The following is a 230,686-nucleotide window of genomic DNA, read 5'->3' as shown; positions in this document are numbered from 1 at the left end:
TCACTCCAGATGTTAACATGGGTAGATTTTTTAGAGATTTTTCGTATTGGTCTCTGAAAAAATGAGATATGAAAAAGTGCCTGTTTTCGTCGTAATTATCACATCTAAATTCAAATTTACGGCTTTGAGAACCACCATTGATCATGATAGATTCTGTTCTTGAGTTTTGTTGTGCAAATACTGTTGTGATATCTAGTTTGCCGAATTTAAAACCAAGTTTAGCTCCAAATAGGTTTTGAACACCCGGTATTAGCTGAGTCCTATTTGGCATTGTAATATTTCCCAACTCTACTTTTTGAAGAATGTCTTCTGGTTCGTTCTTAAAATTAAGTTTAAATTTATTTTCAAAACCGAAAGATGATTTGGTGTCAAAATTTCCGAGAATATTCATTTTCTCTTTAGTTTGACCAGCCTTTCTTACTATATTTTTTAAATCTTGAATTCTTGGAGAATTGTTAGAATTTTGATTACTTGAATTGTCAAAATCTCCTTCATTTGCATTTGAATTTTGACCACCTCCGAACAAATTATTGAAGTTAATAGCAATCTGTTGATCCATATCAAAAATTGGCTGTCTTCTAAGTGCCAAAGGCGTCATTGGGTTGTTAACAAAACTGGTTCCTGCTCTTAAACTCACACTTACATAACCGTTTGGCTTAAACTCTGGCACTTTGTCTCCAAAAATTCTATCCATAATTGGATTTTTTTCCAAAAGCGGATTAATCCGTTTTCCCGATACTGAGCTATTTCCATCTTGTGCTTTTTCAATATCGCGTAAAATACTCTGTCTTAACATGGCATTCTGAATACTAGAGTATTCATTGAATGTCATGGATTCGGGTATTTTTACATCAATCTTAGAGTTGATATTCTCACTTATCGTGAAATTTTTATTGTCGCCGTTGTAAAGGACCTTTGTTTTGAGGCTATCTGGATTAATTGATAAAGCTGGAGAGAGTCTATAATTGAATCTATTGAGATAAGTATCTTTCCAATTGTAGAAAAACGAACTAGTTTTCTTATTCTGAAGGGTATCAACAGGTGAGATTTGAGCCCAAGCGGATGCAAGAGAACAAAGTATTGTAAAAAATGTGAGTTTATAAGGTATTTTTAAATGCATAAAAAAGGAATGCAAAACAGAGTAATATTGCTTTAAACGACTAAAATCTTGCCATTATTCTAAAAATCGAATTTTTTTATTAAACGTACAAACTATCTTAGAGACAGTTTTATCAATTCTTCAAGAGATACATCGCCACTTGTTCTTTTTAGAATCGTATCTACACTTTTCTCAGCAGCAGCTTTAGGTATTCCCAAAGTTGTTAATGCCGTTAATGCTTCAGATCTTAAAGTATGGTTGACAGAAGCAAACATCGTAGGGTTTATGCCTTCCGACATTATGTCTTTTTTGAGTTTGTCTTTCAACTCTATCACTGCTCTTTGTGCGGTTTTGGCTCCTATGCCTTTTATGTTTTGTATGGTTTTTACATCTTCCGAAATAATTGCTTGTTTGATTTCCAATGAGTTCATAGATGAAAGAAAAACCAAAGCTATACTTGGCCCAATGCCAGAAACGGATATTAGATTTTCGAAAAGTTCTCGTTCATCTTTTGTGAAAAAACCAAAAAGTTGATGAGAATCTTCTCTTATTATTTGGACAGTGTGCAAAAGACAAAGTTCCGAACTGTTTTGTAAAGCAGAATAGGTTTGAAGTGAGATTTTGACCCAATAACCTACACCGCCAACATCTAATATCACATGAGTGGGTTCTTTCTCTACTAATTTGCCTTTTAAATAAGCTATCATTTTTTTTTAGGGGATCAGGAAAAATTAAGTTTCAATTTCAAAAATACCAATAAAATGAGACTTTTTACGCAAAATAGCCCTAAAAACTGTCTTTTTGAAATTGATTTTTTAGCGAATGGAATTTCAAAGTAATGCAGAATTTATAATCTTTTGAGATTAATATAAGAAGCAACAAGTTTTTTGCTTTTTGAAAATGTAGTCTTTAAAAGTATAAGTGACTAAAAATTAGTGAATTGATTAAAAGAAGATTAAAATTAATGAATTTTAGATTTAATTTCATTTTCAGTAATTAGACCAGTATGTCTCCAAATTTGCTTTCCGTTTTTATAAAGGATTAAAGTTGGTATTTCGGAAACTTCATGAGTTTCAGTTAAAGAAGTGTTTTTGTCAGCATCAATTTTAACCATACTTAGTTCAATACTTTCGTCGTCTATTTTTCTTAAAATCGGAGCCATTTTTTTGCAGGGGCCACACCAGTCTGCATAAAAATCTACGAGTACATATTTATTGTTTTTCACCATTAAGTCATAATTGTCGTTCGAAATAAACCCTAAAGGTGTAAATCCTTTTTGACTTGATTTGTAAGGTTTAGAATTTGAAATCCACTTTTCAAAACCACCTTTTAAAATTGTAATATTTTCATATCCTATTTCAGAAAGATATTGAGCAGCATCTTGGCTACTTTGACCAGTCTGGCAGTAAATGAACAAAGGACTTTTTTTTGGGAAAGCTTGTTTCATGTAATCCTCAAAATCTGCTCTCAGGTAATCCACATGTATTGCTTTTTTTATGTGACCAGCTTCAAATTCTCCTTTTGATCTAATATCTAAAAGCGGAATATTTGCATTCTGTCTGGTAGATTTTTCGAAATCATTGGGAAATAGAATGGTTGCAGCATTCTGAGCAATCAAAAAATGGCTTATGAAAAGCAGTAAAAAAGTTATTTTCTTCATTTAAATAATAATATTTTACCTAACGACTACAAATATTGTACTAATATGCAATTATGAATTATTTTTTTTAATTCTTGACATTCCTTTTCAAGAAAATGCAAGAAAAAAAATGTCGAAAGACTTAAAGAAAGGAAAAAAAGCAACACTGTAAATTTGGTTTTTTAAAAGATTAGGAATTCGGTTTTTTGACCGAATTTTAAAAAATAACACCAAATCTTAATTTTAAATTATAGAATTTTAATAATGCATCTATGGCAATACGCCAAATAATCCGTTTCTTTGTACTGATTTTAGTCAATTTTAATCTTTTTTGTACTATTCAAAGATAGTATAGAATAAAGCCAAAATTTTACATTTAATTTTAAGAAAATGAGTCAAATTGTTAGAGTTCATGCCAGACAAATCTTGGATTCAAGAGGCAACCCTACTGTAGAGGTAGATGTTTTAACAGAAAATGGATATTTAGGTCGTGCGGCTGTACCTTCTGGTGCATCTACTGGCGTTCACGAGGCGGTTGAGCTTCGCGACGATGACGAAAAAGTATATGTTGGTAAAGGTGTTTTGAAAGCTGTAAAAAATGTTAATCAAGAGATTGCAGCTGAATTGTTAGGTGTGAATGTTTTCGAGCAAAACTTCATTGATAAAACAATGATTGAGTTGGACGGAACAGCCAACAAAGGAAATTTAGGTGCTAACGCTATTTTGGGAGTTTCATTAGCTGTAGCTAAAGCAGCCGCTCAAGAAGCTGGATTGCCATTGTATAGATATTTAGGTGGTGTAAACGCCAATACTTTGCCAGTACCAATGATGAACATCTTGAACGGTGGTTCACATGCTGACAACTCAATAGATTTCCAAGAGTTTATGGTTATGCCTGCTGGTGCAGCTACGTTCTCAGATTCATTGAGAATGGGTACTGAGATTTTCCATAATCTTAAGAAAGTATTAAAATCAAAAGGATATTCTACTAACGTAGGCGACGAAGGCGGATTTGCTCCAAACATTGGGTCAAACGAAGAAGCAATCGAAATCGTTTTGACTTCAATCGAAAAAGCTGGATTTAAGCCAGGTGTTGATGTTTTCATCGCTATGGATGCTGCGGCTTCTGAGTTTTATGACGCAAAAACTGGTCTTTACACATTCAAAAAATCAAGCGGTAAATCATTGAATTCAATGGAGATGGCTGCTTATTGGAACGAATGGGCTGACAAATATCCAATCAAATCTATCGAAGATGGTATGGCTGAAGATGACTGGGCTGGATGGGCTGAATTGACTCGTTTGGCAGGTAAGAAAATTCAGTTGGTTGGTGACGATTTGTTCGTTACAAACGTGAAAAGATTACAAGAAGGTATCGATCAGGACATTGCAAATGCAATCTTGGTGAAAGTAAACCAAATCGGTTCATTGACAGAAACTATTGATGCTGTAAACCTGGCACACAGAAACAAATATAAGAGCATCATGTCACACCGTTCGGGAGAAACAGAAGATTCAACTATTGCTGACTTGGCAGTGGCATTAAATTGCGGTCAAATCAAAACTGGATCGGCTTCTCGTTCTGACAGAATGGCGAAATACAATCAATTATTGAGAATTGAGGAAGAATTGGGAGATTTAGCTTATTTCCCTGGTTTGAATTTCTAATTTAGAGATTTCGATTTTTAGAAAAAATATATTTTAAAAGCGTTAGAGTTTTTGCTCTAACGCTTTTTTGTTTGTTCACACTTTTTTATATTTGAATGATTTTAAAAATTATGCCTTCCTAAAATGAAAAAAATATCTTCTCCTTTTATTGTAAAATATAGATTTTACATCATTTCCTCGGTAATTATGCTCATTTGGTTGATCTTTTTTGATAGGTCTAACCTAATAAAGCAGTTTGACATGGCAATGGAATTGCGGCAGTTGGAAACGCAAAAAGTGTTTTTTGAGAAACAATTAGAAGATATCAAAAAAGAAGAAAAGGAAGTATTAGGAACTTATTCTTCTCTTGAAAAATATGCTCGTGAGAAATACTTAATGAAAAAAGATGGTGAGACAGTTTTTGTTTTAGTTGACGAAGACGACAAGCCAATTGTAGAAGAAGATTGAGAATTAGTGGGCTTGATTTTAACTTTTTGAAGTCTTTGCTTGTTATAAAATAAAGAGTTTTAATAAATCCCGAAATTTATGAGAAAGGTATTGTTTGTTTGTCTTGGGAATATTTGCCGCAGCCCAATTGGGGAAGCTACATTTAATAAAATAGTTTTAGAAAAAGGTCTTGAGCATTCGCTCTGGGCAGATTCTGCTGGAATAATGGGCTGGCATGTTGGAAAAAAAGCTGACCAAAGAACTATAAAAAATGCTGTAAAACACGGTATAGAAATAACACATTTAGGAAGAAAACTCACAGAGGAAGATTTAGATGATTTTGACCATATAGTGGTTATGGATGAGGAAAACTTTGATACTGTCCATCGCTTTTATTATGACACAAAAAAAACTCCACCCGCAGCTGATAAATTATTTATGCTGAGAGATTATGACCCCGAGGTAAGAGGCGTTCATGATGTAAAAGACCCTTATTATGGTGGAGAAGAAGAGTTTGAGGAAGTTTATCAGATTGTAAATAGAAGCAATGAAGCGTTTATAGATAATTTGGTTGAAAAATATGACATCAAAGCAGAAGACCCTATTTAATAAGCTTTCAGGGAGTATTACCAAAGAACAATCCATTGATTTTGGGTTTGAGTTTGCTCTTGATTTGAATTTTACGAAAGAGGTTTTGGCACTTTTAAAAAATGAAAAAGAGATTTTTAATTTCATTTGGATTTTAAGGTCACTTACTGATAAAGAACTCAATCGAATTCGTGGAATTTTCGACTTTGTTTTCTCAGCTTTGAAAAAAAATGCTAAAAATGATGGGATTTTAAGAAATGGAGTCGCACTTTTGACTTTCATAAAAATACCTTCCGCAAAATTAACTGAAGTTTATGATTTGTGTTTTTCTTTTCTAAGAGACAAAAAAAGAGCAATAGCCGTTAAGGTATTTTCGATTGAGGTTTGTTATAATATTGCAGAGCCATTTCCAGAACTTTTAGAAGAACTAGCACTTCAAATTGAGGAGAATCTCATGGTACAAGGAGATATATCTCCAGGAATATATTCTAGAGGAAATCGCTATCTAAAGAAAATTAATCAACGTTTGCATAAATAGTATCCATTATTCTAACCAAATCTTCATAGTCTTTATCGCTAAGGTTTTCATAAGATTTTTTTCGACTTTTTGCAATTATGGCAAAAGCTTTTTTGTGCAATTCAAGTCCGGTCGAAGTTAATTCTAGAATAAATTTTCTTCTGTCAGCGTCTGACATCTTTCTGATTATTAGGTTTTTCTTTACCAAAATATCTAAGATTCTGGTTACTGTAGGAGCATCTTTGTAGGTCAAAGCACCGAGTTCGTTTTGAGAAATGCCAGGATGTGGCAAAATATGGTCTAAAACTACCCATTGGTCCACTGTCAAGTCTATGCCTCCGTCACTTAGGTTTTTTTGCATAAATGACCTTATGCGTTTTATAGTAGAATCAATCTTGAAAAAGTACGCTCGTTTGTCAGAATGTGTCATAAGGTTTTAAGGGGAATTTGCGAATTTAACACTTATTCGTTCAAATATTGTTTTAACAATTATTATTTTTAAAACTATCATAATTCCCAATCGTTGTTTTTTGTATAAATTTGAACAATTTTAAAAATCATGAAGAAATTTATCAAAGTATTATTAATAATCATTGGAGTAATTTTAGTCCTTGGGATATGTTTAGTTGGCAGAATTGACAGGACGCCATTTGAACAAACCGAACATTATGCTAAATGGCAGAAACAATTAGCCGATTTAAAGTTTGAATCCACTGAAGGTCCACTTGAGATTGGTTGGGCCAAGGAGAATATTACTCCCCAAATGCCTGGACCGATGGCGGGCTACGGATCAAGAAGAGGAAAGCCGTACGGAATTGTTCATGACTCGGTTTTTGTCAGAGCAGTAGCTGTAAAAAATCCACAAAAGACTATCTATTTTGTAGCAGCAGATTTGTTGATTGTTCCACCTAATGTGACGGATAAATTGGCGGTTTTGTTGAAAAAAGAAAGTATAGCATTATCTGACGTGCATTTGTCTGCCACACACTCTCACAATAGTTTGGGAGCTTGGGGGAACAGCCTTACAGGTAGCCTATTTGCTGGAAAATATGACCCCAAAGTAGAAATAGTTTTAGCAGAAAAGTTTGCCAAAACAATCTTGGAATCTAGGGAAAACTTGGTAGAAGGAGAAGTGCTATATTCGGAAATTATTGATTCAGAGGATATTAGGAATAGACTGAATATAACAGACGGTTGGACGGACAATGAAATAAGAGGTTTAGTTTTTAAAAGAAAAGATGGGAAAAGAGCCCAATTACTTACTTACGGGGCTCATTCTACTGTGTTGAATTCTGCTACTTATGCCTTATCAAGAGACTTTCCTGGTGCATTGTTGGACTCGCTGAATAAATCTGGATTGGATTTCGGTATTTATATGGCTGGTGCAGTTGGTAGTATGGGACCAATTGAAAAAGGTAAGGACGATTTTGACGAGGTTAATAATCAAGCAGCTGGAGTATTTAATCATGTAAAAGATATGTCCGAAACTGACAATGGGCAGAAAATAACCACAGCTTATTTCGAAATTCCGATGAACAAGCCATCTGCAAGAATCTCTAAGAATCTTGGAATTCGAACTTGGGCCTTTAAATATCTTTTTGGAGACTATCCAACTTATATCAAACTAACTAAAATAGGTAAAACGCTCATTATTGGTATGCCTTGCGATTTTTCAGGTGAGCTGATGACGGACTTAGATGCTTATGCAAAAGCCAAAGGTTTAGATTTAATTATTACTTCTTTTAACGGAAGTTATGTTGGATACATCACTTCAGATAGACTCTATGATCGTGATTTGTATGAAACCACCACCATGTCATGGTATGGTTATCAAAACGGAGCTTATTTCTCCAGAATTGTAAAGGATTTGGTAGATAAGGTCAAGTAATCGCTATTTTTAACATTAAGAAAATTAAGGTATTAAGGACATGAAGGCAGACTGGAAAAAAAACTTAATTTTTTAAATCGTTTGGTAATAGGAAAGAGTTTCAAAAATTAATCGTTTAAAAAATCTGTGAAAATCAGTCAAATTAGTGTCATCTGTGTTCAAAAAAACGACAGCCCCAAAAGGAAACTGTCGTTTGAATTATAAATCTATAAACTTATTTCTTCACTGCATCCACTACAGATATAGCTGTTTGGTTAACTATTTCTCTTACAGAAGCTCCTAATTGCAATACTTGAACAGGTTTTTTTAGTCCCATCAACAATGGACCTATTTTTTCTATTCCTGCTACTTCTTTCAATAAGTTATAGGCAATATTAGCCGAAGATAGATTCGGGAATATCAAAGTATTTGCTGGACCATCTGCTAAATCAGAAAAAGGATGATTCTCTTTTAATAATTCGGTATCGAAAGCCAAATGGGCTTGCATTTCGCCATCTACTATCATTCCAGGATGTTTTTTCTTCAATATTTCCACTGCCTTTCGCATTTTGATAGGAGCAGGGCCATCTTTTACGGAGCCAAAATTAGAGTATGTAACCAAGGCTATCCTTGGCTTGATATTGAATTTTTCTACTTCTTTTGCAGCTAGTTCCGTTATTTCAACCAATTCGTCTATTGAAGGGTCAAAATTGATAGTAGTATCCGCCAAAAACAATGGTCCTAATCTACTCATCAAAATATACATACTCGATATGTTTTTGACGCCTTTCTCAGGTCCGATAATTTGCAAAGCTGGTCTAATAGTGTCAGGATAGTTTCTGGTCAGACCACCGACCATGGTATCAGCGTAGCCAGATTCTACCATCAGAGAAGCATAATAACTTCTCCTCGTAACAAAATTAACAGCATCGGGTCTGGTAAGACCTTTGCGTTTCCTTTTCTCAAAAAACAAATCAGTGAATTGCTCTAATCTTGCTGTTTCTTCATCGTTCTTACTTTCTTTCGGATCAATGATGTCTATATCGTCAGGAAGTTCAATACTATTAAGGGATAGTATGCTTTTGATTTTTTCAACATTCCCCAAAAGTATAGGATAAGCGATTTTTTCTTGAACTACCTGCTGAATTGCTTTTAAAACCGTAAGGTTTTCAGCATCAGCATAAACCACCCTTTTAGGGTTTTTCTTAGCTTTTGACATAATTACTTTGGTTAAAGTATTATCTTGTCCAAGCCTTTTGCTAAGTTGGTTTTCGTAGGCTTCCCAGTCGGTAATCTTGCTTTTGGCTACACCAGTTTCCATAGCTGCTCTGGCTACAGCTGGAGCTACAGTTGTCAATAATCTAGGATCTACTGGTTTTGGTATTATGTAATTCTTGCCAAAACTTAAATTTGCCTCTCCGTAAGCCATGTTTACAATGTCAGGTACTGGTTGTTTAGCTAAATCAGCCAAAGCCCTTACAGCAGCTAGTTTCATCTCTTCATTAATTTCACTTGATCTTACATCAAGAGCCCCTCTGAAAATGTATGGAAATCCAAGGACATTATTAACTTGGTTAGGATAATCCGAACGGCCAGTTGCCATTATGATATCTTGGCGAGCCTCCATAGCGTCATCATATGATATTTCGGGTGTTGGATTGGCCAAAGCAAAAACTATACAGTTTGGTGCCATAGTTTTCACCATTTCTTTGCTTAAGACATTACCTTTTGAAAGACCCACAAACACATCAGCTCCCATTACGGCTTCTGCTAAAGTTGTTTCTTTAGGTAAACTTGCATTTGCAAATTCTGACTTTTTGCCGTCAAGATTTGTCCTTTCAGGGTGAATCAAACCTTTGGAGTCGAACATGAAGATATTTTCTTTATTTGCTCCGAGAGCATTATAAAGTCTGGTACATGAAATAGCTGAGGCACCTGCACCATTAATGATGATTTTGACTTTGGATATGTCTTTTTCCATCAAATCCAAGGCATTTAAAAGAGATGCAGAAGAGATAATGGCAGTACCATGTTGATCATCATGCATAACTGGTATATTCAACTCTTTTTTGAGTCTTTCTTCTATTTCGAAGCACTCTGGTGCCGAAATATCTTCCAAATTTACACCACCGAATGTTGGCTCCATTATTTTGACCGTCCTTACAAACTCGTCAACGTCTTTCGTGTTTAGTTCAATATCAAAAACGTCGATATCGGCATATATTTTAAATAGTAAACCTTTACCTTCCATCACCGGTTTGCCAGCTAAGGCTCCAATGTCTCCTAAGCCTAAAACGGCGGTTCCGTTGCTGATAACGGCCACTAAATTACCTTTAGCTGTATATTTGTAAGCATCTTCGGGATTTTCTTGAATCGCTAAACATGGTTCAGCTACTCCAGGCGAGTAGGCAAGTGAAAGATCTCTTTGGTTGGCGTATTCTTTGGTTGGAATAACTTCTATTTTGCCAGGTCTGCCTTTGGCATGGTATATTAATGCTTCTGCATTAAGGTTTTTGTCGTCGCTCATAATTATTAAAAACGAATCATTATTTTGACTGCTAAGCTAAGCACGAAATTGTAATTATGTTCTTTTTTAGATAAAAAAATATAGACTCATATTCTATAAAATGCCAAATTTAATTTGGGCTAAATCAAAAGGAAAGTACATCAAGGATATTTATTTGAATTATTCTAATAATTAATGAATTGAATTCTAAGTAAATCCAAATTTTCTTCTTATTTTAATTATTTTTCAAATCCAAGATTTTACCATCAAATACACACCCAACTAATAGATTTTGCTTTTGATTTTGAAGATAGTACGGAGCAGCTACACTTGAGCCAGAGATGTTTTCTCCAAGGTTTAAATAAAGTGTTTTTTGACTTTTTAAATTTTCATGATCTATTTCAATAACAGCAGAAGGTGATAAGTTTTTATCACTTTTTCGATGACTCATAAAAGCGAAAAGTTTTGGATGACAGCCGACTATTAAATCACCATTGCGGTTTATTTCGATATTGTCTGGCGAATATTTTGTTGAAAAACTCTCTACCGATTTTAGATAATGCGATTGGGCTTGTGGTTCAAAAACCTCAATGGTTTTGTCCAAAGTGGAGGCTACGTAAATCTTTTTTCCTTCTTTTGATAATGCTATTCCATTTGGATAAGTTAGTTTTTGACTTACAATTTTTGTTTTTTCTCCATCATAAAAAACCACATTACCAGAAGGTATTCTCAAGAAATCGTTCATCATTACTTTCCATTTTATTCTGGAATCATGATCATTGGTCACGAAAAACTGATTTTCGCCAATTGCCAATATGTCGTTTGGCGAGGTGAAGTCAGTACTAGCATATTTATTTAAATATAATAAGCTGTCACCAGAAATTTCAAACCTAAAAACATCTTGTTTGGTTTCTGTATGAGATATAACGAAAAGGAGCTTTTTGCCATTGATATTTAAAAATGAAATACCATGTGGACGAAATTCTTTCAGATTCAAATGACTTGTTAGGTCTTTTTGAATCCAAATAGAATCTTGTAAATTTATCGAAAAAAGACCTCCTGTTGCATTAGGGATTCTCCTCTCGCAACTGCTAAGGTATGCAATGTTAGTTTCTGAATCTACAGTTATATCCTCTACACCTGGAGAAGTTTTGATTATGTTTTCTTGAAATTCAGAATAGGGTTCAAGACTTAAAAAAACACCAGCTTTTGAAAGTGTTTGGAATATAAAATATCCCAAAAAAATAATCGCTAAAATAGTTAATAAGAACTTTTGTGATTTTTTCATTTTACGCCAAAATTATCTATGAGAATATCTTCAGTTTCCTCTACATGGTTTAATGCATAATGGAGTTTTTTCATATCAAGTTCGCCTTCATTTTTTGAAATCCAAATTGTTGCGACACCATTTCCAATAAAATTGGTTATTGCCCTCGCTTCTGACATAAATCTATCAACTCCCAATAGCAAAGCTAAACCCTCCATTGGTATAACTTCAACAGCTGAAAGGGTAGAAGCTAATACTACAAAACCACTTCCAGTAACACCAGCGGCACCTTTTGAAGTAATCATCAAAATGCCAATAATTGTAAGTATTTGCTCTAAGGTAAGGTGCACTCCAAATACTTGTGCCAAAAATATGGTAGCCATAGAAAGGTAAATTGTGGTGCCATCAAGATTAAATGAATACCCGGCAGGAACTACCAAGCCTACAACTGATTTGGAGCAACCCATTCGTTCAAGTTTTTCCATCAATGATGGCAAAGCGGCTTCAGATGAGGAGGTGCCTAAAACTATGAGCAGTTCTTCTCTGATATATTTCAAATATTTCCAAATACTGATTTTATAATACTTAAGAATTAGATACAAAACGCCAAAAACAAAAATGGCCATAGTTGCATATACTGAAAGCATGAGTTTGCCCAAAGGAAAAAGGGTTTTGATACCATATTTTCCTATTGTAAATGCCATACCTCCGAAAGCACCAAATGGGGCAAAAAACATTACATAATGCAACGCTTTAAATACATATTTGGAAATTTTATTTAGGAAAGTTGTGATGCTTTCTTTCTTTTTGTATTTGCTTAAAAATATTCCAAACACTATGGAGAAAATTAATACTTGAATTGTAAAGTTATCTTTCAAGAATTTTAACCAGCTGAATGCTTGTGCTTTAGATGTGAATTCACTCAGGTCGGCTCCCGCAAGATTGCTAGTTGTAACCCCAGTACCTGGTTGAATGACGTTTGCAACAATAATACCTATCAACAATGCAAAAGTGGTTACGACCTCAAAATAAATCAAAGCTTTTAGGCCAACTTTTCCTACTTTTTTGAGGTCTCCCATACCACTTATTCCTAAGGAAATAGTAAGAAAAATGATTGGGTTAATAAATAATTTGACAACATCAATAAATCGAGTGCCGAGCCATTTGAATTCAATAGCTTTGTCGGGCAAAAAATGGCCCAATAGTGCTCCTGTAGTTATAGCTGTTAAAACCCAAAAGGTGAGGTTTGTAAATATTTTTTTCATAGAATAGTGTTGATGAGTATTCTCACTCTTGGGCTTTTTTTTAAACTAAAACTAAAGATTTTAAATAATCTGCATCAATTTTGATGTCTTGCAAAGGTGTAGAATTGTCAAACCGTTCTTGTTCTATTATGAATTTTTCAACTCCATTTTCTTTTGCAATTTTAAGGATTTTGCTAAAGTCAATTCTGCCATTGCCTAAAGTGGTAGATGCTCCCAAAGGCCAAAATGCATCTTCTGGTTTTTCAGTTGTTTCTATTTCTTTAACTCTTTCTTCCTTGTATAAGTCCTTTACATGCACTAGCTTAAATCTATTGGCATATTCTTTTAGCCACTTTTCTGGGTCTTGACCAGCTTTAACTATCCAATATAAATCAAGTTCGAACGCTACCAATTCTGGATCAGTTCCTTTAAGCATTATTTCTTCAGGAAGGCTGCCATCAGAGGTCGGTGAAAATTCAATATGATGGTTATGATAGCCCATTTTAATGCCTGCTGCTTTGGTTATTTCACCTTGTCTATTCAAGCCCTCAGTTATTTTTTTCCATTCGTCTGAAGTTTTTATTTCACCGGGAAAAGGATTCAAAACATAGCTTACCCCAATAGAAGCACAGTCATCTACTAATTTTTTAAACTCATCTTCAGTCTCTTTTTTGGTTGTAAAATCAGGATTTATGTGGCTACTAATCATTTGCATGCCCAAGTCTCTGGTATAAGTTTTAAACTCAGCTGGCGTCATTCCCCAAAATATGCCTTTTTCGCCTGTGAAACTTTCCAATTGCTTGTATCCAGCATCTGCAACTGCTTTTAGGGTTGCTTTTGGATCTTTGGCCATATCTTCTTTTACCGTCCAAAGTTGTAGTCCAAATTGGTCAATTGTCTCTTTTGTTGCAATCGCATCATTTGTAGATTTTTCTTTAGATGCAGATGTGCAGCTTCCAAGTGATTGAATTAAAAGTGGCGTTGACACAGCAGCAAGGCCATATTTCATGATGAAATTTCTCCGAGATTGTTTCATGTTTTTATTTAGGTTAGAAAATTATGTTCAATTTAACTGAATATGCTAAGAAACTAAAATCTTAATTCAAAAAGTAAAGAAATATTCTGGAAAGTTACAAGTTTAGCTTAAATAACACCTTTGGATAAGAATAAATTAAGAAAAGCTTAAATGGCATAAAACTTGGATAAATCTTAATACACAACAAAAGAGTTTTTTTTATGGGTTAAGGTTTATTTGAAACGCCGTTGGCACCAGATTGCTACGGTGTTTTTTTATTGGATCTAAATGCGGCACTTCTGTAACTAATATTGAGTTCAAATCCCATAATTAATATTAATGCTATTAAATATATCCAAACCATTATCGCGATTAGCGTACCAATAGAGCCATAAAGTCTGTTGTAAGAGTTGAAGTTTTCGAGATAAAATGAAAAAAGGTTTGTAGCTAAAATGCTCAAAATGGATGCAAAAAGGGCACCGAAATTAAAAAATTTTAATTTTTTGTGCATGGCAGGGGCAAAATAGTAGATTGCAGATATTCCAAAAAAGAAAATTAGAAAAATCGTAAGATATCCTAAAATATTAATTCCCCAGATATTAATATTTTGATCCACAAACTCTTTAGTGGAGATATAATTTAAAGTTATTTTTCCTACAATCAAGACGCCAACTGCTATTAATAATACTAAAAACAATATACAAGTTAGTAAAAAAGCAATCCACCTGGCCTTGAAATAAGTTCTTCTTTCTCTTTGTCTGAGAGCCATATTAAAAGCCCTCATCAATGATGACATACCATTGGTAGCTGCAAAAATGGCAAACAAAAAACCGAAAGATAAAATATCAAGTCGAGGACGACTTATTATTTCTTGTATGGTAATTCTTACACTATCGTATAGTCCTGCTGGCATAAGGCTTCTTAAAAAGTCCATAATCAGAACTTCTAAATTATCAATTGGCACATAAGGAATAAGTGTAAAAAGGAAGATAGTACCAGGGAAAACTGCTAACATAAAACTGAAAGAAACTGCTGCAGCTCTTTGATCTAAGTCGAAATTAACGATTTTCTTATAGATAATACCTAAAAAGATATAAAGTGAAACTGTTGTGTTAAAGATATAGACATCTTTCAACCGTTCAGCAATATTCGTTAATATTTCGTCTATTTTTTTATTCATTCAGACTAAAAAAAGGTGATAGTTTATCAATGATTATTTGTGGGCAAAGCGTAATTTTCTGTGTGTCAGATTTTATAAAAACCAAAGTTGTTAAACCTTTGTGAATTATTTTTTTAGATTCGTTGAGTATTTCAGTCTCAAAAACTATTCTGGTTTTTGGCAAAGATTTCAAAATGCAATTTATGGTCAGTAGTTCGTCATATTTAGCTGGTTCTAAGTATTTTGAGTTGTTCTCATAAACGGGCATCCAAATGCCTCCTTCCTCTAGATCTTTGTACCTTACGCCAAGATTTCTTAGAGCTTCTACTCTACCAATCTCAAACAATTTTGCGTAATTTCCATAATACATAAAACCCATTTGGTCCACATCGGCATAACGTACTCTATATGAAGATTCGAAATTGTACATTTTTTTATTTAATTCCTCGCTCGTTTAAGGCTTGCTGGTAAATTGAGGCATTTTTAAGATGCTCAGTATAGGTCACAGAAAAATTATGGTATCCAGAGAAATCTTCCTTAGCACAAAAATAGGTATAATTATGTTTCTCATAATTTAAAACGGCATCTAGGGCCACTCGCTCAGGCAATGCTATCGGACCTGGAGGTAAGCCTGTGTTTCGGTAAGTATTATAAGGTGAATCTATACTTAAATGCTTGTTCAATATTCTTCTAAGTGTAAAGTCGCCAACTGCAAATTTTACGGTTGGGTCTGCTTGAAGAGGCATATTTGTGGCAATTCTGTTTACATAAACTCCAGCAACTTTTGGCATTTCATCAGCTTTGTTAGTTTCACTTTGCACAATAGAAGCCATTACGGCCACTTGAGTTGGTGTCATATTGATAGCATTTGCTTCTGCAAGTCTTTTTTCATTCCAGAATTTTTTATATTCTTTTTGCATTCTGTCCATAAAGTCATCTACAGAACTATCCCAAAATATAAAATATGTATCCGGCAAAAACATACTCATAATGGTTTCGGGAGTAAATCCATATTTGGCACATTCAGTCGCATCGTTTAATTTACCCAAAAGATCATTTGAGTCAAAAGCCATTTTGGTGCCCAATTTCTTAATTAAATCTTCTTTAATCCTAACATTGTTAAATGTCAATTTCACGGGATCTTGGTTACCACTTCGAAGTTTTGAAAGAATAGTTTTGTTGTTTGCGTCAACGGGGATTTCATATCTTCCTGATTTCACATGGTCTCTATAACCCATTCTTTTTGACATAAAACCAAACCCAATTTCATTATTTATTATATGGTGCTTTCTTAAAGTATCCAATACAGTCTCATAAGTGCTATTTTTGGGTATATAAAGCACAAATTTCTCCTTTCCATCAACATTCAAGTTTGGGCTATAAGCTACTTGCCAAAAGTAAAAAGCAAAGGTTGCGGCTAAAGTGGAGACAATAACCAACAAATAGGCGAGGTATTTATTGTTTTTAAGCATTGAGCATTTCTATTAATTGGTCATAATTTAAAGAAGTTTGTTCCCCAGTTTTCATATTTTTCACTAAATAAATGTTTTGTTCTATTTCTTCCGAGCCTAATATTAATACAAAAGGAATATTCTTTTTGTCTGCATATTCAAACTGTTTCTTCATTTTGGCATCTTCTGGATAAACTTCAGAATTTATACCATTGTTTCTTAATAGCGAAACCGTTTCAAGACTTTTAGACAAAGTTTCTTTTCCGAAATTAGTCACCATTACTTTGGTCGAAGAATGTTTTAATTCAGTAGGGAAAATATTTAATTCTTCCATTACGTCATAAATTCGGTCTACACCTAAAGAGATTCCAACACCTGACAAACCTGGCATCCCAAATGTGCCTGTAAGATTGTCATATCTACCACCTCCGGAAATACTGCCTATGCTAACATTTAAGGCTTTTACTTCGAAAATAGCTCCTGTATAATAGCTGAGACCTCTAGCCAAAGAAGGATCAAATGTGATTCTTGGGTTTTTAAGTCCCATTGCTTCAACCAAATTCCAGATTTCTTCTAATTCATAAACGCCTTTAAGGCCTATTTCTGAATTTTTAAGCCAATTTTTTAATATTTCAAAAAGGTTTTCTTCAGAAGACGGTAGTGTAAACAGCGTTTTAAGATTTTCAATATTTTCTTCAGAGAACCCTCTTTGGAGCAATTCCTCCTCAACTTTAGCTTGACCTATTTTATCTATTTTGTCTATGGCTACACACAGTTCTACTTCTTTTCCCGTTGCACCAATAGTTTCAGTTATTCCACTTAGAATTTTCCGGTTATTTATTTTTACTGCAAACTCAGTGATACCTAAGTTTGCGAAAATTTCATGAAGCATACAAACTATTTCGGCCTCACAAATCAAAGATTCCGTTCCCACGACGTCGGCGTCGCATTGGTAAAATTCTCTGTATCTACCTTTTTGTGGTCTATCGGCTCTCCAAACAGGTTGGATTTGAAATCTTTTAAAAGGCATTGCCAAATTATGTCGATTCATCACAACATATCTGGCAAAAGGAACAGTTAAGTCATATTTTAGACCTTTTTCAGATATTTTCCTCAAAATATCTTTAGAGCCTTTCTCTAAATCTTCACTATTTATATCTTTAGCAAAATCACCAGAATTAAGAATTTTGAAAAGTAATTGATCGCCTTCTTCTCCATATTTGCCCATTAAAACACTTAAGTTTTCTATTGCGGGAGTTTCCAGTGGAAGGAATCCGAATTTTTGATATACTTTTTTGATTTGGTCAAAAATGAAAGTTCTCTTGACCATTATTTCCGGGCCGAAATCTCTGGTGCCTCTGGCCAAGCTCGGTTTTGACATATTGATAATTTGAAATTAAAAACTTTGCAAAAATAAAGATTTAAGGCGAAAAAACCTTTTTAAAAAATACAATAGTCGAAAAAATGACATGAAAGGCAGTAGAAATGTTTTGGCAATTATTTTTTGAATAAAATATTTAAATTGATTGATTATTTTTATACCTTTGCACCTCAATTTCAGAATAAAGGTATAATTAAACATATTTAGCAATGGGAGTTACTCAGTTAAAAAGAAAAGCACGCAAAAATAGAGCAATATCTAATAATAAAGTTGCATCTATAAAAAGACTTACTTTAAGACCAAATATTGAAAAGGTTGAAGTTGAGGTTTTGAAAGCTGAAGCTGCAAAATAATTTAAGCCCTCATTTTTGAGGGCTTTTTTGTATATTAGTATTAGAGTTAGATTTTGTCTCTGCCCTCATTTTCTTATTGTATTTCTGTTTTTGTTTCCAAATCTTCCTGCTTTTAATCTCCATTTGGTAAATAATTCCATTTGCAAAAAAAGCTAAGCCAGTAAAAATTATAGTTAAACTTAAAAGGCTGATGAATATCCAAGTAGCTTTGTCGTATCCATCATGAATCTTTTGTAGACCAATCACAAAAAAACACAATCCAAAGCCAAATAAGAAATAGGCAGCTACAGAAGTAAGGAGCCATTTAGTTTTTAAGGTCATCTTTTTAATTAACTTTTGACCTGGTGGTTTTTGACCTTTAGTTTCCATTTTTTTCTTTAAATTATTGATTTTTACAATACAAAAATATAGTTTTTTGCTTAAAATTCAGACATTATTCTAAATTCCAAAAAGATAAATCACTAATTTGCAAATTCAACTCAATCAACAATAAAACATGAATAATAAGAAGGTTTTAATATCAGGAGTTAATTCTGGTATTGGTTATGCCACAGCTTTGATTTTCGCCAAAGAAGGGTTTTCGATTTTTGGTATTGATTTAAATGAAGAAGTTAATCCGACTTTATCGAAAAAAGTAGCATCTTTAAATTCCTCCATAAATTACAGTAAGTTGGATGTTTCTGATTATCAACAAGTAGGGGAGTATTTTGAAAAATTGAATTTAGAAATTGATGTTTTAGTAAATAATGCCGGAATTCTGGGTCCACGTGTTAAAACTGCTGATTATCCTAAAGATGCTTTTGATACAATCTTGGACGTGAATGTAAAAGGTGTATTTCATATGACTAAATTAGCTTTACCTCATCTTAAAAAAGATGCGAAAAGCTCAATTGTGAATGTTGCCTCAGTAGCTGGTTTGGTAGGTATGGCCAATCACATCGCATATTCAGCCAGTAAGCACGCAGTGGTGGGGATGACCAAAACTCTTGCTATAGAATACGCTAAAATTGGTATTAGAGTTAATGCCGTTTGTCCTGGATTTACAGAAACCAATATGCTTGAAAATGCTCAATTGGAGATTGAATACAGAGAAGGATTAAAATATGCAACACCAATGAAAAGGTTTGGGGTGGCAGAAGAAATTGCCTCGGCTATTTATTATTTGGCCTCGGAAAATGCTAGTTTTATTACTGGCCATTGTTTAACAATTGATGGAGGTTTAACAGCTCAATAAAATGGAAGATATATTTTCAATAAAAGATAAAGTAGCAGTTGTTACTGGAGCAAGTAAAGGGATTGGTGAGGCGATTGCTAGAGTTTTGGCTCAATATGGAGCTAAAGTAGTTATAAGTAGCAGGAAACAGGCTGATTTAGAAGTCTTAGCTAAAGATATATCTGAATCAACGGGTGCTGAGGTGTTGGCTTTTGCCGCACATTCTGGAGATCTTAACCAACTTGAAAGTTTGTTAAATAAAACAATTGAAGTTTTTGGAGGAGTAGATATTTTAGTAAATAATGCCGCTACAAATCCGGTTTACGGACCAGCTTTAGATTGTCCTGGAGATGCGTTTGATAAAATTATGCAGGTAAATGTGAAATCTCCTTTTGAATTTTCTAAAATGGTACATCCCGTAATGAAAAACAGAGGTGGCGGAAGCATTATCAATATCAGCAGCATAGCCGGAACTACCCCAGATCCAGGTTTAGGAATGTATAGTGTTAGTAAAGCTGCATTAAATATGCTAACTAAAGTTTTGGCTAAGGAATGGGGGCAAGACGGCATCAGAGTAAATGCTTTGAGTCCTGGATTGATAAAAACTAAATTTAGTCAGGCATTGTGGGAAAATCCAAAAATGTTGGAACATTTCACAAAAAGATTACCAATTGCCAGAATGGGAACTGTGGATGAAATCGCAGCTTTAGTTTTGTATTTAGCATCTGATGCATCGGCATATACAACAGGTGTGAATTTTCAAGTAGACGGAGGAACAACGATTTAAATTTGATATATGGATTTTAATTCTTTAGTAGATAGAAGAAATACAAATAGTTATAAATGGGATAAGTATTCGGAAGACGTTTTGCCATTGTGGGTGGCGGATATGGATTTTGAAGTAGCACAACCTATAAAAATTGCCCTTCAAAAAATAGTTGATCATGGCGTAATAGGGTATAGCCGAACCCCTGATGAGCTTGTGGAAATCGTAATGCAGAGATTGAAAACAAGACATAATTGGGATATAAAGAAAGAGTGGATAGTCTGGCTGCCTGGCTTAGTACCCGGGCTTCATACTGCTACGCAGTGTGTTTCAGATGATTTTTATTCTGTTATGACTTCTACACCAGTTTATAGGCCTTTTTTAGAGGCAGCAGATATGGGGAAAAGAAGATTGCAAGACATTCCTTTTGTTTGGCAAAACCAAAGGTGGGAAATGGATTTTGAGGAAATGGAGAGAACTGCGAATCCTAGTACTAAACTGTACATGCTTTGTAATCCGCACAATCCGAATGGTAGGGTCTTTTCAAAAGAAGAATTAGAAAAACTTTCAGATTTTTGTGTGAAAAATGATTTGTTTATTTGTTCTGACGAAATTCATTGTGATTTAATATTAGATGAAACTAAAGAGCATATTTCTATCGCTTCTTTGAACAAAGAAATTGAAAAAAGAAGTATTACACTTCTAGCTCCAAGCAAAACTTTTAACATTGCAGGTTTAGGTTGTTCTTTGGCTATAATTCCTGATGAAGAACTAAGAGATAGGTTTGAAAAGAAAAAATACGGTATGATGCCTATGCTTTCTGCATTTGCAATGGAGTCTGCTTTAGCTGCCTATAAAGATAGTGAAGACTGGAGGCTAGAAATGCTCAAATATTTAAAAGGAAATCATGAATATTTATTAAATGAAATTAATAAGATTCCTGGTTTAAAAATGGAGCCTTTAGAAGCCACTTATTTAGCTTGGGTGAATTACGAAAGCACAGGTATTGAAGATTTTGTTTCTGTTTTAGAAAGGTTTGGCGTAGGTGTACAAGATGCTTCAATTTTCGGAGGGAAATGGTATTTTCGACTGAATTTTGCTACACAAAGGGCAAATTTGGAAGAAGCTATAAAAAGAATAAAAAAGGCTTTAAATGTTATTTAAGGTCTTTTGAATGTATTGATTTAATTACATATTGCGGCTTTCCACTCATTAAGAGGAATGCGTTTCCTATGTATTCGCCTACTAAGGCAATGCCACAAAGGATAACTCCACACATAAATATTACAATTGGAGAACCCCATTCAGGTATAACTTCAAATGCATATAGCAGCATATAAATCAAAGCAAATATTATTGACATAAATCCGGCCAAAAATGTAAGACGAAGCGGAAGAAGCGAGTATCCGAAAATTATGGTTAAAGTTAGGCTCACTAGTCTTAGAAATGAATAATTAGATTTTCCATCAAACCTTTCATTGTGGTCTACCATTTCTTTTCCAACATTGTCTGTTATTTGAAATATCAATCCATCGATATATGGATGCGGACTATTACTTTTCTTAATTTCATCAATTACCTCTTTCTTTATAATTTTAAAACTACTTAAATATAAATCGAAAGGTTTTTTCAAAAGAAAAGTAGTTAAATAATTAACCATTCTGCTTCCCAAGTTTCTAAACCAATGATGTTTTTTAGTTTCATAGTAACTATACACCACATCAAAGTCCTCTGATTTAGCTTTGTTGAGTAATTTTATGATTTCTGAGGGAGGGTTTTGGAAGTCATCATCGATAATTACCCCGAATGCACCTTCTACATAGTTTAGACCGCATATTACTGCATTGAATTCTCCAAAGTTCTTTCTTAAATTTATAAATTTAACATTAGATTTTTCAAACGCGATTTTTTTGCAAATAGCAGCAGAATTGTCCCTCGAACCATCATTTATTAATATAATCTCGAAATTATAGTTATTCAGATTTAACTCAATGGCATCTATTAAATGCTCAATAGAATTTGCTCCATTATAAACAGGAATTACTATAGAAAAATCAAGCATATTCAAATTCATTTAGGATTTTAATTATATAATCAATTTCATTTTGATTCAACGACGGATTCAGAGGTAAACTCAAAATAGTTTCATGGATTTCTTCAGTTATTGGAAGTTCAAAATCTCCAAATCCAGAAAAAGCTTTTTGTTTGTGAGGCGGAATCGGATAATGTATTTCGTAGCCAATTTGCATCTTTTCCAGATACTGAGCTAATGATTTTCTGTTTTTGCATCTAATTACAAATAGATGCCAAGCGTCTTCATTTATATTGTCATTTGGTGGAAGTATTATGCGTGGATTCTTGATTTCATTTAAATATTTCCTTGCTATATCTCTCCTAATATTTATTTCTTCATTTAGATACTTTAATTTAATATTTAAAAATCCAGCTTGTAACTCACTTAATCTACTGTTTCTACCTAGTCCATCAAATTTATACTTTATTTCAGACCCATAGTTTCTGTTTTTTCTTATTTCATTTGCTAAATCTATATCATCAGTTATAACAGCTCCTGCATCTGATAGTGCACCTAAATTTTTTGTCGGATAAAAACTGTAGGCAGTAGCGTCTGCACCTATGCAGTTTGTTGTGCCATTATATAAGGCACCGTGGCTTTGGGCTGCATCTACAAATAATTTGAGGTTTCTGTCGGTACAAATTGATTTTAGGCGAGATAAATCACACATTCTTCCATATAAATTTACTCCTAATATTGCGACAGTTTTTGGTGTAATGTGGGTTTCTAAATTGGTCGTATCTAATAGTAAATCGTAGGCTTTGGGTTCAACTAATACAGGTTTTAATCCAACATTTATAATTGAAAGTATGCTTGCATAATAGGTATTGGCAGGAACAATAATTTCCGAATTTGAGGGGAATTTATAACTTTTTATTATCAGCTCTAATGCATCTAGTCCATTAGCAACTCCTATGCAATATTTAGATTGGCAATATTCAGCGAAATTAGCTTCAAATGCTTTTACCTGAGGACCAAGTATGTAATGTCCAATATCTACGAATTCCAAAAAGGATTCTTGAAATTCCACTTGATATCTCAGGTTTACTTTTTTTAATGAAAGGAAAGGTATATCCATAAAGTAAATTAAGATGCAAAACTCGAAGCTGGTATAGCCTTTTCAGGAGAATAAGCTTTATCAATGTAATCGTTAGGGTCGTAATTTTTATTAGCTAGAACTAATAAGATACAATCTTCAGTGAAATCATACATTTGATGCCAGTCACTTGGTTTTAAAAGTAGGCATTTTTCTGGGCTATTCAATTCAAATACATTTTCTTTTGAAATGTTTTCCTGAACATATACTTTGCACTCGCCTTTTAAACAAACTAAGCCTTGCCAAGTTTCTTTATGACTATGTCCCCCTCGCACTTTGTTTTCGGGAACACCATAAATAAAGTAGACTCTTTCTATTGATCCTGGCATTAAATGCTCGAAAACAGAAAGAATTCCATCTTGATTTTCTATTGATTTTAGTTTAATTATTGTAGCCACTTATATTACTTTTGGAATAGGATATTCAAAAGTAAAACTAAAAATTAAATTTCAAACCAATTAATATTAAAATTGATTTAAAGGTTAAACTAAAAATTCAAAAAGTACATTTATGCTCTAATTTGAGAGTTATTTGGAGAAGCTTTTACTTTGCCATAAGCAGGGCAAGGTTGCTTTTTACATGATGAAAATATTAAAACTCCACTTATAACTAATAATGCTAATTTCGATTTCATTTATTCTGATTTTTGTTCTTTTTTTCTAAAACGGGATTATGAAAATTTTATTTTACTGATTTTCAGCATGAAAGTTAATATTTTCATCCTGAACAACCAAAGGTTCGGCTTTTTTCCTATCAGACCTATATCCTAAAATCTTCATCATACTTTCTGCTCCTTGCTCTTTTGCAAACAATTCAGTGGTTAGATTTCCGTTTTCATCAAGATCTATTAGTACATGTTTTGGTGCTGGGATTAAGCAATGCTGTATACCACCATATCCACCAAGAGATTCCTGATAAGCACCAGTATGGAAAAATCCAATAAACTGCTCCTCTTCAGGGTTATTGTCGTCCACCATTGGCATATACAAATCTTCTGAATGCGACTCTGTGTTGTAATAATCGGCAGAATCACAAGTTAAACCACCGAGGTTTACTTTTGTATATGGGGCATCCCAATTGTTAATTGGAAGCATTATATATTTTTGACCAATACCCCAAGAGTCAGGCAATTGTGTTATGAAAGAACCATCGATCATGTACCAAAGTTCGCGGTCGTTTTGTTGTTTTTGGTCAATAATTTTATATAAAATGGCTCCACTTTCTCCTACAGTATAGCTGCCAAATTCTGTAAAGATGTTTGGAACAGGAACATTGTTTTTATGACATATCCATTGAATGTTTTCTATGATTTCGTCTATCATTGCCTGATAGTCAAAATTATAAACTACTGATGTTTGAATCGGCATTCCACCTCCTATATCTATAGAATCTAGTTCAGGGCATATTTTTTTGAGTTCGCAATATTTGAACATAAATCTTGTCAATTCAGACCAGTAGTATGCTGTGTCCTTTAACCCAGAATTAATGAAAAAATGCAACATTTTCAATTTAAATCTTGGATTTGGTTTGATTTTTTCAAGATACAAATTGTCAACATCTTTGTATCTTATACCTAGTCGTGAAGTATAAAATGAAAAAGTAGGCTCTTCGTCAGTGGCTATTCGTACACCAATATCGACACTTTCGGCATGAACATTTTCAAGGTAATAATCAATTTCTCCCAAGTTATCTAAAATAGGAACACAATTAACAAAACCATCATTAAGAAAATCTGCGATATAATTTAAGTAATTAGGCATTTTATGGCCATTACAAATTATATAGGTTTCCTTACTGATTTTTCCTTCTTCAAATAGCGTTTTTACCAAGGGCATGTCAAACGCAGATGAAGTTTCTAGGTGGATATTATTTTTTAAGGCTGTTTCAAGAATAAACTTGAAATGAGAGGATTTTGTACAATAACAATAGGTATAACTTCCTTTATAATTATATTTCTTCATTGCATTTTTAAAAAGCAATTTAGAATGTTCTATATGTTCACTTATTTTAGGTAAATAAGAAATACGCAATGGAGTTCCGTATTTTTTAATAACATCCATCAATGGGACGTTATTAAATTGAAGATTGTTTCTTGCATCAACGCCAAATTCACGAGTTGGGAATTCGAAGGTTTGCTGAATTAAATCTATATATCTCTTCATTTATTGTGCTTTCGCTGCTTTTGGAAGTTTGTACTTAAAAAAAATAACGTGCAAAATTGACATAAATTTTAGAACTTTGCAAATATGGACAGTTTATAAAGACCATATTTCTTTATTTATCGATTAAGTTTCGATTTTTTTATAATAAACATGAGCAAATCAACAAAGAGCGTACATTTTATAGCAATTGGCGGAGCCGTAATGCACAATTTGGCTTTGGCTTTACATCAAAAAGGATACGAAGTTTCGGGTTCGGATGACGAAATATATGAACCAGCAAAATCCAGATTAGAAAAGGCAGGTATTTTGCCAAAAGAATATGGATGGTTTCCCGAAAAAATATCTGCCGATTTAGATGCAATTATTCTTGGAATGCACGCTAGAAAAGATAATCCTGAGTTGCTTAGAGCTACTGAGTTGGGTTTAAAGGTTTATTCTTTTCCTGAATATGTTTTTGAGCAGTCTCAAAATAAACAAAGAGTAGTAATAGCAGGAAGCCATGGAAAGACCTCAATAACTAGCATTATTTTGCATGTTTTGGCTTTTCACAAACGGAATTTTGACTATTTAGTTGGAGCTCAAATTGAGGGTTTTGATCTGATGGTAAAACTAACCAATGACGCTCCTGTAATAATTATTGAAGGCGATGAATATCTTTCTTCAGCCATTGAAATGAGGTCTAAGTTTTTGTTTTATCATCCTCATATTGTATTAATTAGTGGTATCGCCTGGGACCATTTTAATGTTTTTCCTACGTTTGATCTTTACGTAAAAGCATTTGAAGAATTAGCTGATGGAATAGATAAAGCGGGTTCTTTGGTATTTGATGAGACGGATGATATTGTAAAAGTGATAGGAGAAAAAGACAGGCCAGATGTAAATAAAATGCCTTACAAGGCACATCCTTATACTGTTAAAAACGGGAAGGTTTTTCTTCAAATAGCCAATGGCGAATTGCCTATTGAGATTTTTGGTGAACATAATATGAAAAACCTAAAAGGAGCTCAACTTATATTAGAAAGGCTTGGTATTACAGAAGAGATGTTTTATGAAGCTATTCAGAACTTTAAAGGAGCATCAAAAAGACTAGAAACCTTGGGTTTAAATTCAAATACCCATATTTTTAGAGATTTTGCACACGCACCTTCAAAAGTTGGAGCTACTACGCATGCTACAAAAGAATTATATCCTACTAGAAAATTGGTTGCCTGTTATGAATTGCATACTTTTTCTAGTTTGAATAAGGAGTTTTTGCCGCATTATGACCAAAAATTAAATGCTGCAGACTTAGCCGTGGTATTTTTCTCTCCACATACTTTGGAAATGAAGAAAATGCCTGCATTATCAGTTGAAGACGTAAAAGGCTTTTTTGGAAGAGAAGATTTACAAGTATTTACTGATGCCGAAGAATTAAAGACTTTTTTGAAATCTCAAAATTGGTTCCATTCAAATCTTTTAATGATGTCTTCAGGAACATTTGGAGGAATGGATTTCCAGAGTTTTGCAGATGAGATTTTGGCTTTGCCAGTAGAAGAAGTTTTTCCAGAAATAGAAATTACAAAAGACAAAAAATGGACTGGGATCCTTGGGTCTATTAAGGGTAAGTTTAAAAAATAGTCTTCAGTCTTTCAAAAACCATTTCAGGAGTAATCCAATTCAAGCAAGCATAGTCTTTCCTTGCACAAGGTTTGTTGCCATATATTGAACATGGCCTACATTCTAAGTTCTCTTTTGGTATTTGAATACTATTTTCTGGGTTTTGAAATAAAGCTCCAAAACCTGCATATTCATGTGTGCTTCCCCAAATAGAAATCACAGGAATGCCCGAAAGTGCCGCCAAATGCATATTGGAACTATCTCCTGATATCATTAAGTCTAGTTTGGATATTAAAGCTAACTCTTCACTTAGATTGAATTTGCCAACAAGATTCTCAGTATTTTTTGTGTTTAGAATTAAATTATCGATGGCTATTTTTTCTTTTTCTCCTCCTCCAAACAATAAAATTTTTACATTCGGATAATGGGTATTTATTAATTCAATTAGCTTTTTGTAATTCTCCAAAGGCCAAATTTTACCTAAATGTTGAGCAAATGGGGCTATGCCTATCGTTTTTCCTTTACCACGAAGGAAGTTTGAAATCTTAATTTCAAAAGAATTTGAGATTTTAAAAGCTGGAGTTTCGGTATTTAATAATACTTTTTGATCTAATATTTTTGCTCTTTTGAAAACATCTAAATATCTTTCAGTGGTATGTTTTAAAGGCTTAAAATTTCTGTTTTTTACTAGTTCACTTTTCTCCTTTCTTCCTTTATCAAATGTGAAGGTTTTACTTTTTGTAAAAAAGAAAAGTGATTTGAGTAGGAGTGTTCGAAGGTTAGAATGGAGGTCAAAGACGTAATTTGGCTTTGTATTTTTTAAAATTGAAAACAATCTAAAAATGCCAGAAATGCCTTTGAATTGGTTTTCAAAGTCTACTTCGTGAACTTTTAAACGATCAATGTTTTGGAAAAAAACAGCAAACTTGGGTCTTGTGACTACTGTAATTTCAATTTTTTCATTGTTTTTTAAGAGAGTAATTAAGGCTGGAAGCACTAAAGCGACGTCACCCATTGCTGAAAACCTAAAAACAATTATTTTTTTCATTTTTTAGTGTAAAAAACAGGATTAAGGTTTGGGTCATTGTACATTTTCATCTGTTTGTACAATTTCATGTATTTTCTACCCTCTTCCAAATCTTCAATCAACTGGTCATAGCAAAGCTCCAAATCTTTTTCTTGAATTTCCAAAATCATTAATTTGTGCCTTACAGTATTCAAATGATTTTCGTCGGCATCTTTTCGTTCAATCTGTTCTTTGAAATGATAAATTTTTAACTGTAAAATCGACATTCTATCTAAAAGCCAAGCAGGTGTTTCTGAGTTCATTCTTGGATTGTCGCCTTTACTAATATTTCTAAAATTTTCGAAAAGGAGCTCGTCTATTTGCTCAACAGTATCTGTTCTAAACTGATTCGACTCGTCTATTCTTTTTTTAATAGAAACCAAAAAATCAGGACGATTCACCGGGTCTCGGATGATATCTTCCAAATGCCACTGAACGGTATCTATCCAATTTTTAAGATAAAGTAGCTTTTTGAAATTGCTTTCGGTGTATTTTTGTGGCATTTCTGCATCAACATTATCCACCAAATGATAATCTGCGATAGACTCTCTAAATATTTTGTTTATATCCGATGCTTTCATGATGAAGTTTTTAAAATCATATTAAAATAACGATTTTAAATGGAATAATAATGTTTAATCTAAAATCTTTGGGCCTAAATTGTTTATTGAAGAAACAAATGTATTGGTATTAATCCCCACTCTGGTAAATTCATTTTTCATGGCTACTATTACTTTTTCTGCTTTTTCTCTACCTTCCGAAAAAGCAAAAATTGATGGACCAGCTCCAGAAATACTACAGCCTAATGCTCCTGCTTCTTCTGCAGCCATTTTGACTTCAAAGAATTGAGGAATTAAAATAGACCTAATAGGCTCTATAATTAGGTCAACCATTGAGCGTCCAATCAAATCAAAATCTGAGCTCATTAATCCGGCTACCATTCCTGCTACATTTCCCATTTGAGAAATCGCCTTTTTCATCGAAACTTCATTTTTAAGAATATGTCTAGCATCTTTCGTGTTTACCTCAATATCAGGATGAACTATAGAAACGTAAAGATTTTCAGGTGTTTTTATTTGAAATATATCTAATGGAGCGTAAGATCTGATAACCACAAAGCCTCCTAGTAAAGCTGGGGCCACATTGTCTGCATGAGCAGAACCGCAGGCCACTCTTTCACCTTCCATTGCAAAGGGTAGTAAGTCTTTCGTATTTAATGGCTTTCCTAGCAATTCATTTGCTGCAAAAACACCAGCAACCGAACTTGCAGAACTACTTCCAAGACCACTGCCAAGAGGCATTTTTTTATTTAAAACAATATCGAATCCCTGTCCAGATCCAATTTTTTGAAGGTATTTAATTATCGGAACAGTAACGGTGTTTTTTGAAGAATCGTAGGTGAGTTTTCCTTCATCGCCAGTTATTTCTTTTATAACTACTTGATTGTCATTTCTTTTACTTACTATAACTTCATCGCCTGGATTGTCAACAGCAAGTCCAAAAATATCAAATCCGCAGGCAACATTTGCCACTGTGGCTGGTGCAAAAATTTTAATTGAATCCAATTTTTTTTTGATTTATGCCAAAAAACTACTTAAACTTATAATGTCTGCAAAAACACCCATTGCGGTTACTTCAGCACCCGCACCTGGGCCTTTTACTACCAAAGGATTACTGAAATATCGCTCAGTTGTAAACGAAACAATATTTTCAGAACCAGCCAAATTGTAAAAAGGATGCGATTTTCCTACTGAAGTAAGACCTAATTTTGCTTTTCCTTTTTCTAAACTTGCGATGAATCTTAAAACTTCGCCTTTTTCAGCAGCAGTTGATAATAATGATTCGTATTTGCTATTTTCTTTTTCTAAAACATCATAGAAACTCTCCACTGAGTCAGCAGCCATTGCTTCTTCGCTCAAAAGCGGTATATTTTCAACTTCCTTAAACTCAAGTTTTAATCCAGATTCCCGAGCTAATATCAATATTTTCCGAGCTACGTCTGTTCCATTTAAGTCGTCTCGTGGGTCTGGTTCTGTAAATCCTTTGGCTTTTGCCTCTTTTACGATATCTACAAACTTTGAGCCTACCACAAAGTTGTTAAACAAAAATGATAAAGTGCCGCTAAGCACAGCTTCTATTTTATGTATTTGGTCTCCACTATTTATTAAGCCTTGAAGGGTGTTTATAAGTGGCAAACCCGCCCCAACATTGGTTTCGTATAAGAATTTTACATTGCGTTTTTTTGCAATGTTTCTTAAAGATTCGTATTCAGCGAAAGAACCTGAGTTAGCTACTTTGTTGGGCGTAACTATTGAAATATTACTATCTAACAATGGATAATAATATTGCACAATGTCTTTGTCGGCTGAGCAGTCTGCAAAAATGCTATTCGCTAAGTTTAAAGTTTTGATATCGTCAATAAATTCGCTCAAATTGATTTTCTCTCCAGCTTCATCTAGTTTTTGAGCCCAAGTTTCTATTTCAATTCCATTTGGGTCAAGGAGCATTTTCTTGGTATTTGCTAAGCCAGCCAAACGGATATTTAGATTTTTTTCTTTTTTCAAAAACTCAGATTGTTGAGCTATCTGTTTTAAGAGTGTTTTACCAATTAGTCCACTTGGCCCCACGATGAATAGGTTCAAAGTAAAGCCATCAATTTCGAAAAAAGTCTCATGAATAGCATTGAGGGCTTTGCTAATATCTTTTTTCTTAATTACAACCGAAATGTTTAACTCCGATGAACCTTGTGCTGTGGCTATTACATTGATACCATTTTTACCTAATATTGAAAATAACTTTCCAGAAGTTCCAGAAGATGACTTCATTCCTTCGCCAACAACTGCAATAATAGATAGACTATTTTGAATGGAAATGCTTTCAATGTCGCCATTACTAATTTCAGCTTTGAAACCTTCTTCTAAAATGGTTTGAACAGTATCGGCCATTTTTGGTTCTATGGCAAAACATATTGAATGCTCCGAAGATGCTTGTGATATTAGAATTACTGAGATTTTGTATTCTGCAAGTATTCCAAAAAGTTTAGCAGAAACACCAGCGACACCTATCATGCCATTTCCCTGAAGGTTTACCAAGGATATTTCATCTATTGAGGATATCCCCGTGATAGAATAGGCTTTTTGGTTTATTTCTTTCGAAATAGTTGTACCTGGGTGCTCTTTTGAGAAAGTGTTCAGGATTTTTATGGGTATGTTTTTTTGAAAGGCAGGGACCAAGCTTGGAGGATAGATTACTTTTGCTCCAAAATGAGAAAGTTCCATGGCTTCAGCATAAGAAATGTCAGGAATAGTAAATGCATTTTTGACCTTCCTTGGATCTGAAGTCATCATGCCGTTTACGTCTGTCCAAATTTCAATCACTTCGGCATTTAAAGCGGCTCCAACAATAGAAGCAGTATAATCAGAGCCACCTCTTCCGAGAGTTGTAGTTACTCCTTCATAATTTGAAGCTATAAACCCAGTCAAGCAATAAACTTTTTTAGTGTCTGATAATGCTTTTTTTATTAAAGGATTTGTAGCTGCAAAATCAACTTCTGCAAAGCCAAAATGGCTATTTGTTTTTATAATGTTTCTTGTATCTATGTACTCAGCGTTTATTCCTCGCTCATTTAATGCGAATGTGATAATTTGCGTAGAAAGTCTTTCCCCGAAACTTAAAAGTAAATCTAAAGTACGAAAAGTTAATTCTCCAATGTAGGTTATACCTTTTAGCAAATCTTCGATTTCGTTAAAATTGCCTTTTATTTTAGCGATAATTGAGCTTTGAGACTTTACGCCAATCAATGATCTTATGGCGTTCATGTGTCTTTCTTCGATATTTTTAAGGATATCTAAATATTTGGAATCTCCTGCTGTAGCAAGATTTCCTATTTCAATCAACTTATTGGTAACTCCTCCCATAGCTGAATATACTACGGCAACTGGGGTTTTATTTTCAGAAATTATATGTATGACTTGATTTATGCTATCAACAGTTCCAACAGATGTACCGCCAAATTTTAGGACTTTCATTAAACAAAGAATATTTTATTATTAAAAAAGCTAAATTTCTTTAACATTATATGCTGCAAATATACCAATTATTATGCCCTTATTAAATTTTAGTTTTTAAAACTCTTGAAAATATTCGAAAAAATATCATTTTGTTGTAGGTATAAATAATTAATTAGTTAAATTTACAATTATTAATTTTTACAAATACGATGAATAACCTTTTCAAGGCATTAAATGATAAAACAAGACGTGAGATTTTAGAAATCTTAAGGCTTGGAGATCTTTCAGCTGGAGAAATTTCTGATAGATTTAATATGTCTAAACCAAGTATTTCACATCATTTAGATTTATTAAGACAGGCTGAATTAGTAAGCTCCAAAAAGAAAGGACAGTTTGTAGTTTATACTTTAAATATTGCAGCATTCGAAGAAATCACCAATTGGTTTTTGATGTTTAAGCCTGAGGCCATTGCCGAAAAACCGAGAATTAGGATTCCTTTAAGTCAATATTGATTTATTTAACGAATTGATAATATTTCATATCCTAATTTTGATTAATTGATATTACATTTGAATCAAATTTCAGAATACAAACTACTTAAAACTAATTAAATGAAAAGAGGTCTTTTTCTCGCCTTCTTTCTATTTTCCTTTTCGAAAGTACTCTCGCAGATTACTATTGCCCAACAAGATTTTGAGACCCTACCCGCTGTTCCTGCTTGGAATTATTCAGTTTCTGGGACAGGGGATAGCATTTTAAGTGGCGTGTTGGCAAACCCTGGCAAACCATTAAACGCAAATCTATTTAATGGTGGATCAAAAAGTTTTGGAACATTAAATGGCAACACACTTCTAGATTTTGATCCAATAAATACAACGTATTTGAAAAACCTTAAAATAGAATTTAAATTAGCTTCTTACTCTATTACAACTGCTAACGGTGCCGATGCTTCAGATTATGTCGAGGTTTTATTTAGCACAGATGGAATAAACTTTTATAAAGAAATTGAAGTAAAAGGTTTCACAACGGGAAATTCGTGGTGGGGATTTAACGGAACAGGTCTCGCTTCAAGATATTACAGTGGTGTTGGGAATTTTGGGACTTTTACTGCTACAAAAGGAGGTGAGAATTTAGATGGATATAGCTCTATTGTTTTAACAGACTTACCTTCGGTCCCAAATTTATATTTTAGGGTTTCATTGAAAAATAACTCTCCAGGGGAATTATGGCTCATAGATGAAATAAAACTAACAGGGGAAGATAATACCTCTCCAACTTTGTTAACTACTAAAAAATCTATCTCCGATATCAATTATTTAGTAAACAACGGCCCTTCCCTGCCTCTCCTTTATCAATTAAGTGGAATTAATTTAGACCCCTCCGTTGGAAATGTAGGCGTAAAAGCTCCTCATGATTTTGAAATTTCTCTTGAAGAAACACTGAATTTCTCCGATTCAATTACTGTAACTTATTCGGATGGGTATTTTGGTCAAACAGCTATTTATGTAAGGTTAAAGGCTAATTTGGCAATAGGTTTATATGGAGGGACAGGTTTTAATATAGTCAACTCAGGCGGTGGAGCGTCTAATTTAAATATTAAGTTAGATGGAAAAGTATCTGATGGTCTATCTTGCGGAATTATTACAGATATAGATACAGTAAGAAATACTTTGCCTCCTTTGGGGAGTTATACTGGACTCACAATTTATACTATCAAAGGCCAAGTAACTGGTGTTTTTGGCAGTAGTAAGTTTTATTTGCAAGATTCTACAGGAGGTATTGCGGTTTATCAAACCAATATCGTTTCCAATTATTCACTTAAAATAGGAGATTGGGTAAGTTTAAGTGGTACTCCAACGAGATTTAACGGAGAATCTGAAATTGTTTCTATTACCTGTTTTGATAAAATTGCAGGTGGAATTCCGATTTTACCTTTGGTATTTGACGCCAACAATCCTCCAATTGACACTTCATTTATGGATTTTTTAAAAATTAATGAAGGGAGGATTGTAAAAGAGAAAGGTGTAAATATTCTAAATATTGGGACATATTCCTCTGCTTCAAATTACAATCTAAGTGCCTGTAACAATCAGGGATTTTCAGAAATCAGGGTGGATGCAGGAGCTGTTTCAATCATTGGGTCTGCTATTCCTACAGTAACTCAAGATATAACTGGTATAGTTGGTAGATTTATTAATGCCGGTGGAACTACTGATAAAATGCAATTATTTCCAAGGCTAACATCTGATTTTCAGGAAAGTACATATCCCTGTGTTTCTACGAGTGGTTGTGGCGTGACAACCTATTCAAAACCTGTAGATAAATTTGATGTTTTTAACTGGAATCTAGAGTGGTTGGGGAATCCAACATTTGGACCGAGCCAAAGTGGGGTGGATGATAATTTACAAATTGCGAATTGCCAAACTGTTTTAAATGCGGCTCACTCGGATTTGTATATGTTGCAAGAGATATGTAGTTATAATGCCTCAAATCCAGAAGATAATACGACGGCTTTCGGAAAGTTAATAGAGGGTTTAAATACAGAATATGGCTCAGGAACATATACTGGTGAATGTTCCTCTTCCTATTCATACTCTTACTTAGAAACTCCGGATCCTTTTGGACAGCGTGTTTGTGTTATTTACAATAAAAATATTGTAAGAAAAATTTTTTCAAGACCAATGTTTGAGAATCTAGTTTTAGAGGATTATCCTCCAACTGGTTTGGCTACTCAATTTTGGGCTTCTGGTCGTAAGCCATTTCAGTTTATGGCAGAAATTGATTTGTCAGGCAAAAAAGACACTGTACTTTTTGTAGGCTTACATGCAAAATCTGGGTCAGATCTAGAGGCGTTTGAAAGAAGAAAGTTTGATGTTAAGGTTTTGTATGATTCCCTTCAAGTTCAGTTTCCAAGCAGAAAGATCATGATAATTGGAGATTTAAATGACGATTTGGATCAATCTATCTATGCTGGAGGTCATGCTAGTACTTATGCACCATTTTTGCATCAAAATCCTGAAGATACATTATTGAATAGTAAAAGGCCAAACGTCCTTTGGAATCCTATTACAAAATTATTTAGCGATATCGGTTGTTCGAGTACTAGTACATTTTCCGATTATATCGATCACCAAATAATTTCATATGGTTTCGGTGATAAAGAAACTGGTTTGAAATATATTCCGAACTCTGTCACTAGTTTTAGGCCTCCAGTTCATTATTATTCTACTACAACATCTGATCATTATGCAACAATATCGCAATACGAATATTTTAGCAGACCGGTTTTGTCACCTTGTGATAATATTATTGTTTTAGATAGTCCAAGTAATGATTTTGATAACATTATTGGAGATGTTATTGCAAACAAAATAAATGGAAAAATAGTTGTGACAAATAAGGTTTTTAATTTGTCTAACATTAAATTTGTGGCACCATCTATAGAATTAAGTCCGGGGTTTGTTGCGGAAAATGGTGTGGTTTTTAAGGCTGAAGTTGGTGGGTGTGATTAAAATTTATATACTTATATGAAGAAAATTTTATTTTTTGTTTTATTTTCCTTTGGATACTCTTACCTATCTGCTCAGCAAATCAGGTCGATTTTAATTAATCCGCCTGGAACAGATTCTCCTTTAGAATTTTTTGAAATTATGGGAACACCTGGGCAAAGTTTGAATGGCTTATGTTTCTTGTTAATCGATGGAGATGCAACCGGAGCAGGGGTTATTAGACAAAAGATATCGTTGTCAGGGCAGACTATTGGTTCCAATGGTTTATTTTTATGGAGAGCCTCAACATCCGTTTTGACAACCTCTACTCCAGCTAATTCTACAAGTGTAAATACCGCTGATTTTAGTCCAGATTTACAAAATGGTACTGGAACATTTATTTTAATGCAGTGTCCAAATCAAGTCATCGGAAATGATATTGACGATTTAAATGATGGAACTCCAAATGTTGATCTCACTAATGGAGGTAGTTTTACGGTATATGACGCAGTTTCAATTACTGATGGTGGTGCCACAGATATTCAGTATGGATCCTATTTTTCTGGTACTAATATTCCTGTCAAAACAGGAACTACTTCAACAACTGCAGAGTACGTATTTAGAGATGGCGGTACATTTTATGGTGCGTCAGTAGTAAGTAATGGTGGATTTATAGAGATATCATCGGTAGCTAACTCATCTTGGAATTCAGGAGGGTCTACTGGTGCTTTCAATGGTTTACAATTAGCAAATGGAACAAGCACGTCTTCGGTTTTTCCTTTAGATCTATTAAGTTTTGAAGCGAAAAGAAATTATGAACTATCAATAAATCTTCTTTGGCAAACCACCTCAGAATCCAATTTCTCTCATTTTGAAATACAGCGTAGCACCGATGCTAAAAGTTTTGAAACAATTGGAAAAGTTAAAGGGGACGGTAGTCTAAATGCAGTTTCTGAATATGCTTTTGTGGATGAAAAACCCTTAGATGGCATTAATTACTATCGACTTAAACAGGTTGATATAGATAACAGCTTTGAGTTTTCAAAAATTATAAGTGTAAATTTATTTTTGGATGGACAAGTTGAAGTTTATCCCAATCCTTGCACTGACTTTATTACTTTGAAAAATGTAAAAAAAGAAGAGATTTCTGATGCTTATTTATATAACAACAATGGAAAACTTTTAAAGACTTGGACCCAGATGTCAGGAGGTTTCGATATTAGCGATGTTTCTGCAGGGAATTTAGTGTTAGAAGTTAGATTAGTAGATACTAGAATTATTAAAAAGAGAATTGTAAAACAGTAAATAGAGATGAAGGATACGAAAAATAAATACTCGAAGCCTGTTTTGAAAAGGTTAGGGAATATTAAAAAGGTAACATTAAAAACAGGGTCTACTTCTGATTTTGGAGGAAATAGATATACACCTTAAACTATTTATAAATACATTTACAGGGGCATTTGCCCCTTTTTTTGTTTAAGAATACCAATATGTTAAATTTTTATCCTGGTCCGTCAAAGATTTATCCTCGAATTAAAGAATTTGCTGCGGAAGCTTTTGCGTCTGTTATTTTAGAAAAAAACCATCGCAGTGATGATTTTATGCAGCTTTTGAAAGATTGTAAAAGCCTTCTTAAAAACCATTTAAATATACCAGATAATTATGAGGTTTATTTTACTTCATCTGCTACAGAAAGCTGGGAAGTGTGTATTCAGTCACTTTTTAAAGGGAAAATACAGTTTTTTTATAATGGAGCTTTCGGAAAAAAATGGTTTAAATATGCTGTAACTAACGCCCAAATAAATGCTAGTTTGCAGTTTGCCATTCCGGAAATTCGAGGTACTCGTTTTTTTGTAAATCAAAAAATTGAAGAGGCAGAAACAGATCCTGAAAATGATATTATCTGCTGTGTGGCTAATGAAACTTCAAATGGCACGCAAATTTCGAATGAATCTTTGTCCATCTTAAAAACAAATAGCCCACACGCATTGCTTTTTATTGATGCCACATCTTCATTAGGCGGCTTTAATCATAATATTAGTTTGGCAGATGTTTGGTTGGCTTCAAGCCAAAAGTGCTTTGGATTGCCTTCTGGTCTAGGTTTTTTGATACTCTCACCAAGGGCTATTGAAAAAGCTAAGGAAATCAATGAAAGGAATCATTACAATAGTTTGGTATTTATTAAAGAGAATTTTGACAAGAATCAAACACATTATACACCTAATATTTTAGGCATTTACCTATTAAAGAGGAATTTAGAATATCTAGAGAATATACATGCGATTTCTAACCATTTAGAAGAAAGAGCAGGAAAAATATATTCATTTTTTGAAACTCGGTCAGATTTTGAAATTTTAGTCGAGAATCCCGAAACTAGATCAGACACTGTAATTGCCGTAAAGCCTAAAAGTGTTAGTAAATTAATGTCGTATTTGTTTGATAATAATATAGTTATAGGAAAAGGATACGGCGAATGGAAAAGAGATTCAGTGCGGATTGCAAATTTTCCTGCTATACCTGATGAAGATTTTGAAACGCTATTTAAAGTATTAGCGAATTTTAGTTAATTTCACGAAAAAAATCAACAAATGAAATTCAATTTTAAAGAAATACTTTCAGTTTCTCTTATTTTGTTTTCGATTATCGACATTTTAGGCTCTATACCTATCATTCTTAATCTTAGAAAAAAAGTTGGTCACATTTATGCCGAACGTATAACATTGATATCAGGAGGTTTGATGTTGGGTTATTTGTTTTTAGGAACAAAAATACTCCAGCTCTTTGGTGTGGACGTAAAATCTTTCGCCATGGCTGGTGCATTGATACTGTTGATTATTGGTTTTGAGATGATATTAGGGCGAGAAATTTTTAAACATAATCCTATAAACCAAGGCAAAGCCAGTAGTGTGGTTCCTTTGGCGTTTCCCATAATCGCAGGTGCAGGCACTATGACTTCTTTGATTTCATTAAAAGCTGCATACGCTGATGTTAATATCATTTGTGGTATTTTGGTAAATTTAGTTTTGATATTTATTGTACTTAAATCTTCCGCTTGGCTTGAGAAAAAACTAGAACCTGGTACTATAGAAGTTCTGCAAAAGGTATTTGGTTTGATACTTTTAGCCATAGCTATCAAACTTATAAAAACCAATATCGTTTAATTCTTTTTTGCCCAGCCAGTGACTATCAGATATTGGGCTACTCCATAGGTACTCATTACCAATACTGAGCTGTATTTTAGCGATTCATAAAATTTATTGTACGCTATTAATGAATCAGAAATTACAAAAAGGATGGCTCCCAATAATACGATTTGATAAGACTTAGCATTTGAGATTCTGCAGGCAGCAAAAATTGCCATCAATGTAATAACCGAACAATAGAGAGTTACAGCAACGAATAGTTCATTTGGTATTCCTCTTTTCAGAAACATAAAATATAGAAAAGTAGCTATTGCAAAAGGTAAACTTTTTATGAGATTAAATCGGAATTGCTTTTTGAATAATAAAATATAAGCAAAGTGACCAATCAAAAAAGAGCCTAGCCCAAGCATGAAATAGTTTTGTCCTGAATACATTAAGAATACATCACCTAATAAGCTAAAAAACAAGGCGATGTATAGAAACTTGTCTTTAATGCCAGATTGAATTGCCAAAATCATCAATAAAGGCATCAATAGTGGTTTTGTGATTTTCACAAAGGTTAAATCGCCATTTTGACTGAAAAATATTTCTAAAACTAAAATCAGAAAATACAATATTCTTATAAGCATAGTCTCAGTTTTTAAAGAAATAGTTATGAATTTCTTGCCAATTATAAACTCTATGGTAGCCTTCAAGTTGTTGATTGTGCATGGCGTCAAAAAGTAAAGTTTCGCCTGAAAAAGTCTTTAAGTTTTTCTCATGGTCGTCTATCATTACATCACCTTTTACAATTGATTTATCGCCACAAAGCATAAAATTCCTCCAAGATATAAACGGAAAGTATTTTTGCATCCAATCGTATTTTTCTCTTAAAGAGTTTGGGAATTCTGTGGCTGCGGAAACAATATAAACTTTGTGTTTCTCTGAAAGTTCTTTTATAACTTCTTGAGCATCAGGCATCACTTCTAGGTTAATAAAAAAGCCTTGATCAAATAGCCTATCTCTATATGTCAAGTATTTACCAGAATTCATGAAATCATAAAAGTTTTTATCTTTAAAAAAATCTTTTTTTAAGTCTGTTCCATTTAATTCATTGAAGACGTCTAAAATACCTGCACTGGCGTCTGCCATTACATCGTCCATGTCTATAATTATTGTTTTCATTTACATTTTATGGGTGATAGCCTTTTATTATTTTTTTAGATCTAATCAAGTTTCCTTGGTTTACTATTACGAAATAAATCCCTTCAGGTAAGCCGGTTAAGTCAAAGTCATGGAGGCTTTTGTCATGTGTGGCTTCCTGTAGAATTTTGCCAGATAGATTCTGGAGCTCATAGTGGGTTTCTATATCATCAGGAACTCTAACGTAAACTTTGTCGTCAGGCTCATTTAAAAATATGGTAATATCGTCTTTCATTAAAAAACTATAAATGGTTTAAGTGCTTTGTAAACTTTATGTATCGGTAAACCCATTACCGTGTAGAATGAACCTTCGATTTTTGAAATTCCTATCATTCCTATGAAGTCTTGCACTCCGTAAGCTCCGGCTTTGTCCATTGGCGAATAATTTTTTATATAAAAATCAATTTCTGCCTTATTTAAATCTTCGAAAGTTACCACCGTTTGATCTGAAAATGTAGAATAGTTATCGCCTATTTTAAGGCAAACACCCGTAATTACCTCGTGGGTTTTATTGCTCAAACTACTTAACATTTCAAAAGCTTCTTCTTTCGATTGAGGTTTATTGACTATTTTTTTGTCATTAATAACCACTGTGTCAGAGCTTAAAATGATTGTTTCATTATCAAATTCTTTAAAACATTCCGCTTTTTTTCTGGCTAGAAATTCAGGTACTAAATTGTAGTCCATATTTGAGTCAAACTCCTCATTGGTTTCTCTTACCAAAATCTCAAATTTAAACCCTGCAGAGGTTAGTATTTCTTTTCTTCGAGGAGAATTGGATGCCAAGATTAGTTTTTTGTCAATATTCATAGAATCTTTTTGAAATTATTTTTTTACATTTGTAATTTATGTAAATACATATTTAATATTCTTTCATTTACAAAAGTATGAGTTTAGAGCAGGAAATAAAACAAACCAAGCCATTTAAAAACAATCATGAGAAAACAATGGTAAATATTATATTTACCAATAATTGGCTTAACTTTAAACAGAATAAATTCCTGAAAGAATTTGATATAAGTAGCCAACAATACAATGTGTTGAGGATATTGAATGGCCAAAAAGGTAAAGCTATCACAATCAATGAGATCATTGAAAGGATGTTAGACAAGATGTCCAATGCCTCTAGACTAGTAGATAAACTTTTTGCTAAAGGATATGTAAGCAGAGATCAAAAAATTGGTAACAGAAGAGCTTGCGACGTGAAAATAACACCAAAAGGTTCTGCGTTTTTGGAGCAAGTTAATGCTGGTATGATACCACTTGATAATGTTATGGGAGATTTGACAGAAAGTGAATTCGATGAGTTAAACAGATTGTTGGATAAATTACGAGGTTGAATCGCAATCCATCTTGCTTTTTTAACGTTATTTGTTAAAATTTTGAATCTATAAAATCTTCTTGCCTTGAAACTATATTTTAAGTGGATATTATTGGTCTTTGTGTTCGTTTCCTGCGAAAAAGATCCTATTCTGGAGTTTGACAAATATCTGATTTCTTCAAATTCTGTAAAAGTTATTACCAAAACTGAATTTACAAATAGTCTTACGGCTCAGTTTGGGGCTCAAGGCTCAACATTAACATTTTTGGTAAGGTCAGGAATTAGCCTACATAAAATCTCTTATCAAACTAAAACTGTTGAAGGTGATTTGATAACCGCCTCAGGAGCCATAATAATTCCAACAGACATAAGCGAGCCTTTGGCCTTGGCAAGTCTTCAGCACGGAACTATAACCAACGAAAGTCAAGCACCTTCTTATTTTAATACTTCTTCAGAAAGTTCGCTAGGCATGCTTTTGGCATCTTCAGGTTTTATTGTTGCCATGCCAGATTATTTGGGTTATGGAGATTCAAAATCCTATCCTCATCCTTATGAGCATAAAAAAGGTTTATCTCAGGCGAATGTAGATTTTTTGTTAGCTGTAAAAGAGTTTTTGAAAAATGAAGGCACCAACTGGAATCAAAATCTTCTATTAGCTGGGTATTCGGAAGGTGGTTATGCTACTTTAGCTACGCAAAAATTAATAGAAGAAGAATATTCATCGTTTTTTAACTTAAAAGCATCAAGCTGTGGTGCTGGAGCTTATGATAAAACACAAACGGTAAATGCATTTGTTAATTTCAAAACCAGCGGAGAGGTTGTCAATAATAGATCTTATATTTGGGTTTTATTGACTTACAATCGTTTGTATGGTTTTAATAGACCTGCATCGGATTATTTTGTTGAACCTTATGCAAGCCAGATAGAAAAGAATGCTCAAAATGTAGATATTCCTTTGAGTTTCGATGAGATTTTAAAAACTTCCTTTAAAGATGGAATTAAAAATAATACAGAGTTGGATTGGATTTCAGCTTTTAATGACAATGATTTGGTCAGTTGGAAATCGAAAATACCAACCAGATTGTACCATGGAGATGCAGACACTTATGTTCCTTTTTTTAATTCACAAAGTGCACAGGTCGGTATGACAGCTAAAGGGTCGCCGAGTGTTACTTTAGAAAAAATTACTGGGGGAACGCATGGTTCTTCGATATCAACATTTTTTTTAGGAACTTTGGATTTATTTAACACTTATAAAAATTAAAAATGGGAAATTTAAAAACAGGATTTGTGCACACAGTGTTTTTTTGGTTAAAAGAAAAAGGAAATGAGGATCACAAAAAGCAATTGCATGCGGGTCTATTGAAGCTATCTGAAATAGCGGAAATAGGTGTTGCATATGTTGGACAACCTGCCAATACCAATAGAGAAGTTATAGATACTACTTATGATTTTAGTATCACTTTTATCTTCGAAACTGCCGAGAAACAAGATATTTATCAAGACCATGCCGACCATCATGCATTTATAGCAGCCTGCTCGATGCTATGGGAGAAAGTTCAGGTTTATGATGCATGTTGATTTTAAAAACTGAAAAATAAAAAGGCTTTGAAAAGACTATTATTTTCGATTTGTATTTCTTTTAGTGCTCTCGCTCAACCAATTTCTTTTGATGCAAAGGGCATTTTGTATTTGGAAGATTCAGATTTTGGCCCGTTTTCGTTTTCTACAGGTATGATTGATAAAGTTGGAACAGATAAAATGGGAGCATTTTTGTTTCCTTTACAATTAGAGGATTCTTATAAAAACTCGGAGGAAATCCTTTCTAATTCTGTTCTAAACAACAATAGAGCAATTGCATTGAAGTCTGACAACAGAATGTGCTACGTTTTAGAAAGCAAAGGCGGGCTCAAAAAAGACGAAAAACAAATTCAGTTTACTGGTTTGCCAGATGGAGCATATGTTAGTGTGGTGGATATTGCTAACCTCCGAAATATTAAGCCAGATTATAGATTTCCAGTGGCTTTGAATCCTAGAGCTATAGCATTAAATAAATCAAACGAATACCTTGCAGTAGCAGCTGAGGGTTATAATCAAGAATTGCAGATTTTTGAATTAAATGAATTCGGAAAACCAATTAGAGTAATTTCGAAGCCAAATACTTTAGGGAATGGCGTTATAAATGACGTGATTTGGCATCCTTCAGAAGATTTTTTGGTATATCTAAAACAGGATACTAAGGAAATCGGCTTGCTGAAAGTAATAAAAGATGGTCCTACCCAAAAGATAATTAGGGTGGAGCAGTCTGGCAATACGATAAAATTTGATGGAATTCCCACTTTTGGCACTTTCAGTGCAGATGGCAAATATTTTTTAGTAATAGACGCTAAGGATCAGATAGGGGTAAATGCACCTAAAGGTCAGGTTTTTGTAATTAAATTCAATGAACAAGAGCCACATTCATTAATTTCAAAAGCAGAGGTTGAAGAAAATCCGAAATCCCTAGTCCTACATCCAGATGGTAGTACAATTTTGGTGTCAAATCTTAAAAAGTCTTTTGACTACCCCATTAATGATCGAAATACTGGTAAATCTTCAATTTCTATTTTAAGCTTGGGAAAGGATGGTTCGCTTACCAACAAAGGAAATATACCGCTTTCTGGAATTATGCCTTTGAGTATCGTATTTGACAAGACAGGTAAAAATGTTGCTATAAGTATGTTTCAATATTTGAACTACGGAAAATCATTTGGTGGAATCGAGTTTTATAAGTTTTTTGGTGGGGCAAATCCTCGAATTGAAAAACAAAATTCTAAAATAAATACATCTTCGGGAATCCACTATTTGAAAGTTATCGAAGATTATTGATAAATTTACCACATAATTTCCCTGTAAATAAAAACTTTTAAATTGATGGTTAATAATAATGAGCAATTTTCGTCTGTCGTAGAGATTAAGAAAAATCAATACATAGTAGAAATATTAACTGAAATATATAATTCTGGTGCTATTACCATTGCTCAATTAGCCAAAAAACTCCATACAAGTGTCCCTTCTATTACGGTATATATCAATGAGTTAATAGCGAATGAGTGGATAGCAGAGGTAGGTTCGTCAAAAACAAAGTCAGGTAGAAGACCGAGTTTGTTTGATTTAAATCCGAATAAAAATCAGGTTTTAGTTATTGATATCAATATCTATGAAACTAATTTTTACTTATTAAATCTTAGAAATGAGATACTAAGAAGAAAAACTTTGACTTTTGATATAAACTCCGAAACCTTGATTGAAGACTTGAAGTTTGAGTCTTCGGTCTTCATAGGAGAAACCAAAGTTTGGGCTATTGGTATTTCTTCACCGGGGTTGTTAAGTATGGAAAGAGGAATTAATTACTCTTATCCTAATCATAATGAGAACGATAGATCTTTAGCAGAGATATTACAAGAATCTTTAAAAATTCCTACATTTATTACCCATGACACACAAGCTTCAATGCTAGGTGAGCATCATTTTGGTTTGGCTAAAAACAAATCTAATGTCTTGTTAATTAACCTAGATTGGGGAATTGGCCTTGGTATTATGTGCAATGGGCAGATTATAAAAGGGGCAGATGGGTTCGCTGGCGAATTGGGGCATATCCAAATAAAGCCCGATGGAATGCTGTGTCATTGTGGTAAAAAAGGGTGCTTAGAAACGGTTGCATCTGCTTTGGCACTCATAAATAAAGCAAAGCAAGGGATAGTTGAAGGCAAAACTTCTACATTAGCATTGAAAAAAGATGAGATTAGATTAGAAGATGTAGTGGATGCTGCCCTAAAAGGGGACGAATTCTCAATAGATTTGATATTTGATATCGGTAGAGAATTAGGAAAAGGACTCTCGATAGCTATTCATATGTTTAATCCAGAAATCATCATTATCGATGGTGTTTTAACCAAAGCAGGAGAGTTGATTGTTTCTACCTTAAATCAAGCCATTAACAAATATTGTTTAACTGACTTCAAAAAAAACCTTAATGTATTAATTTCTCCAATGGGTGATCAAGCAAAGATTTTTGGCACCAAATCTCTGGTTTACGAAAAAATGTTAGGATTGAAGTTATATTAAGTCTTTTTTAAAACCTCCTAAATCCTCAACTTCGATTTCTTTCAAACGTCTTCTTTATAAAAAAATCTTTATTTTTTAGCTATTTCGGTTAAGCTTTAAGCTTTTTCAGAAATACTCTTTATCCATTTTTTCTTGCACTAAAAGAAGATATTTGTTTGGAAAAATAATTTATTATTAGGCACCTATTAAAAAAATATTAAATAAATTAGGAGTACTTATTAAAATATTTTAATTTAGGGTAAGTTTAAAAAACTGCAAAACTATTTTCTTAACCAAAATCTATCAGACATGATAAAAAAACTACTATTTTTTGTGCTGTTTTTGGGTTCGCTTCCCATTCTAGCTCAAAATAAAACGGTTTCTGGCAAGGTGACAGATTCCGATGATGGATCTCCTATTTCGGGAGTGAGTGTTGTTGTTCAGGGTACTTCAATTGGTGCTTTGACTGACACAGAAGGCAAATATTCTATTAAGGCTGCCTCTAAAGACGTATTGATTTTTTCGTTCATTGGAATGACGAGTCAATCGATTTCGGTTGGTAGTAGCAACACTGTTGACGTGGCCTTGGCAAGTGATCCTAGCTTATTAGACGCTATTGTAGTTACCGCTTTAGGTATTAAGCGTGAGGAAAAAACACTCTCTTATGCTCAACAAACAGTTAGTTCAGATGAGTTAATTAGAACGAGGGACCCGAATTTCATGAACAGTCTTTCAGGAAAAGCTGCTGGTGTAGAAATCAAAAGAAGCAGCTCAGGAGCGGGTGGTTCTACTAAAATTGTATTAAGAGGAAATAAATCACTAAGTGGTGATAGCTCTCCTCTTTTTGTAATTGATGGTATTCCTATGGCTAACAATAGAGGAAACCAACCAGGTATGTGGGGTGGCACTGACCAAGGCGATGGACTTTCGGCAATTAACCCTGAGGATATAGAAAGTATCAGTATATTGAGAGGATCTAATGCTGCTGTATTATATGGTAGTCAAGGAGCAAACGGTGTTGTTTTAATAACAACAAAATCGGGTGCTTCTGGAAAAGCTACTGTTACATTGAATTCTGGATTTACTAATGAGCATTATATAGAATTACCAGAATTGCAGTATAAATATGGTGCTAAGTCTAACGCAAAAGAAAGTTGGTCAACAACGGCTGGAAATTATGATGACAGTTTCGTTAAAGATTTTTTCCAAACAGGACATAATAGATACAATGCTGTAACCGTAAGTGGTGGTAATGATAAAACCAAAGCATATTTTTCTTATGCTAACACAAAAGCAAATGGAATAACACCAAATAATAATTATGGTAAAAATAACTTTTCATTCAAACAGTCTACAAAGATGTTTAAAGATAAAGTTACGATAAGTTCTAACGTAATTCTTGCAATGGAAAAAACGGAAAATAGGCTTACAGCTGGTTATTATTTAAATCCACTTACTGGTTTGTATATGTTCCCTAGAGAAAGGAACTTTAGTGACTATAGGAACAATTATTCGGTTTTTAATGAAAAGAGAAATATAAATGCTCAAAATTGGTTTGTTTCGGATCACCATCAGTCTAATCCATACTGGATTGTTAATAATGAACCTAAAACTGACGATTCAAAAAGAGCAATTGGAAGCATGAGTGTTGCCTACAATATTCTTAAAAACTTGACGCTACAGGTAAGAGGTAATTTTGATTACGCAGCTAAACAGTTTGAGCAACAGCATGCTGCTACTTCTAACTCTACCAATGTTCATCCTAATGGAGCCTGGGATTATTCAAACTATGACGATCAACTTGCCTACACAGATGCAATTCTAACCCATTCTGCTAACCTTAGTAAGAATCTTACTTTGAATTCAGTAATCGGTGGTAGCTATCAAAAAACCAAATATGGCGTTGGCGTAGCTGTCAATACTGGTACAGTAGGTCTATTGTATCCAAATGAGTTTTATTTCCAAAACTTACCTACCAACGTACAAGTTTCTTCAATCACAAATGGTTCGGTAGTAAAACAAGGTCTTTTTGGTAACTTCCAGTTTGGATTTAAAGAAATGTTATTCCTTGATTTATCAGGAAGAAATGACTGGGCATCTACTTTGGCTTTGACAGGCAACGATTCCTATTTTTATCCATCTGTTGGTCTTACAGGAATAGTTAGCGAAATGTTTAAAATGCCTGATTTTATTACTTTCGGTAAATTAAGAGCTTCTTATACTCAAGTAGGAAACGAAGTGCCATTTAATAGGATATTTCCTCAAAATAGCATTAATGCAAGTGGTGGTGTAGTAAGAAATACGGTGAAGCCTTTCTTAAATGCTAAGCCTGAAATTATCACAAGTTTAGAGTTTGGAGCTGATTGGAGATTTTTTCATAATAGGTTTGGTATAGACTTTACATATTATGATATCACAAGTAAAGACCAGTTTATACAAGTACCAACTGTTTCTGGTGAGGGTGGATATACCACAGAGTTTATTAACGCAGGTGAAATCACCAACAAAGGAGTTGAGCTAACTTTAAGTGCTACTCCTTATAAAACGAATGATTTTCAGTGGACTACTGCCTTTAACTTTACTAGAAATAGAAATAAAATAGTAGATATCGGACCAGATCCTAAGAAAGTAATCCAATTGGGTAGCTCGGAAGGATACGATTCTAAATTGGTAGTTGGTGGTGCATTCAATGATTTGTATGTATTAAAATTCCAAAGAGATGCTCAAGACAGAATCATTTTTGACAATGGCAAACCTTTAAGAACGGCAACTACCGAACTTGTTGGTAATTTGGATCCAAGATGGTCTTTGGGATGGAATAACAATTTTACCTACAAAAGATTTAATATGGGAGTTTTGATCAATGGTAAGTTTGGAGGCCACGTGTTTAGCCAGACTGAATCTATGCTAGACGGTGCTGGGGTTTCTTTAAGAACTGCAGACGCAAGAGATGCTGGTGGAGTAAAAGTGAATGGGGTTGATAAAAATACAGAGGCTGCCATTACAACGGTTGATGCTGAAACTTGGTACAGAGCTATCGGTGATAGAAATGGTATTGGAGAGGCATATGTTTATGATCGTACTAATATCAGACTGGCTCAGTTTAATTTAGGATATGATTTGAACTTGGCAAAAACTAACCTACCTATCAAGGCTGCCAACATTTCGTTCATTGGAAACAATTTGTTTTTCTTACACAAAGTAGCTCCATTTGATCCAGAATTAGCAATGAGTACAAACCAGAATGCTCAAGGTTTAGATAACTTCAATCTACCTTCAACTAGAACATATGGTTTCAATCTAAAATTAACTTTTTAAACAAGAAAACATGAAGAAATTAATATATCTAATAGCCTCTGTTTTGCTTTTTGGGGGCTGTACAGACAATTTTGAAGAGATCAATACCAATCCTTATCAGATCTCAACAGAATCTTTAAAACAGGATTTCAATCACGTAGGTTCTTATTTTCCCTCCATGTTAGGGCAGATATTTGGCAACCAGATTGATCACAATTTGACTAACGTAACATATTCTCAGCATTTGGCTACACCAACTCCATTTGTGGGTGGTGTAAATAATACCACTTATTACATTCGTTGGAATGGATATTGGGGTAGAGAATATAGCAATGTAATGGCACCAGCTAAACAAGTAATTGAGATCGCCCAAAAAGATGGCTACTCTGTATTTGTTGAGTGGGCTAATTTGATTAAAATAATTTCAATGTCAAGAGTTACTTTATATCAAGGGCCTATAATTTATACCAATTATGGAAAAACCGGAGAAGTATTATACGATAGTGAAGATGTGCTTTACAAAGCATTTTTTAGTGACTTAGATCGTATAATAGCTGAATTTAGTAAAAATAAAGACTATGTTGGACTAAACAGTTTCGATGCTAGTTATGGCGGAAATGTTGCCAAATGGGCTAAATATGCTAACTCATTGCGGTTACAATTGGCAATGAGAGTTTCTAAAGTTGATCCAGCTCTTGCCAAAAAAGAGGGGGAAAAAGCATTGGCAGATCCTGCTGGTTTAATTTTAACCAACGGAGATAATTTTAATATTTCAGGATATGGAAACAAATTTCACCCTGCACAGATATGTTTTGAATGGGGTGATACACGTATGAGTGCTACTATGGAGTCAATTTTGATTGGTTACAAAGACAATAGAATTCATGCATTTTTTGATCCAGTTTCTGATTTGTCTTTGGTAAAAGATCACCCAGAGTGGCCGTATAAAGGTATTCGTAATGGTGCTGAATTGGTTGCGAAAGATGATAGATTAAGTTTTTCTACCTTAGATATAAGCTTTAATGATCCAGCAAAAGTTACAAAACGTAAAGTATTGAGTGCTGATGAGGTTTATTTCTTAAAAGCTGAAGCCGCTTTGCGTGGATGGGCTGGAGCTGGGGATGCAAAAGCAAATTACGAAGCAGGCGTTAGGGCTTCATTTGAGCTTTGGGGAACTGGTGGTGTAGATGCTTATTTGGCTGATAATAAAAGCCTACCGATAGATTATGACGACCCTAAAGCATCAGGTGATGTCAATGATTTTAAGAATCAAATTACAACTACAGTAGCTTGGGATGAGGCAGCTTCCAAAGAGGTCAAACTTGAGAAAATTATTACCCAAAAATGGATTGCTTGTTATACAAACGAGATGGAATCATGGATGGATCATAGAAGGACAGGTTATCCAAAACTTCCTCCAGTATATCAGAACAGCAGCAATGCCGACTGGGGAGTAATTCCAAAAGGAGATATTCTTAGACGTATGCCATTCGTGAATGCGGAGAGAAATGGAAACGCTAAAGGTGTGGCTGACGCTACAGCCAAGCTTAAAGGTAAAGATGAAATCGGTACCCGATTATGGTGGGATACAGGTGGTTCTAATTTCCCTTGATAGTATAATATAGATTTTAAAAGAGCATGTGAATAAAACTCACGTGCTCTTTTTTTTAGAAAAAAAAATTAAAGCTTTAGATTTTACGAAAATTTAAGTCTGGTATTTAAATATTTTTTTTAATACTTATTCTTCCATATATTGATTCAATTTTAATTTTAAATAATGCGAATTCTTGCCCATTCTCTCGTTTATGCTTTGGTGTTAGCTTTTTGTGCCGCTTGTAATCAGTCGGATGATTCTAAAATGTTTACATTAATGCCAAGTAGTCAAACAGGAATCAAGTTTAAGAACCTAATAAGTGAAACGCCTGACTTTAATATTCTTACATATGGGTATTTATACAATGGTGGAGGTGTTTCCGTAGGAGATATTAATAACGATGGCCTCCAGGATATTTATTTTACGGGAAGTATGGTTGGTAGCAGATTGTATTTAAACAAAGGTGATTTTGAATTTGAGGAAATAGCCCAAAAAGCTGGCGTATTTGCAGAAGGTTTGTGGAATACAGGTACCACAATGGCTGATGTAAACGGAGATGGTCTACTAGATATATATGTATGCAGGTCTGCTGCAAAAGATAGTTACAAAAGGAAAAATCTACTTTTTATCAATAATGGAAATTTGACATTTACAGAAAAAGCCGATGAGTATGGAGTTGGCGATGAGGGTTATTCTACACAGGGTGCTTTTTTTGACTATGATCGAGACGGTGATTTAGACCTTTATGTGCTAAATCATTCTGTGCAAGAGTATGCGAGTTTTCGGTCGGTTAGCAACGATATGAAAAAAGAGAGAGATCCAAGTTTTGAGGATAGATTATATAGAAACGATAATGGTAAATTTAAAGTCGTTAATGATGAGGCTGGCTTAGTTTCAAATGTTTTAGGTTTCGGATTAGGTATTTCTATCTCAGACATCAACAACGATGGTTGGTCGGATATTTATATTTCAAACGATTTTAACGAACAAGATTATCTATACATAAATAATCAGAACGGTACATTTACCCAAAGTCTTGAAAAATACATTGGTCATACCTCTCACTTTTCTATGGGATCTGATATCGCAGATATCAACAATGATGGCTTTACGGATATTATGACACTTGATATGTGGCCTGAAGGGAATACTAGACAAAAAATGGTCTCTGGGCCTGATAATTATGATAAATATTTACTGCTAGTCAAAAATGGCTTTTATCAGCAAAGTATGCGAAACATGCTTCATCTAAACAACCAAGGGAAGTCTTTTTCAGAAATTGGACAATTTTCGGGTGTTTCAGGTACGGATTGGAGCTGGTCTCCACTTTTTTGTGATCTAGACAACGACGGATTTAAAGATATTTACATTACTAATGGAGTGAAAAAAGATTACACCAATATGGATTTTATGAATTTTGCAGTTCAGGAAAAAATGAACGAAAATAATTCTGGTGTACCGATGTCAATTGACAAACTTTTAAAGAATATTCCTTCGTCATTAGAAGAAAACTATACTTACCGAAATAACGGTGATCTGAGTTTTTCGAAAGTCAATGAAGATTGGGGTTTGAATAAAAAATCCTTATCAAATGGGTCTGCCTATGCCGATTTGGACAACGATGGTGACCTAGACTTGGTCGTGAACAATACCGATTTGGAGGCATTTGTTTATAGAAATAACAGCAATGTTCTTACTAAAAACAATTATTTGAAAATAAAATTAAAAGGAGAAAATCAGAATACATTTGGAATTGGCTCGAAAGTGGTTTTAAGTCTTGGGTCTAAAACTTTGACACAAGAACTTATGCCTACCCGTGGCTTTCAATCTTCTGTTGCTTATGACTTAGTTTTTGGTCTCGGTATCGAAAATGTAGTGAATGAGCTCAAAGTCATTTGGCCGGATGGTCGCGAACAAATACTTCAAAATGTAAAAGCGAATCAGGTAATTTCTTTAAATCAAGCCGATGCTAAAAATAGCACTCCACAAAATACACAAGATTCAAATCCTTATTTTAATGAAATAGTATCTGCTGGTTTGGATAAATACCAACATCTAGAAAACGAATTTGTTGATTTCTATCGCGAAATATTATTGCCACATAAACTTTCAATTCAAGGGCCTAAAATAGCCTCTGGTGATGTTAATCAGGACGGTTTTGAGGATGTTTTTGTTGGAGGGGCAAAAGGGCAGACAGGGGTTTTGTATTTCCAAAATGCCACAGGACAATTTAAAGAACAACCTAATTCAGTATTTGCTTTAGACAAAAACTGTGAAGATGTTGGAATATTGTTTTTTGATGCTGATGGAGACAAAGATCTTGATTTGTACATTGTAAGTGGGGGCAATGAAGCAGAACAGAATTCGAATGAACTTCAAGACAGACTTTATATGAATGATGGAAAAGGTAAGTTTACTAAAAAAGTTGAAGCTTTACCTGTTATGTTGGTTAGTGGCTCATGTGTGGAAGCGGGAGACTTTGATTCTGACGGCGACTTGGACTTGTTTGTAGGAGGAAGGTTGGTTTCAGGAAAATATCCTGCAGCTCCTAGGAGTTATATTTTGCAAAATGATGGTAAAGGAAACTTTAAAGATGTTACATCAGAAATATGTCCTGCATTAATTTCACCAGGAATGGTTACAGATGCTTTATGGAGTGATTTTAATAAGGACGGGAAAAAAGATCTCATTGTAGTTGGGGAGTTTATGCCTATCAGAACTTTTGAAAATACCAATGGGAAATTTACAGAAAACACTACAAAAGCTGGCTTAGGTGAATCAAACGGTTGGTGGAATACGATAGAAGAAGGCGATTTTGATAATGATGGTGATATGGATTATGTTTTGGGTAATTTCGGCTTGAATTCCCAACTAAAAGCGTCAGCAAAAGAGCCTGTTTCGTTATATGCAAAGGATTTTGACAACAATGGTACGCTTGATCCAATTTTATGTGCTTACAATAATGGTGAAAATTATCCAGTGTTTTCAAAAGACGACATTAGCATGCAATTGAGTTATTTGAAATCAAGATTTGTAAATTATTCCGAATATGCAAATCAAAAAATTACCGAAGTTTTTAAATCTGATGAACTAAAGGATGCATTAGAATTAAAAGCTTATACATTTAGCACCAGTTATTTAGAAAATTTAGGAAATGATAAATTTAAACTCAATAGTTTGCCAGCTCAAGCTCAATTAGCTCCAGTTAATGGAATTGTCATCGAGGATTTTAACAATGATAATAAATTAGATATTGTATTGGGAGGGAATTTTTATGGCACTCGCGTGAAATACGGTAGATACGATGCAAGCAAAGGGACACTACTTTTGGGTGATGGAAAAGGAGGTTTTGCTATTTCTGATAATATAAAAAGCGGCTTTAATGTAGATGGAGAAGTAAGAGACATCGTCAATGTGAAAATCTCTGGAGGGAAGCAAATGCTGATTTTTGCTAGAAATAACGCTACTTTGAAAACGTATTTATGGCAAAATCAAAACAAATAATTATTCATTAAGAATGGTAAAACGTGATGAAAGGGAATGAAATTTAACCGATTTCTTGAAATTAATATTAGCAAAATAGCTTAGTATCTAAGTTTAGATTTTTTAAGAACTCATATTTTATTACTTTTGTAAAATTATTAATACTAGATGGATTCTTTAAGTACAAGACATTTATTGGGAATAAAAAATATCACAGAAAACGATATTCATTTAATACTCTCAACTGCAAAAGAATTTAAAGAAGTCATTAATAGACCCATCAAAAAGGTTCCTTCTCTTCGAGACATCACGATTGCCAATCTTTTTTTTGAAAACTCTACCCGTACAAGGCTTTCATTCGAATTGGCAGAAAAAAGACTTTCGGCCGATACCATCAATTTTAGTTCTGCGGGCAGTTCAGTTAAAAAGGGTGAAACACTACTGGACACTGTCAATAATATTTTGGCAATGAAAGTGGACATGGTGGTTATGCGACATAGTAGTCCTGGAGCTCCACATTTTTTATCCAATAAAATCAAGGCTAATATAGTAAATGCAGGAGATGGCACCCATGAACATCCTACGCAGGCTTTGTTGGATGCATTCTCTATGCAGGAGAAAATTGGTGACCTAAAAGGCAAAAAGATAGCAATAATTGGAGATATACTACATTCTAGAGTTGCACTTTCAAATATATTTTGTTTGCAAAAACTGGGGGCAGAAGTTAGAGTTTGTGGGCCAAAGACCTTAATTCCAAAACATTTAGGCGAATTGGGTGTTAAAGTTTTTGATAAGGTAGAAGAAGCTCTAGCATGGTGTGACGTAGCCAATGTGCTAAGAATTCAGCTCGAACGCCAGCAGTTGAAGTATTTTCCTTCATTGAGAGAATATTCATTGTATTTTGGAATAAACAAAAGTATGTTAGAAAAGTTAGATAAGGAAATAGTAATAATGCACCCAGGTCCGATCAATAGAGGAGTAGAGCTAAGTTCTGACGCTGCAGACTCTCAGCATTCTATAATATTAGACCAAGTAGAAAACGGTGTGGCCGTAAGAATGGCAGTGATGTTCCTATTGGCTCAAAAAAATTAAATATATGAACCTCTCAAAAACCAAAACAATATTCGAAGATTTACAAAAAAAGCTAAATCTTGAATTAACCTTGCTTGAGGAAGTTTCCCAACCATATATTTTGTTTGAAACAAAAGACCTTTTAAAAATTTGCCAATATATTTACACTTCTCCGACGTATTATTTTGATTTGTTAAATTGTATTACAGGGATAGACAACGGCGTAGAAAATGGGAAAATTGACATTATCTATCATTTCACCTCAATTCCATTTGGTGTTTCATTGATATTAAAAACTCAAATCGACCGAACTTTGGATGATTCATCACGAATAGATTCGGTTTCGGCTTTATGGAAAACGGCAGACTGGCATGAGAGAGAAATTTTTGATTTTTTTGGTGTAAAGTTCAATACTCATCCTGATTTAAGAAGAATTCTTTTGCCGGCAGATTGGGAAGGACACCCAATGCGAAAAGACTACGAGGAACTAGAAAAATACCATGGCATTAAAGTAAAATACTAAATGAAAAACATTGGACTCATATCAGACACGCACTCTTATCTTGATCCAATGGTATTCGAACACTTCAAAGAGGTAGATGAGATTTGGCATGTTGGAGACATTGGCAATCGCGAAGTTTTAGACGCTCTTTGTGTTTTTAAACCTACTCGTGCAGTTTATGGAAATATCGAGACCCAAGAACTTCGATTTGAATTGCCTGAAGATTTGATTTTTGAGATAGAAAACCTCAAAGTTTTTATGACCCACATAGGCTCATTGCCTGGAAAATACTCAGCAAGAATTAAGAAAATTATAAAATTAAACCAGCCAAACTTGTTTATTTGCGGGCATTCCCATATTTTGAGAGTAATTAAAGATCCTACCAATCAAGGGCTGGTATATATCAATCCTGGTGCAGCAGGGAAACACGGCTTTCATCATGTAAGAACGATCATGAGAATGAGCATAGAAAATGGGAAGGTCACGAATTTAGAGGTAATAGAACTTGGTCCTAGATGAAATATTTCGTTTTTATAATATTGACAATTTTTAGCCAACCGATTTTTGCACAGTTGGTTGAAACCGTTGATGTCGAAATTCCACTCAGAAATGATGTAGATGATGATTTTAGCGTGATTTCTCTTGACACAAACGGAGTGTTAGTGATAAATTCCCAATCCAATTTTTTTGGCAGAAAAGGTAAATTGATTTATTCAAAATTTGATAATAATTTACAGAAGATTTGGATAAATACGATAGATCCCGGAATTAGCTTTAGTCTTATTAAGTATTTTCAAAGTAAAAATTATCTCTATTGCTTGTTGAGGGAATCGGATACACGAAAAGTAAAAATCGTAAAGTTAGACTTAGAAAAAGGTGATGCGGTGATTACAGAAACCAAAATGCTAACTGATATGGATGTTGAGTTTTTTGCAGCCATAGATACTAAAGTTATTATTTTGGGTAAATATAACGACAAACCTGTTGCCGAACTCCATCGTTTATTTGATTTAAGTGCCAAAGTTCTACCTCAGATATACTCCAATCATATAAAAGTACTGTCTTTAGAAATTAACGAGAACTCTAAAGAAATTTACTTGATGCTAAAAGACGATAAAAAATGCCAATTTAAATTTACAGTTTTTGACGAAGAAGGTAAGTTGCTCTACATGAAAGACTTGGGAGACAAGCGACATGTAGTTCAAAACTCAAAAGTTCTAAAACTTCCGGATAATAAGTATTTTTTAGCGGGTAATTTCGCGGAAAACTGCTCTGAATATTCATCTGGCTTCTATTTTACGCCTGTAGAAGATTTTGAAGATATTCAGTATTTTAAATTTTCAGAGCTTCAGAACTATTATTCCTACCTGTCAGCTAAAAAACAAGAAAAAATACAAAAACGCCTTAGCTTGAAAAGGGAAAAAGGTAAAGACCCGAAAATAAGGCAGCGTTTGAATCTCCAACAGCCTATTTTGGACAATGGAAAAGTGCTGCTCGTAGCAGAAGTTTTTTATCCAGAATATAAAAACAATATGTCGTACTCGAGGAGCAATTTGATACATCTTGGTGAAAACTATAGAACTCAGCGTGATTTTAATAACTATAAATATACCCAAAGTTTGTTTTTTACTTTTGACGGAAACGGCAAGAAAACATGGGACTACAGTATAGATTTAAAAAACCTTGAAAGTGCAGTGCTGAACAATAAAGTGCAAGCAAGTTTTGTAAATGAAGGGATATTGGTGGCTTATGCCAAAGATGAAACTATTTTTATAAAACTTATTGGTGACCATAGGGATCCAGTGGATTTTGTCCCTATAGATCTAGCAAAAAAAGATAATATTTTCTTATCGGACGTTACGGTAGATTTGTTTTCTTGGTATAATAAAAACTTCTTGGCTTTTGGGTACAAAACCGTTCGAAACCCTAACGATATTGGGAATCAAGAATATTTTTTCCTTTCAAAACTCTCTTTTACTTTTCCCGAGCTTAATTAAAGTATTTTTTTATCAACCAAAGAATGCCATTCAAAATCAAACTAGCCAATAGCATTGTGGTTAAAGGGAAATAAAGTTTAAAGCCAGGTTTTTCGATTTTGATATCTCCAGGCAATCTACCAATCCAGTCGAGTTTTTCTCCCCAGAAGTAGTAGATTATTCCGATGAGCAGCAAAATTAAGCCACTTATTATCAGGTATTTTCCTATTTGCACATTTCTTGTTTTTAATTTTTGGGATTTAATATATCATCATAAAATATACAACAATAGTTTTGTCTATTCCAAATTTTATAAAAATTGGGGATTATCCACTTCAAAAATCCAAATGACAATTCAACCAACCTTCATCATATCTGGTACTGTACTTATCATAGAAATTGATTGCTGGTTTGTTCCAATCCAATACCTGCCACATCATTCCTGAGCAGTCTTCTTGCTTGGCGGTTTCTATCATGGCATCAAATAGTAGTTTGCCTGCTCCTGTGCCTCTTTGGCTTTCTGTTACTACCAAATCTTCTAAATACAACCTGCGGCCTTTCCAAGTTGAATACCTGAAATAGTACAAGGCCATGCCAATTATTCCATTTTCAGACTCTGCCAATATACATTCAAAAGCTTTTTTAGGGCCAAAACCCTCCTCCAGCATTCTTTCTTCGGTATTGCTCACTTGTTCGGGAGCATTTTCATAAACTGCCAATTCGTTTACCAAATTCATGATGGCTTTTACGTCTTTGGCTACGGCTTTTCTAAGTGTTATCATTTAAAATGTAGGTAATGGTCCCATTTTTCTAAAACTTTCTGAAAATCTTCTGGTAGTTCGGAGTCAAACTGCATCCACTCTTTTGTGGTCGGATGTATAAATCCTAACGATTTAGCATGTAAAGCCTGCCGAGGAATTATCTCGAAACAGTTTTCCACAAATTGCTTGTATTTTGAAAACAGATCTCCTCTCAACACCTTATCGCCTCCATAAGTGGCGTCATTGAACAATGTATGCCCGATGTACTTCATGTGAGCTCTAATCTGGTGTGTACGTCCAGTTTCAAGTTTGCATTGGATGAGCGAAACATACCGCATGTTTTTTAATACTTCATAATGCGTAATCGCCACTTTGCCATAGTCGCCATCAGGAAAAACGTCCGATATTCTTCTGTCTTTAAATCCTCTGCCTATATGTGCGTTTACCGTGCCTTTTGGCTCTTTGGGTTCGCCCCAAATCAATGCATTGTAGGTTCTTTCGGTGGTGTGGTCAGCAAACTGCTTGGCCAAAAACTGCAAGGCAAACTCCGTTTTGGCTATCACCAAAAGACCCGAGGTGCCTTTGTCAATTCTATGCACAAGGCCTGGCCTGGCTTTCCCTTCCGCTCCGGTAGGCAAATGAGCAAAATGATGCACCAAGGCATTCACCAAAGTGCCAGTATAGTTGCCATGACCCGGATGCACCACCATCTCTGGAGCTTTGTTTACTATCAGCAGGGTGTCATCTTCGTAAACAATATTAAGCGGAATGTCCTCAGGCAAAACTTCTGTAGGAATTCCCATGGGTTTTACCAACGAAACCGTAATTTTGTCCAAAGGCTTTACTTTGTAGCTTGGCTTTACGGTGTTCTCGTTTACTTTAACCGAATCCGTCTCAATGGCATTCTGGACTCTAGTTCTCGAAACATTTTTTAGATGATGCGAAAGGTATTTGTCGAGACGCATGAAGGTTTGACCGGGATCTACATTGATGGTAATATTCTCCATCAATTCTTCCTCGTCGTCCTCGAAAGCGTCTATGTTTTTTTCTAATGTATTCATATTGGTGCAAATTTCGTAAAATATGCTTGAATTCGAAAGGATAATAAATATTCCAACGCCTATTGTTCAAATATTCGACGATTTGTTTGAAGAAAAACAGGTCGAGGTGTTTGTAAAACGTGACGATCTTACGCATGAGCATATATCTGGCAATAAATTCAGGAAATTAAAATACAATTTATTATTTGCAAAAAATAAAGGTTTTAAAAAGCTAGCGACCTTTGGAGGGGCATATTCCAACCATATCGCGGCATTTGCGGAGGCTTGTGCACTATTTGGTTTTGAAGGTTTAGGCATAATCAGGGGCGATGAGTTAAACGAAAACAGCAGTCCGACTTTGAAAAGGGCAACTGAGCGGGGAATGAAGTTTACTTTTGTGAGCAGAACTGCCTATCGGGATAAAGACAAAATAGCAGAAAGTTTACCTAAAGATTATTTTATAATTCCCGAAGGTGGTACCAATACCTTGGCTTTGCCCGGAGTTGGTGAACTGATAAATGAGCTAAATTCGCAACAATTTGATTATATCTGCACTGCAGTAGGCACTGGCGGCACTATGGCGGGTTTACTTTCCAACCATGATTTTAAAGGTAAAATAATAGGCGTGGCAGTGCTGAAAAATGGAGATTTTTTACGGAATGATATCTCAGGCTTCTTAAATAAAGACTTTCCAGAAAATGTGATGCTGGAGACCGAATACCATTTTGGAGGTTATGGAAAACACAATGCTGAGCTTTTAGACTTTATAAAAACTTTCGAAGCCAAGCACCAAATACCTTTAGATCAAGTCTATACTGGGAAAATGTTCTACAGCATTCTCGAAAAAATCAAGAAAGGAGATTTTGAGAAAGGTTCTAGGATCCTATTAATTCATACAGGTGGGTTGCAGGGAAAATTGAGGGAATAGGTTTAGGCTAATAAAGCTTTTTGAATTCTGATTGATTTAGACACTTTTGTCAATTTAAAAAAAACAAAAGTTCAAATCATAAGTATTTGATAATCAAAATAAACGAAATGGGCCTTTGTTATAATAAAAAACTATCTCTTTGATCACAAAAACCTGAAAATGTTTAATTTGTAGATTTTCGTATGGTTTTATAGTTTTTAGCCAGAAATCAATATATTTTTGTTTTGTAAAAACCACTATAAAATGCTCTTAAAACAGTCTTTAAAATCCTCATTTCTCTTTATTCTAAGTATCACATTTCTCATTTCCTGCCAAACAGAAGATGAAAGATTGGGCACATTTAAAGTCTCAAAATTTACTATTGAAGCCAATTTGGTAAAAAACCAAGATGATAGTTTACAGGTTTCGGTGTTTAAAAATAGGTGCAAAGAATACTTTGAAGAGGCTTATTTGAAGTTTTACGAAAATGATACCTTGACTTTGCTTTCGCAAGTAGGGGAGTTTGCATTGGGTAGCTGGGATTCAAAAAACCAAAATACCGCAAGTCTAAATTTTGAAGGTTTTGCAAAAGTAAAATTTAATATTGAAGAACAGAAAAACGAAAAAGGAGAGGTCGATTTTTTGAAATTAACAGGCAACGCCAACGATAAATATTCGATAATACTTTTGATAAAAAAGGACAATTATTATGAATCCAAAAATAGCGACTTGATGAGTTTTGAAAACAATTGGTGGAGATTAAAACCTGCGTCTCATGAAAGCAATGCTAAAATAAAAGCCCGAGTTTTGGGTCAAATAGACTTTAATGTGGCGTATTTCCAATTGATAGAAGACAACAATTATAGGTCATTTATGGTCAGTCAGCTAAAATCCCCCTTTAAGTTTTATTCCAATGGCATCGGGTTTGAGACTTTACCCATGGAGCGGAATGCCACAATTTTTTATAATGAAACAGATGAAAAAACTGGCTATGAATATTATCTCAATGGCCTAAAAAGCATTTCAAAATATCCCTCAGACCCAAAAAGTTACACCAAAGGCTACATAAATGCTTTAAAAGAAATTAGGCGGTTTGTGGAATTGGATGTTTGAGATGAGTTTTTTTATTAGAATTGACAAATAAACTAGTTCCTTAAACATTTGGGATTAAAATAATCTTTAATTGTTTTTAAAAAACTTTGCTAAACTTAATCTGTATACTGTTTTTAAAAAAAAATACAACCATATAAATGCAAAATGAACTTTTTACAAAAAACTAATCACATCCTAATATTACCGCTTTGAATGTAATCCCTTTTGAAACCTGAAATCCTGGAAGCAAGACCAAACTATTAGCAGCTTGATAAGTGCTGTTGCCATTAATACTCGCCCTGCTGACTATCTGATTGGATACCTTATAAACTCCCGGTGGCAATGTTCCGGCTGGGTGATTTAGGTCAATATTGAGCATCGCTGAAACGGCAGTTCGATTGCTGATACAGGTGTTTTCAGTACAAGCCACAAAATATTCTCTGGAGACAACAAGATTTGGAGTTACAAATGTATTGCCCGTAGCCAAAACTTCATCAGAGGTGGCAGTTTCATACCAAATTATAGTACTATTGCAACCGGATGCTGTCAAAGTTAAAATTCCGGGTCCACATCTGGCAACTGATGTTGCGATGGGAGCATTTGGAATAACAACCGGATTTACGGCAAGATTTATGGTAATCAGACTATCACAACCGTCGGCTTTGACCAGGGTGTCAAGATAAGTTCCGGTGGTATTCCAGACGTATTTGCCACTTGGTGAAGTATATGGCCCGCAAGACTGCACCTGAAATGCATACGAAGTATTGCCTTTGATTTTAAACGGCTCTTCAGTAGTGTTTTCCAATAGCGACTGAGAATCAATGGCTTTCAAACTAACAGTAAATGCTCCCGGGTAATAAAAAGTATGCTCCGGGTTTACCAAAGTAGAAGTTTGTCCATCACCAAAATCCCAAAGATAGGAATTGGCATCTACGCTGGCATTGGTAAAGGTAAAAACTGTCGAGTCACAATTTTCGGTTTTTGAGAAACTAAATATTGCTTTCGGTATCACCAATTTCTGAATTTCATCACTTGTGACGGAGCTCCACTGGTCAATTGTATCCTTAAATCTATAATTTAAGATATAATTTCCAGCAGGAATTTCAGACAAGTCGAGGTTTTCGAGCAAATGAATCTGCTGTAACGGCTGATTTAAAACTACTGTTTCCCTGCCGGCAAAATCATCATTAAACCAATATTCGAAAGCGACAATCAGATTTTGTGAACCAAAAGCCTGGGGTTTTATTTTGTAGAAAAACTGACTCTGAGTAATGCTAAATATCGATTTTTTGTCTTTGAATCTGATATTTAATGTATGTAATCCGACCGGAATGCCCGCAAAATCAAGAATGGCATTGAGGTTAATGGTTTCACCAACAGCACTTGCAACCGTGGTTTTGCCTAAATAATCATTATCTATCCAATATTCATATCCATCAATTTCGTTTTGGGTAATTTGATTATAAATGACCTTATAAAAGAACTGACTTTGAGTTGAACTATATTTCCCTAAATCATCCATAGCCCTAAAATGCAATGTATGAATTCCTGATGCCAAACCATCGGTTGGGATATTGGTAGATAAATCAAGTGTGGCGGCCGGAGTAACCTGTGTCAATATTTTTTGAGCATAATTATTGTCAAACCAATACTCATAACTATTAATATGATTTTGACCGAATGACCATAACGGAAGGCAAATTACGATAAGAAGAAATGATTTAATAAGTTTCATTTCAATTTTAATTTTGAGCTTTTACTTTAAATTGGATGTTTAATTCACCGTTGGTATTGGTTTGTGTTCCTATGATTTTAAACTGAATATGAGGATTCTGCGGCACTGCACCTTCTTTGTAAGGATATAGTCCGCCGTAAATTCCCACCTTATTGCCATCATTACCAAGATAGGTGTCCGGATTGACTAAATGATAGTCATGAGCGTAGTTAAAAATGTTACCTGTTTGATTGACGAAAAGGCTTGTTAGATTTACGGAATTATAGTTATTGATAAATGTATTAGAACCAATATTTGGCACCACATTAAAAATATTATTGGCAAAAGTATTTAGCTCGGAATTACTATAAATATAAGTAGCTCCACTATAGTTTCTGAAAAATATATTATTAGAAATGAGGCAGTTATCCACATCTGAAAATCCTGCGGAAACACTAATAGCATTATAAAAAAAGATATTATTTGAAATCCCTGCGTTGTTTAAACTAAGTATTCTCCCATCAATAATATTATTGCTAAAAATCAAACCGTTTGTATTTCCAAATGATCCGTCTCCAGAAATAACACAATTCTTGATTAATACACCCATGCATGGACTTGTACTCCCCTGAAAGTTTATTGAAGTAAACTTGCATTTTGTAATAATCATAGAATCTACTTTATGATTTAAAGTAATGGTAATTGCCCCCAATTCAATCCCTTCCAAAAACAGTTTATCGGCATCTTGCTGAATCACTATGTTCCCAATTACAGTCTTTTGGGTGGCTGTGGTGGAGTCGGGGTAATGTCCCGCTCCTATTATAGTAAGCCGCTTGTTTATAGTTGGCGGTGATGGTATCGGCCCACCTGGTAGATATAGCGTATCACCCGGAACGGCTGCTACGTAGGCATCGTTAAAAGGATTTGCCCCGCTGTAAATAGTTACAATACCCGAGCTATGGCGTGCTACTCTTTGTTGTGAAAAAGAAATATAAGTGACAATAAGAAAAAAGAATAGAAAAAATAAACGTGATTTCATGAGTTGCAGTTTTTGTTGATTGTAATTCAAGAATTCAGAAATCGAAGATTGGATTATTTCTATTAAATGTTTTTATCTTGGATTTCCTCCGTCAATTTCGAGGTTTTTAAATCAAAATAAAATGAGGAAATCTTGAAAAAAAGATGAGAATTAGCAGTTTATCTTATTGAACTTAAAAAATAATAAATTCCACGCGTATTCACTAAGTTTGACCGTTTACGGATTTAATAAGAACCTGACTTCGGCCAATCTTCTCATCAGAAGTCAATCAAAATAGCATAAAAAAAAAGCGAATCTTTCGATTCGCTTTGTGACCGCGTAGGGATTCAAACCCCAAACCTTCTCATCCGTAGTGAGACGCTCTATTCAGTTGAGCTACGCAGCCAGATTCAACTAATTGTCTTAATTGGACTGCAAAAGTAGTAGATTTTTGATTTATTTCAAATAAAAAATCTTTAATTTTTTAATTCATTCAGATTTTCTGGGTTGATATTTTCATAGTGCTTTTTGATTTTTAGTATAATCGCCAAACCCACAGCCACTTCTGAGGCCGCCACCATCATTACGAAAAGTGCAAATATTTGTCCGTGCTCAGGTATTTTGTCGTATTTGCTAAAAGCCACAAAGTTAATATTTACAGCGTTCAACATCAATTCAATGCCCATCAACATCAATATCAAGTTTTTCTTGGTCATCAATATTGTAAGTCCAATGGCGAAAAGTATACCGCCAACTAGCAAATAAGGAAAGATATCATTCATCGTTTTTTGCAATAAAAGTGGCACCTATCAAAGCCATTAACAACAACACACCAACTATTTCTAAAACCAAAACAGAGTCTGTCATTAAATCATATCCAAGGTTTTTGATATGTTGGAGCGGCTTTAGATTCGCCGTATCGAATTTAGTTTTAACAATCAGCAAAATTATGATTAAACTTAGTCCAACAGCATAACCCAAACTAAGCGGCATGTCCACATTTTCTATTTTTAAATAATTTTTCCCTGCTTTTTTATTGGAGCTCAACATTATACCGAAAATCAATAGAACCAATATGCCGCCAATGTAAATCATGATTTGAGCAGCCGAGACAAATTCCCCACCCGCAAAAACGAATATGCCTGCCACACCTAAAAAGCTCACCAATAAACCATAAGAAGCATACAGTACGTTTTTTGAGAACAAAACATAAGCAGCACCACCAATGGTGATCAAACAAAAAATCCAAAAAATAACGTTTCCGTTTAATAATTCCCTTATTACTATTTCCATTTAAGATTTTGGTTTGAGTTTAGGGACAAATTTCGGTTTATTTTCTATTGGAGCTTCTGCTTTTTCTTCTTCAGCCACCGCAGGCTTCATTTTTGGTTTAAAAGCAGGTGTAGGTTTCGGCGTTTCTGATAAATTATTATCTTCAGCTAAAGTTGGTTTAGCTTTAGGCATGAAGGTTTTTTTTGCTTCTGTTTCTACATTTTCCTCTGAAATTGTGCTTTCTGCAATCACAGGTTTTGCCTTCGGAACAAACTTAAGCGTAGCTTTTTCTAGCAATTCGGCATTTTCAACATTATTATCTAATGTATTTTCAGGAGTAGCTGCAACGGGTTTTGCTTTCGGAACAAACTTCGGTGCAGTTTTTACAGGCAATTCTGCATTTGCTTCATTGCTATTTGTTCCATTTTCAGTAGAATCGACTACAGGTTTTGCTTTCGGAACAAACTTGGGAGCAGGTTTTACAGGCACTTCAGCATTTGACTCCTCACTTTCTAATGTATTTTCAGGAGTAACTGCAACGGTTTTTGCTTTTGGAACAAACTTGGGTGCACTTTTTACAGGCATGTCAGCCTCTATTACATCACTAACTTCAGCAGCAGGTGCCAGTCTTTTGGGAATAAACTTTGGTTTTTCCTCACTTACATTTTCTGCTTCTAAAACAGGTTTCTTCGGAGCAAAAATCGGTTTTTTAGTTATCGGTTTTTCTGTAGCTTCCGTATTATTTTCTTCGGAGGCTATGCTTGGAGCTGCTTTGGGCTGAAACGCACTCGGTATTTTTGGTTTAAATCCACTCGGCTGAGGTGCTGCGGCGGTTTCAACTGCTTTTGCAGCTTTTGCAGCTTCTTTTTCGGCCACAAACTGTTCGTATAATTCCTTCTTTTCTTCCGCTTCTTTGGCACTTAAATTAGAAAATGCAAAGTTGAGCAAGTCCACGTCCGTTACACTGTAATCATACTCGCTATTCATGGTCAGGCATTCTGTTGGGCACACAGTGGTGCAAAGTCCACAGAAGCAACATTTGGCCATGTCTATGTCAAATTTTGCTGCATAAAGTCTAACAGGTGAGCCGTCGGAAGTAGTTCTGATTAATTCAGGAGATTTTATTGCCTCTATATCTATACAGTCTACCGGGCAAATTTTCGCACATTTATCGCAAACTATGCAGTCGTCTATCTCACAATCAAGCTGATATCTTCCAATTTCAGGTACGGATATAGTTTCGTGAGGATACTGCAGTGTGACAAATCCATCGGATATTTTAAAATAATTTTCATCCTGAACATTCAGCGGCCCTTTGGTTTTTCTGGCCGCCCACAGGTGTTTCAGCGTAAGGCTCAGGCCTTTTCTCGTGGTTTTTATTCCTCTTTTTATGTTCTGAAAGTAGGTCATGTGCAAATATAGCTTCATTTTAAAACAATTTTAGTAGTTTTGAAGGAAATTTAAAGGATAAATACCTTTGCAATGCAAAATATATATAGCTACGTTTTACAGCCTCATATTGCCTTAGACAATAATCAGTTGGAAGGGTTTTTGAGAGAGACTTTAAAACTTAAAGAAGAACAATCTTTGTTTTTCAGGAAGTTAAAGCAATCGATAGATGCCCGAAAAAAAGACGTTAAGATAAATCTAGAAATAGAGGTTTCTTTAAAAAAACCATTCGAAAATGCGACTTTTAATGTTTATCAATACCATAAAAAAAGTTTTTCCAAAACCATCCTCATCGTTGGCTCGGGTCCAGCGGGCCTTTTTGCGGCATTGAGATGTTTGGAATTAGGCATAAAACCTATTGTACTTGAAAGAGGCAAAGACGTCAGAGCCAGAAGGAGAGACATAGCTGCCATAAACAAGGAACAATTGGTAAATCCAGAATCCAACTATTGTTTTGGTGAAGGCGGAGCCGGTACCTATTCCGACGGTAAATTATACACCCGCTCAAAGAAGAGGGGAGATGTGAGGCGGATTCTTGAAATATTGGTGAATCATGGTGCTACCGAACAAATATTGGTAGACGCTCATCCGCATATCGGCACCAATAAACTTCCCATTGTAGTTTCCAATATCAGAGAGACCATAATTTCCGCTGGCGGAGAGGTACATTTTGATACCAAAGTGGTGGATTTTGTTTTGGACAATAATAAAATGTCTGGGGTAGTTACTTCTGATGGCAAAACTTGGCATGCTGATGCCGTAATTTTGGCCACAGGCCATTCTGCAAGAGATATTTTTGAGGTTTTGCATAAAAACAAAGTTCTTTTGCAGGCTAAACCGTTTGCTTTGGGCGTAAGGATAGAGCACAAACAGTTTTTTGTAGATCAGTGCCAATATCATTCTGATGATAGAGGACTTTTGCCCGCGGCCTCATATTCTTTGGTGGCTCAAACTTATTTCAAAAACATCCAAAGAGGTGTTTTTAGCTTTTGTATGTGTCCTGGCGGGTTTATAGTGCCTTCGTCTACAGAGCAGCACGAATTGGTGGTGAACGGTATGTCACCTTCGAGAAGGGATTCGGTTTATGCCAATTCAGGCGTAGTTGTGGCCGTAAATGAGTTAGATTGGGAAGAATTTAAAGATTATGGACCTTTGGCAGCTCTGCAGTTTCAAAAACATGTGGAACAAACGGCTTACGAAAAAGTAAAGAATGCTTTAGGGAATCAGGAAAGTGTACATCAAACCATGCCTGCTCAAAGGATAAAGGACTTTTTCAGAAATAAAAAATCTGTCACGCTCGAGGATACTTCTTACCAACCCGGTCTTTTGGCTATGGATTTTAATGATATTTTACCAGATACTATTTCTGTGCCTTTAAAAGATGGTTTGAAACAGTTTAGCAATAAAATGAAGAACTACGACCAAGGCCAAATGATAGGCATCGAAAGTAGAACATCCTCGCCTGTAAGGATTCCAAGAGATAAAGAGACTCTGGAGCATCTCGAAATTTCAGGATTTTATCCATGTGCTGAAGGTGCAGGTTATGCAGGTGGAATAGTCTCTGCCGCCATGGACGGAGAGCGATGCGTTGAAGCTTTTGCTTTGAAATATTTATAAAAAATGATTTTTAATGTCAGGTAAATAACTTAATTTTAATCTTACAAATTTAGGAATACGTGTATTTTGACCCTTTCATCAACACTTTAAGCAACAAACTAAAAGACCCGCTTCCTGGCGTGGAATTTCAGAAGAAATTTATGCACGATGAAAGGTTAAAAACGAATATAGTTCCTAGCAAATTTACCCGTCAAAGTGCTGTTTTGATTGCTTTTTACCCAAACGAAGGTAAGGCACATCTTCCTTTAATATTAAGACCACCTTATGATGGTACCCATGGCGGACAAATGGCCTTGCCGGGCGGTAAAATGGAATTTACGGATGAGAATTTGGTAAGAACGGCACTGCGTGAAGCTCAGGAGGAAATTGGTGTTAAGGCGATGGATGTAAATATATTGGGTGAACTTACGGATGTATTTATTCCTGTCTCAAATTTTATCGTTAAGCCTATTGTAGGTTATCTAGATTATAAACCAGATTTTTTCCCTGACCAAAAAGAAGTAGAGAAGATTTACGAAGTTAGTTTTTCTGACTTTTTAAATATAGACAAAAAGGGAATCAGAAATATCACCGTTGGCAAAAGGCAGATGGAAGTACCCGGTTTTGATATCCAGAGCCAATGGGTTTGGGGTGCTACTGCCTTAATTATGAACGAGATAGTAGAAGTTATGATTTCTTAAACAAGTCTGTATAAATAATTTTCGATATCTCAGACAAGGTTTCTACACCAGCTTTTGGATTTTTAAGTTCTTTCGATAATAATATCAAAACGTATTTTCTGCCATCAGGTAAATATACTATTCCTGAATCGTGTTGCACACCTGTTATCGAGCCAGTTTTATGAGCAACTTTCACATCTTTTGGCAATTTGGCAGGAATAATTTCATTGAATTTTTGAGCAAATAATATTTCTTTCATTTTTGGATGGTTTTCTTTTTCCAAAAGTTCAAATACTTGCATCAAACCGTAGGCGGTAGTTCGGTTGTTTAGTCCAGCATTGAAAGCTTTTGTGTCTTCCACACCTCGCAAAACGATATTCTCATTTATTCCATTTTTGTTCAAATACTTCATCACATTTTCAGCACCCACTTTATCTATTAAAATATTAGTGGCAAAGTTGCTGCTGACCGTTATCATTTGAAAAATCAAATCTTCCAATGTGATTTTTGTGCCAATTTTAGAATAAATTACATCGTCGCTATCGTCCGAAAGGTCTAAACTGTAAGTGCTTTGGTCTACAATACTCTTGAACTCATTCCTAACTTCAATGCTGTCCTTTAAATTGAGTTTTTTTTGAGAGATTTGATTAAAAACTTCCATCATAACGGGTGTTTTCATGGTACTTGCCGCATGAAAATATTCATGTTCGTTTATAAAAATTACGTTTCTATTCGATAAATCTTTAAAAGCTACTGCAAACTTTCCATCACTTTTTGAAATCAGTTTTTCGATTTTTGTTTTCGTTTGATTTAGAGCACTTTTCTTTTGGGCAAAAATTGATGTTGAAAAGAAGCAAGAAAAAACATAAAACCAGGTCAAAGTAGTTTTTAGAGACATTTTTTTAATTATTTGAATATAAAATTATTATTTTAGCAATTCATCTTAACCAAAATTATGAATAAAATTTTTATTACGCTTGTTTTATTGTTTTCAAGTTTATTAAGCCAAAGCAAAGGTTTTGAGAAAATAGATAAAAAAACTGTTGCGATTTACACACAATATTGCTCCAGCTGCCATGGAGAGAAAATCGAAGCTTTTGTCGATAGAAAATGGTTACATGGTAACACAAAGCCAGAAGTAATAGCCTCAATAACAAATGGTTGGATAAGTGGCGGTATGCCTTCATGGAAAAATACTATTGCGACCAAAGACATTGACAAATTGGCCAGTTTAATAGTAAAAAGCCTTGAAAATGTTGAGCAATACAAGTTTGCGTCAAAACCCAAAACAAATGTTTTTAAATCTGGAAAAATGACTTTGAAGTTGGATACAGTCGCTACAGGTTTTGAAAGTCCTTGGGGTTTGACGCAATTGCCTTCTGGAGATTTTTTAATTACAGATAGGGCAGGGGTACTTTACAAGGTTGATAATAATAGAAATAAAACGATTATAAAAAACACCCCCAAGGTGCTTGCTAAAGGACAAGGCGGATTACTAGACGTTGAAATTCATCCAGATTATGCTCAAAATGGCTGGGTTTATATGACCTATTCAAAGTTTAAAGAAGAGGAAGGTAGCACTTGGACTACAACGGCTTTGGTAAGAGGGAAAATAGAAAACGATACTTTTACAAATATTGAAGAGCTTTTTGAAGCAAAACCTTATACCAAAACCACCCACCACTATGGTTCAAGAATAGTTTTTGATGGCAAAGGGTATGTTTATTTTACGGTTGGTGAAAGAGGTAAGCATTTTGAATATGCTCAAAATACAGATAATGATTTAGGTAAAATACACAGATTGCACGACGATGGCAAGATTCCGACTGATAATCCTTACTATGGTAAACTACCTGATAGTCAGTCTCTTTATGCCTATGGAAACAGGAATCCTCAGGGTTTGATACAGAATCCAATAACTAAAAATATTTGGGAGCATGAGCATGGTCCTCGTGGCGGTGATGAAATAAATATTGTAAAGGCAGGCGTAAATTTTGGCTGGCCGACCATCAGTTATGGAATAAATTATGATGGCAAGCCTATTACAAATCTTTCAAAAAAAGACGGGATGGAGCAGCCTGTCTTCTATTATATACCTTCTATTGCACCGTCGGGTATGGCCTTCGTTACAGGAAACAAATATCCATCTTGGTCAGGTAATCTTTTGATAGGTTCTTTGCGGTACAATTATTTAGAGAGATGTGTAATAAAAGACAATAAAGTGGTTTCCAATCATAAGGAGTTATTGAATATTGGTAGAATGAGGAACGTGAAAATGGGAAATGATGGCTATATTTACATAGGTGTGGAGAATCCAGGAATGGTTTTTAGACTTGTTTCCGAATAGAAATATTTTTTCAATAATATTATTATCAAGGTTTTATGTGGAAAATATCCGCTTTGTGCTTGCTTTTTGCGTCTGTTTTTGTTCAAGATGAGTTTAAAACATATACCCAAAAAATACCCAATTCTAATGAGGCGATAGAAATGATAGCCATAGAAGGAGGGAAGTTTAAGATTGGGAGTCCAGAAACTGAAGCACTTAGAAAAAATGACGAAGGTCCACAAAAAGAGATAAATATTAGTCCATTTTGGATGTCGAAATTCGAAACTACCTGGGATACTTATTTGCTTTTTCAAAACAAAGAATTAGAACTAGAGAAGAGTTTAAATGTTGACGCAATAGCCAGACCTACGAAACCTTATGTAGAAATGAGTTTTGGACAAGGCAAAAATGGTGGGTTTCCAGTTTGTAATGTTACACAATATGCAGCCAGAGCTTATTGTAAATGGTTGTATCAAACCACAGGTATTTTTTACAGATTACCCACGGAAGCCGAATGGGAATATGCGGCAAGAGCAGGCACACAATCTGCCTTCTATTTTGGAGATAATGTAGATGCATTAGGCGATTTTGCCTGGTATTATGAAAATTCTGACGGTGCTTATAAAAAAGTAGGTTTGAAAAAACCCAATGCTTGGGGATTGTATGATATGCTTGGAAATGTATCTGAGTGGACGTCAGATTATTATGATGAAAACTATTACCAAAAAATACAAGAATCAGATCCTATAAATATTAAAAATGAATTATATCCTCATACCATAAAAGGAGGACATTGGGATGATGACCCTGATATGTTAAGGTCAGCGGCGAGGCAGCCTTCAACACCAAGATTAAAGCAACGTGACCCTCAAATTCCGAGGTCTAAGTGGTGGATGACAGATGCACCATTCTTAGGGTTTAGAATTGTCAGGCCAATGAAAATACCTTCCAAAGAACAAATTGACTTGTATTTTTCCATTCCACCTTCAGACAATTAAACAGAAATAATACAATTGTATATTTTTTTCTTTTATTTAAACAAATAAGTAAATCCTTTTTTTTAATTTACATAATATTTCGTTTCAACCCTTAAACTTTAAAAAATGAATAATTTAGACAGAAGAATGTTTCTGAAAAAGTCTTCTATTGCCACTGGGGCAGTTTTGAGTGCCTCACCACTTATTACTTCGGCATTTTATCCAAATGCAGCTGATGAAATCAAGGTGGCATTAATAGGTTGTGGCGGTAGAGGTACTGGAGCTGCATTCCAAGCTTTGTCTGTAAAAGAGAATGTGACTTTGGTAGCCATGGCTGATGCTTTTCAAGACAGGGTAGATAGCTGTTATTCCTCATTAATGTCTGATAAAAATCCCAAGGTTAAAGCTAGAGTTAAAGTAGCTCCAGAGCATAAATTTGTGGGATTTGATGCTTATAAGAAGGCAATTGCATTGGCTGATGTTGTTATTTTGACTACTCCTCCAGGGTTCAGACCTATGCATTTTGAAGAGGCAGTAGCCCAAGGCAAGCATATATTTATGGAAAAGCCAGTAGCCACAGATGCTCCTGGTATACGTAGAGTTTTAAAAGCTGCTGAAGAATCCAAAAAGAAGAATTTGAAAGTAGTGGTAGGCCTTCAACGCCATTATCAAACCTCGTATTTAGAAACTTATAGTCGTGTTATTGATCAAAAAATGATTGGTGATATAGTTTCAGCTAGGTGTTATTGGAACAATGACGGTGTTTGGGTTAAAAAGAGAGAAAGTCAAATGACTGAAATGGAATATCAAATGCGAAATTGGTATTATTTTGTTTGGTTGTGCGGAGATCATATTTGTGAGCAACATATACACAATATTGATGTAATCAATTGGTTTAAAGGTGGCCATCCTGTGGAGGCTATAGGTATGGGTGGACGAGAAGTTAGAAAAGGAAATGAATATGGAGAAATATTTGACCATCATTATGTTGAATTTCAGTACGAAGATGGTATGATATTAAATAGTCAATGTAGACATCAACCAGGTACGGTTTCTAATGTTTCTGAGCATTTGGTGGGTACAAAAGGGAAGGCTACAGAAGGGAAAATTACGGATTTAGCAGGAAATAGCCTTTGGAGACATAGAGACAAAGACGACAAAAATCCATATCAAGTGGAGCATGATGTGCTTTTTGATTGTATTGTAAATAATAAACCTATCAATAATGCTGAAAATGGAGCAATGGCAACTATGACCAGTATAATGGGTAGAATGGCAACTTATACAGGTCAGAAAATCAAGTGGGATGATGCGATAAATTCAAATGTTAATTTATTTCCAGACAAATTAGATTGGAATTCATTGCCGAAAACCTTGCCTGATTCAAACGGTTTTTATCCTATACCTGTACCAGGAAAAGATAAATTGTTTTAATTTTTAGCTCGATAAACCTATTGATGAATAAAATCGCTTTTATATTCCTAATAATATTGGGTTTAACAGGTATAATAACTAAGGTATTAGAAATGGAAACATTTTTTAATGTTTACCTTTTAGTTTTTATACCTTTTTTATCTATCTATTATGTATTATGCAGGAAAAAGTTAAATTTAGATTTAAACTATCTGATTTTAGGTGCTTTGTTGCTGTTGTATATCTCTGATATTTACGAACTTAATATATTTGAAAATACTGGTCTGAAAGAAAAAATACAAATAGCAATTCAACTTATTGTGCAATTATTGTATTTGATATCCATTCGGAAAGAGGGAGCTGTAATGATCCAAGAAACCAAAATTGATGTATTGAAAATTTTCATTCCAGCGGTTTTAATTTTCTTTGCCTTTGGCTTTTTTGTATTCGAAGAAAACAATGTAGTCAATTATTTTTTACTAATAATATATGCTATTGAAATTGCTATATTGCTTATTTTAAGTATGTTTAGGCCTGTTGTAAATAAATCATATTATTCTGGAGTCATTGGGATAAGTTTTTTATTTATTTCAGGTCTATTTTATTTTTTGAATTCTTACCATTCTGGTATTTTGTTTTTATATAGTTTTAGCTTTAGTTTGTATATTATTTCTCAAATATTTATCATTGAGAGCTTTTCCACAAGCCAGAAAATATAGGCATGACTAAAACTAAATTCATTTTATTATTCATAGTATTTTTTCTGACTATTGAGATATTCTCTCATTTTTACTTTCCAATTTTTATTAATGTTTTTTTTAAGGCCTGTTTAAGTATTTTACTTTTTTTATTCTACTATTTTCAAATCGATGGTAAACTAATACAGGCGGATAAATTGTTTTTTTTTACAATTTTTTTTGGTTTTTTAGGGGAGATTTTTTTTGTCTTTCAGCAGAATGAAATCAATAATTCCTTTCTTTTGTTTTTGTACCTAGTCGAACACCAGTTGTATATATCATTATTAAGGCCTAAAAGGTTTATTACCTATATGGACAGTAATTATGATTTTATAAAAAAAGGTTGGCCATATTTATTAATTGCTTTTTTGTTTTTTGGTTTTTTTTTAATGGATATTATTCCTGATTCTATTTTCCTTTTATCAATATTTTATGTTTTTCAGTTTTCAATATTGGGTGCATACTCTTTGATGCTTTCGAAAAATAAACTAGGGAAAAACTATATTGTTTTAGGCGTAATAGTAGTGTCTATTTCAGATATTCTGGCCTCCTATTATGTTTTTATTGGTAAATTCCCTAGTTCATATATTATAATTCGAGCAGTTTATTACTTGTCAAAAGTACTTTTGGCCTATGGTTTTTTGTTGAAAAGAAACAATAAAATAAGTGGAGAAATTAATCATTGGGATATGGGAGATATATAAATCCTGCAAATTCTTCATCTAGTACAAATAAGCAGCAATACTCTTCAGGATCTTTGTAGTTTTCTTTAAAAAACTCCACTGATTCTTCACCTATTATCTGTCTTTGAGCAAATTCTTCCAAATAACTCATTTTGTATTCGTAGGTGTTTTTTAAAATATTAATATCTAGGTAAGTAGAGCCAATTTCAACGGGGTTTTCTGTTAATATAAAAATCGGATTTGCCGAAAATTTTCTTTTGATAATCTGGTAAGAAGCCTCTTTTAATTGATCAGAGACTTTTACGAAGTCGGAAGAAACTTTTCCCATCAATTTTTTATTGATTTCTGGCGAATTTGCATCGTCCATTATCATATTCTCATTACTGTGACTAATCATATTTACTGCTTTTTTAGAATCTAGCTGAAAGAATCAGCCCTAAATCTTTATACTTTAAATTAAATCTTTTTGCTAAATGTAAGTTTGTCATGCTGCCTTTATAGCAAACTACTCCTTTCATAAACCATTTGTTTTGAAAAATCATTTCATTTACGCCTCCTAAGCCTTCTGTTTTTAATAAAACTGGTGTAAAAATATTACTCAATGCAATACTGGCGGTATGAGCAAATCTTGATGCAATATTAGGGACACAATAGTGTATTACGTCATGTTTTTTAAAGGTCGGTTTTGCATGGCTTGTCATTTCAGAAGTTTCACAACATCCTCCTTGATCTATTGCTACATCTATGATTAATGAATTGGGTTTCATTTGAGCCACCATCTCTTCGGAGATAACCAATGGAGCTAAACCAACCTCACCTCTTAAAGCACCTATTACCACGTCGGCGTCTTTCAAAGCATTATTTAGATTTATAGAGTCTATTATTGAAGTAAATACTCTACTTCCCACTGCATATTGAAGTCTTTGGAGTCTATACAATTGGCGATCAAATACTTTTATATTGGCACCTAAACCTAGTGCCGACCTTACCGCAAATTCGCCTACAGTTCCAGCTCCCAAGATTACTACATTGGTAGGAGGTACCCCCGTAATTCCACCGATGATAACACCTTTGCCATTATTTACACTACTCAAATACTCCGTTGCTATCAACAATACAGCACTGCCTGCTATTTCGCTCATGGCACGTACTATAGGAAACTCGCCTACCTTGTCTTGTATATATTCAAAAGCAACTGCCGTGATTTTTTTTCTGTTGAGAGTATTGAAATAATTTTGGTCTAGAGATGGCAAGTTTAATGTGGAAATCAAAGTGGCACCCGTTTTTATAAAGTCTAATTCTTCTCCAGTCAAAGGTTCAATTTTCAAAATAATATCATTTTCAAAAATCTCTTTGTGGCTTTGGATTATTTCCGCTCCAGATTCGGCATAATCTCTGTCGGAATAATTGGCGTTAGCTCCTGCTCCAGTTTCTACAGCTACCTCCATGCCGTTTTTTACTAATAAAGCAACTGCATCAGGCGTTAAGGCTATTCTGTTCTCATCATTTGAAAACTCTTTAGGTAAACCTAGTTTCAAGTTTTTATCACTTTTTTTGATTGCAAAAGGAGATTCTTTTGGAATAATAGCAGATCGCCTGGCTAGTTCTTGTAATGTTTCAGTAGCCATTATTTTATTATATTTAGATGTATATTTCTGGAATTGTTTTTATTATGCTCAATTTTAATTTCCATATACGGAATTGGCAATAAATTCTCAATAACCTCTGGCCATTCTATCCAGCAACGTTTACCAGAATCTAGATATTCTTCCATTCCAAAATCCATCGCTTCGAAAATGTCTTTTAATCGATAGCAGTCAAAGTGGTAAAGCTGGTCATCATATTGATTTACATATCCAAAAGTTGGGCTACTTATTGGGTCTTTGATACCGTTAAAATTTGCCAAAGCTTTTATTAAGGTAGTTTTTCCAGCACCTAAATTTCCCGAAAAAGTCCAGATATTATATTCCTTCCCAAAATCGAATATTTGAGGGACAATTGCAGAAATCTCAGGTTCGGTTATTTCTAAAAAATCCAAATTTTTGGTTTTATTTTGCAAATTTAGTATTTATAATAGCCTTTTAAATAATTTTTAAAGCATTTTTAATAAATTGAAACTTAGAAATAGATTTGGCATAGCGTGGATTTATGAATTCTCTTTGAAAAAATTTAACTTTAGTCATATTGTTATATTATTTTTAACAAGAGGAATAGTAAAATACCCATAATATTTCTGAACTTTGTTGTCGGATTTAGTCCCAATTACATTCATGCTCGAAAGTAGAAAACCAGTTATTTTAATATTCTTTTATATCATAGGGGCAATATACATCCTAAGATTATTTTATTTGCAAATTATCGATTCTAGTTATCGTTCATTGGGGTCATTAAACTCTATACGTAGGGAAATTAATGTGCCTTTACGAGGACAAGTATATGACAGAAAAGGCAAGCTTATTGTGGCAAATGAAGAGGTTTATGATATGTTTGTTACGCCTAAAAAAGTTCTGCCTTTTGATACTGCATCTTTTTGTAATTTGTTTAATGTGACAAAAAGTTATCTGGATAGTACAATTGCCATTGCTAAAGAATACTCTAAAGATAGACCTTCTCGTTTTTTAAGACAACTCACCAAAGAGGAATATGCCAGTGTTATTGATGCAATGATCCAATACCCAGGGTTTACATTCGAACAATCTTTTTTCAGGACATATCCTGGTAATACGATGGCCAATGCATTGGGATATATTGGGGAAATTCCGCAAAAGAAATTCGAAGAACAAGAAGAACAATATTACCGTAAAGGAGACTATATTGGACTTTCTGGTTTAGAAAAATATTATGAGAACGAATTAAGAGGTATAAGAGGTGTTAGGTTCACGCTAATGAATGTAAAAGGGGAAGAAAAGGGCCAATATGCTGATGGAAAATATGATACAACGGCTGTAATTGGTCAAAACCTGTATACTTCGGTTAGTTTAGAACTACAGCAATTGGCGGATTCTTTATTTAAAAACAAAGTTGGGTCTGTTGTTGCCATTGAACCTTCCACGGGAGAGATTTTGGCGATTGGGTCTTATCCCACTTACGACCCGAGCTTACTTTCAGGTAAATCATTCTCTTCAAGTTACACGGTTTTAAGTAAGAATCCAGATAGGCCTTTAAACAACCGAGCCATTTCGGCTTTTTATCGTCCAGGTTCTACTTTTAAGTTAGTTCAAGCCGCCATAGGTTTGCAAATGGGTGTTATTACACCCAAAACTTCTTTTGCTAGTTCGCCATCGCAGTTTATTTTTCATAGTGGACCTTATGAGGCGGCAAATCTCTACAACGCTATTCAGCTTTCTAGTAATCCGTATTTTTACAATGTTTTCAAGAAGATATTGGCTAATAACTCCGAAACAAATCCATTTAAACAAGCGAGGGTTGGTCTTGAAGAATGGGGTACAATAGTTGCAAGGTTTGGTTTTGGGAAACAATTAGGAATAGACTTACCATCAGAGTCAAAGGGAGTTTTACCTGATGTGAAAAGGTATGATAAAATATATGGTAAAGAGCAATGGAAGTTTTCCAATATTTTTTCTCTAAGTATAGGAGAAGGAGAGTATGGGGTAAATGTTTTGAAGTTAGCAAATTTATGTGCCACTTTAGCAAATAGAGGATATTGGATGACGCCGCATCTGGTAAAGAAAACTGGAATAAATGAAGCTTCAAGTAAAGGCATAAATATTGAAACTCATAAAACGGGTATAGAACCTCGACACTATGAAGAAGTAATAAAAGGAATGCATTTGGTGGTTGAAGCAGGAACAGGTCGTTCAGCAAAAGTTGAAGGTATTGAGGTTTGTGGTAAAACGGGAACTTCACAAAATAAAAAAGGTAAAGATCATGCAATTTTTATTGCATTTGCTCCTAAATATAAACCAAAAATAGCTATTGCTGTAGTGGTAGAAAATGGGGGGTTTGGTGGGGTAGCTTCTGCTCCAATTTGTGGCTTGATGATAGAGCAATATTTAAATGGAATAGTAAAACGTCAGGCATATAAAGAACAAGTAATGAACACCAGTTGGACAACTGTAGCTCGCCATAATTCAAACGCTTCTGTGGTCAAGAAACCATCCCAAACTATAATAGAATAATGGCAAAAGATATAGATATAAAACAAGGGATAGATTGGACTACAGTGTTGATATACATTGCTTTGTTAGGTATAGGCTTAATGAACATTTATGCAGCAGTTTATAATGTTGACAATCCAAAATCCATTTTTTCGCTTGAGCATAATGCAGGTAGACAAATTTTGTTCATGTTTGTTTCCTTTGCACTAATTCTTGTAATACTTTTTGTAGATTTCAAAGTTTACGACTCTTTCGCTTATATATTTTACGGCTTATGGATTTTGGTTTTGATTGCCACTATATTTCTAGGTAGTGATATCAAAGGATCTAAGTCATGGATAAAATTAGGCACGTTTTCAATCCAGCCAGCTGAGTTTGCCAAGACCTTTACTGTAATGGCGTTAGCGAAATATTTAAGTACTTTAGGTGTTAATGTTTCAAAATTGAAATATGCTGTAAGAGCTGCTTTGTTTATTTTTGTACCGCCTATAATTATCATTCTACAGAAAGAAACAGGCTCTGCTTTGACATTTGCCATATTAATAGTTGTATTATATAGAGAAGGTCTTCCGGGAGTTTATCCAGCCCTAATAATTTCTTTTATTATTCTTTTGATCCTTGCTTTGGTGTTTCCAAATTGGACAGTTGTCTTGGGACTTGCTTTATTTGCGGTATTGTTCTGGTACTTATTCTTGAAAAGGTACGAAAGAAATCGACAAAACCTCCAGCGGGTTTTGGGTTTATTTATATTGTTTTCGGGTTTTGTTTTGACTGTAGATTTCGTTATTTCCAATGTTTTGGCTCCTCACCAACAACGAAGAATAAAGATATTGGTTAACCCAGACTCAGACCCCAAAGGCGATGGTTGGAACGTAATACAGTCTAAAATAGCGATAGGTTCGGGAGGTGTAATGGGCAAAGGATATTTGCAAGGAACCCAGACCAAATTTGATTTTGTTCCTGAGCAATCTACAGACTTTATTTTTTGTACTGTAGGAGAAGAGTGGGGCTTTTTGGGAAGCTTTATTATCCTGGGCTTATATTTTATTCTTTTAACTAGATTACTAAGTCTTGCCGAGAAACAAAAATCCAAATTTGCCCGAATTTACGGTTATGGAGTAGCCAGTATAATATTTTTCCACGTTTTGGTAAATATCGGAATGACGATTGGTTTGATGCCAGTAATTGGAATTCCGCTACCATTTATAAGCTATGGAGGGTCTTCATTGTTATCGTTTACACTTTTACTTTTTATTTTCTTAAAGTTAGACGCTCACAGAAGCTACAAAGTTTAGATTCTTTCTAGAAATGTATTGATGAAATTCGCACAGATTTGTGGAGATTCAAACATTCCTGCGTGGCAAATGTCGTTTAGCAACAAGACATTTGGCGATTTTATTTTTAAAGTTTGTTGGAGAGCCTCTGCATAATTTACAAACGTGTCCTGTGTGCCCAAAATCTGAAAAATAGGGAAGTCAAAACTTGGAAAATTTTCAATATGACTTTGGCGACTTTTCATGGCTAGAGTTGCCGCTAAAAGGGCTTCATTTGTTATTTTACTAAACTGTTCAATGTTCTTATTTATTAATTCCGCATTTGAATCTTTAAATGCCTCGCTGAACATGTTAGGATAGAAATGTTTTATGAAAAGGTTAGTGTCGTGTTTTATCAAAAACTGTATAGTTTTATCTCGGTTTTCCTTTTTTTCTTCGCTGTCAGCAGAGGCTGAGGAATGAAAAAGGCCTAATCCTTTCACAAATCCGTGGTATTTATGGCAAAATTCTAGGGCAATATATCCACCCATCGAGTGGCCAATAATTACGGCTTCTTTTATTTCCATTTTATCCAAAATACCTTTTAACCACTCAGCATATTCAGGAATAGAAAAACAGTCTTTTTTCTCGGAAAAGTCGGGACAGACTATATTATGTTTTGGATTTAATCTTTTAACGAAATCCTCCCAAATGCTTGAGTTTTCACCAAACCCATGAAGAAAAACTAAATTCATATCTAATTTAAAATATTTTTTATTTTATCTTTTTTCATTTGCATATTTTCTCTTCTCTGTTTCTTCTTCTTCTCTTTCATTCTTCTATTAAATAGTTTTTTTAGGCCTATAAATAGGAAAATCATTGCAACTAAAGCAAAAAGTACTGCAAGCTGAAGTAAAGCGGGCAAAAAAGCAAGACCAGCAGCGATTAGAAGAAAAACTAAACCAATTTTAAGGCTATCATTAAATATTGGATCACGCTTTAGTCTGGTTTGCTTTTGGGTATTTTGTTTGCTTATTGAAACACTTTCTGAACTTTCTAAGATTTTTTGTTCAGTTATAAAACTCCTTTTCGGTTCCGATTCTGGTTTTTCAAATTTGGATAAACCTTCATGTTCATAGTTGATTTGAGGAACTGATGTCGTTTGAAAGGCGGGTAATTCATTTTCGGAGGCAGAAAATTCAGGCAGTTCATCCAAATTTAAGTAATTTTCAAAAATTGGTGGAATACTGTTTTTTTGAGTTTGAGCGGTGAAGTTTTCTCTTGAGGAGGGCATAAACCCACCCATTTTTTTGTGGCATGAACTAACTAAAACAAGAATAGAAAGAAAAACAAATAATCTTAGCATATATTAAATTTTGAATTGCAATGGTACTACGATTATTCTTTGCTTCTATTGTCTTTAACTACTAAAAAAAAGTCATTGTCTAGTCCAAGATAGCCAAAATCATAAACGAAATAGTAAACCGAGCCAGCTTGTGTTTTCCTAATATTGGTGTAAAAGCCAAAATCAAAGCCTTTTTTCTGTAAGGTTGCTTTTGTAGTTTTATTTTTTTCATCTGGGCAAATTTCTTCTAATATTCTTCTATTCTTTTTTAGAATATTGTTTATATTTCTAACATAGTTTACGTCCACAGCTTTTAGTTTGTTGTTGTAATTGTTTCTACACATATCTGAGCAGAATTTTTTATCAATTCTACCTAAAATAATATTTCCGCATTCGGGGCAGTTTTTCATTTTATATTCAAGGATTTTTACGAAATTATTGAAAAAACCGATTGAAAAAAATAAATTCATGTATAATATCTAAATCGTAAAATCCTTATTAAAAGAATATAGCTAAGGGCGTTCATTATAGGTAGCTTTTATTATAGTTTCTAATTTGTGTATTTTTTTGGATTTGGATTAAAAAACTAGAGTTTTCTAGGTTTTTCTTTAAGAAATTTTCTGGGGTATTTCTAAGTTTTAAAATAAATGCCAAATTTCATGTTGGCATGTTTATTGCAAAATTCTAAATATTCCCATAATATAATTATTAATAAGATGTTTAAATTCACTTTAATTTCAATTATTGTACTTTCCAGCTTTAATTCTTTTTGTAAAATGCTTCCGTCAGAGAGATTAAAAGGTTCTTATTCTTTTAAAAGCATGGCAAATGAAGTTTCCCTTTCTAAATTGGACGTTCAGGCTATTGGAGCCACATTATCAAACGATAGATTTGGTAAGGCAAATAGTGTTACTTATTTTAATAATATTTCAAATTATTTTGTCCAGGGCTCCTCTGATACTGTTGATTTAAATTTAAAAGCCTTTAATATTGATTTTAAAACTACCAGTGAAGCAATTGGTCAGGTTAAATTAATCCTAAAAAATGAAAATTTACAAAATAATGCCACAAACGTAAAAGTTGGTGTAAATGCAATATTCTCACAACCATTCTCGATTTTTCAGATGTCTTTACCTTCAAGTGGCACTTTTGACGTAAATTCCAATTTATGGACAATTCCTATTGTTCTTCCAGGAGATTCTGCAACTTTGGTTTTAAATTATAAAATATTAAATGGAGGGCCGTGGTATTTAGAAGCAGAAGTTTACAGTGTAGATCAAAAGGATTCAGACTCCACACCAATGAATTTTTTAAAGTCTGAAGATGATTATTCAAGGACTTGTTTTTCCAATCCTATTTTTGTTTCCAATTCTAATTTTGTTGGCAGACAAATAATAATTGAAGATTCAAGTATCAACAATATTATTTGGAAAAAAGACGGAATTGTTATTCCTAATCAAAACTCAAATACATTAAATGTGACAACTGCTGGAACTTATAGTTTTGAAAGCCCAAACTTTATTTGCCCTAGTCAGGGATGTTGTCCATTCATTTTTGAAACTGGTGTGATTGACCCTAATTGTTGTGAACCTTTGGAGTATATTTTGAAAGGAATCGTTTTTCATAATACTATTGCTCCTTTTGAAATAATTGGAAATGATGCAAATATGGAAGATTCTGATGTTGCATCTATAGTTCCTGATAATAATTATGGACAAAATGATCATATGGACCCATACGCTTGGACTCAAAATGGAATTTTAAATATAAAAAGAAATTATTTAAAATTTGATTTATCATACTTGCCACAGAACGTGATTATTGATTCTGCAGTATTAACTTTATTTTTTGGTCAATCACTTATCGATATTGCCCCAATGTTTACAGGTCATGAAGGAGATAATGTTTTAGAAGTAGAAAGAGTTTTGTCCAATTGGTCTGAAAATACCATTACTTGGAATAATATGCCTAATGTAACTTCAACAAATAAAGTAGTGATACCAAAAGCTTCAAATCCTAAGCAAAACTATTCAATTAATGTAACCAATCTTTTAAAGGATATTTTGGAAACCAATAATTATGGATTTATGATTAAACATCAAGTTGAAACTCCATATAAAATTACTCCTTTTTCTACAAGTGAATCATTAGATCCTAATTTAAGGCCAAGATTGAAGGTTTACTATCATTAGAATTTGATCGTTTCATAGCTCTGGAATAGACTAGATTTTCGTGGAAATTCAATAATTAGATTTAATTGATTTTAGGTCATATCTTTTTATTTTTTATTTTTCGTTATTGTCTGGATAGATCTTTTTAATTTTGGAAGTATTTTTGATAATCTATAAATCATTAATAAAAAAATAAGTGCTTAATAATGCTTACAAAAAAATTAAATAATTTAAGTTTCTTTTCTAATAAAACAGGCCTACCACAAGAGATTCTTGCTGAAATGTTTAAAGTTGAAAGCAACTTCAATGAATTGATTTTAAAAGAAAAAGATTTTTACAAAAGAAAGGAATTATATGATTATGTTTATTCCAAATCTGCCGAACTAGTTGAACCTTACTCTAAAGATTATTTTGGTGAATTAGTTAAAGCAAAATCTGAAATTTTAAAAATTTTTAAAAAAGAAGTTGATGGTAAGTCAATTATAGATATTGGAAGTGGAAGTGGTGCATTTTTATATGCAATAGCTAAATCAAAATTAGACTACAAATCTTTATATGGATTAGATGTAAAAGCTCCAACTTTACCGAAAGACAAATATTCAGATCAAGTCAAGTGTTTCCAAAGAAATGTTATAGATTTTGAACTACCCCAAACTTTTGAGGTAGCCATTTTGGATAATGTCTATGAACATATAGCATTAGACGATAAGGATTTATTTTTAAATTCGATTTCAAAAAGTTTAGTTAAGGGAGGCAAGTTGGTTTTGTTAATTCCTAATAAATTATTTGGCCCTACTGACTGGACGATTTTGATTGATAATTCCCATACTGGAAAAATCAAGGCTCAATGTTTGCATTTAGATGAAACTACGTTTAAAGATGTAATCAAAACTTTGGAAATATATGGTTTTTCAAATTTTATTTCTCCTCTTCCATTTATTGCCTTTAATAAAGTTAGACAATTTTTCCCGAACTTTAGACTTCCAAGTAAATTTTACGCTGCATTGGAAAATTCGTTAATAATAAGGAAATTGAAAAAAGTAAAATTTAAAGGAAAAAGTATAGTCAGGATGGAAATAGTTATAATAGCTGAAAAAATTAGATAAAGCACTTTCAATAATTTAACATGAAAAATATTCTTTTTAAAAGAAGTCATTTGTCACACTTATTAGCAATAACAATATTTATATTGTTATCTGTAGGTTTTATGAATCCTATATTAAGTGGGAAAACCCTACAACAAAGTGATACATATCAAATGCATGCTGTGCAATCAGAGATTAGGAAATTTGGGCAGGAAAATCATGGTGAATACACAGGTTGGACAAATAGTATGTTTGGTGGAATGCCCACTTATTTTGTTGGAGGTGATTATTCAGAAGGAGTTTTCGTAAAAGTTCAACCTTTTATTTATAATTTATTTTCACAACAAGGTACTTTTATTTTTTTATATCTCCTAGGAGCTTATTTGTTGCTTATTGCTTTAGGTGTAAAAACAATTCCAGCTATAATCGGATCTCTTGGTTATGCATTTTTCTCATATAATATCCTAATAATAGAAGCTGGACATTTGGCAAAAGTCTATGCTTTGGCTTTTTTACCAATTATGGTAGCAGGTTTAGTTTGGGGTTTTAGAGGTAAGCCTTGGTTAGGAGCAGCTGTTTTTAGTTTAGGATTAGGCTTAGAATTAAACGCCAACCATTTTCAAATTACTTATTATTCTGCTTTTATCATTGGAGTATTGGCAGTTTTTGAATTGGTGAGAGCAATCAAATCAAAACATCTTAATAATTTTTTAATTGCTTCTGGATTAAGTTTGGTTTTAGGATTACTGGTTGTAGGAACGAATACATCAAGACTCTGGACCTCAACAGATTATGCAAAATACACAATGAGGGGAGGTTCTGATTTGAAATCAAAAGGACCAAATCAAGGCCTAGAAAAAGATTATGCATTTGAATGGAGTTATGGTAAACTTGAATCCTTTTCTTTTTTAATACCTAATTTTTCAGGGGGAGGATCAGGGGAATTAGATAAAGATTCTCAATCTTTTAAAACTTTAACAGCTTTAGGTGTTGACTATGGACAAGCTTTACAATTTGCGAAAAGTCTGCCAACTTACTGGGGTGACCAACAATTTGTAAGTGGTCCAACTTATTCAGGTGCGATTATTTTATTTCTCTTTATCTTAGGTTTATTTTTTGCAAATGAACGTTATAAACTTCCATTTTTAATCAGTGGAATAATCTGCTTATTTATATCTTGGGGCAGTAATCTAAGTTTGTTCAACAATATTTTATTTGATTATTTGCCTTATTTCAATAAATTCAGAGCAGTTAGTATGATTTTGTCATTATTTCAGCTTTGTATTGTGGCTATTGGAGCGTTGGGACTGCATGAATTGTTAGTAAATAAACCAAGCTGGGAAAAATTCAAAAAGCCACTATATATAAGTTTGGGAATTGCAGGTGGATTAAGTTTATTTTTCTTTTTGTTACCAGGATTTATTGATTTTTCAACAGGAAAAGACATTCAGTTCAAAGAAGTTTTAAAGCAGAGCTTTGGTAGTAATCAGAATGCTGTAAATCAGTTATATACTGCTTTATTAGAAGATAGAGAATCTTTGTTTAAATCAGACGCATTAAGGAGTTTGGTTTTTATTCTATTAACAGCAGGGTTATTAGTTCTTTATGTTAAAAACACTATTAAAAACTCTAATTTGGTAGGTGGTTTACTAGCAATTTTAGTTTTGATTGATCTTTGGTCAGTTGATAAAAGATATTTAAACAAAGACGATTTTCAACCGAAACCTTCTAGTTTTGAGAGTCAGTTTCAACAGACGTCCGCTGATTTGCAGATATTGAATGATAAAAGTCTTTCATTTAGAGTAATAGATGTAACATCTAGTCCATTTACAAATGCTTTTACGTCAGTTTATCATAAGTCAGTAGGTGGGTATAGTGCAGCAAAATTAAGTCGATTTAATGATTTGATAGAGAATCAGATTGCAAAAAACAATATGGCTGTATTAAATATGCTCAATACTAAGTATTTTATTGCGAAAGGTCAAGATGGCAATCCAATAGCTCAGCAAAACGCTGGGGCATTGGGCAATGCATGGTTTGTTTCAGAAATAAAAGAAGTAACAGGAGCAAATGCTGAAATGCAAGCATTAGATAGCCTAAATCCAGCTAAAACCCTTGTCGTTGAAAAGCAGTTTATTAAAGATTTAGGCACAATAAATCCCTCTAAAGATTTAACTGGCACTGTTACATTGACATCCTACAGTCCTAAACATCTGGAATATAATTTTGAAAGTCCTAATGCACAGGTCGTAGTGTTTTCTGAGGTTTTTTATAAAGGAAATGAGGATTGGATTTCTACCATAGATGGAAAACCTGCACCGCATTTTAGAGGCGATTATATCCTTAGAGCCATGGCTATACCAGCGGGAAAACATAAAATTGAATTTGTTTTTGATCCGGTTTCTGTTAAAGTTGGCCAAAAATATGATAGGAATTCTTCAATTGCTTGGGTAGGGTTGGTTTTTGTTGCTTTATTTATGCATTTCCGTACAATAAAAAATGAAGATTAAAAGAACTGAAAAAATTCTTGAAGATGCTAAAGAGAATTTAATATTTACTATATCAATTTTTCTTTCTTTATGGTATAGCTTAAAAAGGTTGATAGAATTTGCAATGAGGAATTCTAAAGAGAATTCAAAAAGTAAAATTAAATTGGCCAATTATAGTTGCGGCAAGATGCTACATAGAGTTTTATTTGACCCAATAAAAGTAGATTTTATTGGAATTGATTTCAATCCGCCTCTAGTGGTTTTTTTTCTAGTGATAGCAAGATAGTGACAGAAGATAATAACTGTGATATTGTACTTTCAAATTTAGTTTTAGAACACTTTGAAGATTCCATATGTAGAATGTCTACTAGACCTCAAATTTTCAAAAATGGATTGATATTTAAGTTCCTAAATTGGTATTAGCCAGTAGTTTCCGCAGATTTAAAATTGTTAATTACATTTTTTAATATATTTCAGAAACAACTAGTAATATATATGAACGCCTTTAATTATTTAAAAGTAGGGTTAAAACCTAAAATATAATGGGATTAATTATTAGACAAAGTGTAAAGTCTAGTGTAGGTTATTTTATAGGGGTAATACTTGGAGCCATCAATACATTATTTATCGCAACTCATTTTTTGTCGGCAGATGAATTGGCTGTTTCTCGTTTATTGTTAGAAAATAGTTTAATATTTGCGACTTTTGTCCATTTAGGCTCACCCTATATTATTGATAAATTTTTTGCTAGATTTAAAAATGAAAATAATGGAAATAATGGAATGCTATTGTTGATGTTATTATTTCCTTTAATAGGATTCCTTGTTTTTTTAGTGCCTCTTATATTTATTAACGATGAATTTAAATTGCTTTTTCTTGCAAAATCACCTACGGTAATTCCTTATTTATGGCTTAGTTTACCAATGTCACTTTTTTGGGCAGTTTTGATGGTTTTTGAAGCTTATTCAAGAGCAAATAAAAGAGTAGCAATGCCTACGTTTTTAAGAGAAACTGTTTTTAGAGCATTAAATATTATTTCTATTATTATTTATGGATTGGGTTATATTAATTTTTCTACTTTTTTACTTTTTAACGTTTTCTTTATTTTAATAATAATAATATCACTAATTATTTACTTAATTAAATTAGGGAAATTTCAAATCAATTTCAATTTTCTTAATATCGAAAAGAGAATTATTAAAGACGCAGTTAAATTTGGAGGATTGGTTATTATAGGAAGCTTAGGAGTGAATTTAATAATGTTCATTGATCGAAATATAATTGCTCAAAAAATTGGTACACAAGCTGTTGCTATTTTTGTTATATCTTCATATATAGCAAACACTATAGAAATTCCAGCTAAGGCATTGAAATCTATTTCTGTACCTATTTTGTCAGAAAATCTTTTCCATTTAAATTTTAAAAAGGTGAATGAAATATATAAAAAGTCGGCACTTAATTTAATGCTTATTGGCGGTATTATGTTAGTGCTAGTTTCTGTAAATATTGAAGCTATTTTAAATTTATTGCCCAAAAAAGAGATTTATTCTCAAGGTAAATGGATAGTTATTATTATTTCTTTAGCAAAATGGATTGAAATGAGCTTAGGTTTAAATAATGAAGTGATTTCTTATTCAAAATATTACAAATTCAATACTATTTTAGTTATTTTTATGGCTATTTCAGTTGTTCTTTTGAACTATTTTTTAATTCCAATTTTAGGGCTTTTGGGTTCTGCTTTTGCAACAGCTCTAGTAACTTTGTTTTCTGGAATTTTTAGACTTTTCTTTGTTCAAAGTAAATTTGGAATGAATCCTTTAACAATAAAGGAATTTTTTATAGTAATTTTTTTGTGCTTTTTGATTTTAATTGGATATATAATTCCAGATTTTGGACAATCAGCAATAGCCTTAATAGGTGGAATTGTTTTTAAATCATTAATTATTATATCTATTTTTTCATTTGTTTTGTTAAAATACAATATATCACAAGACCTGACATATATGTACTTAAACTTTAAAAAGAAATTCAAATAATGCTTGAGATTAAAAGGAAAACTTGGGATTCAGATTTTTTCGGGTTTGAAGTTGGAGAAGCACATTTTGACGGAATTGTAAAACTTGACAAAAACATAAAGAATAAAGATAATTTTAAACTAATTTATTTATATAGTCAAAATAAAATTTTAGATTTTAATTATGATTTCATTTCAACACGAGTTGAATTTGAGAGGGAAATTCAAACCACAGAATTATTAAACGTTTCTAAATCTATCATATTAGCTGGACCTGAGGAATTGAAATCGGAAAAATTAAAAGACCTTTCACTTCAAAGTGGTGCCTATTCGAGATTTTTTTGTGATAAAAATTTCAAGAACTCTGAATTTGAAAAGTTGTATTATGAATGGATAAAAAAATCATTAATAAATATTAAAGAAATTGATACTTTTTTGTACTTAGTTAATAATGAAATTGCTGGATTTATTACACTTGAAAAAGAAAAGGATGTTTTTACCATTGGTTTATTAGGTGTTGATAGGAAAAACAGGGGAAGAGGGATTGGAAATGCTTTGGTAGAGTATTGCATTAATGAATCTCAAAAATCCAAAATAGGAAAATTGAGAGTTATTACACAAGGTGAAAATTATCCTGCAATGACTTTATATAAGAAAAATAAATTTGAAATCAAGAATTATATATACATTTATCATTTATGGAATATTTGATTCCTTTTAATAGACCCTTTTTGACAGGAAAGGAAAACGAATTTGTAAACGAGGTATTTAGAACAAGAAACCTCTCTGGAAATGGCCCTTTTACAAAAAAAAGTCAGGCTTTTTTTGAAAATAGGTTTGGTTTTGGCAAGTGTTTGTTAACCACTTCGTGTACAGATGCTTTGGAAATGGCCGCCATTTTGATTGATATAAAACCTGGAGATGAAGTAATTGTACCTTCATATACTTTTGTAAGTTCAGCAAATCCTTTTATATTGAGGGGAGCTAAAATTGTTTTTATAGATAGCAAAAATAATCATCCAAGTCTTGATGAAAATCAAATTGAAAGTTTAATTACAAAAAAAACTAAGGCAATTGTAGTTGTCCATTATGCAGGTACAGCTTGTAATATGGAATTGGTAATGAGCATTGCCGCAAAATACAAATTGTATGTTATTGAAGATGCAGCCCAGGCCATAGCTAACAATTATTCTTTTTCTGACAAATCAAAGAAGTTTTTAGGTTCATTTGGACATTTAGCTACATTTTCATTTCATGAAACTAAGAATATATCTTCAGGAGAAGGAGGTTTACTAGTTATTAATGATAAAACACTTGTTGAAAGAGCAGAAATTATTTGGGAAAAAGGAACAAATCGAAATGCTTTTTTTAAAGGAATTGTGGATAAATATAATTGGGTAGATGTTGGGTCATCATTTTTGCCATCTGAGTTAATTGCCGCACTTTTATATTCACAATTACAGTCTCTAGATGAAATTCAAAAAAAGAGAATTGCAATTTGGAATCAATATAAAAATGGTTTAAAAGAATGGGCACTATTAAATGATGTTGAAATTTCCTATATTCCTGAATATTCTGGGAATAATGCACATATTTTTTATCTTATTTTCAATACAAGTGAAAAAAGAGACAATTTGATATTAAAATTGAAAAATAAAGGGATACTATCTGTTTTTCATTATTTAAGCCTTCATAAGAGTCCATATTATAAAGATAAACATGATGGAAGAGAATTAGTAAATTCTGACAGATACTCTGATTGTTTACTTAGACTACCCCTTTTTGTTGACTTAACAGAAAAAGAAGTTACTCATATTATTAATATTATAGTAAATTGAAGACAATTTTTCATTTTTTATTACCTGAAAAGATAGTATCAGATGTAATTAGGAATTTTGAAGAAACTAATACTAATAATTTTTACTTTTTCTTTGAAGATATCTCCTCTAAAATTTCTAGCTTTCCTAAAACTAAAAATGAAATATTGATTTTAGATTTTAAGGAATCAAATATTAATTTTTACATTAAAAATTTTAAACCACAATTAGTATTATTTCATTCTATTTGCCAAAAGTTCGCAAAAGTTGGACTTGAAATAGATGCACAAATTAAATTTGGATGGTTTCCTTGGGGGTATGATATTTATTCTTTACCTAAGCTAAGGTTAACTTTATATGGGCCAATCACATTGAAATATCATTTAAAGCAAAACAAATTTTTTATAATAAAAAACAAACTTATTGAATGTTTTTTTGATTTTTTACCGGATTTTATTCTTAAAAGAATGAACCTTGAAAATTTTCGTGAGGCATTATTACTTTATAAGAAAATTGATTATTTTATATCCTACATTCATGAAGATTTCGAAATATTTTCAAAATATTATAAAAACAAAATGCAATTTGTTTATGCCCCATTTCTTACATTAAATCAATATTTAGGCAATATTTCAGACCCAAATTTAAATTTAAATACTGGTAATATTCTAGTTGGGAATTCTGCCTCATTGGAGTCTAATTATTTCGAAGTTTTGGATAAATTAAAAGATCACAAAGGTTTATTTACAAAAGCATTTTTTGTTTTAAATTATGGATATGCGACTACAAGTTTTAAAAATAAGTTTCAAAAAGAAGTTCAAAATATTTTAGGACTTCAAGGAGAAAGTGTTTTAGAATTTATGGATTTAACTAATTACATGAATTTTCTTAAGACTTGTAACACTGCAGTTTTTTTGCATTATAGACAGCAGGCAATGGGGAATATTATTTCCTTAATTTATTTGGGTGCCAGAGTATATCTATCTAAAAATAACCCAATATTAAATTTCTTTCTTGAAAAAGAAATAAAGGTTTCAATTTTTGAATCGGAATTTGAAATCTATGGCACTTCTGAATTAACTTTAAATGAGAAAGAAGTTAATAGAAGAAATTTAGAGAAAATTTTTTCTGTTCAAAATTCAAATAATATATATTCTAATATTTTGAATTTACTTGCCTAAGTCAATGTTTTGCATTTAATTAATTGTAGCATCCTTTTATTTCAGCTTTAAATACAATATTTGAATTTGAATTAAAACCAGGTTTTATTAAAATGCTTTTTCCACTAAAATACGAAAAATTACTATTATTGGTGTTGATATTTGAGCCTTCTAAGAATACACTAGCTCTTAGGTTTTCGTTACCTAAAATATTGCCAGTGACATTTAAATAAGTTGGACAGGGACTAAAATTGCAATCAGATATTGTTTTCTGATAAATTTCTTTTACTTCAGCCTCATATAATGATCCATTATAAATTTTAATGTCATCTAAAAGTCCATTTAACTTTTCCGTTCCATTTTTGCTTCCAAATGTGGCATTGATAGGTGCTATTCCATAATACGATTCAGAATTATTATAAATTCCTTTTTCTCCAATCAAATTGCCATTTATATAAAGTCTTATTCTAGATGGGTCTTTAATAGCGACAATATGATACCACTGGTTAGTTAAAATATTGGGAGCTGAAATAGAAGTCAATCCTGAAATTAAATTAGCTTCAAATTTAAAACTTGGAATATTACCACTTGAGGCATCATTTACAAATCTGATTATTTGGTTCGTACTATTTTGACCAGCTAAAAATAATGTGGTATTATTATTTGTAGTATTCAATTTTGTCCATAATGAAATAGAATAGTTGTTAAGTGCAAAATTATTTGCATTTAACGATAAATCACCAGTTCCATTCAAAATAACACTTGAATTTGAATTGCCAAATCTATCAAAGGAATAAGTTACATTATTAGGTTGGGCATTGTTTTTTTCTAAACCATCTAAAGAATTTCCTGAAAAGTTATAACAAGAGATTAATTCAACTTTATGATTCTCTAAATATTCAAAATTGCAGGTTTGTGTGAGATACAAAATTTTTATTTCTTCTTTTGTCAATACTCCTTTAAAAAGTTTTAAGTCATCTATTGTACCTTTAAAACCTTGTCCTCCAAAATATCTACTACCAATCATTGCGATATTTCCTGCATAGTAAGGGGGAACTCCAGTAGAATATACCGAATTTGATTTTTCTCCATTTATGTAAACCAACAAACTATCAATGGACCTTACAAAAGTGACAAAATACCAATTGTTTTCCGTAATAATTTCATCTGAAAGGAGATATGGTCCCGCTGAGTTATATCCAATATAGTTAGGCATATTAAACTTTGGCCTATTTTCAGTATCACCAAAATATGAATTATTTATCGAAAAAAGTTGATCACCACCACTTCCACCAATAGAAAATAGTATTTGAATTTCTCCTGTTAAGGGAAGTGAGGTTGGTTTTACCCAAGCAGAATAAGTAAACTCATTATTTATTAATTCATTGGTGCTTAATGATATGTTTGAGTAGCCATCGAAATAATATGCACTATTTGGATTCCCAAACCTATCTGATGTCAAAACTGCTCCACTGTTATAACTTGTATTTGTCCCTTTTTGATCTATTACATTTCCATCAAATGGAAAACAAGAGATTAATTTTTTATTGCTATTAGGAGCTTGGACAACTACCGTTGATATTCCTGAAAATGTTGGAGTTCCGCAGGAATTTGTTGCTGATAAAAGTTCATATTTCGTTGTTGTCAAAGGCGATACTTGAATATTAAAAGGAGAAGTATTAGCTACTCCATTTCCAATTCCAGAAATATTATAATTAAAAGGTATCACAGATGAATTAAGAACCAAGTTTGTTGAAGCCCCTTCGACAATCGGGAGATTGTTGTTTAATGTAACAGTATTACTAGCTGGACATACTGTAATAGTAGCTGACCCAGAGGTTGTGCCTGAAGAACATGAATTTGAAACAGAAACTAATGCATATGTGGTTGTAATACTTGGGTTTACGCCAATTGTTAATGGATTATTACTCGTAGAACCTGTGCCAAAGTTACTTATATTATATGCCCAAGGTGGGGTACCCGTAAAATTTACATAAATATTAGCAATACCTCCGCTGGTAATGGCAGTACTACCGCTAATAACCGCACTGGGAGATGGGCAAATAGAAACAACAGCACTATTTGGGGATGCTAATCCAGTTCCACATGCATCAGATAAATTTGTGATAGTATAAGTGGTGTTTTGTGTAGGAGAAACTGAGATGATTTTTTGATTTGATGAAGAAACACCTGAGCCAAAATTCGAAACTGTATAATTCCAAGGGCCATTTCCTGTAAAGTCTAAAGTCAAATTGGTGCTTTGTCCGCTTCCAATTATAGAAGTGCCAGTGATAGATGATGTTGCGACGTTGGATGAATTGCATACGACAACCTTAGCAGAACCAATTGTGTTACCGAATCCACAACTATTTGATATTGAATTAATAACATAAGTTGTAGTTTGTGATGGACTAACTGCCACCACAAATGGATTTGTGGATGTTGTTCCAGAGCCAATATCCGTAATCTCATAAGTCCAAGGTGCGGCACCAGTAAAGCTTAAAGTGATATTTGAGGATTGGCCTGATTGAATAACATTATTGCCAGCGATTATCCCAAGCGGCACTGGACATGTAGATTGAACGATTTTTACTAAAATATCCATTTCGGTTTCTGCACATCCATCGGATATTTTATATTTTAATTGCCATAATTGTCCAATTGTAGTGCCTGAAGTATTCCAATTTAATACACCACTAGGAGAAATAGTAAGGATATTTCCTGCTGATGATGGTACAAAACTATAGCCTGAAATTACTGATGTACTAAAATTCACAGAAGCTCCATCGTTATCAAATCCAGATAATTGCAATTGATTTAAGTTTCCTTGGGTTAATTCAATAATAAATGGACTGTTAGAACTTGGAGAATTCAAATTGCTTGAATTTAAACATACGGTTGTTGAAACAGAAAAGTCATATCCAGGAGAATTTTGCGTGATATCAATTCTACAACATGAACTGTAATTAACAGAATAATTTCCCGTTGATGCATAAGTATGGTCTATTGCGGATTCTATTACTCTGTAACCATCGATATGAAGTATTTCATTTCCAATCAAATAATTTGAATATTGGCCATCTCCAAAATCTAAAGAGATATCTTCAACAAAGTCTTCACGCCAAACGGAATATACTTTAAAAGTTACAGTATTAGAATTTGGACTTCGTGTCCATTCTATTTTTCCTCCCCTAAAATGAGATGCAAATGTAATATTTGAAATAAAAAGTAGAATAATAATTGAAAGGTAAAATTGTGGTTTCATATCTAAAGTTTAAGTAGAGAATTTAATGGTTGATTTTGAATTTTGAAACAAAAAGCTAAAATAACTAATCTATAATTTTTTTCCAAAATTCGGGTTCATACTTTTCCCAAGCATGAACACCAAATGGGAGTTTTTTATCTATAATTTGAAATGATTTCATTGGTTCCATCTCAAAAGCAAATTCTAAAGCTTCTTTTACTTTTGGTCTTTTGAAAAATGGATTTAACCAATATAAAAACAAACCCCAAAACATATCTTCGTTCTTGATGAAATATTTTAGGAATGGTCTAAAAATCAAGGTGTTTAAATAATGACTTTTTACCTTTCTTAAAGAAAGTCCTCCATTTCCTACTCTGTTTATAAACCATTTACTCATATCAATAATAGGTTTGCCATTGGTTATTGGCACTGCTGAAATCCAAGGAGCACCAATGTAATCGTAATTTTTAAAACACCATTCCAATAATTCATTCTTGAAAACAAAGGCATCTAATTGATAAATTAAGATATACTGATAATCAAAAAAAGTCTTGTAAAAATGAGGAGATAACATTAATTGACTATAGCCTACTATGCTTTGAAAATAATCATTTCCAAATCTTTTTATTTTTGCGTTTGGTGCAATTTCAAGATATTTATTTATATCCAAATCTTCCGGGCAAACAAAGTAAATTGGAAATTCTCCAAGAATAAATTTTGCTTGTTTCAAAGATTTGATTTCGTTTTCTGAAAGTTTCTCTTTATAAATAGGTATAATTACAGCTACTTCCATTTTTATAATTTAAATGCTTCAACAACAGGTAATAGTTTAGACTTCCAAGATAAATTGTTGGCCGCATATTCATGCATTTTTATTCCAAAGTCATTTGTTTTAGTAGCCTCCATATAAAATTCAACGAGGGTGTTAATGTCTATTGGATTGTCATTTGCTTCAAGTTTTAACATAAAAGGGAAATCAACTGGAAATCCGCGATCTTCATAGGCAATGACAAATGGTAAACCTCTAGATGCATATTCTCTTGATTTAAGTGCGGATGTTTCACCTTTGGCAACATTTATTCTGTGCATTCCAAGAGAACCAATGCCTAGGTGGCAAGAAGCGAACATATTGTTTAATTCATCTCCTGATAAAAAGCCATGAAATTTAATATATTCTGTTAAGTTATTATCTTCTGAAAGTCTAATTAAGTTCTCTAATTCGTCTCCACGACCTACTATATGTAATATTACTTTTAGGCTTTGAGAAGAATTATAATATTGTTTTAATCCCATTATTAATCTATCAATTCCATGCCATATTTGCATGTTGGCTAATCCTAAAAGATGCAATTGGCTTCCGCCAAATTGAGCTGAAGAAACAAGCCCGAATTTCTCAATATCAATACCATTGTCAGTCCTTAATGTTGGAACCCCAAATATTTCTTTTTTAGAAGAAAATGTCACAATTCTATCTATGTATTTCTTGAAAAATGAAGTAGTAAAGTCATCTATTTTTAGTTCTAGCCTTTTCTTGAAAGGCATGTGAGCAAATTCAAACCTATAAGGATAAGTAGGTATTTCCATAAATATCTTAATCCTTTTATTCCTAGATTTAATCCTTTTAAGCATTAAAATAAAAAGAGGATTTGTAAGAAAATGTCTAATATACAAATAGTCGTATTCTTCAATTTTTATCTTTTTCAAATATCCTAAATATAAATATTTTAAAAATTCAAATTTGCTAGTTGTATTTGTGGTTATGTTAATATTTTTACCTCGAATTTTTACTTCACTATTTTCGAAAAATAAAATATCTGTCTCTAAACCTAAACCTTCAAAGGCCCTTGCCTGTGCAAAAACTTTATTTTTGATTCCACCACTTGCAGGAATTCCGAAATTCATTTTAGTGAAGAAAAGTAATTTGGCCATTTATCCTTAATTTTGACAATAAATATTTACAAAGAAAAACGTTATACTTCAAAACTACTTGTAGTTCGGTTTTTTTTTCGAAAACTATTCTATTATATGCCTTTAGTCTCAATCATTACTATAACCTTTAACGCAGAGGATTATCTTCAACGTACCATTGATAGCATTCGAAATCAATCCTCCAAAGATTTTGAATATATATTGATAGATGGTGGCTCCAAGGATGATACAATGGAAATTGTAAAAAGGAATGAGAATCTTTTTGATAAAGTAATTTCAGAAAAGGATAAAGGCCTTTACGACGCTATGAATAAAGGTCTTATACATGCTAAAGGAGATTATGTGTGGTTTATGAATGCAGGTGACCAAATAGCCGAAAATGATGCAATAGAAAAGATAAAAAAACTTTCAGAGCAAAGTCCAGATGTCATTTATTCAGATACTTTAATGATTGATAATGATGGGAATATACAAGGATTAAGAACTGAAGTTACTCCTCATAAAATTCCTAAACCATTAATCTGGGAAAAATTCAAAATGGGTATGTTGGTTTGTCACCAATCGTTTATTGTAAAACGAGAGATTGCTCCATTTTATATTTTGGATAACCTAAGTGCAGATATAGATTGGGAAATTAATTGCTTGAAAAAATCGAATCTGAATCTAGAATATCCAGGGATTTTGTCCAAATATTTAGAAGGAGGTGTATCACACAAACAAATTTTCAAGTCTTGGAAGGATAGATACATTGTTTTGAAAAAACACTTTGGTTTTTTTTCAAATGTAATCAATCACTTAAAAATAGTTTTGAGAGCTGACTTTTTCAGTTTCCTAAGATTATCAAAGTATATCAAATAAGTTTGATACCTCAATAGTTTTTGTTTTTGTAAAGCCTTCCCCATGCTTTGTGCCTATTTTATGACCCATTTCTCTTGACCTAGCCTCGATAAACTCAATAAAATCAGCTGAAGATATATAACTAGCGGGTTCTGGGGAATTCGGATCAAAAAATTGGCTTTTAAAAGCTTTGATTGATTCCACTTTTATGTCCCAATGCTCTGAAATATCTACTACAAAATCTGGCTCGATATATCTATCCTGAATATAGTGAAAAAGATTTTTTGGCCTCCATTCTTTTTGGGTATTACCTTCATTGTCAACAGTTTTTATCATTCTAAGACCACTGTAAAAACAAGCTTCTACTGCCAAAGCCGCAGCTCTTCCGTGGTCTGGGTGACGGTCTTCAATGGCGTTGGCTATAACTATCTCAGGTTGATATTTTCTAATTACTTTAATTAATTCAAGCTGATGTTGCTCGTCGTTTCTGAAAAAGCCATCCCTAAAGCCGAGATTTTCTCTTGCAGATAATTGTAAGATTTGTCCTGAAGCTTGAGCTTCATTAAGTCTTATTTCGGCGGTTCCTCTTGTTCCTAGTTCCCCAGCCGTAAAGTCCACAATAGCAACCTTTTTCCCTAAAGCTATTTGTTTTAAAATAGTGCCTGAACAGCTCAACTCTGCATCGTCAGGATGCACAGCCATTACCAATATATCTACTTTCATTATTTCACCCTTAATTTTAAGCCCACGTAAAGCTTCTTATAAGCACTTATTTTATTTAATCTACAAAGTTCACCCACAGAAGTATGAAATTTTCGAGATATTTCTGTTAGATTGTCTCCATGTCTAACTGTATACCACATTTTCTTTTCAATTTTTACAGGCACTTCCTCTTCGTCCTCTATATCTTCTATATCCTCCCCATCTTCTGAGCTTGTTTGGGCTTCTCCGCCACTTTGTAATTGCCCAGGTTCAGTATTGAAGTTTTTTGGTCTAGAAGATCCACCTCTTAAATAATCGTAAACTTTGGATGACAAAACAAACTCAGAACTTCTAATTTCCATTGGATTTGCTTTGAAATTGTAAATATTTTCTGGGTCAAACTGATTGCCTTCATAGCGTGTTTCATAATGTAAATGTGAACCAGAACTTCGGCCAGAATTTCCCCCACGAGCTATTTCCTCACCAGCTTTTACAATTGTATTTGGCTCAAAATTGATTTTTGACAAATGACCATACAATGTTTCTAAACCATTGTAATGTCTCAAGATTACGGTTCTTCCGTAACCTGAATGTACTCCTCCGATTCTTACAATTCCATCAAAAGCAGCATATACTTTATCTCCCGTTTCTAAGTCGAGGTCAGTTCCTTTGTGCCATCTTCTATTTCTCCATCCAAAGTGTGAAGTAAGTACACTTTTATCTAAAACTGGTGCCCAGTTTCTGCCTTCACTAATATTGTACAAGGTTAGTGGAACCATTTCATCAAACTCTTTCGGATTTATACCATAAGGGTCAATACTTTTTGTATCCCAAACAGAAAAGTAAGAAGCGATACCAACCATATTGTCAGCCCCTTGAAACTGAGCATCTTCCTCTATCTCTACTATCAACAGTTCACCTTCATCTATACTTGAAGTATCTTCATTAACAATCTGATTGAGTTCTCTTAATGGTTCTATTCTTATCAACTCACCTGTCTGTAAATTAGCGTATGATTGATTAGTTGGCTTTGTAGATTTAGTGTTTTCATATTGATTGGTAAACCTTAGTTTAGGTTCTTCCTCGAAAATGAAATCAAAATCCTCATCCTTTTTCTCAGGAGTATCTTTTGCTGGAGTATTAGTCCTAGAATTTTTTGGTATTTTTGGAGCATTTAATATCTTCCCTTTTTCTTTTTGAGCGAAAACGGAAATGTTAACTAAAATACCTATAAGCAATGTATATATTGAAAATTTCATGTCATTGGTTTTAATTAAAACAAAGTATTTTGTGATTTATTATTCTAATTTGAACAAAAAATCGATACCTGAATAATATGTATTTATTTTTAATAGAATTTGTTAATAATACGTTCAATTTTTTTAATTGATACTTCAAAATTGTATTTCTCCAAAACTTTATTTTTTGCGTTCTTACCAAAGGTTTTAATATCTTCATCGTTTAGAGAGGTTACATTTTCAGACATTTCAAAAATATCTAAATAATTGACCCTTTTACCGCAATCCTCCTCAATAAATTCGTCTGCACCTCCAGTATTTTTAAATCCTAGGATGGGTTTATTGCATAGTGCGGCTTCAAGCATTACCAAAGGAAATGGGTCTTCTCTTGAGCAAACCATGAAAATATCTAAAGCGTTAATAATTTCGACAGCTTGTGGAGTCGGAGATATCCAAAGAATATTTTCTGAAATCCCCAATTTCTCAGCATCATATTTCAGTTGGGCTAGTAAGGGATCTTCTTCTTTAATTCCAATCCAAACAAAACCAAATTTCTTAGATTTATCTAATGTACTTTTCGCAATTAATAAGAAAATATCTGGGGCTTTTCTCCAGTCCGCATTCCCACAGGCACCAATCCATGTTTTTTGGCTATCAAAACCATATTTAACTTTGACGTTATTTTTAGAAGATGTTTTAGAAATATCGAGAACTCTATCATTTTCTACAAAAGAATGAACGACTTGAATTTTGGCTGAATTTTTATGCTTTTCTAGATTCTTACCAACTGCTTCTGAGCAGGCAATTATTATTTCTGAATTACCAAACAACAAATCCAAAGCATTCTCTGAGCCATATTGAGCAATAGAATAACCCAACTCGTGAATATGAGTTATGATAGGTTTGTTAAATTTAGATTTAATTTCGGGCAAAATATCGACACTCGCTATGGTATTGGCATAAATGAAATCTATCTCTTTTTCAGATTTTATTTGATCAAGAATAGATTTATCTCTTTTAAATAATGACTTTTTAGTTTTAGAAGAATTAAGGTAATAAGTGGCAAAATTTTCTTCAAATTCGTCATTTAAAGTGCCCCACTCGTTAATTACCAATAGTACTATCCCAAAATCTAAACTTTTGAAATATTTCATAATGCTTAATAAAAACAACTGAGCACCAGCTCTATTGGCATCATGACTGATAAATAATATGTTGGGCTTTTTTTTCAAATCAAATAGTTGAATTTATTATCTTACATATTTTAGCTACAATTTCAGGGTCTAAATCTGGATAGAGTGGGAGAGACAAGACCCTTGTAGAAACACTCTCGCTTATTGGGCATTCGTCTATGTCCTCGATATAAGAAAGCTTGTTGAGAGATGGGTAAAAATATCTTCTTGGATAAATATTTTCCGCATTTAGTTTCAATATTACCTCTTTTGTGACTTTATCATTATCAAAAACTACTGGATAATAAGCAAAGTTATATTCTAAGTTATTGTCTTTTTCAGTTGGTTTATATAGATTATCCCAATTCAATAGTTTATCATATAATCTGAAGATTGCCTTTCTACCCTCAATAATATTACCGAGATGATTTAGATTACAGAGTCCCATAGCAGCATGAAACTCGGAGTTTTTACCATTTATTCCTGCTAAATAATAATCATCCAAAATATGCCCAAAACTTCGTAGAAGTTTTATTTTATCAAAAAGCTCTTGGCTATGGCAAATTATAGAACCTCCTTCCACGGTATGAAAAACCTTGGTTGAGTGAAAACTACATGTGGAGATATCACCGTAACTCAATAAAGATTTGCCCTTGTATTTGACTCCAAAAGCATGTGCAGCATCATATATTACTTTTAGATTATGCTTTTTTGCAATAGTCTCAATTTTTTCAACTTCGCAAGGATTACCATATACGTGGGTTGCTAAAATCGCCGAAGTGTTTTCTGTTATTGCAGCCTCTATTAAATCTGCATTGATATTAAAATCAAGTGGGTTGATGTCAACAAAAACTGGTTTTAGGTTTTCCCATAGAATAGAGGTGGTTGTAGCACAGTATGAAAAAGGTGTTGTAATTATTTCACCACTTAAATCCAATGCTTTTATGGCAATTTGTAAAGCAATAGTGCCGTTTCCAAGAAATGCAAAGTACTTTTCATCGAGATAGTTCGAGATTTTACTTTCAAGTTCAACCACTAATGGACCGTTGTTTGTTAGCCAACTGGTATCCCAAATTTTAGAAAGGTAGTTTTGGTATTCTTCCTGAGGTGGTAAAAATGATTTTGTGACGTTTATTCTCTCCAATTTCTTTTAAAAATTATTTATAAAGATAGGTCAAAGATTTTATTTGAAATACTTAAAGGAGCTCTTTTTGAACCGAATTTATTGAAATCATTTTTGGTCTAATTGCACCAGGCCATTTTCCATACCAGTCTGTTCCTTCTCTGTAGTCTATGATATCAAATGCCAAAGCATCTTCAAAGAAATAAACAGGTGCTAGGCGGTCTTTTACAATCATTACTGAAATATAATAGGAGCCATCATTCAAAAAATCGCCAGGAATCAAACATTCGGATGAGACTATGCCTTTTTTATATATTTTAGCATCATCGCCAATATTAAACACACACTCTCCTGTCATACTGTATAAAAAAAGACTCACGTTTAACTCTGCCGAATCCATTAAGTTCCAGTACTCGAAAGTCATTTTCAAAGGTGTCCTAGTATCAAAATTGTCACGAACGATGGTTTCGTTGGAAAGTAAGCTTATACTTTTTATTCTGACCTGTTCATTGCCAGGCCCTTCTTCAGGCGTCGCCCAGTTTTGTTTCAATTGGAACTTGGAAACTGTCTTTACATATTCGTTTACAACCTCATCTATTTTTCCATATTTTATTAATTCTCCGCCTCTTAAATAAGCTCCTTTGTCACAAAGGCCTTGGACGGCAGTTAAATTATGACTTACAAAAATTAAAGTTCTTCCACTATTAGACACATCTCTCATTTTTCCGATACTTTTCTTTTGGAAATCAGCATCGCCAACAGCTAAGACCTCATCTACAACCAATATTTCAGGTTCTAAATGTGCTGCAATAGCAAAACCAAGTCTAACATACATTCCAGATGAATATCGCTTAACGGGAGTGTCTATGAATTTGGAAATTCCAGCAAACTCCACAATGGCCTCAAAATGTTTTAGGATTTCAGACTTATGCATTCCTAAAATCGCACCGTTCAAAAAAATATTCTCACGGCCAGTAAGTTCTGGATGGAAGCCTGTACCCACTTCTAATAAACTTGCCATGCGACCTTTTACCCTCACAATGCCAGTGGTAGGCTCTGTTATTTGACTCAAAACTTTTAGGAGTGTACTTTTTCCAGCACCATTTGCACCTACTAAACCTAATCTATCACCTTGTTTCACTTCAAGGTTTATATCTTTTAATGCCCAAAACTCCTCCGTTTTACTTTTTTTACTTGAGGGTTTTAAAATATTTTTAGACCAACGCGTCAAAGTATCTCTTAAGTCATCATTTGAGTTACCTTTCTGATGTAACTGATATTTTTTTGAAACATTTTCTATATTTAGAACGGTCATAGATAAAAATATTAGATATGGTCAACAAATGAGTTTTCGTGTTTACGAAAAAACTTTATTGAGATAAAAAAAGTAACTACTAAAAACACAATTACTGGAATAAAACTTTCCCAATTGAATTTGGCAAAATCTCCTAACATACACCATCTTAATGCATCAATACAACCTGTGACTGGGTTTAATACAAATAGTTTGTAAAACCAAGGGTTTCCAGTGGCTTTTACACTCGCAGTTAGGTAACCGACTGGAGATACAAAATATCCAAACTGTATTACAAAGGGAATTAATTGTCCAATATCCCTAAATTTTACATTTAATACTGCTGATATTAGTCCAATACCGAAGGTGGAAAGGAAAGTCATAACAATAAATACAGGTACAAGAATAATTTTCCAGTCAGGTATAAATTGATAATATATACAAATGATAAAAAATAAAATAATTGAAATCAGTACATCTACCAATCCTAGGAAAATCGTCGATAATGGAATAATCAAACGTGGGAAATAAACTTTAGTAACCAAGTTTGAGTTTAAAACTATGCTCTGACTCAATGCCATTAAGGATTGAGAAAAAAATAGCCATACAATTACGCCAGGAGCAACTACCAATGTGAAAGGAATTGCAGTATTGGTATCTAATTTCCCTATTTTACCAAATGCAAACGCCATTACAATCATTGTGATTAAAGGTCTAATTACACTCCATCCAATACCTAATATTGTTTGCTTGTACTTAACCAATAGGTCTCTCTTTGCCAATATCCAGAATAATTCTTTATAATCCCAGATCTCTTTTATGTAGTCAGTTGTGGATTTTTGTGCTGTTATTATACGTTCTTTTGCGTCCATATTATGTTTTTTTTCAATTCCCGTAATCAGCCATTACGTCAAGATAAGTTTTTCTAATAGAAATAATAAAAATCGCTGCAAATAATGCAATTAACCCGCTTAATCGTGTACTTATACCAGTCTTCTTTACTATTTCTAATGGTAATCTTACGGGTTCTAACACGGTGAAAATTGGCGTTTGCTCTATTATTAACCTATTCAAACTTTCTACATTTGCCAACTGAGTGTAATATTGATTAGATAAATATGTGTTGTCTCGGGTTAATTGCTGTTGACGCATTGGGCCAGATGGGTCTACAACATTTGGATTATCAAAAGTTAACCTCGCAATTCTTTTATCGTTATGTTTCATTTCATACGCTAAACTATCCAGACGTTGCTCTTGCATTACCAGCATTTGTCTTGTCTTTTTAGTTTTCATATTTTTATAAAACTCTTCTGTTGCGTGTATTAAGGTTTCTATCCAAGTTTTGGTCAACATTTCGTTTGTTGTTGTCGCATAAATATTGATTAAACTTGTACCTTCTTCAGGCTCTACTCTTGAGTCAGCATATAATTTTGCATATACCTCAGCTAACATTGAGTTTTCAAAAGGTGTAAATTCTGAAATTTTCTTTTTCTTAAATCTATAGTCTGCATAAGGCGAAGGTCCTCTAAAAAGGTTTCCCGCCCACTCTTTTGTCTTAATGTTGCTACTGTCAATGTAGTAATTTACAAATAGTTCTTTTTTGCCATTCACCATCACTTCTTCCATAAATGCATTATGAAATACATTCCCTGACATAACAATGGCTTCAAAGTTTGTTGAGGCAAGCAAACTTCCTGCTTGCTGCTGCATTCCACCACCCAAACCAAAAGCTGATGCAAATCCGCCGAGCTGATTTTGAGCACCACCACCTTCTAATTCTAGGTGGAAAGTTATTTGGCCGCTATAAACATCGTCTTTATCTAAAAAGGTGTTTTTAAAAGCATCATAACTGGTTCCTATTAACAATGCAATCAATAAGATTTGCCAGTTTTTACCTAAAAAAGAAAAATATTTTATAACTGATAGAATAAATTCTTTGGTCGAAACTTGTTCTTCTTTCTGTTCAATATTACTCATTATTAATTTCCGTTGAGTTTAACTATACCAAAAATTGTGACAATAGTGCCTAATGTTGCACTTAATGTGCCTACTAGTGTTGCAAACTGAGCAAATTGTGCCTGGGCATTTTCAGTTTTACCAGGTATAATTATCTCACTACCAGGTTCTACTTTTGGATGTATTTTTAAAAACAAAAATTTTCTAGTTCGATCAACCGAGCCATTTGGATATATTACAAATGCTCTGCTTCTAGCGGACTTTTTGGTAAATCCGCCAGATCTAGAAATATAATCGATAAACTTTAATTCTGGATGGTATTTTACGGTAGTTGGATATAAAATTTCACCTTCTATTCTAACGGTTTGTAATTTTTGAGGGATATTTATTTCGTCACCATCTTGCAATATGATATCTTCTACCGAACCAGGGTTTTGAAGAATTCTTTCTAGATTAACACCAACAGATTCAGTTATCAAATTATCCAAACCTTTTTCAGCATCAATGGTTTCTGTGGGTAATTCCGTTTCCTTTATTATAGGCTTAATTTTAGCATTAATGTTAAGATTACTTAATACTTCTTCTCTTTGAGTTCTTTGGAAATCGCTTAAAAGCGTTTTTCTTACCAAAGTGGCTCCTTTTATATAGGCTTGAGGAGAAATGCCGCCTGATCTAGAAATCAAATCAGAAATTTTTTCGTCTTTATATTTAATTCCATATTTCCCAGGATAAATTACCTCTCCTTTGATTGTCGCAAAATTTTGTTTTTCATAATTTGGAGAAGTTCTAACAAATACTTCATCATAAGGCAGAAGTATAACACTCTCGTTTTTTAATTCAAACTTCAAATCTGGTCTTATTTCAAACTCAATAATATCTGATATTTGGGCATCGATTTGTTTAGCATCTACATTTCTCTTCCTTCTAACTATTTCAACTTTGGATAGAGAAGCAGCTTCTGTTAAGCCACCTACTCTTACAATCAAATCTTGGATTGTCATATCCTTAATATATGGAACAGAGACACCTTCTATTGCGTCTGGGTTGTTTATTGCACCTTGGATTTTGACAAAAGATACTTCTGTTAAATCAAATATACTTGGCACTATTATTTTATCCAACCGCTTTAAAGGCTGGTCGTTGGTTCTTCCTGCACTGATGTCATTGAGGTTTACTGAAATATTTGAAACGGATAAGTCATCATTGGTTCTAATAATATTTATCCGACCTTGTAACGATTCCTCTTTGAGTCCTTCTGCAGAATTTATTAAAGCCAAAAGTGTTGGGTTAGAGTCTAATGAATATTCTCCTGGTCTATAAATAGCCCCTTGGATGGAAATTAAATTCTCAAATCGTTCCAGTATTTTTTCTACCACTATAGAGTCCCCACTTTGTACAATTATTTTATTGAAATCTGCATTTTTTACATCTAATATTTTCTTCTCTTTAGGAGTGTTTCTGTAAATTTTTAATCTTTCAGAATATGCGTATTGATCGAATCCACCAGCGAAATTTAAAGCATTTGCAACATTCTCATTTGGAAGCAATTCAAAAAGTCCATTCCTTTTTAGGTTTCCTTCCATGGCTATTCTAGATATGTAAGGACCTACTTGAATAATATCTTGGTCTTTCAATAGCATATCGCCTTTTGAATAACCTTTCGTTATAACATCATACAAATCAAGTGTACTAACTACTCTATTGTTTCTAATCAATCTAATATCTCTGTAAGTTCCTATTTCATTTGGGCCACCACAAGCGTACAAAGCATTCAAAAGACTAGTGAAAGATGTTACGGTATAAGTACCTGGAGCTATTACTTCACCTGTAATTTTTATTTTAATAGATCTATATCCCGTAAGTGATAGTTTTAAAAAAGTATTTGCGGCGTAACCATTACCGCCATTTATTCCAAGAAATATTTTTGAAAAAGCTGATTTTATTTTCTTTTCAGCCTCATCGATATTTAACCCTGATACATTAACTATACCAGCTTTTTCCAAGACTATATAACCATCTGCATTTACAGTAGCTGTTTGTTTAAACTGCGAATATCCATAGATATCCATGACAATTTTATCACCAGGCCCTAGGACATAATTACCAGGGGTTGCTATATTAACTGTGGCCGAAGGGTCAAATTTAGAATTGCTAAAAATAGAACTACCAAATGTTCTTCTAATAGTTTTTGATTTATTTAAGTCTTTTGCAATTTCAGCCTCCCTGTCCATTCGCTGTTGTTCTTCAATATTCATTGCAGCTTGGTCTTCTGGAGCTATAGTTATATCTCTAGTATTTGCAGGGTCATTTATTGGAGTTCTTTTAATAGGTGTAGTTCTATTGTTTGCAGGAGTTTTTTCAATGTTAGTAGTTTGGTTATTTGTTGTTTGGTTGTTTTCTATCGTTGGAGCCGGGAGAACTTGACCTGTTGGTATATTTTGTGCGAAAATGGTGTTTTTTATAGCAAATTGAATTAATATTAATACGAGTCCTTTTGCTATTCGATTTGTCTTCCTAAATTTGGGAGATTTCATAAATTAAAAATTTGCTCTTTCTGGTTTTGCTTGTTCAATTCACAAAATTAACAGAAGATTTTTGGTAAATTAAATTTAAAAGTCTTTATTTTAAAAAGTACTTTGAAATACAAAGTTAAATAGAAATTTGTTATAAACCATTTTTTAGAAAAAATATGGCTGAGGAAAGTAAAGTCCTATACGATGAAGACAGTATTAAATCCCTAGACTGGAAGGAACATATAAGGTTGCGTCCAGGAATGTATATAGGTAAACTGGGGGATGGAACTTCACCAGATGATGGAATATATGTTTTACTCAAAGAAGTTATGGACAATTGCATAGATGAGTTTGCGATGGGTCATGGCAAGGCTATAGATATCAATATTGACGAGGGCAAAGTAACCGTTAGAGACTTTGGCAGGGGGATACCCTTAGGCAAAGTTGTTGACGTGGTTTCAAAAATTAACACTGGAGCTAAATATGACAGCAAAGCTTTCCAAAAGTCGGTTGGTTTAAATGGAGTTGGTACAAAAGCGGTAAATGCTTTATCTTCTTATTTTAAAGTTATAGCTTTTAGAGAAGGAGAGAAGAAAACTGCTGTTTTTGAAAGAGGAGTCTTAGTTGAAGAATCACAAATAGAAATAACATCAGAGAAAAACGGTACATATGTGCAGTTTATTCCAGATAATACGGTATTTAAAAATTATCATTTTATTCCCCATTATGTTGAAAACATGATTTGGAATTATTGTTACTTAAATGCTGGACTTGCCTTGAATTTTAACAAGAAAAAGTATTTGTCTCAAAACGGACTTTTGGATTTATTACTTCGAAAAACAGATGAGTCTACTCTTAGATACAATATTATTCACCTAAAAGGAGAAGATATTGAGTTGGCTTTAACCCATGGAAATCAATATGGTGAAGAGTATTACTCGTTTGTAAATGGTCAGAATACAACACAAGGAGGTACGCACTTATCTGCATTTAAAGAAGCCATTGTGAAGACTGTCAGAGATCATTATAATAAGGACTATGCACCAGAAGATATTCGTCAGTCTGTTATTGGTGCTATTTCCGTAAGAATTCAAGAACCTGTTTTTGAGTCACAAACAAAGACAAAGTTAGGCTCAACAAATATATCACTGGAAGATAACGCTCCCACAGTAAGGACATTTGTGAATGATTTTATCAAAGAGCAATTAGATAATTTCTTACATATGAATCCGGAAGTTAAAGATGCATTAAAGAAGAGAATAGAACAGTCTGAGAGAGAAAGGAAAGAGCTGGCAGGCGTAAAAAAAATAGCCAATGAAAGGGCTAAAAAAGCTAATTTACATAATAAAAAATTGAGAGATTGTAGGTTTCATTTGCCTGATGAAAAGTTTGAAGGCAGATTGGATACAATGCTTTTTATTACTGAAGGAGACTCTGCCAGTGGTTCTATTACCAAAGCTAGGAGTCCTGAAACTCAGGCCGTGTTTAGTTTGAGAGGCAAGCCACTCAATTGTTATGGATTGAGTAAAAAAGTGGTATATGAAAATGAAGAGTTTAATCTTCTTCAACATGCCCTTGATATTGAAAATGGAATAGAAACACTTAGATATAATCAAATTATAATAGCCACAGATGCTGACGTGGATGGTTCACATATTAGATTATTGTTGTTAACATTCTTTTTGCAGTTTTTTCCTGATGTGGTGCGAGAAGGGCACTTATATATCTTGCAAACACCATTGTTTAGAGTTAGAAATAAAAAAGAAACTTTCTATTGTTACTCGGAAGAAGAAAAAGTTCAGGCTGTAACTAAATTAGGAGGTAAACCTGAAATAACTAGATTTAAAGGTTTAGGTGAGATTTCTCCTCATGAATTCGAAGCTTTTATTGGAAAAGAAATCAAACTTGATCCAGTAATTTTCGAAAAAGAAGCCTCTATTCCTAAGATTTTGGGCTATTATATGGGGAAAAATACACCTGAGAGGCAAGTTTTCATTATTGATAACTTGAAAATTGAAAAAGATATTATTGAAGAAAAAGAATTAGTTTTAGAAGATTAAAATATATAGACGTGACTTTAGACGACGTAAGAAAGGAGATAGATAAGGTTGATGACCATCTTTTAGAATTATTAAATAAAAGAATGGAATGGGTTCAGAAAGTGGGAGAAATAAAGAACAAAACTAAAGCTATAATTTATAGGCCTGAAAGGGAAAAGGAAATTGTCGAAAGGTTAGATAAAATGTCTAAAGGTCCTTTGACAAGAGAGGCAATTGAAGCCATTTTTCTTGAGATTTTCGCTACAGCTCGTAATATAGAATTACCCGAAAGAGTTGCGTATTTAGGTCCTGAAGGTAGTTTTACCCATCAGGCTGCAGAAAGCCGTTTTGGTGCTTTGTCAGAATATGTGACTTTGCCGACCATTAAATCTGTTTTTGAGGCAGTTGAAACTGAAAGAGTGCGTTTTGGCGTGGTTCCTATTGAAAATAACCAAGAAGGGATAGTATATGAAACAGTGGATTTATTGAATGAAACGCAAATTAATATTGCTGCGGAATTGAAAATTCCTGTTCATTTTTCGCTTGCTACTGAGGCTGAAAATCCTGGAAAAATTAAACGTATTTACTCAAAAGATATCGCATTTAGGCAGTGTAGAGGATTTTTAAATAAATATTTTGAACAACATCAACCCGAAGAAATACAAGTTGAGTCCACCTCCAAAGCGGCAAAATTGGCGGCAGAAGATCCTGAGGCAGCCGCTATTTGTAGCGATATTGCGGCAAAGCTATTTCGGATTCCAGTTTTATTTCATAACATTGAGGATAATAGCAATAATAGAACTCGATTTTTTATTCTTTCCAAAAAATTTGAAAACCTACCGTCTGGCAATGATAAAACCACTTTGATTGCTCGCTTACCTCATACTGATGAGGCAGGTGTTTTGGCGAGTTTCTTGCAAGATTTCAAACAGTATGATATAAACCTGACTAAAATTGAAAGCCGGCCATATAAAGGGGATGAAGATTTTAATTTTTGGTTTTTTATAGAGTTTTTGGGCTATTTCAAAGATGAAAATTTCTTGAAAGTTTTAAAAAAACACGAAGACAATATAAAAATATTAGGTAGCTATGTCAGGAATGCTTAGTAAATTATAGGACTAGGTCCATAGGTTTTGTTAAGGTCATATTTTGTTACTTTATTTCCTTTAACTTCTATTTTAAATAGCTTATAGCTTGATTTAGGTATTAGTTTCACAGGAAATGAGGTAACGAATCTATCAGAAAAATAGGAACTAAGTTTTAATGCTTTAATTAAATTATTTTTTGGATTTCGTGCGGGGAAAATAAATTGATTTTCATTGTTTTCTAAAGTGAAATAAATTCCATTTTCCTCTTCTGCACTATTGATTTCCTCGTTTAATACTCCAGAAATTTGCAGGAGACCATCTGTAATTCCAAATTCAAGCTTTTCAGCGGAATATTCCGTGTCAAAATTCATAAAGTCATCTAAAATAGAAGGAGGGAAGCTGTATTTACTGTCTTTTAATGGTTCAATTAATAATGGATTTAGCTTCATAACATGCTCTTCGTCAAAATATTGATTTGACCAAGTTCCAGTATTACGAAAGTTTATTCCATCTGTAATCGCATTGTTTTTCTTGTAAATTGCAGTATCGAAATTGTTGAAATAACTCAAGAATAGTATAAAGAAAGTGCCAATACTTGATAATATGGCAATACTTTTTTTGTTTTTTGAATTACTTATAACTAGAAAATAAACGGCAATAACCATAAATGAAGAATTTATAGTGTATCTGCTCAACATGTCGAATCCAGTTCTCGAAATACCTATCATTAAGCCAGTTGCAAATACAAATCCAAATACACATACAAAGAATTGGTCGGCTTTTGAAGTTCTTAGTTTTAGAGCTGCTTCTTTATATGTATTATTTAAAAAAGGATATTTCTTTAATGCGATCAAAAGAAATATTGAGATTAATAATAGACCAAATATTAGAGAAAAATAATGCGAAATTGGCCCAGTGCTTACTGTCGTGGATATATTTGTAATATTTAAAGCATAGGCACCGAAAAATTCAAGAACGTATTTTAAAGCCTCAAAAGGATGCTCTGAAACCGATACGCCAGAGCTCCATTCTGGTTTTTTATAGCCATAGAAGTATAATAAAATCGTAATACTTGATAGAATAGTCCAAGTTATTAACTGTCTAAATCTTAGATTAAAAGCTAATATTATAATGCCAATCAAGAAAGCTAAAATGCCATTTCCGTGTGAGAAAATTGCTAAAATTGCAAATGTAAAAGCCGGCCAAATATTTTGCTTTTTGCTAAATATTAGAAAATAAAAACTTAGAAATACATAAAGTATTACGGAAAAGTTTTGAAACGGAACCATTAACGATTGCAAACTTTCGTAATACTGTGCATGAAAAATTAAAAAAACAAATGGAAGTAAGTATAAAAGGTTTGAAATGTGTGATTTAGCTACTTTAAATAGTAAAATAAATATGGCAATCAAGTTTATATAACCAAGTAAAGCCAAGGCTTTTAACTCAAAATGGCCTGTAAATAAGTAAATAATTAATAAGAAAATTCGGTCGTTTACAACGCGATGTTCATTATTTAATGAAAAGAACAATTTGATTTTCTCGTAGAAACTAACATCTTGAAAAAGATTAAAAACAGGGAGTATTATGCCGTGAAAATCATCCCACCATGGCACATTTACTGCTATTTTGTATTGAAATGCCCATAATGCAAGTATACAAAGGACGGCTATTGCCCAAAAAATATATTTTGATTGCTTAAGCATATTGGGAAATAATTTGTTTTGCAGCAAAACAGTCTAACTCTATTTGTTCAACTAGTTTGTCAACATTTTCAAATTTAATTTCTTCTCTTATGAAATCCAAAATCTCGATTTTTACTGTTTCTCCATAAATGTCATCAGAAAAATCAAAAATATGAACTTCCTGACTTCTCCCATGACCTTCTACAGTGGGGCGATTTCCAATATTCATTATGCCACTATATTTTTGACCTCTCAAATATACAAAAGTAGCATAAACCCCATTCTTAGGTATTAATTTATACTTTTTCTGGATCTGAATATTGGCGGTTGGGAAACCTATGGTTCTACCCAATTGTCTACCTTTTACTACAGGCCCTGAAAAACTATACGGTCTACCTAATAATTCATTAGCTACCACAATGTTTCCGTCTAAAATAGCATTTCTAATTTTAGTGGAACTAATGGTAATATTCTCTATTTCCTGTCTAGAGATTTCTTCAATTTCAATTTTGAATCTTTCAGCGTGCTTTTTTAAATAGTCTATTCCACCTTCTCTATTTTTGCCAAATCTATGATCGTATCCGATTACCATTGCTTTGGTACCCAAGCCGTCCAAAAGTATTTCAGAAATGTACTTTTCTGAGCTAAGTTCTGAAAATTCTCTTGAAAAAGGTAAAACTATAAAATGGTCGATATCTAAAGTTTCTAAAATCGCCGTTTTTTCATCAATTGTCGTTAATAGCTTAAGATTGTTTTCATTAGGAGAAATAATTAGTCTTGGATGGGGCCAAAAAGTCAAAAGGACTGATTCTCCGCCCATTTCTTTCGCTTTCTCTATTAATCTTTTGATAATGAGTTGATGACCAATATGGACACCATCAAATGTCCCTGTGGTTACTATCGCATTTCCTTTGGCCTTAAAATCTGAAAGCTTATTGTAAATCTTCATTCGAATCTTTGATTTTTTGAACAAAACTTTCTACTGAGTCCGCATTTTCAACAGAAAAGTCTCCGATCTTAGTTCTTCTAAGCTCACTTAAATATGCTCCAGAGCCAACAGCTAAGCCAAAATCTCTAGCTAAGCTTCGAATATAGGTGCCTTTAGTGCATACAACTTTAAAACTAATTTCAGGAAAACTATCGGCATTGATTTCAAATAATTTTATCTCAATTTCTCTGGCTTTTAATTCTACTGTTTTTCCTTCTCTAGCACTTTCGTAGGCACGTTTTCCTTTGACCTTAATAGCTGAAAAAATAGGAGGAACTTGAGAGATTTTACCAAGAAACTTTATTCTTGCCTGTTCTAGTAAATCAGCATTAATATGTTCTAAAGGGAATTCCGCATCAACTTCGGTTTCTAAGTCAGATGAAGGGGTTGTTTTACCCAAAATGAACTTTCCTGTATATTCTTTCTCTTGTGCTTGATATTGGTCTATTTCTTTGGTTTTTTTTCCTGTACAAAGTATTAGTAAACCAGTTGCTAAAGGATCTAAAGTGCCTGCATGACCAACTTTTTTGAATTTTCCGGTATATCTAACTTTGTTAACTACATCGAAAGAAGTCCATGTAAGCGGCTTATCGAGTAACAAAACGGAATCATTGTAGACTGTATTCATTAAACGATTTTTAAATCTACACCTGAAAATAAAAGACCTAAAAGTATCAATCCTAGGGCGATTCTGTAATATCCAAAAAACTTAAATCCATGTTTTTGTAAAAAACCTATGAAGAATCGGATGGCTAGTATAGCTACAATAAACGCAACAAGATTTCCGATTCCTAAAGATACCAATTGGTTCTGGTCTAAGGTTAAGTCCCCGTTTTTATAGCCTTTTAAAAGTTTATAAGCAGAAGCTGCAAACATGGTCGGTACAGCTAAGAAAAAGGACATTTCAGCGGCAGCTTTTCTAGTTAGCCCTCTAAACATTCCCCCAATAATAGTTGATGCTGACCTTGAGACACCAGGAATCATAGCTATACATTGGAAAAAACCAATTACAAGACTGTCCATATAACTTGGCTCTGTTTTGTAGGTTTTGTTTTCGAAGTACTTATCAACAAATATTAAAATAATCCCCCCAATTAGTAAACTTATAGCTACTACCCATACATTTTCAAGTATAGAATCAATGAAGTCATTTAAGGCAAAGCCAATAATAGCCGCTGGAATAAAGGCCACGAAAAGTTTGTAATAAAACTCCATTGACTGGAAAAAACGTTTCCAATACAAAACAATTACGGCTAAAATGGCTCCAAATTGGATATTTACTTCAAATATTTTGGTAAAAGGGTTTTCGGCTATGCCTAAAAAAGAAGCCCCAATAATCATATGACCAGTAGAGCTTATAGGAAGGTATTCTGTAATTCCTTCAATAATTGCCAATAAAATGGCATGTAAAAAATCCATTAATTATTTTTTTAGTAATGCGTAAAACTCTATCATAAAACCTACAAAGGCTACAATTGGGCCTAAAGTAATACCGAAAAATCCAAATCCGAATTCTTCTTTGTCTAAGGTCATGATGATAAATCCGGCTATTATTAAAGCTACACCAAATAACATTACAGTATAGTTGCTTTTTTTAAATGGTAACTCAGCTATTGAGTTTTCTACGGTTTCGTTTGAGTTTTTGTTTTGTTTCATTATTTTAATATAATTTATCTAAATCCATTTTGTGATATCTAACTATTGACTGAAAAGTACTCAAAACACCTATAGTCGGCCCTAAAACAAGCAATATAAAGAACAAAAATAATACTGCTTTATCGTTTTGAATAAGGTTTAGGCCGTCTATTTGCGATGTTGAAACATACTTAGTAACATAAATCAAAGAAATACTAATAAAACTTGCTATCAATCCTTGTATAAAACCTTTTATTAAAAATGGTTTTTGAATAAAAAAGTCAGTAGCACCTACCAATTGCATAGTCCTGATAATAAATCTTTGCGAATACAATGCCAATTTTATCGTGTTGTTAATAAGTAAAAGAGTTGCTACAAAAAATATCACAACTATCAGTGCCAAAATCTTATAAACCTTATTTACGTTTGAAATTATTCCTTTTAAAAAATCTTTCGCATATTCAACTTCAAAAACACCATTGATTTTTTCAATTTCCACCTTGAAAAGCTTTAATTTTTCTTCGGTTATATTTTCTTCCTTTAACCTGACGCTGTAGGAATCACGAAAAGGGTTGTCTCCTAATACATCCTTAAAGTTTTCTTTGGTATCTTGATAAAATATCTCGGCTGCTTTTTCTTTTGTAGTTAGTTTTATTTCCTGTTTGTTGTCTTTAATATCTGCTATATTTAAACTTTCAATTTTAGATTTTATTTTTTCAAGCTCGGCTTGCTCTAAATTTCTGTCTAAATAGACTTGGATTTCTATGTTTTGCTTTACATATCTTATGAGTTCTTTTGAAGAAATGGCTATCCATCCACAAAAGCCAATTAAGAACAAAGCCACGGTTAGGCTTATTGTTATTAAAATGCCTGGATAACTACCTAATTTTTTGTTAAAACTCATTTTTATTGGGGAAGCTTAAATACAAAGATAAAAATAAATTTAGTAATGAATTTGAATCATGCCGATTTTAAGGTTTTTTAATTTATTCCCCTTTCTTAGCCAATTCTTTAAGTGCATTCCATTCGGCTATCATTTCTGGCATATTTTGCTCAATTATTTCTTCAACAGTTTTTGTGATGTAGTCTAAACTATGAGATTCATCGAAGTAAATTGGCTTTTTGAATTTTACAGATAAAAGTGTATTTCGTCTTTTATATTTTAGTCCAGTTTTATTAAATGCCCTTCTGAACCCATTGATAACTACAGGTACTACAATTGGTCTGTTGGATAATATAATATGTGCTGTTCCTTTCCTTATGGGTGCATAAGGGCTCGTTGTACCCTGAGGGAAGCTAACAACCCAGCCCGACTTTAAACCTTTGGCAACATTATCTCCAGCTGATGTATCTACTTCTCTTTTTACATTTACGCCTTCTGCTCTCCAACTTCTTTCAACCAATATAGCCCCTGCAAGACTAAATAGTTTTGGGATTAAGCCAGATTTCATGGTTTCTTTTGCAGCTACGTAGTATATAGTTGCTCTAGGAGAAAAAAGATATATGGGGAAAAGTTTTTTGCCGAAACCCCATTTTAAGTTGCAGAATATTTGGTAAAAAGTAATCACATCTGCAAAATACGTCTGATGGTTGGATATGAAAAATACATTTGTGTTTGGTAAATCCTTGATGTTTTCTAAGCCTTCAATTTTTAGCTTATTGGCGATGGCAATTCTCCAATATGTAGGCCAACCTGCAACAAAAATCACCATTCTTTTCAATATCATCCAATTACCGAATGGGTCTTTTTGGAACAATCCCAAGATATCTAAATAGGAGAGTGCTCTTAAAAAAGTGTTATCGGTTTCTGCGGGTATTGGTAGGAAATTTTTTAATATTCTGAACATCAAACCTTGGGTTATAAGCTGTCATCGTATAAATATACGATTTTTTAGTTTCGCTTATCTATTTCGTCTCTAATTTTTGCGGCCTTTTCGTACTCCTCATTATTAATAGCCTCATCTAGCATTTTTTTGAGATCATCAGAACTCAAAGACATTAAATCAGAACTAGATTTTACTTTTATTTTTTTTGGTGCCTGGGTTTCTTTTTCTCTTCCTCCAAGATCCTCAGTACTAATTCCAGCTTCGTTCAGGACATTTTCTGTAGTATATATCGAAGCATTAAATCTTAATGCAATTGCAATGGCGTCTGATGGTCGAGAATCTATGTTTTTTTGGCGAATGCCGTCAGTACAAATTATTTTGGAAAAAAATACACCTTCGGAAATATCAGAAATATGAATTTCTTCTACTGAAAAATCAAAAGATTTAGAAAAAGATTTAAACAAATCATGGGTTAAGGGTCTGGTAGGTGTTATTTTTTCCATTTCTATTGCTATAGCTTGAGCTTCAAACATACCGATAATAATGGGTAACCTTCTATCTCCGTTTACTTCAGAAAGAATCAAAGTAAAAGAACCAGCTTGCAACTGACTAGGGGACAAGTCTAATATTTCTAGTTTTATTTTATTCACAATGCAAATATAGCTTGGTTTGACATATTTTAAAGTAGTATTCCTTAGAAAAATATTATTTGAAGCTACCAAAATAGTTTTCGACACCCATCCCGAATAATGCGAAATCAAATTTAGTCGGGTCTTCTTTATCTATTTCTTTTAGATTTTCGGTTATTTCTTCAGCCATTGTCCAATCTGCTTTTGGCCTTTGGGTTAAATTAAGAATTTGTGAAATTCTTTGAACATGAATATCGCACGGACATACCAATTGGGAGGGATTAATCCTCTCCCAGATTCCAAAATCAACACCCATTGTATCTTGACGAACCATCCACCGCAAATACATATTAATTCTTTTGCATGCACTATTTTTAGCCGGTGTACTTATGTGTTTCTCGGTTCGTTTGGGAGCATCTTCTAATGAAAAAAAATAGGATTTGAAATTTGTTAAATTCCCTTTTATGTTTTTACCACTATCATTTCCAATTAAAAAGGCATCTTCTAAGGATTCGAAGTTTGAATAATGGAATTTGAAAAATTCTATAAAGTAAAGCAGGTCGGTAAAATTAAACGTGCGATGTTTGAAATTTTTGAGTTTTTTTAAATCTGAGTCTTCAGCTTCAGAAATGAACTGATATGGAGCATTGTCCATAAAATCAAACAATTCTTTACATTTAGAAATTATCGTTTTTCTTTGCCCCCAAGCCAAAACAGCTGCAAAAAAGCCTGAAATTTCTATGTCCTTTTTAGAACTGAATTTGTGTGGAATCGAAATCGGATCTAAAGTTATGAAGTTTGGATTATTGAATTTAAGATATTTTTCGTTTAGTAAGTCTACTGTATTTTGGGTTAGGATTCCGGACATAAATTATTTGAGACCAGAACTCTTTTTAGCATTTGGTAAATAATACTCAACAGTTGCTCTTAGGGTAGTGTCTTTTGGCCTTAGTTTGTAAAATGCATAAGGAGATAGTTTTAGCATTATGTTTTCGTCTGGACCTACCAAACCCAAATTTCCAACTACACGAGCTATAATTGTAATTCCGTTTGCCTCGTTTGTGATTTTTATATTTGAACCAACCGGTGCAGTACGATGCATAGCTAAATATTTCGAGGTTCTATTTGAAGTGTTTATGACTTCTGCAACCCCAGTTTCTTGCATTCTAACTCCAATCGGGGATACAATTAAAACTGGAGATGTTTTTTTTTCATTTGATTTTACACGCCTTTCTAATTCCGTCTTGTCAACTATGAGTTTTCCACCGATTTTTATAATGTTATCCGAAATATTATTAGCCTCAACCAAATATGAAATGTCAAGGTCATATAATTTGGCAATTGAAAAAATAGTTTCACCAGCTTTTACAATATGGGTCTTAAATTCTTGAGCAGGAATTTCTATGGATTTTTTTTTGGCATTATAAAATGCCCATGCACTTACATGTTTACCGTTTTTAATCATCGGAAATTTTAAAGTCTGACCTATTTTTATTCCCACGCCAGATTTTAAAGATGGGTTTAACTCAGATACTTCTAGAACACTACAGTTATATTTATTAACCAGACTGTAAAGCGTTTGCCCAGCTTCCACCTTATGGATTATATAAACTAAATTGTTCGACACTTCTGTGATAAGAGAGTCTACTTGACCTGCATTTGCTTTGGAAAAGCTAAAAATTGTAATTATAAGGAAAACAAAAATATTTTTAATCATGGATCAAGGAATATGAATGGCAAAAGTACAGTTAATCAATTTAAATGCATAATTTTTTTTAATTGTAAAGTAAAAACTCTAAAGTTATTATAGTTTTGTGCATAATTTTTTTCTAACCATGAAGATTTTAGGTATTATTCCGGCACGTTTTTCATCTACCAGATTTCCAGCCAAGCTTTTAAAAATAGTTGAAGGGAAGTCGATTTTGCAAAGGGTTTATGAGCAGTGCGAAAAAACTAAGTCTTTAAATAAAATAGTAGTCGCAACTGACAATGAGACTATATTTGAACATGTTGAAAGTTTCCATGGCGAGGTGGTAATGACTTCTGAAGATCATCAAAGTGGAACAGATAGATGTGCTGAGGCTTTGAAAATCTATGGTGGAAATACCTCATTTGATTATGCGGTTAATATTCAAGGTGATGAACCTTTGATAGACCCAGATTCTATAGATTCACTTTGTACTGTTCTAGATAATAAAATCGAAATCGCTTCAGCTTGTGTTAAAATTGAAAGAATCGAAGATCTTTTAAGTCCAAATGTTGTAAAAGTTGTGATAGGTGAAAAAAAACAAGCTTTGTATTTCTCACGTTCGCCAATTCCTCACATAAGAGATAAAAAAATAGACAATTGGCTCAAAGATGATACTTTTTTTAAACACCTTGGTTTATATGCTTTCCGAACTGATGTTTTGGAGAAGTTGGTCAAGTTTCCAATGGCAAAGCTCGAAAAACAAGAGAAACTTGAACAACTCCGTTGGTTGTCTAATGGTTTTAAAATTAACATGGTAGAAGTAGAAACTGAAGGGTTTGGCATTGATACAGAAGAAGATTTTGAACGTTTGAAGCAATTTTTAGCAGGAAAATAACGTATAGGTAGATAGTAAGACAGAACTAAAATAAATCACAAATATGCAGAGGTACACCATTTTATGGGCAGATGATGAAATAGAATTATTAAAACCATATATAGTTTTTTTAGAAAATAAAGGGTATGATGTTACACCCGTGCCTAGTGGAGCTGATGCGTTAGACTTAGTAGAAAAACACAATTACGATCTGATTTTTTTGGATGAAATGATGGCTGGTATGACAGGATTGGACACTTTGGTTCAAATCAAGAAAATTAAGCCAAATATACCTGTGGTAATGATTACCAAATCTGAGGAAGAACAGATTATGGAAGAAGCCATTGGGTCTAAAATAGCAGATTACCTAATCAAGCCAATAAACCCCAATCAGATTTTACTTGCGGCCAAAAAACTTTTGGATAATAAAAGATTGGTTTCTGAAAAAACTAATTCGAGCTATATGCAGGATTTCAGACAATTAAGTATGCAATATAATGATGAATTGGATTTTAACGAATGGGCAGAGATATACAAAAAGCTGGTTTTCTGGGAATTAGAAATAGATAGGTCATCAGATAAATCTATGGAGGAAGTTTACCAAATGCAAAAAGCCGAGGCAAATGCAAGATTTTCTGACTTCATTGAGGACAATTATGAGAGTTGGATGACTAGTCCGAACGTCAAAAAACCAGTAATGTCCCACAATCTTTTAAAATCAAAAGTATTTCCTTTAGTAAATTCTGACTCACCATTGTTTTTTATTTTAATTGATAATTTTAGGCTAGATCAATGGAAATTAATGGAGGATATTATAGGTGAGTTTTTTACAATAGAATCTGACGAAACTTATTATTCTATTTTACCAACAGCTACTTCGTATGCCAGAAACGCCATATTTTCAGGATTGACGCCACTCGAAATGTCTAAACAACATGCTGACATTTGGGTAAATGACGAAGGAGACAATGAAGATGGATTAAATAAAAATGAAGATGAGTTTTTAAAGAGACAATTGAAGAAAAATAATCTTCATCACAAGTTTTCTTATCATAAAATATTAAACAACGGACAGGCCAAATCTTTGGTGGATAACTTTAATAATCTACTTAAAGATGATTTAGTGGTGGTGGTATATAATTTTATAGATATGCTTTCTCACGCAAGAACCGACATGGCGGTAATCAAAGAACTAGCACCAGATGAAGCAGCATATAGGTCAATTACTAAATCTTGGATTATGCATTCGCCAATGTTGGATTTCTTGAAATTAATAGCTTCTAAAAAAGGTAGACTAATAATAACAACCGACCATGGAATGGTAAAAGTAAAAAATGCCAAAAGGATAGTAGGAGACAGAAATGTAAACACAAACTTAAGGTACAAACAAGGTCGCAATCTAAACCTAGATGACAAAAGAGATTTTGTGATTGAAGTTAGAAAGCCTGAAAACTATAAACTTCCTAGTCCAAATATTTCCACATCATATTTCTTTACAACATGTGACTATTTCTTTGCCTATCCCAACAATTACAATCATTATGTTGGGCATTACAAGGACACTTTTCAGCATGGGGGGGTGTCTTTAGAAGAGGTTATTATACCTTTTGCGATTTTAAAAGCTAAATAGATGGAAAAAGTTTTAGTTTTATTCTTATTTGCATTTACAACTTTTGCACAGAAGGAACCTGAAAAAGTGATTTATAAAAGCTTTTTTAATATTTCTTTTGTTTCAAATAACCCAATTGGACATTATAAAAATGCAATAAAGTCTGATTATGTAAAAAGCGGTAACTCTGGGATTTCTATGGCTTTTTTAAGTAATCCACTTCAAAAGAAAGGAGAATTAAGTACGGTATTTGTTGGGGGAGAAATAGGAATAGTTGGCAATAAACAATACGACTTTTTCTTGCCTTCAAGCCAAGGAACATATTATGCTAACCATAGACAAACCTGGATAAATGCAAAAATGAGGTACCTTCCTTTAATTGAAGCAAAAACAATCGTGCCTTTTTTGGAAGCTAGTGTTGGACCAGAGTTTTTTACTACAAATATTTATGAAGATTTGGGTAATTCAGAGGTATATAAAAGTTATTCAAATACATCCTCAACTATAAATTATAAATTAGAAGCGGGTATTGGATATTATATCAAAAAGCAAAGACGGCCTTTAACTTATATTGACTTTTCAATAGGTTATAATCAAAACAATCAAGTTTTTATTTTAGATAAAAATCGCCTGAGTTTTAATAGAGGTACTGAAATTATTGACCCAAAGCAATCTGTAAGGCCCCAAAGTATATATTTTAAAGTCGGGATTACGAATTATCTGTAAGGTCAGTGATAGCTCCATTGTCGCAATATAGCGTTCGTCTTGGAAATCGCTCAATTAGATCTAGTTCATGGGTAGCCATCAAAACTGCAGTTTCTGAAACTTCATTTATTTTGAAAAATAATTTCAGGATTTCTATAGATTTTTCAGGGTCTAGATTTCCTGTAGGTTCATCTGCCAATAAAATCTCGGGGTGATTTAATAATGCTCTTGCAATTGCGATACGTTGTTGTTCTCCTCCTGAGAGTTGATGCGGCATTTTGCTAAGAACTTCTGGTAGGCCAACAAGTTCGAGTACTTCAACGATTCTTTCTTCAATTTTGTATTTATCTTCCCAACCCATAGCTTCCATAAAAAACTTAAGGTTTTGAAAAATATTTCGGTCTGATAATAGTTGGAAATCTTGGAATATTATTCCAATTTTTCTTCTTAAGAATGGGATTTCTTTGTACTTAATTTCTTCTAATTTGTAGTCAACAACTGTTCCAGAGCCTTTTTCCAAAAAAAGATCCGCATAAAGTGTTTTTAGAAGTGAGCTTTTTCCACTTCCAGTTTTCCCGATTAAATAAACAAATTCTCCTTTTTCTATAGAAAAATTCACATCAGAAAGAATTAGGTTGTCTTTCTGATAAATATAGGCATTTGAAAGTGATATTACTGAACTGCTCATTTTAAAATAGAAAAAAAAATAGGCGAAATTTCTTTCGCCTAAATTAAATATTATTTATTAACCTTAGCATGGTCTGATAAAAATTTAGCTAAGCCAATATCTGTTAATGGATGGTTTAACAAAGCCAAAATAGCTGAAAGTGGGCCAGTCATAACATCTGCTCCAATTTTAGCACAACCTAAAATGTGCATTGGATGTCTCACTGAAGCAGCAAGGATTTGAGTTTCATAACCGTAGTTGTCATAAATTTGGCGAATCTCTTCTATCAATACCAATCCATCAGTGCTGATATCATCTAACCTACCTACAAACGGTGAAACATAAGTAGCACCAGCTTTGGCAGCTAACAATGCTTGTCCTGCAGAAAAAACTAAAGTACAGTTAGTACGAATTCCTTTTTCTGAAAAATACTTAATAGCTTTTATGCCATCTTTTATCATTGGTATTTTTACTACGATTTGGTCGTCTATTTTTACCAATTCTTCTCCTTCTCTAATCATCCCTTCATAATCTGTAGAGATTACTTCGGCACTTACATCTCCATCTACAATGTCGCAGATTGCTTTGTAATGTTTTCTTACATTTTCTTCACCTCCAATACCTTCTTTGGCCATTAGTGAAGGGTTGGTTGTTACGCCATCCAAAATACCTAAATCCTGAGCCTCTTTGATTTCAGAAAGACTTGCAGTGTCAATAAAAAACTTCATGATAATATATTTGATTGAAAAAACGAATCGAAGGATTGGATTAAAAAAAAATGGCAAATTCACCGCTACAACCACCTACCCTTGCTACCTTCCGGTCCTGGGGGATTCAGCAGGAGCTGGTAATTTGCCGCCACAAAAGTACGAAAATTCTTTGTGTAGGCAAGTATGAATACAAATATTTCTAAAAAACTTTTTAGCTTAAACAATATCCAAAAAACATAGGTATTTTTGTTAATATTAATTCATTGAATTTAATCATTTACGAAAATGAAATATGTGTATTATGTTCTAATGCTGATTTTTGTCTATTTTACTGCGGTTCAATATAACGATCCTGACCCTTGGCTTTGGATTCCGACCTATCTTTTTCCAATTTATTTGATTTATCAACGCTCTATCAATAAAATAGATGGAAAAACGCTTTTTCTTATAGGAATTCCATATTTGTTTTGGGCAATTAATCAATTTCCACCAGAGTGGGAGGGAGTTCTTTTAGACCAAATGGGAATGAAGACCTTGAATATTGAGCTTGGAAGAGAATCATTAGGTTTAGGCTTTACTACTTTGATATTGTGGACGTTGTCTTTAATTCGCAAATGAGTTTTAATTGCCAAAGTGTTTTATTAGAGCTAGTTAAGGTAGGTTTTCTTGAGAATGATTCTGAGAAATTAAAAAAAGAATTAGATAAGGTTGCAGATTGGAAGGAATTGGACAGGTTAATTATGTTTCATGCAATTAGGCCTGTCGCTGCTGAAGCTTTTAGGAAATTAGGGTTTTCAACATTAGACAATAAATATATACAAAGCTATTTAGAATATTCCCAGATTCAAACCTTTCAAAATCTAAGATATTCTAATTTTATTAAAGGTTTGTTAATTAAATTTGAAAAGGAAAAAATCAGAGTTTTACTTTACAAAGGCAATCTTTTCATTTTTGAATTTTTCCAAAACCGGCAATTAAGGGAGGGGGGTGATATTGATTTGCTATTCCATCCAGATGATATTTCTAAAGGACTTACGTTGTTATTAGATGAAGGTTTTAAGTGTGATATATATAACCCTATTTTTAGAAATTTAACTAAAAATGAGTTATTAGAAAAGATATTGATGTCTGAAGGGAAGTATGAAGTCCCATTAGAAAAAGACAGAATACATTTGGATATTCATTGGGAGCTAAATTCTGGTTTTTTGCCTTACAGCGTCAATTATTTAAGTTTTTTTAATTATTCCCAAAAGAAAGATTTTTACGGAGCTAATTTGAATTTACCTGATGCCGAGGCTATATTTTGGATGCTAATTTTACATCATGGAGGAAAAGAGTTTTGGGTAAAATACAAGCATTTTGTTGATTTAATCGCATTTATGAATACTTATGGGGAAATTTTAGATTGGTCAAAAATCTTAGAATCGGCTAAAGCCTTTAAATTATATAACATTACACTTTTAGGCTTTTATTTTTTGAAAAAACATTTTTCATTTTCTTTACCACAAATTATTGAAGATGCTATAGCAATGCATAAATTTAATAATATAGAAAAGATTGAAAAATATTGGACATTTGCCAAACCTTGGAATACTTTATTTCCTCGATTGAAATACGAACAAATTTTAGTTGCACAACAAGATGAAGGTTTTAGTAAGCTAAAATACTTTAAAAATATTTATAAGGAATATTCAAAACCCAATCCTTTGGAGCAAGGAAGAGTAATAAGTTTTCCAAATCGTTTTACTTTTTTGAATTTCTGTAGCAAAGTTTTAACCTATTTATTCAAAAAGTTGTTTTAGCAAAATGGCAGAAATTAAATTTGATTATAAAGAACTCATTACTCGGTTGCCTAATGAACCGGGCATTTATAAATATTTTGATGAGGAAGGCACAATAATTTATGTTGGAAAAGCTAAATATCTAAAAAACAGGGTTAGTAGTTATTTCTATAATTTTGATAGAGCCGATCGTAAAACCAAACGATTGGTTATGACCATTCATCGCTTGGAATATACGGTAGTTCCTACCGAATGGGATGCTCTTCTACTCGAGAATACACTTATTAAAGAACATCAACCCAAGTTTAATATTCTTTTAAGAGATGATAAAACCTATCCTTATGTATGTGTTACGAATGAGCGTTTTCCACGAGTAATCACAACTAGAAGAATAGAAGATAAGGCACGAGGCAAAATGTACGGACCTTATGTAAACGCCAAAGCGATGTATGCTTTGCTCGATATGTTTACTAGTCTTTTTACAATTCGGACTTGTAAATACAATCTGAGTGAAGAAAATGTTACACTGAAAAAATATAAAGTTTGCCTAGAATATCACATCGGTAATTGCAAAGGGCCATGCGAGAATCTCCAAGGGGAAGCCGAATATATGAAGGAAATAGACCAAGTTCATCAGATTTTGAAAGGTAATTTGGCTCCAGCAAAGAAATACTTCCAAGAAAGAATGTCAACTTCGGCCTCAAAAATGGCTTTTGAGGAAGCTCATCAATACAAACTGAAACTTGAGTTTCTGGAAAACTACCAATCAAAAGCTACGGTTGTTACCCCAACTATTCAAGACGCGGATGTTTTTACGATTCAATCTGATGAAACAGCAGGTTATGTAAATTATCTGAAAGTTGTAAACGGAACTATTATCCGTACACAAACATTGGAAGTAAAAAAACGATTAGAAGAAACCGACGAGGAGATTTTAGGAATTGTGATATTTGACCTAAGACATAAATATGAAAGTGAAGCAAAGGAAATCATTAGCAATATCAATCCAGACATAGATTTTAAGGCCAGTATAATTATTCCTCAAATTGGCGACAAAAAGAAATTAGTTGAAATGTCCTTACGAAATATTATGTATTTCCGTCATGATAAAGCTGAAAGAGATGCCGCGGCGGCAAGTGGAACTTCAAATAAACGCGATAGGGTTTTAATTAAACTAAAGCAAGATTTGCAGCTCAAAACACTTCCAAGGCATATAGAATGTTTTGATAATTCTAATATTCAAGGTACCAATCCTGTGTCGGCCATGGTTTGTTTTATGAATGGGCAACCTTCTACTAGAGATTACCGACATTATATTCCTAAAACGGTTGTTGGTCCTGATGATTTTGCTACTATGAATGAAGTAGTAGGCAGAAGATATGCTCGTTTGCTAGAAGAAAAGGCTGATTTGCCTGATTTGATAATTATAGACGGAGGCAAAGGTCAACTTTCTGCAGCATGTGATGCTCTTAAACAGTTGGGTATTTATGGACAAATTCCGATCATAGGAATTGCTAAGCGACTAGAAGAAATTTATTTTCCCGAAGATACCCTTCCAATCTACATTGATAAAAAATCCGAATCTTTGAAACTAATTCAAAGATGTAGAGACGAGGCTCACCGATTTGGAATAACGCACCACAGAAATAGAAGAAGTAAAAACTTCCTGATTAGTAGTTTGGAGTCAGCCCAAGGTATTGGTAAAACTACTGCAACGAAAGTTTTGAATCATTTCAAAAGCATCCCTAATATCAAAAATGCTCCCGAGGAAGAACTCATAGCCCTTTTAGGCAAGGATAAAGCTCGGAGAATTCGAGAGTTTTTGGAGAATGAAAGTTGAAAAAATATTTTATTTGAAAAATAATTGCAAATTTACGTATTGAATATTATTTTTGTACGTATAAGTGTAAAATAAGAAATGGATACCAAGATAACTTTAAGTTTTGACCAAAATGTGATTGAAAAAGCAAAAGATTTTGCGGCTTCTCAAGGCATGAGTTTGAGTAGGTTGACAGAGTTTCTATTTGAAAAAATCACTTCTTCGCCAAAGTCTTACGCTACTTTGGAGGATATTCCTATTGCTGACTTTATATATCAAGTGGCTGAGGAGCAGGCAGTTTATAAAACAAAAGCCAAAAGTTCAAAATCTTTGAAAGACGAATTTTATGAATCTCGCAAATGAATCTTTTCTTAGATGCTAACATTCTGGTGTCGGTATTGAACCATGAGATGCCAACTTTTACCTATGCGGCTCGTATTTTAAGTTTACCTCAATTCAATCCAAAGTTTAAGGTTTTTACATCTCCCATTTGCTTGGCTATTGCTTATTATTTTGCAGAAAAGAAATGCGGCAGTAAACGTGCAATCGAAAAAATGCAGATTCTTTCAAAACAAATTGAAATAGTTTCTATTGGAAATGAAGAAGTTAATAGCGTAAATCTTAACAAAAAAATCAATAATTACGAAGATGGTTTGCAATATTATGCAGCTCTAAATGCCAATTGCAATATCATAATTACGGAAAACATCAAAGATTTCTATTTCTCTGAAATCCCTGTATATTCTTCTAAAGATTTTATAATGAGTGTTTTGTAATTTTACTATTTGAACACTGATGACATAAATATTGAAATAAGACTGATTTGCTCTGAATTTTTATAGAGATAATTCTTACTCAATTTTTAGTAAAAGAGATTGTGAATTTCAAATATTTGTTTTTTTTCAATATCAATTCTTATTCTATCAAATGACCGCAGAATTGTGCTGTATTGTCTAGGATTTTGCCGCCTTTCCTAAATCCTAGTCCACAGGCTTCACCAACATAAAATACCCCAGCTTGATAATAATTGCCCTTTTCATCCATCGGGAATTCTATGAACTTTTGGTAGACTTTTGCTTGTTCAGCATATTCGCCTCCTGAAAATGTAATTGTTTCGTTATTTCCAGTTATTACTCTAACATTGGCTCCTTCACGGCCAAACATCACCTTTTCTATGCAGTTTTTGCCACTTATAGGGCTAGATTTTGTTTCTAATAAAAGTGGATGATTCGGAAACAAATCCCAAAGAACCTTCAATATTCCTTTGGACTGAAAAAGCAAAGTATATGCAGGATTAAGAACAATAGCTTTTTTGTCCAAGCAAATATCAGTGATTATTTTGCAAAGTTCTGGTTCGTCCCAAGCAATAAACTCCCAAGGAATCAATTTAAACCAATAATCGTATTTTATAAAGCTGCCATTATCAGGATTTTGCTTGAAAATGCCTTCAGATTTTGAAAAATCTACCTTTTCTATATTTTCGAAGTCAACTTCAAAACCAGCTTCTTTTGCGGCCTCTGCTAAAACCTCCATATTGGTGTCATCTTCTGGAAAACCAGACATAGTACTTATCAAAAGCGAAGGATGATATTCTGGATTTTCTTTTATCAGTGATTCAAAAGCAGCTACAAACGACTCATATAAAGTATTAAACTGTAAAGTTTCATTAAATCCGTTTGCTTTTAAGGATGCCCATTGAATTATTGCAGTTTCAGGTATACAAGTTGCCGTGTCTGCATTGAATTCTATAAGTTTAATTGGTTTTCCGTCTATTCCTCCGCCCAAATCAAATCTACCATATAAGTGCCATCCTTTATCGTTTTCCCAGCTGTATTTGATTAATGGAACTAAAATAGGAGGGATACCTAGTTCTTCATATATATCATTTTTGATAACATATTCTGCTGCTTTGATGAACATTTCATACAATTCGTTTGCGGCATCATAATAGGCTTCGGCGGTTTTTTCGTTTACAATAACCATGTCTTTTGTGACATACGGAAGTGTATCCTCACCTAACATCCATTTCCATCCTTCCTCTTTAAGAGTCTGAAAAGGGGAGTTTTCTAAGGTTTTTAACTTTATCATCCTCCAAATCCAGATCTACTTCTACTACCAAAAAAAACACTTCTACTTCCGCTCGGGCGTGCAGCTCTCGTTCTAGATTGATAAACACTTCTATTCACTGCTGTAGATTTAGCAAATGTCTCAGGATTGGAATAGTACTTTCCCATATCCGAGTTATTTTTAACGCCGCCTGATGGCGTATAATTATTACTTTGATCTCTAAAATCTGGTCTATAATAACCATAGTTTGGTCGAGACGTTCTGCCTAAAAAATAACCCAAACCACCATATAAAAGCACATTTGACAATCCATTATGATGGCCAACCCGCGTAGGATTGTGTGTGATTTCATCATCTATTAGGTCTTTTGCTTGGTCTTTTGTAAGTATTTCTTCATGCCCATCTAAATAGGTAACATAGGCTTTTGAGCTATCGGCCGGTACAATAATTTCTTCAGTGATTTTAAATTCTCCTTTTGAAATTTCTTTGATATAAGTTCTCACGCCTTGGTTGTAAACTTCAGATTGTTCATAATCGCCTTCAGTATTATTTGGCGAACATCCATAAATACCTGTGCCCAAAACCAACATTGCGAGTGAACCACTTACTGTTATATCTTTTACTTTTTTAAGAAACGTATTATTCTTTATTGGTGTCATTTAATGTTTTTTTATGTCAAATATTCAAAAACTAAAAAGCTTAACCTAAAATAATATGAAGAATCAAGGAAAAAGCTTTACAAATGGATAAAATGTCTTTTGGTTTAATTTTCTCCTTACAGAAAATGGATTAGACAGATTGCACACGGTTTTTTAATTTTTTTTTTACAAATTTGTGAATTTGTAAAATTTTAAATTTCACGAAATTGTTTATATAAAATCCATGTCAAATCAGTGTTCATCTGTGTTCCAATTAAAGTCAACCAGCTATAGAAACACCAATAAGTTTTCCTATCCCGAAAGTTATCGCAGCTGCCAAAAGGCCGAAAATCACCTGACGCATACCTGAATACCAAATGCTTTTGCCTGTAAATAAGGTAATTACACTTCCTATGAAGAATAATCCAATTGCACTAAAAGCAGCACTCAATAAAACTGCTTGCATGCCACCCAAAAAGAAAAATGGAATAACAGGCAAAATAGCTCCAATGGCAAACATCACAAAAGAAGAAATAGCTGCTTCCATAGCTGAGCCTTGCAAATCTTCGGCATTTATTCCAAGTTCCTCTTTTATCAATATTTCGTGGGCTTTTTCTTTGTCGAGCATGGTTTCTTTGGCCATTTCTTTGGCTTGCTCTTCAGATATTCCTTTGGTTTGAAATATTAAAGCTAGTTCTCTTTCTTCACCTTCAGGGTTGTTTTCCAGCTCATCCATTTCCAAATCCATTTGGTTTTCATAGAGTTCTTGCGAACTTTTCACCGAAATCCATTCTCCTAAAGCCATAGACAAAGCACCAGCCAAAAGTCCAGCCAAACCCGTCAAAAGCACCTCGCTTTGTCCATTCGTGGCACCAGCTATACCCATCACTAAACTAAAATTGGAGACCAAGCCATCATTGCCACCCAATACTGCAGCACGTAAGGCATTGCCTCCTACAGAACGGTGTTGTTTTTCAAACCTCGCCAAGTTTGATCCCGAAATGTCCTTATTGCCAACCAAAATATTTTTCAAAATAGCCACATGAGCTGTATCTGAAAGCGATTCAGTAGAATTGTGTTGTTTTCTGGCTTTTTTTACAGAATTGGCCACAGATTTTTCAGTATCTAACAAGACACCTAAAATGTAATCGTAACCAAAAGTTTTACCTATCAAATTTAAAAACTTGGCCCGACCGGATGGTTTGGGAAAAACAGAAGTGTCCATTTTGTTTTTCTCCATAAAAGCCAAAGCATGCGAATGCTCTATCTCGCTCATTTCTTTAAAAACCTTCGCTACATTCGGGTCTTCTTCGTGCTGAGCCAACACACCATACAAAAAACTCGCATCTACTTCTATTTGGATATTTTTTAGGCTTACCATGTTTTATGAATTTTAAGATTTAAAAAGATTTTTGGAACGGTACTAAATCTTTTCATAAAATTACAAAGGTTCATTTTCTTAAATACCTTTTTGTTGTTTTTCTTTCAGCATTTGTATAGAAAACCAAGCGACAACTAACAAAATGATAAATAATATGCACCAAATGAGATATTTTGAAAAATTAAAAGCGGTTTTGTTGGATTCTAATAACTGAAGATTTATTTCTTCTTTTCCCAATTCTGAATTTGAAATTTCAATTGGAATTTTGTCTGAAAAATTAATGAGATCATAGTTTGGCTTGCTAATTTTGGAATTTCCATAAACCAAATAATATTCTAAAGTTGGATCTTGGAAACGTGCAATAATGATGTTTTTTGGACCAAATAGTTCTATGTTTTTAATATTTAAAGCTTGATTGTCAGTATTATATATTGTTAATCTTATTTTTTTGCTTATTAAGGTTTCAAAGGAAACTACATTTTTTTTTAAAGAAGAAATAGAACCATTATACGCAGTTTGAAATATTTTTGAGGGATTTTGTTTTTTGTCATAATGTATTTCTTCATATTCAATGGTTATATTTCGCAGATAATCAACTGGCTTATCTAATTCTATTTTAAGAGAATTAATAGGAGATTTGAAATCTAATTCAGCCTCTATAATTGTTTGTTTCTTTAAAGAGTTTTGCTGTGTTTTTAGATTAATCACATTTGTTTTTTGAGTTTCATCAAATTTTTGGGAAAACTCATCATAAGTAGCCGAAATGAGGTTTGGCTGTACATTTGTCTTTATCTTAGTTCTATAATATCTGAATTTACTTTTGGCAAATTTAAGTTTTGAAAATTGAAAATTAGCCTCTTCATTTTTTAACCCAACCAAACGAATTTCTTCTAATATTTCAAACCAATTTATTAAATCGTCGCTTCCTTGAAAGTCTGCATTCCATTCAAAATTGGCATTTCCAAACTTCAAATTTATTTGATTTATCTCTTTTGGTTTTTTTGATTCGAGTGTAAAAAAATACTCGCCACCAGATTTAGATGTATTGATAATGTTGAAATTTACCGACTCATTTGGAGGGATTTTATTCGAAAACAAAAAGGGCATTTCTATTGTATCTTTTATGTTTTTAATACCAATTATCCGGATATCATTAAAATTACCTACAGTTTTTTCATGTATGTCGACAGGAAGGTCAATTTTTTGCCACTCATTTTCTATTCCCAATATTTTTCTTTTGTATTGGAACTGACTAAAAATTTGAAAACTAGCCAGGTAAACAGCTAGGAATATGCCAAAACTATAATTAATCTTCATCAAAAATTATGTGTTTGAATTTGTTGTACAAAAATGAAATTACCAAAAGTAAAATGCCTAAAGAAACAAATACAACGGTTTTTGCAATGGTACTCAAGTGCGAGATGTCATAAAAGAATAATTTTATTAGAGTAGCTCCAAAAAGTACGATAGCACCAAGCCTAAGGTGTCTCTTTTTCTTAATAATACCAATCGAAATTAAAACCAATGAATAAATTCCCCACAATATGCTCACACTTAGTTTAGTAGAGTTTGAAAAATTGAGAATCGAAAACCATGAGAGCGTTTCAAATGTAACGATTATTAAAATAGAAATATAAAGTATACCATCAAATAGAGTTTCATTTTTGATATTACTAAATTCGACTAAATCACTTTTTAGGTTTTTATAAACTGAAAAAATAGCCAAAGATAAAAAAGCAAAACCGATATATCTAATCAAGAAATTGGAGAATCCAATTGGGTAATATTGAGGATATGAAGGGTTAATGTAATTTTCTTTTAGAATATTTAATACATTAATGCCAGAGATAAGGAAATATAAAATGGCAATAAAACTTAAACCTAAAGCTACTTTTGCAAGCTTTTGGTTTTTAAATCTGATGAGGTTGAAAAATGTAAGAATACTTGCAAAAAGCAATGAATAACAGATAAGTGAAAAATCCATTAATCTTTTTATGTTATAATTGCTGATTTCCCTTTCAAAAAGTTGCTTGTCCTTAAGGATTATTATAGAATCTGAATACTGAATGTTGAAGAAATTAGTAATTTCTAAATGAAAAGTGATAAATAATGAACAAAGTAATATGCCTGGTATTAACAATTTGAAGGTTTTATTTATCTCAAAAGGCAGCTCGTTTTCATTCTTGGGTTTTGATAAATAATAAATAAGACCAAAACCCACACAAAAAAGTATAGAGGTTAAAAATGTGATATTCATAATTGGAGTTAGATTTTTTTCTTGAGAATTGTATAAATTGTAAGCATCAAACCAATCTAATAAAATACTCAAAAATGCTAAAACCATTAATGGATAGCTTATTTTTATATATATACTTATTTCTTTTTTTATTCCAAACCAAAATAAAACGACAGCCTCTATCAGCCAAAGTAATGTAACCCAATTGCCATCTAATTGAACTGGAACAGCAATCGTAATAAATACAAACACTAATGCTAAAATGAGATGAAAAAGTTTAAATTCAGATTCTTTTTGTTTTTCTATGATTTTAGAAACTATAAAATGTGCTAGAGCATTTAATGCCGTAAATATTCCTAAATATTCTTCTCCGCTTTTTGAAGTGCTAAGTATACCATAACCTAAACCATAATAAATAAATGAATTAATAAGAATCAAAGCAACATCCAAAATTTCGAATCTTTCTTTTAGCAAAAGTTTATTTGCCAAAAAAGCCACATAAAAAATAGCGTAGAATATAAAACTAAAGCCTAATGCTAAATAGAAATGATTGTCTTCTTTATAATCCGAATTAAACCAAAAAATGAATATCAACCAAGTAAATGTAAATGCTGAATAAAATAGTATTTTCCATGATTTTTTGAAGGCTAAAAATAGGATTCCGAGATTTATTAGACATATATATGAAAACAAAATGTCAACTCTTCCAGAGCCATTACTTAATAAAAATGGAACGGTGTATGCTCCCACAAGTCCAATTAAAGCTATTATTTGCCTATTATAATTTAAAGAGGCAATTATACCGAAAATTGTAAAAACAACCATTAGTAGAAATGCAATGGTTTGAGGGAATAAACCATAAAAACTATATGCTGCAAAAGTCATTAAATATAATATTGCAATAGAGCCACTTACCAATACAGCACTGAAGTTTTCGTATTTGGCTTTCAGCTTAATGCCAAAACCCAACAAACCCAAACCCATTATATATCCAAGAATTATTCTAGTTGTAGGACTAATTAAATCATGATCTATTGAATATTTGGCACCTATTGATACGCCTATTACAGTAAATAATATGCCTATTTTATTGATTAAGTTTTCACCAATGAACTTTTCAAGGTTGTTTTTTACACTAGGTATTAGTTTTTCTGTAATGCTTTCTTTTTCAACTATTTGGTTTTCAACCAAAATTTTATCAGTATTTTTAGAAACAACTACGCCAGGAGTAATTTCAATTATCTCTTCTTTTACTGTTTCCTTATTTTTCTGAGATTCACTAAACTCATTTCTAAGCTTTTCAATTTCAAAATTTATCTTTGAGTTTACTGCCGAAATTTTCTCTAATTTTTCGAGAAATTGGTCTATTTTGTCTTTATCCATGGGGTTAGTATACTTTTTACGGATTTTTATTGCCGATTTACTTTATAAAGGTAAAAATGGTATTATTAAAATCTAAAATTATGCGATTTTTTTAGATATTTTAGGAAAGCCAATTATGATGCCATTGTTTTCGCAAAAAATAAACTTTAGAATGTATCCTTTTATTTAAAATGGAGATTGTTTTTTGTTAAAGCTCAAACTAATTTTTATTGAAATATTATTTCTTGGAATTGACAACAAAAAAATCCCCAGCCTCGCAGCCAAGGATTCTCCTTAAATCCAAAATCCAGAAATATTACTTTCCAGCTTCCATTACAATGATATTCAATGCCGCCCCAGCTTTGAACCAGTTGATTTGTTTTTTAACCCTAAAAATCAAGCCAATTCGTATTCAACGATATTTGGTTTTGAAGATGATTTAGAAGCATCCAAAACTTCTATCCCGACCAGTTGTCCGTCAACGGAGTAATCTAATATAACCCCTTCTTTTTCCATATTAGACTCAACTACAGGTAAACTGCTTAATTTGATATACAAAATATCTGTTTCCTTATCATATTTTATTTTCATATTTAATACTCATTTTTGATTGTCTTAGAAAAAAAATAATCATGTTAGAAATGTTAAATGAAATTACGGAAACAGATTATATAAATTTCACTCTTTATTAAAAATAATATTTAAGGTTTACCTCCACAAAAAAAATCCCCAGCCACAACAGCCAGGGATTCTCAACAAAACTAATCCAGAAATATTACTTTCCAGCTTCCATTGCAATGATATTCAATGCCGCCCCAGCTTTGAACCAGCCGATTTGAGCATCGTTATAAGTATGATTAACAACTATTTCGTCTTTTGTTCCATCAGAGTGGTTAGCTACCACAGTCAACGATTTACCTGGAGCGAAAGAAGTCAAACCAACAATATCTAAACTATCATCTTCTTTGATTTTGTCATAATCCGCAGGATTTGCAAATGTCAAAGCCAACATTCCTTGTTTTTTTAGGTTGGTTTCATGAATACGAGCGAAAGATTTCACCAGGATAGCTCTTACGCCCAAATGACGTGGCTCCATAGCTGCGTGCTCTCTTGAAGAACCCTCGCCATAGTTTTCGTCACCAACAACTATTGAACCCACTCCAGCAGCTTTATAAGCTCTTTGCACGGCTGGTACTTCGCCATATTCGCCTGTCAACTGGTTTTTTACTTTGTTGGTTGAGTCATTTGCAAAGTTTACAGCCCCAATCAAAAGGTTATTAGAAATGTTGTCCAAGTGACCACGGTATTTCAACCAAGGACCCGCCATAGAGATATGGTCAGTAGTACATTTTCCTTTTGCTTTTATTAATAATTTCAGGCCTTTCAAGTCCGTTCCTTCCCATTTAGCAAATGGGTCTAAAAGCTGCAATCTGTCTGATTTTGGACTAACTTTTACTTTTACATTTTTACCACTACGAGCAGGTTTTTGATAGCCAGCATCCAAGACATCAAATCCCATTGGCGGCAATTCTATTCCCAAAGGTGGATCCAATCTAACTTGTTCGCCTTTTTCGTTAGTTAGCGTATCTTTGGCAGGGTTGAAAGTTAAGTCGCCAGCAATCGCAAACGCTGTAACAATCTCAGGAGAAGCTACAAAAGCATGGGTATTTGGGTTTCCGTCGGCTCTTTTAGCAAAGTTACGGTTAAACGAAGTGATGATAGAGTTCCTTTCGCCTTTCTCAGCTCCATGACGGGCCCATTGGCCGATACATGGTCCACAAGCATTAGCCAAAACTACACCGCCAATTTTTCCAAAAGTAGCCAAAAGACCATCTCTTTCTGCAGTGAATCTTACCAATTCAGAACCTGGCGTGATAGTGTATTCTGCTTTTGCTTTAATGTGCTTCTCAGCTGCTTGGTTTGCTATTGAAGCAGCTCTTGTCATGTCTTCGTAAGAAGAGTTGGTACAAGAACCAATCAAGCCTACGTCTAATTTAGCTGGCCAGTTGTTTTTCTTAACCGCCGCAGCAAATTTAGAAAGTGGCCAAGCCAAATCTGGTGTGAAAGGGCCATTGATTCTTGGCTCTAATTTAGATAAATTGATTTCTATCACTTCATCATAATATGCAGAAGGATTATCAATACATTCTTGGTCAGGTCTTAAATATTCTTTGATTCTACCAGCAGCTATTGCCACATTTCTACGGCCAGTTGCAGTTAGATATTTTGCTATTTTCTTATCAAACCCAAAAACCGAAGTTGTAGCACCAATCTCTGCACCCATGTTACAAATAGTACCTTTTCCAGTAGCTGAAAGTTTGTCAGCACCTGTACCGAAATACTCTACAATAGCACCCGTACCACCTTTTACGGTTAGTCTACCAGCTACTTCTAGAATCACATCTTTTGCAGAAGCCCAACCTTTTAATGAACCAGTAAGTTTAATTCCAATTAGTTTTGGCATTTTAAGTTCCCAAGGCAAACCAGCCATTACGTCGCAAGCATCAGCTCCACCAACACCGATGGCTATCATTCCCAATCCACCTGCATTAGGTGTATGTGAGTCAGTACCTATCATCATTCCACCAGGAAACGAGTAGTTTTCTAAAACCACTTGGTGAATTATACCAGCACCAGGTTTCCAGAAACCCAAACCGTATTTATTAGAAACCGACGAAAGGAAATCATAAACTTCTTTATTTGATTCGTTTGCAGTTTTCAAATCCTCCGTTGCACCAATTTTGGCTTGAATCAAGTGGTCACAGTGCACAGTTGAAGGCACAGCAACTTTGTCTTTTTGAGCTTGCATAAATTGCAAAAGAGCCATTTGGGCAGTTGCGTCTTGCATAGCAACTCTGTCCGGAGCAAAATCTACGTAATCTTTAGATCTATCAAACGCTTTGGCAGGAAGATTGTCCCAAAGGTGAGAATATAAAATCTTTTCAGCCAATGTCATAGGTCTGCCCAATAACTTTTTAGCTGCTTCTACTCTTTCAGGCATTTTGGCATATACTGCCTTTATCATGTCCAAATCAAATACTTTCATCAGGATAAATATTTAAAATTCAATTATATTTTCTCAAAAATACAAAATTCATTTCAAAATAGAAATAGGATTTTTTTTATTTTACACGTCGAAATATTTAGTATTAGGCGTGTAGTTTTATTAAGTATTTAAAAATTAATTAGATACAGACCAAAATATTGATTTTTATTAGAAATTATTTTTTCAAAAAAGAGGAAAACTTTCGAGTTTGTATGGTTTTTTTTTCAAATGAAAAATAGAATTGTATAGTCAAATGGTAATATTTCAAGAAAATTATATTTGAATATTTACTTAATTGCTTCTTTTAGAATTAATATTTTAATGTTAAAAATTGATGATTTTCTTACAGTTTTTGAATGTCTAATTTTGGTTTTTATAAAAAAATTTTCTTTTAATGGCTTTATTGTAGTTATTTTGCCAATGAAAGTCCTTATTTATTACAAATATTATATATGTCAAAAAATCTCGTAATTGTTGAGTCCCCAGCTAAAGCTAAAACCATAGAAGGTTATTTGGGAAGTGATTTTATCGTAAAATCGAGTTTTGGACATATTCGTGACCTTCCAGATAAAGAGCTTGGTGTAGATGTAGATAAAGAGTTTGAACCTACTTATCAAATTTCGACAGATAAAGTTAAGGTGGTAAATGAACTTAAAAAATTAGCTAAAGATAAAGTAGTTTGGTTAGCAACCGATGATGACCGCGAGGGGGAGGCTATATCTTGGCATTTAAAAGAAGCATTGGGTCTTGATGATGATACAAAGCGAATTGTTTTCCGTGAGATAACGAAAACTGCGATAAATAAAGCTATCGAGATACCACGCACTATAGATATTGATTTGGTCAATGCCCAACAAGCAAGACGTATTTTAGATAGATTGGTTGGTTTTCAGTTGTCACCAGTATTATGGAAAAAAATCCGTGCAGGAGATAGAAAAAACCTTTCTGCAGGTAGAGTTCAGTCTGTCACTGTTCGTATAGTTGTAGAAAGGGAAAGAGAAATTGAAAGCTTTAATTCTAAATCATCTTTTAAGGTAGTTGCTCAGTTTTTGGTAGAAAAAAACAAAGTGTTGACTGCCGAATTATCTAAGAACTTTGAAAAAGAAGAAGAAGCCGAAAAATTCTTGAAGGATTGTTTACCAGCGGTTTATGCCATAGCTGGATTGGAGGTAAAACCTACCACAAAAAGTCCCGCGGCACCTTTTACTACTTCAACTCTTCAGCAAGAGGCTTCTAGAAAACTGGGTTTTTCTGTTCTTCAAACAATGACTTTGGCACAAAAACTTTACGAATCTGGTAAGATAACTTATATGCGTACTGACTCTACTAGTCTGTCTGCTGAAGCGATGGAAAATGCTAAAAATCAGATCGTTAATGCTTACGGAGAGAAGTTTTCTAAAGCGAGAGTTTTCAAAACAAAAGATAAATCTGCTCAAGAAGCCCACGAAGCTATAAGACCAACGGACTTTGCCGTAAACGAAGCAGGAGCCGAAAGAAACGAGAAAAGATTATATGATTTGATATGGAAACGTGCCATAGCTTCTCAAATGGCAGATGCCATAATCGAGCGAACTATCGCCAAAATCTCGATTTCAACTAGACCCGAAGAATTAACAGCTTCAGGTGAAGTGATTAAATTTGAAGGTTTCCTTAAAGTATATCTTGAATCTTCTGACGATGAAGACGAAGAGAACAAAGATATGTTACCGCCGCTTTCGGTTGGTCAGGCTTTGAATCTTATCCAAATGAGAGGAACTGAAAGATTTACAAGACCACCTGCAAGATATACTGAGGCAAGTTTGGTAAAGAAATTGGAAGAATTAGGAATAGGTAGACCATCTACTTATGCTCCAACCATCTCGACCGTAATCAGAAGAGAATATGTGGTAAAAGAAGATCGCCCTGGTCAACAAAGAGAATATAAGGAGTTTCTTTTGAAAGACAATGAAGTTAAAAGTTCTGTAGGAACTGAGAATTTTGGTACAGAGAAATCTAAATTGTTTCCTACTAACCTTGGCATCATAGTAAATGATTATTTGGTTGAAAACTTTGAAGATGTTTTAAACTATAAGTTTACGGCAAAAGTTGAGAATGAATTTGACGAAGTAGCCGAAGGCAAGGTTTCTTGGCAAAAAATGATTGGGAATTTTTACAATGATTTTCATGCTAAAATAGAAGAAGCAACAGGTGAAAACGGAGCAAAAGCCGCAGGTTCGTATGAATTAGGTGTAGATCCAGATTCAGGGAAAAAGGTTTTTGCAAAGATTGGTAGATTTGGTCCATATTTGCAAGTAGGTGAGGCTACTGACGAAGATAAACCAGCATTTGTTTCTATCAAAAAAGGCACAATAATTTCTAGTATAACTTTTGAAGAAGCCTTGGCCATACTTCAAGGACCTAAATTGCCTTTAGAGTTGGGTTTGTATGAAGGTAATGCTATTGTGGTAAACGAAGGACGCTATGGTCCATATATATTATATAACGGTAAGTATTATAATTTAGAAAAAACAGAGGATCCTTTGGCTGTAACGAAAGAAAGAGCTATCGAAATAATCGCAGCTAAAATGAGCGGGGCCGATAACTCTTTGCCTAGAGATATGGCTGATTTTGATGGATTGCCTGTAATTATTAATAAAGGTCGTTTTGGCCCTTATATCAAACATGGCACAGTTTATTATAATATAGGCAAAACCGAAGATCCTTTAACAATCGACGATAAAAGGGTTGGAGAAATAATAGTTGAACAAAAAGAGGCCGCTGCAAAAAAGATAATTAGGGAGTTTCCCGAAAACGACAAAGTGAAGGTTTTGAATGGACGATATGGTCCTTATATTCAGGTTGGGAAAAGGAATGTGAAGATACCGAAAGGAACTGTTCCTGAGGAACTTACGCTCGAAGATTGCCTCAAACTAGCAGAAGGATAAATCGAAAAGATAAATTTTTAAAGCACTGATTTTCAGTGCTTTTTTTATGAGCTTTAATTTGTAAATAAAAACTAATTTATATTTTTACAGTGTAAATTGTTGGTTAGCTTGATTAAAAAGGCTTGGTAATAATTCAGCCTTATATAAGAATATGAAAAAGAAATTGGTGGTATTGACAGGTGCTGGCATGAGTGCCGAAAGTGGATTGAAGACTTTTAGAGACATGGGCGGTCTTTGGGAAAATTATGCGATTGAAGAAGTGGCCACGCCTGAAGGTTGGAAAAGAAATCCACAATTGGTTTTAGATTTTTATAATGAACGAAGAAAGCAAGCATTTGAAGCAAAACCTAACAGAGGTCACGAGATTTTAGCGGAGTTAGAGGAGCATTTTGATGTTAGAATAATCACCCAAAACGTGGATGGATTACATGAAAAAGCTGGTTCTAGTAATGTTTTACATTTGCATGGAGAATTGTCAAAAGTCAGAAGTGAAAAGACGGAGAGTTTGGTTTTTGATATAGGAGATAAGGCAATCCAACTTGGAGAAATTGCAGAAGATGGAAGCCAATTGAGACCACATATAGTGTGGTTTGGTGAAATGGTTCCTTTGATAAAAACAGCAGCTGACTTATGTTTAAATGCAGATATTTTTATAGTTATAGGTACAAGTTTACAAGTTTATCCTGCCGCTGGTTTAATAGGCTATGTAGAAATTGATGTTCCAAAATTTGTTGTAGATCCGTCAACGCCGAACTATTCTTTTAATACAAAAAATGTTGAATTTATTCAAAAAACAGCTGTGGAAGGTATGGAGGAATTGAAACCGCGGTTGGTGAATCTCTGTAACTTTGTCTGTTAGTATTTCTTCAAATAAAAACTAAATTCAAAATTTCATTCGTTTTAATCACAAAATCATCCCAAAAAATTATCCAACGGTACAACGAAAATACCTGTTTTTCAAATCAAGTATTTTTACCCACAACATTCCTTTTATTTGATTTCACTTTTGTGATGTCAATTCAATCAGGCCATTAATTGTCAATTGTTCTAAAGTAAGTTCCTTTCATAAATCTCCGTTTGCATGCCCCATTAGATGGGTCATTTTATAATTGAGTTGAATTGAGGTATTTTTTGAGTGATTTGATTGAGTTCGACAGTTATCTAAATTTTTTAAAATTTAACTTATTGAAATGAACAAGCATTCTATTACAATCACAAGCATTACGTGTCATGGCACCTCAGAGTCGGGTCATGACGAAGTCTATTTAATTTGCCAAAGCGACGCTGGACTTCCTATAAGAATTCCGGCAAGTATTAATACAAATCATCCTATGGAAAAAGGTGATACGTGGTCCATAAATCAAACCCTAAATTACGATTACGAAGTATTAGTAACCCTATGGGATGAGGATTTGAGCTACGACCCGAATTTGGCAACTTATCTCCAAAGTATTGATTTTGCAGCGGGAACATTAGGTCTAGGGTCAGGAGTTATTCAATTGACCAACAGAAATGGGGCAAATTATTCAGTTTCTTACAATCTTCTTAAATAAACTTACAGTCATGAACAATCAAATAAGTGTAGAATTATCTCCTTATGCCGAAGTGGTACAAGGATTTAAAAAAGGAACTATGAAATCAAGTAAAGTTGAGATTTCGGAAAGTAAGAAAAAGATTTTTGAGGAGGCAGCGAAAGCTTGGAAAGAATATTTAGCAACTCCCGAAGGAAAAGTGCTCGAAACAGATATAAGTAAGTCAGACCTTAATGGGGTAAGGCAAAAGATCAGTGGAATTTTGAATAGCGGAGCATTTAAACTTTTAAAAGAGCTATTGGAGCAGACTGGCTTGGATGCTGGAAGTTTTTCAATAGGTTTAAATATTGAGGCTGAATTAATTATTGGTATTGCCGCAACGATTGGTTTAGCCATAGGTGTTGGTGACAACAAAGGTTTGGCTTCTTCTGAGTTTATAACGGTCGCGTTGGACGAAGGCATCGATGAAGGTGCTTTGGTTGGGGTTCAGTTTGGTTTATGGACCAATTCCCCCTCATGCCTAGGTGGTTACGCATGGGCAACCGAAGCTGATGGTGGAGTTGTGGGTGAACTTGCTGGCAAAATAGTATATAAAGGTGAGGATGATGACGATTTATTAGGAGTTACAGTAGAAGTTGGCATAGGTGAAGAGGACGGAATTGACGAACAGGAATGTTATACCTTTATTATTGGCTCACAATCAGGAGCTGGAGATGGTTTTCTGAAGCCAGCATATCAACCTGTAAAGAGTAATTTTTTGATAATAAAAAGTGTGACTTGTAATAATACACAATCAGATGGGGTTGGTAATGCCAATGAGGTTTATTTTAAATTTCAGGCTGATGGAGAAGGTAAAAGCTATTATTACCCCACCTATGATTATATGTCCATGCAGGATGGAGATGTTTGGTATTGTGGCCGCTCGGTGTGGTTTAATTCAAGTGTTCAAGTGGGTTTATTCGATTCAGATTCAATAGGAAATGATTCAGACCCAATTGGGAATTTTACTATTAACTTGTCAAATCTTACCTTGAATAGCATTAAAACATTTACAAGCACTGTCAATTATAATAGTGGGTTGGATCATGTTGATTACACCATTCAGGTGGAATTGGTAGCAACTAACGTATCGAGTAGGTAAAGTATAACAAGGAATTCGAACAAAAACCAAAAAAAAGAGCTCCTTATTGGAGCTCTTTCTATATTTCTAAGCAATAAATAACTTAAGAAGCCGCTGTCAATGTACCTCTCAATGCACGAGGTATAGTTACACTAGCTACAGGATTTGCCTCAGAATCAAGAATTGTTAATTCAGGAAGCACTATCGCTTTTACTTTAATTGCTTTTCCTAGACCAAGATTTGTAACATCTAAGTTTACAAAGTTTGGAATAGCCTTAGCTGGTCCTTTTACTCTAAGTTTTCTCATAGTTTGAACCAACTTACCTCCTTGCTTAGCACCAATTGCCACACCTGTCAATTTGATAGGAATGTAGGTAGTGATTACTTTATCTGGAGTGATTTCTAATAAATCCACATGAACCAAAAGGTCATTTACTGGGTGGAATTGCTTGTCTTGAAGAATAGCAGTGTATTCTTTGCCATCAATCGTCAGTTTCACTTCATAAGCTTCTGTAGTGAAAATTAATGGACGGAATAAATAAGCAGGAGCATAAAAAGAAATTTGCTCTTCTCCGCCATACAGAATACCAGGAACCATGCCTTCAGCACGAAGTTCTTGAGCAGACTGACGACCGAGATTCGCTCTTTTAAACCCTACAATCTCAGTTACTTTCATAATTAAAATGTAATTTGATGTTGATAATTTATAAATAATGAACTAATAGAACCATTGTCTCTGATTCTTCCGATAGCGTGTGCAAAAAGTTCTGCTACCGAAATCACCTTAATTTTTTCATTGTCTTGTCTTAGCGGAATGGAGTCCGAAACAATGACCTCTTCAAACACCGAATTTGTGATGTTTTCATGAGCTTTGTGCGAAAGAACAGCATGCGTACATATTGCTCTTACCGATTTTGCACCTTTTTCCATAATTAACTCTGCAGCTTTGCATATCGTTCCACCTGTGTCAATCATGTCATCAACTAATACAACGTTAGCGTCTGTTACATCGCCAATAAGTTGCATCGCTGATATCTCGTTTGCTTTTTTTCTTTGCTTGTCGCATATCACGATATCTGCATCAAAATAACTTGCAAACTTTCTTACTCTAGATACGCCACCCACATCAGGTGAGGCAAAAATAAGGTTTGAAATATTTTTGGTTTTCAGATAAGGAACAAAAACTGATGTGCCTTCTAAATGATCAACCGGAATATCAAAAAATCCTTGTATCTGGCCAGCGTGCAAATCTAAAGTCATAATCCTGTCTGCACCAGCAGCCCTCAACATATTTGCAACCAATTTAGCCCCTATAGCTACTCTTGGCCTATCTTTTCTGTCTTGCCTTGCGTATCCATAATATGGTATAACTGCCACTACATAATGTGCCGAAGCTCTTCTAGCTGCGTCAATCATGAGCAATAATTCCATTAAATTGTCAGCATTTGGAAACGTTGCCTGACAAAGAAATACATCGCAACCTCTTACTGATTCATCATAATTGACAGATATTTCACTATCAGCAAATCGCTGGATTGAGATCTTTCCAAGTTCTTTTCCGTAATAATAAGCTACTTTACTCGCTAGGTATTGGGAATTGGTGCCTGAGAATATTTTTACTTCTGCCATTTTGTTTTATTTCTCCGAAAAGTTCCGCAAAAGTACAAAAAAATCTTTCTCCAACATATTAAATTTCAAAAAAAAGGATTTATTTTGCATTAGAATCTATAAAAAACAAGACCTATGCAATTATCGCTAATTGATGAAGTGCCAGAGTTTACCAAAACTTATTTTCTAGATGTGTATGCAGAAGCTCTTTATGATGTAAAAGCTGAAAAAATGAAGCTTAAAACCATAAATGGTCAGCAAGTACCAGAAGATTTGAAAGTAGCTATCCCAAGTAAGTTTATTGCTAAGTATCCTGAAGGTACCATTTACAAAGTTGATACGAAGTTGATAAACAAAAAAGGGAAAAGGCCTTATTTTGTGGCAAAGCAAGCAAAGACTGTACAAAGAGCCATCGAATACTTTGATTATAATCTCAAAGTTCAATATGGCTTTGATTATTTTATAAGAAAAGTAAATTAATTATTTGCGAATAAGCTAAAGTATCTTTGTTCTGGAACTTCAGAGAAATACTGACTAAGTTTAATAGATTTAGGTAAAGAGCCAAATTCTACAGCTTTTAAATAATATTTTAATTGTTTATATATAGTTGAATAAGGGGTTATTTCTCCATAAACTACACTTTTAATTTGTCCAGATTTAACTATTTCTTTTATGAAATTGTGAATATTTTTAGAATTAAGAGCGATTCTTGAATGACTTAACATCGAAGATGATTGGTTTTGAAAAATTACATCTAGCCACATATCGCTAATTATCAATAAGTTTTTAGATTTAAATTCTGGGTTTTTGTTGAATACTTTAATATTATTAATAATAGAATTTTTTAAGTTAATATCTGCGTTTGTATAGATTTCAGAAATAGTTGTAATCAGGCATTTGGGAAATGCAATAATATAAATGTCCTGTTGTAGCTTTTCAGTTTGAATTTGATATTCTTCTGTAATGAGGTCTTTGAAATGTAGTTTTAAATATTGATTGGTTAAATCTACATCATAAAAAACTTCTGGTATTTTACAAAAACAGGGAAAGTCAGAAATGAGCGTAATTGATTTCCAGAAATTAGCTTTAAGGAAGTCATGTCGAGAAAATATATCTTTTATCTTGTTCAGAAATTCTTCTTTGGTATTTTGAGTGTCAAGATAATGGTCTTCTAGCCAGATGATTGCATTTGATGCATCTTCCTTTAAATAAAATTTCAATCTGCTTTGTTGAACTTCCAAAACAAGATGATAGGTGTCAATTTTATCGATTGAAAACCTATCGTCGGTTATTTTAAAAGCATTCCCTGATTCCATATAACAAATTTAACCCTCGTTGTTGAAAATCAATGCATTTAAGGTTTTAAAATTTGCCATAAAATCTGGTTTATGATGATTCGGGAGATTTTGGACTTCGTTTAAAGTAAACCATCTGATTTCAGAAATAATGTTAATCTCCGGATCAAAGCCAAGCTTTTCATTGAAAAAATTGGCATTTACATTAAAATAAAGTTCTATGCCGTGAAGCGGCTTTTTAATTATTTGGTTCATCAGAACCATTTTGTCAACTGTTATATCAATGTTGGTTTCTTCTTTGAACTCCCTCTTTAAGGCATCTTGGAGACTTTCTCCATGTTCAACGCCTCCACCTGGGAAATTCCAAAAAATATTGTCGGAATTAAGTCCAGAGTGATTTACCATTAATATTTTATCTTTAAATGTTAAAACACCGCAAACTCGCACTCTGATTTTGTTGCCATAAATTTTACTTAATTCCTCTGAAATCATAAATTGTAAATTTATAGAGAAGTTTTGCTCAAAAGATTTTTGGCTTTATTTGGTTTCTTTTTTGTATGACTTTCCATATTTCGCCTTTTTTTCTTTTTCAATGTTTCTCCTGATATTCACTTTTTTGTTTTTTTCAAGTTTCTCATGAAAAGCTGGTCCAATATCAACTTTTTTCTTGGGGGCCAAAATTTTCATATCAACCTTTTCAAGTTCAAAAGGCATTAAGTCATCTGAAATCTCAAGGTAACTTGGCGTTTCACTAACTTCTACTTTATAGTTCATTAAAGTTTCTATTTCATCAAATCTCTCTTGCTCTTTCTTAGAAATAAAACTAATCGAAATTCCTTTTTCGTTTCCTCGACCAGTCCTTCCTATCCTATGTATGTAATCCTCCGGTGTTTCCGGAATGTCAATGTTTACCACGTGACTTATCAATGGTATATCCAGACCTCTAGATCCTAAATCAGTGGCGATTAATGTTCGAACTTCACCATTTGAAAAACTTTCAATCGCTCTAAACCTATAATTTTGGGATTTGTTGGAGTGTATTACTTCAATACTTTCTACTTCTCGCATTTTTAGCTGTTCAAATAAATTATCAGCTAAATTTTTATTGGCAACAAAAACTAAATTTTTGGTCATGTTTTCGTCATTTGCCAGCAACAATTCCAAAAAGTTGATTTTAGAGTTAAAATTCGGAACATTGTATGCTTTTTGGCTAATGTTTTCGTGCGGTGTACCTGGAGCTACATCTTCAATAATTTCCGGTGTTTTGAAAATGTCATGTAGAAGATCTACAACTTCCTCAGAAATCGTAGCTGAGAATAAAAGGTTCTGACGTTTTTCTGGTATTTTATCGAATATCGTTTGAAGCTGTGGCCGAAAGCCTAAGTCTAGCATCATATCAAACTCATCGATAACCAATTTTTTAATGTTTTTAACCTTCAAAGCTCCGCTTGCCGCCAAATCAATAAATCTTCCAGGTGTGGCAACCAATAGGTCGCAGCCATTGGCAATATCTAAAACTTGTGGTTTCATATTTACGCCTCCGTAAACCCCAACACTGTCAAAGTTTATATAGGTCGTTAGTTTTTTTACATTTTCTAATACTTGAACTACCAATTCTCTTGTCGGAACCAATATCAATATTTGAGGAAGTTTTTCTTTTGAAAAAGTCCACATTCTAAGCAATGGCAAAAGATAAGCTAGGGTCTTTCCTGTGCCTGTTTGAGCTATTCCAGCCATGTCTTTTCCTGACATCACAACCGAAAAAACTTTACTTTGAATGGAGGTTGGCGAATCTATACCTATGTCTTCGAGTGCATTGAGCAAAGACTTGTTTAGATTCAAATCTGAGAATTTCATTTTTCTAATATTATTTAAATACAAAAGTAATTTTTAGATTTAAAAAACTTGCTTAATTTTAGCTTTCAACAAAAAATACCTTAATAAAATTATGAACAAAATCCTTTTACTCTTAATTCCCATTTTTAGTTTTGCACAAAAATCAAAACCTCAGAATCTCTTTAATGGAAAAGATTTGTCTGGTTGGGAAATCTATGGTACCGAAAAATGGTACGTTGAAGATAAAAAACTGATATGCGAAAGTGGTCCAGATAAAGGATACGGATATCTGGCTACAAACGAAAAGTTTAAAGATTTCGAAATCTCTTTGATGTTTAAGCCGTTGGCAAACGGAAACAGTGGTGTATTTTTTCATTCTGATATCACTGGAACAAGAATAGCGGGTTGGCAAGCAGAAGTAGCTCCTCCTGGTAGTTTTTCAGGCGGTATTTATGAGTCGTATAAAAGAGGCTGGCTAATAAAACCACCTAAAGAAATCGATAATGTAAAAATGGGAGAGTGGAACACTATGAAAATAAAAGTTATTGGAACGGAAGTTACTACTTGGGTGAATGGTGTTCAAATGATCTATTTAAATGACCCAGCAATTGGTGAAGTTGACGGGAAAATTGCCTTGCAAATCCATGACGGCGGGGGAATTAGGGTTGAATGGAAAAAAATTAAAATAACTAAGCTGTGATTTAAATAACTCAAAATCAACAATTTGGATTTATTGCTAATAATTGTAGCAAAGAATGTCTAAAAAAATTACATACATTTGTTTTTAAATTTAACTCGATAAAAATGGCAGCTGAGAATTCAGACAAATTAAAGATTTTACAATCTACATTAGATAAATTAGATAAAGCTTACGGCAAAGGAACCGTAATGAGGCTAAGTGATACCAAAGTTATGGATGTTCCTGTAATTTCTACAGGTTCTTTGGGTCTAGATTTAGCCTTAGGTGTGGGAGGTTTTCCGAAAGGAAGAGTGATAGAAATATACGGACCAGAATCTTCAGGTAAAACCACTTTGGCAATGCACGCCATAGCAGAAGCACAAAAGAAAGGTGGAATTGCGGCTTTTGTAGATGCTGAACATGCTTTTGATAGATTATATGCGGAGAAACTTGGTATTGATACCAAAAACCTTTTGATTTCCCAGCCGGATTATGGCGAGCAGGCTTTAGAAATTGCCGAACATTTAATTTCATCAGGTGCAATCGACATTTGTGTTATTGACTCAGTAGCTGCTTTGGTACCAAAGGCCGAGCTAGAAGGTGAAATGGGAGATAGCAAAATGGGACTTCAAGCGAGATTGATGTCTCAGGCTTTAAGAAAACTTACTGGTACTATTAATAAAACAGGCTGTTGTTGTATTTTCATTAACCAATTAAGAGACAAAATAGGTGTAATGTTTGGAAGTCCAGAAACAACAACTGGAGGTAATGCTCTTAAATTTTATGCTTCTGTTAGAATTGATATAAGAAGAATTGGTCAAATTAAAGACAATGATGCAAATATAATTGGTAACCGTACCAAGGTGAAAGTTGTTAAGAACAAAGTCGCTCCTCCATTCAAAGTGATTGAGTTTGACATAATGTATGGCGAAGGAATTTCTAAATCTGGTGAAGTTCTTGACTTAGCTGTTGATTTGGATATTGTAAAAAAATCTGGTTCATGGTTCTCTTATGCTGATAATAAACTAGGACAAGGTAGAGATACTGTTAAAAGTTTAATTAAAGATAATCCGGAGTTGATGGCTGATATAGAAGAGAAAATTAAAGCTACAGTGGCAGGAAATGCAGATGCTTTGATGGATAAAGAGTTAACTGAAGCAGATTTGGATAAATAAGACATTCGTATTTTGATAGGAAAATGCCTCAATTGAGGCATTTTTTTTTGTTAAATTTTTATTAATACAAACATTTTTAAGTTGGAGTAAATAATAAATTTTAAATTTGTGTATTAATAGAAAAACCAATTCTGTTTAAATGTTAAAATTCAAACACTTACTGTTGTTAATTTCATTTTCATTTTTCTCTTTTATTTTTGCAAATCAATATAGGTATATTCCAAATGATAGCTTTGATGCAGGGGAATCTTATTTTTACAAAGTTAAATATGGTTTTTTGACAATTGGTGAGGCGAATGTTGATGTGGATGAAAAAATATTTTCTATAAACGGAAGAGCTTGCTACAAGGTAAATGTTGTTGGGAAAACGGCCGGGGTAACAGATTTCTTCAAAGTAAGAAATACCTACAGAAGTTATATTGATACTTTAGCTTTTATTCCTCAAAAATTCATTTATTCTGCCAGAGAAAATAATTACAAACGAGATCAGGTCATGAATTTTGACCATGATAAAAACGAGGTGGTAAAAATAGAGAAGGAAGTTGCAAAATCTTTTTCGGTACCTAATAATATTCAAGACGTCATATCAGGGTATTATTTTCTAAGAACCATTGATTTTTCCAAGTTTTATGTAGGTCAAACAGTTTCAGCACCTTTGTTTTTTGATGAGGACCTTTACAATATGAAGGTGAAATATGCTGGAAAAGGCATAGTTCATACCAAGTTTGGAAAAATTAAAGTTTTGAAGTTGAATCCAATTCTCCCCAAAAACGATTTATTCAAAGGTGAAAATGCCATTAGGATTTGGGTTTCGGATGATAAAAATAGAGTTCCTTTAAAAATTGAAATTGACTTTTCTTTCGGAACAATTGATATGGAAATCAAAAATTATAAAGGCGTTAAGTATCCCTTCGTTTGGAAAGTCTGAATATTATCAAATAAATCCTTACTTCAAAGTTTTTGCTAATCCTCTGTATTGGTTTTTTTTCAATTTCTCGAAATTTCCTGTTTCCATTTTTAGAATAGAATTTCTATTTTTTGGAATAGCCATTAGTGTTTATTTCTTAAAAAATTACTTGGCTTTGTTGAAAATGGTCACTTAATGACATATTTGCCTTTTAAACCTATGTATTTTTCAATTCTGTGTAAAATATTTCTTGTAATTGATATAACGGTATTTGATTTGTAATACCTTTGTTAAACATTTTAATTATTAAAATTTAGAATATGAAAATCGCAGTAGTTGGTACAGGATACGTTGGCTTGGTAACTGGAACGTGTTTTGCCGAAACCGGAAATTATGTTACTTGTATTGATATAGATATCAAGAAAGTTGATAGTTTAAAAAAAGGTAAAATAACCATTTATGAGCCTGGATTAGAGGTTATTTTTGAAAGAAATAGAAAAGAAGGTAGATTGACTTTTACCACAGATTTAGTAGAAGGAATAAAAGATGCAGAAGTGATATTTTTAGCTCTTCCAACTCCTCCAGGTGAAGACGGTTCTGCAGATTTAAAATATATTTTGGGTGTAGCATCGGACTTAGGAATTGTTTTAGACCATTATGCGGTAATAGTTGATAAAAGTACCGTTCCTGTTGGAACTGCTGAAAGAGTTCATGCTAAGATAGCAGAAAATGCGAAAGTTGATTTTGATGTAGTTTCAAATCCTGAGTTTTTGAGAGAAGGAGTTGCTGTTGAGGATTTTATGAAACCTGATCGCGTAGTGATAGGTACAAAATCTGACAGGGCAAAAGCCATAATGGAAAGACTTTATGCTCCATTGGTTCGTCAAGGTAATCCAGTAATATTTATGGATGAGCGTTCGGCTGAGATGACGAAATATGCTGCTAATTCATTTTTAGCTATGAAAATTACATTTATGAACGAAATAGCCAACCTTTGTGAGCTTACTGGTGCAGATGTAGATAATGTAAGAAAAGGTATTGGTACAGATAGCAGAATAGGTAAGCGTTTCTTGTTTCCAGGTATTGGTTATGGAGGAAGCTGTTTTCCAAAAGATGTTCAAGCTTTGGGTAAAACAGCCAAAGAATATGGTTACGATTTTAAAATCCTAAAATCTGTAATGTTTGTAAATGATCGCCAGAAAACCAAAATGATACCTCAAATAAAGGAGTATTTTGGCGGTGACTTAAAAGGAAAAACTATTGCATTGTGGGGCTTGGCATTCAAACCACATACGGATGATATTCGTGAAGCCCCTGCTTTGTTCAATATCAAGGCTTTGAAAAGAGCTGGTGCCAAGGTGGTTGTTTTTGATCCAGAGGCTATACCAAACGTAAAAAAGGAAATTGGGAAAAAAGTTAAATATGCATCAAGCCAATACGAAGCATTGGAAGGTGCTGATGCTTTGATGATTATGACAGAGTGGCCTGAATTCCGCACCCCAGATTTTGATAGAATAACAGCTACTTTGAAAAATAAGGTTATTTTCGATGGTCGTAATTTGTTTGAGTTGAAAGACATGCAAGCTATGGGTTTTGATTATTTTTCTATTGGTCGCGAAAATGTAAAAGCATAAAACATAATGAAAAGAATATTAATAACAGGCGGAGCCGGTTTTTTAGGGTCACATCTATGTGATAGGTTCGTCAAAGAGGGTTATCATGTAATTGCAATGGATAACTTGATAACGGGAGATTTGAGAAATATTGAGCATTTGTTCAAATTGCCAAATTTTGAATTCTATCATCATGATGTGAGCAAGTTTATTCATGTTCCTGGTGAATTGGATTACATCTTACATTTCGCATCTCCAGCAAGCCCAATTGACTATTTGAAAATCCCAATTCAGACTTTAAAGGTGGGTTCTTTAGGTATTCACAACTGTTTGGGATTGGCGAGAGTTAAAGGAGCAAGAGTTTTAATCGCTTCAACATCAGAAGTTTATGGTGACCCTTTGGTGCATCCACAAACTGAAGAATATTGGGGACACGTAAATCCAGTTGGACCAAGAGGCGTTTATGATGAAGCTAAAAGGTTTCAAGAAGCCATGACTATGGCCTATCATACTTATCACGGTTTAGAGACAAGGATAGTTAGAATATTTAATACATACGGACCGCGTATGCGACTAAATGATGGCAGAGTATTGCCTGCATTTATTGGTCAAGCACTTAGAGGTGAAGATATTACCATTTTTGGAGATGGCTCGCAAACACGTTCTTTTTGTTATGTGGCTGACCTTGTTGAAGGTATTTATAGATTATTGATGTCTGATTATGCACAACCAGTTAACATTGGAAATCCTTCAGAGATAACAATTAAAGATTTTGCTGAAGAAATTATAAAATTGACTGGAACTACCCAAAAAGTAGTTTATTTGGATTTGCCAAAAGATGATCCTAAGCAAAGACAACCTGATATTACGAAAGCTAAGGCGATATTAGGCTGGGAGCCGAAAGTTGATAGAGAAGAAGGTTTAAAAATCACTTACGATTATTTCAGAAATCTTCCAAAAGAAAGACTTTTCGATGAAGCTATTCATAGAGAGTTTTAAGAAATAGAAATTTCCTAGAATATATCCCACAAGGTTTCAATACTTTGTGGGATTTTTTTTTATTTTTGATAAATATATCAACCATTCTATGAAATTTAACTATTGCCTTATTCTACTTTTTGTTTTTAATTTATCCCATGCCCAAAATATGCTTCAAGGAAATGTTTACAATTTAGCGTCTCTTCCTAAAATGGAAGATGAAAGTAGGGCTTTTAGGCAATTGTTTAAAAACGAAGAAACTGAATTTTTAGAAAAATTCAGTATTCATCACTCTACCCTCAAGCCAGTACATAAACTTAGGCCAAGTCACAGACAAAAAGATGCAGAAGAATTAATAATCATTCAGGAAGGTACGCTGACTGTGACTTTGGAAAACCAAACAAAAGAAGTTGGGCCAGGTGGAGTTCTTTTGATTTTGAAAGGTGACGAGCAACAAATGAACAATCTGGGTAAAGAAAATGTGAGCTATTATGTGTTGATTTATACTTCCAAACAATTGGCCGCTGACAATGACAAAGGAATTTCTCAAATAGTAAATTGGAATGATGTTGCTTTCAAACCTCATGAAAAAGGCGGGAGAAGAGACTTTTTAGATAGGCCAACGAGCATGTTTAATAGACTTGAAATGCATGTAACAACTCTGAAAGAAGGTTTAAAAAGCCACGATCCTCATAAACATGTGCCAGAAGAAATAATATTGATAGTAGATGGACAGGCAAAAATGCAAATTGGAGATAAATTTTATGAAGGCTCCAAAGGTGATTTGTTTTTCTTACCATCCAATCAATATCATAATTTAACCAATATAGGCACTGGATCAGCCACTTATTTTGCATTTCAATTTAATTAATTAGAAAGTATGAAATCTATTTTTTATATCTCGTTTTTGTTAATTTCTGTCAATGTTTTTTCTCAAGACTTTAATGAGCTAGTTTCCAAATATCAGGCGGATAAATCAGCTTTGGGAAGAAAATACCCCAACTCTTTATCGGAGAAGTATTTCGAAAGATTCACTGAATACTATGTTGATGCAAAAAAAGAATTAGAAAGAATTGATTTCAATGCAATGTCAAAGTCGCAAAAGGTTGATTATGTTTTACTTAGGAATCTAATTGATAAAAATGCATATTTTCATAATCTTGAGAGAAAAGGTTTTGATGAGGTGAAATATGTGGTAGTAAAAGCAAGTCCAATTTATGATTTTAATGAAAACAGGAAAGGTGGTGTAAATCCAAAATCTGATAAATTGGCAGCTGATTTTAATCAAGTGGAAAAGGATATTAGGAAGGCCATGGAGGCCACAAAAGCCAGCAAACCATTTGATAGCTGGCAAAAGGCAGAGCTTGCGGCAGATATTGTAAAGGAATTGTCAAAGGCAACGGATGAGTCTTATAATTTCTATTTTGAATTCAATCCAGAGTTTAACTGGTGGATGCAAGCTCCTTATAAAAAGCTAAAAACAACGCTTTCGGAATATGAGGCTTTGTTGAGGAAGCATTTTTCGAACACGCTAGTAAAAGATGATGGAAGTGGAATAATTGGAAAACCGCTGGGTAGAGAAGCATTATTGAAAGACTTGAGTTTTGAATTTATAGCCTATACGCCAGAACAATTAATAGCAGAAGCGAATAAGCAATTTGCTTGGTGTGAAAAAGAAATGTTGAAGGCATCAAATGAACTTGGCTACGGTAATGATTGGAAAAAAGCTTTGGAGCATGTAAAACAAACTTACGTGCCGCCTGGACAATGGCAAGAAGACGTTAATAAACTGGCTTGGGAAGCTATAAAATATGTTGAAGATAGAGATTTGGTGACCATTCCTGCTTTGGCCAAGGAGACTTGGCGTACAGTGATGCTTTCTGCCGAACAGCAAAAAGTTAGCCCTTTCTTTTTGGGTGGAGAACAAATAATGGTGGCTTATCCAACGGCTGAAATGGACCATGATGACAAAATGATGAGTATGCGAGGCAATAATCCTTACTTTTCGAGAGCCACAGTTCAGCATGAGTTGATTCCAGGGCATCATTTGCAACAATTTATGAATCAAAGATATAAACCTTATCGTAGAGCTTTCGGAACACCATTCTGGACGGAAGGTTGGGCTTTGTATTGGGAGTTTAATCTTTGGGACAAGGGTTTTCCAAGAACGCCTGAGGAAAAAATTGGAATGTTGTTTTGGCGAATGCACCGTTGTGCTAGAATCATATTTTCATTAAATTATCATTTGGAGAAAATGACTCCACAGCAATGTATTGATCTTTTGGTAGATAAAGTAGGACACGAAAGAGCCAATGCTGAGGCAGAAGTAAGACGCTCGTTTACAGGCAGGTATGGTCCATTGTACCAGATTGCTTATATGATGGGTGGTTTGCAGTTTTATAGCCTGCACAAAGATTTGGTAGACTCAGGAAAAATGAAAGAAAAGGAGTTTCATGATACCATTTTACAGAACAACTCAATGCCCGTAGAGCTAGTTAAGGCGATTTTGAAGGGTGAAGATTTGAAAAAAGATAAAATTTCTGATTGGAAGTTTTTGGATTGAGGAATAGTTAATGCGTTTCAAAATCTTTAAGGTTCAAACCTGAATTAGCTCTCCATTCAGTTAATCCATTTGCAGATCTACCGAGCACAACTCCCGCAGCTGCTGAGGGACTATTGAAAATATAATCTTTTTGAAATACATAATTTGAGTCTATTAATTTTAAAGTATCTAAAGAAATTAATTTCTCTCTTAATTTTTTCAATCCTTCTGGAATTTTCGGAGTCATTGACTCTGAAATTTTTGATCCTTTAAATACAACAAAACCTTCAGAAGTAGGAATACCAGTAGCGTTAGAATTTTCTCTTGGATTAGAAAGTGTAAATTCTTGAATTTCTTTTGAGTTTTCAGATTTAATTTCTCTTTTTCCTTCAAAAATTTTGTGTCCTAAAGTATTGACTAAAATTTTTAAATTATCTATAAATTCTTCCATTTCTGCTTTATCACTTTCAGATATAGCTGATTGAGTTGGAATATTATTGTTTGCAAGCTTATATCTATCAACTGTTGTCGCGATTTCAAAAAGTCTATTTTCTAAATACTTTATATGTGCTTTATTTAGATTATCATCTTTACTAACAAAAACAATTGTTTCGTTCCAAAAATCTTTTTGACTTAAATGTTGATTTATTCTAGAATAAATATTTTCTGCTTCACCAAGATAAACCATGTCTTCACCTTCTTCATTTTTACCAATTAAAAGGTAAATTCCTGTACTAACTAAGTCCTTTCTATCAGAATATTCTTTCACCTTAATTCGAGGTATTTTATATGCTTTGCCAGTCCAATTAGAGAGTTCGCATGTAATTCTCCCATTTGGGTCTCCGTCTATTAAGAAAAGTTTAATAGTTTTGCCGAATTTCATTATTTTTATTTTATTATGCCAAACTCAAAGCAATTTTCATCATATCGTTGAAAGTATTTTCCCTCTCTTGCTGGGTAGATGCCGTGCCTGTAATAATATTGTCGCTTACAGTTAAAAGTGCTAAAGCTTTTACCCCAAATCTTTTTGCGATGGTATACAATATTTGTGATTCCATATCTATTCCCAATATGCCATGTTTTTGCCAAACATCCCAACGATTAGGTTCAAGGTCATAAAAAGTGTTGGTGCTAAAAATCGGACCCGTATGGGTTTTAATATTTAATGATTTGGCTGTTTCATAGGCTTTGTAAACTAAATCAAAATCTGCTGTAGCTGCATAATGCATGCCTTTAAAAAGAAATGCATTGGCGTCTGAATCTCCAGAAGCACTGAGAGCTAAAATTACTTGGCCTAAATCCAATTCTGGTTGGATAGAACCACAGGTGCCAACTCTAATCAAGTTTTGACATTTATAGGTATTTATCAATTCATGGATATAGATACCAGCACTTCCCATTCCCATTCCTGTGCCTTGAATAGATACTTTTTGGCCTTTATAATTGCCCGTAAAGCCCAACATTCCTCTCACATTATTATAACAAACCACGTCGGTCAGGAAATTCTCGGCCACAAACTTGGCTCTTAAAGGATCGCCTGGTAGTAATACAGTTTCGGCTATTTGTCCCACTTCGGCTTCTAGGTGTAAACTTCTCATTTATTCAGTTTTTCTTGATGATTTTATTTTTTATAAAACTAAAATAATAGGATTTCAAATCCAATTTAATTTAAAGAGGCAATTTACGGCAAAATATTTTAGTAGAATATAGTTCGTTAAGTTGAAAGCATTTTTTTTTACCTTTTGTGTATTTTAAGGAGACAAGCTTTGGCTAACATCCTTAAGCAGGTGGGGCCGCAGTCCATAGCGTCTTGTAGGGGTAAAATAGGGGAGTTTTTATGATTATAAATATTATTTAGGAAATTTATATATTTACTTAATCTATGAAAAAAATTATTCAGATAATAGAAAATTTACTACTGTATCTATTTCAAATCTCAATTTATCTTCAGAACCAAATCCAACACTCTTATACCGTAAATTTCCGTTTTTATCAACGATAAACTTAGCTGGAATTCCTTGGACATTATAATCCAGTGCCATTTTAAAATCTCCAGATTTAGAATTTTTTTGATCTATCAAAATCTCAAATTCATTAAAATGTCTAATATTAGCTAATTCTAATATCTTTTCAGTCAGATTTATGCTGTCAGAAGTATTTACATGCTCTAAGGTACTTATAAACACAAATTTTACATTTTTATCCTTAAATTCGTTTTGCAACTTTTTCATAGCAGGAAAAGAAGCCAAACAAGGCTTACACCAAGTAGCCCAAAAATCTATTATCAAAATTTTGCCTTTATAATCCTTTAATTGGACTGTTTTACCATTTAGGTCAAATAAAGCAAAATCTTGGGCTTTCTGGTTAATGATTTTTGATAAGATTTCCTTTTGTTTTTTTTGAAACGCATCTTTCTTTAGTTTAAGGTAATCTGGGTCTTCTTTATTTAATTTTTTAAGAGCGTTTTTATATAGAGAATCTATTAAATTAGTTGACGTATTAGCTTTTATTATTTTCCGACCTACATTAATTATTTCAGGAAAATTTCTAGCCTCATTTAAATATTCTATAAGTCTTTGATTTGAAGTATCATTTTGAAGGTTCATCAATTCTACAGCTTTACTTTGATATTTAGTGGCATTATTTAAATCACCAGATGCATAAATTATGCTCGCATAGGTATCTAAACTGTTACCATAAGAAATAGAAAGTGTATCTAAATTGCTATAAAACCTTAAAGATTGTTTTGAAAATAAGTTTGCCAAATCTAGCTTATTGCCTTTGAAATATGAGTATGCGTATTCATTGAAATTATGAGCAAGGAAGCTGTATAATAATATTTTTGGATATTCTTTTTGGGCTTTAGAAAAAACTGATTCAAATATTTCTATTCTATTTTGATATAACAAAACTGCCAATTTGTAATTTACTAAATCTATTCTTTGAAAGGTAGTTAATTCATGATTACTATTTAGTAAGTAGTCTATATCCTCAAAAATTGTATTTGAATTTTCACCGTATTTTATTTCAGAAATTCTTTTTTCTGAAGAAGTAATACCATTTTGAAATAATTTAGTCAATATATTTTTAACAGAATCTAGACTTTTTAAATTATTTTCATAATATAAATTGGCAAAATACCTTATTTCCCTTTCTTGAATTTTGCTTTGAATACCATTGTCCAATTTTTCTTTTATTTTTACTAAAGTTTCATTTTTCTTTTCAGGTATTTTCAATAAAACCTCTAAATAATACGGCACGCATTTATTCTCCATTTCAGGATAAAGTTGCCATTCTTTTTCAATATTTTTTGCCGCTTCGTTATAGTCAACTTTACCTTTGAATAAGAATTCATTAAATTTATTATTGTAACCTTTCATTAAATAAGAATATCTTATTGGCTTATTATTTTCAAAAACATGAAAATCGTAACCCTGACCATAATTATTATCAATTTCAGATATATTCACAGCAAAAAAAGTAAAATAAACCGCTGAATCTGGAATGGTAAATGAGGATTTTATTTTATTTCTTTTATTCTCAATTTCCAAAGTCTGAGTTATTTTACTAAAATCTTTAAAAAAAATAACGCAATACAATTTTGTGTTTTTTTTTGTTAAAAAGCCATTATATTGAATTTTTATTAGATCTCCTACCTTCGGCTTTTCACTATTAATTGTTAAATTAGTGCCATAAGATGAAAAATTAAAAAATAAGATAAATAGAGGTAAAAGTATGAATATCTTATTTTTCATTTCTTTAATTGTTTAATTATTAACTTTTTTGAACAAATCCTTTAAATGGAGAAAACGAAAATGCAAAAACCAAGTATTGCATATTTTTTTAAGAAATGTTTGATTAAAAAAAAAAGGCGAAATCTTTTGTTAGATAGCTTCACTTATTTGAATAATTATATAATATGATTTTGGATTACATTCCAACGCTTATGAGCAAATTAATTATTGTCTAATGTTTTTTATTTTGTGGTAATAACTCAAAAATTTTAAACTTATTTTCTATTTGCAAAGTGAATTATTAAATATAAGAAAAAAGCCATCTAACTGACGGCTTTTTTGATTATAAATGGTTGGTTTTTACGCCCCATAAGGAATCCAAATGTTCTTGATTTCGGATGCATGTCTCAGGAATTCAGTTCCTTCAGATTGCTCATTGTTCATCCAATCTCTGTATTTGCCGTAGTTTACCCAAGTACGTTTCATGTTTTCGGCAGAAAGGCTTTCAATATCTTTTGAGCCTTCTTTTGAGCCAAAATACCAAAGGCCGTCCACATCATAATGTTTTGCGAGTTCTTTTGCAAGAGCCTCTTTAGGTCCTGTTATGATATTTACTGTTCCTCCGGGTACATCTGAGGTATCCAAAATTTGATAAAAGTCCGTGGCACTAAACGGAGCGGTTTCCGATGGAATAACCACAACACTATTTCCCAAAGCGATGGCAGGAATAAAGGAAGAAATAAACGCCAAAAGTGGTGCTTCGTCTGGGCAAACTATACCCATAACACCCACGGCCTCAGGCATAGCCAAGGTTACGTTTCGCTGAATAGTATGGTGGGCTTGTCCATCGTATTTGTCTGCATGTGCGGCGTAGGTATAAATCCTATCTATTGATTTTTCAACTTCCGCATCTGCATCGGCTTGGCTATAGCAACACATTTCTATCAACCTTTTTGAGAATTCAGCTTTTCGTGCTGACAAGTTTTCAGCAATATAATACAATACTTGTGCTCTTGCATGTCCTGTCATTTCTGCCCATTTACCGTTTGCATGTGCCGCTTCTACTGCATTTCTGATATCTTTTCGGCTTCCTTCGGGTGCTTCGCCTATGGTTTCTCCTTGAGGATTTTTGATAATATAACTGTAGCCACTGTCTGGACGTGCTTGTTTGCCACCTATATACATTTTGGCAGTTCGGTCAATACCTGCAGGAATTGCAATTTTGGATTTTTGAATTGCCGGTTTGACAGGCTTTTCAGAAAACTGCTCCTCAATTTTTGGTTTCATGTATTCAAATAGGCCTTCTTTTCCTCCTTCTCTTCCAAAACCAGACTCTCTATAACCACCAAAACCAGAACCCGCATCAAAAACATTGGTGGAGTTTATCCAAACCGTTCCTGCTTTTATTTTAGGAGCAATATCTAAGGCCAAATTGATGTTTTCTGTCCATAGGCTGCAAGCTAGGCCATAACGCGTATTGTTTGCTAATTTCACAGCCTCCTGGTGCGACCTGAAACTCATGGCAACCAAAACAGGCCCGAAGATTTCTTCTTGAGCAATGATACTCGATGGCGAAACATGGGTAAATAGGGTAGGCGGATAAAAACAGCCATCTTGTGGGCATACCCAACTAGGTTGCCACATTTGATTGCCCTCTTCTATTCCTTTTTGTACCAATTCGTCTATGGTTTTTACCTGCACTGGAGCTACTATGGCACCAATATCGATACATTTGTCCATGGCATCTCCCACACGAAGTTTTTCCATTCGGACTTTTATTTTTTCATACAATTTGTCCTGAATGCTTTCTTGTACCAAAAGTCTTGAACCTGCACAACAAACCTGGCCTTGGTTAAACCAAATGGCGTCAACCACGCCTTCTACCACCGAATCCAAATCGGCATCTTCAAAAACGATGAAAGGAGATTTGCCTCCCAATTCTAATGAAACTTTTTTGCCAGAACCAGCAATGGCCTTTCTGATGATTTTACCTACTTCGGTTGAGCCTGTAAACGCAATCTTATTGACATCTTTATGGTTTACAAGAGCCGCACCAGTAGAACCTGGACCTGTGATAATATTTACGACACCTTTTGGCAGACCAACATTTTGACAGATTTCAGCAAACAAAAGGGCGGTTAAGGAAGTAAATTCAGCAGGTTTTAAAACCACGGTGTTTCCCATAGCTAAAGCTGGGGCGATTTTCCATGAAAGCATCAAAAGCGGGAAATTCCAAGGTATGATTTGCCCGATTACGCCTATTTCTTTGTATTCTTTTAGTTCGGTGTCCATTAGTTGAGCCCAACCTGCATGGTGATAGAAGTGCCTGGCTACCAATGGTATATCTATGTCTCGGGTTTCTCTAATCGGCTTTCCGTTGTCCAAAGCTTCTAAAACTGCAAAAAGCCTGGAATGCTTTTGGATCTGACGAGCTATGGCATAAAGGTATCTTGCTCTGGCTCTTCCACCTATTTTTACCCAGTCTTTTAATGCTTTATTGGCAGCCGAAACTGCTTCATTTACATCGCTTTCTAAAGCTTCCGCAATATTTGCCAAAACTTGCATATTAGAGGGATTGACAGTTTCGAAATGTTTCTCGGCCTTTTTCCATTCTCCATTTATAAACAATTGGAAAGTTCTATCGTGGGCATCAAGAAATTCATTTGCTTGAGCCGCACTTTCAGGTGCAGGACCGTATACCATCGTATTAAATATTTCTTTTATTTTCATTCCTATATTATTTCTCGCAAAGCCGCAAAGACGCTAAGGTTTAGACTTTGTTTACTATGATTTATTCTATTCTTTTCCTTAAATCAGTTGACTGAGCGGAGCTGAAGGCAACAGATTTTGTAAATCTAATTTTATGCCATAGCATGGCGGTAACTAGCAGAATATCTGCCTGTTACGTAGTGTTCTAGTTGCCTTTCTATGTCGCCTAATAGACTACTTGCTCCAAATCTGAACAGATTGGGTTGCAGCCAGTCTTCGCCTAGTTCTTCTTTCATGAGTATCAACCAATCCAATGCTTGTTTTGCTTTTTGAATTCCACCAGCTGGTTTGTATCCAACTTTTATACCCGTCAGCTCATGGTATTCTCTAATGGCTCTTACCATAACTAAACTTACTGGCAAAGTGGCGTTTGCCGATTCTTTTCCCGTGCTAGTTTTTATAAAATCCGAACCTGCCATCATACTTACCCAACTTGCTTTAGCTACCTTGGTGTAGGTCGGAATTTCGCCTGTGGCGAGAATAGTCTTCATGTGGGCATCTCCACAAGCGGCTCTACAAGCTTTCACTTCCTTGTATAATTCCTCCCATTTCGAGTTAATGACCAATTCACGACTAATTACTATATCGATTTCGGTGGCTCCAGCTTCCACAGACTTTTTGATTTCATCTATTTTTTGTTCGAAAGAAATCTTGCCGGCGGGAAATCCCGTTGAAACAGCCGCAATGGGTATTCCTGAACTTCCAAGGCTTCTTTTGGCGTCTGCTATCATGTTGTGATAAACGCAAACTGCTCCAGTGGTAATATTGGCATCTGTCATTTCCATAGCTTCTAAAAGGTCTCTTCTTACTGGAGAAATGGCTTTTGCACAAAGTCTTTCTACATTTCCAGCGGTGTCATCGCCAGCAAGCGTAGTAAGGTCAATGCAGGTAATAGCTTTTAACAGCCAAGCGGCTTGATATTCTTTTTTTACGGTTCTTCTTCCACCTAAGCTATTTGCTCTGCGTTCTACTGCTGAGCGATTTATATTGATGTTTTCGAAGTATTTGGTGTCGAAGGGTATACCTTCATTTCTAATTTCTGTCATTTTTTATCTTTTTTAAGATAATTATTTTTGTGATTTTGCTAGCTTAAAATTCTCAGGATTTAAGTAGTCGTAATTTAAAAATCAGCGAACATCTGTCCAATTCGTTCGGCAGCCGATACTGTCATCTGTTTTCAAAAATACAATCAAAGCATCAAACTCAAATAACTCTCGCCTTGTGTTTTATAATCCACTTCTAAGTATTCAGCGATGGTGGCTGCGATATCTGCAAATGAATTTCTAATACCAATATTAACACCTTTTTTGAGATTTTTTCCAATGTTTAGTATCGGAATATATTCTCTCGTATGGTCATTGCCATGATGCGTCGGATCATTTCCATGGTCTGCAGTGATAATTAGCAAATCATCTTCGGTTAAATTCCTTAAAATTTCCGGCAAAAAACTATCGAATTCTTCCAAGCATTTGGCATAGCCTACCTCATCTCTTCTGTGTCCAAAAAGCATGTCGAAATCCACCAAATTGGTAAAAATAAAACTTTCGTTGGGATTTTTGATGGCCTCGATGGTATCTTTTATGCCTTCTAAATTCGTTGCAGTTTTCTTGTATCTGCTTATGCCTTTTTCTGCAAATATATCGTTGATTTTACCTATTGCATAAACACCTTTTCCTTCAGCTTTCAAAACGTCCAAAACTGTATCTGGAGGCAAAATGGCGTAATCTTTTCTTCTACTCGTCCTTTTGAAATTTCCAGATTCGCCTTCAAATGGTCTTGCTATCACTCTACCGACCTCGTATTCGCCAACTAGCATTTCTCTGGCAATCTTGCAGATTTCATATTGCCTTTCTATGGGAATTATTCCTTCATGCATAGCAATTTGAAATACTGAATCAGCTGATGTATAGACGATTGGGTACCCAGTGGCAAGGTGCTCATCACCTAAGTCATCAATAATAGCCGTGCCTGAAGCCGAAATATTTCCAAGTGTTTTGGTGCCAATTTCTTTTTCAAAACGCTCAATAAACTCAATAGGAAATCCATTTTCTGTAAAAGTAGGAAAAGGTTTCTCCAGAATTATCCCTGCTATTTCCCAATGTCCAGTTGTGGTGTCTTTGCCAGAAGAGACTTCGGCGGCTTTTCCAAAAGCAGCTTGGGGACTTTCAGTTTTGCCTAGTTGGTTATTTAAATCAATGATCCCAAGGCCCAGTTCTACTAAATTGGGAATATGTAAATTAGGATATTTTTCAGCAATGTGACCTAAAGTATTACTTCCTCGATCTCCATATTTATCCGCATCTGGCAATTCTCCAATTCCCACACTATCTAAAACTATTAATATTACTCTTTTCACTATTCAGTTTGTTGAAGTTGTAAAAATAATGAATTTTATGTTTGGTGTGTTGGATTATGGGTTTTTCGTTGTGGTTAATGGAACACTGATGACACTGATTGGATGGATTTGCACTGATAATTTTTCTGAATATGCGTTTATTCTTCCGCTGTAACCCATGGTACATATTCCTCATTTCCTGAACATCTATTTAAAAACTTACCCTTGTAGCCTAATACCCTAAGCAAACCAAGTTCTATGAAGTACATAAATAATTGTGAAGTTTCTACCAATACCCCGTTATCAATTTTTTTTAATTTTTTCCTTTTTTCAAGTTGTGAATGAACTATACAATTTCTAATATTAATAAGGCCTTCAATTTCATTGTTTTTAAAGTTATTGTCACTTCTAATAAATTCTGATAACTTGATAAATTTATTCGGAATTGAACAATTTATTTTTGAAAATGTTAGAAACATCCTCAGCTTATTAGCTGCTGTAATATTTTTAGAATCGTCACCTTTAATGAATCCTTCGGTTTCAACAATTAAATAGTTATACAGTAGTTCCAAAGCTGTTTGCGAGAGAATTATAGAGCCTTCTACTAAAGCTAAATTCATATTTGATGTTGTATACCAATGTATTACAGAGTTTAAAAAATCCTTTCCCATATCAGTACTACCAATTTTTACAAAATTTCCCCAAATCTCATTAAAATTTAACCCTGAGCTAAATTGTGGCCAAGACATTACATGTTTGAAAGCATCTACTTTATTATATGGTGTGAAGTCTTCCCAGACTAAATTTTCATTATTAAAACCTTTTAAAAAAAGCATACTGGTTTTTCTTCCATTGATAAAAGAGAAAAAAATATCGCAAATTGTTCTTATTTCCTCAATTTCTTTAGATTTAAAGATTCCGTTTTTTGAGACAATTTCCCCCGAATATAGAATTTGATATCCGCCTATGTTTTTTAGATTTGTGTGATATTTTTTAAAAAATGGATTTTTATCAATTGTGATTATAAAATTTTCATTCTCAAGATTCAACCGACCAAGGTAGCTCACTGCATTACTTTTTATTGGCTCACCATAGAATTCTCGTAGGTTTGGTATTCCAAAAGTTACTTTATTGATGGCATTATTTGTTTCTCCAATGACTATTTTGGAGCCAGTAATAAATCCTGAAAGATTATTGCCATCTGAAGAGGAGATAAAAGCTTTCCCGATTGATTGACTTTGAATTATAACTTCAAAATCATCTTGATCCATAATCGAGAAAATTTCAAAACTAAAATTTCCAATACCTCGAAATGTCACTTTTGGTTGTGGCAACCAAACGAACTCGATTTTTCCATCAATTAATGTAATATCCTTGTTTGGTGATTTTAAATATATATCCCCTGAGAAAATCTCCTGACTTTCATTTGGGTAATTCATATTTACTAAGTTTGTAATCGCCTCTGGGATGTTTTCGAATGGATCTTCTTTGTCGCTCATTTCTGTTAAATTAATTCGAATACAATTTTAACCAAAGATAGAAATAATACTTTAGAGACTTTATGTTTTTTGGAAACCAAATAAGTCCCTCAGCAAATACCAAGAGGCTTCAAATGTCATAAAAAGAGAATATTTACCTACTCATATACATATTCCTTTTAGAATATACTTGTAGGAAGAAATCCTCGGTGAGTTCTTTTCTATGTAGTAGATGCCTTCACCATTAGACTTCATCTCATGTCCCAATTCTTTGTTTAAGTTCCGGAATTTGTTGATAGAGAATACTGAAATTTTGATCGGATTATCCTTCTTTGGGGAATTTAAATCAAAGTCTTTTATTTTGACTCTTAACAATAACGTTTTTTACCAAATTTTAAGGGTTTGGCAATTCACCGATTGCCACATTATCGAGTACTATTAAAACAACCTTTTTTTACTCACTTTTTTTTGATGAAATTTTAAAAAGTAAAAATAATGAAATTTAGTTTACGGAAATTAAACATTCTATTTTTCCTCTTTCTATATGTTTAAACCTAAGGAGAAAAATTGAATATTTTAAATTATATTTACTTTTCATCAAAAACTAAAAATGATTCAATCTTTTAAACAAAACTACAAACTTCAGGTAAGCTATGATGCCATAATTATTGGATCTGGTTTGGGAAGTTTAACAACCGCGGCCTTACTTTCTAAAGAAGGAAAAAAGGTGTTAGTTTTAGAAAAACACTATACTGTTGGTGGTTTTACGCATGTTTTTAAACGAAAAGGCTATGAGTGGGATGTTGGAATACATTATATTGGTGAGGTTCAGAGGCCTAATTCTGTCATTAAAAGGTTATTTGATTACATTACAAATGATAAACTTGAATGGGCGGATCTTGGTGAAGTTTATGATAAAATCATAATTGGTGACCGTGAATATGATTTTGTAAAAGGGGTAGATAATTTTAAGAAAAAACTTGTAGAATATTTTCCTGAAGAAAGTGAGGCAATAGAGCAATACGTCTCTTTGGTTTTTGAATCAACCAAAACGGCTCAAAAGTTTTATGCCGAAAAAGCCATGCCTAATTTGGTGAGTAAGATTTTGGGGAGTTTTTGGCGAAACCCTTTTTATAAATTTTCTGATAAAACCACTTATGAGGTTTTGAGCTCATTGACTTCTAATAAGGAACTTATAATGGTGCTATCGGGTCAGTATGGCGACTACGGTTTAACTCCAAAGAAAAGTAGTTTTGCTATGCATGCAGCAGTGGCAAGGCATTATTTTAGTGGGGGGAGTTTTCCTGTTGGAGGTTCTTCAAAGATCGCAGAATATATTGATCCGATTATTGAAAATGCTGGAGGTACGGTATTAATTAGTGCAGATGTAAAAAGAGTGATAATAGAAAACAATGCTGCCACTGGTGTAAAAATGGCGGATGGGAAAATATTCAATGCAGACCTAATAATTAGCGGGGCAGGATATTTTACGACATTTGAGAAATTGGTTTCTCCTGAAATTGTGGAAAATCTTGGTATAAAAAAGCAATTTCAAAAAGTTGAGCGATCCGTATCTCATGCTTGTCTTTATATTGGTCTTGACGGAAATCCAGATGAATTGAAATTGCCCAAAACCAATTATTGGGTGTATCCAGAAGGAAAAGACCATGATGAAATAGTGGAAAATTATATCAAAGATATAAATGCTCCTTTTCCTGTAGTTTATATTTCTTTCCCATCTGCCAAAGATCCTGATTGGTCTAATCGCTACCCAAGCAAAAGTACCATCGACATTATTACTTTGATGCCTTTTGATATTTTTGCGGAATGGGAAGGCACTAGATGGATGAAAAGAGGGGAGAAGTATGATACAATAAAAGAAAATATTTCACAAAGATTATTGGAGGTTTTGTATAAACATCAACCTCAATTAAGGGGCAAAGTGGCTTATTATGAATTATCTACGCCACTAACCACCCAACATTTTGTGAATTATGAAAAAGGAGAAATCTATGGTTTGGACCATTCTCCAAGCCGTTTTAGGCAAAGATTTTTGCAACCAAGGACACCCATTAAAAACTTTTATTTGACAGGGCAAGATATAGTAACTGCTGGAGTTGCAGCTGCTTTGTTTTCCGGCGTTTTAACCGCTTCAGCTATTACTGGTAAAAATATTATAAATAAGATAATGAAAAAAGCCTTTCAAAAAAATTGAAAGGCTTCTGGTGATTTTATTAATATTCGTGAGGTAAAACTCCATCTATTTGTTCGTTCCAAGGCAATCCATGGATATTCAACAAATCCATAAAAGGGTCAGGATTGAGTTCTTCGACATTATAAACGCCTGGTTTCATCCATTCAGCGTTGGTCAACATCAACATGGCACCAATCATAGCCGGAACTCCTGTGGTATAAGAAACGGCTTGTGATTTAACTTCTTTGTACGCTTCTGCATGGTGGCAGTTGTTCCAAACATAATAAGTTTTGTCTTTTCCGTCCTTTATACCTTTTATCTGACAACCAATAGATGTTTGTCCAGTATAGTTTTCGCCTAAAGATTCTGGAGCAGGCAATACTGCCTTTAAGAATTCAAGCGGTACAATGTCCATTCCTTGGAATTTGATAGGAGCTATGCTTGTCATACCCACATTTTCTAAAACCTGAAGATGTGTAATATAGGCTTGTCCGAATGTCATCCAAAACCTCGCTCTTTTTATGGTAGGGAAGTTTTTAACCAAAGATTCCAATTCTTCATGGTAAAGTACATACGACTCTTTTTCTCCAATGTTTGGATAATCTATGGCTTTATGTATAGACATAGCTGGTATTTCGACCCATTCACCATTTTCCCAATATCTACCTGGCTGCGTGATTTCACGGATGTTGATTTCAGGGTTAAAGTTCGTGGCGAAAGCTTTACCATGGTCTCCAGCATTACAGTCTATTATGTCCAAATAGTGCATTTCATCAAAATGATGCTTGTTGGCATAAGCCGTAAATACTTGCGTTACACCAGGGTCAAATCCACAGCCTAAAACCGCCATCAGTCCTGCCGCTTTGAATCGCTCTTGATATGCCCATTGCCAGCTGTATTCAAACTTCGCAACATCTTTTGGTTCATAGTTGGCGGTGTCTAAATAATGCACGCCAGTTTCAAGGCAAGCATCCATGATGGTCAAGTCTTGGTAAGGAAGAGCTACGTTTATTACCATTTTAGGGCCAAACGAACGAATCAAGGCCACCAATTCGGGTACTTCATCAGCATCTACTTTAGCTGTTTGTATGCTTACGCCATGCATTTCTTTGATTTCGGCTGCTATTCTGTCACATTTAGAAACAGTACGGCTGGCCAACATTATTTCAGTAAAAACAGAAGAATTTAGAGCACATTTATGAGCTACCACAGTACCAACTCCACCTGCACCGATAATAAGAACTTTAGACATTTATTTTATTTGGTTTTGATTCAAGTGCAAAAATAAGAAATGCTTTATATATGTCGCATATATTTTTGGTTAATGAATTATTAAGATGAAATTTTTATGTCTTTATACTTTAAAATCAAATTTATGAATTGAATATGCTTTTTTTTCTAAAACTAAATAGAGGGAATTGGGATGCCCGCTTGATAATTATTAAAAGATACCAAGTGGATTTTATGAATTTTTGTGTGCCAAAAAATACCTATTTACCTCCTTTTGATAAATTTTCCAGAATAAAATTATCTAGTGGATACAAACTGAAGTTTATTTAAAAAACCTTATTAAATGGCATTGATTTTGGCTTGGTAAAAGTATTAAAGCAAAAAAACCATGGCTGATAAAAAAGTATTTTTTTTAATTCAAAATTTTGAGATCTTAATCATATTGCTGTTTTTTATTTTAGGGATTGTGAAATTTCTGATAGATTAATTCCTTAATTAAAAATATAAATTATTAAGCGGATACATAATCCTTTTATTTGTTAAATAATTGATTACGTGGATATATATTGTTTTTATTTGTGTTTTATTTCCTGATAAACCATGTCGAAATCACCTAAAAAGTTTCTTCAAAACATAGAAGTATTTATCTATATATTTATTTTTATAGTTGCACTTTATATGATTTTAAGTAATTGATGTTTAATCAAATATTGGAAATTCAATATAGATTTTGAATCAAATTAATTTTTTGAAATTTATTTTTGGTAACTTGATATCTCAATTCAACCTTACCAAATGAAATACCAATTTATTCTTCTTTGCTTACTCTTTTCGTTTGTTTCTAGTGCTCAGTCAAAACTTCGCGTTGGTGTAGACGGACTTACCCATGATCATGTCGGGCAGATATTAAGTAGCCATCAAAGGGGTGATATCGAGATAGTAGGAATAGCTGAAAGTAATGTTGACTTAGCTCGTAGATATTTGAAAAGATATAATTTGCCTGAAAGTATTTTGTTTGCCAGTCTTGAAAAAATGGTGAATAAAACCAAACCTGAGGCCGTTTGTGCTTTCAATAGCATTTTGGAACATAAGCATACAGTGGAAGTTTGTGCACCTAAAGGCATTCATGTAATGGTCGAAAAACCATTGGCCACAAATACTGTTGATGCAAACCAAATGGCAGCATTGGCGAGGAAAAACAACATACATTTGCTCACGAATTATGAAACTACCTGGTACCAAAGTCATAAAATGGCTTCGGATTTTTTGAAAAATGAAAATGATATTGGCGAAATAAATAAGGTAGTGATTAGAGATGGTCACCGCGGACCACAGGAAATTGGTTGCTCGAAAGAGTTTTTATCTTGGCTAACTGACCCCATAAAAAATGGGGGTGGAGCTGTGATAGATTTTGGCTGCTATGGAGCCAACCTCATGACCTATTTTATGAAAGGACAAAAGCCTATTTCGGTTTCTGCCACTTTAAGGCAGTTAAAGCCAGATGTTTATCCAAAAGTGGACGATGATGCCACTATAGTTTTGACTTACCCTGATGCTACTGCCATACTGGAAGCCTCTTGGAACTGGCCATTTGACAGGAAAGACACCGAAATTTACACCAAAACCTCCTCAATATTTGCCAATAGCAAAACTTTCAAAGTTAGAAAAGGCATAAGAGATGCTCAGGAACAAGAAATGAAATTATTACCACTACCGAAAGGAGAAAATGACTCTTTCCTATATCTTACAGAAGTGATACGAGGGAAAATAGATCCTAGAAATAGCCTTTCTTCTTTAGAAAATAATCTAATTGTGGTCGAGATTTTAGAAAAAGCAATACAATCAGCCAAAGAAGGGAAAATCATAGAATTCTAAGGTTTTATTTGCCAATTATCTTTTCCAAATTGCTCGGTGGTATAACCAAATTCTCTCTGTGAGTTTTGGCCAGAAGCTTTATTTCTGATACTATTTCAGGATGTTTTTCTGCAATCTCAAATCTCTCGGAAGGATCTATGGACAAATTAAAAAGTTGAACATTCTCCAAGTTTTCTAATTGTTCAGGATATCCATCGGGATTGTTTTTCATGAAATATAATTTGTAATCGCCTTTTCTAACAGCGAAAAGCTTGGTACCATGATAATAAAACATTTCATTTCGAGGGCTTCCAAAACCATTTTTCCAAACTCCACTCAGATCTTTGCCATCTAAAATTAAGTCTTTTGGGATTTTTACATTGGCCATTTGGCAGAAACTTGGTAATATATCCAATGTGCTGCCTATGCTGCTGATAACATTTGGTTTGACATAGCTTGGCCCCCAAATTACCGCCGGAACACGCATTCCTCCTTCATAACTGGTGCCCTTGCCACCAAAAAGTGACCCCGCTGAACCTCCATGCTCATTGTATACTTTCCAAGGTCCATTATCAGAGGTGAAAACAACGATGGTGTTTTTATCCAAGCCTTGTTTTTTCAAGGTTTTCATGATTTCCCCAACCGACCAATCTATTTCTTCTATTACATCTCCATATTTTCCTCTTTCGCTTTTCCCTAAGAAATCTTTAGAAGCAAAAAGAGGCACATGCGGCATATTATGGGCCAAGTATAGGAAAAAAGGCTTGTTTTTGTTTTGTTCAATGAATTTTATTGATTCTTCTGTGTATCGTTTCGTAATCGTGTTTTGATTGGCTGGTCTTTCAATTTCTTCGTTATTTCTTATAAGTGGTACTTTATAATTCTCCGTTTTAGCATCTAAAAATTCTTCGCGAGGTATACCATATTCTCGTTCCATGTCATTAGAATATGGAATTCCGAAATAATAATCAAAGCCATTTTGCAAAGGCATGTATTGGGGAAGGTGTCCCAAGTGCCATTTACCAATGATTCCAGTGTGATAATTGGCAGTCTTTAAAAGTTCAGCAACCGTTTGTTCTGAAGCAGGTAAACCTCCGTCCGAATTGGGAAAAAGTACTCTCCTTTTGTCGCTTTCCATTCCTATTCTATTGGGAAGTCTGCCAGTCAAAAGCCCAGCTCTTGAGGGTGTACATACATTAGCTGCAACGTAGAAATTAGTCCATTTTTGGCCCTCTACAGCCATTTTGTCAATATTTGGTGTTTTGATAGTTGGATGACCAAAACATCCCAAATCGCCATAACCTTGGTCATCCGTAAAGATTATTATGAAATTAGGTTTCTGTTTTTGGGCTAAAATTTGGTTTGCAAATACAAGCGTGAAAACGCTAATTAAAAAAAGTTTTAGGCTTTTCATTTTAGGTTGAATTATCGGCATTGAAATTAGAGATACTTAACAAATCTAATGCAAAATGTAGTTTTGGTCATTTTTTTGATAAACACTGAAAAATGAAAAATAAAAGACAGTTTGATTTGTCTTGATTTTTATGGAACCATCAATTTTGAAACATGAAAAGCGGAATAATCCGCAGGTGAAACACCATATTGCAAATTTGTATTCCCTATCATTAAATTAGCTCCATACCCACCAGAGAAATATATTTCATTGTTATTTTTTAGACTCATTGAGGTTAGAATTGGGTGGTATATATCACTTATTCCATTTGGCCCAATAAGATTGTTAGACTTTTTGGCCCATAAAAAATCTAAAGTACTGTTATACTTGGCTACTGTGAAGGAAATATTAGATTCAGGTGAATAGGTAGATGCTATTTCAACTCCTGCAGGATTATAATAGGAACATTTGGCATTTGATGTAAAAGAAAGAAATATAGAATTGTCTTGTGAAATTTCCATTGATAAATTACTTACTCCATTTCCATTGCTGCATTTGATAATACTAAATATTGAGCTAAAAGTTGTGCTTCCATTTAAAATTTTAGCAAGAAAAATATTTGATTTGGATGGATCTACATTTAATGGGAAGTTGCTTGGACTAATTGGATTTCCAAAATATATGTTATTGGAAAATTTGGCAGTTACAAATAAATCTTCATTATTGTTTACTGCAATTTCTGGTGAATTTTCATCTCCAGTTCCTCCAATTCTATTTAAAAAATCCCATTGTTCGGTTCCGTAGTTGAATTTAGCGACAAAAATGTCTTCACCTTGAGCTGAAGTCAATTCGTTAGAACCAGAAGCCGAAGGGGTGTTGAAATTTATTGTATTATAAAATGAACCGCACAAAAATATGTTTCCTGCTGATGACAACACCATTTTGCCTAGATATTCTTGCAAAGACCCTCCAATTCTGTTTAAGGCTTTTGGTAATCCTTGGCTATTAAATTTCGCTAAAAAAATATCAGAAGAAGCACCATTTGTGACTAGGGTATTTTCAATATTTGAACTTGGTGTATTAAAATTAGCAGTATTTGAAAATATACCTGAAAGAAAGACCTCACCAGCTAAATTTGCGTCAATAAATTGCCCAAAATCTAAACCTGAACCTCCTGCTCTGTTTATTCTTAAAAGATTGCCATTGTTATCGTATTTCGCTATAAAAATATCTAGATTACCATCAGATATTATTTCATTTGTTCCAGAAGAAGATGGCGTGTTAAAATTTGCGGTATTGGAAAAACCACCCGTTACATATATGTTTCCATCACCTCCAACTTTTATCGAATTTCCATAATCAAATCCAGTACCACCAGCTCTTTTAGCCCAAGTTAAAGTTCCACTACTAGAGAATTTGGCTATAAAAATATCGTAGTCTGAGGAACCAGTTGTACTCATATTTGCATTTCCAAAATAGGCGTTTCCTAAAAATTGCCCAGTTGCGTATATATTACCTGTTGCGTCTACGCTTATAGATAAAATTTGGGATAAATTAGAACTTGGAGATGCCGAGCTTGTACTTCCACCAGCTTTCCAGGCTGTAAATAATGGTTGGGGGTTTTCATCTGAACTCAAAAAGTATATCCATTTACTTCCATTAAAACAACGCATCACATCATAAGTTAAATCATACGCTAAGTCACCTTTTTGTGGGGAGCCTAAATTCATTATCGCATCATATTCTAATCTTGGAATTTGACCCGAAGGAGCAGGAGTAATGCCATCTGGCAAAATAGTGACATTTTGCGGGAAACCTATAAAAGGAATAAGGGCTAATAAGATAGTAGTCAGTAATTTACTTTTCATTGGGTTGGTTTGGTTTTTATATCAAATTTAGATTAAATGTTCAATAAAAAAAATATTTTCAAGTTTCGACATGATAAGTTTTGAACGCTGAATGTATTTGCCTAATAATAATAAATGATAAGCTGAGATAGAAATTTTGAAATTTTAAGTATTTGTAATTTTAATTTGACTAAAATTTATTGATTAAACAATTTCAATTTTTGATGTATTTTTAAAGAAAGGCTAAAAAATATTTTATTTTAAGAAAAGCAGATATTTGAAATCAATTTACTTTTGCCTTTAAATAAAATTCATTCTTATTTTTCTGGAAGTTTATTGTTTAAGTTTCAAATAATCAGGAATTTAGATTAAAATATCAAATACTCATGAAAAAATACTTTGCTAGGATTTTCTTTTTGACATCAATTTCATTCTTGGTTTTTAATTGTAGCAAAAGTTCTGGTGATGTAGCACCTGAAAATGAGATCGTAACAATTGGAGGTGAGAAAATGGAATTTGCAGACAAGGGAACGATAACTAATGTTGTTAAACAAGCAAATACCACTGAAATCAGTCTTTCAGACATGAAATCTTTGGATAGTTTTGATAATGCTAAATTGGTTTTTAGCGGGAGTCCAGCCAGTGTAAAAGCCTTAAAAAATGGACAAGTGGTTTTGTTTGAAGGCAATTCCCTTCGCAAAATCACATCAATAACAGAATCGGGAGGAAAAACCACCGTGAATACTACAAATGCTAAGTTTAATCAATATTATAAAACAGCAAAAGTGAATTTTGAAAAGCAAATGTATTGGACATCAAGCAATATAAAAAATGCCAAAATAAAAGTTGCTGGAGGCCGATTAAAGTCTATCTCTGGTGCAAATGATGTAGGTTTAGAATACAGTGGAGAGCTTGCGGGTTGGAAATTGAATTTAAAACTTAACCCAGAAAGTGGCGAAGGACGAAAATTAAATGTTGAATTAACTGCAAAAAGAGGTTCTGCAGCTGGAATCGAAGTAAAAGGCTTTATTTCTGATTTTTCTGCTACTAGTGATATTGATTTAAACAACGGAAATTTGGACAGTTACAACCATCAACATAATAACCTAAACGGAGAGTTGGAAGTAAAATATGCTTTTCTAAGCTTAGATCAAATCGCCCAAATAAGCATTCCTCTGGAAATATCAAGAACAATCCTTGTAAATGGTGTGATTCCGGTAACTTTTACTTTGAAATGTAATCTTAAAGTATATCCTGAAATTATAGAAAATAGCACTTGTCAAGCACACTTGAAATTGACATATAATGGTACTCAAGGCTTCAATTACAGCAATAGAAGTATTGAAACTGCAGGTACTTTGGCGGGTTTTGATGTTACCAGAATTGGTGACACAGGTTCGGCATCAGCAGGAGTAGTGGGCGTAGGCGTAGGTTTAGAGTTTCCAAGATTTCAAATCGGGATATTTCATTCGGTTGTCGTTCCGTATATTTTAAATAATACAAGTGTTCAGTCGTATTTTGAAAGTGGTTTGCCATTTGTGCCCGGCCCTTGTAATCAAACTACACTAGGGCTTAAGGGCGTGGTAGGAGTAGATTTAAGCTTTTTTGGAGCTAGTTTCAGTGGTTCGCGTGATTTGTATGAGCGTAAGACAGAGTTTAAAACTCCAGGCTCAAAATGCCCTTCTGCTTTTATAAATCCTTCACTTTATAGTGTGACTTTGTAAAGTGTTTCCTTTCTTTTTTTTGTGTTTTTTGGTTTCATTTTCAAAGAAAACTATTCATTGCTTAACTTGCTTTGTTCGAAATAAGGAAGCTGTTACTTAAATTTTAAAGTGATTTTAATCTGAAGGATTTGTTCTGTGTTTTTTCAGCCAAGAATTGGGGAAATGAACCAGAAGATGAGATTAGAACGAACTAAATTTTTTGAATAGCTTAATTTTTTTTATAACTTAAGGAGGTATTAATCTCAATTTTTTTTTCAAATTGGTTTTTAGACATTGGTAAATTACCAAATTTGGAAGGTGTAAACATTATTTTTTTTTATTGTAAAGTATGGCAGTTTCTTATAGCCTGATGTCTTAAACACATTTATTCCTGCTTAAGGCAAGCTATAGGAATTTTTTCAAAACTATCAATTGCAACACCATTTAATTTTGCTGGAATCCATTTTGGCATTGATTTAAAAACCTTAATTATTTCTTCATCTATTCCAAAACCAGGACTTCTTAAGATTTCGATATTATCTATAGTACCTTCTTTCTTTACTCGAAAACTAACTACAATTTTTCCTGAGATATTTGCATCCATAAATTTTTGAGGCATTTTTAGATTTTCTGCTATGTGTTTGTACATTTCTGAGGTTCCGCCAGGGAATTGAGCATTTGTGGTGTCTTTCGCCATCTCAATTGGTTTGGAAAATGACAATATGGGTATCAGAATTAGGGCTAAAATATTTCTCATTTTAACTCAATGTTCAAAACTCCATTTTTACCGTCTTTGCCAGCTTCACCGTCCTTGCCGTTTTCAGATTTTCCACCGTTTCCACCTTTTCCACCCATTAGGTTTACCTTTTTCTTGGAATTAAGCTTTTGGTCAACACAAGATATGGTAAAAATAGACAAAGCAAAAAATATTAAATATTTCATTTTGGTTAATTAGAGAGTTGGTTTTGATTAAAAGTGCCTTAAAATTAATATTTTGAAAAAAAATGCTTTTTTTGAAAAAAGCATTTTTTTGTCATGTTTAGTTCTTTCCTACAACACCAAAGGCAATTTCCTCTCTCTCTTACCAGTCAAATTAAAAATTGCATTGCCCAAAGCCGGTGCGATTGGAGGTAAGCCTGGCTCGCCTACGCCGCCTGGTTTTTCGTAGTTTTCCACAACGTGGATTTCCATTTTGGGTATTTCTGAATTTCGTAAAATATTGTAATCGTGGTAGTTGGACTGTACGCATTGGTTGTTTTCAAAGATTATTCCGCCCTTCGTTGCAGCTTGTATTCCCATTACGATATTTCCTTCGGTTTGGGCTTTTACATTGTCCGGGTTTACGTACATACCGCAGTCTATTACAGAAATCACTTTGTCGATTTTTATACCACTGTCAGTTTTAGAAACAAACACACAGGCTGCTGAAATAGAGTCAAACGAACGAAATACCGCAATTCCTCTTGCTTTTCCAGCTTCCAATGGCGTTTTATAATCTGCTTTTTCGGCTAGTAAATTTAGAACATTGGTAAACCTTGGTGCATTTTTTAACAAGCTTAATCTAAATTCTAAAGGGTCTTTTTTGGCTTCGTGGGCCATTTCGTCTATGAAACATTCTTGTCCCCAACCAAAGTTGGAGGCATAAACACTTCTCCACCAAACTACTGGTATGCTCGTTTTAACTCTCGAATATGATACTTTATTTATACCAAAACCATATTCGTTGTTTTCCTGGCTCAATTCTCCACTCAACCAATCGTCAGCTGTATTTGGTCTAAGGCCATTAAATACTTGGCCAGCTATTGATTCACCTATTGCTTGGTGATGAAATGCGGTTCCTCGTCCATTATCTATAACGCCTTGTAAACGACTCAACATGGCCGGTCGGTAAGGCCCTTGCGTAATATCATCCTCTTTTGTCCAAAGTACCTTTACCGGTTTTTTGATTTTTCTGGCAATGTCACAAGCTTCGTTAAGAAAATCCATGTAGGCTTTTCTTCCAAACGAACCACCCAAAAGCGTCACATTGATTTTAACTTTTTCTTCTGAAACTCCCAAATATTGAGCTACTTGGCTCAAAGCCCCATCGGGCCCTTGAATTGGTGCCCAAACTTCTACAGAGCCATCATCTTTTATGTGAACAGTTGCGTTTTCTGCCTCAATGGCCGCATGAGCCAAAAATGGAGTTTCATAAACGGCCTCAAGTTTTTGAGTTGCAGTTTCAAAATTTGCATCAAAGTCACCTTTTTCTTCTGCTCTTATGCCTGGCTTTTTAGCTGCTGCATACGCTGCCTCAAAATATTCAGATGTATTTTGATTGAGATATTTGCTTGATTCTGATTTCCAATTGATATTCAAGGCTTTAGCTCCTTTGAGTGCCGCCCATTGGTTTTGAGCTATTACCGCCACAGCATCAACTTTAGTATGTGGCATTGCTCTTTCAATCTTTATTACATCCAAAACACCAACCACTTTTCTAGCGGCTGCATCATCAATTGAAGCTATGCTGTCATGAATTCTCGGTGAATGAACCACCTTGGCAAACACCATTCCTGGTATTTCGGCATCTATTCCATAAACTGCTTTTCCTGTAACTCTGTCAGGTACATCCAAACGCTTATTGAATTTACCTAAAATTTTAAAGTCTTTTGGGTCTTTGAGTTTTGGGTTTTTGGGTACTTCGTAAGTAGAAGCAAGGTCTGCCACTTCTCCATAAGTCAGACTTTTCTGTGTTCCTTTTAAATAGATTTTTCCAGCTTCAGCATAACAATCTGCGGCATTTACACCCCATTTTTCGGCAGCGGCTTTTATCAACATTTCTTTTGCGGCAGCTCCTGCTTTTCGCAATGGCATCCAAAGGCCACGCACAGAGCTACTTCCTCCCGACTGTTGGCTACCGTATTTGCTCCTGCCATCCGACTGAATAATGCTTACTTGGTCTAAGCTCACTTCCAATTCTTCAGCCAAAAGTGAAGGCACAGCTTGGGTAGAGCCTTGTCCCATGTCGGGGCGACTATTTACCAAAGTTATTTTGCCCGTATTTTCGATTATTATAAAAGGATTTATTTCCAATGCCACGGTGGCTGGAGACAATTTCTTTAGGGATGCATTTTTTGAAAAGCCATCTAGTCCGATGCTCAATCCAATACCAGTCAATCCGAGGGTTTTAAGGAATTCTCTTCTGTTATTATTCATGATTATAGCATTTTCGAGGCGTTTTTGATAGCTTTATTTATTCTTTGATAGGTGCCACAGCGACACAGATTGCCTTCCATTGCAGCCAATATTTCCTCATCATTCGGATTTTTGTTGGTTTTTAAAAGAGCCACTGCTGACATAATTTGACCTGATTGGCAATAACCACATTGCGGTACTTGTTCTTCAATCCAAGCTTGCTGCACCGCATGCAGCGTTGGTTCGCTTATGCCTTCTATGGTGGTGATTTTTGCTTTTTTTGAAATGGCCGAAAGTGGCATTTGGCAAGAACGAATTGGTTGGCCGTCAAGGTGAACGGTACAAGCCCCACATTGAGCTATTCCACAGCCAAATTTTGTTCCTTTAAGATTTGCTAAATCACGGATAGCCCAAACCAAAGGCATATCAGCCTCAGCGGTTATTTTATGGACTTTATTATTGATGTTTAAATTATAAACAGGCATAAAGATTGAATTTTTTAGTAAAAATATGAAAAACTTGGGAAAGAGGGTAATTTGTTAATGTGATAATTTCGAAATGTTACATTTTTTTTCAAAAGCAAAATGTTTAAATTTTAACAGTCTAATTTTAAATATTTGGTATTAAGTAATTTTCCAGTTAAGAAATAACCAAATTAACCCCTTAACTTTGTATTTCCTGAAAAAATAGAAAAAATGACTATAGATTTAAGAAGTGATACTGTTACAAAGCCTTCCAAAGAAATGCTTGAGGCAATGTTTTCGGCGGAAGTTGGCGATGATGTTTTTGGCGATGATCCCACAGTTTCTGTACTAGAAACCAAAGCCGCAGAAATGTTTGGAATGGAAGCAGCTATTTTTTGCCCTTCAGGTACCATGACTAATCAGATTGCTTTAAAAGCTCATTTATTCTCAGGTGCAGAAGTGATTTGTGATAAATATTCTCACATTTACTTATACGAAGGTGGCGGAATCGCTTCTAATTCTCAGTCTTCGGTGAAATTGTTAGATGGAGAAAAAGGCCGAATAACCGCAAATCAAGTGAAAGCTGCTATCAATAACTCTGAAGATATTCATTTGCCTTTGAGCACTTTAGTTTCTCTTGAAAACACGATGAATAAAGGCGGTGGTTCTATTTATGATTTTTCGGAAATAGAAAGAATAAAATCGGTTTGTCAAGAAAATGGTTTGAAATTGCATTTGGATGGTGCTAGACTATTTAATGCTTTGGTAGAATCTCCTGAAGAACCTAAAAACTATGGGCAGGTTTTTGATTCCATATCTATTTGTCTTTCAAAAGGATTGGGAGCTCCGGTTGGGTCATTACTTTTGGGAAATAAGGATTTTATAAAAAAGTCAAGAAGAATCCGAAAGTCTTTTGGAGGTGGATGGCGTCAGGCGGGATATTTGGCAGCTGCGGGTATATATGCATTGGATAATAATGTAGATAGACTTAAACTAGATCATGCCAATGCTAAAACAATAGGGGATATTTTGAGAAAGTGTTCTTTTGTTAAGGATATTATGCCTATTGATACTAATATCGTGATTTTTGAGTTAGAAGAAGCATGGACAAATGCCGAAATGTTGGAAACTTTAAAGGCAAAAGGTGTATTGGTAGTAGGTTTTGGTCCGCAATTAATAAGATTTGTAACCCATTTAGATTTTACCTCAGAGCAGTTAAATCTGCTTGAAAAAGTATTAACCCAAATTAAGAAATAATGCGTTTTTTTATAGTATTGTTTGCCTTTTTTAGCCTAAGTACGAGCTTTGCCCAATATAAAAATTCAATAAAATTTAATGTGGCTGGACCTTTAAGTCAATTATATTCAGCTCAATACGAAAGGAAAATTGGTGATCATTTTTCGTTTAATAATACTTTTTTTTACCGCCAGAAGTCATTGATTCCTCTTGGTGTCCAAGTAGATTCTTTGGCCAAAAGACATGGTGTAGGTTTGACTGGCATAAAATTTCAGTATATTTATATGAATGAGGCCAGATTGGGCGTGAAGGGCTATTCTCCAGAGTTACGTTATTATATTGGTAAAAAGAAAAACAGAACTTTTATATCTCTAATTGGTCAATATGAGGACTTCGATATGTCAGTTCCAGCTTCTTTAGCTATTTTATACAAAGGTTTGGTTTTGGATGCAAAAGTGCCAGTTAATTTCACTTTTAATACACTTTCTGGTGGATTATTGATTGGTAAACAATTTCAATTCAACAGGTTAGGTTTAGATTTGGTAATAATAGGGCCACATTATGGTACAGCAAAAGCATTTTATGGTTTAGCCCAAACAGAGTTACTTTCACAGTTATCAGAAAGTGAAAAAGTCTACCTTCATGATAAAATTGTAGAGCGTTTTGGTCTCTCAGAAAAGTACTTTACACTGGATATCAATGATACAAAAGCCGAAATAAAATCTATAAAACCCATTCCTTATTTGGGTATTAGAGGTTTTGGTGTAAATCTTTCTTACAATTTTTAAATAATTCTTTTAAGTTTAAAATAACAAAATTTTAATTCGCCGTTTCTTCTTACAAAAAGCTCAATTTCAGTTCCTTCTTTGCTGCTGAGTTTTTTATATATATCATTGATATTTAATTCTTTGTAGTGTTTGTTGTTCATGAAGATTATCTGATCCCCTTCTTTTATGCCTGCTTTCTCAGCTTGAGAGTTTGGTGTTACAAAGGATATAAAGAAATCGTCATAATTGGCACCTTTGGCTCTAACTTCCATGCCACTCATGTCATGTTCAAATGTCTCTCTTTTGTTAATTTTTAGCGGTTTTAGAACGAGGTATCCTTCTCTGTAATTAAATGTAATGACAAACCTTCTTAAAAACTCTCCCCCAATACTTCCTTGTCTTATGTCGCTTGTTTCCCCAAACTTGAGGCTGAAAGACAAACTATCTGGAAAAGATGCCAAGACATCTTTAAATTCATACTTTCCGATTTTAAATCGTTCTATTCTTCCAATATGGCCATTTATATCACCATTAAGGCCCTTGCCAAGGTTGGCTCGAATTACTTTGTCAGGCAAATGAATAGGTGGAGTATCTTGCGTGTTTAACATTAAAGCATGTCCAGCACCTGTGTCAATAACAAGTCGTAGCTTAGTAAACTCTTTGTCCGTGTTTTGTGCCATTTCTATGGCTTCTATATATGGTTTTGATTGTGTAACTACCAAAGGATACATTTCACCTTTTGATTTTTTGTATTTATACTTTTTTGAATCATAAAGTCTGATCTCTTTACTTCCAAAGTCTATTTTTACAACAAATCTGTCAAATAAGTCATGTCCAAAAATCCCATGTATAGGAACCCCCATGTACTCTGAAAGTTTCAAAATATCACTTTCTAAAACTACGAGGTTTTGTTTTTCAGCTCTTATACCTCCTAAACTTATCTCGTGACCAATAGATACATTGGCATTAATGTAGGCATTTTCACCAGCTCCGTTTATTCTAACTTGTCTTGTAAAATTTAGTCCGAGTTTTTCTCCTAAAGTAGGGTCTGTTATAATAAATGAACTTACACCAGTATCTAATATGAAATTAAGCGTGTCTGAATTGTTAATTTTTACTTTAACAACTATCAAGTTTGAATAAAGCTCGAACTTGATTTTTGAGACAGTTTGATGTTTGCCTTTAAAGTAAAATCCGAATTTGTCTTTTTTAATTCGCTTTTGAGCATGCAAATCATTCATTCCAGCTATAAGGCAGAAGAAAAACACCAAAAGGAATGAATATTTTTTTAGCATCAATTTTTATTTGAAAAATACCATATTTTATAAAAAAAACAAAAAGGAATTCCTAAAAGTTTTGAAAAATTCAAATCTTATTGATTAATTATTGAGAAAAGCCCGATAATTGTGGATTTTTGTAAAAAAATGTTGGAATGAAGCAAGATTTAAGAAAACAAAGCTTAGAGCAGCTCAAAAATTGGCTCAAAGAAAAGGGTGAGCCAGCTTTCAGAGCAAAACAAATATGGGAATGGATTTGGCAAAAATCTGTAACTGATATTCAAGCGATGAGCAATCTTTCCAAAAGTTTGAGAGAAAGCCTTTTAGAAAGTTTTGAAATTAAGCCTGTTACTGTTTATAAATCTCAGTTTTCTTCTGACGGAACCATAAAGTCTGGATTTAAGCTACATGATAAACATCTGGTTGAAGGAGTTTTGATTCCTACAGATACGCGTATGACCGCTTGTATTTCATCACAGGTTGGTTGCTCACTTACATGTAAGTTTTGTGCTACAGGCTATATGAATCGGGAGCGGAACTTGGACGCTGCTGAAATATATGATCAGGTGATTTTAATAAAAAAACAAGCGGAAGATAATTTTAACGCCCCATTAACCAATATTGTATATATGGGAATGGGCGAGCCATTGCTTAATTATGCAGCTGTAATAGAGTCAGTTAACAAAATCACATCTCCTGAAGGACTAAATTGGTCACCAAAAAGAATAACGGTTTCTACTGCAGGTATAGCCAAAATGATAAAAAAGCTGGGAGATGACGAGGTGAAATTCAATTTGGCTCTTTCGCTACATGCAGCAAATGACGAAAAAAGAAACACAATAATGCCTATAAATGAGTCAAATAGCATAAAAAATCTGACCGAGGCATTAACGCATTTTTACAAAAAAACAGGGAATAAAATCACTTTCGAATATATAGTTTTCAATGGCTTTAATGATACAATTGAAGATGCTAAAGATTTATTGAAATTTTGTAAAAGAGTGCCTTCAAAAGTAAATATCATAGAATATAACCCTATAAATGAGGCTGACTTTAAAAATGCCGAACAGGATGCAATTGAAAAATTTGCTAAATATTTAGAAAACAACGGTGTGACAGTTAACATAAGAAGAAGTCGAGGAAAAGACATTGATGCAGCGTGCGGTCAATTAGCCATTAAGGAAATTTAATAATTTCATAACATAGAATTTTTAAAGTGAATAAAAAAAACTAGACCTTTGTGCCACCAATATGAACAATTTCAAAAAATTATAAAATCTTCATTATGTTTGGCTTAGAAACTGACATTTTCATTTTACTGTTTATTGCCCTTTTAGCGGCTTGCGTTTTCGAGTTTATCAATGGTTTTCATGATACTGCCAATGCAGTAGCTACTGTTATTTATACAAACTCACTTAAGCCTACTCAGGCGGTAGTTTACTCTGGACTTTTGAATTTTATAGGTGTTATAACTGGTGGAGTAGGCGTTGGAATGAGCATTGTCAATCTATTACCAGTTGAGTTATTGATAGACCAAAACGTTTATCATTCAGTTTCGATGGTTATGGCCATGCTCTTGAGTGCTATTATCTGGAATTTTGGAACTTGGTATTTTGGTTTGCCATCTTCGAGTTCGCATACTTTGATAGGTGCTATTATGGGTGTTGGATTAGGGTATGCACTTTTGCCTGAAAATGCTACAGGAGCCGCAGCCATAAACTGGGACAAAGTAAAAGATATTTTTACAGGCCTAATCATGGCACCTTTGATAGGTTTTACTTTAGCGGTGGTTTTAATGTTCATTTTGAGAAAAACTGTAAGTAAGGATGTTAGAAATCAGATTTTTTCAGAACCTAAAAAAAATGTAGCTCCACCAAATTGGATAAGAGGAACTTTGATTTCAACCTGTGGATTGGTTAGTTTTTTTCATGGGAGAAACGATGGCCAAAAAGGAATAGGATTAATGATGTTAATTCTTATTGGGATTTTACCTTCTTATTTTGCCATCACAAGTGCCAAAGAGTTGAAAACAATCCAACCCGATTTACAGAAAATAGAACAAATAGTTTCTAAAATTGATACTGTTGCCTTAGGTATTTCTGAAAAGAAACATATCAGTGAAATCAGATCGAACATCGCTTTTTTAATGCCAGTGGTTAATCAATCTTCAAATGATACTTCATCAAAAATGGAATTGAGGGGGGCTATTTTGAAAATAGCTAGCAATACCAAAAAGCTATTGAACGATGAAAGTGTAAGTATGAGCCAAGAAGATAGAGAGCAATTGACAGTCTTAGCTGTAAAAGAGGAAAAAGGAATAAGAAAAGCCACTGATTTTGCTCCATTTTGGGTAATTATGCTGATTTCTCTATCATTAGGTCTAGGTACAATGATAGGTTGGAAAAGAATAGTAGTTACAGTAGGTGAAAAAATAGGAAAGTCACACTTGACTTATGCACAAGGTGCCTCTGCTGAAATTGTTGCGGCAATTACAATTGGTTTGGCTTCAGGCTTTAAACTACCAGTAAGTACTACTCATACGCTTTCATCAGGTATAGCAGGCTCCATGGTGGCTTCCAAAGGAATAAAGAACTTACAGTCAGGCACAATTAAAAATATAGCAATTGCATGGGTTTTAACATTACCTGTGTCCATGACACTTTCTGCGGTATTGTTTTTGCTTTTTAGGTTTTTGATAGACTGAATAATATTTTAAAGGAATTGGAGGCGACCGTAACTGGCCGCCTTTTTTTATGAAAAGAATTTATGAATTTTAGAGAAGCTCTTATTTTTTGATTTATTTTTGTGTATCAAACATAAACCATTTATGAAGTTTAAACATTTTTTCAAAAACCTTTTCAGCGGAATTACTTTAAAAATAAAAGCTGGGCCTTTAAAAGGGAAAAAATGGATTGCAACTTCTGGGTCATCTTTTATTCGCGGAGATTTTGAACCTTATAAAACCAAAGCTTTTCTAGAATCTTATCAAAAAGGAATGGTGCTTTTCGATATAGGAGCCCATATTGGATATTTTTCGATAATGGCTTCAGACATCAATCAATCCAAAGGACAAATCTTTTCCTTCGAACCTAGACCATCAAATAGAGCTTTTTTTGAAAAACATGCCGAATTAAATGGGGCAAATGATATTAAACTTTTTCCTTATGCTGTCGGAGATAAAGAAGGTAAGGTTAGGTTTAATACCAATGCTGGATCAGCCACAGGTCATGTCTCCGAAACTGGCAATATTGAGCTGGACATGATAAATATTGACAATTGGATTAAAACAGGAAAATTGCCTTCACCTGATTATATCAAAATTGATGTAGAGGGAGGAGAAATTGGTGTTTTGAAAGGTTGTCAAAATATTATTGAAACCAAACATCCAATTTTGTTAGTGGCTACGCATAGTCCAGAGCTGCACACTTGGGTTTGCGATTTTTTAGATATTCAAAATTATAAATACGAAATTCTTAATCCGGATTTCGCGAAAGGCGATACTGAAATTATCGCTCACTACAAAGGTTGAATTCCCATTTGAAACTAGCAGATTTACATAGAGTTCGAAGCGTTTCCCCTCATGAACTGGACGAATACCTTGAAAAAGGTTGGTTTAGGATGGAGCAAACTATTTTTACTACAAATTTTTTAATATTTAATAACCAATATTATAACGCTCTTTGGTTAAAAGTCAAGCTAGATGAATTTCAAGTTTCTAAGAAGCAAAAGGCATTACTAAAACAAAATAGTAGGTTTCGAGTTGAGGTTTCGAATGGAAAAATAACTGCTGAAAAAGAAGATTTGTTTTTCAGATATCGTAACAATTTGGAATTTTCGATTGCAAATTCACTCCAAAATTTACTTCTTGGAGAATCAATTTTCGATATTTTTGATTCTTATCACATCAATATTTTTGACGACGATAAATTAATAGCCTTTGGGGTTTTTGATTTGGGTGAAAAAAATGCAGAAGGTATAGTAAATGTTTTTGATCCAGATTATCGAAAATTTAGTCTGGGAAAACAGTTGATGATAGAGAAAATCCTTTTTTTGAAAAATCAAGGCTTTGAGCATTTCTTCCCGGGTTATTTTGTTCCTGGCTATGAGCAGTTTGACTACAAGTTAAAAATTGCTTCAGATGCCACTTACTTTTTCGATTTTGGAGAACAAAAATGGTTGCCGATTAAATTTCTTTCTGAATTTTGCCAACCATTAGATTTAATTCAAACTAAATTAAAGTCTTTAGAAATCATTTTATTAGAGAAAGGATTTAAGGCTAACTTGCTGAAATACAACTTCTTTGATATTAGTTTAGTAAAAGGATATGTAGAATACGATTTGCTAGATACACCACTGGTTTTGTATTGTTTCCCCAATTTTCATCGCCAAGAAGCCTTGATTGTCTTTGATATTTTCAACAAAAAATATCAGTTTATTCTCTGCAACAAACCCTTCCAATCTAACGTGGCCGATATTGAAGGTCATTATGTCAAATTTTTGTTAAAAAAAGATCAAATCATTTTTGAGGAAGCTGATATTGAGGTGTTTGCATCAAAATTTATTGATTTGATAAAAAATTAAACTCGAACTTCTCTTTTTATATCTTCTCAAACATAAAGCTTTTATCAGCATAAAACATGACCAATAGTATTTTATTGGTTTAATGATGTTTTTAGTTTTATGTATATATTTTTTAGACATAAAACTGTACATTTTTATGAATACTTTCGATACAAACCATGTAAAAAATATCGCACTGTTGGGGCATTCTGGATGTGGGAAAACCACATTTGCTGAGAGTATGCTTTTCGAATCTGGAGCGATTACTAGAAGAGGTTCTATTGTTCAAAACAACACCGTAAGTGATTACCACGAACTAGAAAAACAAAGGGGAAGCTCCGTTTTCTCATCTTTGATGCATACTACTTGGCGAGATTTCAAAATCAACATTATTGATACGCCTGGATACGATGATTTTGTTGGTGAAGTTATTTCTGCACTTCGTGTTTCAGAAACTGGCGTCATACTCTTAAATGCCGAGATGGGCGTAGAAGTTGGCACAGACATCATTTGGGAGTATACCGAAAAGTTTAAAACGCCGACCATTTTTGTTGTAAACCAAATAGACAAAGCTAATGCGGATTTTGAAAAAACTCTTGGGGAAGCCAAAACTCATTTTGGTCCGAATGTAGTAGCGGTGCAATATCCAGTTAAAACTTCAACAGGAGAAATACAAATAATAGATGTGCTCAATATGGTGATGTACACTTATTCCTCAGGGAAACCAGAGAAAAACGCTATTCCTGACTCAGAAAAGGCAAAAGCTGAGGAAATGCATAGAGACTTAGTAGAAGCCATAGCTGCAAATGATGAAGGTTTGATGGAGAAATATTTTGAAATCGGCGAACTCACAGAAGATGAAATGAAAACAGGATTGCATTTGTCAATGATTAAACATGATTTGTTTCCAGTATTTTGTGCTTCTGCCGAGCAAAATATCGGTGTGGGCAGAATCATGAGTTATATTGATAATATTTGTCCTTCTGCAAACGAAATGCCACCAATTTTAACAAGTTCTGGCAAAGAATTGAAATGTTCGCAAAATGGTCCGGCTTGTATTTTTGTATTTAAAACCATCATAGAGCCACATATTGGGGAGTTGAGTTTGTTTAAAGTGTACAGCGGAAAGATTTCTGTTGGAATGGAATTGGTAAATGAAAACACAGAAATTGTAGAAAAAATCAATCAACTTTTGCTTATTGAGGGTCATAATAGAGTACAAGTAGACGAACTTATGGCTGGAGATATTGGTGCTACAATAAAATTGAAATCAACGCATGTAAACAATACACTTCACGGAAAAGGTGTAAATATTGAATTTCCTCCAATTGATTTTCCCATTCCGAATATGACTTTGGCGATTTCGACAATAAACCCTCGTGACGAAGAAAAACTTGCCCAAGCATTACATATTCTCAAAGAGGAAGATGCTTCTTTATCTACTGAGGTGTCTTCTGAACTTAAGCAAACACTACTTCATTGTCAAGGTGATTTGCATCTAAGAACTATAGAGTGGAAATTAAAAAATATTCATAAGCTTGATATTCAAACTGAGTTTCCGAAAGTTCCATATAGAGAAACCATTCAAGCTCAAGCAGAAGCTATTTATAGGCATAAAAAACAAAGCGGTGGTGCTGGTCAGTTTGGAGAAGTTTCTATCAGGATTGAACCTTGGTATGAAGGCATGCCAGAACCTAAAGGACTAAATGTACGAGGAAGAGAGGAGATAGATCTAGATTGGGGTGGTAAATTGGTGTTTTTCAATTGTATAGTTGGAGGTGCGATAGACGCAAGATTTTTGCCCGCAATTTTAAAAGGTGTAATGGAAAAAATGCAAAATGGACCTTTGACTGGTTCATTTGCAAGAGATATTAGAGTTAGTGTTTTTGATGGAAAAATGCACCCTGTTGATTCAAATGATATTTCATTTAAAATTGCAGGTCAACAAGCTTTTAAACAGGCGTTTCACGACGCTCATCCACAGTTGTTAGAACCATTGTATAAAATTGAGGTTTTATGTCCAGTAGATTATGTTGGTGCAGTTATGGGCGATTTGCAAATTAGGCTTGGGATAGTAGAGGGAATAGAGACCGAAGGTCATTTTCAAAAAATATCCGCAAAAGTGCCGTTTTCTCAAATGCATGATTATTCTTCTGGCCTTAGAGGACTCACCCAAGGTCGGGCAAGATATGTAATGACTTTTGCAGAATATGCCCCAGTTTCTTTTGAAATCCAGAAAAAATTGGTGGAGGAGCATGTTCATAAAAATACTGAGGAATTGGTTTAATATTAAAAAAAGCAAGCTAATGTGTATTTAGCTTGCTTTTTTCGATACAATTTTTCATTACTAATAAAAATAGACTTCCTCATATTTTTTCAAATTTCCTTTTTTGTTTTTAATTATTCTTGTTTTAAATCCTTGTTTATTAAAGACTTGCATCTAAGTTTTTACTTTTTTTTCTTCAATAAATTTCAAAAAAATATCAAAGGAAAATGGATTAGTATTATTCAATTATTTGAAACAATTCTAAATAAGATTTATTTTCATTTTATCACAATTAAAAGGCAGATTTTTCTTTTGTATGAAAGTGTAACAATATATATTTGAATTCGATTATTTCAATTTTTTATAAAAATATCAATATAAATAAGAGGCATATATGAAGCCCACAAATTATAAAGATCCTGAATATTTTCACAAGGTCGTTGATTGCCAATATGCTTGTCCTGCACATACGCCTGTTCCTCATTATATTCGTTTAATTGCTGCTGGAAAATACACAGAGGCCTATATGGTCAACTGGGAGTCGAATGTATTTCCTGGAATCCTTGGTCGTACATGTGACAGACCGTGTGAACCTGCGTGCAGAAGAGGAAGAATAGAAGAAGAGCCAGTGGCCATTTGCAGATTAAAACGTGTTGCTTCTGACTTTAAGGATGATATTCAGCAATATTTACCCGAGATTCCAAAAACCAAAAATGGAAAAAAAATCGCCATAATTGGTGCTGGTCCAGCAGGCTTGACAGTAGCTAGAGATTTGGCTCCACTTGGTTACGAATTACATATTTACGATGACCAAGGCAAAGGTGGCGGTATGATGCGTAGCCAAATTCCGTCGTTCCGTTTACCTGATTCGGTGCTTGATCAAGAGGTAAACGTGATATTGGATATGGATGTAATTAAACATTTTAACCAATATGTAACCAGTCTGAAAAGCATAGTGGATGAAGCTTACGATGCAGTTTTTGTAGCCACTGGAGCTCCAAAAGGCAAAGATCTTCCAAATTTACCCGGTAGATGGGATGCAAAAGAAAATATTCATATTGGTATCCAATGGTTAGCCAATGTGGCTTTCGAACATACTAATAAAATAGGCAAACGCGTATTGGTTTTAGGAGGTGGAAATACCGCCATGGATTGTTGCCGAACCTCTCGAAGGTTGGGAGGAGAAGAGGTTAAGGTATTGGTAAGAAGTCCATTCAAAGAAATGAAAGCATCGCCTTGGGAGAAAGAAGATGCGATGCATGAAGATATTCCGATTTTAGAGAATCACGTTCCTAAATCTTTCATTTCAGAAAACGGGAAATTAAAAGGCATGTTTTTCGAAAAAGTAAAAGCTGAATATGACGAAAAAGGCAAACGCAAATTGGTGCCTACAGGTGAACCCGATGTATTTATTGAAGCAGACGATGTGATTATAGCGATTGGTCAAGAGAATAGATTTGAGTGGATAGAGAAAGATTTAGGTGTCGAATTTGATGAATGGGATATGCCTGTTGTAAATGAAACGACATTTGCATCGACAAGAGAAGGCGTATTTTTTGGAGGAGATGCTGCTTTAGGTCCTAAAAATGTAATAACTGCTGTGGCACAAGGTCATCAGGCGGCTATTTCTATTGACTTATATTGTCACTCTAAAGATATCAATGAAAGACCTGGCCCTGGTGTTACCTTGATTAGTACCAAAATGGGTATTCATGAGTGGAGTTATGACAATGGTGTCTCAAACGATATTCGTTTTGTGGTTCCACAAGCAGATAAGAAGATTACGCTTGCAGATAGGAAGAAAGAGGTGGAATTAGGTTTTGACCTAAAAACGGCCTTTAAAGAGGCCGAAAGATGCCTTAATTGTGACGTACAAACAGTCTTTACAGAAGATAAATGTATAGAATGTGATGCCTGCATGGACGTTTGTCCTACGCAATGTATCAATTTTACCGAAAACGAGGATGAACAAGACCTTCGAGCCAAACTTTTGATACCTGCCATGAATCAAGACCAAGACTTGCTAGTTTCTGATGTTTTAAAAACTGGAAAAGTAATGGTGAAAGACGAAGATGTCTGTTTACACTGTGGATTATGTGCTGAGCGTTGTCCGACAGCGGCATGGGACATGCAAAAATTTATGTATAATACTGCGAAAGCAGGTTGCTAATAAAGAAAATGAGTAGTATTAATGATTTCGTTGTAAGATTTGCGAATGTAAACGGAACCGGATCCGCAAGTGCCAATTCGCTTTTTGCCAAGGCCATCTTTAGAATGGGTGTTCCAGTTTCAGCTAAAAATATTTTCCCATCTAATATTCAAGGACTACCGACTTGGTATGAAGTTAGGGTAAGTGAAAAAGGATATTTGGGTAGAAAACATGGCATTGATATCATGGTGAGTGTCAATCCCCAAAGCATGAAAAAAGATATCGATAGCGTAAAACCTGGAGGATATTTTGTCTATGATTCTACCAAAAAACTTTATGATGAGTTTTTGAGAGAGGACATAAATTTCATAGGAATTCCACTGATGGATATTTGCAATAGGGAATTTACAGATCCTCGTCAAAAGCAATTGTTTAAAAATATTGTTTATGTTGGAGCTTTAGCTAAGTTGTTAGATATCAGCTTTGAAGTTATAGAAACTTTACTTTCTGAACAATTTCAAGGAAAAGAAAAACTGATAATTCCAAATGTAAAGGCTTTGAAACTTGGAGGAGATTATATTTTAGAAAATTATAGTTTTCCGTTAGATTTTAGAGTGGAGTCCAGAGATTTGGTAAAGGATTGGATTTTAATAGATGGCAATTCCGCTGCAGGACTTGGGGCGGTTTATGGAGGTGCGTCTGTAGTTTCTTGGTATCCTATTACACCTTCGACTTCTTTAGTAGGAGCTTTTGAGAAATATGCAGGAAAACTCAGGAAAGACCCAGAAACGGGTAAAAATAATTTTTCTGTTGTTCAATCTGAAGATGAATTGTCAGCAATAGGCATGGCCATAGGAGCCAATTGGAATGGAGCACGAGCTTTTACAGCAACAAGTGGTCCTGGTTTGTCTTTGATGAATGAGTTTTTGGGTTTGGCTTATTATTCTGAAATTCCGGTAGTTTTGGTTGATGTTCAGCGTTCTGGGCCATCTACAGGTATGCCCACTAGGACTCAACAATCTGATATTCTGATGGCTGCTTATGCTTCTCATGGAGATACCAAACATGTTTTGCTTTTGCCTTCTACACCAACTGAATGTTTTGATATGATGGCTGATGCTTTTGACTATGCCGAGCATTTACAAACACCAGTATTAATGATGACGGATTTGGATTTGGGTATGAACGAACACATGACACCTCCTTTTCATTGGGATGATAATCGGAAGTACAATCGCGGAAAAGTACTTAATGCTGTACAACTTAATGAAGCAAAAGAGTGGGGGAGATACAAAGATGTAGATGGCGATGGAATACCTTATAGAACTATTCCAGGCACTCACCCAAGCAAAGGAGCGTATTTCACAAGAGGTTCGTCGCATGATGAAAAAGCGGCTTATTCCGAAGATTCAGATACTTATGTTAGGATTATGAATCGATTGGTTAAGAAACTTGAAACGGCAAAATCGATAATTCCTTCTCCGGAATTTTATCAGGAGAGTAATGAGTCAGAAGTTGGAATAATATTTTATGGTACTTCAAAGTATGCGGCTGAAGAAGCTATGGATATTTTAAAAGAAAAAGGAATTAAAGTAGATGCGATGCGTCTGAAAGCCTTTCCGTTTCCGCAAGAGGTAGCAGACTTTATTGAATATCATACGCAGGTTTTTGTAATTGAACAAAACCGTGATGCTCAAATGAGAACTTTGCTAATCAATGAGTTAGAGATTAATCCGAAAAAATTGATTAGAGTTCTCAATTTCGACGGTACGCCAATTACGGCTGATTTGATCACTGAACCTATTTTATCAATGCAATTACAAAGTATCTAAGAAAATGTCATATATAAAACCAAAATTCGAACATCCAAGGGCTCCTAAAAACGAGCTGGGTTTTACAAGAAAAGAATATGAAGGCTCACTTTCAACACTTTGTGCCGGTTGTGGCCATGATTCTATATCTGCTGCCATTACTGACGCTTGTTTTGAATTAGCCATAGAGCCGCATAAAGTTGCCAAACTATCAGGAATTGGCTGTTCGTCCAAAACGCCTGCTTATTTTTTGAATAACTCTCATGGCTTCAATTCTGTACATGGGCGTATGCCATCTGTGGCGACTGGTGCAAATTTAGCCAACAGAGACATGGTATATTTAGGTGTATCAGGTGATGGCGATTCGGCTTCAATTGGTTTTGGGCAATTCGCACATGTGATTCGTAGAAATCTGAATATGACTTATATAGTGATGAATAATGGTTGCTATGGTCTTACAAAAGGCCAAGATTCAGCCACTGCCGATCATGGTTCTAAGTCAAAATCTGGCCATGTTAATAATTTCGAAGGTATAGATTTATGTGCTATTGCCATTGAATTAGGAGCAACTTATGTAGCCCAAAGTTTTAGTGGAGACAAAAATCAATTGATTCCTTTGATAAAAGCGGCATTATCACATTCAGGATTTTCATTTATTAATGTAATTTCGCCTTGTGTAACTTTCAATAATAATCTAGGTTCGACAAAATCTTACGACTATGTTCGGGAGCATAATGAAGCTCTTTCGACTCTTGATTTTGTACCTGTAAAGGAAGAGATTGTGACCAAATATGATGATATCGAAGTGAAATTTGTAGAAATGCATGACGGCACTTATATAAAACTAAATAAACTTCATCCAGAATGGAATCCAGAAGATAAACTATCTATTATCAATGCCTTACAAGTAGCTCGACAAAAGGATGAAATACTGACAGGTTTGCTTTATTTGGACAATAACAGTATCGAACTTAATGATTTAATAGGTACTGTTAAAACACCTTTAAATACTTTGACTGAGAAGGAATTGTGTCCTGGAAGTGTGGTTTTGGATGGAATAAATGCGAGCTTAAGGTAAAATTTCAGAAATTATATTTATGGGGCTTTTGCCCCTTTTTTTATGTTATATGATTTATAATTGTGCTTTTTTAAGGATGGGTCTTCAAAAGAATATTTCTTAACCCGATTTATTTTTTATTTTCCTATCTTTACCCAAAATTTCAACCATAATTATGAAGAAAATAGCCTTATTGAGCATCGGAATTGCAATATCATCAAGTGTTTTTTCACAACAAATTACTATCGGAGATAATAACGGATCGGTTTCTTTTGAAGAATATGACCCAAAGTCTACCCTTGTAGTACCTCAAAATCCAAAAACGAGAGCGAAGTTTCCATTTATTGATGTGCATAATCATCAGTTTGCCATGGGTGAATCTAGAGATAATGTGGACAAATTACTGCCAGACATGGACGCCTTGAATTTGCGTACAATGGTCAACCTCAGCGGAAGAAGTTGGAACAGAGACCTAGATAAATCAACGATGGCTTTGGTTGACAATATTAAAAATGCCAACCTTTATCCTGGTAGATTTGCAACGTTTACCAATGTGGATTTTAATACAATAAATGAAAAAGGATGGTCAGAAAAAGCTGCTAAACTTCTTGAAGATGATGTCAAAATCAGAGGAGCTAAGGGTTTGAAAATTTACAAAAACCTAGGTTTTAGTGTTAAAAATACTGATGGCTCTTTAGTGCCTATTGATGATTCTCGAATCGATGCTGTATGGGCAAAGGCTGGGGAATTAGGCATTCCAGTTTTGATTCACTCTGGAGATCCCGCTTCTTTTTGGCAGCCTTTGAATCAATTTAACGAGCGTTGGCTAGAACTAAAAACCCATCCTGGCCGTAAAAAAGATGTAGACAAAGGGGATTTTAGTTTTGAGCAAATTATTGAGCAGCAGCATCATATTATTAGCAAGCATAAAAATACAAAGTTTATAGCCGCTCACATGGGATGGTATCCAAATGACTTGAAGAAACTAGATAGTTTACTAACTGCTATGCCAAATATGTATGTGGAAATTGGGGCGGTGATAGCAGAATTGGGACGTCAACCTCATACAGCTAATAAGTTTTTTACTAAAAATCAAGACAGGATATTGTTTGGAAAAGACTCATGGGTGCCTTCTGAATATTCTACATATTTCAGAGTTTTGGAAACTCAAGACGAGTATTTTCAATATCATAAAAAATATCATGCTTTCTGGCCCATGTATGGCATAGGACTTTCTGATGATGTTTTGAAAAAGGTTTATTACAAAAATGCTTTGAAAATTATTCCAGGATTAGATTCATCTGGATTTCCTGAGTAATTATCTTTGCCAATTATTTATTCAATAAAAATTTATTCTTTCAAAAAATGTATTTATTAGGTCTTGATCTTGGTACTTCGTCTATTAAAGTATCTGTTGTAGATGCTTCCACACAAAAAGAAATCGCTTCTGCACAATATCCAGATGTAGAAGTGGAAATTTCGTCTCCTCAAAAAGGTTGGGCAGAGCAAGATCCGGAGTTGTGGTGGGCACATACTCAAGAAGCTATAAAAAGAGTTGTGGCTTCTGGAAAATTTGATGCTCAAAAAATAGCTTCCATTGGTATTTCTTACCAAATGCATGGTTTGGTAATGGTAGATAAAGATCAAAAAGTTTTGAGGCCATCGATTATTTGGTGTGATAGCCGTGCCGTAAATCAAGGAAATGATGCTTTTGAAAAAATAGGTTCTGATAATGCTCTAAGTCATTTGTTAAACTCTCCAGGAAATTTTACCGCTGCCAAGTTGGCTTGGGTAAAAAAATATGAGCCTGAAGTATTTGCAAAATGCGATAAAATAATGTTGCCGGGAGATTTCATAGCCATGAAAATGACAGGAGAAGCTACAGCAACCAATTCAGGACTTTCAGAAGGTATATTTTGGGATTTTAAAAACAATTGTGTTTCTGAGGAAATCCTAAAAGTCTTTGGTTTTTCTCCTTCTTTGATTCCAAATATTAAACCTGTATTCTCAAATCATGGTGAAGTGTTGCCGGCAGTTGCTAATAGTTTAGGAATAAATTCGGGCGTACCAATTTCTTATAAAGCTGGTGATCAGCCTAATAATGCACTTTCATTAAATGTTGTAAACCCTGGTGAAATAGCTGCTACGGCAGGTACTTCAGGTGTTGTTTATGCAATAAGTGACCAAGTAGCTTACGATCCGCAGTCTAGAATTAATTCTTTTGCCCATGTAAATCATGGTGTTGACAGCCTAAATAGAATCGGAATATTACTTTGCATAAATGGAACAGGAATCTTAAATAGATGGCTGAAAGACAATATGGGCGGTGGGATTTCTTACCAAGAAATGAATAATAAAGCTGCTGAAATAGCCATAGGGTCGAATGGATTGGTGATGATGCCTTTTGGAAATGGTTCTGAAAGAATGCTGCAAAACAAATTATATGGCGGACAAGTATTAGGTTTAGATTTTAATATTCATAATCAGTCGCATTTGTTTAGGGCAGGTCAAGAAGGTATTGTTTTTTCTATGAAATATGGCTTTGATATTATGAAAAACCTAGGTGTTGTGCCCAATATAATTAGAGCGGGTAATGCCAATATGTTTTTGAGTGAGGTTTTTGCTGAAACCATGGTAAATGTAACGCAAGTGCCTGTGGAACTGTACGATACCAATGGAGCAAAAGGTGCAGCTCTTGGTGGTGGAGTAGGAGCAGGAGTATATGCAAATATTAAAGAAGCTATGGATGGCTTGGAACTGTTAAAAACCATTGAACCTAATAGTAGTATGAAAGATGAATACGCTGCTGCCTATCAGAACTGGTTGCAATATTTGAATGTTTAAGAAATATTAAGACCAATATTTAAATAAATATTTCTAAAAAGAAAAGATGGTAAGTCAATTTGGGTTTGTTTTATTATTTATGATTGCGGGAATTTTCCTTGTGCTTTTAGTACTTGGCATTGCGAGAATTCTCAGGCCATCAAGACCAAATCCAGAGAAAAATGCAATTTATGAATCTGGTGAAGAAACTGAAGGTACCGCACACGTTTCTTTTAATTTGAGATTTTATATTGTCGCTCTAATTTTTATTCTTTTTGATGTGGAATTGGTATTGTTATTTCCTTGGGCTTCTGTTTTTGGAGACAAGGCACTTTTTGATGATACAAAAGGCGTTTGGGCAATATATGCCGGAATAGAAATGTTTATTTTTGTTTTTGTGTTGGCATTGGGTTTAGTTTACGCATGGAAAAAGGGTCATTTAGATTGGATAAAACCAAGCCAAGAAGAAACTAATTTCAAATCTCCAGTTCCTAAAGAATTGTATAAAGATATTAACGAAAAATACGCATGAATTTAGAAAGCTTAGAAGCACATCATCGTGAGAAAAATGGAGAAAGTGAAGTGATTCTAACTTCCATAGACGAGATAACCAACTGGGCAAGAGCTAATTCACTTTGGCCCTTAGGCTTTGGACTAGCTTGCTGTGCTATCGAAATGATGTCTACTTTTGCTTCAAATTATGATCTCGAAAGATTCGGTATTTTTCCAAGAAACTCCCCTCGCCAAGCAGATTTAATGATTATTTCAGGCACTGTTACTTTCAAAATGGCAGATAGAATTAAGAGACTATACGAACAAATGGCCGACCCAAAATATGTAATCTCTATGGGTAGCTGCTCAAACTGCGGGGGGCCTTATTGGGAACATGGCTATCATGTAGTTAAAGGCGTAGACAGAATCATTCCAGTAGATGTCTATGTTCCTGGTTGTCCACCAAGACCTGAGGCATTATTGGGTGGCATAATCAAGCTTCAGGAAAAAATAAAAGAGCAACAGTTTAAGGATGTAAGTTCTAACTCATGACTTTTTCCACTTCCTTAATAGTCTTTGGAATAGATTCACCCAAAATTTGATAGCCATTTTCTATTATCAAAACATTATGAAATGTCATTTCAAAGATTAAACAATGAAAAGAAAGTTTTTTGTCATGCATTAGGACGAATAAACACAAAATATAACTATTTGTGCGGTCAGACGATAGTCGGACCTGAAATAAACAAAGAATAAACTAAAGCATTTTTGAAGATTGCGTTCAGCTAGACCTGAAAAACACAAAGTAAAAACTAAACCATTTGCAAATACTCAAGTAGCGTATAATTAGTCATCTATATTTTATGTAGTAATAAAATATAAACTATGAATTCAATAATTTTTCAAAAATGAATAAAAAGTAGTTTCATATTTTATAATTTTAGCAAAAAAAAACATGCAATTTTATAAAAACTCCATTTATCATGTTTATAATCAAGGGAATAATCGTCAAAAGATATTCTTTGAAAGAAATGATTACCTTAGGTTTCTAGAAAAAACTAAAGCATTAGTAAAGCCAAATTGCGATTTATTGGCTTATTGTTTAATGCCAAATCATTTTCATTTTTTGATTCAAACAAATGAAAAAAGCCTTCAAAATATTAAAATTGGGAATATTGACTTAATCAGAATTACGAATAGTTTTAGGCTGCTTTTAAGTGAATTTGCAAAAGAAATCAACATTAAATATCATCGAACAGGTTCATTGTTTCGACAGAAAACACAATTTAGTTTAGTAGATAATGGCGACCCAATGTACCCAAAAAATGTAATAAAATATGTGTTTTCTAATCCTTTGGAGGCCAAAATGGTTTCGAATTTGAATGAATGGGAATATAGTTCTTTCCTTGATATGATTGGTAAAAGGAACGGGAAACTTTGTGATTTTGATTTATGTAAAGAGATTTTTCAAATTTCTATTGAGGATTTGAATGATATTGGGAATGGATATGATGATATTTTGTATTTGAAGGAATAGTTTTTTTGGATGGAACCTGCTTTTTGAAATTATAAGAATTAATATTTATGAATGAGATAAAAGATTGATTCTGTGTGTAAAATTTATTTTCAATTTTATTCATTTACAGGTCCCACTATCGTCTGATCGGAGTTTGCTGCTAATATCTGGTTTTAGTTTAGGTTAAAATTAGGCTTCTTTATTTGAGTTACTTTATTGGTTTTGCTAATATCCTGTTATTGCTTAATTGTGGTCTTTTACAGGTCCGACTGCGTCTGACCACATTTATAATTTCCAATTCTGGTCTTTTACAGGTCCGATTGCTTCTGACCGCAGTTTTTATTTTCAATTCTGGTATTTTACAGGTCCGACTATCGTCTGACCGCAATTTGTTTCATTTTTTTTTACAATCTACTTAAACAGGTCCGCTGGGTCTGACCACAGTTTGTTCCATTATTTTACAATCCACTTAAACAGGTCCGACTCGCGTCTGACCACTCCCTTTTTGTCTGACTGCTTAGAAATTTGTTATAAATTCATAACTTCTTCCACTTCCTCCGCAGTCTTTGGGATAGATTCACCTAAAATTTGATATCCATTTTCAGTTATCAAAACATTGTCTTCTATTCTGATTCCTCCAAAATCGTAATATTCTTCGAGTTTAGAGTAGTTTACGAATTCTGTGAAAATTCCTTCAGATTTATATTTTTGGATTAATTCGGGTATAAAATAACAGCCTGGCTCAACAGTAATTACGTGACCCGCCTCAAGTTTCTTGGCCATTCTTAAAGATTTAAGCCCTAACTTTGTACTTCTTTCTTGGCCTTCGGCATAACCCACATAATTTTCGCCCAAATCTTCCATGTCATGCACATCTAAGCCTATTTGGTGTCCAAGTCCATGTGGCATAAATAAACCCCCAACGCCTTGATTTAACATTTCCTCTATGTCGCCATTTACCAATCCAATACTTTTTAGATTATTCAAAAGTATTCTATTTGCAGAAATATGAACATCTCTATAAGCAAGACCAGCTTTTAGACTTGAAATGGAATCAACTTCCATTTCTAAAACGGTATCGTAAATTTCTTTTTGTTTTGAGGTGAATTTGCCCGAGACTGGAATCGTGCGGGTGATATCACCAGCATACATCATGTCATTTTCACATCCAGAGTCATTTATAGCAATTTGCCCTGCCAACATTTTGTTGCCATGATAGTGATTATGAAGAGTTTGGCCGTTCACACTAAAAATTACAGGATAGGATAGTTCGGCATGGTGGCTATGCATAGTTTCCATTATTTTGGCTACTACCTCATACTCCATCATATTGGGTTTTACGGCTTTCATAGCAGAGATGTGCATCTCTCTTGTAATATTTACCGCTATTGTCATTTGCTCTATTTCCTCCTCCGACTTTAATTCTCTTTGAGCGATTACTGCTTTTATTAAGTCAATGGAAGGGTTTAATGAAGAAGGAGAAATATTTAGCAATTCGGCTAGAAACAACTTGTTTTCAAATCTATAAGGAGGTAAATATTTTAAAGCATTTACATTGATAGCATTTTTTAATTCCGAGGGCGATTTTGTGGAATTTATTCCCACAGCTTCCGCTAAACTTCTCAGTGTCTTCTGACTGCCAATCCAGATAATATCTTCAATCGTATATTCATGACCAAAAATGGTTTCTTCGTCTTTGTCTATATCTATCAAAGCACTCAATCCAGGGAGGTTTATTCCGAAAAAATACAAAAATGAACTATCTTGACGAAACCTATAGGTGTTGTCAGTATAATTCATAGGTGCCTCATTATTGCCTAAGAACAATATTTGGCCATTTCCTAAAGTTTTTTTGAGTTGATTTCTACGGTTTTTATAGGTTTCTGTTGAGAAGAGTTTCATTCAATGATTTTTTGTTTCAAAAATACAAAATTTATCGATTCCTTCTCTTTCCAAAAAAACTATTTGTGCTTAATTCAACTTTTGTTTGATTTGGCTGGCATTATAGGAAGCAAATATTCCTAACCCATTTTTTATGTTTGAATAAACAGGACTTGGTTCTGAAAATGGATTGTTTGAGTTTTGATTAAAACTTCTCAGTGAGTTCTGGTAGTCATAAAGCTCTTTTGTAATATTTGCGACTTCAATTGTAAATTCCTTATCTGAATCTAGGATAATCCTATGAGGAAAGCAATCCGACCTAAAATTGTCTCCAAAACAGGAATACGATCTACTGAAAAGGAGCCTTGCATTTGTTATTTTTATTTCCCCACCATTTCTCTCTTCATCATTGAAATACCTACTGTCGCCCGAAAAATCATTATTTAGGTCTAAATATCCAAAGCCTCTTCTTCTTTTGTAAACTATACTATCTTTCGTTCCAGTTGGAATCTCTGAATCGTACCTTAGTTCTCCCCAAACTTTATAGTAGTTAGTTTCATTACCAAAATCTTTCCAATCGAAATTTATCGTATATCCTTGAGCAGTATCTTTTCCAAAAAATGAATTTGTAATCTCAAAGTAATTTTTAATTGTAAAATTATTTATCGAAACAGTATTTAAAGGTACAGTTGTACTTGCTTCTACAGTTTGCCCTAAAGCCTTAACCACCAAAGTATACGTTAGTCCTGGGAAAATATTTAAGTTTGGAATAGTATAGTAAAATTTCTCTTTATCATAATTTAAACGTGCTTTACTTCTTCCTTCAATCAGGTAAACTTCCGCATCTTCAATAACTTTTGTGTCTTTCAAAATTACTATGGAGTCCTGAATGTTTTCATTGTAGACTGTCTGGTATTCTATTTTAACATCTCCTAAAATCGGAACAGATTTACTTACTCTAACTATTATGCCATCGTTTGAGGGGCCAATAAAAGAAGTAACGACTATTTTTTCTCGTAATTCAGGAAACTGGCTTAAGTCAACTTCGTCAACGATAGTTTCGCAAGAGAAAAAGAGGATAGTTAATGCAAAAAAAATGAATTTGTTTTTCATAATTTTAAAACTTGAAGCTATATGTAATGGATGGGATTATTGGAAATAGTGAGTAGCGTTTTAATACTATTTTAGTTGAGGTAGAAGTAGAGTTGTTTTGAAAACCACCGAAAAATGCAGTTTCGTTTTCATTGCCCAATGAATAGAAAAAAGGATTTTTACGTGAATAAAGATTATAAATACTCACATCCCAAGTTCTTTCATGGTGTTTTTTGGTTTTATGAAACTGAACGCCCAAATCCATTCTATGATAAGCCTCGGCTCTAAAACTATTTTTTTGTCCATATTCGTTGACTTCAAATCCCCGTATTCCATCCGAGCTACCAGCTCTGTTTTTGTTAATGTTGGAGGTATAAGCTACGTATTGTGTCAATGGAATGGTTAAGGCATTACCTGTACCGTAAACCCAAGTGCTAGAAATTGTGATTTTTTTGTTGAGTTCATAAATTCCCACTATAGATGCGTCATGTCTTCTGTCATATTTGGGATAAAACTTCTTTCCAAAGTTGAGCTCTTCAAAAAGCCATTCAGTTTTAGAAAGTGTATAGCCTATCCAACCAGAGAAACGCCCCACTTTTTTTTGTATCATAAATTCCAGCCCATAAGAAACGCCGTTTCCTGCTGTTACTTTATCTTCCCAATTGTTTTCTTTAGTAAAATCCACTGAGCCGCCTATGTCTAAAAAACTCGCCCCTTCTTTATAATTTATTATGCTATTCATTTTTTTATAATAGGCCTCTATGGTTACAGATATTCCTTCAAATCTTTTTAGGTCTTTTGCTAAACCTATCGCTATTTGTTTTGATTGTTGAGGAGCAATGCTGTCTGTAGCAGGAACCCAAAGGTCAGTAGGTAAACCCAAACCAGTATTTGATAAAAGATGGAGATATTGGTTCATTTGAGCAAATGAAGCTTTTAAAGCTAGATCTGATTTGATTTTGTAAGCTACAGCAATTCTAGTTTCTGGTCTTACATAGCTTTTGCTTTTCGTATTAAAATTGCTAATTCTCAGGCCTCCATTTATTTTTAAATTAGGAAAAGGCAGATAGGTGTCCTCAATATAAACTGCAGACTCTAAACTTTTTATTTTAGTGGTATTGCTTAAATCTATGTTCTGACTAACTTCCTGAATTACTGTAGCTGATGGTGTAAAAGTGTGAGATGTGATTTGAAAACCCGTTTTAATTGTATGAAATTGATTCGGGAAAAAGTCTACGTCATATTTTAATCCTAAGTCTTTAATACCTGACTTGTATTGCAAATTAAAACTATACGCTTCGGTGTTTTCCGTCATTTGGGTATCTTGAAAACCAAAAATATTAAATTGATAATCACTGTAAATTAGTGAAGTGTTTGAAAATAGTCTTTGGTTATATTGATGGTTCCATCGAAATGTAGCCGTCGCATTGCCCCAATCTATTCCATTTGAAGACTCAGATTCTGCCGTTTTAGAGGAAATCCCGAACTTATCTCTTCCAAAATATCCACTTAAGTAGATTTTATCTTTGTCTGAAAACTCATAATTGAGTTTGGCATTTAAGTCATAAAAATAATAACCTGCAGTTTCTTTAATATCTGAATCTGAATTTCTTGCATTAATAAACGGTTTGGCAACTTGGTCGAGGTAGGTTCGTCTGCCAGATATAATAAAGGAAGATTTGCTTGGTTTGTTTTTGTTAAATCTAATCGGACCTTCTAACAGAAGCCTTGAAGAAATTAAACCTAAACCACCTTCGCCAGAGAGTTTTGTTTTATTCCCGTCTTTCATATTCATTTCAATAACAGAGGATAATCTTCCTCCGTATCTAGCAGGAAAACCGCCCTTTGTCAATTCTACGCTTTTGAGAGCATCTCCATTAAAAGTTGAGAAAAAACCAAATAGATGGCTTGCGTTATAAACCACAGCATCATCTAAAATTATTAGGTTCTGGTCTGGGCCGCCACCCCTGACATATATGCCAGACTGTCCTTCTGAGCCTTTTTGTACGCCTGGCATGAGTTGTAAGACTCTCAAAACATCTTTTTCGCCTAATAAGGTTGGGAGTTTTTTAATTTGACTTACAGGAAGGTCTATTTTACTCATTTGAACGGTTTCGCTTACTTTGGCATTTTCTCTTTGGCCAGAAACCGTAAGCTCCTCAAGGATGTTTTCTGTTTCTAACTCTACGTTTATTTCATGGTTTTTATTGAGGACGATTTTTTTAAATGCCTTATTGAAACCAACAAAAGAATATACTAAAGTAATACTATCGCTTTGATTGAGTGTTAATGAGTAAAATCCATACGTATTTGTAGATGTACCAATTGTTGAATTCTCCAAAGTTACGTTTACACCAATTAATGATTCTCTAGTTCCTAATTCTCTCACATAGCCACTGATGGTGAAGGTATTTTGAGAAAGACAATCAGAGGCATATAATAATAGAAAAAAAGCAAAAACTTTGGAGAATTTGAGCATAAAAAGGTTTTATAGTTTATAGTACGTAAAAAACGATGCTCAGGTCTAATTATTTGAGGGGTATTGTAATTAAATGAGATGGAAGCCATATTTCAGACTTACCATCTCAAGAATTTTATATTATAAAAAGAAAGTCTTGGTTTTAGGTTTAGTAGCTACTTCTTCCACTTTTAGAGCCAATATTTCGGTTACATATACTTTACGGTTTTCTTTGTTGACGTAGTTACGGGTTTGAAGTTTCCCTTCCACGCTTACAAACTTCCCTTTGGCAATTAACTCTTCGCATTGTTCAGCTACTTTTCCCCAAGCCACTATATTGTGCCATTGCGTGTTGGTTATTTCTTCTTGGTTTTGGTTTTCATAGGTTTCTTTTGTGGCAAGGCTAAAGCTAGCCAGTTTACTTCTTTCAAAAGATCTTATGTTTGGATTGTTGCCTACGTTTCCTATTAATTTTACTGTGTTCATTTTGATATATATTTAATGTTTAGAAATTGATTATTTTTTATCGAAAGAATATTCTTCTACTTTGAAAGCTTGGATTTCAGTCACATATACTTTTTGGTTTTGGGAGTTGGTGTAGTTTCTATAATTTAGCTTGCCTTCGATGCTTATAAGCTTTCCTTTTTTAATTAGGCCCTCACATAGTTCGGCGGTTTTACCCCATGCCACCACATTATGCCAAAGCGTGTTTTTAACTTGTTGATTATCTTTATTGGTGAAGCTTTCGGTTGTTGCAAGGCTAAAGCTCGCTTTTTTGCCTGCGTCAAATTTCAAGATGTTTACTTCTGCACCTACGTTTCCGATTAATTTTACTGAATTCATTTTGTTATTGTTTTAATTGTTAAAAAAAAATTCGAAACTTGATTTTTGTTTTTGTTTCGGTTTGATGTTGCAAAGTTGGGGGCAATGGAAAAACTTATTCGGTTAATAGTCGTTTGTATTCGGATGTAAATAGTTGTTGTCGTTTGTTGTCGACTAATGTCATGTATATCAATAAATTAAACTTTATTTTTTTTAAATTAAACAAAAAATAAATGGAGCAGGATTCTGATATTCTTTATAAAATAGAAGTTCATGATGCAGATGGGTTAAGAGAATCTTTTAGAAATGGACTCGATCCAAATGGTGTAATTAATGGTGAAGCTTTGTTTTTGACCATGATAAATATGTATATGCGTTCGCCAAGATTTAAAGAATGCATTAGTGCATTTGTAGAAAATGGATTAGAATTTAGCGACAAACTATTAATTTCTTTATTACAAGATAAAGCAGAAGATTTTGAAAAATTTTTAGATGAAAATCCTGAGAAAATTAACCAAACTTATGATTTTGATTGTACTTTTTGTCCCCTTTATGGAGCTTCACTTTTACATATATGTGCGGAGTATAATTTGATTGCTTGTGCCAAGGCTTTAATTGCAAAAGGATTTGACATAAACACAAAAGCAGGAATAGACGAAAATGGATTTGGAAGACAAACGCCCATTTTTCACACTGTAAATCAAAATCTCAATCAATCGAAGGAAATGTTTGAACTTTTAATGAAACATAATGTAGATTTAGAAATTACAATTCCTGGCTTAATTTGGGGCAAAGGATACGAATTGGAAACTTTTGTGCCATCTGTAAATCCAATAAGTTTTGCTTTAATGGGTTTATTGCCGCAGTTTCATCGCAAAGATTCTGATATATATTGGATGATATCGGTTATGATGAAAAAAAGGTATGAAATTGACTATTTAGTCAACAACATACCTAATAAATATCTGCAATCTTAAATCTTTTAGTTTCCTGTAATATTATGGAGTGCATAAGAAACTAAAATGCTTATGGTGTATATTTGTTACCTCCAAAATCAGAAGTAGAACCAGTCTTTAGGGTAATTTTTTTTATCGAGCCTAATTTCTTCAACATTGGTTTGTTGTATTGGCTTTTACCTCCATCATCTTGTAAAGTTGATTTCTTTTTCATTTAATTATTACTTTTTGAGTGGTTAAAATATTTTCAGATGAATAGAAAGTAATAATTAATTCTTTGCCTTTAAAGTTCTGAACAGGGCTAATTATTGTCTCATTATCAGAAATTTTTGACTGATACTCTATCTTTCTCCCGATTATGTCAGTTAATTTAATTTTATCTAAATCAATCTTTTCATGAATAATAATTTGGTTGTTTTCCACGGGATTGGGAAATAATTTTGAAACAGTTTCTGTGAAATATATAGCTGATATGATTTTTGAAAACTCAACAGTACCGTCTAGGTCGAGCATTTTAAGCCTGTAGTAATTTGGACCAGATTTAGGATAAGAGTCTACAAAACTGTACTCTCCAGCACCTTTTGATTTTATATCTCCAACATCTTCAAAAGATTTTGCATCCAAAGATTTTTGAATAATAAATTTATCAAAGTTGATTTCTTCAATTGAATTCCATTTTAAGTCAATTGAATTTTTTGATGCCTTAGATTCAAAGTTTGTTATTTTAACAGGAAATTTTGCTTTCGGGTCAGTAGGGTAAGTTAAAGCTGACGTTAATCCAGTTGCACCTGCACCAGTCGGAGTGCATGCACCTGCTTGAGTTGTTGCAGAGGTTGTAAATACAGTTGAATTGGAACAAGGCATAGCAAAACTAGCACTTAGATTTAGTGAAGTACCTACTATGTTTCCAACATTCCCACCAGCTGTAACACAGGGACCATATGTAATTGCTCCAAAACTTCCAGTATTATAACAAAATGTTTGTGAACCAATAACGAATGTCAAGGTCCTCATGTTATTTTGATTTACAGTCACGTTTGTGGCAAAAGTGAAATTGCAGGTACCTCCAGTACTTGGTGTGACTTGAGTTAAAACAGAAGTGTTAATTGTAACGCATTGTGCAAAACTAATATTTGCAAATAATGAGAGGCAAAATATATAATTTAGCCTATTAAAGAATTTCATATGTGTATAGTAATTAATTTTTTTATAGATTCCAATGTTACAAAATTAATATTTTTTTAATTGATAATTAACATATTATCTAATAATTTGGATTATTTTTTTCCTAAATTTATTTGTTGAATTTATTACGATTTTGGAGTGATTTTTGCATAGATTTTTTTTGATTATTTAATGTTTTTTATTTTGGATTTTTAAATTAAAAAACTCTATTTTACTTATCATCAATTATTTTTTACCAAAACCAGTTTTTACATGAAAAAAATTATTTTATTCGCCTCAACCTTGGCTATTTTAGTTTCTTGTAATCAACAAGCAGTTGATCTTGATTCGGCACCGCTTGCTAATTCAGAATCGGTTGTAAGTTCGACTATTCCTGGAAAATACATCGTCGTATTGAAAGGAGATGCAAAAGACAAAGGCATGCCTGCTGCCGTAAGAGAGAAAGTGTTGGCACTATTAATTAAAAATGGTGCAAATGCTGCCGCGATTGACCATGTTTATTCAAGTGCATTGCAAGGCTTTGCTGGATCACTAAATGCTGCTCAATTAAAAAAACTTCAAAATGACCCAAATGTAGATTACATTGAGGCAGATCAAGAGGTTAGCATAAGTCAGAAAACCAAAGGAAAACCAGGTGGTGGTGGTACTCAACCAGTACAAGAAACGCCATGGGGAATTACAAGAGTTGGTGGTGCGGGAGATGGAACTGGCAAAACTGCTTGGATTATCGATACGGGTATAGATTTGTCACATCCTGATTTAAATGTTGATGCCAGCAGAGGATTTTCAGCATTTACGTCTGGTAAAGATGCAGGTTTCGATGATGGTAATGGTCATGGAACACACGTTTCAGGAACTATTGCAGCATTAAATAATGCAATTGGCGTTGTTGGGGTTGCTCCAAATGCTAAAGTTGTTCCTGTGAAAGTATTGAACTCAAGAGGTAGTGGTTCAAACTCTGGTGTGATTGCAGGTGTGGATTGGGTTGCAGCTAATGGTCAGCCAGGAGATGCTGCTAATATGAGTTTAGGTGGAGGAGTTTCTACAGCTTTGGATGCAGCAGTTTTAAATGCCTCAAACGTTTCAGGTGTTAAATTTGCTTTGGCTGCTGGAAATGAAACTGATAATGCTAATAACCATTCTCCGGCTCGAGTAAACGGACCTAATATTGTTACTATTTCAGCTCATGATATTAACAATAATTTTGCGAGTTTCTCAAATTATGGTAATCCTCCTGTAGATTTTTGTGCACCAGGTGTTAGCATTAAATCAACATGGAAGGGAGATAGTTACAACACAATCAGCGGAACTTCAATGGCTACACCTCATGTATGTGGACTATTGTTATTAGGTAATATTAATTCAGGTGGAACTGTAAACAATGATCCTGACGGAAACCCTGATATACTTGCTCACAGATAATCTGGTAAACTTTTATACATAAAAAAAGCGGAATTGATTTCCGCTTTTTTTTATGTTCAATTGTAGGATTAACCCTTTACTTACTCTTTTCTTAAAGAATCAATTTTAATCTTTTTTAGCTTTTGTAAAACAATTCCGGAGTCCACAAACCTATTGCGATATCGTTGCAAAGAGTCTATTATTTGTACATTTAATAAACTATCGGAAGCCGTACTATCTTTAGTTACCATTGTAAAACAACTCAAATAATCTTTCTCAATTTTCATGGAAGGTTTAGGAAATGGTCCTGGGCTATAACTTAGAGACTTGTCTTGGTACACTTTGTTCATAAAAATACCAAAAATTGGTAAGGCAGACTTACTTCCTTCTCCTAATCCCCCTCTAAAGTGTATGCTTCGATCGTCTCCACCAACCCATACGCCAGCTACCAAGTCTTTAGTGAAACCAACATACCAAGCGTCAGAGTTATTGGAGGTTGTGCCAGTTTTTCCAGCCACCTGACCACCATTTCTAAACAATTCACTGTAATTATACATTCTTCTACCAGTTCCACCAGATTCTTCCACGTTTCCTCTCAACATATATTGCATCAGATAGGCAGATTCGGGTCTTATTGCTTCATGTGTTTCAGGTTCGAATTCGAATAGGACTTTTCCAGAGCTATCTTCAATTTTAAAAACAAAAATAGGTTCTCTGTATAATCCTTCGTTTAAAAACACGCCATAAGCTCCAACCAACTCATAAAGTGAAACATCAGAACTTCCTAAAGCCAAAGAGGTCACTGGGTCTAGCGGTGAAGTTATACCAAGTTTTCTTGCGTAATCTACTACATTTTTAGCACCTATTTCAGAGATCAGTTGGATTGCAATGGAATTTACAGATCTTGCGATTGCGGTTCTAAGGGTCATATTACTATTTGTAAATTTCCCGTTAGCGTTTTTAGGTTTGTATGTTTTTTCCTCGCCATTTTCTTTCCATTTCATTTCTATTTCCTTGTCTGTTCTCCTGTCACAAGGGGATAAATCTAAAGCCCCATCTATTGCAGCTGTATAAACTATAGGCTTGAAAGATGAGCCGGGTTGTCTTCTACCTTGCTTTACATGGTCATATTTGAAATGATTATAGTCAATACCACCAACCCAAGCTTTGATAAAACCTGAATAAGGGTCATAGGCCATCATGCCAGCCTGGAGGTACTTTTTATAATATCTAATTGAGTCCATTGGACTCATCATCATTTTTTTGTTGCCTTCCCAGCTAAATACATTCATAGGAACGGGCTTGTTCATGTATTTATCAATAGAATCCTGATTGTTGTTATACTTTAAAGCGAACTGTTTATACACTTTTTCTCTTTTAGCTACAGTTTCTATAAAATTAGGAATCTCATCTCCATTTTCGTAAGTCCAAGGGTTTCTATCTTTCCAATGGTTATTAAACTCTTTTTGAAGCATCCGCATGTGTTGTTCAACAGCACCTTCAGCATAGGTTTGCATTTTAGAGTCTAAGGTAGTGTAGATTTTTAATCCATCTCTATACAAATCTAATCCCAAATCATTCTTTTTGGCCCAATTTTCGACAAACTTAGCCAAAGCAACCTTGAAATAGTTACCCTGACTTTCAGCAGCATCTTCAATATTTAAATCTAATTTAATATCTACGGCAGACAGTTTTTCAGCTTCTTTGGCATCTAAATCGCCATTCTGAACCATTCTCAACAATACTGTATTTCTTCTTTTTTTTGAATTTTTAGGATTTCTTATTGGATTATAGAAGGTTGTTGCTTTTTGAAGTCCAACTAAAACGGCCGATTCAGAAACGTCAAGTTTGTCTGGAGCTTTGTTGAAATATGATTTCGCAGCAGTTTTTATGCCAAATGTATTGTTTCCGTAATCTACTGTATTTAAGTATAATGTGGCTATTTCACCTTTTGTAAATCTCTTTTCTAACTCTATTGCTGTTAGCCATTCCTTAGTTTTAAAAACCAAAGTTTTAACTAAAGGAATATAATATAATAACCCATGCATTTCCTTTTTTCGGGTATTGTAAAGGTTCTTTGCCAATTGCTGAGATATCGTACTACCGCCTCCAGAATCTGAATTGCCAGTTAAAATACCAACTAAAACTCCTGCCATACGTCTCAAATCAATTCCAGAATGTTCAAAAAAACGTTTGTCTTCAGTGGCAATCAATGCCTTGAAAACCCAAGGAGAGATAGCTGCACTATCAACAGGCGAGCGATTTTCTGTAAAAAACTTTCCCATTAATTCGCCATCTGCTGAAAGAATAGTGGATGCTTGCGATAATTTTGGATTTTGAAGTTGTTCTATACTTGGCATTCCGCCCGTAAGCCAAAGAAAATTTGTCTTTATTAGAAAAACATAAAGGACTAATATAAAAGCACTTCTATATGTCCATTGATATATTTTTTTTATTATTGAAAAATATTCACCGTCAGGATTAATATGTGAATATAAAATATTGTTGAGTTTTGCATTTTTATCTAAAATATAATTTCTAGAATTCTCAAAGCGATCCTTTCCAAGGATTTTTATCATGAAAAGGCTTGATAATTCTAAAAAATCATCAATTTTTTTAATAAAAAATGCTTTTATAAGCTTTAAAGTTTCAAGTATTTTCTTAATGAACTCCATTTTTAGAATTTAAGTCGGAACGCAAATTTAGAATAGTATTTATTCATTTTTATACAAATTAGACTTTTAATCTTAAAAGAGTAACGTTTTTTTTTAAATCCATTAATTTTCCTTTCGAAAAAGAAATTGGCCTTTCATATATTTTATAAGGTCATTAAAATTTTTTGTGATATTTTTGACACAAATTATTTCTAAAATTTATGGCAGAAAATATTCTTGAAATTAAAAATGTAATTAAAAATTACGCAAACCACAGAGCTCTCGATGATGTTAGTTTAACTGTTCCGAAAGGCACCATTTATGGTTTGCTTGGTCCAAATGGGGCAGGTAAGACTTCATTGATCAGAATAGTTAATCAAATTACAGGTCCTGACGGAGGTACAATTTTGTTTGATGGGCACCCATTAGCTGAAAAAAACATTTATGATATTGGCTATTTACCTGAGGAGAGAGGGCTTTATAAAAAAATGAAAGTGGGAGAACAATTGCTCTATTTGGCAAGGTTAAAAGGCTTGAGCAAAGATGCCGCAATGGAAAAACTTAAAGAATGGTTTATTAAGTTTGATATAAAAACTTGGTGGGAAAAACCTATTGAAGACCTTTCTAAAGGAATGCAACAAAAGATTCAATTTGTGGCTACAGTACTTCATCAACCCAAGTTAATTATATTGGATGAGCCATTTTCTGGTTTTGATCCAATTAATGCGACTTTGATAAAAGACGAGATTTTGGAATTGAAAGAAAAAGGCTCCACAATAATATTCTCTACCCATAGAATGGAATCAGTTGAAGAGCTTTGCGATTATATTGCTCTGATAAATAAGTCTAAAAAAGTTTTGGAAGGTAAAAAATTAGATATAAAAGAACAGTTTAAGTCAAATACCTACACGCTTGAGTATTTTGGTGAGGAACTGGTTTCAACACCTAATTTTACGATTTTACAAGAAGAAGCCCAATTAGATGGTAGCAAGACGACAATATTAAAAGCTGAAGAAGGTAGAGTAGGCAACGATTTATTGAAAGATATCGTGGAAAAAGTAAATATTAGAGCTTTTAAAGAAGACGTAGCATCAATGAACGATGTATTTATAAAAGCCGTAAACCAATCAAACTAAGAAATCTATGAACAATATTTTATTAATAATTCAAAGAGAATACGTAACAAGAGTTAAAAAGAAGTCATTTATTATCATGACCATCGTAGGGCCATTGTTGATGACTTTGATGTATGCAGGCGTTATTTGGGCGGCAATCAGCTCAGTAAATCAGAAAAAAATAGAAGTATTAGACGAAAGTCATCTGTTTGAAGGAAAGTTTAAAACTACGCCAGAGTTTATTTATGAATTTAAGAATGATGACATAGAAAAACTCAAAAGCGGACTAAAAGGAAGTCAATACGATGCACTGGTCTTTATACCAGAAAATATTTTAGAAGCTCCGAAAACAGTTAAGATTTATTCTGAAAAAGGCGTGACAATGGAACTTCAAGGAAGAGTGGAAAGTGCTATTGAAAAGGAAATTGAAACTATTAAGCTTACAGAGGCCGGAATAACAAAAAGTGTGCTTGAGAGTGCCAAAATGGATGTTTCTTCGGAAACTATAAGTCTAAAAGAAGGAGGAGAAAAGAAAAGTAGTGCCGCCGCCGCATCGATAATTGGCGGAATTTGTGCCTTTTTGATTTATTTATCGGTATTTATTTATGGTGCTCAGGTTATGAGGAGTATTACGGAGGAAAAAACCAGCAGAATTGTTGAAATACTAATAAGTTCTGTTAAACCTTTCCAACTGATGATTGGCAAAATTGTAGGTGTTGCCTTGGTAGGATTGACGCAATTTGGACTTTGGATTGTATTAACGGCTGGCGTGTTCACAATTGGAGGGAAAATTGTTGGAGATAAATTGATGCAATCAAAAGATGCAATTACCCAATCTCAAATGGCGAATTTACCTCCAGAGGCACAGGAATTAGCAAAAGAGAATATGCAAGTGAGTTCTGGCATGTCAAACAATATTGTAACGGATATTATAGGTGCTGCAGACACTTTACCTATAGCTACCATTGTTGTTTCTTTTCTTTTTTATTTTGTAGGAGGTTATTTATTATATAGTGCATTGTTTGGTGCAGTTGGTTCTGCGGTAGACAGTGATACTGATACCCAGCAGTTTATGTTGCCGATTACCATTCCAATTATTGCTGCATTTATGATTGCACAGGTTGTGATAAGGGATCCACATAGCAATTTGGCTATTTGGACTTCCATGATTCCATTTACTTCTCCTATCATCATGATGGTGAGAATCCCGTTTGGCGTGCCTATTTGGCAAATAATTCTATCGGTGCTTTTGCTAATTGGTGGTTTCATGTTTACAACATGGATAGCTGCCCGTATTTATAGAGTTGGAATACTTATGTATGGTAAAAAAGTAACCTGGAAAGAGCTAGGTAAATGGATTTTTTATAAAAATTAAGAAAATTAATAATTTGTAAAAGGGAGTTTGAAATCATTCAAACTCCTTTTTTTGTTTCAAGGTATTTTTGGTGAATAATTAATTCATTTGTATGTTTGGTATCTTTAAAACAAATTAAAAGCAAAAGAATTTAAATTAACAACCCTAGAAATGAGAGAAAAAACCCTTTTTGGCCATCCAAGAGGCCTGTTTGTATTGTTTTTTACAGAAATGTGGGAGCGATTCAGCTATTATGGAATGCGTGCCATACTATTTTTATATTTAACAAAAAGTGCCTCAGAAGGAGCATTGGGCATGGACGAAAAGTCAGGAGGTGCTATAATGGGCCTTTATATGGCTTCGGTTTATCTATTGACATTGCCGGGAGGTTGGATTGCTGATAATATTCTTGGTCAGAAAAAGGCCATTTGGTGGGGTGGAATAGTGATCATGATAGGTCATGTCATTTTAGCAATTCCAGGAAGTACAAATGTTTTTTTTCTAGGATTGGCATTTGTGGCTGTGGGAACAGGATTGTTAAAAGCAAATATCAGTTCAATAGTCGGAGAGCTGTATCCTGAAGGTGGAGCCAAAAGAGATGCGGCTTTCTCAATATTCTATTTAGGTATTAATTTAGGTGCGTTTTTAGGAATGTTTATTGTTGGATATTTAGGGGAGAAAGTTGGCTGGCATTATGGTTTTGGAGCTGCTGCCTTTGCCATGTTTTTTGGATTGATAAACTTTAAATTTAATGGTAAATATCTTGAAGGCTTAGGTGATAAACCAGCTGCTCAATCGGGATATACTTATTTGTACGTAGTGGGAGGAGCTATATTATTAATGGCCGTTTTAGTTTTGACTGGAGTTTTAGATAGTGTTTCCTTGGCCCAATCAATGAAATATATCATTAGTATAGTTACTATTTTGTATTTCGCATACATTGGATTTATGGATAAAAGTTTAACAATTGTTGAACGAAAAAGGGTAGGAGTCCTATTTATATTTTTTATAGGTGCAGCTTTGTTTTGGTCTGGTTTTGAGCAGGCGAGTACTACTCTGACGATTTTTGCAGATAGGCACACCGACAGAATGCTAGGGGGATGGGAATTGCCAGCCTCTTGGTTTCAAAATGCTAATTCATTTTTCATTTTAATATTTTCTGCACCTGTTGGAGCACTTTGGGTTTACCTAAATAAGAAAAACTTAAATCCTTCAACACCAGTAAAATTTGGTCTAGGTTTGCTTCAAATGGGTCTTGGATTCTTTATAATGTATTTAGCTGCGAAAAATGTTCTTGATGGCACGCTGGCTGGGATGGGCTGGTTAACATTTACGTATATGTTTCATACGCTTGGTGAACTTTGTTTGAGTCCAGTAGGATTAAGTTCTAATACCAAATTGGCACCTAAAAAATATTACAGTCAGATGATGGGCTTATGGTTTGTTGCTGCTTCTCTTGGTAATTTGATTGCAGGTTTATTTGCTGGAAATTTCAATGAAGAGAACGTTCAACAAATGCCTGATTTGTTTATGCAAGTATGTATATATGGTGTGGTAATAGGATTGATTTTCATCCTTCTTTATAAACCAATTAAGAATTGGATGGGAGGAATACAATAAGTAAGAAGCTGGAATTATATAAAAAGCGGAAGGTCAACCTCCCGCTTTTTTTGCTTTGTAGCCTTCTTTCAGAAGAAATGCCAGCATTTTGTCTCTATGATCACCTTGAATCATTATTTCAGCATCTTTCGCAGTGCCGCCACTTCCACAGACATTTTGAAGTTTTTTCTTAAGAATATTTAAATCATCATCAGAGCCAATAAATCCTTCAATTCGGCTTACGACTTTTCCGCCGCCTTTTCTATCAAGCCAAATTTTAAATTGCTGTTTATCATTTGCCAAAGTTTCAATATCTTCTTCGGCATTTTGATATTCAAAATCAGGATTTGTAGAGTAAACAACGCCTATGCTATTTTTGACTTTTTTCATATTTATTACGGAAGATAGTTTTCTTTTACATTCATTATTAGTGCATTAGGTATAGTTGTGGCCTCAATTTTTTTCGTAAAAGGTTCTACGTATTCACCATCAATATGTAAGAGAATTTCATTTTTATGTGCTAATGAAAAAGTTGAACCTCTAAAATATTCCACGTATTTGGAACTGCGAATATCTTTGCTCATCAATAAATAACCCAAATAAAAGCCATATAGTTTTGGATGAGGGCCAATAATACAACAGTCTAGAAAATTGTCATTAATTATGGCATCTGGAGCGATAAATGCGTTGTTCCCAAATTGATTGGCATTGGCAAATGTGATAGAGAAATATTGTTTTTTTTGACCGCAGAAATCACTAACATTGGTAATGTAATTAAAATAGCCTCTAAAAATAACTTTTATATAATTCCATAATCCACGACCGTGGCTTTGCTTTGCAAACATTTCGGCACAATAAGCGTCGAATCCAACACCAGCTGTACAAAAAAATGGACGATCATTTAACAAGCCAACATCAATTGTCAATTGTTTGCCCGAGAAAACCAAGTTTAGTGCGTCTTCAAAGTTCATGGGTATTTCTAAAGATCTAGCTAAGCCATTGCCCGAGCCTAAAGGGATAATCGATAAACAAGCTCCCGTATTTATAAGTTGAGAGGCTATTTCATTTATAGTGCCATCACCACCTACTGCCACAAAATGTGAATAGCCTTGCTCTAAATAGCTTTTTGCCAACTTTTTTCCATGATCTTTCTCTTTGGTCAGCTCAATTTTAGCTTTTAAGTTGTTTTTTAAAAGAAAAGATTCAATTAAGTGTTTCGAATCCAATTTTTTAGCTCCTGCAATTGGATTTATTATAAAAACAGGTGTTTGCTTGCTCAATTTTATTGGATATATTTGAAAAATAAATTAATTACAAAAATGAAAAAACTATTTCTATTTTCTATAATTTCTTTGATATGTTTTAATTCTTTTTCGCAATCTAAGGAGGATATTCTAAAAGTTATGGCTCGCCAACAGGAAAATTGGAATGCTGGAGATATAGAAAATTTTATGGAGGATTATTGGAAATCAGAGGATTTAAAATTTATAGGTAAAAATGGGGTGGTAAAAGGTTGGCAGGCCACAAAAGATCGGTATTTTAAAAGTTATCCTGATAGGGCCACTATGGGTCAACTCAAGTTTGATATTAAAGAGGTAGATTTTTTGTCTAAAAAAACAGCTTGGGTCTTAGGTCAATGGCAATTGACTCGCCCCGAAAAAGGGGATGTTGGAGGATATTTTACTTTAATTTTCAAGAAAATAGGTGGAAAATGGTTGATAGTTAGTGATCATACAAGTTAATTTTTTTTATATTTGTGAAAATACCATTATAATATAGATATGAGCGAAAAAATAGCAGTGGGTACAAAATATGAGCATGATTTTAGTTTTACCCAAGATGATGTAATAGCATTTGCTAACCTGACTGGTGACCATAATCCTATACATTTAGACGCAGAATATGCGGCTACAACAAAATTTAAAGTTCCCATCATTCATGGGCATTTGAGCAGTAGTGTTTTTACGAGGTTTTTGGGAATGGAAAAGCCAGGAGGGCCAGGGTCTATTTATATGAAACAAGAAACTGAATATTTAAGACCAATGCACGTTGACACTCCCTATCAAGTTGTTTTTGAGGTAGTGAGTGTAGATCCCAATAGGCATATTGCCCAAATAGCTACACAGGTTATAAACAAAGAAACAAAGAAAATGACCATAAGGGGAATTGGAACATTGATGAATGAAGAACATTATTAATAAAGTATCCAATTGAAACATAAAAAAAGCCACTTTTTGTAAAAGTGGCTTTTTTTATAATGTCTTAAAAAATTAAAGACCAGCATTTTTCATTGCTTGAACCTCAGCTCTAACGGCTTTTGCCCATGCACCTACATCCTGCATACCTTTTCTAACACGTGTACCGGCAGCTTTATTTTTTTTGTCATAAAATTTGTCGAAATCATCTTTAAGTGAAGTGACTAGATCGTAAAGTTCTGAATACTTATCCATGAATTTAACGGGGGTTTTAAGTGTATAATAATTAATTCACACCGCAATTTAGTAAAAAACTTGAAAATCGAATTAATTGATTTGAAAATTTTTCATTTTTTTCTGAATTAATAGTATTTTGTTTATTATTTGGTAATCAAACAGGCTTATAACTACCATTGGATAACTTTTCCTTAACTATCTCAAAGCTATTCATTGTATACTCAACATCCTCTAAGGTATGTGCTGCAGTTGGTATTACTCTTAATAGTATAACACCTTTAGGCACAACAGGGTAAACAATAATTGAACAGAATATTGCCATATTCTCTCTCAGATCTTTAATTAGGTTAGTTACTGTTGGTAAATCATAGTCACCCTGCAATAAAACAGGCGTAACAGGCGAAGTAGTATTTCCAATATCAAATCCTCTTTTCCTGAATCCTTCTTGTAATGCTTTTACGATTGACCATAATTGGTCTTTCAATTCAGGATTCTTCTTGATTAACTCTAATCGCTTCATTCCACCTAATACAAAAGGCATAGGTAGAGCTTTAGCATAAGTCTGAGATCTCATATTGTACTTTAAATACATTATGATTTCTTTTTTAGCAGCTATAAATGCACCTATTGCAGCCATAGATTTTGCGAAAGTACAAAAATGCAAATCGACAGCATCCTGAACGCCAAAGTGTTCTGGTACTCCCGCACCAGTTTTTCCCATTGTGCCAAAACCATGAGCATCGTCTACCAATAATCTGAATTTATATTTTTTCTTTAGCTCCGCTATTACATCTAAACTTCCAACAGCACCTGACATACCGAAAACGCCTTCAGTGACCACCATAATTCCACCACCTTGCTCTTCAGCAATTTTGGTAGCCCTTATAAGGTTTTTCTCTAGACTTTCCATATCGTTGTGCTTAAAAGTATAGGTTTTACCTCCTTTTGCTCTATGCAGCCTCACACCATCAATCAAACAAGCGTGCGATTCTGCATCATATACTATTACGTCTTTGAAATCTACCATGGATTCCACAACAGACATTACACCTTGGTAGCCGTAGTTTAACAAAAAAGCATCTTCTTTACCAACAAATTCTGCCAATTGCTTTTCGAATTCTTCATGCAATTCAGAATTTCCAGTCATCATTCTTGCTCCCATAGGATATGCTAGGCCATATTCTTCCGCTGCTTTGGCATCTGCTTCACGCACCTCGGGATGATTTGCCAAGCCCAAATAGTTGTTTAAAGACCAATTGAGCATTCTTTTGCCATTGAATGACATATAAGGGCCAAGTTCTCCCGAAAGTTTAGGAAATGAATAATAATGATGAGAATAATGAGCATGAGATCCAATGGGTCCCATGTTATTAGCTACTTTGTCAAATATATCTTCGACCATATTTTTAATTAAAATATTTTAATAGAAATAGAAAATTCCGTAAATTTATGAAATCTCAAAGAAAGATTTTGAATTTCAGTTTTCAAAAAGTGTTTTCAAAGGAAATAGTCAAATAATTATAAGAAAATTACAAGTTTTTTAAGCCATCTATTGCAGAAAATGGATCAGAATGGCTAAAAACAAAACTTCCTGCTACCAATGCATCCGCACCAGCATCTACCAAAGCTTTTCCTGTTTCAAAATTTACACCTCCATCTATTTCTATGATTGTATCTGCCTTTTTTTCTGCTATTAAGGCCTTCAGTTTTTTAACTTTATCTATGGTAGAAGAAATGAATTTTTGGCCTCCAAAACCAGGGTTTACGGACATTAAAAGCACTAAGTCACAATCTGTAATTACTTCTTCTAAAAGATGCACAGGTGTGCCAGGGTTTAACACGACTCCGGCTTTGCAACCATTCTCTTTTATTTGGGCTAATGTTCTGTGAATGTGCGTACAAGCTTCCCAATGTACAGAAATTATTTCAGCTCCAGCTTTTGCAAAATCAGCAATATAGTTTTCAGGTTTAACTATCATTAGATGCACATCTAGGGGTTTTTTTGCATGTTTTTTAATAGCTTCTGTAACAGGAATTCCGAAGCTAATATTTGGAACAAAAACACCGTCCATGATATCAATATGAAACCAATCAGCTGACGATTCATTAATTAGTTCAGTATCTCTTTGAATATTGGCAAAATCAGATGCGAGCATCGAAGGAGCAATGATTGGCATATTGTATTTTTATAATTTTCTGCAATTTACAGCTTTTGTCAATTATATACCAATTTATACCATTCACTCAATATTTTAGGTCATCAATTTAATGTCTATTGACAAGCGACGTATTAAAGGATATTTTCGGGTAAGTATTTTAACGCTATTTCATTTAAAGTGTTTTTACGCTAAAAATATTTAGAGCCTTTTCCCAAATTTGTAGAATAAATGAAAACTCAAAGAATTATGAAAACTTATACTGAAAACTTACCAACCGAAAAGTTAGTTTACAATTATGGAAAAAAAGCCGTAGCATTCAACAATATAAAATATATTGAGAGTTTTGCTGGTAACTATTCGATGATTAGATTAAACAACAAAGGATATATTTGCTCTTCATTTACGCTAAAACATTATACCTCGCAGCTCGAGGGTAAATGTAATTTTTTCTTAGCTAGAAAAGGACTTTTGCTTAATCTTGAATTTATTAAAGAAATAACTGAAAAAGACGGCGTAAAGTCTGTTAGTTTATCAACGGGCGAAACATTTAAATTGTCGAGAAGATTAGGTTCAAGGTTAATTGATTATCTAAAAGAAGGTTGATTAAAAGTTAAAACGAGTTAAAAGTCTTTGGATTTATGAAATCCAAAGACTTTTTTTTTATTTATTGTAAATGATGAATTTAAGGTAGCTTTTTAATATGCTTTTATCTCAGTTTTTTGAAAAAAAATTTCCTTCTAAATATTTTATGCTCTTTAAAGTTGACAAAAAAAAGAATGTTTTTGAATGCAATAATGTTACCTTCTACCAAATATAATTTTCGTATTTAATTAGTTTATAGGGTGTTATAAATATTGTATTAATTACTGCAGTTTGATGGCACAGTTTTTGTATCCTTTTAATAAGGTTTAAAAAGAACTTAGGTTTTTTTTAATCTAAAATTCACCTTTTTGGATATAACATTTGTGCAAATTTTACTAAAAGACATTTTCGCTAAGCTGCTATCACGCAGAATTTCCTTCACCATAGCATTGGTGTGGGCATTTTTTGTTTGTGGCAATATTGAGGCGAAAGAGTTTCCAGTAAAATCTACAACCAATACTTTTGTTTTGAGTCCCCCTTTAAATTTCCCTGGTGAAATTACAGGAAATGAAGTAAATAACGGACCTTATGATCCTGGTGTAATCTCGAGTGTATCAGCAGCAACTGCAACTTCATCTAGTATTAGATACCAATGGCAGTCGAGTACCGACGGTATTAATTGGACAATTGAAATTGGAAATACTTCAAATGATTCTTATGATCCAGGTCCAATTACACAAACAACTTATTACAAAAGATTAGCACGTAATACTACTTCCACTTCCACCAATACTATGGAAGGAGAGTCTAATATTATTACTAAAGCTGTAACTAATTACACTATCAATACGCCCGTAAGTGTAACTCAGGGAAATTCTATAAACCTAAATCAAACCGGTGTGTTTCCTGATTTCAGAATGGATTTGGTTGTAAATGGAGATTTTACAAGTGGAAACTCGGGATTTACTACTGATATTCCTAACAATAGATATTGGGTAACTGATCAGTCCTCTGATTATTTTTCAGGCTATAGTTTTAGAGATTATACTGGTAGAGGGCAAATGATGACCATAAACTCACCGACAAGTTCAAACCAAGATATGTGGCAAGTAACTATTAATGTTACTGCTGGAAATACTTATGACTTGTCCGCTTTTGTAAGATCTATATCTAGTAACAATATAAGTGATTTGTATTGGTATGTTGGTGGTTCTCAGATTGGATCGGCGGTTTCGGCTGGGGTAAATACCTGGAATGAACTCGCTACTAGTTTTACGGCAACTACTTCTGGAAACTTGGTTTTTTCTATTCGAAATAATAATACCAATAATTCGGGAAATGACTTTGCTTTAGATAATGTGATAATTTATGAGCACACGCCCGTAACATATTTATGGACAGGCCCTAACGGATTTACGAGCACTTTGGCCAATCCAACTATTCCTAATGCCCAACCATCAAATTCAGGTGTTTATACATTGACCGTAACTAAGAACGGATATTCAGTATCTATTAACAAAACTATTACAGTTGATGCGATAGTAATAACTTGTTTGCCGCCTTCAGTTTCTTTAACACGAAATAATGTAAATTGTAATGGAGTTGCCAACGGTTCGATAAATGCAACTGGGACTTTAGGGAATGGTGGTTCAGGAAATATTACTTATCAAATATGGGAAGGAATAGCTGGAACAAATGTTTCTGATTTAACTTCAAATTCCAACTATCCAAATTCTCCAAATAGTTCCATGACTTTGGGAATGACAAAGGCACCAACAAACTTTTCAGATAATTATGGGTCAAGGATGATAGGCTATATTGTTCCTAGAGAATCTGGTACCTACTATTTTTGGGTTTCTTCTGACGATGCAAGTGAACTTTGGATAAGCACCAATAGTTCTCCAGGAAATAAAATTTTAAGAGCCTCTGTACCTGGTTGGACTAATTCAGAACAATGGGATAAATATCCTAGTCAAAAATCTGTGGGTGTAACCCTTACTGCTGGACAGATATATTATATCGAAGTTCTGCAAAAAGAAGGTGGCGGTGGTGATAATTTGGCAGTAGGTTGGTCAAAGCCTGGTCAGCCTACAACAGCTCCGTCTGAAATCATACCTCCTTCAGCTTTGCGTCCATTTGTACCATCGTCGCTAACTACGCCTGTTTATCAGTACAGTATAAATGGAGGGGCTTTCCAATCGTCGAGTTCATTTACTGGTTTAGGCCCAGGCAATTATACTGTAACATTACAAGATACTTACGGTTGTACTGCTACTTCTTCGATTTCTATAACTGAGCCTGCTGCATTTACTTCTAGTGCCAGTTCAAATTCACCTGTTTGCGAAGGCAGCACCTTAAGCTTAACCGCCGGAAGTGTTTCAGGGGCAAATTATAGCTGGGTTGGGCCAGATGGTTTTAGTTCTAGTAATAGAACACCTTCTATAAGTAATGCTTCAAATGACGAAAGTGGGATTTATTCTTTGACGGTTAATGTTGGTGGCTGTGCCATAACATACACAACAAATGTTACAGTTACGCAAGATCCAGTTTTAAGTAAAACATTTATTAACCCCTCATGCGGTTTTAATAATGGAAGTATAACTTTAAATATTACGGATGATCCTGCTCAAACACAAATGGAAATCAGCATTAATGGAGGTTCAACTTATCCATATACTGTTAATGACGACATTGGGACATTTACAATTAATGGTTTGGGAACTGGTAGTTATGCAATTAGAGCTAGATGGACAACAGGTTCGGCTTGTAGTACTTCTTTTGGTACCACCACTTTAAGTTCTAATAATAACTTATTGGGACTAACGATGTCCCCAGATATTACCACTTGTAAGCAAACTGATGTGGAGATCTCAGGGGCTACTACTTTAGGCGTAGCACCATATTCTTATTCATGGAATAATGCTGCTGGTAGTACTTCTACAGTTACTGTTAGTTCAGCTACTACCAAAAACTATCAACTGACAGTTACAGACAATGCGGGTTGTACAGCTACAGGCAATGTGACGGTAAGTGTTGTAAGTAGTCCCGGAGTAGCTATTACGTCAAATGATAGTTTGATATGTGTAAATGGTGCCTCAACCATAACCTCTGCAATAGATATCAGTGGTACATATAATTATCAATGGCAGCAATCTGCCAATGGTACATCTGGTTGGACAAATATATTTGGAGCTACTAATTCGTCATTTACTAATTCTTTTTTATCTCCGGGAGATTATTTTTATAGAGTAATCGTGTCAGGTTCTTCGGGAGCTTGTAATCCTGGTACTTCAAATGTATTTAAAATCACCGCCGTTTCTACGCCAACTGCGGCTGTTGTGGCACCAAGTAATATTACTTGTGTCAATACCCAGTCTAGCATTTTTGCAAATGTTTCGAATGGTACTGGATCTATAACTTATCAATGGCAACAATCAGCAAATGGTACATCTGGCTGGTATGATTTAAGCGGCCAAACAGCAGACTCTTTAAACCCAGCAGTAAATGTTTCTGGAAATTATTATTTTAGAGTAATAGCCTATATGTCAGGAATTGGCTGTTCTTATGCCGTTTCTCCTAGTTATACTTTTTCAGTATTAAATCCAGGGACAGTTACTATCTCTCCATCTAGTTCATTGATATGTTTAAATGGAAACGCAACATTAAGTGCTTCAACATCAGGTGTATCGGGTGCTTATACATATCAATGGCAGAAATCGAATAATAATTCTACTTGGATGAATATTTCAGGTGCTACAGGTAATAATTATTCTCCTTCTAATGATTCTACAGGTGTAAGATATTATAGAATAAATGTAAATTTTAGTTCTTGTGGTTTTCAATCTACGTCTTCAGTATCAATTGATGTCGATTCAGTACATGTAGTTGACGCCTCTATTACTAATCAACCTGTTTGTATTGGTGGTACAACCCAATTGTTAGGAACTGTAACAAATGGTAGAGGAACAATAACCTACCAATGGCAGTCTAGAACCAGTACTTTTGGAACGTGGAATAATATTTCAGGGGCTACTTCAATTAATTATACACCTCCAACAAGTTCGGCGGGTACAATATATTACAGATTAAGAGCTACTTCGAGTGCTTCAGGTTGTGGAGCACAATATAGCCCACAAATCCAAATGGATATTGTGCCTCAAACTACTGTAACGATCGCTCCTAGTAGTGCAACCATATGTTTAAATGGTAATTATAACTTAACTTCAAGCATAAATAATGGAGTGGGACCTTTTACTTATCAGTGGCAAGTCTCATCAACTTCTCCTACAAGTGGGTTCTCAAATATTTCAGGAGCTACAAATGCGAGTTATGTAATACCTACTAACGCCTTAAATACAAGATATTACAGAGTAATAATAAATGCTGCTGGAAATGGATGTATTCCTGCTACATCAAGTGCACAAACGATAACCGTATTGCCTTTACCTAATGTAAGTGCTACAAATTCAAGCAATACTTATTTAAGTACAAGTCAATGTATAAATACTATAGTAAGATTACTTTCTTCATCAACAGGAACGCCAACTGTAACTTCATACACTTGGACAAACAGTTCAGGTTTTTCAAGTAGTCAACAGAATACTACCAATTTACTAGTTTCAGGTTCTTCTGGCGGTATTTATACTGTAACCGGTATGGGTTCAAATGGTTGTGCTAATACGGCTACAACTAATGTGATATTAAATACTAATTGTGGGAGTATTTGTACATCTGCAGTTCAAACTACACCTACCAATCCATCGGGTTGCTCAAATACAGATGGTAAAATTACGATCGATGAATACGGCGGCAATAATTATGAAACAAGTATTGATGGCATAAATTGGTTCAGAGGATATCATGCATATACTGGATTAGGGGTTGGGACCTATTTAATATTTTATAGAGATTATACCTCAAAAATTATTTGTAGGACTATAAATAGTACATTGGTTTCTAAAACTACCGCTTTTTATACAAGTGAAACTGTAACTAGTGCTACAAGTTGTAAGAATTTTGATGGTAAAATTGTTATATCTGGTGTGCTTCCTACGGATCAAGTTTCTTGGTTTGCTGCCTATAACCCTACTTACACTACGGTTTCATCATTAAGTCCTACCAATACCATTTCCGGATTAGCTACTGGTACTTATTATGTAAGGGTTATAAGAGGTGGAATATATTGTTTTAGTGAAAGAGAAGTAGTTGTTGGAAATAGCGGACCTGCTTGTTTGTCAAACGCTATATGTTCTGGTTCAACATCTAATTTATTTGTAAATGGTGATTTCGGAAGTGGAGCTGCAATGCAAGGTTCGGTATTACCAGTAGGAACCACTCAGTATGGTTACACGAATTTTACATGTTATTCTCCAGATGATGGATTTTATTCAATTGTGAATAATACAGATTGTAACGGTGCATCATTGGGTGGAAATACTTTTGGAACTTGGGATATTTTGACAGAAGACCATACTCCGGGCGATACAGGTGGGTATATGATGGTTGTAAACGCTGCTTTTAATCCTGATATTGTAGTTGAACAAGCGATTAATAACCTATGCCCTAATACGCAATATAACTTTACCGCTTGGATTAGGAACATATATCCAATAGGTCCAATTAAGCCAAATTTTGCTTTTTTGATTGATGGTGTGAGACAGTATACGACTGGAAACATTACTGTTTCTGGTTGGAATCAAGTTGGTTTTTCATTTAAAACTGGCAACAATACTTCAGCGATTTTTAGTATCAAGAACAATGCAGGTGGTGGAAATGGAAATGACTGGTTAATAGATGATATTGTAGTAAACAAATGTCCATTAAATATTACGTTAAATGCACAGTCGGTCGCATGTCTGGGTGGAACAAATGAAACTATATCTGCCTCAATTGCAGATCCATATGGTGAGTATGATTATTTCAAATGGGAGGAAAGTATGGATAATGGAGTTACTTGGACTCAGACCACTGCTCCTTCTCAAGGCACATATATTTCAGGAGTAATGAATGTTTCAGTCAACCTTCCAACTCCTATAGTTTCAGCCTTAAGTGGAAAGTTGTATAGAATTAGATTGGCAACAACTTTAGGGTCTATTAATGATCCAACATGTTCAGTTACGAGCCAAATTACTCAAATAATCGTACCACCAGTTACTGTTACAATAACACCACCAAGTACTATTTGTGAGGGGCAATCTGTAAGTTTATCTGCTTCCGGAGCTGGTGGAACGGCACCTTATAATTATACATGGACACCAGCTGCAGGTTTAAGTGCAACAAATATTTATAATCCTACCGCAAGCCCGACCACTTCAACTGCTTATACAGTTACTGCAACAGATGTTGATAATTGTATGGCAACTGCCACAACTTCAGTGACGGTTATTCCAATGCCTATTGCCAGTGCTACTGCCCAAACAGTTTGTTCAGGTGCATCGTTTTCTGTAATGCCTACAACAAATATTGTAGGAACTACTTATACATGGACATCTGCAGTAACTTCGGGAACAGCCTCTGGAAACGGAAATCAATCAACTGCAATAGCTGGCCCTATTACTGGAACTATTATCAATAATACTACAGGAAATGCTGTGGTTAGATATACAGTTACTCCATACAATGGTACTTGCCCTGGTGCAACTTTTACTTTTGATGTTACAGTAAGACCAAATATTGTAATTACGAATCCTGGACCTGAAACTATTTGTTCTGGCTTAAGTTTTAGTAGAACTCCGACTTCAAATATTGCCGGAACTCAATACACTTGGACTTCAGCTTTAACATCAACACCAACAGGAGGAACTATTACTGGATTTACCAATAATAATATCGCATCTTCCGCTCCGATATCACAAACATTAACCAATACTGGAACTACAAATGGTGTTGTAACTTATACGGTTACACCAATTGCAAATGGCTGTAATGGAGCTCCATTTTCTTTTGCAATTACAGTACAACCAACTATTGTTATTACGAATCCAGGCCCTCAAACGATATGTTCTGGTGCTGCATTTAGTAGCACACCAGTTTCTAATATTGCTGGAACGACGTATAAATGGACTCAAGTTGTGACAACTGCTCCTACAGGCGGTTCAATTAGTGGTAATTCAAATAATTCAACTCCTTCAGCAGCACCAATTACGCAAACATTATCAAATTCGGGCACTACAAATGGAGTTGTAACATATACCATAACTCCAGTTGCAAATGGGTGTGACGGAACGCCATTTACTTTTGCCATAACGGTTCAGCCTACGATAATAATAACCAATCCAGGACCTCAAACTATATGTTCTGGTACGGCTTTCAGTAGAACACCAACTTCTAATATTTCTGGTACAACCTATTCTTGGACAGCTACAATAACAACTACTCCAACTAGTGGAACTATTACAGGATTTTCTGATAACTTAGTTGCATCTGCTGCCCCAATTTCTCAGACTTTGACAAATTCAGGTACTACAAATGGCGTAGTTACATATACTGTTACTCCAGTAACTGCTGGTTGCTCGGGAACTCCTTTTACTTTTGCAATTACAATCCGACCAACCTTAACGGCATCACTTTCCAATCCAGCAGTAATCTGTTCGGGAGCAAGTGTAGCGGCGGTAACACCAACAAGCAATATAGCAGGAACGACCTATACTTGGACCGCACCAACCATGAGTGCAGGAGTAACAGGAGGAGTAGCTCAAGCAACAGGTGTAGCAACTTTCTCAACAGGAGCTTTAAGTAATTCAGGAGCAGCAA

The 230,686-nt window shown here is 33.9% G+C and carries 201 protein-coding genes and 1 tRNA gene (1 of these 202 cut by a window edge); 97 read left to right on the top strand and 105 right to left on the bottom strand.

Annotated features, from left to right (window positions below; translation table 11 throughout):
* The 3 genes from sprA to EGI22_RS07370 all read right to left on the bottom strand — a co-directional run.
* Nucleotides 1-1,120, bottom strand: partial view of a cell surface protein SprA gene (gene sprA / locus EGI22_RS07380; RefSeq protein WP_255067482.1) — the start only. It extends 6,311 nt beyond the left edge of the window; the window shows 1,120 of its 7,431 coding nt (coding positions 1-1,120); the start codon lies at nt 1,118-1,120; its stop codon lies beyond the left edge, outside the window.
* A 92-nt stretch (nt 1,121-1,212) separates the two neighbouring features.
* Complete coding sequence (gene ruvA, locus EGI22_RS07375) at nt 1,213-1,806, bottom strand: Holliday junction branch migration protein RuvA (protein ID WP_255067481.1); 594 nt, start codon at nt 1,804-1,806, stop codon at nt 1,213-1,215.
* Between the two features lie 254 nt (nt 1,807-2,060).
* On the bottom strand, nt 2,061-2,759 hold the full coding sequence (locus EGI22_RS07370; RefSeq protein ID WP_255067480.1) for a thioredoxin domain-containing protein: 699 nt from the start codon (nt 2,757-2,759) through the stop codon (nt 2,061-2,063).
* Between the two features lie 369 nt (nt 2,760-3,128).
* On the opposite strand from EGI22_RS07370, the gene eno reads away from it, so the two are divergent.
* The 4 genes from eno (at nt 3,129) to EGI22_RS07350 (ending at nt 5,958) form a co-directional block, all read left to right on the top strand.
* The gene (eno, locus tag EGI22_RS07365; RefSeq protein ID WP_255067479.1) at nt 3,129-4,406 is read left to right on the top strand and encodes a phosphopyruvate hydratase; all 1,278 of its coding nucleotides are present in this window, start codon (nt 3,129-3,131) and stop codon (nt 4,404-4,406) included.
* 123 nt (nt 4,407-4,529) lie between these two features.
* Nucleotides 4,530-4,853 (top strand): septum formation initiator family protein, encoded by a 324-nt coding sequence (locus EGI22_RS07360; protein ID WP_255067478.1) that lies wholly within the window; start codon nt 4,530-4,532, stop codon nt 4,851-4,853.
* A 78-nt stretch (nt 4,854-4,931) separates the two neighbouring features.
* Entirely contained in the window at nt 4,932-5,441 is a 510-nt protein-coding gene (locus tag EGI22_RS07355) for a low molecular weight protein-tyrosine-phosphatase (protein WP_255067477.1), read from the top strand.
* Nucleotides 5,413-5,958, top strand: a complete 546-nt coding sequence (locus EGI22_RS07350; RefSeq protein WP_255067476.1) for a hypothetical protein — start codon at nt 5,413-5,415, stop codon at nt 5,956-5,958. Before EGI22_RS07355 ends, EGI22_RS07350 begins: the two co-directional genes overlap by 29 nt.
* Here EGI22_RS07350 and EGI22_RS07345 read toward each other — a convergent pair.
* Entirely contained in the window at nt 5,936-6,367 is a 432-nt protein-coding gene (locus EGI22_RS07345; RefSeq protein ID WP_255067475.1) for a MarR family winged helix-turn-helix transcriptional regulator, read from the bottom strand. The genes EGI22_RS07350 and EGI22_RS07345 overlap by 23 nt on opposite strands.
* Before the next feature lie 129 nt (nt 6,368-6,496).
* Between EGI22_RS07345 and EGI22_RS07340 the strand changes: the two genes are divergently transcribed.
* Nucleotides 6,497-7,825, top strand: a complete 1,329-nt coding sequence (locus EGI22_RS07340) for a neutral/alkaline non-lysosomal ceramidase N-terminal domain-containing protein (protein WP_255067474.1) — start codon at nt 6,497-6,499, stop codon at nt 7,823-7,825.
* A gap of 214 nt (nt 7,826-8,039) precedes the next feature.
* Here EGI22_RS07340 and EGI22_RS07335 read toward each other — a convergent pair whose 3' ends face one another.
* The 8 genes from EGI22_RS07335 to hisS all read right to left on the bottom strand — a co-directional run bounded on the left by EGI22_RS07335 (nt 8,040) and on the right by hisS (nt 17,827).
* A complete protein-coding gene (locus tag EGI22_RS07335; protein WP_255067473.1) occupies nt 8,040-10,331 on the bottom strand; it encodes an NADP-dependent malic enzyme in 2,292 nt (763 codons plus the stop codon).
* A gap of 214 nt (nt 10,332-10,545) precedes the next feature.
* Nucleotides 10,546-11,598, bottom strand: a complete 1,053-nt coding sequence (locus tag EGI22_RS07330) for an SMP-30/gluconolactonase/LRE family protein (RefSeq protein WP_255067472.1) — start codon at nt 11,596-11,598, stop codon at nt 10,546-10,548.
* A complete protein-coding gene (gene dctA / locus EGI22_RS07325) occupies nt 11,595-12,842 on the bottom strand; it encodes a C4-dicarboxylate transporter DctA (RefSeq protein ID WP_255067471.1) in 1,248 nt (415 codons plus the stop codon). Before dctA ends, EGI22_RS07330 begins: the two co-directional genes overlap by 4 nt.
* A gap of 40 nt (nt 12,843-12,882) precedes the next feature.
* A complete protein-coding gene (locus EGI22_RS07320) occupies nt 12,883-13,857 on the bottom strand; it encodes a sugar phosphate isomerase/epimerase (protein ID WP_255067469.1) in 975 nt (324 codons plus the stop codon).
* 241 nt (nt 13,858-14,098) lie between these two features.
* Complete coding sequence (locus tag EGI22_RS07315) at nt 14,099-15,016, bottom strand: YihY/virulence factor BrkB family protein (RefSeq protein ID WP_255067468.1); 918 nt, start codon at nt 15,014-15,016, stop codon at nt 14,099-14,101.
* Nucleotides 15,009-15,425 carry a thioesterase family protein gene (locus tag EGI22_RS07310; protein ID WP_255067467.1) on the bottom strand — a complete coding sequence of 139 codons (417 nt, stop codon included), beginning with the start codon at nt 15,423-15,425 and terminating at the stop codon, nt 15,009-15,011. Before EGI22_RS07310 ends, EGI22_RS07315 begins: the two co-directional genes overlap by 8 nt.
* Nucleotides 15,426-15,429: 4 nt before the next feature.
* Nucleotides 15,430-16,467 carry an endolytic transglycosylase MltG gene (mltG, locus tag EGI22_RS07305; protein WP_255067466.1) on the bottom strand — a complete coding sequence of 346 codons (1,038 nt, stop codon included), beginning with the start codon at nt 16,465-16,467 and terminating at the stop codon, nt 15,430-15,432.
* Nucleotides 16,460-17,827 carry a histidine--tRNA ligase gene (hisS, locus tag EGI22_RS07300; protein WP_255067465.1) on the bottom strand — a complete coding sequence of 456 codons (1,368 nt, stop codon included), beginning with the start codon at nt 17,825-17,827 and terminating at the stop codon, nt 16,460-16,462. Before hisS ends, mltG begins: the two co-directional genes overlap by 8 nt.
* A gap of 209 nt (nt 17,828-18,036) precedes the next feature.
* Between hisS and EGI22_RS07295 the strand changes: the two genes are divergently transcribed.
* Nucleotides 18,037-18,180, top strand: coding sequence for a hypothetical protein (locus tag EGI22_RS07295; RefSeq protein WP_255067464.1), 144 nt, complete (start codon nt 18,037-18,039; stop codon nt 18,178-18,180).
* 9 nt (nt 18,181-18,189) lie between these two features.
* Here EGI22_RS07295 and EGI22_RS07290 read toward each other — a convergent pair whose 3' ends face one another.
* The gene (locus tag EGI22_RS07290) at nt 18,190-18,549 is read right to left on the bottom strand and encodes a hypothetical protein (protein ID WP_255067463.1); all 360 of its coding nucleotides are present in this window, start codon (nt 18,547-18,549) and stop codon (nt 18,190-18,192) included.
* A gap of 127 nt (nt 18,550-18,676) precedes the next feature.
* On the opposite strand from EGI22_RS07290, the gene EGI22_RS07285 reads away from it, so the two are divergent.
* Genes EGI22_RS07285 through EGI22_RS07275 form a run of 3 tightly spaced genes read left to right on the top strand, consistent with a single transcriptional unit; the run spans nt 18,677 to nt 21,323 of the window.
* Nucleotides 18,677-19,414, top strand: a complete 738-nt coding sequence (locus EGI22_RS07285; RefSeq protein ID WP_255067462.1) for an SDR family NAD(P)-dependent oxidoreductase — start codon at nt 18,677-18,679, stop codon at nt 19,412-19,414.
* Between the two features lies 1 nt (nt 19,415).
* Nucleotides 19,416-20,180 carry a glucose 1-dehydrogenase gene (locus EGI22_RS07280; protein ID WP_255067461.1) on the top strand — a complete coding sequence of 255 codons (765 nt, stop codon included), beginning with the start codon at nt 19,416-19,418 and terminating at the stop codon, nt 20,178-20,180.
* Between the two features lie 9 nt (nt 20,181-20,189).
* The gene (locus tag EGI22_RS07275; RefSeq protein ID WP_255067460.1) at nt 20,190-21,323 is read left to right on the top strand and encodes a MalY/PatB family protein; all 1,134 of its coding nucleotides are present in this window, start codon (nt 20,190-20,192) and stop codon (nt 21,321-21,323) included.
* On the opposite strand, the gene EGI22_RS07270 is transcribed toward EGI22_RS07275, so the two are convergent.
* The 5 genes from EGI22_RS07270 to EGI22_RS07250 all read right to left on the bottom strand — a co-directional run bounded on the left by EGI22_RS07270 (nt 21,316) and on the right by EGI22_RS07250 (nt 25,491).
* On the bottom strand, nt 21,316-22,221 hold the full coding sequence (locus tag EGI22_RS07270; RefSeq protein ID WP_255067459.1) for a glycosyltransferase family 2 protein: 906 nt from the start codon (nt 22,219-22,221) through the stop codon (nt 21,316-21,318). The two genes, EGI22_RS07275 and EGI22_RS07270, sit on opposite strands and share 8 nt — an antisense overlap.
* The gene (locus EGI22_RS07265) at nt 22,214-23,311 is read right to left on the bottom strand and encodes a DegT/DnrJ/EryC1/StrS aminotransferase family protein (protein WP_255067458.1); all 1,098 of its coding nucleotides are present in this window, start codon (nt 23,309-23,311) and stop codon (nt 22,214-22,216) included. Before EGI22_RS07265 ends, EGI22_RS07270 begins: the two co-directional genes overlap by 8 nt.
* An 8-nt stretch (nt 23,312-23,319) precedes the next feature.
* Nucleotides 23,320-23,727, bottom strand: coding sequence for an FdtA/QdtA family cupin domain-containing protein (locus tag EGI22_RS07260; RefSeq protein ID WP_255067457.1), 408 nt, complete (start codon nt 23,725-23,727; stop codon nt 23,320-23,322).
* A 110-nt stretch (nt 23,728-23,837) separates the two neighbouring features.
* Nucleotides 23,838-23,963 carry a hypothetical protein gene (locus EGI22_RS07255; protein WP_255067456.1) on the bottom strand — a complete coding sequence of 42 codons (126 nt, stop codon included), beginning with the start codon at nt 23,961-23,963 and terminating at the stop codon, nt 23,838-23,840.
* Nucleotides 23,964-24,015: 52 nt separating this feature from the next.
* Nucleotides 24,016-25,491: an arginine decarboxylase gene (locus tag EGI22_RS07250; protein WP_255067455.1), complete on the bottom strand. Its 1,476-nt coding sequence runs from the start codon at nt 25,489-25,491 to the stop codon at nt 24,016-24,018.
* Nucleotides 25,492-25,641: 150 nt separating this feature from the next.
* On the opposite strand from EGI22_RS07250, the gene murC reads away from it, so the two are divergent.
* The gene (gene murC, locus EGI22_RS07245; RefSeq protein WP_255067454.1) at nt 25,642-27,108 is read left to right on the top strand and encodes a UDP-N-acetylmuramate--L-alanine ligase; all 1,467 of its coding nucleotides are present in this window, start codon (nt 25,642-25,644) and stop codon (nt 27,106-27,108) included.
* On the opposite strand, the gene EGI22_RS07240 is transcribed toward murC, so the two are convergent.
* The 4 genes from EGI22_RS07240 to thrA are packed head-to-tail and all read right to left on the bottom strand — an operon-like array spanning nt 27,098 to nt 32,181.
* Nucleotides 27,098-28,135 carry a glycosyltransferase family 9 protein gene (locus EGI22_RS07240; protein WP_255067453.1) on the bottom strand — a complete coding sequence of 346 codons (1,038 nt, stop codon included), beginning with the start codon at nt 28,133-28,135 and terminating at the stop codon, nt 27,098-27,100. The two genes, murC and EGI22_RS07240, sit on opposite strands and share 11 nt — an antisense overlap.
* Complete coding sequence (locus EGI22_RS07235) at nt 28,132-28,734, bottom strand: DUF4254 domain-containing protein (protein WP_255067452.1); 603 nt, start codon at nt 28,732-28,734, stop codon at nt 28,132-28,134. The genes EGI22_RS07240 and EGI22_RS07235 overlap by 4 nt, the downstream gene beginning before the upstream one ends.
* Before the next feature lie 54 nt (nt 28,735-28,788).
* Nucleotides 28,789-29,718, bottom strand: coding sequence for a homoserine kinase (locus tag EGI22_RS07230; protein ID WP_255067451.1), 930 nt, complete (start codon nt 29,716-29,718; stop codon nt 28,789-28,791).
* Between the two features lie 12 nt (nt 29,719-29,730).
* A complete protein-coding gene (thrA, locus tag EGI22_RS07225; protein WP_255067450.1) occupies nt 29,731-32,181 on the bottom strand; it encodes a bifunctional aspartate kinase/homoserine dehydrogenase I in 2,451 nt (816 codons plus the stop codon).
* A gap of 191 nt (nt 32,182-32,372) precedes the next feature.
* On the opposite strand from thrA, the gene EGI22_RS07220 reads away from it, so the two are divergent.
* The 5 genes from EGI22_RS07220 to EGI22_RS07200 all read left to right on the top strand — a co-directional run bounded on the left by EGI22_RS07220 (nt 32,373) and on the right by EGI22_RS07200 (nt 38,812).
* Entirely contained in the window at nt 32,373-32,675 is a 303-nt protein-coding gene (locus tag EGI22_RS07220) for an autorepressor SdpR family transcription factor (RefSeq protein ID WP_255067449.1), read from the top strand.
* Nucleotides 32,676-32,774: 99 nt separating this feature from the next.
* Nucleotides 32,775-35,675 carry a 3-coathanger stack domain-containing protein gene (locus EGI22_RS07215; RefSeq protein ID WP_255067447.1) on the top strand — a complete coding sequence of 967 codons (2,901 nt, stop codon included), beginning with the start codon at nt 32,775-32,777 and terminating at the stop codon, nt 35,673-35,675.
* Between the two features lie 15 nt (nt 35,676-35,690).
* Entirely contained in the window at nt 35,691-36,956 is a 1,266-nt protein-coding gene (locus tag EGI22_RS07210; RefSeq protein WP_255067446.1) for a T9SS type A sorting domain-containing protein, read from the top strand.
* Between the two features lie 185 nt (nt 36,957-37,141).
* Nucleotides 37,142-38,218, top strand: a complete 1,077-nt coding sequence (locus tag EGI22_RS07205; RefSeq protein ID WP_255067445.1) for an aminotransferase class V-fold PLP-dependent enzyme — start codon at nt 37,142-37,144, stop codon at nt 38,216-38,218.
* 21 nt (nt 38,219-38,239) lie between these two features.
* Nucleotides 38,240-38,812 (top strand): MarC family protein, encoded by a 573-nt coding sequence (locus EGI22_RS07200; RefSeq protein WP_255067444.1) that lies wholly within the window; start codon nt 38,240-38,242, stop codon nt 38,810-38,812.
* Here EGI22_RS07200 and EGI22_RS07195 read toward each other — a convergent pair.
* Genes EGI22_RS07195 through EGI22_RS07180 form a run of 4 tightly spaced genes read right to left on the bottom strand, consistent with a single transcriptional unit; the run spans nt 38,809 to nt 40,786 of the window.
* A complete protein-coding gene (locus EGI22_RS07195) occupies nt 38,809-39,423 on the bottom strand; it encodes a lysoplasmalogenase (RefSeq protein WP_255067443.1) in 615 nt (204 codons plus the stop codon). The genes EGI22_RS07200 and EGI22_RS07195 overlap by 4 nt on opposite strands.
* Before the next feature lie 4 nt (nt 39,424-39,427).
* Entirely contained in the window at nt 39,428-39,958 is a 531-nt protein-coding gene (locus EGI22_RS07190; RefSeq protein WP_255067442.1) for a 5'-3'-deoxyribonucleotidase, read from the bottom strand.
* A gap of 7 nt (nt 39,959-39,965) precedes the next feature.
* Nucleotides 39,966-40,211, bottom strand: coding sequence for a T9SS type A sorting domain-containing protein (locus tag EGI22_RS07185; RefSeq protein WP_255067441.1), 246 nt, complete (start codon nt 40,209-40,211; stop codon nt 39,966-39,968).
* Entirely contained in the window at nt 40,211-40,786 is a 576-nt protein-coding gene (locus EGI22_RS07180; RefSeq protein WP_255067440.1) for a Maf family nucleotide pyrophosphatase, read from the bottom strand. Before EGI22_RS07180 ends, EGI22_RS07185 begins: the two co-directional genes overlap by 1 nt.
* Before the next feature lie 77 nt (nt 40,787-40,863).
* Here EGI22_RS07180 and EGI22_RS07175 point away from each other — a divergent pair, with 77 nt between their 5' ends.
* The 12 genes from EGI22_RS07175 (at nt 40,864) to EGI22_RS07120 (ending at nt 57,327) form a co-directional block, all read left to right on the top strand.
* Nucleotides 40,864-41,316, top strand: coding sequence for a MarR family winged helix-turn-helix transcriptional regulator (locus EGI22_RS07175; protein ID WP_255067439.1), 453 nt, complete (start codon nt 40,864-40,866; stop codon nt 41,314-41,316).
* 66 nt (nt 41,317-41,382) lie between these two features.
* Complete coding sequence (locus EGI22_RS07170; protein WP_255067438.1) at nt 41,383-42,561, top strand: lipase family protein; 1,179 nt, start codon at nt 41,383-41,385, stop codon at nt 42,559-42,561.
* A 2-nt stretch (nt 42,562-42,563) separates the two neighbouring features.
* A complete protein-coding gene (locus tag EGI22_RS07165) occupies nt 42,564-42,878 on the top strand; it encodes a Dabb family protein (RefSeq protein WP_255067437.1) in 315 nt (104 codons plus the stop codon).
* A 27-nt stretch (nt 42,879-42,905) separates the two neighbouring features.
* Nucleotides 42,906-44,165 (top strand): lactonase family protein, encoded by a 1,260-nt coding sequence (locus EGI22_RS07160; RefSeq protein ID WP_255067436.1) that lies wholly within the window; start codon nt 42,906-42,908, stop codon nt 44,163-44,165.
* A 45-nt stretch (nt 44,166-44,210) separates the two neighbouring features.
* Entirely contained in the window at nt 44,211-45,404 is a 1,194-nt protein-coding gene (locus tag EGI22_RS07155) for an ROK family transcriptional regulator (RefSeq protein ID WP_255067435.1), read from the top strand.
* 288 nt (nt 45,405-45,692) lie between these two features.
* Nucleotides 45,693-48,701 carry a SusC/RagA family TonB-linked outer membrane protein gene (locus EGI22_RS07150; RefSeq protein ID WP_255067434.1) on the top strand — a complete coding sequence of 1,003 codons (3,009 nt, stop codon included), beginning with the start codon at nt 45,693-45,695 and terminating at the stop codon, nt 48,699-48,701.
* 10 nt (nt 48,702-48,711) lie between these two features.
* Nucleotides 48,712-50,292, top strand: a complete 1,581-nt coding sequence (locus EGI22_RS07145; protein ID WP_255067433.1) for a SusD/RagB family nutrient-binding outer membrane lipoprotein — start codon at nt 48,712-48,714, stop codon at nt 50,290-50,292.
* Between the two features lie 165 nt (nt 50,293-50,457).
* Nucleotides 50,458-53,778 carry a VCBS repeat-containing protein gene (locus EGI22_RS07140; protein WP_255067432.1) on the top strand — a complete coding sequence of 1,107 codons (3,321 nt, stop codon included), beginning with the start codon at nt 50,458-50,460 and terminating at the stop codon, nt 53,776-53,778.
* 147 nt (nt 53,779-53,925) lie between these two features.
* The gene (locus EGI22_RS07135; RefSeq protein WP_255067431.1) at nt 53,926-54,849 is read left to right on the top strand and encodes an aspartate carbamoyltransferase catalytic subunit; all 924 of its coding nucleotides are present in this window, start codon (nt 53,926-53,928) and stop codon (nt 54,847-54,849) included.
* Between the two features lie 4 nt (nt 54,850-54,853).
* Nucleotides 54,854-55,351 (top strand): NADH-quinone oxidoreductase subunit C, encoded by a 498-nt coding sequence (locus EGI22_RS07130; RefSeq protein ID WP_255067430.1) that lies wholly within the window; start codon nt 54,854-54,856, stop codon nt 55,349-55,351.
* Complete coding sequence (locus EGI22_RS07125; RefSeq protein ID WP_255067429.1) at nt 55,352-55,849, top strand: metallophosphoesterase; 498 nt, start codon at nt 55,352-55,354, stop codon at nt 55,847-55,849.
* Nucleotides 55,846-57,327 carry a hypothetical protein gene (locus EGI22_RS07120; protein ID WP_255067428.1) on the top strand — a complete coding sequence of 494 codons (1,482 nt, stop codon included), beginning with the start codon at nt 55,846-55,848 and terminating at the stop codon, nt 57,325-57,327. The genes EGI22_RS07125 and EGI22_RS07120 overlap by 4 nt, the downstream gene beginning before the upstream one ends.
* Here the strand turns inward: EGI22_RS07120 and EGI22_RS07115 are convergent.
* The 3 genes from EGI22_RS07115 to EGI22_RS07105 all read right to left on the bottom strand — a co-directional run bounded on the left by EGI22_RS07115 (nt 57,320) and on the right by EGI22_RS07105 (nt 59,128).
* Nucleotides 57,320-57,541, bottom strand: coding sequence for a DUF2905 domain-containing protein (locus EGI22_RS07115; RefSeq protein WP_255067427.1), 222 nt, complete (start codon nt 57,539-57,541; stop codon nt 57,320-57,322). The genes EGI22_RS07120 and EGI22_RS07115 overlap by 8 nt on opposite strands.
* A 100-nt stretch (nt 57,542-57,641) precedes the next feature.
* Entirely contained in the window at nt 57,642-58,088 is a 447-nt protein-coding gene (locus tag EGI22_RS07110) for a GNAT family N-acetyltransferase (RefSeq protein ID WP_255067426.1), read from the bottom strand.
* A complete protein-coding gene (locus EGI22_RS07105; protein ID WP_255067425.1) occupies nt 58,085-59,128 on the bottom strand; it encodes an RluA family pseudouridine synthase in 1,044 nt (347 codons plus the stop codon). Before EGI22_RS07105 ends, EGI22_RS07110 begins: the two co-directional genes overlap by 4 nt.
* Nucleotides 59,129-59,150: 22 nt before the next feature.
* Here EGI22_RS07105 and EGI22_RS07100 point away from each other — a divergent pair, with 22 nt between their 5' ends.
* Both EGI22_RS07100 and EGI22_RS07095 read left to right on the top strand, forming a co-directional pair.
* On the top strand, nt 59,151-60,035 hold the full coding sequence (locus EGI22_RS07100; RefSeq protein ID WP_255067424.1) for a 1-aminocyclopropane-1-carboxylate deaminase/D-cysteine desulfhydrase: 885 nt from the start codon (nt 59,151-59,153) through the stop codon (nt 60,033-60,035).
* 243 nt (nt 60,036-60,278) lie between these two features.
* Nucleotides 60,279-61,127, top strand: a complete 849-nt coding sequence (locus EGI22_RS07095) for a hypothetical protein (RefSeq protein WP_255067423.1) — start codon at nt 60,279-60,281, stop codon at nt 61,125-61,127.
* Nucleotides 61,128-61,290: 163 nt separating this feature from the next.
* On the opposite strand, the gene EGI22_RS07090 is transcribed toward EGI22_RS07095, so the two are convergent.
* The 6 genes from EGI22_RS07090 to EGI22_RS07065 all read right to left on the bottom strand — a co-directional run bounded on the left by EGI22_RS07090 (nt 61,291) and on the right by EGI22_RS07065 (nt 66,538).
* The gene (locus EGI22_RS07090) at nt 61,291-62,841 is read right to left on the bottom strand and encodes a PKD domain-containing protein (RefSeq protein ID WP_255067422.1); all 1,551 of its coding nucleotides are present in this window, start codon (nt 62,839-62,841) and stop codon (nt 61,291-61,293) included.
* 7 nt (nt 62,842-62,848) lie between these two features.
* A complete protein-coding gene (locus EGI22_RS07085) occupies nt 62,849-63,859 on the bottom strand; it encodes a right-handed parallel beta-helix repeat-containing protein (protein ID WP_255067421.1) in 1,011 nt (336 codons plus the stop codon).
* 311 nt (nt 63,860-64,170) lie between these two features.
* Nucleotides 64,171-64,244, bottom strand: a tRNA-Arg gene (locus tag EGI22_RS07080).
* Between the two features lie 70 nt (nt 64,245-64,314).
* On the bottom strand, nt 64,315-64,620 hold the full coding sequence (gene nuoK / locus EGI22_RS07075; protein ID WP_255067420.1) for an NADH-quinone oxidoreductase subunit NuoK: 306 nt from the start codon (nt 64,618-64,620) through the stop codon (nt 64,315-64,317).
* Nucleotides 64,613-65,131, bottom strand: coding sequence for an NADH-quinone oxidoreductase subunit J (locus tag EGI22_RS07070; protein WP_255067419.1), 519 nt, complete (start codon nt 65,129-65,131; stop codon nt 64,613-64,615). Before EGI22_RS07070 ends, nuoK begins: the two co-directional genes overlap by 8 nt.
* Nucleotides 65,132-66,538 (bottom strand): 4Fe-4S dicluster domain-containing protein, encoded by a 1,407-nt coding sequence (locus EGI22_RS07065; protein WP_255067418.1) that lies wholly within the window; start codon nt 66,536-66,538, stop codon nt 65,132-65,134.
* A gap of 54 nt (nt 66,539-66,592) precedes the next feature.
* Here EGI22_RS07065 and EGI22_RS07060 point away from each other — a divergent pair, with 54 nt between their 5' ends.
* A complete protein-coding gene (locus tag EGI22_RS07060) occupies nt 66,593-68,176 on the top strand; it encodes an NAD(P)/FAD-dependent oxidoreductase (RefSeq protein WP_255067417.1) in 1,584 nt (527 codons plus the stop codon).
* A 59-nt stretch (nt 68,177-68,235) separates the two neighbouring features.
* On the top strand, nt 68,236-68,856 hold the full coding sequence (locus tag EGI22_RS07055) for a CoA pyrophosphatase (protein ID WP_255067416.1): 621 nt from the start codon (nt 68,236-68,238) through the stop codon (nt 68,854-68,856).
* Here EGI22_RS07055 and EGI22_RS07050 read toward each other — a convergent pair.
* Entirely contained in the window at nt 68,843-69,733 is an 891-nt protein-coding gene (locus tag EGI22_RS07050) for a serine hydrolase (RefSeq protein ID WP_255067415.1), read from the bottom strand. The two genes, EGI22_RS07055 and EGI22_RS07050, sit on opposite strands and share 14 nt — an antisense overlap.
* Nucleotides 69,734-69,790: 57 nt before the next feature.
* Between EGI22_RS07050 and EGI22_RS07045 the strand changes: the two genes are divergently transcribed.
* The 5 genes from EGI22_RS07045 to EGI22_RS07025 all read left to right on the top strand — a co-directional run bounded on the left by EGI22_RS07045 (nt 69,791) and on the right by EGI22_RS07025 (nt 74,992).
* A complete protein-coding gene (locus EGI22_RS07045) occupies nt 69,791-71,182 on the top strand; it encodes a PQQ-dependent sugar dehydrogenase (RefSeq protein ID WP_255067414.1) in 1,392 nt (463 codons plus the stop codon).
* Between the two features lie 35 nt (nt 71,183-71,217).
* A complete protein-coding gene (locus EGI22_RS07040) occupies nt 71,218-72,159 on the top strand; it encodes an SUMF1/EgtB/PvdO family nonheme iron enzyme (RefSeq protein ID WP_255067413.1) in 942 nt (313 codons plus the stop codon).
* A 105-nt stretch (nt 72,160-72,264) separates the two neighbouring features.
* Nucleotides 72,265-73,572: a Gfo/Idh/MocA family protein gene (locus tag EGI22_RS07035; protein ID WP_255067412.1), complete on the top strand. Its 1,308-nt coding sequence runs from the start codon at nt 72,265-72,267 to the stop codon at nt 73,570-73,572.
* Between the two features lie 23 nt (nt 73,573-73,595).
* Nucleotides 73,596-74,270: a hypothetical protein gene (locus EGI22_RS07030; protein ID WP_255067411.1), complete on the top strand. Its 675-nt coding sequence runs from the start codon at nt 73,596-73,598 to the stop codon at nt 74,268-74,270.
* 2 nt (nt 74,271-74,272) lie between these two features.
* Nucleotides 74,273-74,992, top strand: a complete 720-nt coding sequence (locus EGI22_RS07025) for a lysoplasmalogenase family protein (protein WP_255067410.1) — start codon at nt 74,273-74,275, stop codon at nt 74,990-74,992.
* Here the strand turns inward: EGI22_RS07025 and EGI22_RS07020 are convergent.
* The 3 genes from EGI22_RS07020 to tsaE are packed head-to-tail and all read right to left on the bottom strand — an operon-like array spanning nt 74,964 to nt 77,009.
* Entirely contained in the window at nt 74,964-75,368 is a 405-nt protein-coding gene (locus EGI22_RS07020; protein WP_255067409.1) for a hypothetical protein, read from the bottom strand. The two genes, EGI22_RS07025 and EGI22_RS07020, sit on opposite strands and share 29 nt — an antisense overlap.
* A 13-nt stretch (nt 75,369-75,381) precedes the next feature.
* Entirely contained in the window at nt 75,382-76,599 is a 1,218-nt protein-coding gene (locus tag EGI22_RS07015) for an alanine dehydrogenase (protein ID WP_255067408.1), read from the bottom strand.
* Complete coding sequence (tsaE, locus tag EGI22_RS07010) at nt 76,599-77,009, bottom strand: tRNA (adenosine(37)-N6)-threonylcarbamoyltransferase complex ATPase subunit type 1 TsaE (protein WP_255067407.1); 411 nt, start codon at nt 77,007-77,009, stop codon at nt 76,599-76,601. The genes EGI22_RS07015 and tsaE overlap by 1 nt, the downstream gene beginning before the upstream one ends.
* A gap of 232 nt (nt 77,010-77,241) precedes the next feature.
* Here tsaE and EGI22_RS07005 point away from each other — a divergent pair, with 232 nt between their 5' ends.
* Both EGI22_RS07005 and rodA read left to right on the top strand, forming a co-directional pair.
* Nucleotides 77,242-79,110, top strand: a complete 1,869-nt coding sequence (locus tag EGI22_RS07005) for a penicillin-binding transpeptidase domain-containing protein (RefSeq protein WP_255067406.1) — start codon at nt 77,242-77,244, stop codon at nt 79,108-79,110.
* Nucleotides 79,110-80,384, top strand: coding sequence for a rod shape-determining protein RodA (gene rodA / locus EGI22_RS07000; RefSeq protein ID WP_255067405.1), 1,275 nt, complete (start codon nt 79,110-79,112; stop codon nt 80,382-80,384). The genes EGI22_RS07005 and rodA overlap by 1 nt, the downstream gene beginning before the upstream one ends.
* Here the strand turns inward: rodA and EGI22_RS06995 are convergent.
* Genes EGI22_RS06995 through EGI22_RS06985 form a run of 3 tightly spaced genes read right to left on the bottom strand, consistent with a single transcriptional unit; the run spans nt 80,381 to nt 82,097 of the window.
* Nucleotides 80,381-81,097 carry an alpha/beta fold hydrolase gene (locus EGI22_RS06995; RefSeq protein WP_255067404.1) on the bottom strand — a complete coding sequence of 239 codons (717 nt, stop codon included), beginning with the start codon at nt 81,095-81,097 and terminating at the stop codon, nt 80,381-80,383. The genes rodA and EGI22_RS06995 overlap by 4 nt on opposite strands.
* A gap of 2 nt (nt 81,098-81,099) precedes the next feature.
* Nucleotides 81,100-81,708 carry a phage holin family protein gene (locus tag EGI22_RS06990; protein WP_255067403.1) on the bottom strand — a complete coding sequence of 203 codons (609 nt, stop codon included), beginning with the start codon at nt 81,706-81,708 and terminating at the stop codon, nt 81,100-81,102.
* Nucleotides 81,709-81,740: 32 nt separating this feature from the next.
* Nucleotides 81,741-82,097, bottom strand: a complete 357-nt coding sequence (locus EGI22_RS06985; RefSeq protein ID WP_255067402.1) for a DUF2116 family Zn-ribbon domain-containing protein — start codon at nt 82,095-82,097, stop codon at nt 81,741-81,743.
* A 366-nt stretch (nt 82,098-82,463) separates the two neighbouring features.
* Between EGI22_RS06985 and EGI22_RS06980 the strand changes: the two genes are divergently transcribed.
* The 8 genes from EGI22_RS06980 to EGI22_RS06945 all read left to right on the top strand — a co-directional run bounded on the left by EGI22_RS06980 (nt 82,464) and on the right by EGI22_RS06945 (nt 92,444).
* A complete protein-coding gene (locus EGI22_RS06980; RefSeq protein WP_255067401.1) occupies nt 82,464-83,879 on the top strand; it encodes a DNRLRE domain-containing protein in 1,416 nt (471 codons plus the stop codon).
* 185 nt (nt 83,880-84,064) lie between these two features.
* A complete protein-coding gene (locus EGI22_RS06975) occupies nt 84,065-84,964 on the top strand; it encodes a bifunctional 2-polyprenyl-6-hydroxyphenol methylase/3-demethylubiquinol 3-O-methyltransferase UbiG (protein ID WP_255067400.1) in 900 nt (299 codons plus the stop codon).
* Between the two features lie 20 nt (nt 84,965-84,984).
* On the top strand, nt 84,985-87,453 hold the full coding sequence (locus tag EGI22_RS06970) for a hypothetical protein (RefSeq protein ID WP_255067399.1): 2,469 nt from the start codon (nt 84,985-84,987) through the stop codon (nt 87,451-87,453).
* Entirely contained in the window at nt 87,443-87,718 is a 276-nt protein-coding gene (locus EGI22_RS06965; RefSeq protein WP_255067398.1) for a hypothetical protein, read from the top strand. Before EGI22_RS06970 ends, EGI22_RS06965 begins: the two co-directional genes overlap by 11 nt.
* A 256-nt stretch (nt 87,719-87,974) precedes the next feature.
* A complete protein-coding gene (locus EGI22_RS06960; protein WP_255067397.1) occupies nt 87,975-89,468 on the top strand; it encodes a lipopolysaccharide biosynthesis protein in 1,494 nt (497 codons plus the stop codon).
* A complete protein-coding gene (locus EGI22_RS06955) occupies nt 89,468-90,157 on the top strand; it encodes a GNAT family N-acetyltransferase (RefSeq protein ID WP_255067396.1) in 690 nt (229 codons plus the stop codon). The genes EGI22_RS06960 and EGI22_RS06955 overlap by 1 nt, the downstream gene beginning before the upstream one ends.
* Nucleotides 90,145-91,284, top strand: a complete 1,140-nt coding sequence (rffA, locus tag EGI22_RS06950; RefSeq protein WP_255067395.1) for a dTDP-4-amino-4,6-dideoxygalactose transaminase — start codon at nt 90,145-90,147, stop codon at nt 91,282-91,284. Before EGI22_RS06955 ends, rffA begins: the two co-directional genes overlap by 13 nt.
* A 446-nt stretch (nt 91,285-91,730) precedes the next feature.
* Complete coding sequence (locus EGI22_RS06945; RefSeq protein ID WP_310588132.1) at nt 91,731-92,444, top strand: TDP-N-acetylfucosamine:lipid II N-acetylfucosaminyltransferase; 714 nt, start codon at nt 91,731-91,733, stop codon at nt 92,442-92,444.
* Nucleotides 92,445-92,463: 19 nt separating this feature from the next.
* Here the strand turns inward: EGI22_RS06945 and EGI22_RS06940 are convergent, their stop codons facing one another.
* From EGI22_RS06940 to EGI22_RS06930, 3 genes are all read right to left on the bottom strand, one after another.
* Nucleotides 92,464-95,688 carry a LamG-like jellyroll fold domain-containing protein gene (locus EGI22_RS06940; protein WP_255067394.1) on the bottom strand — a complete coding sequence of 1,075 codons (3,225 nt, stop codon included), beginning with the start codon at nt 95,686-95,688 and terminating at the stop codon, nt 92,464-92,466.
* 64 nt (nt 95,689-95,752) lie between these two features.
* On the bottom strand, nt 95,753-96,460 hold the full coding sequence (locus EGI22_RS06935; RefSeq protein ID WP_255067393.1) for a DUF5672 family protein: 708 nt from the start codon (nt 96,458-96,460) through the stop codon (nt 95,753-95,755).
* 2 nt (nt 96,461-96,462) lie between these two features.
* Nucleotides 96,463-97,596 carry a hypothetical protein gene (locus EGI22_RS06930; protein WP_255067392.1) on the bottom strand — a complete coding sequence of 378 codons (1,134 nt, stop codon included), beginning with the start codon at nt 97,594-97,596 and terminating at the stop codon, nt 96,463-96,465.
* 96 nt (nt 97,597-97,692) lie between these two features.
* On the opposite strand from EGI22_RS06930, the gene EGI22_RS06925 reads away from it, so the two are divergent.
* Nucleotides 97,693-98,454, top strand: a complete 762-nt coding sequence (locus tag EGI22_RS06925; protein WP_255067391.1) for a glycosyltransferase family 2 protein — start codon at nt 97,693-97,695, stop codon at nt 98,452-98,454.
* Here EGI22_RS06925 and bshB1 read toward each other — a convergent pair.
* The 8 genes from bshB1 to EGI22_RS06885 all read right to left on the bottom strand — a co-directional run bounded on the left by bshB1 (nt 98,437) and on the right by EGI22_RS06885 (nt 108,452).
* The gene (bshB1, locus tag EGI22_RS06920; protein ID WP_255067390.1) at nt 98,437-99,156 is read right to left on the bottom strand and encodes a bacillithiol biosynthesis deacetylase BshB1; all 720 of its coding nucleotides are present in this window, start codon (nt 99,154-99,156) and stop codon (nt 98,437-98,439) included. The genes EGI22_RS06925 and bshB1 overlap by 18 nt on opposite strands.
* On the bottom strand, nt 99,156-100,394 hold the full coding sequence (locus EGI22_RS06915; RefSeq protein WP_255067389.1) for a M23 family metallopeptidase: 1,239 nt from the start codon (nt 100,392-100,394) through the stop codon (nt 99,156-99,158). The genes bshB1 and EGI22_RS06915 overlap by 1 nt, the downstream gene beginning before the upstream one ends.
* An 89-nt stretch (nt 100,395-100,483) precedes the next feature.
* Complete coding sequence (locus EGI22_RS06910; protein WP_255067388.1) at nt 100,484-101,605, bottom strand: glycosyltransferase family 4 protein; 1,122 nt, start codon at nt 101,603-101,605, stop codon at nt 100,484-100,486.
* A gap of 1 nt (nt 101,606) precedes the next feature.
* Entirely contained in the window at nt 101,607-102,689 is a 1,083-nt protein-coding gene (locus EGI22_RS06905; RefSeq protein ID WP_255067387.1) for a DegT/DnrJ/EryC1/StrS aminotransferase family protein, read from the bottom strand.
* Between the two features lie 52 nt (nt 102,690-102,741).
* On the bottom strand, nt 102,742-103,983 hold the full coding sequence (locus EGI22_RS06900; RefSeq protein ID WP_255067386.1) for an ABC transporter ATP-binding protein: 1,242 nt from the start codon (nt 103,981-103,983) through the stop codon (nt 102,742-102,744).
* A gap of 11 nt (nt 103,984-103,994) precedes the next feature.
* Nucleotides 103,995-104,834, bottom strand: a complete 840-nt coding sequence (locus EGI22_RS06895; protein WP_255067385.1) for an ABC transporter permease — start codon at nt 104,832-104,834, stop codon at nt 103,995-103,997.
* A gap of 13 nt (nt 104,835-104,847) precedes the next feature.
* Nucleotides 104,848-105,939: a hypothetical protein gene (locus tag EGI22_RS06890; RefSeq protein ID WP_255067384.1), complete on the bottom strand. Its 1,092-nt coding sequence runs from the start codon at nt 105,937-105,939 to the stop codon at nt 104,848-104,850.
* Nucleotides 105,940-105,941: 2 nt separating this feature from the next.
* Nucleotides 105,942-108,452 (bottom strand): SLBB domain-containing protein, encoded by a 2,511-nt coding sequence (locus EGI22_RS06885; protein ID WP_255067383.1) that lies wholly within the window; start codon nt 108,450-108,452, stop codon nt 105,942-105,944.
* Nucleotides 108,453-108,607: 155 nt separating this feature from the next.
* Here EGI22_RS06885 and EGI22_RS06880 point away from each other — a divergent pair, with 155 nt between their 5' ends.
* Complete coding sequence (locus EGI22_RS06880; protein ID WP_255067382.1) at nt 108,608-110,491, top strand: DNA topoisomerase IV subunit B; 1,884 nt, start codon at nt 108,608-108,610, stop codon at nt 110,489-110,491.
* 11 nt (nt 110,492-110,502) lie between these two features.
* The gene (gene pheA, locus EGI22_RS06875; RefSeq protein WP_255067381.1) at nt 110,503-111,576 is read left to right on the top strand and encodes a prephenate dehydratase; all 1,074 of its coding nucleotides are present in this window, start codon (nt 110,503-110,505) and stop codon (nt 111,574-111,576) included.
* Here the strand turns inward: pheA and EGI22_RS06870 are convergent.
* From EGI22_RS06870 to EGI22_RS06825, 10 genes are all read right to left on the bottom strand, one after another.
* The gene (locus EGI22_RS06870; protein WP_255067380.1) at nt 111,573-113,264 is read right to left on the bottom strand and encodes a hypothetical protein; all 1,692 of its coding nucleotides are present in this window, start codon (nt 113,262-113,264) and stop codon (nt 111,573-111,575) included. The genes pheA and EGI22_RS06870 overlap by 4 nt on opposite strands.
* Nucleotides 113,257-114,192 carry a bifunctional riboflavin kinase/FAD synthetase gene (locus EGI22_RS06865; RefSeq protein WP_255067379.1) on the bottom strand — a complete coding sequence of 312 codons (936 nt, stop codon included), beginning with the start codon at nt 114,190-114,192 and terminating at the stop codon, nt 113,257-113,259. Before EGI22_RS06865 ends, EGI22_RS06870 begins: the two co-directional genes overlap by 8 nt.
* Nucleotides 114,176-114,859, bottom strand: coding sequence for a tRNA pseudouridine(55) synthase TruB (gene truB, locus EGI22_RS06860; RefSeq protein ID WP_255067378.1), 684 nt, complete (start codon nt 114,857-114,859; stop codon nt 114,176-114,178). Before truB ends, EGI22_RS06865 begins: the two co-directional genes overlap by 17 nt.
* Nucleotides 114,859-115,650, bottom strand: coding sequence for an undecaprenyl-diphosphate phosphatase (locus EGI22_RS06855; protein ID WP_255067377.1), 792 nt, complete (start codon nt 115,648-115,650; stop codon nt 114,859-114,861). The genes truB and EGI22_RS06855 overlap by 1 nt, the downstream gene beginning before the upstream one ends.
* A 3-nt stretch (nt 115,651-115,653) precedes the next feature.
* The gene (locus EGI22_RS06850; RefSeq protein ID WP_255067376.1) at nt 115,654-115,887 is read right to left on the bottom strand and encodes a DUF3098 domain-containing protein; all 234 of its coding nucleotides are present in this window, start codon (nt 115,885-115,887) and stop codon (nt 115,654-115,656) included.
* Between the two features lie 4 nt (nt 115,888-115,891).
* Complete coding sequence (locus tag EGI22_RS06845) at nt 115,892-116,770, bottom strand: ABC transporter permease (RefSeq protein WP_255067375.1); 879 nt, start codon at nt 116,768-116,770, stop codon at nt 115,892-115,894.
* Between the two features lie 82 nt (nt 116,771-116,852).
* A complete protein-coding gene (locus EGI22_RS06840) occupies nt 116,853-117,713 on the bottom strand; it encodes a 1-acyl-sn-glycerol-3-phosphate acyltransferase (protein ID WP_255067374.1) in 861 nt (286 codons plus the stop codon).
* A gap of 44 nt (nt 117,714-117,757) precedes the next feature.
* On the bottom strand, nt 117,758-118,342 hold the full coding sequence (locus tag EGI22_RS06835; protein WP_255067373.1) for a bifunctional nuclease family protein: 585 nt from the start codon (nt 118,340-118,342) through the stop codon (nt 117,758-117,760).
* Nucleotides 118,343-118,397: 55 nt separating this feature from the next.
* On the bottom strand, nt 118,398-119,189 hold the full coding sequence (locus EGI22_RS06830; protein WP_255067372.1) for a TIGR02757 family protein: 792 nt from the start codon (nt 119,187-119,189) through the stop codon (nt 118,398-118,400).
* 3 nt (nt 119,190-119,192) lie between these two features.
* Entirely contained in the window at nt 119,193-119,948 is a 756-nt protein-coding gene (locus EGI22_RS06825; RefSeq protein ID WP_255067371.1) for a LysM peptidoglycan-binding domain-containing protein, read from the bottom strand.
* Between the two features lie 208 nt (nt 119,949-120,156).
* Here EGI22_RS06825 and kdsB point away from each other — a divergent pair, with 208 nt between their 5' ends.
* Genes kdsB through EGI22_RS06810 form a run of 3 tightly spaced genes read left to right on the top strand, consistent with a single transcriptional unit; the run spans nt 120,157 to nt 123,220 of the window.
* Nucleotides 120,157-120,906 carry a 3-deoxy-manno-octulosonate cytidylyltransferase gene (kdsB, locus tag EGI22_RS06820; RefSeq protein WP_255067370.1) on the top strand — a complete coding sequence of 250 codons (750 nt, stop codon included), beginning with the start codon at nt 120,157-120,159 and terminating at the stop codon, nt 120,904-120,906.
* 43 nt (nt 120,907-120,949) lie between these two features.
* Nucleotides 120,950-122,515, top strand: coding sequence for a bifunctional response regulator/alkaline phosphatase family protein (locus EGI22_RS06815; protein WP_255067369.1), 1,566 nt, complete (start codon nt 120,950-120,952; stop codon nt 122,513-122,515).
* Nucleotides 122,516-123,220 carry a hypothetical protein gene (locus tag EGI22_RS06810; RefSeq protein ID WP_255067368.1) on the top strand — a complete coding sequence of 235 codons (705 nt, stop codon included), beginning with the start codon at nt 122,516-122,518 and terminating at the stop codon, nt 123,218-123,220.
* Here the strand turns inward: EGI22_RS06810 and EGI22_RS06805 are convergent.
* Nucleotides 123,204-123,887 (bottom strand): cell division ATP-binding protein FtsE, encoded by a 684-nt coding sequence (locus EGI22_RS06805; protein ID WP_255067367.1) that lies wholly within the window; start codon nt 123,885-123,887, stop codon nt 123,204-123,206. The genes EGI22_RS06810 and EGI22_RS06805 overlap by 17 nt on opposite strands.
* 50 nt (nt 123,888-123,937) lie before the next feature.
* Nucleotides 123,938-124,594 carry a fructose-6-phosphate aldolase gene (fsa, locus tag EGI22_RS06800; protein WP_255067364.1) on the bottom strand — a complete coding sequence of 219 codons (657 nt, stop codon included), beginning with the start codon at nt 124,592-124,594 and terminating at the stop codon, nt 123,938-123,940.
* Between the two features lie 267 nt (nt 124,595-124,861).
* Between fsa and EGI22_RS06795 the strand changes: the two genes are divergently transcribed.
* From EGI22_RS06795 to EGI22_RS06775, 5 genes are all read left to right on the top strand, one after another.
* On the top strand, nt 124,862-125,194 hold the full coding sequence (locus tag EGI22_RS06795; protein ID WP_255067363.1) for a transmembrane 220 family protein: 333 nt from the start codon (nt 124,862-124,864) through the stop codon (nt 125,192-125,194).
* Complete coding sequence (locus EGI22_RS06790) at nt 125,191-126,378, top strand: nucleotidyltransferase family protein (RefSeq protein WP_255067362.1); 1,188 nt, start codon at nt 125,191-125,193, stop codon at nt 126,376-126,378. Before EGI22_RS06795 ends, EGI22_RS06790 begins: the two co-directional genes overlap by 4 nt.
* A gap of 4 nt (nt 126,379-126,382) precedes the next feature.
* Nucleotides 126,383-128,197 (top strand): excinuclease ABC subunit UvrC, encoded by a 1,815-nt coding sequence (gene uvrC / locus EGI22_RS06785; protein WP_255067361.1) that lies wholly within the window; start codon nt 126,383-126,385, stop codon nt 128,195-128,197.
* A gap of 78 nt (nt 128,198-128,275) precedes the next feature.
* The gene (locus tag EGI22_RS06780) at nt 128,276-128,539 is read left to right on the top strand and encodes a DUF6364 family protein (protein WP_255067360.1); all 264 of its coding nucleotides are present in this window, start codon (nt 128,276-128,278) and stop codon (nt 128,537-128,539) included.
* Nucleotides 128,536-128,952, top strand: a complete 417-nt coding sequence (locus EGI22_RS06775) for a PIN domain-containing protein (protein ID WP_255067359.1) — start codon at nt 128,536-128,538, stop codon at nt 128,950-128,952. Before EGI22_RS06780 ends, EGI22_RS06775 begins: the two co-directional genes overlap by 4 nt.
* 139 nt (nt 128,953-129,091) lie before the next feature.
* Here EGI22_RS06775 and EGI22_RS06770 read toward each other — a convergent pair whose 3' ends face one another.
* The 7 genes from EGI22_RS06770 to EGI22_RS06740 form a co-directional block, all read right to left on the bottom strand.
* Nucleotides 129,092-130,264 (bottom strand): glutathionylspermidine synthase family protein, encoded by a 1,173-nt coding sequence (locus EGI22_RS06770; RefSeq protein ID WP_255067358.1) that lies wholly within the window; start codon nt 130,262-130,264, stop codon nt 129,092-129,094.
* Nucleotides 130,261-130,902, bottom strand: coding sequence for a hypothetical protein (locus tag EGI22_RS06765; protein ID WP_255067353.1), 642 nt, complete (start codon nt 130,900-130,902; stop codon nt 130,261-130,263). Before EGI22_RS06765 ends, EGI22_RS06770 begins: the two co-directional genes overlap by 4 nt.
* Before the next feature lie 259 nt (nt 130,903-131,161).
* The gene (locus tag EGI22_RS06760) at nt 131,162-132,262 is read right to left on the bottom strand and encodes a VIT1/CCC1 transporter family protein (protein ID WP_255067352.1); all 1,101 of its coding nucleotides are present in this window, start codon (nt 132,260-132,262) and stop codon (nt 131,162-131,164) included.
* Between the two features lie 78 nt (nt 132,263-132,340).
* Nucleotides 132,341-133,579, bottom strand: coding sequence for a DUF3999 family protein (locus EGI22_RS06755; RefSeq protein ID WP_255067350.1), 1,239 nt, complete (start codon nt 133,577-133,579; stop codon nt 132,341-132,343).
* Nucleotides 133,569-135,881 (bottom strand): DUF2339 domain-containing protein, encoded by a 2,313-nt coding sequence (locus EGI22_RS06750; RefSeq protein WP_255067348.1) that lies wholly within the window; start codon nt 135,879-135,881, stop codon nt 133,569-133,571. The genes EGI22_RS06755 and EGI22_RS06750 overlap by 11 nt, the downstream gene beginning before the upstream one ends.
* A 375-nt stretch (nt 135,882-136,256) precedes the next feature.
* Complete coding sequence (locus EGI22_RS06745; protein WP_255067346.1) at nt 136,257-136,451, bottom strand: DUF2283 domain-containing protein; 195 nt, start codon at nt 136,449-136,451, stop codon at nt 136,257-136,259.
* A gap of 184 nt (nt 136,452-136,635) precedes the next feature.
* Complete coding sequence (locus tag EGI22_RS06740) at nt 136,636-138,906, bottom strand: aconitate hydratase (RefSeq protein WP_255067344.1); 2,271 nt, start codon at nt 138,904-138,906, stop codon at nt 136,636-136,638.
* Nucleotides 138,907-139,358: 452 nt separating this feature from the next.
* Between EGI22_RS06740 and topA the strand changes: the two genes are divergently transcribed.
* The 4 genes from topA (at nt 139,359) to EGI22_RS06720 (ending at nt 144,503) form a co-directional block, all read left to right on the top strand.
* Nucleotides 139,359-141,830 (top strand): type I DNA topoisomerase, encoded by a 2,472-nt coding sequence (gene topA, locus EGI22_RS06735; protein ID WP_255067342.1) that lies wholly within the window; start codon nt 139,359-139,361, stop codon nt 141,828-141,830.
* A gap of 151 nt (nt 141,831-141,981) precedes the next feature.
* The gene (locus EGI22_RS06730; protein ID WP_255067337.1) at nt 141,982-142,689 is read left to right on the top strand and encodes an NAD-dependent deacylase; all 708 of its coding nucleotides are present in this window, start codon (nt 141,982-141,984) and stop codon (nt 142,687-142,689) included.
* Nucleotides 142,690-143,020: 331 nt separating this feature from the next.
* A complete protein-coding gene (locus tag EGI22_RS06725) occupies nt 143,021-143,383 on the top strand; it encodes a hypothetical protein (RefSeq protein ID WP_255067335.1) in 363 nt (120 codons plus the stop codon).
* Nucleotides 143,384-143,393: 10 nt separating this feature from the next.
* The gene (locus EGI22_RS06720; protein WP_255067333.1) at nt 143,394-144,503 is read left to right on the top strand and encodes a hypothetical protein; all 1,110 of its coding nucleotides are present in this window, start codon (nt 143,394-143,396) and stop codon (nt 144,501-144,503) included.
* Between the two features lie 82 nt (nt 144,504-144,585).
* On the opposite strand, the gene EGI22_RS06715 is transcribed toward EGI22_RS06720, so the two are convergent.
* Nucleotides 144,586-145,158, bottom strand: coding sequence for a 50S ribosomal protein L25 (locus EGI22_RS06715; RefSeq protein ID WP_255067331.1), 573 nt, complete (start codon nt 145,156-145,158; stop codon nt 144,586-144,588).
* 2 nt (nt 145,159-145,160) lie between these two features.
* Complete coding sequence (locus EGI22_RS06710) at nt 145,161-146,111, bottom strand: ribose-phosphate pyrophosphokinase (protein WP_255067325.1); 951 nt, start codon at nt 146,109-146,111, stop codon at nt 145,161-145,163.
* A 114-nt stretch (nt 146,112-146,225) separates the two neighbouring features.
* Between EGI22_RS06710 and EGI22_RS06705 the strand changes: the two genes are divergently transcribed.
* Complete coding sequence (locus tag EGI22_RS06705; protein ID WP_255067324.1) at nt 146,226-146,570, top strand: hypothetical protein; 345 nt, start codon at nt 146,226-146,228, stop codon at nt 146,568-146,570.
* Here EGI22_RS06705 and EGI22_RS06700 read toward each other — a convergent pair.
* Genes EGI22_RS06700 through EGI22_RS06690 form a run of 3 tightly spaced genes read right to left on the bottom strand, consistent with a single transcriptional unit; the run spans nt 146,567 to nt 149,242 of the window.
* Complete coding sequence (locus EGI22_RS06700) at nt 146,567-147,406, bottom strand: DUF3822 family protein (RefSeq protein WP_255067320.1); 840 nt, start codon at nt 147,404-147,406, stop codon at nt 146,567-146,569. The genes EGI22_RS06705 and EGI22_RS06700 overlap by 4 nt on opposite strands.
* A 9-nt stretch (nt 147,407-147,415) precedes the next feature.
* Nucleotides 147,416-147,877: an NUDIX domain-containing protein gene (locus EGI22_RS06695; RefSeq protein ID WP_255067318.1), complete on the bottom strand. Its 462-nt coding sequence runs from the start codon at nt 147,875-147,877 to the stop codon at nt 147,416-147,418.
* A gap of 45 nt (nt 147,878-147,922) precedes the next feature.
* Entirely contained in the window at nt 147,923-149,242 is a 1,320-nt protein-coding gene (locus EGI22_RS06690) for a DEAD/DEAH box helicase (RefSeq protein ID WP_255067317.1), read from the bottom strand.
* A 91-nt stretch (nt 149,243-149,333) separates the two neighbouring features.
* Here EGI22_RS06690 and EGI22_RS06685 point away from each other — a divergent pair, with 91 nt between their 5' ends.
* From EGI22_RS06685 to EGI22_RS06655, 7 genes are all read left to right on the top strand, one after another.
* Nucleotides 149,334-149,921, top strand: coding sequence for a DUF1080 domain-containing protein (locus EGI22_RS06685; protein ID WP_255067316.1), 588 nt, complete (start codon nt 149,334-149,336; stop codon nt 149,919-149,921).
* A gap of 104 nt (nt 149,922-150,025) precedes the next feature.
* Nucleotides 150,026-151,075: a recombinase RecA gene (recA, locus tag EGI22_RS06680; protein ID WP_255067315.1), complete on the top strand. Its 1,050-nt coding sequence runs from the start codon at nt 150,026-150,028 to the stop codon at nt 151,073-151,075.
* 139 nt (nt 151,076-151,214) lie between these two features.
* Nucleotides 151,215-152,003, top strand: a complete 789-nt coding sequence (locus tag EGI22_RS06675; RefSeq protein WP_255067311.1) for a DUF3108 domain-containing protein — start codon at nt 151,215-151,217, stop codon at nt 152,001-152,003.
* 299 nt (nt 152,004-152,302) lie between these two features.
* Nucleotides 152,303-153,616: a UDP-glucose/GDP-mannose dehydrogenase family protein gene (locus EGI22_RS06670; protein WP_255067310.1), complete on the top strand. Its 1,314-nt coding sequence runs from the start codon at nt 152,303-152,305 to the stop codon at nt 153,614-153,616.
* A 6-nt stretch (nt 153,617-153,622) separates the two neighbouring features.
* Nucleotides 153,623-154,594: a UDP-glucuronic acid decarboxylase family protein gene (locus tag EGI22_RS06665; protein WP_255067309.1), complete on the top strand. Its 972-nt coding sequence runs from the start codon at nt 153,623-153,625 to the stop codon at nt 154,592-154,594.
* An 88-nt stretch (nt 154,595-154,682) separates the two neighbouring features.
* Nucleotides 154,683-155,444, top strand: coding sequence for a cupin domain-containing protein (locus EGI22_RS06660; protein ID WP_255067307.1), 762 nt, complete (start codon nt 154,683-154,685; stop codon nt 155,442-155,444).
* Between the two features lie 9 nt (nt 155,445-155,453).
* Entirely contained in the window at nt 155,454-157,136 is a 1,683-nt protein-coding gene (locus EGI22_RS06655) for a DUF885 family protein (protein WP_255067306.1), read from the top strand.
* A gap of 7 nt (nt 157,137-157,143) precedes the next feature.
* Here the strand turns inward: EGI22_RS06655 and EGI22_RS06650 are convergent, their stop codons facing one another.
* From EGI22_RS06650 to EGI22_RS06620, 7 genes are all read right to left on the bottom strand, one after another.
* Nucleotides 157,144-157,884, bottom strand: a complete 741-nt coding sequence (locus tag EGI22_RS06650; RefSeq protein ID WP_255067305.1) for a GIY-YIG nuclease family protein — start codon at nt 157,882-157,884, stop codon at nt 157,144-157,146.
* Nucleotides 157,885-158,011: 127 nt separating this feature from the next.
* Nucleotides 158,012-158,713: a purine-nucleoside phosphorylase gene (gene deoD / locus EGI22_RS06645; RefSeq protein WP_255067303.1), complete on the bottom strand. Its 702-nt coding sequence runs from the start codon at nt 158,711-158,713 to the stop codon at nt 158,012-158,014.
* 294 nt (nt 158,714-159,007) lie between these two features.
* Nucleotides 159,008-160,666, bottom strand: a complete 1,659-nt coding sequence (locus tag EGI22_RS06640; RefSeq protein WP_255067302.1) for a TlpA disulfide reductase family protein — start codon at nt 160,664-160,666, stop codon at nt 159,008-159,010.
* 543 nt (nt 160,667-161,209) lie between these two features.
* The gene (locus tag EGI22_RS06635; protein ID WP_255067301.1) at nt 161,210-163,579 is read right to left on the bottom strand and encodes an aldehyde dehydrogenase family protein; all 2,370 of its coding nucleotides are present in this window, start codon (nt 163,577-163,579) and stop codon (nt 161,210-161,212) included.
* A 131-nt stretch (nt 163,580-163,710) separates the two neighbouring features.
* Nucleotides 163,711-164,664, bottom strand: coding sequence for a deoxyribose-phosphate aldolase (gene deoC, locus EGI22_RS06630; RefSeq protein WP_255067300.1), 954 nt, complete (start codon nt 164,662-164,664; stop codon nt 163,711-163,713).
* A gap of 143 nt (nt 164,665-164,807) precedes the next feature.
* Nucleotides 164,808-165,974 carry a phosphopentomutase gene (locus EGI22_RS06625; RefSeq protein ID WP_255067299.1) on the bottom strand — a complete coding sequence of 389 codons (1,167 nt, stop codon included), beginning with the start codon at nt 165,972-165,974 and terminating at the stop codon, nt 164,808-164,810.
* Nucleotides 165,975-166,111: 137 nt separating this feature from the next.
* A complete protein-coding gene (locus EGI22_RS06620; protein ID WP_255067298.1) occupies nt 166,112-167,224 on the bottom strand; it encodes a hypothetical protein in 1,113 nt (370 codons plus the stop codon).
* Nucleotides 167,225-168,041: 817 nt separating this feature from the next.
* Here EGI22_RS06620 and EGI22_RS06615 point away from each other — a divergent pair.
* Nucleotides 168,042-169,646, top strand: coding sequence for an NAD(P)/FAD-dependent oxidoreductase (locus EGI22_RS06615; RefSeq protein ID WP_255067297.1), 1,605 nt, complete (start codon nt 168,042-168,044; stop codon nt 169,644-169,646).
* A 19-nt stretch (nt 169,647-169,665) separates the two neighbouring features.
* On the opposite strand, the gene EGI22_RS06610 is transcribed toward EGI22_RS06615, so the two are convergent.
* On the bottom strand, nt 169,666-170,877 hold the full coding sequence (locus EGI22_RS06610) for a saccharopine dehydrogenase family protein (protein WP_255067296.1): 1,212 nt from the start codon (nt 170,875-170,877) through the stop codon (nt 169,666-169,668).
* Between the two features lie 773 nt (nt 170,878-171,650).
* Here EGI22_RS06610 and EGI22_RS06605 point away from each other — a divergent pair.
* Complete coding sequence (locus EGI22_RS06605) at nt 171,651-172,730, top strand: Gfo/Idh/MocA family protein (protein ID WP_255067295.1); 1,080 nt, start codon at nt 171,651-171,653, stop codon at nt 172,728-172,730.
* A 4-nt stretch (nt 172,731-172,734) separates the two neighbouring features.
* Here EGI22_RS06605 and EGI22_RS06600 read toward each other — a convergent pair whose 3' ends face one another.
* Together EGI22_RS06600 and EGI22_RS06595 are read right to left on the bottom strand one after the other, a co-directional pair.
* Nucleotides 172,735-174,123: a sulfatase gene (locus EGI22_RS06600; protein ID WP_255067294.1), complete on the bottom strand. Its 1,389-nt coding sequence runs from the start codon at nt 174,121-174,123 to the stop codon at nt 172,735-172,737.
* Nucleotides 174,124-174,251: 128 nt separating this feature from the next.
* Entirely contained in the window at nt 174,252-175,970 is a 1,719-nt protein-coding gene (locus tag EGI22_RS06595; protein ID WP_255067293.1) for a hypothetical protein, read from the bottom strand.
* 365 nt (nt 175,971-176,335) lie between these two features.
* On the opposite strand from EGI22_RS06595, the gene EGI22_RS06590 reads away from it, so the two are divergent.
* On the top strand, nt 176,336-177,673 hold the full coding sequence (locus tag EGI22_RS06590; protein WP_255067292.1) for a hypothetical protein: 1,338 nt from the start codon (nt 176,336-176,338) through the stop codon (nt 177,671-177,673).
* A gap of 364 nt (nt 177,674-178,037) precedes the next feature.
* Here the strand turns inward: EGI22_RS06590 and EGI22_RS06585 are convergent, their stop codons facing one another.
* From EGI22_RS06585 to EGI22_RS06570, 4 genes are all read right to left on the bottom strand, one after another.
* Complete coding sequence (locus tag EGI22_RS06585) at nt 178,038-178,409, bottom strand: energy transducer TonB (RefSeq protein WP_255067290.1); 372 nt, start codon at nt 178,407-178,409, stop codon at nt 178,038-178,040.
* Entirely contained in the window at nt 178,406-178,594 is a 189-nt protein-coding gene (locus tag EGI22_RS06580) for a hypothetical protein (protein WP_255067289.1), read from the bottom strand. Before EGI22_RS06580 ends, EGI22_RS06585 begins: the two co-directional genes overlap by 4 nt.
* 108 nt (nt 178,595-178,702) lie before the next feature.
* Entirely contained in the window at nt 178,703-180,847 is a 2,145-nt protein-coding gene (locus EGI22_RS06575) for a molybdopterin cofactor-binding domain-containing protein (protein ID WP_255067288.1), read from the bottom strand.
* Between the two features lie 2 nt (nt 180,848-180,849).
* The gene (locus EGI22_RS06570; RefSeq protein ID WP_255067286.1) at nt 180,850-181,311 is read right to left on the bottom strand and encodes a (2Fe-2S)-binding protein; all 462 of its coding nucleotides are present in this window, start codon (nt 181,309-181,311) and stop codon (nt 180,850-180,852) included.
* A gap of 210 nt (nt 181,312-181,521) precedes the next feature.
* Between EGI22_RS06570 and EGI22_RS06565 the strand changes: the two genes are divergently transcribed.
* Together EGI22_RS06565 and EGI22_RS06560 are read left to right on the top strand one after the other, a co-directional pair.
* Nucleotides 181,522-182,547: a low specificity L-threonine aldolase gene (locus EGI22_RS06565; RefSeq protein WP_255067285.1), complete on the top strand. Its 1,026-nt coding sequence runs from the start codon at nt 181,522-181,524 to the stop codon at nt 182,545-182,547.
* The gene (locus EGI22_RS06560; protein ID WP_255067284.1) at nt 182,547-183,314 is read left to right on the top strand and encodes a DUF3575 domain-containing protein; all 768 of its coding nucleotides are present in this window, start codon (nt 182,547-182,549) and stop codon (nt 183,312-183,314) included. The genes EGI22_RS06565 and EGI22_RS06560 overlap by 1 nt, the downstream gene beginning before the upstream one ends.
* Here EGI22_RS06560 and EGI22_RS06555 read toward each other — a convergent pair.
* The gene (locus EGI22_RS06555; protein ID WP_255067283.1) at nt 183,311-184,588 is read right to left on the bottom strand and encodes an aspartyl protease family protein; all 1,278 of its coding nucleotides are present in this window, start codon (nt 184,586-184,588) and stop codon (nt 183,311-183,313) included. The two genes, EGI22_RS06560 and EGI22_RS06555, sit on opposite strands and share 4 nt — an antisense overlap.
* A gap of 137 nt (nt 184,589-184,725) precedes the next feature.
* Here EGI22_RS06555 and rlmN point away from each other — a divergent pair, with 137 nt between their 5' ends.
* The 14 genes from rlmN to EGI22_RS06485 all read left to right on the top strand — a co-directional run bounded on the left by rlmN (nt 184,726) and on the right by EGI22_RS06485 (nt 201,265).
* Nucleotides 184,726-185,760, top strand: a complete 1,035-nt coding sequence (rlmN, locus tag EGI22_RS06550) for a 23S rRNA (adenine(2503)-C(2))-methyltransferase RlmN (RefSeq protein WP_255067282.1) — start codon at nt 184,726-184,728, stop codon at nt 185,758-185,760.
* Nucleotides 185,761-185,855: 95 nt separating this feature from the next.
* Nucleotides 185,856-187,274: an inorganic phosphate transporter gene (locus EGI22_RS06545; RefSeq protein ID WP_255067278.1), complete on the top strand. Its 1,419-nt coding sequence runs from the start codon at nt 185,856-185,858 to the stop codon at nt 187,272-187,274.
* 123 nt (nt 187,275-187,397) lie between these two features.
* Nucleotides 187,398-188,099 carry an FkbM family methyltransferase gene (locus EGI22_RS06540; protein ID WP_255067275.1) on the top strand — a complete coding sequence of 234 codons (702 nt, stop codon included), beginning with the start codon at nt 187,398-187,400 and terminating at the stop codon, nt 188,097-188,099.
* Nucleotides 188,100-188,107: 8 nt separating this feature from the next.
* Nucleotides 188,108-189,151: a hypothetical protein gene (locus EGI22_RS06535; RefSeq protein ID WP_255067274.1), complete on the top strand. Its 1,044-nt coding sequence runs from the start codon at nt 188,108-188,110 to the stop codon at nt 189,149-189,151.
* 136 nt (nt 189,152-189,287) lie between these two features.
* On the top strand, nt 189,288-191,417 hold the full coding sequence (locus tag EGI22_RS06530) for a translation factor GTPase family protein (RefSeq protein ID WP_255067273.1): 2,130 nt from the start codon (nt 189,288-189,290) through the stop codon (nt 191,415-191,417).
* Nucleotides 191,418-191,790: 373 nt separating this feature from the next.
* Nucleotides 191,791-193,566 (top strand): FAD-dependent oxidoreductase, encoded by a 1,776-nt coding sequence (locus EGI22_RS06525; RefSeq protein WP_255067272.1) that lies wholly within the window; start codon nt 191,791-191,793, stop codon nt 193,564-193,566.
* Between the two features lie 8 nt (nt 193,567-193,574).
* Nucleotides 193,575-195,377, top strand: a complete 1,803-nt coding sequence (locus EGI22_RS06520) for a 2-oxoacid:acceptor oxidoreductase subunit alpha (protein ID WP_255067271.1) — start codon at nt 193,575-193,577, stop codon at nt 195,375-195,377.
* Nucleotides 195,378-195,381: 4 nt separating this feature from the next.
* Complete coding sequence (locus EGI22_RS06515) at nt 195,382-196,434, top strand: 2-oxoacid:ferredoxin oxidoreductase subunit beta (protein ID WP_255067270.1); 1,053 nt, start codon at nt 195,382-195,384, stop codon at nt 196,432-196,434.
* A gap of 154 nt (nt 196,435-196,588) precedes the next feature.
* On the top strand, nt 196,589-197,731 hold the full coding sequence (locus tag EGI22_RS06510; RefSeq protein ID WP_255067269.1) for an amidohydrolase family protein: 1,143 nt from the start codon (nt 196,589-196,591) through the stop codon (nt 197,729-197,731).
* Between the two features lie 47 nt (nt 197,732-197,778).
* Nucleotides 197,779-199,257, top strand: coding sequence for a xylulokinase (locus EGI22_RS06505; protein WP_255067264.1), 1,479 nt, complete (start codon nt 197,779-197,781; stop codon nt 199,255-199,257).
* Between the two features lie 46 nt (nt 199,258-199,303).
* Complete coding sequence (locus tag EGI22_RS06500; protein WP_255067263.1) at nt 199,304-199,768, top strand: NADH-quinone oxidoreductase subunit A; 465 nt, start codon at nt 199,304-199,306, stop codon at nt 199,766-199,768.
* Complete coding sequence (locus EGI22_RS06495; RefSeq protein ID WP_255067262.1) at nt 199,765-200,280, top strand: NADH-quinone oxidoreductase subunit B; 516 nt, start codon at nt 199,765-199,767, stop codon at nt 200,278-200,280. The genes EGI22_RS06500 and EGI22_RS06495 overlap by 4 nt, the downstream gene beginning before the upstream one ends.
* Nucleotides 200,281-200,361: 81 nt before the next feature.
* On the top strand, nt 200,362-200,484 hold the full coding sequence (locus EGI22_RS06490; RefSeq protein ID WP_255067261.1) for a hypothetical protein: 123 nt from the start codon (nt 200,362-200,364) through the stop codon (nt 200,482-200,484).
* A 199-nt stretch (nt 200,485-200,683) separates the two neighbouring features.
* Nucleotides 200,684-201,265 carry a transposase gene (locus tag EGI22_RS06485; RefSeq protein ID WP_255067260.1) on the top strand — a complete coding sequence of 194 codons (582 nt, stop codon included), beginning with the start codon at nt 200,684-200,686 and terminating at the stop codon, nt 201,263-201,265.
* A gap of 507 nt (nt 201,266-201,772) precedes the next feature.
* Here EGI22_RS06485 and EGI22_RS06480 read toward each other — a convergent pair.
* From EGI22_RS06480 to EGI22_RS06460, 5 genes are all read right to left on the bottom strand, one after another.
* Entirely contained in the window at nt 201,773-203,146 is a 1,374-nt protein-coding gene (locus EGI22_RS06480; RefSeq protein WP_255067258.1) for an aminopeptidase P family protein, read from the bottom strand.
* A gap of 69 nt (nt 203,147-203,215) precedes the next feature.
* Nucleotides 203,216-204,238: a DUF4249 domain-containing protein gene (locus EGI22_RS06475; RefSeq protein ID WP_255067256.1), complete on the bottom strand. Its 1,023-nt coding sequence runs from the start codon at nt 204,236-204,238 to the stop codon at nt 203,216-203,218.
* A 4-nt stretch (nt 204,239-204,242) separates the two neighbouring features.
* Complete coding sequence (locus EGI22_RS06470; protein ID WP_255067255.1) at nt 204,243-206,696, bottom strand: TonB-dependent receptor; 2,454 nt, start codon at nt 206,694-206,696, stop codon at nt 204,243-204,245.
* A gap of 120 nt (nt 206,697-206,816) precedes the next feature.
* Nucleotides 206,817-207,161 carry a single-stranded DNA-binding protein gene (locus EGI22_RS06465; RefSeq protein ID WP_255067254.1) on the bottom strand — a complete coding sequence of 115 codons (345 nt, stop codon included), beginning with the start codon at nt 207,159-207,161 and terminating at the stop codon, nt 206,817-206,819.
* 30 nt (nt 207,162-207,191) lie between these two features.
* Nucleotides 207,192-207,518, bottom strand: coding sequence for a single-stranded DNA-binding protein (locus EGI22_RS06460; protein WP_255067253.1), 327 nt, complete (start codon nt 207,516-207,518; stop codon nt 207,192-207,194).
* A 212-nt stretch (nt 207,519-207,730) separates the two neighbouring features.
* Here EGI22_RS06460 and EGI22_RS06455 point away from each other — a divergent pair, with 212 nt between their 5' ends.
* Nucleotides 207,731-208,474 carry an ankyrin repeat domain-containing protein gene (locus EGI22_RS06455; protein WP_255067252.1) on the top strand — a complete coding sequence of 248 codons (744 nt, stop codon included), beginning with the start codon at nt 207,731-207,733 and terminating at the stop codon, nt 208,472-208,474.
* Between the two features lie 49 nt (nt 208,475-208,523).
* Here EGI22_RS06455 and EGI22_RS06450 read toward each other — a convergent pair whose 3' ends face one another.
* Nucleotides 208,524-208,667, bottom strand: a complete 144-nt coding sequence (locus EGI22_RS06450; protein WP_255067251.1) for a hypothetical protein — start codon at nt 208,665-208,667, stop codon at nt 208,524-208,526.
* Nucleotides 208,664-209,488: a T9SS type A sorting domain-containing protein gene (locus EGI22_RS06445; protein WP_255067250.1), complete on the bottom strand. Its 825-nt coding sequence runs from the start codon at nt 209,486-209,488 to the stop codon at nt 208,664-208,666. The genes EGI22_RS06450 and EGI22_RS06445 overlap by 4 nt, the downstream gene beginning before the upstream one ends.
* Nucleotides 209,489-209,890: 402 nt before the next feature.
* Here EGI22_RS06445 and EGI22_RS06440 point away from each other — a divergent pair, with 402 nt between their 5' ends.
* Nucleotides 209,891-211,060 (top strand): S8 family peptidase, encoded by a 1,170-nt coding sequence (locus EGI22_RS06440; RefSeq protein WP_255067249.1) that lies wholly within the window; start codon nt 209,891-209,893, stop codon nt 211,058-211,060.
* Between the two features lie 80 nt (nt 211,061-211,140).
* Here EGI22_RS06440 and EGI22_RS06435 read toward each other — a convergent pair whose 3' ends face one another.
* Nucleotides 211,141-213,714, bottom strand: coding sequence for a penicillin-binding protein 1A (locus EGI22_RS06435; RefSeq protein WP_255067248.1), 2,574 nt, complete (start codon nt 213,712-213,714; stop codon nt 211,141-211,143).
* Nucleotides 213,715-213,914: 200 nt separating this feature from the next.
* Between EGI22_RS06435 and EGI22_RS06430 the strand changes: the two genes are divergently transcribed.
* The 3 genes from EGI22_RS06430 to EGI22_RS06420 all read left to right on the top strand — a co-directional run bounded on the left by EGI22_RS06430 (nt 213,915) and on the right by EGI22_RS06420 (nt 217,782).
* Nucleotides 213,915-214,829, top strand: coding sequence for an ABC transporter ATP-binding protein (locus EGI22_RS06430; RefSeq protein ID WP_255067245.1), 915 nt, complete (start codon nt 213,915-213,917; stop codon nt 214,827-214,829).
* A 7-nt stretch (nt 214,830-214,836) separates the two neighbouring features.
* Nucleotides 214,837-216,183 carry an ABC transporter permease gene (locus EGI22_RS06425; RefSeq protein WP_255067242.1) on the top strand — a complete coding sequence of 449 codons (1,347 nt, stop codon included), beginning with the start codon at nt 214,837-214,839 and terminating at the stop codon, nt 216,181-216,183.
* A 150-nt stretch (nt 216,184-216,333) separates the two neighbouring features.
* Nucleotides 216,334-217,782, top strand: a complete 1,449-nt coding sequence (locus EGI22_RS06420) for a peptide MFS transporter (protein ID WP_255067241.1) — start codon at nt 216,334-216,336, stop codon at nt 217,780-217,782.
* A gap of 33 nt (nt 217,783-217,815) precedes the next feature.
* Here the strand turns inward: EGI22_RS06420 and EGI22_RS06415 are convergent, their stop codons facing one another.
* Both EGI22_RS06415 and EGI22_RS06410 read right to left on the bottom strand, forming a co-directional pair.
* Nucleotides 217,816-218,151, bottom strand: a complete 336-nt coding sequence (locus EGI22_RS06415; RefSeq protein WP_255067240.1) for a translation initiation factor — start codon at nt 218,149-218,151, stop codon at nt 217,816-217,818.
* Nucleotides 218,152-218,156: 5 nt separating this feature from the next.
* Entirely contained in the window at nt 218,157-219,041 is an 885-nt protein-coding gene (locus EGI22_RS06410; protein WP_255067238.1) for a diacylglycerol kinase family protein, read from the bottom strand.
* A 39-nt stretch (nt 219,042-219,080) separates the two neighbouring features.
* Here EGI22_RS06410 and EGI22_RS06405 point away from each other — a divergent pair, with 39 nt between their 5' ends.
* Together EGI22_RS06405 and EGI22_RS06400 are read left to right on the top strand one after the other, a co-directional pair.
* Nucleotides 219,081-219,503 (top strand): DUF4440 domain-containing protein, encoded by a 423-nt coding sequence (locus EGI22_RS06405; RefSeq protein WP_255067237.1) that lies wholly within the window; start codon nt 219,081-219,083, stop codon nt 219,501-219,503.
* Between the two features lie 39 nt (nt 219,504-219,542).
* Nucleotides 219,543-219,959, top strand: a complete 417-nt coding sequence (locus EGI22_RS06400; RefSeq protein ID WP_255067236.1) for a MaoC family dehydratase — start codon at nt 219,543-219,545, stop codon at nt 219,957-219,959.
* Between the two features lie 72 nt (nt 219,960-220,031).
* On the opposite strand, the gene EGI22_RS06395 is transcribed toward EGI22_RS06400, so the two are convergent.
* The 3 genes from EGI22_RS06395 to rpe form a co-directional block, all read right to left on the bottom strand.
* Nucleotides 220,032-220,211, bottom strand: a complete 180-nt coding sequence (locus EGI22_RS06395) for a histone H1 (protein ID WP_255067235.1) — start codon at nt 220,209-220,211, stop codon at nt 220,032-220,034.
* Nucleotides 220,212-220,347: 136 nt separating this feature from the next.
* Nucleotides 220,348-221,595, bottom strand: coding sequence for a pyridoxal phosphate-dependent aminotransferase family protein (locus EGI22_RS06390; RefSeq protein WP_255067234.1), 1,248 nt, complete (start codon nt 221,593-221,595; stop codon nt 220,348-220,350).
* Nucleotides 221,596-221,722: 127 nt separating this feature from the next.
* Nucleotides 221,723-222,370, bottom strand: a complete 648-nt coding sequence (rpe, locus tag EGI22_RS06385) for a ribulose-phosphate 3-epimerase (RefSeq protein WP_255067233.1) — start codon at nt 222,368-222,370, stop codon at nt 221,723-221,725.
* 210 nt (nt 222,371-222,580) lie between these two features.
* On the opposite strand from rpe, the gene EGI22_RS06380 reads away from it, so the two are divergent.
* Both EGI22_RS06380 and EGI22_RS06375 read left to right on the top strand, forming a co-directional pair.
* On the top strand, nt 222,581-222,955 hold the full coding sequence (locus tag EGI22_RS06380; RefSeq protein WP_255067230.1) for a LytTR family transcriptional regulator DNA-binding domain-containing protein: 375 nt from the start codon (nt 222,581-222,583) through the stop codon (nt 222,953-222,955).
* A 347-nt stretch (nt 222,956-223,302) separates the two neighbouring features.
* A partial coding sequence (locus EGI22_RS06375) for a PKD-like domain-containing protein (RefSeq protein ID WP_255067228.1) occupies nt 223,303-230,686 on the top strand: 7,384 nt, incomplete at its 3' end.

It is taken from the genome of Lacihabitans sp. LS3-19, assembly GCF_024343575.1.
In the GTDB taxonomy this organism is placed as follows: domain Bacteria; phylum Bacteroidota; class Bacteroidia; order Cytophagales; family Spirosomataceae; genus Leadbetterella.
The sequence above is the reverse complement of the archived record's forward strand: the minus strand, read 5'-3'. Positions and strand labels throughout refer to the sequence as shown.

Coding starts and splice junctions, on each gene's coding strand:
- ruvA (WP_255067481.1), bottom strand. CDS start 1,806: ATGATAGCTTATTTAAAAGGCAAATTAGTAGAGAAAGAACCCACTCAT.
- EGI22_RS07370 (WP_255067480.1), bottom strand. CDS start 2,759: ATGAAGAAAATAACTTTTTTACTGCTTTTCATAAGCCATTTTTTGATT.
- eno (WP_255067479.1), top strand. CDS start 3,129: ATGAGTCAAATTGTTAGAGTTCATGCCAGACAAATCTTGGATTCAAGA.
- EGI22_RS07360 (WP_255067478.1), top strand. CDS start 4,530: ATGAAAAAAATATCTTCTCCTTTTATTGTAAAATATAGATTTTACATC.
- EGI22_RS07355 (WP_255067477.1), top strand. CDS start 4,932: ATGAGAAAGGTATTGTTTGTTTGTCTTGGGAATATTTGCCGCAGCCCA.
- EGI22_RS07350 (WP_255067476.1), top strand. CDS start 5,413: ATGACATCAAAGCAGAAGACCCTATTTAATAAGCTTTCAGGGAGTATT.
- EGI22_RS07345 (WP_255067475.1), bottom strand. CDS start 6,367: ATGACACATTCTGACAAACGAGCGTACTTTTTCAAGATTGATTCTACT.
- EGI22_RS07340 (WP_255067474.1), top strand. CDS start 6,497: ATGAAGAAATTTATCAAAGTATTATTAATAATCATTGGAGTAATTTTA.
- EGI22_RS07335 (WP_255067473.1), bottom strand. CDS start 10,331: ATGAGCGACGACAAAAACCTTAATGCAGAAGCATTAATATACCATGCC.
- EGI22_RS07330 (WP_255067472.1), bottom strand. CDS start 11,598: ATGAAAAAATCACAAAAGTTCTTATTAACTATTTTAGCGATTATTTTT.
- dctA (WP_255067471.1), bottom strand. CDS start 12,842: ATGAAAAAAATATTTACAAACCTCACCTTTTGGGTTTTAACAGCTATA.
- EGI22_RS07320 (WP_255067469.1), bottom strand. CDS start 13,857: ATGAAACAATCTCGGAGAAATTTCATCATGAAATATGGCCTTGCTGCT.
- EGI22_RS07315 (WP_255067468.1), bottom strand. CDS start 15,016: ATGAATAAAAAAATAGACGAAATATTAACGAATATTGCTGAACGGTTG.
- EGI22_RS07310 (WP_255067467.1), bottom strand. CDS start 15,425: ATGTACAATTTCGAATCTTCATATAGAGTACGTTATGCCGATGTGGAC.
- mltG (WP_255067466.1), bottom strand. CDS start 16,467: ATGCTTAAAAACAATAAATACCTCGCCTATTTGTTGGTTATTGTCTCC.
- hisS (WP_255067465.1), bottom strand. CDS start 17,827: ATGTCAAAACCGAGCTTGGCCAGAGGCACCAGAGATTTCGGCCCGGAA.
- EGI22_RS07295 (WP_255067464.1), top strand. CDS start 18,037: ATGGGAGTTACTCAGTTAAAAAGAAAAGCACGCAAAAATAGAGCAATA.
- EGI22_RS07290 (WP_255067463.1), bottom strand. CDS start 18,549: ATGGAAACTAAAGGTCAAAAACCACCAGGTCAAAAGTTAATTAAAAAG.
- EGI22_RS07285 (WP_255067462.1), top strand. CDS start 18,677: ATGAATAATAAGAAGGTTTTAATATCAGGAGTTAATTCTGGTATTGGT.
- EGI22_RS07280 (WP_255067461.1), top strand. CDS start 19,416: ATGGAAGATATATTTTCAATAAAAGATAAAGTAGCAGTTGTTACTGGA.
- EGI22_RS07275 (WP_255067460.1), top strand. CDS start 20,190: ATGGATTTTAATTCTTTAGTAGATAGAAGAAATACAAATAGTTATAAA.
- EGI22_RS07270 (WP_255067459.1), bottom strand. CDS start 22,221: ATGCTTGATTTTTCTATAGTAATTCCTGTTTATAATGGAGCAAATTCT.
- EGI22_RS07265 (WP_255067458.1), bottom strand. CDS start 23,311: ATGGATATACCTTTCCTTTCATTAAAAAAAGTAAACCTGAGATATCAA.
- EGI22_RS07255 (WP_255067456.1), bottom strand. CDS start 23,963: ATGAAATCGAAATTAGCATTATTAGTTATAAGTGGAGTTTTAATATTT.
- EGI22_RS07250 (WP_255067455.1), bottom strand. CDS start 25,491: ATGAAGAGATATATAGATTTAATTCAGCAAACCTTCGAATTCCCAACT.
- murC (WP_255067454.1), top strand. CDS start 25,642: ATGAGCAAATCAACAAAGAGCGTACATTTTATAGCAATTGGCGGAGCC.
- EGI22_RS07240 (WP_255067453.1), bottom strand. CDS start 28,135: ATGAAAAAAATAATTGTTTTTAGGTTTTCAGCAATGGGTGACGTCGCT.
- EGI22_RS07235 (WP_255067452.1), bottom strand. CDS start 28,734: ATGAAAGCATCGGATATAAACAAAATATTTAGAGAGTCTATCGCAGAT.
- thrA (WP_255067450.1), bottom strand. CDS start 32,181: ATGAAAGTCCTAAAATTTGGCGGTACATCTGTTGGAACTGTTGATAGC.
- EGI22_RS07220 (WP_255067449.1), top strand. CDS start 32,373: ATGAATAACCTTTTCAAGGCATTAAATGATAAAACAAGACGTGAGATT.
- EGI22_RS07215 (WP_255067447.1), top strand. CDS start 32,775: ATGAAAAGAGGTCTTTTTCTCGCCTTCTTTCTATTTTCCTTTTCGAAA.
- EGI22_RS07210 (WP_255067446.1), top strand. CDS start 35,691: ATGAAGAAAATTTTATTTTTTGTTTTATTTTCCTTTGGATACTCTTAC.
- EGI22_RS07205 (WP_255067445.1), top strand. CDS start 37,142: ATGTTAAATTTTTATCCTGGTCCGTCAAAGATTTATCCTCGAATTAAA.
- EGI22_RS07200 (WP_255067444.1), top strand. CDS start 38,240: ATGAAATTCAATTTTAAAGAAATACTTTCAGTTTCTCTTATTTTGTTT.
- EGI22_RS07195 (WP_255067443.1), bottom strand. CDS start 39,423: ATGCTTATAAGAATATTGTATTTTCTGATTTTAGTTTTAGAAATATTT.
- EGI22_RS07190 (WP_255067442.1), bottom strand. CDS start 39,958: ATGAAAACAATAATTATAGACATGGACGATGTAATGGCAGACGCCAGT.
- EGI22_RS07185 (WP_255067441.1), bottom strand. CDS start 40,211: ATGAAAGACGATATTACCATATTTTTAAATGAGCCTGACGACAAAGTT.
- EGI22_RS07180 (WP_255067440.1), bottom strand. CDS start 40,786: ATGAATATTGACAAAAAACTAATCTTGGCATCCAATTCTCCTCGAAGA.
- EGI22_RS07175 (WP_255067439.1), top strand. CDS start 40,864: ATGAGTTTAGAGCAGGAAATAAAACAAACCAAGCCATTTAAAAACAAT.
- EGI22_RS07165 (WP_255067437.1), top strand. CDS start 42,564: ATGGGAAATTTAAAAACAGGATTTGTGCACACAGTGTTTTTTTGGTTA.
- EGI22_RS07155 (WP_255067435.1), top strand. CDS start 44,211: ATGGTTAATAATAATGAGCAATTTTCGTCTGTCGTAGAGATTAAGAAA.
- EGI22_RS07150 (WP_255067434.1), top strand. CDS start 45,693: ATGATAAAAAAACTACTATTTTTTGTGCTGTTTTTGGGTTCGCTTCCC.
- EGI22_RS07145 (WP_255067433.1), top strand. CDS start 48,712: ATGAAGAAATTAATATATCTAATAGCCTCTGTTTTGCTTTTTGGGGGC.
- EGI22_RS07140 (WP_255067432.1), top strand. CDS start 50,458: ATGCGAATTCTTGCCCATTCTCTCGTTTATGCTTTGGTGTTAGCTTTT.
- EGI22_RS07135 (WP_255067431.1), top strand. CDS start 53,926: ATGGATTCTTTAAGTACAAGACATTTATTGGGAATAAAAAATATCACA.
- EGI22_RS07130 (WP_255067430.1), top strand. CDS start 54,854: ATGAACCTCTCAAAAACCAAAACAATATTCGAAGATTTACAAAAAAAG.
- EGI22_RS07125 (WP_255067429.1), top strand. CDS start 55,352: ATGAAAAACATTGGACTCATATCAGACACGCACTCTTATCTTGATCCA.
- EGI22_RS07120 (WP_255067428.1), top strand. CDS start 55,846: ATGAAATATTTCGTTTTTATAATATTGACAATTTTTAGCCAACCGATT.
- EGI22_RS07110 (WP_255067426.1), bottom strand. CDS start 58,088: ATGATAACACTTAGAAAAGCCGTAGCCAAAGACGTAAAAGCCATCATG.
- EGI22_RS07105 (WP_255067425.1), bottom strand. CDS start 59,128: ATGAATACATTAGAAAAAAACATAGACGCTTTCGAGGACGACGAGGAA.
- EGI22_RS07100 (WP_255067424.1), top strand. CDS start 59,151: ATGCTTGAATTCGAAAGGATAATAAATATTCCAACGCCTATTGTTCAA.
- EGI22_RS07095 (WP_255067423.1), top strand. CDS start 60,279: ATGCTCTTAAAACAGTCTTTAAAATCCTCATTTCTCTTTATTCTAAGT.
- EGI22_RS07090 (WP_255067422.1), bottom strand. CDS start 62,841: ATGAAACTTATTAAATCATTTCTTCTTATCGTAATTTGCCTTCCGTTA.
- EGI22_RS07085 (WP_255067421.1), bottom strand. CDS start 63,859: ATGAAATCACGTTTATTTTTTCTATTCTTTTTTCTTATTGTCACTTAT.
- nuoK (WP_255067420.1), bottom strand. CDS start 64,620: ATGAATGATATCTTTCCTTATTTGCTAGTTGGCGGTATACTTTTCGCC.
- EGI22_RS07070 (WP_255067419.1), bottom strand. CDS start 65,131: ATGGAAATAGTAATAAGGGAATTATTAAACGGAAACGTTATTTTTTGG.
- EGI22_RS07065 (WP_255067418.1), bottom strand. CDS start 66,538: ATGAAGCTATATTTGCACATGACCTACTTTCAGAACATAAAAAGAGGA.
- EGI22_RS07060 (WP_255067417.1), top strand. CDS start 66,593: ATGCAAAATATATATAGCTACGTTTTACAGCCTCATATTGCCTTAGAC.
- EGI22_RS07050 (WP_255067415.1), bottom strand. CDS start 69,733: ATGTCTCTAAAAACTACTTTGACCTGGTTTTATGTTTTTTCTTGCTTC.
- EGI22_RS07045 (WP_255067414.1), top strand. CDS start 69,791: ATGAATAAAATTTTTATTACGCTTGTTTTATTGTTTTCAAGTTTATTA.
- EGI22_RS07040 (WP_255067413.1), top strand. CDS start 71,218: ATGTGGAAAATATCCGCTTTGTGCTTGCTTTTTGCGTCTGTTTTTGTT.
- EGI22_RS07035 (WP_255067412.1), top strand. CDS start 72,265: ATGAATAATTTAGACAGAAGAATGTTTCTGAAAAAGTCTTCTATTGCC.
- EGI22_RS07030 (WP_255067411.1), top strand. CDS start 73,596: ATGAATAAAATCGCTTTTATATTCCTAATAATATTGGGTTTAACAGGT.
- EGI22_RS07025 (WP_255067410.1), top strand. CDS start 74,273: ATGACTAAAACTAAATTCATTTTATTATTCATAGTATTTTTTCTGACT.
- EGI22_RS07020 (WP_255067409.1), bottom strand. CDS start 75,368: ATGATTAGTCACAGTAATGAGAATATGATAATGGACGATGCAAATTCG.
- EGI22_RS07015 (WP_255067408.1), bottom strand. CDS start 76,599: ATGGCTACTGAAACATTACAAGAACTAGCCAGGCGATCTGCTATTATT.
- EGI22_RS07005 (WP_255067406.1), top strand. CDS start 77,242: ATGCTCGAAAGTAGAAAACCAGTTATTTTAATATTCTTTTATATCATA.
- rodA (WP_255067405.1), top strand. CDS start 79,110: ATGGCAAAAGATATAGATATAAAACAAGGGATAGATTGGACTACAGTG.
- EGI22_RS06995 (WP_255067404.1), bottom strand. CDS start 81,097: ATGAATTTAGTTTTTCTTCATGGGTTTGGTGAAAACTCAAGCATTTGG.
- EGI22_RS06990 (WP_255067403.1), bottom strand. CDS start 81,708: ATGCTAAGATTATTTGTTTTTCTTTCTATTCTTGTTTTAGTTAGTTCA.
- EGI22_RS06985 (WP_255067402.1), bottom strand. CDS start 82,097: ATGAAAAACTGCCCCGAATGCGGAAATATTATTTTAGGTAGAATTGAT.
- EGI22_RS06980 (WP_255067401.1), top strand. CDS start 82,464: ATGCTTCCGTCAGAGAGATTAAAAGGTTCTTATTCTTTTAAAAGCATG.
- EGI22_RS06975 (WP_255067400.1), top strand. CDS start 84,065: ATGCTTACAAAAAAATTAAATAATTTAAGTTTCTTTTCTAATAAAACA.
- EGI22_RS06970 (WP_255067399.1), top strand. CDS start 84,985: ATGAAAAATATTCTTTTTAAAAGAAGTCATTTGTCACACTTATTAGCA.
- EGI22_RS06965 (WP_255067398.1), top strand. CDS start 87,443: ATGAAGATTAAAAGAACTGAAAAAATTCTTGAAGATGCTAAAGAGAAT.
- EGI22_RS06960 (WP_255067397.1), top strand. CDS start 87,975: ATGGGATTAATTATTAGACAAAGTGTAAAGTCTAGTGTAGGTTATTTT.
- EGI22_RS06955 (WP_255067396.1), top strand. CDS start 89,468: ATGCTTGAGATTAAAAGGAAAACTTGGGATTCAGATTTTTTCGGGTTT.
- rffA (WP_255067395.1), top strand. CDS start 90,145: ATGGAATATTTGATTCCTTTTAATAGACCCTTTTTGACAGGAAAGGAA.
- EGI22_RS06945 (WP_310588132.1), top strand. CDS start 91,731: ATGAACCTTGAAAATTTTCGTGAGGCATTATTACTTTATAAGAAAATT.
- EGI22_RS06940 (WP_255067394.1), bottom strand. CDS start 95,688: ATGAAACCACAATTTTACCTTTCAATTATTATTCTACTTTTTATTTCA.
- EGI22_RS06935 (WP_255067393.1), bottom strand. CDS start 96,460: ATGGAAGTAGCTGTAATTATACCTATTTATAAAGAGAAACTTTCAGAA.
- EGI22_RS06930 (WP_255067392.1), bottom strand. CDS start 97,596: ATGGCCAAATTACTTTTCTTCACTAAAATGAATTTCGGAATTCCTGCA.
- EGI22_RS06925 (WP_255067391.1), top strand. CDS start 97,693: ATGCCTTTAGTCTCAATCATTACTATAACCTTTAACGCAGAGGATTAT.
- bshB1 (WP_255067390.1), bottom strand. CDS start 99,156: ATGAAAGTAGATATATTGGTAATGGCTGTGCATCCTGACGATGCAGAG.
- EGI22_RS06915 (WP_255067389.1), bottom strand. CDS start 100,394: ATGAAATTTTCAATATATACATTGCTTATAGGTATTTTAGTTAACATT.
- EGI22_RS06900 (WP_255067386.1), bottom strand. CDS start 103,983: ATGACCGTTCTAAATATAGAAAATGTTTCAAAAAAATATCAGTTACAT.
- EGI22_RS06895 (WP_255067385.1), bottom strand. CDS start 104,834: ATGGACGCAAAAGAACGTATAATAACAGCACAAAAATCCACAACTGAC.
- EGI22_RS06890 (WP_255067384.1), bottom strand. CDS start 105,939: ATGAGTAATATTGAACAGAAAGAAGAACAAGTTTCGACCAAAGAATTT.
- EGI22_RS06885 (WP_255067383.1), bottom strand. CDS start 108,452: ATGAAATCTCCCAAATTTAGGAAGACAAATCGAATAGCAAAAGGACTC.
- EGI22_RS06880 (WP_255067382.1), top strand. CDS start 108,608: ATGGCTGAGGAAAGTAAAGTCCTATACGATGAAGACAGTATTAAATCC.
- EGI22_RS06870 (WP_255067380.1), bottom strand. CDS start 113,264: ATGCTTAAGCAATCAAAATATATTTTTTGGGCAATAGCCGTCCTTTGT.
- EGI22_RS06865 (WP_255067379.1), bottom strand. CDS start 114,192: ATGAAGATTTACAATAAGCTTTCAGATTTTAAGGCCAAAGGAAATGCG.
- truB (WP_255067378.1), bottom strand. CDS start 114,859: ATGAATACAGTCTACAATGATTCCGTTTTGTTACTCGATAAGCCGCTT.
- EGI22_RS06855 (WP_255067377.1), bottom strand. CDS start 115,650: ATGGATTTTTTACATGCCATTTTATTGGCAATTATTGAAGGAATTACA.
- EGI22_RS06850 (WP_255067376.1), bottom strand. CDS start 115,887: ATGAAACAAAACAAAAACTCAAACGAAACCGTAGAAAACTCAATAGCT.
- EGI22_RS06845 (WP_255067375.1), bottom strand. CDS start 116,770: ATGAGTTTTAACAAAAAATTAGGTAGTTATCCAGGCATTTTAATAACA.
- EGI22_RS06840 (WP_255067374.1), bottom strand. CDS start 117,713: ATGTTCAGAATATTAAAAAATTTCCTACCAATACCCGCAGAAACCGAT.
- EGI22_RS06830 (WP_255067372.1), bottom strand. CDS start 119,189: ATGTCCGGAATCCTAACCCAAAATACAGTAGACTTACTAAACGAAAAA.
- kdsB (WP_255067370.1), top strand. CDS start 120,157: ATGAAGATTTTAGGTATTATTCCGGCACGTTTTTCATCTACCAGATTT.
- EGI22_RS06815 (WP_255067369.1), top strand. CDS start 120,950: ATGCAGAGGTACACCATTTTATGGGCAGATGATGAAATAGAATTATTA.
- EGI22_RS06810 (WP_255067368.1), top strand. CDS start 122,516: ATGGAAAAAGTTTTAGTTTTATTCTTATTTGCATTTACAACTTTTGCA.
- EGI22_RS06805 (WP_255067367.1), bottom strand. CDS start 123,887: ATGAGCAGTTCAGTAATATCACTTTCAAATGCCTATATTTATCAGAAA.
- fsa (WP_255067364.1), bottom strand. CDS start 124,594: ATGAAGTTTTTTATTGACACTGCAAGTCTTTCTGAAATCAAAGAGGCT.
- EGI22_RS06795 (WP_255067363.1), top strand. CDS start 124,862: ATGAAATATGTGTATTATGTTCTAATGCTGATTTTTGTCTATTTTACT.
- EGI22_RS06790 (WP_255067362.1), top strand. CDS start 125,191: ATGAGTTTTAATTGCCAAAGTGTTTTATTAGAGCTAGTTAAGGTAGGT.
- uvrC (WP_255067361.1), top strand. CDS start 126,383: ATGGCAGAAATTAAATTTGATTATAAAGAACTCATTACTCGGTTGCCT.
- EGI22_RS06780 (WP_255067360.1), top strand. CDS start 128,276: ATGGATACCAAGATAACTTTAAGTTTTGACCAAAATGTGATTGAAAAA.
- EGI22_RS06775 (WP_255067359.1), top strand. CDS start 128,536: ATGAATCTTTTCTTAGATGCTAACATTCTGGTGTCGGTATTGAACCAT.
- EGI22_RS06770 (WP_255067358.1), bottom strand. CDS start 130,264: ATGATAAAGTTAAAAACCTTAGAAAACTCCCCTTTTCAGACTCTTAAA.
- EGI22_RS06765 (WP_255067353.1), bottom strand. CDS start 130,902: ATGACACCAATAAAGAATAATACGTTTCTTAAAAAAGTAAAAGATATA.
- EGI22_RS06760 (WP_255067352.1), bottom strand. CDS start 132,262: ATGGTAAGCCTAAAAAATATCCAAATAGAAGTAGATGCGAGTTTTTTG.
- EGI22_RS06755 (WP_255067350.1), bottom strand. CDS start 133,579: ATGAAGATTAATTATAGTTTTGGCATATTCCTAGCTGTTTACCTGGCT.
- EGI22_RS06750 (WP_255067348.1), bottom strand. CDS start 135,881: ATGGATAAAGACAAAATAGACCAATTTCTCGAAAAATTAGAGAAAATT.
- EGI22_RS06745 (WP_255067346.1), bottom strand. CDS start 136,451: ATGAAAATAAAATATGATAAGGAAACAGATATTTTGTATATCAAATTA.
- EGI22_RS06740 (WP_255067344.1), bottom strand. CDS start 138,906: ATGAAAGTATTTGATTTGGACATGATAAAGGCAGTATATGCCAAAATG.
- topA (WP_255067342.1), top strand. CDS start 139,359: ATGTCAAAAAATCTCGTAATTGTTGAGTCCCCAGCTAAAGCTAAAACC.
- EGI22_RS06730 (WP_255067337.1), top strand. CDS start 141,982: ATGAAAAAGAAATTGGTGGTATTGACAGGTGCTGGCATGAGTGCCGAA.
- EGI22_RS06725 (WP_255067335.1), top strand. CDS start 143,021: ATGAACAAGCATTCTATTACAATCACAAGCATTACGTGTCATGGCACC.
- EGI22_RS06720 (WP_255067333.1), top strand. CDS start 143,394: ATGAACAATCAAATAAGTGTAGAATTATCTCCTTATGCCGAAGTGGTA.
- EGI22_RS06715 (WP_255067331.1), bottom strand. CDS start 145,158: ATGAAAGTAACTGAGATTGTAGGGTTTAAAAGAGCGAATCTCGGTCGT.
- EGI22_RS06710 (WP_255067325.1), bottom strand. CDS start 146,111: ATGGCAGAAGTAAAAATATTCTCAGGCACCAATTCCCAATACCTAGCG.
- EGI22_RS06705 (WP_255067324.1), top strand. CDS start 146,226: ATGCAATTATCGCTAATTGATGAAGTGCCAGAGTTTACCAAAACTTAT.
- EGI22_RS06700 (WP_255067320.1), bottom strand. CDS start 147,406: ATGGAATCAGGGAATGCTTTTAAAATAACCGACGATAGGTTTTCAATC.
- EGI22_RS06695 (WP_255067318.1), bottom strand. CDS start 147,877: ATGATTTCAGAGGAATTAAGTAAAATTTATGGCAACAAAATCAGAGTG.
- EGI22_RS06690 (WP_255067317.1), bottom strand. CDS start 149,242: ATGAAATTCTCAGATTTGAATCTAAACAAGTCTTTGCTCAATGCACTC.
- EGI22_RS06685 (WP_255067316.1), top strand. CDS start 149,334: ATGAACAAAATCCTTTTACTCTTAATTCCCATTTTTAGTTTTGCACAA.
- recA (WP_255067315.1), top strand. CDS start 150,026: ATGGCAGCTGAGAATTCAGACAAATTAAAGATTTTACAATCTACATTA.
- EGI22_RS06675 (WP_255067311.1), top strand. CDS start 151,215: ATGTTAAAATTCAAACACTTACTGTTGTTAATTTCATTTTCATTTTTC.
- EGI22_RS06670 (WP_255067310.1), top strand. CDS start 152,303: ATGAAAATCGCAGTAGTTGGTACAGGATACGTTGGCTTGGTAACTGGA.
- EGI22_RS06665 (WP_255067309.1), top strand. CDS start 153,623: ATGAAAAGAATATTAATAACAGGCGGAGCCGGTTTTTTAGGGTCACAT.
- EGI22_RS06660 (WP_255067307.1), top strand. CDS start 154,683: ATGAAATTTAACTATTGCCTTATTCTACTTTTTGTTTTTAATTTATCC.
- EGI22_RS06655 (WP_255067306.1), top strand. CDS start 155,454: ATGAAATCTATTTTTTATATCTCGTTTTTGTTAATTTCTGTCAATGTT.
- deoD (WP_255067303.1), bottom strand. CDS start 158,713: ATGAGAAGTTTACACCTAGAAGCCGAAGTGGGACAAATAGCCGAAACT.
- EGI22_RS06635 (WP_255067301.1), bottom strand. CDS start 163,579: ATGAAAATAAAAGAAATATTTAATACGATGGTATACGGTCCTGCACCT.
- deoC (WP_255067300.1), bottom strand. CDS start 164,664: ATGACAGAAATTAGAAATGAAGGTATACCCTTCGACACCAAATACTTC.
- EGI22_RS06620 (WP_255067298.1), bottom strand. CDS start 167,224: ATGGATCAAGATGATTTTGAAGTTATAATTCAAAGTCAATCAATCGGG.
- EGI22_RS06615 (WP_255067297.1), top strand. CDS start 168,042: ATGATTCAATCTTTTAAACAAAACTACAAACTTCAGGTAAGCTATGAT.
- EGI22_RS06610 (WP_255067296.1), bottom strand. CDS start 170,877: ATGTCTAAAGTTCTTATTATCGGTGCAGGTGGAGTTGGTACTGTGGTA.
- EGI22_RS06605 (WP_255067295.1), top strand. CDS start 171,651: ATGAAATACCAATTTATTCTTCTTTGCTTACTCTTTTCGTTTGTTTCT.
- EGI22_RS06600 (WP_255067294.1), bottom strand. CDS start 174,123: ATGAAAAGCCTAAAACTTTTTTTAATTAGCGTTTTCACGCTTGTATTT.
- EGI22_RS06595 (WP_255067293.1), bottom strand. CDS start 175,970: ATGAAAAGTAAATTACTGACTACTATCTTATTAGCCCTTATTCCTTTT.
- EGI22_RS06590 (WP_255067292.1), top strand. CDS start 176,336: ATGAAAAAATACTTTGCTAGGATTTTCTTTTTGACATCAATTTCATTC.
- EGI22_RS06585 (WP_255067290.1), bottom strand. CDS start 178,409: ATGAGAAATATTTTAGCCCTAATTCTGATACCCATATTGTCATTTTCC.
- EGI22_RS06580 (WP_255067289.1), bottom strand. CDS start 178,594: ATGAAATATTTAATATTTTTTGCTTTGTCTATTTTTACCATATCTTGT.
- EGI22_RS06575 (WP_255067288.1), bottom strand. CDS start 180,847: ATGAATAATAACAGAAGAGAATTCCTTAAAACCCTCGGATTGACTGGT.
- EGI22_RS06570 (WP_255067286.1), bottom strand. CDS start 181,311: ATGCCTGTTTATAATTTAAACATCAATAATAAAGTCCATAAAATAACC.
- EGI22_RS06565 (WP_255067285.1), top strand. CDS start 181,522: ATGACTATAGATTTAAGAAGTGATACTGTTACAAAGCCTTCCAAAGAA.
- EGI22_RS06560 (WP_255067284.1), top strand. CDS start 182,547: ATGCGTTTTTTTATAGTATTGTTTGCCTTTTTTAGCCTAAGTACGAGC.
- EGI22_RS06555 (WP_255067283.1), bottom strand. CDS start 184,588: ATGCTAAAAAAATATTCATTCCTTTTGGTGTTTTTCTTCTGCCTTATA.
- rlmN (WP_255067282.1), top strand. CDS start 184,726: ATGAAGCAAGATTTAAGAAAACAAAGCTTAGAGCAGCTCAAAAATTGG.
- EGI22_RS06545 (WP_255067278.1), top strand. CDS start 185,856: ATGTTTGGCTTAGAAACTGACATTTTCATTTTACTGTTTATTGCCCTT.
- EGI22_RS06540 (WP_255067275.1), top strand. CDS start 187,398: ATGAAGTTTAAACATTTTTTCAAAAACCTTTTCAGCGGAATTACTTTA.
- EGI22_RS06530 (WP_255067273.1), top strand. CDS start 189,288: ATGAATACTTTCGATACAAACCATGTAAAAAATATCGCACTGTTGGGG.
- EGI22_RS06525 (WP_255067272.1), top strand. CDS start 191,791: ATGAAGCCCACAAATTATAAAGATCCTGAATATTTTCACAAGGTCGTT.
- EGI22_RS06520 (WP_255067271.1), top strand. CDS start 193,575: ATGAGTAGTATTAATGATTTCGTTGTAAGATTTGCGAATGTAAACGGA.
- EGI22_RS06515 (WP_255067270.1), top strand. CDS start 195,382: ATGTCATATATAAAACCAAAATTCGAACATCCAAGGGCTCCTAAAAAC.
- EGI22_RS06510 (WP_255067269.1), top strand. CDS start 196,589: ATGAAGAAAATAGCCTTATTGAGCATCGGAATTGCAATATCATCAAGT.
- EGI22_RS06505 (WP_255067264.1), top strand. CDS start 197,779: ATGTATTTATTAGGTCTTGATCTTGGTACTTCGTCTATTAAAGTATCT.
- EGI22_RS06500 (WP_255067263.1), top strand. CDS start 199,304: ATGGTAAGTCAATTTGGGTTTGTTTTATTATTTATGATTGCGGGAATT.
- EGI22_RS06495 (WP_255067262.1), top strand. CDS start 199,765: ATGAATTTAGAAAGCTTAGAAGCACATCATCGTGAGAAAAATGGAGAA.
- EGI22_RS06490 (WP_255067261.1), top strand. CDS start 200,362: ATGTCATTTCAAAGATTAAACAATGAAAAGAAAGTTTTTTGTCATGCA.
- EGI22_RS06485 (WP_255067260.1), top strand. CDS start 200,684: ATGCAATTTTATAAAAACTCCATTTATCATGTTTATAATCAAGGGAAT.
- EGI22_RS06480 (WP_255067258.1), bottom strand. CDS start 203,146: ATGAAACTCTTCTCAACAGAAACCTATAAAAACCGTAGAAATCAACTC.
- EGI22_RS06475 (WP_255067256.1), bottom strand. CDS start 204,238: ATGAAAAACAAATTCATTTTTTTTGCATTAACTATCCTCTTTTTCTCT.
- EGI22_RS06470 (WP_255067255.1), bottom strand. CDS start 206,696: ATGCTCAAATTCTCCAAAGTTTTTGCTTTTTTTCTATTATTATATGCC.
- EGI22_RS06465 (WP_255067254.1), bottom strand. CDS start 207,161: ATGAACACAGTAAAATTAATAGGAAACGTAGGCAACAATCCAAACATA.
- EGI22_RS06460 (WP_255067253.1), bottom strand. CDS start 207,518: ATGAATTCAGTAAAATTAATCGGAAACGTAGGTGCAGAAGTAAACATC.
- EGI22_RS06455 (WP_255067252.1), top strand. CDS start 207,731: ATGGAGCAGGATTCTGATATTCTTTATAAAATAGAAGTTCATGATGCA.
- EGI22_RS06450 (WP_255067251.1), bottom strand. CDS start 208,667: ATGAAAAAGAAATCAACTTTACAAGATGATGGAGGTAAAAGCCAATAC.
- EGI22_RS06440 (WP_255067249.1), top strand. CDS start 209,891: ATGAAAAAAATTATTTTATTCGCCTCAACCTTGGCTATTTTAGTTTCT.
- EGI22_RS06435 (WP_255067248.1), bottom strand. CDS start 213,714: ATGGAGTTCATTAAGAAAATACTTGAAACTTTAAAGCTTATAAAAGCA.
- EGI22_RS06430 (WP_255067245.1), top strand. CDS start 213,915: ATGGCAGAAAATATTCTTGAAATTAAAAATGTAATTAAAAATTACGCA.
- EGI22_RS06425 (WP_255067242.1), top strand. CDS start 214,837: ATGAACAATATTTTATTAATAATTCAAAGAGAATACGTAACAAGAGTT.
- EGI22_RS06420 (WP_255067241.1), top strand. CDS start 216,334: ATGAGAGAAAAAACCCTTTTTGGCCATCCAAGAGGCCTGTTTGTATTG.
- EGI22_RS06415 (WP_255067240.1), bottom strand. CDS start 218,151: ATGAAAAAAGTCAAAAATAGCATAGGCGTTGTTTACTCTACAAATCCT.
- EGI22_RS06405 (WP_255067237.1), top strand. CDS start 219,081: ATGAAAAAACTATTTCTATTTTCTATAATTTCTTTGATATGTTTTAAT.
- EGI22_RS06400 (WP_255067236.1), top strand. CDS start 219,543: ATGAGCGAAAAAATAGCAGTGGGTACAAAATATGAGCATGATTTTAGT.
- EGI22_RS06395 (WP_255067235.1), bottom strand. CDS start 220,211: ATGGATAAGTATTCAGAACTTTACGATCTAGTCACTTCACTTAAAGAT.
- EGI22_RS06390 (WP_255067234.1), bottom strand. CDS start 221,595: ATGGTCGAAGATATATTTGACAAAGTAGCTAATAACATGGGACCCATT.
- rpe (WP_255067233.1), bottom strand. CDS start 222,370: ATGCCAATCATTGCTCCTTCGATGCTCGCATCTGATTTTGCCAATATT.
- EGI22_RS06380 (WP_255067230.1), top strand. CDS start 222,581: ATGAAAACTCAAAGAATTATGAAAACTTATACTGAAAACTTACCAACC.